Below are 218730 nucleotides of genomic sequence, written 5' to 3'. Positions count from 1 at the left end.
CCGGATTCTCGTCAGTAGAATCGTCTCCGGGTGGAGCCTCGGGGGCCCGTTCGTCGTCGCCGGTCAGGAAGACGACGAACAGGCCGCTGGCGAACAGCGACCCGACGACGGCGGGGACGAACAGCGGTGAGACGCCGCCACCGCTACCGCTCGCCGCTGCTCGGGTCTCGGTGGGGGCGCGCTGGACGCTGGATTCGTCGCTTCCGGCGGGTGCACCGGTCGGCGGCGGCACTTCAGTCAGCGTCGGCTGTCCCGCCGGCGTCTCGTCGCCGGTGATCGACGGCCCCTCGACGGCGTCGAACGTGCCCGCGGCTCCGGCGAGCGCGACCAGCGCGAGGAACGCGACCAGCGCGGTCCCGAGACGCTGCACGTCGAGGACTGAGGGCGGGGTCCGTCAAGTGATTTCCGGCTGAAAAGACGTGGGCGAGGACGGTCGCGGTGAGGGTGTAGGGTAGGCCAGCATCCGGCGCCGCAGGCGCCGGTTCTTCCGAGCGCGACCGCAGGGAGCGACCGGCCTTTTTCACCCATGTTTTTGGCTCGGGCGGGGGTCGCCGCAGGCGACCCCCGAGCGAAAAAAAAGATGGTCTCTAGTAGAACTCTCGGACGAGGTCCATCGCGTCTTCGGGGGCGCCGTCGGGGATGTCGGCCATGTTCTGGTCGATGCCCTCGCGCTCTTCCCACGGGACGGAGTTCTCGTCCTGGTAGATGACGCCCATGTACTCCTTGTCGCCTTCGAGGATCTTCTCCTTGGCGTCCTGGCGGTCGGTCGGGTCGTGGTCGGTCTCTTCGAGGTCGACGAGGGAGTCGCGGAAGTAGTCGTAGGTGTCGACGTCGTTGAACGTGACACAGGGCGAGTAGGTGTTGACGAAGCCGAAGCCGTCGTGTTCGACCGCTTCCTGGATGATCTGGGCGTGGCGCTGGGCGTCCGAGGAGAACGACTGGGCGATGAACGTCGCCCCGGAGGCCAGCGCGAGCGCGAGCGGGTTGACCGGGGGCATCTGCGGGCCCTCGGGCGTGGTGCTCGTCTCGAAGTCCTGGCGCGAAGTCGGCGAGGCCTGGCCCTTTGTGAGGCCGTAGATGCGGTTGTCCATGACGACGTAGGACATGTCGACGTTCCGCCGGACGGCATGGACGAAGTGGCCGGCGCCGATGGAGTAGCCGTCGCCGTCGCCGCCCGCGACCATCACTTCGAGGTCGGGGTTGGCGAGTTTGACGCCGATGCCGACGGGCAGGGCGCGGCCGTGGACGCCGTGGAGGGCGTAGCTGTGCATGTAGGTGCCGATCTTGCCGGAACACCCGATGCCGGCGACCACGAACGTGTTGTCGGGGTCGTTGCCCGTCTCGGCGAGCGCTTTCATCATGCCGTTCATCGTCCCGAAGTCGCCGCAGCCGGGACACCAGGTCGGTTGCTTGTCGGATTTGAAGTCTGTGAATCGAACGTCGGAGCTCATTCTGCCTCCACCTCCTGGGAGCCGGCGCCGGCTCCAGTGAGCGTGTTCTCGATCTCGGTCGCGAGTTCGTCCGCCTTGAAGCGGACGCCGTTGTACTTGTTGACGCGCTGGACGCGCTCGAGGACGTCGTGCTCGATGACGTCCGCGAACTGCCCGGTCGCGTTACACTCGACGACGATGACGTCGTCGGCCGCCTCGATCTCCTCGGAGAGGTCCGGCCGCGGGAAGATGTAGGGCACCGAGATGAACCGCACGTCGTGGCCGCGCTCGTCGAGGAACCCGAGGGCCTCGCGCATGGCGCCCTCGTTCGAACCCCACGAGATGACGAGCGTGTCCGCCTCGGGGTCGCCGAACTCGCGATAGTCCCAGTCCTCCTCTTCCTTCGCGGTCTGGACCTTCTGGGTGCGCTTGTCGACCTGCTCGATGCGGACCTCCTCTTCCTCGGTCCGGCGACCGAGCTCGTCGTGTTCGAGGCCGGTGGTCATGTGCGCGCCCTCGGTCGTGCCCGGGAACGTGCGGGGGCTGATACCGTCGGCCGTGGGGAAGTGCGGCTGGAACTGCCCCTTCTCGTTCTGCCAGGAGTCGATCTCGCCCTCGTCGACGACCTTCCCGCGCTCGATCTCGACCTCGTCCATGTCGAACGCCTCGGGCGGGAACGTCTGCTCGGTGACCGCGAGCGCGAGGTCGGAGACCAGGAAGACCGGCGTCTGGTACTTCTCGGCGTAGTTGAACGCCTCGACGGTCTTCCAGAAGCACTCCGAGACCGACGTGGGCGCGAGGACGAACCGGGGGATCTCGCCGTGACCGCCGTACAGCGTCATGTTGAGGTCGCCCTGTTCCTGCTTGGTCGGCATCCCCGTCGAGGGACCCGAACGCATCACGTCGCAGATGACCAGCGGCGTCTCGGTGGTGGCGACCAGACCGAACGTCTCGGTCATGAGGTCGATACCGGGCCCCGAGGTGGCCGTCATCGCGCGTGCGCCGGCGCGGGCGGCGCCCAGCGCCATGTTGATCGCGGAGAGCTCGTCCTCGGCCTGGACGACCTTGCCGCCGTACCGTTCGACGCGACCGGTCATGTACTCCATCACGTCCGTCGCGGGCGTGATGGGGTAGCCCGAGTAGAACCGACAGCCCGCGGCGATGGCGCCCATGCCGATGGCCTCGTCGCCGTTGAGCAGGACGTAGTCCTCGTCGGTGGTCTCGAGGTTGTAGTCGAATTCGTGGTCGTACTCATCCTGGACGTGCTGCTGGCCCAGGCGGGCGGCCTCCTTGTTGTTCTCGACGATGGCCTCGCCCTTGTCGCCGAAGCGCTTCTCCAGCGACTCGTCGAGGTTCTCGATGGGGAAGTTCGCCACTTCGCAGGCCGCGCCGAGCGCGACGACGTTCGCCATGATGGCGCCGCCGGCGTCCTCGGCGAGGCTCTGGAGCGGGACGGACAGGCCGATCATCTCGTCGGGAACCTCGACGTCCTGCATCGTCGAGCGTTCGCCGTCGTAGATGATGACGCTACCCTCGTGCAGTTCGTCCATGTTCTCGTCGATAGTGCGCTCGGTGAGCGCGATGAGGATGTCGAGCCTGTCGACGACGCTCTCGACGCGGTCGACCGACGTGCGGACCTTGTAGGCGGTGTACCCGCCCCGGATCCGCGACGCGAAGTCCTTCGAGGTGAAGACGTGACGGCCGGCACGCGAGAGTGCCTGAGCGAATATCTTCCCGGTAGAGTCGATCCCGTCACCGGCTTCACCGCCGATGGCCCAGTTCAGGTCCTCGGGCATATTGCATTTGAGTATCTTCCGCCCGGCAAAAAGACTTCTGTAATGGGGCCGTACTCCGCCCCCCGCTTTCGTCGCAAAACTGGACACACGGGCGAAAACAGGCCGTTTCGAACAACCGGTAACACTGTCCCCTATTGTTGAACGCCGTTTCGGTCGACGAATGTCCAACGGGTCGGACCGAAGCCGACGACCGGGAGCGAAAGTACCTTGCGCCGGCGCGTGCGAACGGAGAGCATGGAAGACACCGAGGTCACCGTCGTCGCCGTCGAGTCCGTCGGTGAGGACGCAATCGCCATCGACTTCGAGACGCCCGACGGGTTCGACGCCCGCCCGGGACAGTTCGTGAAAGTCGCGCTCGCGGGCGTCGAGGAGTCGCGCTTCTACACCATATCGTCACCAGACGTGCGCGAGACGTTCGAGATCACCGTTGGTATCGACCCCGAGGGCGAGGTCGGGCCGCGGCTGGAGGATCTCGAGGCCGGCGACACGGTCGAGGTGTCGGGGCCGTTCGGGAACGCCTACTACGAGGGCGAACAGCGCGTGCTGGTCCTCGCGGGGGGTCCCGGCGTCGGCCCGGCGATCGGGATCGCCGAACGGGCGCTGGACGACGGCGGCGACGCGGCCATCGTCTACCAGGACGCCGCGCCGATCCACGACGAGCGGCTGACCGCCCTCAACGAGCGCGGGGCGTCGATCGCCGTCCTCGCGCCCGAGTCGCCGCTCGAATCGTCCGTCGCCGACGTGCTGACCGACGACACCCAGGTGTTCGTCTACGGCTTCGCCGAGTTCCTCGACGACGCCACTGCCGCCATCGCCGCCGCCGGAGGCGAACCGGACGACGCGAAGGTAGAGAACTTCGGGTGAGCGCCCCTGAGGGCGCTGCCTCGACGCCGGAGCGGCGCCGCAACCGCAGTTGGCAACGGTTAAAAACCGTGAGAGGATACGCAGTGGTATGAGCGAGAGCCAACAGAAACGCCAGCAAAAGTGCGTCTCGTGCGGCATCAACATCGCCGGCACGAACGCCGCCGCGTTCAAGTGTCCCGACTGCGGCCAGCAGATCTACCGCTGCGCGAAGTGCCGGAAACAGAGCAACCTCTACGAGTGCCCGGACTGCGGGTTCATGGGGCCGTAACGATGGGGAAAGTCGCCGCGCAGATCAAGGTCATGCCGCAGAGCCCGGAAGTCGACCTGGACGCGCTCCAGGAGCGCCTCGAGCAGTCCCTCCCCGAGGGCGCGAAGATCAACGGGTTCGAGCGCGACGACGTGGCCTTCGGCCTCGTCGCCCTGCTCCCGACGGTCGTCGTCCCCGACGAGGCCGGCGGCACCGAAGCGGTCGAAGAAGCGTTCACCGAGGTCGAGGGCGTCGAGTCCGTCGAAGTCGGCGACGTCGGTCGCCTGTAAGCCGCTCCGACCTCGCTTCTCTCCGATATCGCTCCGTCGCTACCGACTGGTACGGCGCCGTCGAGAGCGTCCCACGTCCGCCGGACTGCCGGACAGTTTACCCACTCGTCGGATCGTCGGTGGTCGATGCGACCTGGACGGAGAATTATCCGTGATAGCTGGCCGGATACCCGTGCATCGATCGCGGATCTCTTTCTTATCACATGTGATATCGCGCAGGAATACTTAACATATCCTGTACTGTCGAAAATTCTATGGACCGCCGGATATCGAGATTCCTGCCGGATAGTGTTCGTCGCAGTTACGTACGACAGTTTGCGACCGCAGTCGCGGTCATCCTGCTCGTCCTCGTGTTCGTCCTCGGGGGCGTCTACGCGGCCGAACTGAGTTCACAGCGCGCCTCGGCGCAGGACTCCCTCCAGTCCACGACGGAGCAGAACGCGGGGGAGGTCGGCAGCTGGTACAGTCAGTATCAATCGTCGACGCGACTCGTCTCGCAGTCGGGGAAACTCCGCCCGGACGCCAGCGGGTCGATCGACACGCACCTCCAGAGCCTCGCCCGGTCGATGCCCGGTGAGGTCGTGGGTGTCCACTACGTCAACTGGCAGAACGGGACCGTCGTCGGCAGTTCGGAGACGATGCCCGCCGACGCCGACGAGCAACTCCCCTGGCTCTCCGAGGTCAACCTCGACGGAGTCGGCGTGACCTCCGTCCAGATGACCCGAGGCTACCGGACGGACAACGACACCAGACTCACCTTCATCAGCCCGACCCAGTACGGGATCGGGTACGCCGCCGCCGTCGAGGTCTCCGTCTCGGAGTCGTTCGACTTCGACGAGCCCGTCTCGGGGAGTCAGACCCAGCTCCTCTACCGGAACGCGACGTACCTCCACGGCGAGACCCCCGAGCGACTCGGCAAAACCTACGAGGGCCCCGGGGCGCAGAACCTGCACAACCGGACCGAGTTCATCCCCGCACTGCGAAGCCTGAGCGCCAACAGCGGATACGAGAACGCGACGCTCGTGCAAGAGGACGGCCGGGTCGTCAGCTACGCCGGCGTTCCGAACGCGCGTCTCGCTGTCGTCACGACCGCGTCGACCGGCGTCTACGGCGTTCCCACCCAGACCAAGCTCTACCTCGGGCTGGTGTTCGTCTTCGTCGCGCTCAGCCTGGGCACGGTCGGCGTCCTCATCGAGCGGCCCGTCTCCCGCTCGATCAGCACGCTCGCAGACCGGACCGAGGCGATCGAGAACGGCGACCTCGACGTCGACCTCGAGACCCACCGGAAAGACGAGATCGGGACGCTCTACCGGCGGTTCGCCTCGATGCGGGACTCGCTCGCCGAGCGCATCGACCAGATAGAAACCGCCCGCGAGGACGCCAGGGCCGAGGCGGACGAGGCCAGGCGGGAGGCCGAGCGCGAGCGCGAGGCCGCCGAGCAGTTCACGGAGCATCTAGAGGAGACCGCAGACGAGTACGGGGAGACCATCCGGGCGTGCGCCGACGGCGACCTGACCCGGCGGCTCGAACCGGACGAGGAGAGCGACGCGATGGCCGAGATCGCGCGCTCGTTCAACGACATGATGAGCGACCTCCACGAGACGGTCGGCCGCGTGTTAGCGTTCACCGACGAGGTCGCCGAGTCGACGACGCGGGCGGCCGCGGCCACTCAAGAGGTCCGGACGACCAGCCGGGACGTGAGCGAGTCCGTCTCTGGCATCGCCGCCGACGCCACCGAGCAGGACGAGTACCTCGGCGAGGTGACCGAGGAGATGAACGATCTCTCGGCCACCGTCGAGGAGGTCGCCGCGACGACAGACACCGTCGCGGACCTGGCCGACGAGACGGAGTCGCTCGCGAGCGACGGGGCGACCGCGGCCACCGAGGCGATGGCCGAGATGGAGACTATCGAGTCGCGCACCGACGAGACGGCGGCGGAGATCCGCGCGCTCGACGAGGAGGTCGATCAGGTCGCCGAGATCGTCGACCTCATCGACGACATCGCGAGCCAGACGAACACGCTCGCGCTGAACGCCTCGATCGAGGCCGCCCGCGCCGGCGAGTCCGGCTCCGGGTTCGCCGTCGTCGCCGCGGAAGTCAAGGAGTTGGCCGAGGAGACCAGCGAGGCGACCCAGGAGATCGACGACCTGCTGACCCAGCTCACCGAGCGGACGGGCGAGGCCGTCTCCGACATCGAGTCGATGCAGTCTGACGTCGAGAGCGGCGTCGAGACGACCCAGCACGCCCTCGACGCCCTCGACGAGATCGCCGAACAGGTCCGCGAGACCAACGACGGCGTCCAGGAGATCAGCGACGCGACGGCCGACCAGGCCGACTCCGCCCAGGAAGTCGTCTCGCTGGCCGACCGCGTCTCCGATATCAGCGCCCGGACCGCGACCAGCGCCGAGACCGTCGCCGAGCGCACGGACGAGCAGGCCGCCAGCATCGACGAGGTGAGCGACACCGCCGAGGCCATCGAGTCCCAGGTCGAGGAGCTCCGAGACCTGCTGGCGAGCTTCACGGTCCAGGTCGACGACGCCGTGTCCGCGGAGGACTCGGAGACGCTGCCCGAACCGGTCGCGGACGGTGCCGGGTCGGACGGCGCCGTGGCAGTCGATGCGATCGAGGAAATCGGTGAAGCCGACGACGCGGGAGACATGATCGAGAGCGCCGGAGGCGACGGCGACGCAGACGCGGCAGAGGCCGACGGCGACGCAGACGCGGAAGCGGGCGACAGCGTGGACGACGCAGACGCGGAAGCGGGCGACGGCGACACCGACGCACCAGCGGGCGGCGACCGAGCCGAGTGACCGGGCCGACGACCGCGTAACGCACGTTTTATAAGCGTGTCCGGATAACGGAACCGCACGAATGCCTAACTCCAACGGACCCCAGAAGAAGACGCGCAAGAAGCTCCGAAACAAGCCCCGAGAGAGCGGGACCTCCCCGCCCCAGCGAGCGGTCGCGGAGTACGAGGTCGGCGAGAAAGTCCACCTGAAGATCGACCCGAGCGTCCCCGAGGGGCGCTACCACCCGCGCTTCGACGGCCGAACCGGTGAGGTCGTCGGCGAGCAGGGCGCGGCGTACAAGGTCGCTATCGTCGACGGCGGCACGGAGAAGACCCTGATCGTCAAGCCCGCTCACATCCGCAGCCAGGCATGACGATCTTCAAAGAGAAGGTCGACGAAGAGTTCCTCACGGTCGCCGAGACCAAGGAGATCCTCGCGGAACTCGAACGCGAGCGGGCGGCCGACGAGGACCGCGAGATGCGCTACGAGCTGGCGCGCGCCATCGAGCACGTCAACCGATTCGCCGTCCTCGACGCCGAGGAGAGCCGCGAGTTCGTCGACGAACTGCTCGAACTCGAGAAGGTCGACGAGCCGACGGCCTACAAGATCGCGAACCTGCGACCGCAGGACCGCGACGAGCTGCGCGCCATCTACGCCCAGGAGCGGTTCACCCTCTCCGGCGACGAACTCGACGCCATCCTCGAAGTCGTCGCCAAGTACGTCTGAACCCGCGTCTCGTCCCGCGACCACCCGACTGCGGGGGTTTAAGTTCCGTCTCGCCCTACTGAACTGTCATGAGCGACACCGAGCGCGGCGACGACGCGTCGGGGGGTCCTACGGCCGTCGTCCTCGACTTTCTCGCACACGGCCGCACCGAGGACGACCGCCCGCAGTACCAGAAACAGCCCCTGGCCTACGCGCTCGGGCGCGAGGACTTCCGCCTGTACGAGATGGTCCTCGCACCCGACGCAGGCGTGTCCATCGGCGACGACCTCGTCGTCGACCGGGCCGCCGACCACATCGAGCGCGCGGGCGAGGTCGAGTACGAGGACCTGCCCGGCGGCGCCCAGTCCGAACTCGACTACGCCGTCGAGGACCTGGTCACCGAGGAGGAGCGGCGGTTCGTCGACTTCTACAACGACGCCCAGCCCATCACGCTCCGGCTCCACCAGCTGAACCTCCTGCCGGGCATCGGGAAGAAGCTCCGCAACGCCATCCTCGACGAGCGAAAGCGCGGCCCCTTCGAGAGCTTCGAGGACCTCGAGGAGCGCGTCGACGGCCTCCACAACCCCCGCGAGGTCGTCGTCGAGCGCATCCTCGAGGAGATCCGCGAGGACGACCTGAAGTACCGGACCTTCGCCCGCCGGGACGACGAGGAATGAACGGCGAGAACGCGAGCGGTCACTCCGCTGGCCCGAACTCGGGACCGGAGACCGGAACCCGCGACCCCGACGCGCTCCTCCGGCGGGCCGGCGTCCGCGGCGACCCCGACCACGACCAGCACTTCCTGGTCGACGACCGCGTGCTCGACCGCCTGCCGGGCTACGCCGAGGAGGCCGACGTCGACCTCTCGCACGTCCTCGAGATCGGCGCCGGGACCGGCGCGCTGACCGACCGCCTGCTCGCGGTCGCCGACCGCGTGACCGCGATCGAACGGGATCCCGACCTGGCGGCGTTCCTCCGCGAGGAGTTCGCCGCGGAGATCGACGAGGGGCGACTCACCGTCGTCGAGGGCGACGCGCTGGAGGTCGACCTCCCCGACTTCACGGCGTCTATCTCGAACCTGCCCTACGGCCCCTCCAGCGAGTTGGCCTTCCGGCTGTTGCCCGAGGGCCGCCCCCTCGTCCTGATGTTCCAGCGGGAGTTCGCCGAGCGGATGGCCGCGGAGCCGGGAACCGACGACTACGGTCGCCTCTCGGTGACGGCCGGACACTACGCCGACGTGGAAGTCGTCGAGCCCGTCCCCAAAGAGGCGTTCTCGCCGCCGCCCGCGGTCCAGAGCGCCGTCGTGCGCACGACGCCCCGGGACCCGGATTACGAGGCGCCCGACGTCGACTTCTTCATGGACTTCCTGAAGGCCGTGTTCACCCAGCGCCGCAAGACGATGCGCAACGCCGTCCGGAACACGGCGCACATCTCGGGCCTCGGCGATCCGGACGCCGTCGTCGACGCGGCGGACGAGGACCTGATGGGTCGCCGCGCCGGGGACGTGACCCCCGCGGAGTTCGCCGACCTGGCGGCGCTCGCTCGCGAGGTGGGCGAACCGGGCGAGCACCCGTCGGCATGACCGACGGGAACGAAGCGGACGGGACCGACGACGACCGTCCAGGCGATTCCGACGACCGCAGAGCGGACGGATCCGACGGCAAGCCAGGCCTCGCCGATCGTCGCGGCGTCGAGCAGGTCTACCAGCCCGCCGAGGATTCGAAACTGCTCGCCGACGCCGTGGTCGAACGGGTCGAAGCGGGCGACCGAGCGCTGGACGTGGGTACCGGGTCGGGCTACGTCGCCGCACGGATGGAAGACGCGGGCGCCGACGCGGTGGGCGCGGACCTCAACCCGCACGCCTGCCGGCAGGCCGCGGAGAACGGCGTCCCGGCCGTGCGCGCGGACCTCACGGCGGCGTTCCGCGACGGCGCGTTCGACGTGGTGACGTTCAACCCGCCGTACCTCCCCACCGAACCCGAGCAGGAGTGGGACGACTGGATGGAACGGGCGCTGTCGGGCGGCGAGGACGGTCGCGCGGCCATCGACCCGTTCCTCGACGACGTGGCCCGCGTGCTGGCACCCGACGGCGCGGCGTACTTGCTCGTGAGTTCGCTCACCGACCCCGACGCCGTGCGCGACCTCGCGGCCGAGAACGGCCTCGAATCCGAGGAGATCGCGAGCGAGTCCCACCCGTTCGAGACGCTGCTGGTGATGCGGTTCGCACCGACCCCGTAGTCTCACGCCGCCCGATTACTACAGTGCATCACAGTAGATGAGAAATATTATAGGGCGTCATGTCGTAGCCCGGTTCAATGACGGACGTAGTTTCCACGACGCCCGGCCTGTTCCCGTTACCGGACTGGGCGAAAGACGAACTCGCGGATCTGAAGGGACGACAGAAGGGCGGTCTGGTCACCGGCGACGAGAGCCCGGAGATCACCGACGCCTACGAGCGAGCGCGCGAGGAGATCGTCGGCCTGCAGACCGACGCCGGTCTCGACCTGCCGGTCGAGGGCCAGCTCCGGTGGGACGACATGCTCACGCACCCGCTCTCGGTGGCCGACGCCGTCGAGACGCGCGGGATCGTCCGCTACTTCGACAACAACAACTTCTACCGGGAGCCGGTCGTCACGGACGACCTCGCGGCGACCGGTGACGTCGCCCGCGAACTCGAAGCCGCCGGCGGCCTCACCGACGACGGCCTGAACGCCGTCCTGCCCGGCCCGTACACGCTCAGCCAGCTCGCGACCGACGAGCACTACGGTGACGAGGCCGACTTCCTCTCGGCGCTCGCCGACTTCCTCGCCGCCGAGGCCGAGCAGTTCCCCGACGTCGAGACGCTGTTCCTGCTCGAACCCTCCCTCCTCGAATCGCCGCCCGGCGACGGCGCCGACGAGCGCGCCAGCGAGGCCATCGACGCGGTCGCGCAGGCTGCCGACGCCGACGTGGTCGCCCACACATACTGGGAGTCTCACGGCGGCGACGGCGGTATCGACGAGAAGGTGTACGCCCACCTGCTCGACGCCGACATCGACGCGGTCGGCTTCGACTTCGTCGCCAACCACGAGGACAACGCCTACGTCATCAGCGAGTACGGCTGCACCGACGACGTCGCGCTGGGCATCGTCGACGGGCAGAACACGCTCGTCGAGGACGCCGAGGAGATCAGAGAACGCGTCGAGTGGACGCTCGACAACACGCACGGCACCGACTTCGAGACGGCCTACGCGACGATCAACACCCCGACGTTCTACCTGCCGTCGGGCAAGTTCGAGGACAAGCTCGCGGCGCTGGGCGCCGTCGAGCGCACGGAGGTGAAAGCATGACTAACCGACCCGCAGACAACCGAGACCAGTTCCGCCCCGAGGGGCACGACAACGACAACTTCCTGCTGACGACCGTCGTCGGCAGCTACAAGAAGCCCAAGTGGCTCGACCGGGCCCGCGAACTCTTCGAGGACGAGGACACGAACTTCGGCACCGAGGAGTGGGAAGAGGCCAAGGACGACGCCGCCCGCCTCATCACCGAGGAGCACGAGCGCTCGGGCCTCGACGTCGTCGTCGACGGCGAGATGCGTCGGAAAGAGATGGTCGAGTACTTCGCTCACCGCATCGACGGCTACGAGTTCAACGGCCGCGTGAAGGTCTGGGGCCACAACTACTTCGACAAACCGTCGGTCGTCGACGAGGTCGAGTACGGCGAGCAGTGGCTCGTCGACGAGTTCGAGTTCACCGACGAGGTGGCCTCTCGCCCCGTCAAGGTGCCCATCACCGGTCCGTACACGCTCGCCAACTGGACGTTCAACGAGGCCTACGAGGACGACGAGGCGCTCGCCTACGACCTGGCCGAGCTGGTCAACGAGGAGATCGAGCAGCTCGTCGACGCCGGCGCCCGCTACATCCAGATCGACGAGCCCGCGCTCGCGACGACGCCGGACGACCACGCCATCGTCGGCGAGTGCCTCGAACGCATCGTCGCGGACATCCCCGAGGAGGTCCGCATCGGCGTCCACGTCTGTTACGGCGACTACTCCCGAATCTACCCGGAGATCCTCGACTACCCGGTCGACGAGATCGACCTCGAACTCACGAACGGCAACTACGAGCAGATCGACGTGTTCACCGACCCCGAGTTCACGCTCGATCTCGCCCTCGGCGTCGTCGACAACCACACCGCCGAGGTCGAGACCGTCAAGGAGATCAAGGAGAACATCAAACAGGGCTTCAAGGTCGTCCCGCCGGAGCAGCTCACCATCTCCCCGGACTGCGGCCTGAAGCTCCTGCCCCGCGAGATCGCCTACCAGAAGATGGAGAACATGGTGCAGGCCGCCCGCGAGGTCGAGGCCGAACTCGACGCCGGCGAGATCGACGTGCCCGTCGCCGGCGAGACCGCCAGCGCCGACGACTAGACAGCCCCTCGTTTTCCGCGCGGGACGGCGTAGGCTCGCGCTGAACGAGCGCATACCACAACGCTACGAGTGCCAGTAGTGTGCTATCCAGCGCCATTCTAGGAGCCTAAATCTCGCCAGGGTACCCCCCGGAAAGCGTTTTCAACTACCCGCCCGAGAACTCTATCAAGTGACACCCATCATGACAGATACGACAGACTATCGCGTCGAGCTATACCTCCGCGGGGACACGTACGGCAGCTACGACCGCCAGCAGCGCGTCCTCGAACGCGTCGAGGACCTCGAAGCCGAGGGCGTCGTCGCCGACACGGAAGTCGACGCGTCCTGGCAGCGCATCCGCACGCCGGAGCAGGACAGCCGCGACGAGGCCGTGCGGACCTACGAGGAACTGCGCGAGTGGGCGACCGAGAACGGCTACCGCCTGGAACCGGCCTTCCAGCGGCGCCAGCGCTCGTACATCGGGACGGACGTCGTCCACGACGTGGTCGTGTTCCCGATGGCGTCGCTGGCGGTCTACGCGGGCAGCGACCTCCAGGCGGTCTTCCCCTGCGCCGACGAGTCGGGGGAGATCCACTACTCGGTGCAGGACTGCCTCGACGCGTTCGAGAGCGGCGACGCGGGGTGGTTCGAGCAGTTCGCGCCGGTGACCGTCGACCGCGCGGCGCCCCGACTCACCGTCGACGCGGACTGATCGACGGTACAGGTCGCCCGTCGACGACATCAGTTTCGGCGGCCGGTCAACTTTCTTGGGGGATTCGGGCGACGTGCCGGTATGGGAAGCTGGAACGGGTATCACCTGACGCTGGGGGTCGAGCGGCGGGACCCGCACGCGGTCGCCGCGGAGTTGCGCCGAGAGATGGAACGGCTCGTCCCGGAGTTCACACACGAGCGCCGGGCGCGCGTGGAGGTCGACGACGACGCCGTCCACTGGACGACCGGCAGGGAACACCGCGGGGGCGTCCTCGACGCCCTGTGGTTCAGCGACTTCGTCACGGACCTCGACGTGCGGGCCGCGTGGGCGCTGGGGATCCGCGAGCAGGAGGTCGAGTACAACGGCGGCGGGACGCTGTACGCCTGGGTCGACGGCGGCTACGTCGAGATCGACGACTACTGCGGGGTCTTCGGCCGCGGTGCCGACGACGCGGTCGAACACTTCCGGCGCCAGTGGGGCGTCGAGGGAGAGACGGTCCACTCGTGGTGACCCCCGACTCGCTCGCGGGGTTCGCCTCCCGCGTGACCGACGCTGCCCCGGAGAGTCGCCGCGAGGCGCTGACCGCGCTCCGGGACGCCGACGAGGCGGCGGTCGGTGCCGAACTCCACGCGCTCTTCGCGGTCGCCACCGAGGCCGACGACCCGGACCACCGAAGGGAGGCGCTCGACGTCGCCTACGCCGTGATCGAGGACGCGCTCTCGTCCCTCGACGCGCTCCCGCCGTCGCTGTTCGCGGCGCTGTCGGCGGAGGAGACGCGCTTCCGCGCGGCCGCGGTCGCCCGGGCGCTAAACTGCTCGCGGTCGACGGTCGAGTCGGCGCTCGACGCCGAAGACCCCGCCCGCCGACGCGCCGCGGCGCAGTACCTCCGGACGGTCGAAGTCGAAGACCCGCCGGTCCGGCGGCTCGAATCGCTGCTCGCCGACCCGGAGGCCGACGTGCGGGCGGCTGCTGCGACCGCGCTGCTCCGGGCGATCGAGCGCGAGCAGTGCAACGACGACGCTGCGATCGCCCAGCGGTATCGCGATGCGCTGCCGCCGCTCGTCGAGGCGACCGAGGACGACGACTCCCGGGTGCGCGCAGCCGCGACCGTCGCCGCGGGGCACGTCGTCGTCCTCGACGACGAGATACCGGCGGACCGCGCCGTGACGGCCGCGCGGCGGCTCGGCCGCGCAGTCGTGGATGCGGACGAGCGGGTGCGCGAGGGCGCCCGGGAGTTCGTCGGCGTCCACGACCCGTTCGAGGAACGCGCGCCGGCCCTCGTTGTCCTGTGGTACGCCGTCGGGCTGGCCGAACGATCGGCGACCGATGTCGGAAACGAGATCGACGAGATCCCGGACTCCCTCCGGGTCGAAGGGCGCTATCTTCCCCTCTCCGGCGCTCCGCAGTCCGAAGCCGCGGTCGCGGAACTGATCCGGCTCGGCTGGGACCCGGAGACGGCCGCACCCACGGCGCAGCGTCTCGTCGCCCGGATCGCCGGCGAGTATCGCGAGTCGGTCGCGTCGGCGTTCGACCGGGTCAGCGATGGGATCACAGCGGGCATCGGAGTCGGGCACGGCGCGACCGTTCTAGAGGCGGTGGCGGCGCAGGACACGGAACTGGCGGACGCAGCGATCGAGACGCTCCGAGAGTGTCTTCCCGACGAGTCGGTGGCCGCACCGGCGCTGGCCGACCTGGCGACGGAGGCCGGGCGTATCGAGGAAGTGAGCGCGGACATCCGGGAGACCGTCGCGGTAAACCCGACACCGGCCGCGGTCGAGGCGCTCGTGACCGCTACCGGCGAGGACGGAACCCTCACCGACCGCGACGCGCTGTGGCGGTGCGCAGTCGACGAGTCGCGCGACCGCGAGACGCGCCTCGCCGCGGCGAACGGGGTGGCGACGCTCCTCCGGCGGGGTGGCGGCGCCGAGGCAGACGGGGCAGCCGGCGGCCGAGAGGCGGCCCTCGACGGGGTGGACGCACTGGTCGACCTCCTCGCGTCGTTCCTGGCGAGCCGTGAGGAGTCCCGGCGGACGACGGCCGCGACGGCGCTGGGAGCGATCGGCTCCGCCGAAACCCCGGCACTGACTCCCGAGCGATCCGATACGGCCGCGATACTCGACGCGTTCGCGGCGAGCGCGGCGGACGGTGACGCGGACGCGGCCGACGAAGAGCCGCTGGCGGTGCTCGCCGGGGCTGCGCCCGACCGCGCGCGAGCGGCGGTCGCGACGCTCGGTGCGGCCCTGTCGCCGGGCGACGACTGGCGGAACTTCGACCGCATCGACCCGGTCGAGGCGGCGATCGCAGTCGACCCGAGCGTCGGCACGGCGGCCGTCGCCGACCTCGCCGCGGCGGCTCAGCCGTGGGGGATCGAACGCGGCCGGGCGAAAGCGCTCGACGCCCTCGCGACCGTCGCGGAGAGCGAACCCGCGGCCGTCGCGGACGAGGCCGCCGCCGTCGCCGGGTTGTTGACCCACCGCAGTGAGCGGATCAGGGACGCCGCCGCGACCGTCGTCGCCGCGGTCGGCGCCGAGACGCCCGAGTCCGTCCCCGAGACGCTGCAGTCGCTCGCAGAGACCGACCGCGGGGAGGACCTGTGGCCGATGGGCGTCGTCGCCCGCGACGCGCCCGCCGTCGCCGAGGCCGCGGTCGACGCGTCGCTGTCGGCCAGCCACTGGGACGACGAAGCGATCGCCCGGTTGCTCGCGCAGGTCGGCCGGACGAACCGCGACCTCGCGACCGACGGGACCGACTGGATCGCCGACCTGCTCTGGGGAAGCGTCGAGGTCCAGCGGATCGCGCCGGTGGTCGAAGCGCTCGCGCCCCGCGATCCCTCGCTCGCCGTTCGCTGCGTCGAGCCGCTCGCAGAACACCTCACCGAGGGGACGCCCCGCTGGGAGCGAGGGGCGTCGATACGGGCGCTCGCGGCCGTCGCCGAGCACCGACCGGAACCGGTCCGCGTCGCCGCCCGCGGCGCGGTCGACCGGTCGCTCGTCGCCCTCCGCGAGGACGTCTACTGGCAGTTCGACGACGACGTCGACGAGTTGTTCGCCGCGGCCGGCATCGACGCCGGAGGCGAGACCGACGAGTCAGACGCCGAATCCGACCGCGGCGAGGGCGACGCCGAACCGGTGGACGACGTCGACCCGGCCGCGTTCTGGGCGACCGTCGACCGGTATCGCCGGTAACGGGGTGGAGCCGGCTTAGCTCCGAAGCGCCTCGACCGGTCGCTCGTTCGCCGCCTTCCACGCCGGATAGAGCCCGCTGAGCAGGCTCGTCCCGACGCCGAAGGCGAACGCGAGGCCGATGTAGACGAAGTTCCCCGGGCGGAACGCGAGCAGCGCGTCGCCGACGATGAAGTGGTTGATGGCCATCCCGGCGACGACGCTGAAGGCCACACCGACGAGACCGCCCATAATCCCGAGGAGGACCGCCTCCGAGAGCATGATCTTCAGCACGTCGCGCTTCTGGAAGCCGACGGCGCGCAGGACGCCGATCTCCTGGCGACGTTCGACGGTGCTCATGAGCATCACGTTGAGGATGCTCACGCCTGCGACCAGCAGCGAGATGGAGCCGATGCCGATCAGAAAGAGGTTCAGCGCCTGGAACGTCTGACCGATCTGGTCCGCGACGCTGGAGTAGTCCCGCACGGAGACGCGCTCGCGGCGATCGTTCAGTCGCGAGCGGACGGCCATCGCCGTGGCGTTCGCCTGCGTGCTGTCGCTCTCGGTGATCGTGATCGCGTTGTACCCCCGCTGGTCGAAGCTCCGCGTCGGGAGGACGATCTGGTCGCTCGGGTTCGTGTACCCGAAGCCCTGGCTCGGGGAGAGTACCGCGGAGATGCGCTTTGTCGAGCCGTTGATCGAGATCGTGTCGCCGGGCGAGAGGTCGTACTGATCGGCCAGGTCGGGCCCCACCAGCGCACCGCTGCGGTAGGGCTGGGGGATCGCCCCCTCACGGGCCTCGAATAGCTGCCCCGGTTTGTCCATCCCCATGACGAACCGGGTTTCAGATGACCCCCTGCCGTACGACACGCGGGTGAACCGCCGTTGGGCCGGCGCGACGGTCGCTTCGGCGCTTGCGAGCGACTCGATCTGGCGGAGATCGCGCTCGGTGAGCAGTTCCGGAGCCCCCTCGGAGTCCGCCGGCTGAACCATCACCTGATTCCCGATGCTCCCGAGGTTCTCCGTGAGCTGGTACCGCAGCGTCAGCCCGAACATGCCCAGCGACGCGATGGCGATGACGCCGATGACGATGCCGAGCGCCGCCAGCACCGAGCGCACCTTCGTCCGGCCGATGTTGCGCCGCGCCATCAGCAGGGCGGGGAGCCGCCGGCGCAACCAGCCCATCACGGTGGGTCACCTCCGGCGTCGCGCTCGTCGAACGACGCCACGCCGTCCGTGATCGGCGCCGAGTCGCCGCTCTCGTCGGGGCGGCGTCCGCCGTCCGCGGGCACCTCCTCGCCCATGTAGCCGTCGACGAGCTCGACGGTCCTGTCGACGTACTCGTTGACGAGTTCGTCGTGGGTGACGGCGATGACGGCCACGTCGCGCTCGGTGATCGCGACGAACTCGTCGAGGATCTGCCGGCCCGTCTCGCGGTCGAGGTTCCCCGTCGGCTCGTCGGCGAGCAGCACGCGCGGTTCGTTGATGAGCGACCGGGCGATGGCGACCCGCTGTTTCTGCCCGCCGGAGAGCTCGTCGGGCTTGTGGTCGAGGCGGTCGCCGAGACCCATCCGTTCGAGCAGGTCGACCGAGCGCTCCTCGACGGTCGGGTCGTGGTCGAACAGCGCCGGCACCTCGACGTTCTCCTTCGCCGTCAGCGTCGGGATGAGGTAGAAGTTCTGGAAGACGAAGCCGATGGTGCGCTTTCGCGCCCGGGTCTTCTCGCGGTCGGAGAGCCCCGTCACGTCCTCGTCGTCGAGGAGGACCTGCCCCTCGCTGGGGTCGTCGAGCAGCCCCAGCAGGTTCAGCAGGGTGGTCTTGCCGCTCCCGCTGGGACCCATGATGGAGACGAACTCGCCGGGTTCGACGGCGAAGTCGATCCCCTTCAGCGCGGTCAGCGTCTGCCCGCCGGTGCGGTAGCGCTTGACGACCTCCCGGGTCTCAATCACCGCCACGGCTGTTCCTCCACGCGCGAACGATCACGGCGACCACGCCCAGCACGACGAGGAGCGCGACGGCCCCCGGCAGGAGGAAGCCACCGCCGGAGTTGCCCGGGTCGGGCTGCGGCCCGGCGGCGAGCGCGCGGCTGGCGCCCGATGCGTCGGCTTCGACGGTGCGCGTGTGGCGCTCGCCGTCGACGAGGTACTCGACTTCGAGGGGGATCGTCGAGACGTTGCCCCGGACGGTCGCGTACACGTCGAACGAGACGAAGTCGCTCGCCGGGACGGTCCCGACGAAGAACTCGCGGTTGGGCGAGGTGGGCGTCACCCGTTCGGTGTCGACGACGCTGACGAGGACGCTCTCGGCGTCTGTCGTCCCCAGGTTGCTCGCGCTGCCGGAGATCCGGAGCCGCCCCGCCTCGGGAACGACTTCCAGCCCCGTCAGGCCGATGGTCCCCGGCGTCTGGGTGAGCGCCGTCGAGCCGCTCGTCCGTCCCCGCTGGTCGCCCACGTCGTAGGTCGTGTCGATGTCGACGGTCGCGCTGTCGCTCGAAAGCGACGCGTTCAGGCGGACCGTCCGGGACTCGCCGGGCGCCACGCGGTCGAGGAGGGCCTGCCCGACGGTCGCGTTGGCCGAGTTCCCCCGGACGCTGACGTTCGACAGCGGCGCGTTACCCTGGTTGAGGACCGTCACCTTCACCGCCTGGGCGTTGCCGCCCTCGACCGAACTCAAATCGAGCGCGACGCGGTCGCGGAGCGGCTCGGTCTCGACGGTGACCGTCTCGGTGACGGTGCGGGTCGCCCCGCCGCGGGTCGAGTATCGCAACGTCGCCGTCAGTTCCTGTTCGCCCGCCTCGGCGGGTTTGAAGTCGAAGTTCGCCGTCGCCGACTCGCCGTCCGCGACGCGCGTGAACACCGCCCGGTCGTCGCTGACGGTCACGCCGTCGCCGGACACCGTCACCTCGGCGTTGGTTACCGCCGCGCCGATCCCGTTGGCGACCGTGACCGTCCCGTCGGACTCGATCCCGGCCGTCGAGGCGTTCGTGTCGATGTCGAGCTGCGGGCGTTCCTCGGTCGTCCGCACGGTCACGGTGTCGGTCACGGTGTCGGTCACGCCGCCGGAAGTGGTGTAGGTGAGCGTCGCCGTCATCCGGTGGGTGCCCGGCTCGTCGGCGCGGTAGTCGAACTCGACGGTGCGCGAGGCGTTGCTCTCCAGCGTCGCGAGCACCGCTCGGCGATTGGTGACCGTCACGGTCTCGCCGCCGACCGTGAGTTCGACGTTCTCGATGGGACTCCCCAGGCTGTTCGCCACCGTCACCGACCCGTCGGCGCGCACGCCGGCCGCGGAGTCGTTCGCGTTCACGTCGAGCTGGGGCTGGCGCTCCGCGACGGTGATCGTGAGCGGGTAGCTCAGCTGCGTCCGCGTGTCGTTCGCGGTCTCACGGCCGGACACCCGGACCCGGAGGTCGTACGTGCCGGGCTCCTCGAAGGTAGTCGACAGCGGGACCGTCTTCGTCCTGCCGACGGGGATCGTTCCGAGGTCTTTCACGTCGGCGAACTCCTCGGGGTCGTCGCCGTCGTCGGCCTTCACGACGCGGACCCGGTCGACGAAGTAGCCGGCGGAGCTGCTGTCGAAGTTCTCGATCGTGGTTTCGATCGTGACCTCGTCGCCCGGGACGGGCTCGGAGGGGCTCACGTCGACGTTCGAGATGGTCACGTCGATGCTCGTCGCGGCCGAAACGGCCGGAATCGATGCGACTGCGAGCAGTACCAGAACGGCGACCGTCTTGTTTCGATTCATTGATTGGAGGGTGTCGCCCGCCGTGCGGGCGAGTCGGCTGTCGGGCGAGCTGTGCCGCGTCGCATCGTCAGAGGACCTCCAGCGCGACCAGGAGCGTCCGCAGCGTCGCGAGTAGCCCGATGGCGGTCGGGAACGCTATCGTCAGGGCGGCCCGGCGCAGGGTCAGGTCCCGCGCGTGCTTCAGCGCGAACGTCCAGAGGAAGCCGCTCCACAGCGTGAAGACGAGGGCCAGCGTCGCCGACAGCGCGACGAGCGGCCCGGTCTGGAGCGACTGACTGAACTGCCGGTACGCCTCCATCGACATCTCGTCGGGCACGTCGACTCCCCGGACGTTGAACCGGTAGTAGTTGATCGCGATGCTCGCGACCGACCCGAGGACGCTCGGGACGAACCCCCAACCGGTGAACGCCAGCGTCGTCGAGAACTCGCCGTCGCCGTCGAACAGCGCCGAGATCCCCTGAAAGACACCTGCGTACACCAGCCAGATCACGAACGGGCCGAATATCACGAACACGAAGATGATCCCCTGGAGCGCCGTCGCGAACCCACCTCCCATGCCGCCGCTTTCGAACACCTGCGACATGAACCGCGATTGGACGAGAGCGGCCGCCGCGTTCGCCGCGGCGATGAGGACGATGACCGCGAGCGGCCCCTTCAGCGACGGGTCGGGGACCCGCGTCCGAAAGAACGCGTCCGGGTCGGTCAGGAGGGCCAGTACGGAGGGCATGACGCCGGTCGATCCGTACAGTCAGAACTTAAGTACTTCGTTTCGGCAGACAGGTACGTAGACCAATAGGTCGATCGAGGCCGTTGCGATGCTGCCAGGAGTCCGAGCGGGCTATCGACGACGCGTCGCCCGGCCCCGGCTCACCGCGGGACGGCGTCGAGGAGTCGGTCGAACTGCTGGCGGTACTGGAACTCCGCGCGGGCGCGGCCGAGGTCGTCCTCGGCGAATGCGTCGTCGAACCCGGTCATCCGCCAGAGCAGCGTCGACAGCTGGTAGATCGGCTTGCACTGCTCGTAGCGCTCGTCGGCCTCGAACTCGTGGTGGGTGCGGTACCCCTCGTAGAGCTTCTGGCGGAGGCGCTCGCGGACCTGCGGGTCGTCGAACGTCGAGTCGATGTAGAGGAACTCCGACTGCGCGAGCTGGTAGTCGCGGTGGGCCGCGAGCGTGTCCTGCCAGTCCAGGACGGCCGTGATCGGGTCCGTCTGGTCGAGCATGCAGAGCAGGTTCGTCGGCTGCATGTCGTCGTGGACCAGCCGCGGCATACCGTCCTCGGGGATCAGCGGGAGGGTGTCCTCGATGGCATCGCGGGCGCGCGACTGGACGCCCTCGAAGGGCGTGTCGGCGAGGCGGTCGATGTGCGAACGCGTCAGGTCGGCGAAGTACTCCCGCCAGTTGCCCCGCCAGTTGCGGATCGTGATCCGCCCGTCGTAGAGCATCAGCCGACCGAACGCCTCGAAGGCGATCTCCGAGTGCAGGTCGCCCATGATCGACCCGACCTGTTCGATCACCCGCTCCCAGTCGTCGTCGGTCATCTCGCCGTACTTGTCGGCGAGGTTGTCGCCGCGGACCCGTTCGGTGACGAAGTACGGCGGGACCGACCGCTCGGGGTCCTCCTTGAACACCAGGATCCGGGGGATCGGGATCTCGGTCCGGTCGGCGACGTAGTCGTGGAGCGTCGGTTCGACCGCGAACCGCTCCTCGCCCGCCGGTTTGAATTTCACGTACACCTCGTACTCGGTCCCCCGGTAGACGAGCGTGACCATGTACACGTCAGCGCGCGTCCCACCCGTGGCCGGTTCGTAGCTGAAGTCCTCGTAGTCCGGCCCGGACTCGTCGAGGACGGCTTCGATGTCGGCGGCCGATGTCGTCTGCACGACCCCCTATTGGATAGGGGGTGCCAAAAATGTATCAGTCGCGGCGACGAGGACCCGGCGAGGGACCCGCGTAGCCGCGGGAGGGAGAAGCGATGGCAGTCGCTCGTCGCGGAGTCGAGTAGCGAAAATCGAGACCGCCGGTCGGCCTCAGTGAGACTCGTCTTCGTAGACCCAGGGCTCGTCCGCCCGGGCGTAGTCGACGAGTTCGTCCTCGTCGAAGAACAGCTCGATCTCGCGTTCGTTGGCGCCCTCGTCCTCGTGGTCCGAGCCGTGGATGACGTTCTGGCTCAGGTCGAGGCCGTAGTCGCCGCGGATGGTGCCCGGGGCGGCCTCGGCGGGGTCGGTCGCGCCCATCATGCGGCGGACCTGTCGGGTCGCGTCGGCGCCTTCCCAGACCATCGCCATGACCGGGCCCGAGGTGATGAACTCGACCAGGTCGTCGAAGAACGGCTTGTCCTCGTGCTCGCCGTAGTGCTGCTGTGCGAGGTCCTCGTCGATCTGCATGAACTTCGCGGCGACGAGCTTCAGACCGCGCTCTTCGAGGCGAGTGATGACCTCGCCGGTCAGGTTGCGCTGGACCCCGTCGGGCTTGACCATCACGAACGTGCGTTCGTCGTGGTGGCTCATGCCTCGGCCTCCTCTTCGTCTTCCTCGCCTTCGGCCTCGGTGTCGGTGTCGGCGCTCTCGGTGGCGTCGACGTCCGCGTCCTCCGCCTCGGGCTGCTCGTCCTCGTCGTCGACTTCGCTCGCGTCGGCGACTTCGGACTCCTCGACGTCCTCGGCGACGTCCTCGTCGGTCTCGGTCGTGACGTCCTCGCCCTCTGTGTCGACGGCTTCGCCGGACTCGGTCTCGGTCACGTCCTCGTCGGGCGCCGAGGTGTCGGCGCCTTCGGGCTCTTCGCCGGCCCACTCGAGGTCGCGGGACTCGCGGCCGAGGTTGGCGTTCTTCTCGCACTTCGAGGAGCAGTAGTGGATGGTCGAGCCGTTGACGCGGACGAACATGGTGCCCGTGCCGGGCTCGATGTCGGTGCCACAGTAGTCACATTCGCGCGTTCGTGGCATTATTGGCCTCCGATCTGGTCGGCCTCGCGGGCGGTCTCGCGGAGCTGGAGCACGTCACCCTCGCGGACCGGCCCGAGGACGTTTCGCGTGATGATGCGGCCCTGGTTCTCGCCGCCGCGGATCCGGCACTTGACCTGCATGGCCTCGCCGTGCATCCCCGTGCGGCCCACGACTTCGATGACTTCGGCGGCCGTGGAACCGCCGTCTCCGTCGTTTTCTTCAGCTGACATCGTCGGTCACCTACCGAAGTTCCTCGACCTTGGCGGCGATGTCGTCGACGTCGTCCTGGGCGTCGCCCGCGTCGACGATGGCGGCGGCCGCGCTGCCGACTTCGAGGCCGGCCGCGTGGCCAACGTCGTCCTGCGTCGCGATGAAGACGAACGGGATGTCCTTCTCGTCCGAGAGCTCGGGGAGGTGCATGACGATCTCCTCGGGCTGGACGTCCTCGGCGACGAAGACGAGCTCGGCGTTGCCGCGCTCGACGGCTTTGGTCGTCTCGTTGGTTCCTTTCTTCACTGTCCCTGTGTCTCGTGCGACCTCGAGGGCCTCGAGGGCGTCGTCCTCGAGGTCCGCGGGCACGTCGAAATCTACGTATACTGGCATTTGTGGATCACCTCCTGCGCGTGGGCTCGCGCTCCCCCGCCGGTCCGGGCAGACGCCCGGGCACCGCGAACGGATCGCGGCGAGATATCCTGAGAGGCTAGGAGCATCATCAACCCCGCACAGGCTGTACACCGTACTGGCAGAGGAGTACTAAAAGCCCTTTCGAAGACGAAATAGCGTGAGAGGCCTGCACACGCCTCGACCGGTCGCTTCAGACGTCGGGACCTCCGCTGGGACGCCGTCCGTCCGACGGACTGACGAACGGCTTCAGGCGTCGTCGTCGCGGAGTCGTTCGAGCGACTCGACGGTCGCCGTCGCGTCCTCGACCAACCGCTCTACGACGGCGGCCGCAGGCACGACCTCGTCCACGCCGCCGACGCTCTGTCCGGCGTAGTGTGGCAGTTCCTCGACACACCCGTCGACGCCCGACAGCGGCGGCAGGTCGACGTACCGTTCGAGCGGCTCGCCCGACGCCGTCTCGGCCACGACCCGGTCGGCGTCGTCTCGTTCGTCAAGCGGCGGTCGCCCCGCGGCGATCCACCGCTCGGTGGCACGTGATTCGAGCGTTCGATGGGGCTGGTCGGGCCACCCCTTCGGGAACGGCGTCCCGCGGACCGTCTCGTCGGCCGCGCCGTCGACCACGGCCGACCGGTAGCGCTCGTGCGCGTCGGCCTCCTCCGTCGCGACGAAGCGGGTCCCGACCCAGACACCGTCCGCCCCGAGCGCGAGCGCTGCGGCCAGACCGCGTCCGTCGGCGATACCTCCCGCTGCGACGACCGGCACGTGGTCCGGCGTTTCGTCCGCCACCCGCGGGACGAGCGCCATCGTGGCCACGTCGCTCTGGACGTGGCCGCCGGCCTCCCAGCCCTGTGCGACGACCGCGTCGACGCCCGCTTCGACCGCTGTGCGGGCGTCGTCGGCGCTCCCCACCGTCGCGAGCACGTCGGCGCCCGCGTCGTGGACTCGGCCGACGTACGGCGCGGGGTCGCCGAACGAGAACGAGACGAGCGGCACACCGGCGTCGAGGCACGCGTCGAGGTGGTCGTCGGTCGGGTGTTCCGTCGCCCCGTCGTCGAGGACGAGATTGACCGCGAACGGCGCGCCGGTGCGGTCGCGGACCGCCTCGATTGCCGCGCGGGTCTCCTCGAAGTCCCGCCAGGTCACGGCGAGCGTCCCGAGTCCGCCCGCGTTCGAGACGGTCGCGGCGAGTTCGGGCGTCGAGACGCTCCCGACGGGCGCCTGCACGACGGGGTGGTCGATGCCCAGACGGTCACAGAGCGGCGTGTGGAGGGACACGGGTGGTCGTGCGCGCCCGTGGGACTTGAATCCGATCGGCGGTTCTTTGCCGCTCGGCGGCGGACGGGGACCCATGACCCTCGGCCGCGTCGCCGCCGCGCTCCGCGAGGAAGCCCGCGCCACCGACGAGCGCCGGCTCCTCGTCCTCACCGGCGACGCGACCGCCACCCGCGAAGCCGCCGCCGACGCCCTCGACGCGGCCGACGTCGACGCCCCGGAGGTGACGTACGTCGGGGAGTCCGCGGACACGCCCTGGGAGCGCGTTCCACAGGCCCGCGCCGGCGACCTCCTCGGGACCACCCACGCCGCGCTCGTGCTGGACTGTCACGAGGAGTGTCGCCCCAACGCCATCGGTCGGGCGGTCGGCGCCGTCGACGGCGGCGGCCTGCTCGTCCTCTGCGTCCCGCCGCTCGGCTCCTGGCCCGAGCGTCGCGACGCCTTCGACGAGACTCTCGCGGTCCCCCCGTTCGACGTGGCCGACGTCGCCGGGAACTTCCGGACGCGACTCGTCGAGTTGCTCCGCGCCCATCCCGGGATCGCGATAGTCGACGTCGGTGACGGAACTGCCGACCCGTCCGTCGAACGCGACGGCCTCACCGACCCCGCGCCGCGCGTTCCGCCGGACCCGCCTACAGCGCCGGAGGACCCCGCGTTCCCCGTCGACGTGTACGACCGCTGTCTCACCGACGACCAGGTCGCGGCCGTCGAGGCGCTCGAAGCCCTCGACGAGCCGGGCAACGCCGTCGTCGTCGAGGCCGACCGCGGCCGCGGGAAGTCGAGCGCCGCCGGCCTCGCCGCGGGAGCGCTCGCTCTCGGCGGACGCGACGTGCTCGTCACCGCGCCGCAGTACCGGGGCGCCGCCGAGGTGTTCGCGCGAGCCCGGGAGGTGCTGGCGGACGCGGACGCGCTCGCCGGCGATCCGGACGAAGACGACCCCGAGCGGCTGGAGGCCACCGACGACGCGGGCGGCCGCGTCCGCTTCGAGCGGCCCGCGACCGCGGCCGAACTCCCCGACGGCCCGGACGCAGTCGTCGTCGACGAGGCGGCCGCGCTCCCCGTCCGACTGCTCGAACGGTTCCTCGACACGCCCGCGGCGGCGTTCACCACGACCGTCCACGGCTACGAGGGCGCGGGCCGCGGCTTCTCGGTCCGGTTCCGCGACCGCCTCTACGAGAGCGACCTCGCGGTCCGCGACGTGTCGATGACCGACCCGATCCGCTACGCCGCCGGGGACCCCGTCGAGGTGTGGGCCTTCCGCGCGCTCCTGCTCGACGCCGGACCCGCCGTCGACCCGCTCGTCGCGGACGCCGGCGCCGATACAGCCGCCGCCACCGGCACCGACGGGGATCCGGACTCGGTCGCCTACCGCGCGTTCGACGCTGCGGACCTGGTCGCCGACGAGCACCTGCTCCGCGAGGTGTTCGGCCTGCTGGTCGCCGCTCACTACCAGACGGAACCCGACGACCTCGCCCGCCTGCTCGACGCCCCGAACGTCGCCGTCCGGGCGCTCACCTACGAGGGTCACGTCGTCTCCGTGGCGTTGCTGGCCCGCGAGGGGGCCCTCCCCACGGACCTGCGGGCGCACATGTACGAGGGCGGCCGCGTCCGGGGGAACATGATCCCGGACGTGCTGACCAGCCAGTTGCGCGACGAACGAGCCGCCGTCCCCGAGGGACTGCGCGTCCTCCGCATCGCCACGCACCACGCCGTGCGCTCGCGCGGCCTCGGGTCGCGCCTGCTCTCGGAGGTCCGCGCGGAGTTCGCGGACGACGTGGACTGGCTCGGGACGGGGTACGGCGCGACGCCCGAACTCCTGCGGTTCTGGCAGGGGAACGGCTTTTCCACCGTGCACCTCTCGACGACGCGCAACGAGTCGAGCGGCGAGTACTCCGCGGTGATGCTCGCCCCGACGAGCGACGCCGGGCGGGACCTCGCCGAACGCCACGGTCGGTGGTTCGCCGACCGCGTCGGCGCGATGCTGTCGGACCCGCTGGCCGACATGGATCCGGACGTGGTGCGCGCCGCGCTGCGGAGCGCCGACGTGGCGCCCGCCCTGGACCTCTCGGAGTGGGAGTGGCGACTCCTCGTCGGCATGACCGGGGGTGCGGGCATCTTCGACACCTCGCCGCGGCCGCTCCGCCGGTTGACCGTCCGGTATCTCGTCGACGCCGGCGACGGGGGCGACGCAGAGGCGCTCCTGAACCCGCGACAGGAGCGCCTGCTCGTCCGGAAGGCGCTCCAGACCCACACCTGGGAGGCGGTGGCCGACGACCTGGGTTTTCACTCGCTGGGGCAGTGCATGCGGGCGCTGGGGGAGGCTGTGCGACCGCTGCTTTCACGGTTCGGGGACGCCAACGTGGAGGCAGAACTGGAGCGATTCGAGTGATGCAACTCCCCGCAGTCGGCGCCCTCCCCGTCGACCTGTTCGTGCTGGTCGCGTTCGTCCTGCTGATCGCCGGCGTCGTCGGCAGCGTCACGCCGCTGGTCCCCGGCGGCGTCCTCTCGCTCGCCGGCGTCCTCGTCTACTGGTGGGGGTCGGGCTTCTCCGATCCGAACGTGCTCGTCCTCTCGGGCGTGATCTTCGTCGCGCTCGTCGCCGTCCTGACGGACTGGCTGGCCGGTGCCGTCTCCGCGAAGGCCGGCGGCGCGTCGCTCCGGACGACGGTGATAGCCACGCTCGTCGGCCTCGTGGGGCTGACGTTCGGCCCGGTGGGCTTCCTGCTCGGGACCGCGGGGACGGTCTTCGTGCTCGAACTCGCCGAGGGGGGCGAACCCGAGGAGAGCGCGCGAGCGGCGGGCGTGACGCTGCTCGGCATGCTCACCTCCAGCGTCCTCCAGGTGTTGCTCACCGCCGGCGTCCTCGTCGCGATGGTCGGCGTCTACCTCCTGTGAGCGCCCCGCCGCTCCGCCGGCGGGAAAGACTCTCCTCGCGGCGCCCGTAGTGAGCGCATGGCCGAGTGCGCGGAGGACGGCTGCGACGCCGAGGCGGTCGTCGAGTTGCACGTCCCCTGGGCGGACAACCGGGTCGTCTGTGCGGGCCACGCGAGAGTGATCGCCAGACAGGACGGCGTCGTCGCGGACCCGCTCGACGGGCACGAGGACGCCTGGCCGTGAGAATCGCCGTTGCAGGGGCCAGCGGGACGGTGCGACGCTACTTGGAACACCGGCGAGTCCACTGCTCGGACCCGTGGGTGCCGGCGACGTCGAGACAGCGTTCGATGAACGGTTCGGAGTCGTAGTCGACGACGCCGGCCTCCGCGTCGAAGTCGACCACGTCGGCCGCGTCGAGTTTCGGGAGGTGGCTGTAGTAGAGCGCCGGCGCCAGGTCGGCGACGTCGTCGTCGGTCACCGCGGCGACCGCGTCGGCGAGCGCCGAGAACTCGAGCGACCCGCGGGGCGCCGTCCGGAGCACCTCGATCACCGCCCGGCGCCGTCGGTCGGAGAGCAACTCGAAGGCGGTGTCAAGATCGTCCTCGGCGTCGCCTCCTGCCATCACATCGGAGTTCGTGAGAACGGCTGAAAAAAGATCACGGTGGTGTGCCAGGGAGCCGATCGAAAATCCGGAGACGTGCGCGGCCCTCCCGAGGCCCGCGAGCGCGTCCTCACGGCATCGTCGCCAGCATGACCTCGTCGAGGTACTCGCCGTCGTACTTGTAGTGGTTCTCGCGGACCGCTTCGACCTCCCAGCCGTGGGCCTTCAGGAACTCGATGGCCGCCTCGTTCGAATCGGGGACGCTGTTGTAGATCTTCTCGTAGCCGTTGTCGGTGGCCCACTCGAGACCGCGCTCCAGAAGTTCGCTCCCGATGCCGAGGCCACGGTACTGTTCGAGGACGCCCACCGTGAGTTCGGCCGTGTGGTCCAGTTTCTCCGTCTCGTTGGTGTTGAGGTTCACCCAGCCGACGACGTCGTCCTCGACGGTGGCGACGAAGAAGACGCGCGACTGGAGTTCGTTGTGCCGCAGGAGCACCTCCTCGTGGTCGACGACGTCGGCGACCGTCTCCGCGTCGACGTACGTCCCGTCGCCGATAGCCTGCCGGATCACGCCCACCAGTCCGGTGAGGTCCTCCTCGCGAGCGCGCCGGATCGTCACCTCCACGCCGTCCGAGCGGAACTCCTCTTCGACCTCGTCCTCGTAGGCGATGCGCAGTCGCCCCTCTGACTCCAGGAGCACCCCGTCGCGCTTGAGGATGGCGACGTGGTGGCCGAACGCCCGGGGCTCCATCTCCAGCGCCCGCCGCGCTTTCCCCGGCTTTACCGACCCGTGGCGCTCGACGTAGTCGTAGATGTCTCGCCGGTCGTCGTGGTCGAAGGACAGCTCGGCTGTGATTTCCATGCGGATCGGTACCACGCCACGACACTTATCATTTGTCACGGTCGATCGAGAAGAACACGCCGCTACCGGACGGTCGGGCGGAGAACGGGAGACAGGGGCGGCCGTCGGATCAGTCGGTGGCTGTCCCCGCAGGAGAGCGCTCGGGGACGCTCGTCAGGATGCGCGCCACGTCGGCGACGTTGTGCGTGTCGACGAGCGCCTCTGCGGCCGTCCTGACGGAGTACTCGGCGTCCAGTTCCACGCCGTAGCAGCGCGCGTACAGTTCGAGGTACTCGTTCATCGCGCGCTCCAGTCGGTCGAACTCGGCGTCGCCGAAGCGGTCCCAGTCGCCGCTGCGGGCGTCGACGTAGACGGCGACCGCCTCGCCGACGCCGTCCCGACAGAACGCCATCGCGCGCTCCTCGTCGGGGGGATCGGTCGGCGGGTCGAAGGACTCGCGGGCGCGCCTCGCGTCGGCGGCGAGGTCGTCGATGCGGTCGCGGTACGGCGACGTCATGGGGAATCGAGCGCGGTCAGCCCTCCTTGTACTCGACGCCCTTGCCGCCGCGCGGGTGCGTCCAGTTCGTGTCGGCGACGACGGCGCAGGTGCCGCACTCGACGCAGGGCTGGGTGTCGAGGCTGACGACGTGCTCCTCGGAGCCGTTCGTCCCGACGTACTCGTCGCGGTAGCAGCCGCCGCCGAAGTCCTCCGCGCTGACCGGGCAGGCCGTCACGGCCGTCCCGCTGGCGGCGAAGGACTCGTCGCGCAGTTCGATGTGCGGGTTGCCCTGGTCGACGTCGTAGGTCAGGTCGCCGATGCGGTCGTCGAGTTCCGGCGGTTCGACCCGCGATTCGCCGGCGACGGGCGCGCCCAGTTCCTCGGCGATCACGGTGGGGACGGTGACGTACCCCATCCGCGTGTCGGGGAGCATCCCCATGAGGAACGGCGAGTTGAAGAGATTCTCCGCCCGATCGCCGAGCAGCGAGACCGCCGTTCGACCGACCACGGAGTCGGTCACCGCGTTCATCGCCGAGGCGACGGGGCCGACCTCGCCGAGGCGACCCAGCGTCTTGTACCGCGTCGGCCGGAGCTTGTCCATCACGCCCTCGTTTTCGAGCTTCGCCACGTAGCGCTCGCCGGCCGCGTCGGTGTCGCCGCGCGATCTGGCGTCGACGAACGCCTCCGCCGCCAGCGCGCCCGCCGTGACGGCGTGGTTCATCCCCTTGATGATAGGGCCCTGGGCCTGCATCTGCCCCGCGGCGTCCCCGACCAGGAGCAGGCGGTCGCGGTACGGCGAGGGGTGGGCCACCTTCTTCGAGTCGGGGACGAGCTTGGCCGAGTACTCCAGTTCGGTGTACTCGTCGCCGAGCCAGTCCGCGAGGAGCGGGTGGGTCAGCAGCGAGTCGAGCAGTTCCTGCGGTTCGGCGCGCTCGTCCGCGATCGAGTCGAGGTGGAACACCGTCCCGATCGACAGCGACTGGTCGTTCGTGTAGAGGAAGCCGCCGCCGCGGACGTCCTGGAAGAGGTCGCCCGAGAACAGGTGGGCGACGCCCTCGCCCTCGTCGACGTCGAAGCGGTCCTCGATGGCGCCCTCGGGCATATCCGCGACCGCCTTGACGCCCTGGAACCACTCCTCGGGCTCCTCCCAGTCCATCAGGCCGGCGTCGCGCGCCAGTTCGGAGTTGACGCCGTCTGCGGCGATGATCACGTCCGCTCTGATCGGGTCGATCTCGTCGCACGTGACGCCGACGATCTCGGCGCCCTCCCGGAGCAGGCCGTTGACGCGTACCTCCGTGAGGAGGCCGCCGCCGGTCTCGCGAGTCATCTCGTGGACCTCGCGGGCGAGCCACGAGTCCATCTTCCGCCGCAGGACCGAGTCCGCCCACTCCGTGTCGTGGTGGTGCAGGTCGTGCAGGTCGAACGTCTTCACGTTCCGCCCGGCGACGTTGTGGATGTAGTGGTCGGCGACCTCCCGGTCGGTGGCTTCCTCGCGGACCCCGGGGAACAGCTCGTCGATGGTGTAGGGCGAGGACTCCTCCGCGTAGAGGAGGCCGCCGGAGACGTTCTTCGCCCCCGCGTCGACGCCCCGTTCCAGGACCAGCGTCTCGATACCGTTGCGCGCCAGCGTGGCGGCCGCCGCGGCGCCGCCCGGTCCGGCGCCGACGACGACCGCCTCGTAGTGTTCGTAGTCGTCTGTCATGGTCAGTCGTCGCTCGCCTCCGCGAGTGCCGCCGCCAGTTCGCCCGACTCGACCGCCTCGGTCAATCGGGGGAGCACCTCGAAGAGGTCGCCCTCGACGAAGTAGTCGGAGAAGCCGCGGATGTCCGCGTCGGGGTCGGTGTTGATCGCGACGATCGTGTCCGACTCGTCCATCCCGACCTTGTGCTGGATCGCCCCGGAGATGCCCGCGGCGACGTACACGTCGGGCTCGACCACCTGACCGGACTCACCGATCTGGCGGTCCTCGCCGACGTACTGCTCGACGTGGCCCTCGAAGTTGTACGAGGAGGTGATCACCCCGCGCGAGAGGCCGAACGCGGCGTCGTCGAACGCCTCGACGAGGTCGAGGCCGAGTTCGATCCCCTCGGTGGGCGAATCGCCGATGCCCCGACCCATGGCGACGATCACGTCGTGGCCGGTCAGGTCGACGCCGCTGTCGAGCGTGTCGAAGTCGGTCACCTCGACCTGGAACCACTCGTCGGCCGGATCCGCGTCGAACTCGACAACTTCGCCCTCGCGCTCCGGGTCGGCCTCCGGGATCTCGAAACTGCCCGGGATCACGGACGCGCCCTGCGGGTGGAAGTCGCGGAACGGCTTGTCGATACAGAGGATCGTCGAGTACTCGAACCCGGAGAAGTCCGGCCGCTTCATGTGCAGGATGCGGTCGAACTCCTTGCTGTCGCCGGGTTTCCCCGTCTTCGCGGGGTTGGAGATCATCGCGTCCTCGATGTACAGCCCCGAGCAGTCCGAAGCCAGCCCGGAGTCGAGTTCGCCCTGCACCAGCGCGGAGAGGTCCCGCCCGTTGTTCGTCGCCGGAAAGACCGTGTACCTGGGTTCGTCGTAGTCCTTCCAGTCGACCTCGGCGTGGTCGTCGTCGGCCACCTGCCCGCCGGCGCGGGCCATCGAGCAGAATATCTCCGTGTAGGGTTTGTGCCTGAACCGGGCCAGCCGGTCGTCCTCGTGATACACCACGCGGTCGGCGCCGTACTCGATCACCTGGTCGGTGAGGTCACTCACCCCGTCGCCGATGAGGACGGCGACGACCTCCTCGGGATTCCCGTCTTCGTCGCCGCCGTAGTGGTCGTTGTACTCGTCCATCAGCCGTCGGGCCTTCCCGAGCATCTCCTTCGAGACGTCGATGAGTTCGCCGTGCTGGGTCTCGCAGTAGACCCACATGTCCCGGTAGGTGCCGTCGTCGATGCTCTCCACCCACTGCTTTTCGTTCGTGGGGTGGTCGAGGTCGGGGTGTTTCTCCTCGGGCGGGACGTACTCCAGTTCCTCGCCCTCCTCGTCGTCGCTTCCCTCGATGGACTCGATGCGGTCCTCGATCTGCCCCTTCGCGGTCTTGCGGTCCTGGCCCGCCTCCTCGCGTTCGAGCATGTCTTCGAGGACGGCCACGTCGTCGATGTCGCGGACGAGGTTGGCGATGTCCGCGACGGTCAACTCGTCCAGATCGATCGACTCGGGGTCGACCTCCCCCTCGTCGCCCTCGACCTTCTCGATGCGGTCCTCGATGAGGGTCTTGACGGGGACACGGTCCTCGCCTCCCTCCTCCAGTTCCAGCATCTCCCGCAACTCGTCGGCGTCGTCGACGTCTTTGATCTTCGGACCGAGTTCGGCGATCTCGTGTTCGGTGGGATCGATCTCCGGCATCGTCAGTCACCCTCCGCGTACGGCGCGAGTTCCTCGACGACCTGCTCCATGCCCGCGTCGTCGCTCGGGTCGACCACCGTGGCCTCCCGCTCGGACGGGGCCTTGGGGATGGGGTCGACGCCGGCGACGATGGTCGGCGAGCCGTCGAGGCCGATGTAGTCGGGGTCGAGGTTGAGCGCCGCGTGGTCCCACATCGTGAAGCGGTCGTAGTCGGCGACGTCGAGGTCGGTGTCGTCGTCGATGTACTCGCCGAACTCCTCGGCCCGCTCCCGGGTCTGCTCGCGCAGGTCCTTGTGTCTCAGCCGGTGCTCGGCCTTCCGGTAGGTCGGCTCGAACTCCGGGTCGGCGACGACGAACGCCGGCAGCGACGCCTCGACCGTCTCGATCTCCTCGACGTCGCCCTCGACGAGGCGTTTCGCCCGCAAGGTCCCCTCGTCCTCGTCGATGTCGAGGGAGATGACGTGGGTGACCAGCGGCATGTCGAGACACCAGTCGGTCTGGGGGCCGGTGTGGCCGGTCTCCCCGTCGGCGGTCTTGAAGCCCGCGAACACCAGGTCCGGCGGCTCGTCGAGCTTCTGGATGCCGGTCGCGGCGGTCATCGCGGTCGCCCACGTGTCCGCCGCGCCCATCTCGCGGTCCGAGAGGAGATACAGATCGTCGGCGTAGACGTCCCGCATTCCCTCCTGGAGCACTTCCATGTAGCCCGGTGGGCCCATGCTCATCAGCGATACCGTCCCCCCGTTGCGGACCTTCGTCTGCAGCGCCGCCCTGAGCGCGTGTTTGTCGTTGGGGTTCATCACCGTCGGCGTCTTCCCGCGCTCCAGGTGGCCGTCTTCGTCGAATGAGACCTGACCCTCCCTGAAGTCGGGGACGCCTTTCGTCAGTACGACACTGTGCATAGTGTTATCACACACATTGGTAACCGAACGGACAATGGGTAAGTTTTTCGTCCATCGAAAGCTCGGGCCGGGACGAATCTCGCCTTCGTGACGGGCGATCGAGGCGAAGCTGGCGCTCGACGGGGAGAGTGTTCAGAAACCTACAGGACGGCCACCGACGGGTCCGACGGGGTCAGATGCGGCCGGCGCGACCGGGGTCGACGTCGATCGCGTCGACGGGACAGACGTCGACGCAGAGCATGCAGTCGATGCACTGGTCCTCGTGGGCCGGGTCGGCCTTGATCTCGCTCTCGGGGTGGTCCGGCGTGTCTACCCACTCGAAGACGTCGACCGGGCAGTCCTCCAGGCAGGCGCCGTCTGCGATGCAGATGTCGAAGTCGACGGCGACGTGGGTCCCGTGGATGCCCAGCGTCTCGGGTTCCTCGACCGGCCCCCAGACGTCGTGTCCCTCGTGTTCCTCGACGACCTCGCGGTTGGTCTCGAACTCCGGATCGATGGCCATGGTACCTAGTCAGACCGGTGCGCTACACGTAAAGGTTACCCCACCCGAACCGCCGTATCGCAGCGGATCGCCGCCGCGAACGGCCGAATCAGCCGAAAGGCCGCCGGAGCGGTCGGCGGACGTTCCCTGGCCGGGGTCGTGGGCGGCCGCCGATCGGCAGGCGGCGATCACGGCGACGAGCAGCCGCCGAGGACAGGCGGCGAGCGACCCCTGGCAGCGGCCAGCTTCCGCTCGTCGGGTCTCAGTCGCCCGCCGACGTGAGGATAGTGTTGGTGGTGAGGCGGACGATCGCCCGGCGGAGCCGCTCGGTGACCGCCTGGTCGGAGATGCCCAGGCAATCCGCCAGTTCGACGGTCGTGCAGTTCCGCGGGATGTCGTAGTAGCCCTTCTCGACGGCGAGGACGATGGCCTCGCGCTGTCGCTCCGTCAGCCCGAACCACGGCCCGACGTCCGGGTCGTTCGGGTTGTAGACGCGGATGACCTCGAACCCGACCCCGTCGGCGCGACAGCGCTCGCGGAACGTCGACATGGCCTCGTGCGAGGGGAAGCGCAGCTCGAAGCGCCAGGAGTCGCCGGTGCCGGTCGCGTTCAGGATGTAGGCGTTGACCTCCCGGACGGAGCGGAAGACGGCGTCGTTCTCGACCGACCACTCGAACGTGTAGAGGACGCGGTCGTCGTAGGTGTCGATCTGGACGAGCTTGCTGACCGACGGGTCGCGGGCGACGGTCGCCTCGAAGGCCTCGAAGTCCGCCTCGTAGACCCAGAAGAACGGGACCGCTCGCTCCCCGGTCGGGACGAGCGACTCCAGTTCGACCGTCCCGGACCGGGAGACGTCCATGATACGCCCCAGCTCGAACTCCGTCGCGGGGATGCTTATCTCGGCGATGACGCTCATATAGACAACGTCCGTGAACTATATCGGCCGCTGGGAAAGCGAGTCAGCATGACACATCATGCAGGAACTGTTTCATATCGGTACGTTCCGCTACGGTGGGAGGACTGAAAAAGGATCTGTGAATCGACACCTCCTCGGCCGCCGACTGCTCGGTGTCCGTCCCTCCGGTTACGGGTGGGCGTAGTACGCGACCGCCGGGTCCGAACCCAGGTCGTCCAGGCGAGCGAAGCCGACGCGCTCGAACTGGACTAGCGTGTCCTCGTCGTAGTCGACGACGCCGGGTTCGGCGATCCCGGTCACGTCGCCGTCCATCGTCCGCAGACGCAGGCGCGGACCCTCGGCCGGCGCCCAGTGGACGACCGACACGTCGCCCTCGCGAACCACGTCGAGGTCGTCGCCGGTCGCGACGAGGCCGCCGTCCTCGGCCCGGACGCAGCCGTACCCCTTGAGCCAGACGCGCTCGCCTTCCTCGGGTACGTCGCCAGCTTCCAGCACCACCTCGTCGCCGACGGGCACGTGCCGTCGACCGCGGTCCTCGTGGTTGGGGTGAACGAGCGGTTCACCCGCGTCGGGACCGCCCGATATCGGCATCGCGACGGCGCCCTCCGTCCCGGGCCCCTCCTCGCGGACGAAGAAGGCGCGGTCGGTCTCCTCGTCGACGAGATCGCGGTTGTTAGAATAGATCGACGACATCGCGAGGTCGACGTTCGACGACGAGGTACCGAGTTCGGCCATCGCGTCGACGATGGCCTCGCCGCGGATGCCCCGCCGTCGCAGGCTCGCGATGGTAGGCGCACGGGGGTCGTCCCAGCCCGTCAGCTCGCCGGCCTCGATCTTCTCGATGATGGTCGACGTGCTCATCGGCACGTCGTAGGCGTCGATCTGGACGTGCCCCCAGTGGACGACCTCGGGGTACTCCCAGCCGAAGTAGTCGTAGACGAACGCCTGCCGTTTCGCCGAGTCCTGCAGGTCGATGCCGCGGATGATGTGCGTGATGCCCGTCAGATGGTCGTCGATCCCGCTCTGGAAGTCCAGCATCGGCCAGCAGCGGTACTCGGCGGCCTCCTCTCGGGGATGGGGCGTGTCGATCATCCGGAACGCCACGAAGTCCCGCAGCGCCGGGTTCTTGTGCTCGATGTCGGTCTTGACGCGCAGGACCATCTCGCCGCTGTCGTACTCGCCGTCGACCATCGCCTCGAACTCCTCGCGGACCGTCTCGACGTCCTTCTCGCGGTGCGGACACGGCTCGCCGGAGTTCTTCAGTTCGGAGAAGGATTCCCCAGTGCACGAGCAGGTGTAGGCCCCGCCGAGGTCGATCAGTTCGCGTGCGTGGTCGTAGTAGACGTCCAGTCGATCGCTCGCCTTGATGACCTCGTCGGGCTCGAACCCGAGGTAGTCGATGGCGTCGAGGATCTCGTCGTAGGCGTCGAGATCCGGTCGCTTGGTCTCGGGGTCGGTGTCGTCGAACCGGCAGAGCATCCACCCGTCGTACATCTCCTTGTAGGTCCCGATGACCGCCGGCATCCGCGCGCTCCCGAGGTGCCATGGCCCGTTCGGGTTGGGCGCCAGCCGCATCCGCACCTCGTCGTACTCCTCGGCGTTCGGCAGGTCCGACAGGATCTGGTCGTCTTCTTCGTCCTCGGCGTCGAGTTCCTCGACCCTCTCCGGGGCGAGTTCGGCCAGGCGCTCGCGCTTCTCGGCGGCGTCCATCCCGTTGACCCGCTCGACGACGGGCGCGATGACGCCCGCGATCTGGTCGCCGTACTCGCGGAACTCCGGGTTCTCGCCCATCAGCGGGCCCATGATGGCCCCGACCTGGGCGTCGCTGTCGTGTTTCAGCGCGTTGAACAGCGCGTTCACCTCGGCGGCCTCCTCGGCCTGCTCGCGTACGTCGTCGTCCATTACCGAGCCGTTCGATTCCGGGGGTGAAAATCCCGTTGGGTTGGCGCCGGCTACGGGGAGCCACGCCGGACGGTACAGTTTTCAGCCTCCCAGTCGGACTCCCGGGCATGGCACGGGAGGTCGTCGCCTTCCTCGCGGGCTCGCCCGACCGGCTCGCCCTCCTCGATTTCCTCGCCGAGGAGCCGGGGGCGCCCCGAGACGTGGCCGACGCGCTCGGCGTCTCCGGCAGGAGCGCCCAGCGCAACCTCGCGCAGTTCGCCGAGCGCGGGTGGGCCGAGAAGCGCGACGGCGCGTACCACCTGACGACGCGCGGCCGCCTCGTCCGCGAGACCTACGCCGACTGCCTCGACCGGATGGACCGGATCGACGAGCTCGCCGGGTTCTACGAACACCTCCCCGACGGCGACGGCGCGCCCGACCCCGCGTGGCTCGCCGACGCGACCGTCGTCACCGCAGACCCGGACCACCCGCAGGAACCGGTGACGCGATACGTCGACGCCGTCAGGTCGATCGAGACCGACCGCGTCAGGATGCTCTCGCCGGTGCTCTCGCGCATCTTCGAGCGCCCGCACGCCGAACTCGTCCGCAAGGGCGCGAGCACGGACCTGGTCCTCCCCGCCGACCGCGTCGCGGCCGCCCGCGAGAAGAACCCGGCGAAGTTCGAGACGGTCCTCGCCGTCCCCTCCTTTACCCTCTACGAGACCGACGACCCCGTCGAATTCGGGCTCACCGTCACCGACGACCGGACGTTCGTCCTCGCCTACGACGCGGACGGCCACCTCCGGGCCTGCGTCGACGGCACCGACCCCGACCTCCGGGCGTGGGCCGTCGACCGGTTCGAGGACTACCGCCGCGATGCGACCGAAGTCGAGGGATTCGGTCCGTTCTGAGCGGAGCGTGCCGCGCCTCGTCCCCTTTGACCCCTCCCCGTTCCTCTCGCACCGCTCGTCGTCCGCGACAGCCCCTGTCGCCGGCGCCAGCGGATGACGTGAAGGCCGTCGCCGCCCGATCGGATCGTATGAACGTGCTCGTCGCCGGCGGTACCGGCTTCGTCGGGACAGAACTCTGCCGCGCACTCGCCGACCGCGGCCACGACGTGACCGCGATGGCCCGACACCCGGACGAGGCGTCCCTCCCCGACGCGGTCGAAACGGTCGCGGGCGACGTGACTGACCGCGAGTCCGTCGCGGCGGCGGTCGCCGGCCGCGACGTGGTCGTCAACCTCGTCGCCCTCTCGCCGCTGTTCGAACCGGACAGTGGAAGCGGTGCCCACGATCGAATCCACCGCGGCGGCACCGCGAATCTCGTGGCCGCCGCCGAAGACCGCGGCGTCGACCGCTTCGTCCAGATGAGTGCACTCGGCGCCGACGCCGGGGGGTCGACCGCGTACCTCCGGGCGAAAGGAGCCGCCGAGGAGGTCGTCCGCGCCTCCGATCTGGACTGGACCATCGTCCGCCCGTCCGTGGTGTTCGGCGACGGCGGCGAGTTCGTCGGGTTCACGAAGCTCCTGACGACGCCGTACGTGACCGGCCTCCCCGGCGGTGGTTCGACCCGGTTCCAGCCCATCTGGGTCGGCGACCTCGCGCCGATGCTCGCCGACTGCGCGGCCGGCGACCGCCACGTCGGCCGGACCTACGAACTCGGCGGCCACGAGGTGTTGACGCTCGCCGACGTGACTCGCGCGGTCTACCGCGCCGAGGGGAAGTCGACGGTCGTCCTCCCCGTCCCGATGGTCCTCGCGCGGGTCGGCCTGACGCTCGCAGGCCTCGTCCCCGGCGTCCCCTTCGGCCCCGACCAGTACCGGTCGCTCCGTCTGGACAACACCGTCGACGACAACGACGTGACCGCCTTCGGTCGCGATCCCGCGTCGCTCCGCACGCTCGACGACTACCTCCGTTCCGGGACTAACGACGCCTCCGCGGCTCAGGACGGTCGCGGAGAGAGTGATCGAGAAGAGACCGAGCGGTCGGCCGCCTGAGACACCGCTCAAATCGCACGAAAACCGGGAAAATGGCCGGCTCGTCGGACTGCGGGCCGACTAGTACTCGCGTTCGATGAGGTAGTCCGCGATGTCTTCCAGGCGGTCCCGGGAGTCGTTGTCGGGGAGGACTTGCAGGTTGTCCTTCCCGCTGGCGATGAGGTCCCGGGCGGTCTCGCGGGCGTACTCGATACTGCCGACCTCGCGGAGGCGCTCGACGGCGGCCTCGATCTCGGCCTCGTCGACGGCCTCGACGGAGTCGGTCTCGACGAGGTCGTCGACGTCGACGCCCTGCTCGCGTGCGTGGAGCGTGATGAGCGTCTGCTTGCCCTCGACGAGGTCGCTCCCGCGCTGTTTGCCGAGCTTCTCGCTCGGGGTGGTCAGATCGAGGAGGTCGTCCTGGATCTGGAAGGCGCGGCCGACGTCGAGGCCGTAGCCGTACAGCGAGTCGACGGTCTCCTCGTCGGCGCCGAGCAGCATCGCGGCGATTGCGGCGCTGGCGGCGTACAGCACGGCGGTCTTCAGTTCGACCATCTCGAGGTACTCGTCGGTGGAAACGGCGCCGCGGGACTCGAAGTCGATGTCGAGCGACTGGCCCTCGCAGATCTTCGTGCAGGTGGTCGCGAGTTCGAGGGCCGCGGCGTTGGTGTGTTCGGGGTCGGCGCCCGTCTCGAGCAGTTGCTGGAAGGCTTCGGAGTAGAGCGTGTCCCCGGCGAGGATCGCCGTCGAGAGGTCGTACTCGCGGTGGACCGACGGGACGCCGCGACGGAGGTCGTCGTCGTCCATGATGTCGTCGTGGATGAGCGTGAACGTCTGGATGACCTCGACGCTGACCGCTGCCTTCATCACGTCGACCGCGTCGTCGCCGACCGGGAACGACCGGTAGTCGACCGCGTCGGGGTCGACGTCCGCCAGCGACTCCGCGACCAGCAGCAGGACGGTCGGCCGCAGTCGCTTACCGCCCGCGTCGAGCAGGTACCGCGTCGCCTCGTAGAGGCGTTCGGGGTGCTCGATCGGGAGTTCCTCCGCGATGGCCTCGTTGACGCGCTCTCTGCGCGCGACGATGGCCCGCTCGACGGCCGCCTGGGACTGCCCGCTCATGTTACTCGACCAGCTGGATCATGTTGCCGTTGCGCGTGACGTGCAGGTCGCGACCCATCTTGTACCCCTCGCTCTCGCAGAGGTTGACGTACTCGGAGAACCCGGACATGTCCTGGTGGGCCGGGATGACGTTCTGGGGCTGGAGCGCCTGCAGCATCTCGTAGTGACCCTCGCGGTTGAGGTGGCCCGAGACGTGGATGTCGTCGTAGATGCGCGCGCCCTGCATGCCGAGCAGCTTCTCGGACTGGTAGCGCTGGCCCTCGTTGGTCGGCTCCGGGATGACCCGCGCGGAGAAGATGACCTTGTCGCCGTCGTCGATCTCGTAGGGAGTCTCGCCGCGGCCCATGCGGGTGAGCATCGCGCGGGGTTCGCCCTGGTGGCCCGTCACGATGGGCAGGAAGTTCTCCTTGCCCTCGTTCATGATCCGCTTGAACGTGCGGTCGACGGACTTGCGGTGGCCGTACATCCCCAGGTCGTCCGGGAAGTCGACGAAGTCGAGGCGCTCGGCGGTGCCGGAGTACTTCTCCATCGAGCGGCCGAGAAGGACGGGCTGGCGGCCGATGTCGTCCGCGAACTCGACGAGCGAGGTGACCCGCGCGATGTGTGAACTGAACGTCGTCGCGACGATACCGCCGTCGTAGTCCTCCAGGGAGTACATTACGTCCTTGAGGTGGCGACGGGCGACGGACTCGGAGGGCGTGCGGCCCTTCTTGCCCGCGTTCGTACAGTCCTCGATGTAACAGAGGACGCCCTCGCCCTCGCGACCGATCTCGCGGAAGCGCTCCATGTCGATGGGGTCGCCGATGACCGGCGTGTGGTCCATGCGCTTGTCCAGCCCGTAGACGATGGCGCCCTCGGGCGTGTGCAGGACCGGGTTGATCGCGTCGATGATCGAGTGAGTGACGTTGACGAACTCCAGTTCGTTCTTGTCCCCGATCGACATCGTCTCGCCGGCTTCCATCTTCTGGAGGTCGTTCTGGACCCCGAACTTCTCCTCGCTCTTGATCTGCTGTTTGACAAGCTCGATGGTGAAGGGCGTCGCGACGATGGGCGCGTCGTAGCGGTGGGCCAGCTTCGAGATGGCGCCGATGTGGTCGAGGTGGCCGTGCGTCGGCACGATGGCCTTCACGTCACCTTCCAGATCGGACATGACGCGGTCGTCGGGGATCGCGCCCATGTCGATCAGGTCGAGGCTGTGCATGCGTTCGGTCTCGACGTTGTCGTGGATGAGGACCTTCGAGAGGTTGAGGCCCATGTCGAAGACCACGACGTCGTCGCCTGCGCGAACTGCCGTCATCTGGCGGCCGACTTCCTCGTAGCCGCCGATGGTTGCGATTTCGATTTCCATGGTTTGCACTCCGAGGAAGGCTCGCCCGCGGACGCGGTGGCGACCGGCGAACAGTGGACGCTTGCGTGACTGCCACGCTCCGGGCCGCGCCGGTCCCTCGACGCCCAGGCCGCGAGACGTTCCCGCGGCCCGCGCGTCACCGGCGCGGTCGGAGCCCAGTCCGCATCGGCGCCCGATGCGTCAGCCGGCCGCCCCAACTGCGACCCGGGCGGCCGTATACTCGGTTAGCTCTAGCTATACGGCGAGGTTTTAAAAAGCGTGCGGCTCGTCCCCGAAACCTGTCATTCCCCCTCGCCGACGTGGTTCGGCCCCGTCGTCCAGCCGCCGGCGTCGTCGTCCTCCCCGTCCCCACCGTCGTCGCCGGCGAATCCGGCCGCGGAACCGGTTCCAGCCCCGTCGACCTCCTCCGCGTTCCCGTCGATTTCGCCGTCGTCCTCGGCGGACGAGCCGTCTCCCGCTCCGTCGTCGCTCGCAGAGGGATCGTCCGTCGCCGGCGCCAGCGGGTCAGCCGCCTTCCCGGTATCGGGCGCGAGTGGGTCGTCGTCCCCACCGCTCGGCGCCAGTGGATCGGACGCCTCGTCGGCGTTCGGCGCCAACGGATCGGATTCCCCGCCGGTATCGGACGCCAGCGGATCCGACTCCCCGCTGTCGTCAGCGGGCAGCGGGTCGCCGCTGTCGTCGCCGCCCGACGCCAGCGGATCGCTGTCGTCGTCGACGTCCGCCGTCAACACGTCGTCGCCGTCGTCGCCGTCGTCCGCGCCCGACGCGAGCGTGTCGTCGTCGGGACCGGGATCCAGCGGGTCCGCGCCGACACCGGAGTCCGGCGACAGCGGGTCCGCTCCGCCGTCGTCACTCGCCTCCGAGCCACCCTCGGCGCCGACGCCGGACTGTCCCCGGGCGCCGGCATCCGACCGCTCGTCTGCGTCCGTGTCCGAGGGCGATTCGGCCGCGAACACCTCCGAATCCTCGGCGGACGGATCCGGGTCTGCCCGGGTAGCGTCATCGCTCGCCACCTCCTGTCCGAATTCATCGGAGCCGCCCCTGGGGTCGTCCGAGACGGCGTCGTCCGCCGCAGTTTGGTCCGTCCGTGGCGCTTCGGCGTCGGTCTCGTCGCGACGGGCCGGACCGCCGCCCTGCCCGAATCCCAGTTCCTCCGCGATGTCGCTGTCGCTCGCGACGTCCTCGGGTGATGCGACCGACTCCCCGTCCGCCGAACCGTCGTCCGCCGGGACGTCGGTCCCGGAATCGGCGTCCGTCGCGTCGACGGCCGTACCGTCGGCTCCCGCGTCACTGTCGACCAGACCGTCGTCTCCCGCCGCGTCGCCGGTCGAATCGCCGTCGGCCGAATCTCTCGTCGAACCGGCGCCCGCCGTCTGTTCGGTCGACGGTTCGGGTCCACCGGTCGACGGCTCGCTCGCTCCTGAAACGCCGTCCCGGGCCGGTTCGCTCCCCGGATCCAGCGGATCCCCGGGTTCGTCCGTCTCGCCCTCGCCCGCGGGGTCGGTCGGCCCGGTGGCGGCGCTCGCGGCCTGGCCGTCGGTCGTCTCGTCGGGTTCGATGCCCGGCGCGTCCCGGTGCTCCTCGTTCACCCCGGGAGCGGACGCATCGGCCGCCGCCTCGTCGTGACCCGACGATTCGTCCGTTGCTCCGCCGCGAACCACTGCGCCCGCTGTGGGGGCCGCATCGTCCGTCGCCGGTTCCGCCTCCGACGGCGCTTCGTCGGCGGACGGTCCCGCTGTCTCCGACGGGTCCTCGCCGGCCGACGGTCCCGCCGTCTCCGATCGTTCCGCGGGGGGCGGCCCGGTCCGCGCCGTGGATTCGCGCGGCGTCCGGGGTTCGGGATCCGGCCGCTCGGGCCGGGAGTCCTCCGCACCGCTCGGCTGGATCGGATCGCCGTCCGTGTCCGCGGCGCCGGCCGCGACGGTATCGCCGTCCGCGTCGTCCTGGGCGGCGTCTTCCGCCTCGCCGTCCGCCTCGGAGGCCGGACCCGTCGGCACGGCGCGCGTCACGCCGGCCATCGCCCCGTCGGCGACGAGCTTGTAGGCGATGCCGGTCTGTCCGGCGCCGAAGACGAGGACGCCCAGCACCGCGGCGAACCCGCCGGCGGCCGCGAGCGCTCCGTCCTCGTTCCCGCTGACGCTCCCGTTTTTGACCTGCTCCGAGAGCAACCAGCCGCCGCCGGCGACCAGCGCACCGCAGACGGCAACCAGTACGAGCCAGTACGAGAAGAGGTAGAACCCGTATCGAAACGCCTCTCGACGGGGGACCGATGTCATATCACTCTCATTGCATAGCCCGGCCTAATAGGTTACGACGGTTCGGTGTCAAAAGCGGCCGTCCTCGACCCGCACAGCGGCCGACGTGAGTGCGCGCCCCCGACCGGCGCCACGGCCGGTGGGTGTTCTCTCAACCGACGGACCGCTGCGTCGGCGTCACTCCCGGCCGGCCACGACCGTTCCGGGGGACTCCCCGGCGAGAAACGCCGACAGCCCGTCCGGGCCGAAGACGTGCGCCGGCGCCGACAGCGCCAGCAGTTTCTCTACCTTGGCGGCCATCCCGCCGGTCACGTCCGTCGCGTCGCTGTCTCCCACCGCGTCGGCCACGTCCGAGAACCGTTCGATCCGGTCGATCACCTCGCCCGACGAATCGAGGACGCCGGGGACCGTCGAACACAACCCCACGCGGTCGACCGCCAGCTCGCGGGCGAGCGCGACGACGAGGTCGTCGCCGCTCGTTATCGTCACGCCCGAGCCCGCCTGCGCGACGCCGTCGCCGTGGAGCACCGGCGTGAACCCTTCCTCCAGCATCGTCGCGACGCTGCCGGTCGGGAGCGAGAGCGCACCCGCGGCGTCGCGGCTGGCGACCGACAGCGGGCGGACCGGGAGCGCTTCGACTCCCTCGGCGTGCAGGGCGTCGAGGACCGCGCCGTTCAATCGGCCCATCGCGTCGTGGATCGCGACCGCGTCCGCGGCCGAACGCGTCCCCTCCGCCGTGCTGACGCCCCGCTCGGCGGCGGCGTGGTGACCGAAGCTCCCGCCGCCGTGGACGAGAACCAGGTCGCCCTCGTGGGCCGCGACGGCCGACGCGGCCCGCGCGAGCGCGTCGTCGTCGACGGTCTCCGGCGTGTCCTTCTCGGTGACGACGCTGCCGCCGAGCTTCAGGACGGTCGTCATTCGACGCGGACCCCTTCGGTGTCCAGCTCGGCGCGGAACGTCTCCTCGCAGCCGGGGAGGTACCGGAGCGCCGTCTCGGTCTCCTCGCTCTCGTCGAGCGCGACGACGCAGCCGCCGCCGCCGGCGCCCGTGAGCTTCGCGCCGAGCGCGCCGGCGTCCCTGGCCGCCCACACCATCGAGTCAAGCGACCGCGAGGAGACGCCCAGCGCCGACAGCAGTCCGTGGTTGAAGTCCATCAGCTCGCCGAGTTCGTCGAGGTCGCCGGCCGCGAGCGCGTCCTCGCCCACTCGCACGAGGTCGCCGATGGCCGCCACGGTGTCGGCGGCGAAGTCGTACTGGTCTTTGAGTTCCCGGACGCCGCCGACGAGCGCGCCCGTGTCGCCGGCGCCGCCGTCGAAGCCGACCACGAGCGAGAGCTCCGGCGCGTCGAGCGACCGGCAGTCGTCGCCCTCGACGCGGACCGCGCCCCCGGTCGCCGAGCAGAAGGTGTCCGCCCGGGAGGCGTTGCCCTCCTGGACGGCCAGTTCCGCCTTGTACGCCCGCTCGGCCACGTCCGCCGCGGAGAGGTCGGCACCGAGTTCGCGCGTCGCCGCGAGGATGCCGGCGGCCGTGACGGCCGCGGACGAGCCCAGCCCCGCGCCGAGCGGGATGTCGCTCTCGATGGTGATGTCGAACCCGGCCCGCGGCGCGCCGGCGGCCTCGCGAGCCTGTTCGACCGCGGCGTCGACGTACCCCGTCGCGGCCTCCACGAGCGACTGCGAGACGTCCACGTCGGGGTCAGTGTCGGTCGATCCCCCGTACTCGACAGTGAAGCCGTCGAGGCTGAGGTCCTCGGCGTGGACTCGCAGGTGGTCGTCGTCGCGTTCGTCCACCGTCACCCGCGCCCGGCGGTCGATGGCGCAGGGCACCGCCGGCTCGCCGTACACCACTGCGTGCTCCCCGAAGAGGTAGACCTTCCCGGGAGCGCTCGCGGTAATCATGCCCGCCTCTCGCACCCGCGGGGAGTTAGGGGTTTCCGAACGCCGACGCTACAGCCAGCGACCCGGATCGAGGTTCCAGTCGGTGTGTCGGCGGGCCCAGACGCCCACAGCTCCACCGACTGCGGACAGCCCGACCGTGTACGCCAGGAACAGCGCCGCGACGAGACCGAGGAAGAGACCGTACGCGGGGGAGGACGGCGAGATGCCCACCCCGAGCCACGCGACCACCCGGAGCGCGGGCACCAGCACGAGCGCGAGCGGGAGGGACGCGAAGACGCCGGCGAGCAGCCCCAGACCGATCCCGCCGGGATACCCGGTCTCTCCGCGGAACGCGGCCGCGGCGCCCCCGGCGACCGGCGAGAACGGTATCACCGAGAGAGCGAGTGCGAGGAGTGCACCGTGGCCGGCGTCCCACAGCGGGCCGCTGCGAGCGTGGTCGGCAGTCGGTTCGAGCGTCTCCGGGCCGGAGCGGTCACCGTCGTCGCCCCGACCGGTCGCCATGGGTCAGAGGTCGACGTCGGTGTCGTACTTGACGTAGTTGCCGATCCAGCCGCCGAGCGCGCTCAGTCCGACGGTGTAGACGGCCAGCGCCACGAAGACGAACACCACGATCACCCCGCCGATAGCGAAGGGGAACACGCCCTCACCGCTCCCGACGGAGACGAATCCGAGGAAGCTGAGGACTAGGAATAGGACGGCGACCACCGGGACGAGCGCGATGGCGCCCGAGATGGCACCGACTTTCAGCCCGTCCGAACGAGTGCCGCCCTGGAAGTAGCCCGCCAGCGCCCCGCCTAACACCGGGGAGAAGGGGATGAAGCTCGCGGAAACTGCTGTCACGACCGCGCCCACGAGTGCGTTGAGGAAGGTGTTTCCTTCGTCCATGTCCACTCGTTGACCCACTGGGGGCTTAAAACTGCTACTCTGTTCGACAGGTAGTGCGCCCGCGGCGGCGTGACCCTCACAGCGAGACGGTCACGCCGTGCCACCCCGTCGATCCCCCGGGATGAGGACCGGTCTCCTCGCGGGTCTGGCGGTTCCCCTCGCCGTCGGTCGCGCGGACCACGACGTCTTTCGGCCCGGAGTCGGGCGACTCGGCGACCAGCCGGAAGCGCCGCCACGCGTGGGTGGAGGGCGGATCTTCGAGGGCCGCGTCCGCCCACGAGTCGCCCCCGTCGAGGCTCACCTCGACGCGGTCGATCCCGCGGCGGCCGGCGTAAGCCACCCCGCCGACGGCCACCCGGTCGCCGCGGCGCTGGACCGCGCGGACGGACGAGAGGGTGTTGACGACCGCTTCCTCGACCCAGCCGCGGGCCTCCCAGTACCCCTCGTGGTCGCCGGTGCTGACCTCGATCGCCTCGACCCACTTGGTCGACTTCATGCCGTACCGGCCGGGGATCAACAGGCGCGCCGGGAAGCCGTGTGCTTTCGGGAGGGTCCGCCCGTCCATCCCGACGGCGAGGACCACGTCCTCGCGGTCGCGGACGACCTCCCACGGGATCGCCTCGGTGTAGCCGTCGGCCGCCCGCGTCACGACGTCGACGGCCCCGTCGGCGACGCCCGCTTCCGCCAGCAACGCGCGGACCGGCACCGCTCGCCACTCGGCTGTGCTGATGAGGTCGCCGCCGACGACGTTGGAGATACAGGCCGTCGTGACGGTCATGTCGCGAGCCGCGGCGTGGGTGAGGAGCGCCGAGAGATCGAGTTCGAACGGCTCCGCGACGGCGCCGCGGACCGACAGCGACCACCGCCCCGCATCGACGTTCGGGTTCGAGACGGCCTTGTCGACGACGTAGTGATCGTCGGCGCTCCCGACCGCCGCGGGCATCCCCGTGAACTCGTAGCCGAAGTCGGCGTTGGTGTCGGCGACCGAGACCACCACGTTCTCTACCTCTCGACGGTTCTCGACGGCGCCCCGGTCGGCGACTGGCGTCGCCGCCGAACCCGAGTCAGGGGTGGTCGTCCCCGCGCGCTTCTCGGCGACCGCGTCGAGCGACTCGCCGGGGTCGGGACCCTCGCCTGTCCGCGTGCCGCCGATAGAGCGCGCCGCGAGTCCGCCGCCGACCGCGACGCCCGCGGCGCCGCCGAGGTTCCGGAGCGTGCGTCGTCGGCCGACGGTCGGCCGTCCTCCCTCGCGGAAGACGCGGAGGAGCGCCGGCCCCGCGAGCGCGATCGCCGTCGCGAGCGTCCACCGCCAGACGATCCCGTCGCCCGCCGCGCGAAAGCCCGCCGCGGTGAGTACCACGACGACCACAGTCACCGCACGGACGAGCAGCCGCTGCTGGCGGCGGTTCGTCCCGTAGCCCTCGGCGAAGGCGGCGATCCCGGCCGCGGTAGCGACCGCGAGGATCCCGATCCCGGCCATCAGCGCCGGCTGCGCCAGCCCGCCGAGCGTCTCGATGGCCACCGTCGCGACCGGGCCCGGTGCGACCTCGATCACGACCTGCGCGGCGACCGCGATCGGGTGCCCGCCCACGAGCGGCGCGACCGCGAAGATTCCGAGCAGCCACACCACCGCCGTCGCGCCCCACCGGAACGCCGCGCTGTCACGGCTGTCCATGCCACGCTCTCGGGACTGCGCGCGGTAATAGCTTGCGCGGCCGTCGGCGGTCGACTGGTTCAGACCAGACGTGACCGTCGACAGTTCGCGGCCGCGAACGATCGGCGAGTCGCGTCGCTGTTCGATGGGTAGTCTGCGAGACCGGAAATTCGGAAAAGCGGCCGTTAAATCTCGGTCTCGAAGTCGTCGAGCGAGTAGCTGGGCTCGGCGCCGCGCCGGTCCAGCGTCTCGTTGGCCAGCAGCCAGTAGACGACCGACAGGGCCTTGCGACCCTTGTTGTTGGTCGGGACGACCAGGTCCACGTTGGACGTCTGGTTGTTGGAGTCGCACATCGCGATGACCGGGATGCCGACGGTGATGGCCTCCTTGACGGCCTGGGCGTCGCCGATGGGGTCGGTGACGACCACGACGTCCGGCTCGATGTACCCCTCGTAGTCGGGGTTGGTCAGCGTGCCCGGGATGAAGCGGCCGGTGCGGGCGCGGGCGCCCACGGCGTCGGCGAACTTCTCGGCCGGGAAGCGACCGTACTGGCGCGACGACGCCACGAGGATCTGCTCGGGGTCGTAGTTCGCCAGGAAGTCCGCGGCCGTCCGGATGCGCTTGTCCGTCATGCTCACGTCGAGCACGTACAGCCCGTCCGTCCGGACGCGGTGGATGAACCGCTCCATGTCCTTGGTTTTCTGCTGGGTACCGATGTGGGCGCCTGCCGCGAGGTAGTCCTCGACGGGGATGAGGAGGTCTGCCTCGTCGTCGGGCATGACGTCCTCGTCGAGGGCCGGCCCCTCGTCGGCCTCGTCGGCCGCCTCGTCTTCGACTTCCTCGGCCACGTCGTCGGCCCCAGCGGCCGATTCCTCAGTCTCTGCCTCGGTGGCCGCTTCTTCCTCGTCGACCTCGGGGTCGACGTCGGATTCCGCGGCGTCGAGGCCTTCGTTTTCGTTTCCGCTCATACTGCGTTGTCCTCGATTCGGATGAGTTCGTTCAGCTTTGCGGTGCGCTCGCCGCCGACCGCGCCCGTCTTGATGAACGGGGCGTCGGTCGCGACGGCGAGGTGTGCGATCGTGGTGTCCTCCGTCTCGCCGCTCCGGTGGGAGACCACGTGGCCGTAGGCGTTCTCGACCGCCAGTTCGATGGCGTCGAACGCGTCCGACAGCGTCCCGATCTGGTTCGGCTTGATCAGGATGCTGTTGGCCGCGCCCTGCTGGATGCCGTCACCCAGCCGGCCGGTGTTGGTCACGAACAGGTCGTCGCCACAGACCAGGGTCCGGTCGCCGACCTGCTCGGTGAGGTCGGCGAAGCCCTCGTAGTCGTCCTCGTCGAGCGGGTCCTCGACGTACTTGAGGTCGTACTCGCGCACGAGGTCGGCGATGTACTCGACCTGCTCCTCGGTGGAGCGCACGCGGTCGGAGTAGACGTAGCCGCCCTCGTCCTCGTCGTACATCTCCGCCGCGGCCACGTCCAGCCCGAAGCGGATCTCGAAGCCGACCTCGTCGGCGACCGCTTTGGTCGCCTCGTCCATGATCTCGAACGCTTCCGCGTCGTCGATGGAGGGCGCCCACGCGCCCTCGTCCCCCTTGCCGCTGGGGACGTCCCGGTCGATCAGGATGTCGTGGACCTTCTGGTGGACCGCCGCGTTGGCGAAGATGGCCTCCGAGACCGACGGCGCGCCGACCGGCACCGAGAGGAACTCCTGGATGTCCGTCGCGTCCGCGGCGTGTTCGCCGCCGCCGACGACGTTCCCGAGCGGGATCGGGAAGGAGTTGCCCCGGAAGGTACCTCCGAGGTGCTGGTACAGCGGCATCCCGGCCACGCTCGCGCCGGCCTTCGCGGCCGCCATCGAGATGGCGACCGCGCTGTTGGCGCCGATCGACGAGAAGTCGTCGGTGCCGTCGGCCGCGTGCAGCGCCGCGTCGACCTCGCGCTGGTTGCCCGCGTGGACCTCCCCGACGAGTCGGGGCACCGCGTCCTCGCGGGCCTTCGCGATGGCCTCGCTGGCCGGCAGTTCGATGGCCTCGTACTCGCCCGTGGAAGCACCGCTCGGTGCGGCCGCGCGGCCGAAGCCGCCCTCCTCGGTCAGCACGTCGGCCTCGACCGTCGGGTTGCCCCGCGAGTCGAGCACCCGGCGCAGACGGACGTCGGTGACGAGCGTCACGCGTCCTCACCCCGCCGGACGGTGAATGGCAGCACGCCGGAGTCGTACTCCTCGGCGGCGATCAGGATGGGCTGGGTCTGCTCGCTGTCGACGAGGACCGGCGCCCCGTAGGCCACCTGCAGCGCTCGCGCGCCGATGATGCGTGCTTTCTCGTAGCGGTTGTACGACTGACTCATTGATAGGGTGCGACGATGTCGACCAGGTCCTTGTGCGAGACGAGCATCCGCCGGCAGCAGTGCCGTTCGACGCCGAGCTCGTCGAGGACCTTCTCCGGATCCTCTGGCTCGTCGGCTTCGCGGGTGCGAGCCTTGAACTCCTCCCAGTGCTCGCCGACGACGTTACCACACGTGAAACACCGGACCGGGACCATCATGGCGAGATCACCTGTAGGACTTCTGGTAACGGGCCCGTGCGCCGGGGCCGCCCCACTTCTTGGACTCGCTCTGACGGACGTCGTTGACCAGCAGCGACCGGTCGAACTCCATGAACGCGTCGCGGAGCTCGGCGTCGTTGGTGTGCTGGACGAGGCCGCGGGCGATCGCGGTGCGGGCCGCGTCGGCCTGCCCCATGACGCCGCCGCCCTGGACGTCCACGTCGATGTCGACGCCGTCGCGGAGCTCGTCGTCGGCCAGGCGGAACGGTTCGAGCATCTTCAGCTGTGCCAGCTCCGGCTCGGTCAACTCGACTGGCTGTGCGTTGATACGCACGCGGCCCTCGCCCTCGCGAACCGTCGCGCGGGCCACGGCCGTCTTCTTCTTTCCTGAGGTGTTCGTTACCATGTTTTGTTCGCTCCGATCGCCTCGCTCACCTCGCCGAGCGAGACGAACTTGATGTTCGATAGCCGGTCCAGCGACGTGCCCTCGAGCACCTCCCCGTCCTCGTCGTAGGGGTTACCCATGTAGACGCGGACGTTCTCGAAGGCCTCGCGACCGCGCGTGGTCTTGTAGGGCACCATGCCGCGGATGGACCGCTTCATGATGCCGTCGGGGCGCTTCGGGTAGGCCGGACCGCGGTCCGAACCGAGCTGTCGGCGCGTCTCGAACGTCCCGATGACGTCGTCTTCGCTACCGGTGATGACCGCGCGCTCGGCGTTGACGACCGCCACGCGCTCGCCGTCGAGCGCGCGCTCGGCGACCTGCGAGGCCACGCGACCGAGGATGCAGTCTCGCGCGTCGACGACCACGTCGGCGTCGAATTCGGCGAGGCTCATCGGATCACCCGTACGTCGGAACCGTCGGGGTTGTCTTCGAGTGCCTGTTCTAGCGTTGCTGCCTCGCCGACCTGGTCGATCTTCGTCCGGGCGGTCCCGGAGAAGTCGACTGCGGCGACGGTGACGTCCTTCTGCAGGACGCCACTGCCGAGCACCTTGCCGGGCACGACCACGGTCTCGTCCTCCTGGGCGTATCGCTCGATGCGGCCCAGGTTGACTTCGGCGTGGGTGCGCCGCGGACTCTCTAAGCGCTCGGCCACGTCGCCCCAGACGTCGCCGCCCGAGTTGCGGGCGGTCGCCTTGAGGTCAGCGATGAGGCTACTGAGTCTCGGATTGCTCTTGCTCATACGTTTCTCCTAGAAAAGTGCAGGGAGCAGGATTTGAACCTGCGGACCCCTACGGGACAGCGCCCTGAACGCTGCGCCGTTGGCCTGACTTGGCTATCCCTGCTCGCGATTCGTTGTTTCGTCGGCCCCCTCAAACCGCTTTCGATCCGGGCCCCGGATCGACCCTCCGTCCGCGCGTTTGCAGCCGGACGAGCGGGACGCTCGCGGCCGCCGGAGCACTCCGGCGACGGTATGCGAACGTCGTGGGTCTGAGGGGTGTCGTTCATCGTTACAGTTGAACCGATTCGCGCAGTTCGTCCGCGCGGTCCCGCAGCGAGTCGATCGCGCGGGTGACGAGTTCCTCGACCGTCAGCGACCCGTCGGTCTCCACGCTGAAGACGAAGGCGTTCGGAACGTCCTCGACCTCGACCTCTTTGCCGGGGTAGCGGTTCGTGAGGTCGTTGTCGAACTCGTCGGTCGGGATCAGCTCGCCGTCTTCCTCGATGACCCCGCGCAGGATGTGGGGGTCGTCGTCGGCGAACTCGCCTTTCTCACCGACCACGTTGACCCGCTGCAGGTGCCGGTAGCCGACGGCCACGCCGCCCTGATGTTTGGCGTGTTCGCGGCCGCGGTCGAGCACCGCGTCGGCCTCGACTTCGAGCCGCTGACCGTCCTTGAGGTCGATGATCGGAATGTTGTCGTCGGCGGGCTGGACCATCTCGTCGCTGCTGACGATGTCGCCCGAGTAGGCGGTCACCGTCTCGGTGGTCTCCTCACGACTCGGTCCCTCGACGTCGAGCGCCAGCGTCACTTCGTCGCCGACCTCGAACTCGCCTGCGGGCGTGGTCAGCGGCACCAGCCCGAGTCGGAGTCCGATCTGCTCGTCGAACATGACGCTCGAGTTCTCCACGACGCGCAGCTGGTCGATGGAGAACGTCGGGACGTCCGCGATCATCGCGCGGCGGATGCCGTTGGCGAACGCGGGGGTGATCCCCCGCACCAGGAACCGCGCGTCCCGGTCGCCGCGTTCGACGAACTCGACCTCGTAGTCCTGCATCGTTAGAATCCTGCGTTCTTGGGACCGCGAGTGCCGTCGTGGGGGATCGGGGTGACGTCCTCGATGCGACCGATCTCGAGGCCGGCTCGCGCCAGCGCTCGGATGGTCGCCTGCGCGCCCGGTCCGGGGTTGGTCTGCTGGTTGCCACCGGGACCGCGCACGCGGACGTGAACGCCCTCGACGCCCTGGGCCTGGACTTCCTCGGCGACGACCTCCGCCATCTGCATCGCGGCGTAGGGCGACGCCTCGTCGCGGTTCTGCTTGACGACGGTCCCGCCCGAGGACTTCGCGAGCGTCTCGGCGCCCGTCTCGTCGGTGATCGTGATGATCGTGTTGTTGAACGATGCGTGCACGTGGGCGACGCCCCACTTGTCGTCCTGTGTCTCGCTCATGTTATTGCTCCTCCGCGCGTTCCGGGTGCAGTTCGTCCGTCAGCGGGCTGTTCTCGTCGAACTCGACGGCGCCCTGCTCGTCGACGGTGATCTTCTTGGACGGGCGGGTGACGCGCTGCCCCTCGACCGTCACGTGCCCGTGACTGACGAACTGCCGGGCCTGGCGCGTCGTGTTGGCCAGCCCCTTCCGGTAGACGACCGTCTGGAGTCGCCGTTCGAGGATGTCCGTCACGTCGAGCGACAGGATGTCGTCCAGCGAGTCGGTCTCGTCGAGGACGCCGATGCGCTTGAGGCGACCGAGGAACTCCTCGGTCTCCTTGGCCGCGCCTTCGGAGTCGGTCTGGCCGAGGAGCTTCCGCGCCTCGCGGCGGTACGCGCGCAGTTCGGACTGAGCGCGCCAGAGCTCCTCTTTGTTCTTGAGGCCGTACTGGCCGATGAGGCCGGACTCCTCGCTGATCCGTTCGCCCTGGTAGGGGTGGTTGGGCGTCTCGTAGAACTTGGTGTTGCTACCGAGCGCCATTACTCCTCATCCCCCTCTGCTTCGGCGGCTTCAGCCTGCTCTTCCTTGATCGCCTCGACGTTGACGCCGATGGTCCCCTCCGAGCGGCCGGTGGACTTCGTGCGCTGACCGCGGACCTTCTGTCCGCGCTTGTGTCGGGCTCCCTTGTAGGAGTCGATCATCTTCATGCGGTTGATGTCCTGCCGGCGAGTGAGGTCGAGGTCGTTGCCGGTCTCGTGGGTGGTCTCGCCCGCGAAGAAGTCGTTCCGGTGGTTCGTGAGCCACTCGGGCGCCTCCTCGGCGAAGCCCTCCACGAGGTCGACGATCTCGTCGATGTCCTCCTCGTCGAGTTTCCCGAAGACGGCGCGGCGGTCGATGCCGGCCTCCTCGGCGATGATGCGGGCCGCGCGATGGCCGATGCCGTTCATGTCGGTGAGCGACCGCTCGACGGACTTCGTGCCGTCGAGGTCGGTCTGGCCGATTCGGACGAAATAGCGGATATCCTCCTCGTCATCCGCTCCGTCCGGGTCTTGGTCTTCTGCACTCATGTGTCTGTGATTCGAGTGTGAGCGTCGTGGCGGGGATTCGAACCCCGGAGGCTGTACGCCACAGAGTTAGCAACCCTGCGCCTTGGGCCAGGCTTGGCTACCACGACACGCACTTGCCGCGTGCGGTTGTATACTACCGCCCTCACGCATTCGGTCGCGTGGGACTCGGGACCCGGCGCCCCTGCACGAGCGTATCTGAATTACCTACTGGGCCCTATTTAAACGTCACGAAGTGCTCCCCCCGCGTGAACTCCTTGCACGGACCCGCCCCGTATCGGCGCCACTGCTTAGTCCGTTCGCGACGGAGTTCCGGTGTGACCGACAGCGACCGAGAGACGGTCGACCCGGCTGACCGCGAGACCCTCCGGCGACACCTCGAACGGTTCGCGGGCGCCGGATCCGTGGCCGAACGCGACGACGGCGCGTTAGTCGCCCAGTTCCGCGGCGTCACGCACGTCACCGTCCTGCCGGACGGTCGAGTCGAGACCGGTATGCCCCTCCACGAGTTCGCCGGCCGCCCCGACCGGCTCGTCTTCGACCACGAGGCCGGCGAACTCCGCGCGGAGCGCGGCGACGAGGTGTCCTACACGTTCCGCCGACCCTGATCCGGCCGAGAGACCACTCCGCCGGTCGGCCGGCCGCCGATGACGGGCTTCCGTCACGGCTACTGCGTCGACGCGTTCGCGGACGCAGCGGGAGAGGATGGCGTCGGGACGGGAGAGACGGCAGTCAGACCGCGACCCACGCGAGCGCGGTGGTCACGCCCGCGAGGACGGCGCCCGCGATCGTGAGCTTGGCGGCGTACTCCCGGTCCGCTCTGCGGTGGGCGGGGTCGCTCACCGCCCCGCTCGCCTCGCCGTCGCCGCTCGTCCGGAAGTCGTAGCGACTGAGCAGGGCGAGCCGGACGCAAAACCCGGTGGACGCCTGGATGGCCCACTCGAAACCGACGGCGAGCGGCGCGAAGACGCCGACGAGCAACGGTCGCGGGAGGAAGCCGCCAGCGACGGCCCCCACGTAGACGGCCGCCGCGGCGAAGGCCGCAACCGCGACGGCGAGACGCCGCTTGCGCTGTCGCCGACCGATGTTACACGACGCCGGCTGGTACGTGCTCACAGCGGATCGACGGTACTGAAGTCATTGAGGGTTTTGCACGCGGCAAGTCCGCAAGCGCGAAAATCGGGCGCCGCGCCGTCGGCGCGGTTCCGTCAGTCGTCGCTTCGAGCGGCGGTCTCGTCCGACGGCGGGTTGGTGTCGCCGTCGTCCGCCGGTGCGCCTTCGACGGGGTCTCCGCTCACCGATGCGTCCACGTAGTCGTCGTTGACGACCCACTCGCCGTCCACTTCGACCACGTACTCGCCGTAGAAGGGGACGCGGTTCGCGACCGTCTCGCGGAACGCCTCGCGGATCTCCGGCCGGGTCATCTCGCCCATCGGCCGGAGGTCGTCGTTGCGATTGAGACAGCCCTTCAGGTACCCTTCGTGCGTGACGCGCACGCGATGGCAGTTCGCACAGAACGTCGGGTTCTCGACGGGGTCGACGATCTCGACCATGCCCGCCCGGGACTCGTCGACCGCGCCGTCGTCACCCCGGAGGTCGTCGCCGTCGGCGTCGCTCCCCTCGGGAGTGACCCAGTAGCGCCTGCGGTCGTGCATCTCGCGGCGCTCGACGTGGGCTGCCTGCTCCGCTAGCCAGTCGTGCACGCGCTGGATGTCGATGGCCCACTCGGGGTGGCCGGCGATCTCCGGCATGTACTCGATGAGCTGGAGGCGCAGCCCCTCGTTCGCCGCGACGTGTTCGACCATCTCGGGGACGTAGCCGGCCGTCTGCTCGAAGACGACCATGTTGAGCTTGACCGGCGCCAGCCCCGCCTCCAGCGCGGCGTCGACCCCGTCCATCACGGCGTCGTAGGCGCCGGCCTGGGTGACCTGTTTGAACGTCTCCCGGTCGAGCGCGTCCTGTGAGATGTTCACGCGTTCGAGCCCGGCGTCCACCAGACTCTCGGCGCGGCCGGGGAGCATCGTTCCGTTGGTCGTCAGGGAGACCTCCATCTCGTCGGGCGTGCGGCGGACGATCTCCTCGACGTCCTCCCGCAGGAGCGGTTCGCCGCCGGTGAACTTCACCGAGTCGACGCCGAACTCCGCGACGACCTCCAGGAAGCGGACCACGTCGTCGGTCCCCATCTCGTGCTCGCGGGGCGCCATGGGGCCGCGGGTGTCGCCCAGGCCCTCGTTGTGGCAGTAGACGCAGTCGAAGTTGCACCGATCGGTCAGCGAGACCCGCACGCCACTCACCTCCCGACCGAACTCGTCCGCGAGCATACCGGCTCTTTCGGCCCGCCGGTAATAAGGCCGGTGCCCGTTCCAAGATTTCTGCACACCCGGTCACCCGCCGTCGCAGCGATCGCCACGGACGACAGGTTCAAACGGCCGTGGCACGCAGTACCGTGACATGACCGCCGAGCGACGCGACGCCACCCGGACCACCGGCGGGTCCGCGGACGAGCCGGCGACGGCAGTCGAGACGGACGCGACGGCCCCGAGCGACGTGTTCAGCGCCCTCGGTGGCGAGACGCGTCTCGACGTCGTTCGCGCGCTCGACGACGATTCGCCGCGCTCGTTCTCGGAGCTGTTCGACGCGACGGACGAGGACACCTCCGCCGGGTTCGCCTACCACCTCCGCCAGCTCACCGGCAGGTTCGTCCGACAGCGCGGCGACGAGCGCTACGAGCTGACAGACGCCGGTCGCTCGGCAGCGCGCGCTCTCAACGCGGGGACCTACACCAGCAGCGTCGACCGCGACCCCATCGAACTGGACGACGACTGCCCGTTCTGCGGCGAGACGGGACTGCGCGCCGACGCCGTCGACAACGTCACCGAGATCCGCTGTGCGCGCTGCGAGTCGCCGCTCTTGCGGCTGTCGTTCCCGCCGAGCGGGTACGCGAGCCACGACGCCGACGACCTCCCGGCCGCCCTCGACGCCCACCACCGCAGACGCATCGAGTCGTTCGGCGACGGCGTCTGCCCGGACTGCGCCGGGTCGGTCTCGGTGGGGGTCGAACCGGCGTCGATCGACGACCTACCGTCGCGCGACGAAGCGGGGCACGTCCCTGTGCAGACCGCCTTCGAGTGCGAGGCCTGCGGCGCGGCGCTGCGCTGTCCCGTCGCGCTCACGCTGCTGGACCACCCGGCGGTCGTCTCGTTCTACCACGACCACGCACGCGACGTGCGCGACCGGCCCATCTGGAACGTCGGCAGCGAGTGGCGCGAACGTGTGGTGTCTCGCGACCCGTGGTGCGTGGTCGTCAGCGTCAGACTCGACGGCGACGACCTGGTCTGCTACGTCGCCGGCGACGGCAGCGTCGTGGATCACCGGCGGACGGGTCACGACGACTCCAACGGAACTGGGAGCGCTTCGGATCCCGAATCTATCGGTGAGGGGGACGCCGAATCCGGCTCCGAGCGGTCGCCCGGTGGCGATCACACGCGGGGCGAGGAGAGCGGCACCGGAGGGGCCTCCGCCTGAGTGGGGCCGGAGAAGTTACTGCCTGAACCGGTCGGGCTGGTCTCAGGACGCCGACGAGAGGTCCGCGTCCTCAAGCGCGGTCGCGCGCCGATCGCGACTGAGCGCCTCGTATCCGCCCTCGTCGAGCACGGCGACGTCTATTTCCCGAGCACGTAGCCCGTCGTCAGTCCCCTCGTCGAGCGCCGACAGGGCGAGCGAGACGCCGGCGCCGCCGTCCGACTCGGCCGCGTATTCGGCTTCGAGGTGACTACGGATGGCCTCGCTTCCCTCACCGACCGCCGTCGCGCGCCACTCGGTCGGCGTCCCCGAGGGGTCGATCTCGTAGAGCCGCGGTTCAGATTCCACCACGCCGCCGACCAGCAGCGCCGCACCGAACGGCCGCGTCCCGCCGGTCTGGGTCGACTCCTGGATCCGGTCGGCGACGGCCTTCGCGACCGGTTCGACCGCCGGCGGCTCGCCGTAGCGCAACCGCTCGCGCTGGGCGAACTGCCGGCCGTAGTCGACCAGGCGGCGCGCGTCGGCGACGTGACCCGCCGACGCCATCCCCAGGCGGCCGTCTACGTCGTGGACCTTCTCGATGCTGGCCGGTTCCATCAGCGGCGACCGGGGCCGACCGTGGGCGGCGAAGACGACCGCGTCGTCGGCCGTCACGCCGACCACTGGGCTCCCGCGCTTGACCGCCTCGCGCGCGTATTCGACCTGATAGAGGCGGCCGTCCGGAGAGAAGACCGTCACTCCCCGGTCGTACGCCCGCTGGTCGTTCGACTGCATCAGGCCACCTCCCCGGTTCCGCCCGTCTCGCCGTGTTCGTCACCAGTGTGGGCGGTTTCGTCGAGGGCTTGGATCTCGACGCCGCCGCTCGTTATCGTCGCGACGGTCACGCCGTTCCCGCTGGCCGTGTCGCGCTCGCTCGCGGCTTCGACCGCCGCGACCGCCGCTTCGGTGGCTTCCGAGCGGCTCGCGTCGGGTTCGAACCGTCCTTCGAGGACGCCGTAGGCGACCTGCATCCCGCTCCCGCCGGCCGCGTAGGCGTCTTCCATGACGCTCCCGCCGCCGTCGAGTTCGTAGACGTGTCCGCCGGTGTCGTCGACGCCTCCGAGGATCGGTGCGACCGGGAGCCCGCGGAGGATGTGTCCCGCGGTCTGCGAGAGCGCCTGCATGGTCATCGGTTCCCCGCGTCGAGACTCGTAGAGGCCCGCCTCCGCGCGGATCGACCGGATCGCGTCCTGCGCGGGGCCGACCGAACCCGATATCGCCAGCGCCGCGCTCGGGTGGACCCGCGAAATCTTTCGGACGTTCTTGTTGGCGGTGAAGCGCCCGCCGAGGCTCATCCGCTGGTCGGCGGCCATCACCACCGCGTCGCTGGCGGTGACTGCCACGATGGTCGTTCCGGTGTCGAACGTCGGCGCGTTGGCATCTGCCGTCGTGCCGGTTACTCCGCAGTCGTCGGTCAGTTCGTGCAACGCCCCGCTTCCGGAGCCGAAGTCTGGCGGCGTCATCGACAGGGAGTCAGGGCGGTGTGTAGAAATATGTTAGCTAAAGAATATTTTAGCCAGGAGGTCGGACCCAGGGTCGTTCCGTCATCGACAGCAGAGACGAACGATGTGGACTTCGCTTTGCATTTCGCGTTCGGTTCGACCTGCGAACTGAGCGTCCGGGTAACGCGTTCGCTCGGCGCGCGGAGCGTGCCGGTCCATCGGACGTACGCTCACTTCGTTCGCTCACGTCCGGCCTTTTTCACCCGTGTTTTCGACGGGGTGAGACGCGAGCCGGCAGACTCGCGCCGATGCTCCGTTAAAAAGATGGCTGATTGAAGCATACGCCGAGCGGAGCGAGGCGTTTCACCGGTCGCGACCGAAGGGAGCGTCCGGCGGCCTTTTTCACCCATGTTTTTGGCTCGGGGGGTCGCCGCAGGCGACCCCCCGAGCGAAAAAAAAGATGGGGTCACAAACCTTTTCGCTCGGAGCGACGGAGACGGGGGTATGGACGAAGACGACGTGCTCGACCTGCTCGGGACGGTCGAGGACCCGGATCTGGGCGACGACATCGTCTCGCTGGGGCTGGTCAATTCGGTCGAGGTCACGGACGACGAGGTTCGCGTCTCGCTGGCGCTCGGGGCGCCGTACTCGCCGACGGAGACCGACATGGCGGGCGCGGTCCGCGAGGCGCTGTCGGGCCTCGACCGGTCGATCGAACTCGACGCGGACGTGGACAGCGGACTCATCGCCGAGGGATCGGTGCTCCCCGGCGTCGAGAACGTCATCGCGGTGGCCTCGGGGAAGGGCGGCGTCGGCAAGAGCACCGTCGCGGTCAACCTCGCGGCCGGGCTGGCCCAGCTGGGCGCCCGCGTCGGACTGTTCGACGCCGACGTGTACGGCCCGAACGTGCCGCGGATGCTCGACGCCGACCAGCAGCCCCAGGCGACACCGGAGGAGACGCTCGTCCCGCCGGAGAAGTACGGGATGAAACTCATGAGCATGGACTTCCTGCTCGGCGAGGACGACCCCGTGATCTGGCGCGGGCCGATGGTCCACAAGGTGCTCACCCAGCTCTGGGAGGACGTCGAGTGGGGGAGCCTCGACTACATGGTCGTCGACCTGCCGCCGGGGACCGGCGACACGCAACTGACGCTGCTCCAGAGCGTCCCCGTCACCGGCGCGGTCATCGTGACGACGCCCCAGGAGGTCGCCATCGACGACGCGCGGAAAGGCCTGGAGATGTTCGGCGAGCACGAGACGCCCGTGCTGGGCATCGTCGAGAACATGAGTTCGTTCCGCTGTCCGGACTGCGGGAGCGACCACGCCATCTTCGGCGAGGGCGGCGGCGAGGCGTTCGCCGCGGACGCGCAGATGCCGTTCCTCGGCGAGATCCCACTGGACCCGGCGATCCGCGAGGGCGGCGACGCCGGTGAACCGATGGTGCTCGACGAGGACAGCGAGACGGGCGAGGCGTTCCGCTCGTTCGTCAGGAACGCCGCGAACAACCAGGGGATCGTCCACCGGCGTCGCCACGCGGACCGGCGTTGACTGCGGCCAGGCGTTGAAGGCGGACGCTATCCGTTCTTCCCGGGATACTCCAGGGCGCTCTGGTCGACGCGGTAGACGACCACGTCGCCCCACTGCTTCTCGACGCTGACGCCGGCCATCGACTCGAAGGCGGCGAGGTCCTCCGCGGAGTACTCCCCGCGCTCGTTCGTCCCGACGTAGACGTACTCCACGTCGTAGCTATCGAGGTAGTACGCACGCTGTTCCGGCGTCCCGGTGTAGATGGTGTCCGCGTGGTCGGCGCGCGTGCGGTACACCTCGGCCCCGCGGTAGCCGATCTCGTGGGCCCACCCGGCCAGCGTGGGGACGCCCGTCAGACTCGACACGGGGTTCGTCCACCGGTACATCTTCGCCCCCCTGCCGGGTGCGGAGACGATGTTCGGCTGGCCCTCCAACTGGTCGAACCACTGGATGGCCGCGTACTCGTCGGGGTGGCTGTCGGTGACGAAGTCCAGTGCGTCCAGGGTCGGGTCCTCGGGGTGGTTGGGGTACGTGTCTGCGTCGAAGTGCGCCGAGAGCGCGAACGCCCCGTACAGCGCGGTCGAGACGACGAGCAGGACCGCCAGGGCACGGAACGCCGACTGCCAGCGGTCCCCGGAGAGCGCGAGCGCGGGCGAGTGGTTCTCGACGAGGTGGGCGAGGACGGCGCCGGCGGCGACTGCCCAGAGGATCCACACGTCGGCGTACGTCTTGAACACGGTGTTCATCCGCCCGGGACCGGCCTGCTCTTTGACGTAGACGAACTCGACGATGACGACGATCCCGGCACCGGCGACGATCAGCAGCGTCTCGAACCCGACCACGTCCCGAAGGCGCTCCACGGTTCCGGCGTCTCCGGAGGCCGCCGACGCGTCAGTCGCCGTCCCGCCGTCAGTCGTCGCTCGCTGTCCGGCCCCGGTTGCTCGGGAGGCGACGCGGTGCAGGGCGTCGGCCTGCGTCCGGAGGAGGACCCACCCGATGGCGATCACCGGGCCGAGGAGCGCGAGTGCCGCCGACGACCCGACGATCCAGGCGATCACGATACCGACACCCAGGAACACGAGGACCTCGCCTGCCTCGTCCGACTCGACCTGCGGGACGGCGTGACGGGCGAGGTAGAGGGCGAAGGGGACCACGAACGCGCCGTGGACGAGCAGCAGTTCGCCGAGCGAACTCCTGTCCGTCCAGATGGCAATCGACCTGCCGCCGCCGCTGGCGGTCCCGAGCCAGAAGGGGAGCGACCAGAGGGCGCCGAGTACGACGACGGAGACGGCACCTGCGAGCGCCACCCCGTGGCGGGCCAGTTCGCGGTGCCAGTCTTCCCGTCGTGGGATACGGTCACCGAGCGCGGCCGGCAGCAGCGAGACGGGGTCGGCGGGCGCCAGCGCGAGCGTCAGGAACGTCAATCCGCCGACTGTCGGGAACGACCAGGTGTTGACGACCGCGAGCAGGCCCGCCAGCGGCGGCACGAGTGCGAACACGAGCAGGCGCCGGCGCGTCCGCTCCCCCTCCGGCGTGCGGTAGTAGCTGAACAGCAGCGCCGCGGTCAGCAGGACGAACGGCGTGCTCATCATGTGGGCGTGCATGTCGCCGTTGAGCCAGGCGAACAGCGGGAACTCGTTGATCGTGCTGTATCCCTCGTCCCCGATCACACGACTCGCGTCCCAGTAACTGAACCCCGCGGGACCGTCCGCAGCGAGGTTGGTGATCTCGAAGCCGAACGTCGACGCCAGGAACGATCCGATCCCGTCCGGCAGGAGCCAGACGAGGAAGCGACCCGCGGTCGAGAGGTTGCTGGCGAAGCCGACGAAGAACGCGCCGAACGCGCCCGCGCGGACGCGCGAGATATCGCGACTCGCCGCGATAGACCCGGCCAGCCCGTAGGCAGCGGTGACGAGCATCCCGAAGAAGCCCGCGAGCGCCAGGTTGTAGGCGAACCGGGCCTCGGTCCCCGTGATCTTCGTGAGCAGCGCCGCGATCAGGTGGCCGCCGTAGTAGTACTTCACCGGGCGACCGGCGAACCACATGTCTTCCGGGGGGAGCGCGTCGGCGCGGAGGAGCGACTGCAGGAGGCCGAAGTCGAGGAACTTCTCGCCGCCGCCGGGGTGGACCCCCGCGTCGACGGCGCGGATAGCGATCAGAAACAGGAACGCGAGGGTGAAGACCGCGGCCGCTTCGCCGTAGCGCCGCCGATCGAACTCAGCGCCGCGGTAGACGGCCACAGCGGCGGCTGCCGCCAGCACGGCGAGGCCGACGAGCAGCCCGGCCGTCAACGAGACGTGTCCGACGAGGTAGGCGACGATCCAGGGGACGGCGAGCGCCGTCGGGAGTGCCACGCCGGCCCCGCGGTCGGCGAGGCGCGGGAACAGTACCGCCGCCAACGGCATCCCCACCGCCATGAAGGCGAGGTAGGCCACGAGCCACCAGAGGACGAGACCGTACTCCATTACCAGAGTGGCCGTCTCCGTGGCCTATACCTCTTGTGGACCGGTTGACCCCTCACCGACGAGGGCGCCCACGGACGCGCCACGATAGCGTCGTATCACGGCGGCCCCGTGGAGCGGGGCGCCGTCGATTCCGAAGTTCCGAACAGTTTTTACTCGCTCCGGTGGTCACAACAGGCAATGAGTGCGACCGTCGGTATCGTGGTCCCCGCCTTTCGACCCGACGTCGATCGCCTCGCCTCCTACGTCCGATCGCTCGACGCCGAACTCGACCCCGAGACCATCCGCATCGAGCTGGACGACGCCGAGGAGCGGGTAGCAACTGCCCTCGCGGACCTACCCGCGACGGTCAGCGTCTCCCCGTACCGCCGGGGGAAGGGGGCTGCGATCACCGCCGGGTTCGAGAGCCTGGAGACGGACGTCCTCGGATTCGTCGACGCCGACGGCAGCACCGCTCCCGAGGAGTTCGCGGACGTGCTCGCCGCCATCACCGACGGCGCCGCCGACGTGGCCGTCGGGTCGAGACGACACCCGGACTCGGAGATCACCAGCCACCAGACGTTCGCGCGCCGGTTCCTCGGCGACGGATTCGCCTGGCTCGCCCGTCGGATGCTCGACGCCGACCTCTACGACTACCAGTGCGGCGCGAAAGCGATCACCGCGGAATCGTGGGACGCCGTCCGCCAGCACCTCTACGAACCGGGCTTCGCCTGGGACGTGGAACTCGTCGCGATGGCGGGCGCGCTGGAACTCGACGTGGCCGAGGTACCCATCACCTGGGAGGACCAGCCCGGGTCGACCGTCTCCCCGGTCCGGACGTCGGTGCGGCTGGGTCGGGCGCTCGTCTCCTCGCGCCACCGGGCCAAGCAGATCCGCAACAGCCGCGTGCACAACGCCATCGCCGCGACCCGCGAGGACCCGACGGCACTGGTGGAGAGGAATGACTGACGGGAGCGGGACAGTCAGGTCTCGACTGGCGTCGCTAGTCTCGGGGATCCGGTTCGGCAAGTTCGTCTCGGTCGGCGTCGTCGGATCGGTCTGCGACACGGCCGTGCTGGTCTTCCTCTCGGATATCGTCGAGGCGCCGCCCGTGCTCGCCTGGGCCGCGGGCGTCGAGACGGCGATCCTGGTGATGTTCCTCATCAACGAGAACTGGACGTTCGCCGACCACAGCGAAGGCGGTCGCGAATCGTTCCTGTCCCGGCTGAAACGCTCGCACGCGGTCCGCGCCGCCGGGGTGACCACGCAGTTCGTCATCTGGTGGAGTATCTACAACCCGCTGTACGTCGATCTGAGCTTCGGCGACGTGGCGGTGCTGTCGAGCGCGGCCGGCGTCGTGGGGCTGGCGTCGGCGCTGTCCGGGCTCGACCTCTGGTTGCTGGTGGCCAAGGGGACCGGCGTCGCGGTCGGGATGGTCGTCAACTACGTCTTCGAGAGTCTGTTCACCTGGCAGGTCCACGAAGAGTGACCGCGCTACTAACTCACGGACGGCGAGCGAATCACAACCCTTAATGGATGGTCGCCGGTATGAATGGGTAGCGGGATGGGATAGCCAGGAGATTCCGGCGGGCTCATAACCCGCAGATCGGTAGTTCAAATCTACCTCCCGCTACTTCTTGCGACTTCACACCGTCAGCGAGGCGTTCCATCGCCGAGCGATTCGTGAAGTCGTAGAATAGCCAGTAGATTTGAACCCTGGCAGTCGCGCGCAGCGAGCGGAGTGAGCGAGCACGTCTGCCTCCGGTTCAAATCTACCTCCCGCTATCATTCTACGACGCGTTCCCGCGAGGCGTTTCATCGCTGAGCAATGCGAACGTGTCGTGGTTATCGTCCGGAGTAGATTTGAAGTAGACAACGAGGGAGCGAAGCGACCGAAGTGGGCGTAGTTCAAATCTACCTCCCGCTATGATTTTGCGGACGCAACGACGAGGAACGAAGTGACGAGTCCGGCGGACACGAGGGGGTACCGTCGCTCAAGAGTCGCGAGCGGCGACAGGGGGTACGTCGGAGACCGCCGAGCGGGTTCTCAGGCGAACGACCGCAACTGGATGAGGCCGTCGCTCGTCACGACTACTTCGTACCCGAGGTACTCGAAGGAGAGCGTCTTCACGGACGAGCCGCCGGCGTCGCGGAGTCCGTTGAGGATGTCGGGGTCGATGCTGTCACGGAGCGGCGGGAGCGACTCCGGATCGGTCCCTAACTCGTCGGCGATCGCCGTCAGGACTATCGTCCCGAACTCCTCGTCACGCGAGGGTCGGGCCTCGATGACCACGTCGGTTCCACGGTCGTCGTCGAACTGGTTCATGTGTGTGCCTGTCTCTGGGTTCGCGTTACGCCGGCACGCGAGGGCCACCCCGGGCAGCGTCGCCACTCTCGCTGGGAAACGCTTTTATCGGCGGGGGGAGAAGGTCGACATGTCCTACCAAGCGCCCTTCTCCGCGCGCTCGTGTCTCTAGCGACGGCCATACCACCGACTGGGTTATTAGCTTTATTCTGTAAACACGAGAGGTCTCGTGATAGTAAACGAATAGAAACCGCGCCGTCTCTCGATTCGCCGAAATCGTACAACGTTTCTCCGAACTGTAATACGGAGGGGTCCCCGGCGACCACGTCGAGCGCCGAGTAGCGAGGGATCCCCTTCGAAACGCCCTGGAGACCCGTCGGAGAGTCGATTTGCGTGGCGCGGTGATCGATCGGAACTGCCGTCGAAACTGCGGTGGAATCTGGCGCGCGCACCCTACCGAGCGACACCAGGTCGAGGAACCACCGTTCGAATGCGTCCGTATAGCGTCTCCGGAGCGACGGCCGAGTTCGAGTAGACTGCCGGGCTTGCCCGAACGAAAGCTCTGGGGCCGGTGCATCCGACAGAACGTACGGGGCGTTCGCCGGCGACGCTACCTTGCGGGACTGAAGTGGCAGGACGGACGAGACGGCCGGAGTCAGCCGTCGCCCTGTTCGTCGACGATGACGACCTCGCCGTCCTCGACGACGACGTTGATGAGCGTCTTGGCGTCGTAGCCGGCGTCGGCGAGCTTGTTCTGCCCGTCGTCTTTCTTGATGACGCAGACGATGTCGACGATGTCGGCGCCGATCTCCTCGAGCGCGCCGGTGATCCCCGAGAGCGTGCCGCCGGTCGAGAGCACGTCGTCGAGGACCAGCACGCGGTCGCCCTCGTAGACGTCGTTGACGTACATCTCCGACTCGGAGTAGCCGGTCACCTGCGAGAGCGCGACTTCCCCCTCCAGTCCGTACTGGCGCTTGCGGACGACGACGATGGGGATGTCGGTCATCAGCGAGACGGCGGTGGAGATGTGGATGCCCATCGCGGCCGGGGTGACGATCTTGTCGACGTTTTCGAGCTCGGCCTTCCGGATGATCTTGATGACGATCTCGCGGAGCAGTTCCGGCCGGAGCATCGGGACGCCGTCGCTGATCGGGTGGACGAAGTAGTGATACCCCTCTTTCTCGACGATCGGGGCGTCGAGTAGCGACTGCTTCAGACGATTCATGCCCGGTGAATGGAAACCCGGGGGGAAAAGCCTGACTAGCTCGGTCCGGTCAGGCCGTCGACAGCAGGTCGGCGAGCCAGTCCACCATCGGAAGCGCGTACGGGCCGTACTGGAAGTAGACCAGCGCCGAGAGGACGACGAGGTTCGTCCCCAGTGCGGCCGCGAGTGCGCCGATGACAGCCGTCACCCTGTCGAAGCGTTCGTCGAACGCGCTCGCCGTCGCCGCCAGCGCGAAGGCGGCTGCAACCGCGAGCCCGACGACCGCGTGCAACTGGAGCGCACCGCCGCGTCCGACTGCAGTCGCAGTCACGGCGACGAAAAGCAACTGCGCGCCCAGTAGGACGCCCCCGAGATACGTCCACGCGACCGTTCGGCCGTACTTAGCGATGCCGCGACGGACCGAACGCTGTCGAACGACGCCGTAGACGGCGAGGGGGTACAGCGGGAGGAGGTAGCGGACAGTGACCTGCGCGTAAAGCGGCAATCGGTGGATGTATACCAGATAAAAAAGCATGGCAGCGGCGACGACGAGCGCGTCAGTGGCCCGTTCGGGCGATCGGACGAGAGACCTCGCCGAGTCGAGTAGACGACCCGAGTAGGATTGCACTGACCTGCTAGAACGCCCCCTGGTGATCCGGTTCGCCGCGATTCCGACGGTCCCGACTACGCCGGCGACGATGGGAGCCGACTCGACGACCGTCAGGTTGATCGCTTGCAGATTGTCACGTGAACCCACGGACGGGATGTACCCTGCACGAATGAAGGTCTGAAATACGTCGTCTGGTCGGTTAACCGTAGCGTGGAGCCCCTGGACGAAGGGAACGAAAACCAGGCTCAGTCGCTGTGCCATCTCGCTGAGCGCCGAACCGAAAACGGGGGGTACTAGCCCTGATCCTCCCCCGGTGCTACCACCGCCCGAGCCAGAGCCGGCACCAGATCCGGATCCTGAGCTGAACGTCGAATCGCTGGAGAGCTCCCCGAACTGGTCGAGCATCCGCGGCGGTCGAACGGGGTCACCGGAGATGAGCGTGTTCGTCAGGAAGAACGGGAGCATCGAGACGAAAAACGTTGCGCCGATGATCACGAGGGCACGACTGTCGTTCGACGGGGCCGTCGGTACGTCGACGAGCACGAGCGCCAGGAAAACGACGAATCCCTCGCCGGCGTGGATCCAGGTCAATAGACCGACGAATGCGTACGCCAGCGCGCGAAATCCGGTCGGGGAAAGGAGCGCCTCGTCGATGACCTCTTCGCGACTCCGGTAAAACGCGTAGACGACGCCGAGCAGTAATGCGACGACGTACACGTGGCGCTTCGGGACGGAGGCCCAGAATCCGACCGGAGTTGCGAGGACGACGGCAACCCCTGTGACCGTACCGACGCGGCGGTCGTGCATCCGTGTGACCAGTCGATACCCAGCACTCGCCGCGAACGCAGTCGCCACGACGGCACTGAGCTGGAGCGCCGCGAGCGGTAGCAACTCCACCGAGAGCGGTTCGGCCAGGTACGCGTTGAGCGCGAACGTCGAAAGCCCCCCGGCCGCACCGAGGACGGACAGTGTCGACGGTCGGTCGACGAGTCGGCCAATCTGAACCGCGAGCGCGAGCACGAGCAACGACCAGAGCGTCGTGAAGACGAGGCCGGGATCGGCTACTGACGCCGTCGACCGAAGGGCCCAGAGGAACGGCACGGCGAAGGCGACCTGTCCGTAGTTGCGGCCGTAAAGCCGCCCCTCGTTGACCTGCATCCCCGGTGATTCGAGCGTCCCGTAGACGGCCTCGTCGACGACCAATCGACCGTCAGCGAGCGCGACCAGTGCGTTGGCGAGCGTGTAGTTGTCGGTGATGAAAAAGCCGATCCGCCAGGTAAGGCCGAATACAACGAGCGAGCCGAGGAAGATCACGAGGCCGAGGCGGTCACCGACGGCCACACGGAGAAGCAGTTGCGAGGCATCTCGAACCCGTTGGCGCGGGGATCCCAGATCGAGCGCCCGTCCGGCCCCAGTGCTCATTTCGCGACCTCCACGGCGATAGATTCGTTGTAGAGCATGAGCTTTCCGTCGCCGGTTCGCATCACGATAGAGAGTCTCGCTTCGTACTCCTCGGGCGGCGAAACGTCGCGGGATATCGCGTCGCTGAGCAACGAGAGTTCGACCCATCCCGTTTGGCCGTCGCTCAGGAAGTGCGTGGTCGACCGCGAGTAACCGAATTCGGGGATCTCGATACCGTACGCGACGGTCGGCTTCCCGGAGATCGACGTCACGTGGATCCGGGCGTCGGGGACGTTCAGGTAATACGTCTCCGACTGGTACTCGCGTTCGATCGTCGCGGACGCGGGCGCATCGATGCGGTCGACACTCGCGTTCCCTTCCCCCAGCCCCGACATGTCGTACCTCGGGGTCGTCAAGTCGATGACCCCGATAGCCGGCCCCGAGAAAAGTGTGACGCCGAGAATCACGGTCGCGGCGGCATACACGATCGCTCGCGGCCGATTCATTGGCGAATCACCGTTTCCGACCGATATAAAGCCGTTGGCCGCGGCTGTACAGCGGCCAGATATGGAACGGAGAAGACACCTGATACGAACACCGGATCGCTACCGGTCGATCTCATCGGGGGCGTATCCGTCGTCGCCGAGTTGCATGTCCGCTCCGCTGTAGGTGTGATACGCGGCGGCGACCGTGAACGTCACGGCGATGACAGTCGCCCACTCCAGAGGGGTGAGGAGGGTGAGCGGGAACAGGTCGGTCCAGAGTGCCGCGACGACGGCGCAGCTGATAGAGCCGAGCGAGAGGTAAAACTCCCGCCAGGGGAACTCCGACCCCGGGACGATCTCCAGATACACCGTCAGTTCTTCGGTGTAGGGGGTACGCGCCACGAGGTTCTCGTCGGCGTCGTACTCGACGATTCCCGCCTCTTCCATCTTGCAGAGGTGCGTCTGCTGGAGCGTCGTGTAGACGCGCTTTTTCTGGTCGTTGGTCACCTCTTCGACGGGCGTCTGGTACTCCCAGGCGGCGACCTGCGTCGCGAGGTCGCTCAGTTCGACCGGTTCCTCGAATCGTTTGAGGTACTCCAGGACGTACCGGCGTCGCTGGTTCTGCAGGACGTCGAATATCTCTCCCTTCGACAACTCTCCCTCCCCGCGCGTCGGAACTCGTCTCGTCTGGTTGCTCATAGTGTCGGACCCGTTGTCACGGACGCATCCCCGCCGCCCGTACCCGTGGATGATGTGAGTTAGATTGCTCATCCGCTAAGACTGTTTCGGAGTGACGGGACGGTTCGCCGGTAAATCGGTCCCTGAGCCGGTTCTGTTCCCCCAGGGAAAGGAACCGCTCCGAACAGACCGAATATCAGTTTCGAGGCTACCGACTAGACGACGTTGTATCAAAGATAGAAAGCTGAGAACCGCAGGGCGACAGACCGCGCGTCACCCGTCCGAGCGGCGTGAGATATGCCGAGTCGTCAGGCCGTCGGACCGGTCCACTCCTTCAGCGTCGAGGAGCTGTCGCCGGCCGTGCTCTGCCAGACGAGGCGGGCTTCCGCGTCGGAGTCGACGTCGCTGATACTCGCAGTCATACCGGCTTGGACATCAGAAGTTGCTCCGACTCCTGTGGCGTAGGTATCCCAAGTATTACCGAAGTTGGCCGCGGGGCCACCTGCAGTCCCGTCAGAACCGCGGACGTAGAGGTTCTGGGCCTGGATCGTCTCACCGCCGTCGTGAGTGATCTTAAGCGGCGCTTGACCACCCGCTTCGCCGTTCCACTCGAAGCTGAACGATGCCTGCGGAGTTGTGCTACTGACCTGGTCGCCGAGTCCGAGGACGAACGTCGCGATGACCGCCGCCAGGATCACCGTGATCGCGACCATCAGGATGACGCCGATGACCGGCGACACCGCGTCGTCGTCCGCGAAGAGTTGATTGAGTTTCATTGTTGTGTCGTCACGCCCGATGCGCGGGGCCGAACCCCATACCTCGCCGCCGTCCGGACAGTGCGCCCGGACGGACGGCGATCGGTGCGTGTCATCTACGGGTCTCCCAGCGCCGCACATAAGCGTCACTACCGTATTATCAAAATCGGAAATTCAAGCACAGGCTGTAGAGTATCAGTACTGATACTCGCGAGGATCGCGCAGATTGAACCGGTAGGTCGGATCCTGAGACCGCCTTCAGAGCGGTAGGCGGTTGGGCTGATGACACTACTAACTTACGTTTCACCCTTCCAATACTATTCCCGGAGCCCGAAATTCCGACGGCCGTATCTGCTGTCTGTGTACCCGGCATTTATCTCGCGGCAGCGGATTCGTCAGTCGGTCGTCGGAATCTGAGGATGTTCGGGGGCCACGCTCGGAGAAGTTGAGAACCATTAAGTCGCGTCTCGGCAGAGAAACGCGTGTGCAACCGAGCCCGTCTGCGCTCTTGGCGCTGTTGGCACTGCCGTTTCTCGGTGCGGCGCTCGCCCCCCTGGTGTACCGGGTGCTCGGCGAGCGGACGGCCTACTTCGCCGCGGCCGTCGCCGCGGCCTCGCTCGCCCTCGTCGCCAGCCTGTACGGAACCCACGGGACGGTGGTCGTCCCCTGGATCCCGACCTACGGCGTTTCACTCGCCCTCTACGTCGACGGATTAGCCCTGCTCATCGCGACGCTGGCCACCGGGGTCGGCGTCCTCGTGTTCACCTACTCCGGCGGCTACATGCACGGGGAGCCCGGTCAGGCGAAGTACTACGCGACGCTGCTGGCGTTCATGGGGTCGATGCTGGGCGTCGCCTTCGCGTCCGACCTGATCGCGCTGTTCGTCTTCTGGGAGCTCACGAGCGTCTCGTCGTTCCTGCTCATCGGCCACTACCAGGACGCCGACGCCTCCCAGTACGCCGCGCGCAAATCCATGCTCATCACCGTCGCCGGCGGCCTGTTCATGCTCGTCGGCTTCCTCCTGCTCCACGTCGTCGCGACAGGCGTCCCCGGCGTCGACTCGGCGTTCCGACTCGCCGGCCCCGGGTCGATCCTCGACAACGCCGACACGGTGGTCGCTGCACTGCGGGCACAGGGACTGTTCGTACCGGTGCTCCTGCTCGTCGGCGTCGGGGCCGCGACCAAGTCCGCGCAGGTCCCCTTCCACATCTGGCTGCCCAACGCGATGGAGGCGCCCACGCCGGTCTCCGCGTTCCTCCACTCCGCGACGATGGTCAAGGCCGGCGTCTACCTCGTCGGTCGCTTCCGCCCGCTGCTCGTGACCGACGAGTGGACGCTCGTCTTCGGCGTCCTCGGCCTCGCGACGATGACGATCACCGCCATCCTCGCCGTCGCCGCCAGCGACATCAAGGAACTGCTGGCGTACTCGACGGCCTCCCACTTGGGCCTCATCGTCGCCGGCTACGGCATGTCCGGCTACCTCGGCGCCGAGACCGGCGCCTTCCACATCCTCAACCACGCGCTGTTCAAGGCCGCCCTGTTCCTCGTGGCCGGCATCGTCGCCCACGAGGCCGGCACGCGCGCCATCGACGAACTCGGCGGCCTCGCCGAGGACCTCCCGATAACGGCGGGGATCACCGCTGTCGCCGCGCTCGGGATGGCGGGAGTCCCGCCGTTCAACGGGTTCTACTCCAAGGAGTTCCTCTTCCACGCCGTCTACTACACCGCCGAGCACGCCGTCGGCGACGGCGGCTCCGTACTCTGGTGGCTCCTCCCCGTCGTCGCCGTCTTCGGGAGCGTCTTCACGTTCCTCTACTCCATTCGCTTCCTGATGCTGTTCTTCGGCGACAAGCCCGACGCGCTCGGCGAGGTCCACGCGCCGCCGCTGGCGATGACGATACCTGCCTTCGTGCTCGGGACGCTCGCCCTGCTGGTCGGGCTCGGCGGGATCGCGGCCACGTTCGGCTACCACGGCTGGCCGGTCCACGGCCTCGAAGCGTTCGTGACCGGGGTCATGGAGAGCTCGCTCGCTCACGGGGGCGAAGGCGAGCACGCGTTCTCCTACTACCTGCCGACCGAAGTCTCCCCGTGGCTGATCATGAGCGCGGTCACGATCGCCGTCGGGGCAGTCCTCTACCCGTTCTATGATCGGATCCGCGACGGCGTCCGTGCAGTTCGGAGCGTCGACCCACTGCGGCCGAACTGGTACTACGACAACGTCACCGAAGGGCTCGACCGGTCGGCGGCCATCGACGTGATCCAGACGGGGGACCTCCGCACGTACGCGGCCGCGCTCTCGCTCGCGCTCGCGGCGCTGGCCCTCGGCGCGTACGCCGCCGCCAGCGTGGCGCTCCCGGAGGTCGCCTACACGGGCCTCGAACCCGCGCTCGTGGTCGTCCTCGGCGTCGCGGTGATCGGCGCCGGCGCGGTCGCCGCCGCCCCGTCGCACATCTCGGGCGTCCTCACCCTCTCTATCGTCGGGTTCATGGTGGCCATCTTCTACATCCTCGGGAGCGCGCCCGACCTTGCGCTCACGCAACTGGTCATCGAGACGCTCGTGCTCGTCATCTTCCTGCTCGTGCTCGACAAGCTCCCGGCGTTCTACGGGACGGTCGACAAATTCCGGGCGGCGCGCGACGCGGTCGTCGCGGGCGCAGTCGGGCTCACCGTCGCCGTGACGGTCCTGCTCTCGACGGCGGCCGGTCCGGACGACGTGATCGCCCAGTACTTCGTCCAGCACGGCGGCGTGCCGGAGGGACACGACCCGATATTCGTGAACGCCGGCGGAGGCGGCAACATCGTCAACGTCATCCTCGTGGACTTCCGCGCGTTCGACACCCTCGGGGAGATATCGGTGGTGGCGATGGCCGCGCTGTCGGTCATCACGCTCATCGCCATGCGGGAACGAGGTGAGATCCAGTGAGTCTCGACAGGCAACCGACCGTCATCGCACGCACCGTGACGCGACTGGTCGTCCCGCTCATCCTGGTGACGGCCTTTGCCCTGCTGTTCCAGGGGCACAACCTGCCGGGCGGCGGCTTCATCGCCGGCGTCCTGACGGTGACGGCGTTCGCCCTCGTGTACATCATCTTCGGCCTCGACTACCTGGAGGCCGAGCTGTTGGACCGCAACCCGTCGACCCGCTACGAGACCGAGTCCGGCATCGTCCGCGAGTACGGCGCCGTCTTCGCGCTCGGCCTCGCCGTCGCGGCCGGCAGCGGTATCGCCGCGATCGCGCTGGGGTACCCGTTCCTCACGCAGGCGGTCGCCTTCGTCGAACCCCTGCCGATCTACGGGTATCTGGAAGTCGCCTCGGCGCTGGTGTTCGACCTCGGGGTGTACGCCGTGGTCGTCGGGGCGCTCCTGACGATCCTCGCGGAGGTGGGCGCGGAATGACCCAAGTCATCCTCGCCGGGGTGCTCGGCGTGCTGTTCGCGCTCGGCACCTACCTGATCCTGCGCAGGGACGTCGTCAGAGTCGTCTGGGGCGTCTCGATCATCAGTCAGGCGGCGAACGTCTACCTCGTCACGATGGGCGGGCTGACCGGCCAGTCGCCGATCCTCGGCCACGGCGGCGAGCACCCCGTGGCCTGTTCCGTGCCCGACGCGGGCGCCAACTGCGTGACCGACCCGCTCGTGCAGGCGCTCGTCCTGACGGCCATCGTCATCGGCTTCGGGACGACCGCGTTCGCGCTCGTCCTGACCTACCGGCTCTACCAGGAGCACGGCACCCTCGACCTCGGGGAGGTGACCGTCGAATGAGCGCCGACCTCGCCGTCTCGACGACCCACGCCGTCATCGCGCCGATGCTCGTCGCGCTCGTCACGGCGATCGCGACCCTCGCGACCCGCCGCTACGACCGCCTCCAGCGAGGCCTCAGCCTGCTGGGTATCGGCGTCTACGCGGTCATGGTCGCGGTCCTCACCGATCGCGTCCTGACCGGCGGGACGCTGACCTACCAGCTGTCGGCCTGGCCGGCGCCGTTCGGCGTCACGCTCGTGGCCGACGCGCTGGCGGTGTTCATGCTCGCGCTCGCGGCGCTCGTGACGGTCGCGATCCTCGTGTTCTCCGTCGCGTACGTCGACGAGCAGGGCCAGCGCGTCTCCTACCATCCGCTCTTCCACTTCATGCTGCTCGGCGTCTCCGGGTCCTTCCTCACCGGCGACATCTTCAATCTCTTCGTCTGGTTCGAGGTGATGCTCATGCCGAGTTACGTGTTCGTCGCCTTCTACAGCGGCCCGCGCCAGACCGCCGCGGCGCTGCAGTACACCGTGCTGAACCTCGTCGGCAGCGCGCTCATGCTGGTCGCCATCGGCGGCCTCTACGCGACGACGGGGACGCTCAACATGGCCGACATCGCCCGCCGGCTCGCCGACCCCGCGGCGTTCGGGATCGACCCGGCGCCCGTCCTCGGGCTCTCCGCCATCCTGTTCATCGTCTTCGCGCTGAAGGCGGGGATCGTCCCCTTCCAGTTCTGGGTGCCGCCGGCCTACCGCGCGGCCCCCGCGCCCATCTCCGCGTTCCTCGCCGGCGTCACCAAGAAGGTGGGCGTCTACGCCATCGTCCGCCTGTACTTCACCGTGTTCGCCGCCGGGGCCATCGAGGGCGGACTGGGCCTGCCGGGCCTCGCCGGCGAGTCGTTCCTCGCCTTCTTCGGTCCGGTCCTGTTCCTGATGGCGCTGGCGAGCATGCTCGTCGGCGGCCTCGGCGCGGTGAGTCGCGGAACCCTCGACGACGTGTTCGCCTACTCCAGCATCGGACAGGTCGGCTTCATCGTCCTGCCGCTGGCGGTCGTGGCGACGGTCGGCGACCACTCGCTCGGCGCTGCGGCGACCGACCTGCAGGTGCTCGGTATCGTCGCCGCGCTCGTCTACGCGCTCAACCACGCCGTCGCGAAGTCGCTACTGTTCATGGTCAGCGGCGCCGTCTACGAGGCAACCGGGACGATCGAGCTCGACCGGATCGGCGGGCTGACGACGCGGTACCCCGTCCTCGCGGGCTCCTTTTTCGTCGGCTCGCTCGCGCTGGTCGGGATCCCGCCGCTGTCGGGCTTCTTCGGCAAGCTCCTGGTCTTCGACACCGGCGGCCAGGCGCTCGCGGCCGGCGCGCCCGGCGCCGGGCTGGCCCTCGCCGGGGCGCTCGTCGGCGCGATATTCACCATCGCCTACCTCTCGCGGACGTGGACGAAGGGCTTCTGGGGCGAGGTCACGCCCGCCGTCGAACACGGTAACCGGCCGATCGTCCTCGTCGGCGTCGTCGCGGCGCTGGCGCTGGTCGTCGTCGCCATCGGGATCGGGTTCGACCCGATCTACGGGTTCGCGGAGTCGGCCGCAGAGGCCGCGCTCGACACCGAGGGCTACGTCGACGCCGTCGACCCGGAGGTGGTCGCCCATGAGTGATCGAACGCAGGGCTCTTCGGTGCGGCCGCGGGAGGTGGAACCATGAGACGCTGGGTCGCCGTCGGCGCCGGCCTCGCCGTGGTCTGGCTGTTCGTCCGCGGCGTCACGCCGGACGCACTCGTCGGCGAGTTCATCATCGGCCTCGCGATCGGGATGCCGATCGCCTTCGCCTTCCGGCGCTTCTACCTGCCGGAACTGGCGCTCGGCGAGCGCCTGCGGGCGCTCCCGTACGTCGGCGTCTACCTCGGGCACTTCCTCTGGGAACTGCTGACCGCGAACGCCGACGTGGCCTACCGCGTCCTGGCGCCGTCGATGCCCATCGAACCGGACGTGATCGAGTTGCCGCTGCGCGTCGAGACCGACCTCGCGATCACGACCATCGCCAACAGCATCACGCTCACGCCGGGGACGCTGGCGATGGACTACGACGAGGAGCGAAACGCCCTGTACGTCCACGCCATCGACGGCCGCGACCGCGAGGCGGTGGTCGCGCCCATCCGCACCTGGGAGGACTACGCGCTCCACATCTTCGACGAGGAGCGCGGTCCCGACGACCCCGTCCCCGACCCCGGCGCGGTGGCCGCCGATGCAGACGGTTCAGCCGACGACGGCGTCCACGAGACGGAGGCCGCAGCGGGCCCGGCCGCCGGCGAGCGGGCGGCCGACGCGGGAGGTGAGACCGATGGCGAGTGAGCTCCCGGCGTTCCTGGAGACCGCCGTCTTCGCCGGCCTCCTCCTCGCCTCCGCCGTCACGCTCCTCGCCGGCTACCGGGTCATCTGGGGACCGACCGTCCCCGACCGGGTGGTGGGGCTGGACACCATCGGGACGAACGTCGTCGCCATCGCCGCGCTGTTCGCGATCCAGACCGGCGAGGGCCTGTTCGTCACGGTGAGCCTCGTCCTCGCCATCATCGGCTTCATCAGCACCATCGCAGTCGCGCGCTTCGTCACGGAGGGTGACATCATCGAATGATATCGACTGTCCAGGCCGTCGTCGTGACCGCGCTCGTCGCCGTCGGGAGCTTCTTCCTCCTCGTGGGGACCGTCGGGCTCCTGCGGCTCCCGAACGTCTACAACCGGATGCACGCCACGAGCAAGGCCGCCACGCTCGGCACCTCGTCCATCCTGCTCGCCACCGCCGTCTATTACGGCCCCGCGGGGGACGCGCTGACCTCGCTGGTCGGCATCGTCTTCCTCTTCTTCACGGCGCCGACCGGCGCGCACGTCATCTCCCGGGCCGCCCAGAAGATGGGCGTCCCGTTCCTCGACAGCGCAGACTGGCCCGCGACCGTTCCGATGCACGACGAGGACGCGGCCGACGACGACTGATCGGCTCACGCCCGGCGACCCGCGCCCCGCCCGCGACACGCCTTCGCAAACCGCCGCTCGGCTTTTCACGACGGCCTCCGATCGGCCGATATGACTCACTGGACCGAGTCGGTCTACCGCGAGAATCCGGGCGTCTTTCGCCGCCACCTCGAAGACAGACTGGCCGACGCGACCGAGGAGAGCGAGGACCTACTCGCGCTGCTGGCCGACCACGGGGTCGAACCGACGACGGGGCTCGACGTGGCCTGTGGCATCGGCCGCCACGCCGTCGAACTCGCCGACCGCGGCGTCTCGGTCCGTGGGCTCGACATCTCGGAGGCGTACCTCGACCGCGCGCGAGAGCGGGCCGCCGACCGCGGGGTCGCGGAAGCCGCGACGTTCGAGCGCGGCGACATGCGCGACTTGCGAGACCGCGACGGAACGTACGACGTCGTGTACAACCTCTGGACCTCGTTCGGCTACTACGACGACGAGACGAACCGCGCGGTCCTGCGCGGGATGTACGAGCGGACCGCTGACGGCGGCGCCCTCGTCGTCGAACTCGTCAATCGCGAGGGAGTGTTGGCCGACTTCCGGCCCGCCGGGATCCCCGAAGACGACGACGCGCTCGTCGTCGAGTCCTCCGAGTACGACCCCGAGACCGCACGGATGGAGACGACCCGGCGCGTGTTCGCCGAGGCGGGGGGCGGTTACGACTACGAGGGCGAGATGGTCTACGACGTGCGGCTGTACGCGCCGGCTGAGCTGGCCGCGTACTGCCGCGAGGCCGGCTTCGCCGACGTGTCGCTGTACGCCGGCCTCGACGGGTCGACCCTCGAACGCGAGTCGACGCGGCTGGCCGTCGTCGCCGAACCCTGACGGCCGGACGACACACTGACCGGCTCTCGGTCCCGCCTGACGGGTCGGGATCCCGCTGCCCTCCCCGAGTCCGATAGCTCAAAGAGCTCTTTGAGCGGACGGAAGACACTCATATCAAACGACAGTATCGGCGGACATGTCACTGCTGGGGCGACTGTGGGCACGCCGGCGCGAGCGGCCAGTGCTCGTCCTCCTCGCCGCAGTCGTCCTCGTCTCCCTGCTGTCGTACCCGTTCGTCGACTGGTGGCTGCGCGCGAACTTCGAGTTCGCCTCGGACTTCCGATTCGGCGACTTCGGCGCGTACAACGCCGCGATCGAGCGCTGGCACGAGGGCGAATCGCTCTACCGCCGGACCGAGGAGGGCGGGTTCTGGGGCACCTACCTCTACCCGCCGGTGGTCCTCCTGCTCTTCTGGCCGTTCACCGCGCTGCTGGAGTTCCGCCCCGCCGCGATGGCCTGGGTCCTCACGACCGCCCTGTTCCTGTGGGTCGGCCTGCAGGCGCTGGTCGCCGCGCAGGGTTACGATCTCCGCTGGTTCGAGCGCCTCGGTCTCGCCTGGCTCGTCGCCGGCTTCCAGCCGGTGATCCTCACCGCGAAACTGGGCCAGACAGCGCTGTTCATGGGCGGGCTCCTGTCGTTCGCCGGTGCCGCGCTGATCCGGGACGGGCGCCGCTCGGCGGACCGGACCGACGACTCCCTCCCTCCTCTCGTCGCCGTGGGCGCTCGCCAGCGGCGCCGCGACGGGGATCGTCGGCGTGGTCAAGTTCGCGTACGCGCCGGTCGGCGCACATCTGCTGCACGACCGGCGGCGGCTGGCCGGGGCGCTCCTCGCGCTGGTACCCGTCGCGTGGCTGTCGATCCGGTTCTTCGACGTCGCCTCCCACCGGACGTACCTCGAAGTGCTCCGCTGGGGGGGTCGAACAGGGGAGCGACGACGCGCGGTCGCCGACGCTCTGGCTCCCGCCGTACTTCAAACCGCTCGCGTGGCTGCCCGGCGCGCAAGCGGTCCGCGCGCTCGTCTGCCTGGGCGTCGCCGGTCTCTCCGTGCTCGCGCCGCCGCGCGCCCGCCGGAGCGTCTTCGCGATGGGTGTCGCGGCCGTCCCGCTTTTCACCCCCCAGACGTACGCCTACTACTTCGTCGCGCTCCTGCCCGTCGCGGTCGTCCTGCTCGCGGTCGAACTCGAACGCGACGGCTCCCCGGAACTCGTGCTGGTCGGCCTCCTGCTCGTCCACCTGCACTCTTACGGCCTGAAGTTCGTGGTCCACAACCTCCCCGCGGCGGTCCCCGCCTTCGAGGCGCTCCGTCCCGTCTACCTCCTGCTCCAGCCCGGTCTCTGGGGGAACGCCGTGCTGTTCGGACTCGCGGCGCATCAGGTCGTCTACTCGACGGATCTCTCGATGGACCTGCTGGCGGAGTTCGACGGGTCGAGAAGCCAGGCGAGCGAGAGCGACGGGTGATACCGGCGAGCGACGCTCAGAGTTCGGCGGCCAGTTCGTCGGCGATGCGCGCGCCCAGGTCCGACTTCTCCCCCTCGAACTCGCTCACCGCGTCGGCGCGAACGAGCAGCGCGCGCGTCCGGTCGGCGGCCATCACGCTCGCGTCGTTGCCGACGACGAAGGCCATCCCGGCCCGTTCCAGCAGGTCCCGGGCGGCCGCGACGACGTCCTCGTCCTCGCCGTCTGTCTCGGCCTTGAACCCGACGATGGGGAGGTCGGGACGGGCCTCGCGGACGGCGTCGACGAGTTTCGGCGTCGGTTCGAGTTCGAGCGTCAGCGACTCCTGCCCGGAGCGGATCTTCGACGGCCGGCGTTCGACGGTGTAGTCGGAGATGGCCGCCGCCGAGACGAGCGCGTCGGCCCCCTCGGCGGCGTCGAGCGTCGCCTCGCGCATCTCCGCCGCCGACTCGACGGACTCGACGGTCGCGTAGGGGACGTCCTCGCCGTCGTGGACGAGCGTCACGTCGGCGCCGCGGACGTAGCAGGCTCGGGCGACGGCGCGGCCGGTCTTGCCCGAGGCGCGGTTCGAGAGCGTCCGGATCGGGTCGATCGACTCGGTCGTCGCGCCGCTGGTGACGACGACGTGCCGGTCGGCGAGGGTGTCCGGCGTCGCCTCGCGCGCGGTGGCCAGCGCGATGGCGTCCTCGGTCGCGATCTTCGCCTTCCCCTCCTCGACGCGCGGATCGACGAACGAGACGCCCCAGGACTCGACGCGCTCGATCGCGTCCAGCACGCCGGGGTGGTCGTACATCGGTTCGTGCATCGCCGGCGCGACGACGACGGGGACGCCCGCGCCGAGCGCCGTCGTCGCGCAGGTAGTGACCGGCGTGTCGTCCACGGCGGCGGCGATCTTCCCGACGGTGTTGGCCGTCGCGGGCGCGATCAGGAACACGTCGGCCCACCCCTCGCGCCCGCAGAGTTCGACGTGTTCGACGGCGCCGGTGATCTCGGTGACCACGGGTTCGTCAGTGGCGAACTCAAGCGCCCAGGGGTGGACGATCCCCTCCGCGGCGCTCGTCGTGACGGCCCTGACGCTAGCGCCCCGGCGGCGCAGTTCGTGGGCGAGTTCCACCGTCTTCACGGCCGCGATCGACCCGGTGACACCGAGCGCGACGTTGACGCCGTCCAGCATCGCCCGCACCTTGGCCCCGGGACGACTTATAAGAGGCGGCTCGCGCGCGGGCGTCGTCGTCCGACGCGACGCTCCGCGAGCGCCGTTCGCGAGAGAAACGGGGACCGAGAGGGGGGAGATGGGTGCCCGATTCGATAGGGGATGCCTCTGACACCCGTTCGATACTGGTCGGGACCGGACTAATGAGTGTTCCGTTCGTTCACGGGCGGCCTGGAGCCCCGCCGTCGGGCGATCGTCGGAGCCGTCGTGCGGTTTCACGGCCTCCGAGACCGCCTCTGGCCGCCCGACTCCGCGGGCCGTCAGCGACGCACCGCGAACGCGAGGGTCACGAACGAGCAGAGGACGAGCGCGAGGGCGACGATAGCGCGGTCGTCGGGGATCCGGAGCGGGACGGCCAGGTAGCCGACCGCCGTCGCGACGACGACGCCGCCGAGCAGCGCACCGGCCGCGGCCGTCGCGTGGACGACTTCGGTCCGCGTCGGCGGGCTGATCCCGCCCAGGTCGCGCCGGAGCCCGACCGCGTGGACGCCCAGGTCCCACACGAGCAGGGCGACCGCCGCGCCGCCGATCACGGCGACGGCCGGCAGCCCGTCCGCCAGCAGCACGGTGCCGGCGAACAGCGCGCTCGCGCCGACGGCGAACCCGCCTCCCGTCAGGTTCGCGGTGTCGACGAGGACGTTGACGCCGAGGATCAGCGCGGCCGTCGCGAGTAGCGAGACGAACACGCCGCCGGCCAGCGCCTGGAGGGCCGGCCCGAAGGCCGCGCCCGGTGACCCGGTAGACCCCCACACCGCGAGCCAGTCGAAGGCGACGCCGTACGCGGTGAGGAGACCGACGCCGAACGCGCCGGCGACCGCAACGAGTCCGCCGGCGGCGAACGAGAGCGTGTTCCCCGGCGAGGTCCCGGTCCAGAGGACGACCCCGCGCTGGAGCGGCGAGAGCAGCGCGACGGCCGCGAGTACGGCGGCGACACCTGCGAGGGCGACCTGCGTGACGCCCGAGAGCAGTACTGCGTCCGTCGCCCGGGCGACGGCCGGGCGCGCGGTCAGGAAAGGGTCGAGCGCGTTCGGCGCGACCGTCGCGAGGACGAACTGCCCGATCAGCGCCGCGACGTACCACAGCGGGACGTCGGTGAGTCGGAGCCTGAACTGGGCGGCGAGTCCGTCGCCCATCGCGGCCTCGCCGGGCGTCCAGCGGTCGACGACCCGCGCCGCTCGCTCGGCGAGCAGCCCCACGCAGACGACGCCTACCTGAAGCCACCACAGCGCGACCATCGGCGAGTGCGTCGACAGCGCGAACAGTTCGCGGAGGAGGATGGCGACGAGTCCTGTCCCGAACAGGAACGCCGCGAGCGCGAATGCGATACACCCGACCACGGCCACGAACCCCGACTCGGAGACCGTGCGGTACAGCTCTGAGACGACGTCGTTGGCGAAGCCGTCCTGGCTGGCGACCGCGACGACGGCCGCCCCGACGAGGACGACCGAGTACGCGGCCGCCTCCGCCCGGGCCGCCAGCGCGATGCCGGCGATCAGCACGACGCTCCCGAGCGTCAGCGCCACGCTACCCGCGGCCACCCGGCGCTTCCGCTCGCTGGCGACCGCGGCGCTACCCCAGCCCACTGCCGGGGCGCCCGCGACGCCGAGCGCGGCCGGCCACGCCCCGTCCAGCCCGACCGCGACCAGCGCGGCGAACCCGAGCGCGACGACGAGCGCCGTCCGCACGGAGACGACGCCGCTCCGGTCGCGATCGACGGGAGCGGTCACGCGTCCCACCTCGCACCGGCGCGGTCGACCGCCGCTTGCAGCGGCTCGTCCGGCGACCAGTCGACGACCCGGACCCGCTTCGTCCCGGCGACCGTCGCCAGCCGTCCGGACCGCGTGACCCGTTCGACCGTCCCGCCGCGAGTCGAGCCGTCGGTCACGTCCGGGCTGACGACCGTCGTCACGTGGCCGCGGGCGACCAGTTCGTCGATCGTCCGGACCGCGACGTCGTCCAGCAGCGGCGTGGCAAACACGACCTGGGCGCCGGCGGGGACGTCATCGAGCAACTCGTGGTTCCGTCTGACGATGTCGCCCGACCCGCCGGACCGGTCGCTCGCCGCGTCCCCGTCTCCGGACTCGGCTTCGCGGTCGGCCGAGACGTGCAGGTCGTCGACGTCGACGCCGAGTTTCTCCCGCAGGAGCGCGCGGATCCGAAGCGTCTGTTCCGGCCCGCGGCCCGGACCGACCGAGCCGAGCGACCCGATGGCGTTCGACGAGCGGTAGTAACACACCGACGCGCCGACGAGGTTCTGGTCGTCGAGAACGGCGTCGGCCATCCGGACCGTCGCGTAGCAACACAGCTCTCGGGCGGTCGGTTCGCCGACCGCGCGCCGGTGGTCGAAGCGCCCGTCGACGACGAAGACGACCGTCGCCGCGTTCGACTCGCGGTAGGTGACCGTCGTGAGTTCGCCGGTCGACGCGTAGCGGTTCCAGTCGACGCGGCTCGCCGGGTCGCCGGGCGCGTACTCCCGCGTCGCGTAGAACTCGACGCCCTCGCCGCCGCTGTCCGTCTGGACGCGACCCGACCCGATGCCCGTCTGCCCCGCCAGCGCCAGCGACTCGACCGGCGCGTGACAGACCAGGGTCGCCCCGGCGTCGTAGACCGTCCGCCGGACGCCGACGCCGCTCGCACCGCGCGCGACCGCAACCACGTCGCCGAAGGCGTGTTTCCCCCGGGGGATCCGCAGGTCGTAGCTGAACTCCAGGGCCGCACCCGGTTCGACCGTGCCCGCGGCCCGCGTCTCTCCGTCGACCACTTCCAGGTCCGCGGGCGGGTCGTCGGCGACGCGGAGGTCCGCGAGCGGCGCCGAGCCGACGTTCTCCGCTCGCACCGTCACCGTCGCTCGGTCGCCGGGCTTCGGCGCCGCCGGCGCGACGGTCCGCTCGACCACCAGCGGAGCCGTCGGCGGCCCCGCGAGCGAGACGTACCCGGCGTAGACCAGGCCGACGATCCCCGCGAGGAACGCGCCGGTGTTCGAGAGCACGACGCCGGCGCTCCCCGCGGCCAGCGCGAGCACGATCCCGACGACCCACCGGCCCTCGCTGTCGACGCTCGTCGACTCCGACGCGGTCGTCGTCTGGGTCACCATCGGTTCGTCCACGTATCCGCCCGTCGTCGCCGCTCGACTCCCCGCGCTCGTCCCGCTCGGTCCGCGTTCCGTCGCCGGTCGCGTCCCGTCTACCTCTGCCGTCCGGTCCGCGTTCACGGCGACTTCACCTCCGTTTCGACGTCGGCGATAGCGGCCAGTTCGGTCACCGTCGCGTCGACCTGACGCCGGTACGGGTCGCCGCTGGCCCAGTCGATCACGCGGAGTCGCACCGGAAGGTCCGCGTCTCCCAGGAACGCGGCCGCCCGCGGGTCGTCGGTCCAGGTCCCCTCGTCGAGCGCGGCCGACAGATCGTCGAACTCGCGGTCCGTCTCCTCCCGGAGCACGTGGATCGCCACCCGTCGGATCGTCCGCTCGACGTCGAGGCGTCCCCGTAGCCCGACCGAATCCGTCGGGTCGGTGAGCTTGCGCAGCGTCTCGTCGACGCCCCCACCGGTGATCCGACCGGCTGCTTCGTCCGTCGGCGTCGGTTCCGGGAGCGCCGTCGGCGTCTCCTCGTCTCGCTCTCCCCTGGACGCCCACAGCGACCAGAGGCCGAGCGCGACCGCGAAGTGCGCGGAGAGGTAGACGAACAGCCGCGCCGGTCCGGCGAGCGAGCCCACGGCGTCGTCGACGCGCTGACCGCCGACACCGGCGGCGACCGCCACCGCCGCCACTAGCGAGAGGACACCGATCGCTCCCGCGACGATCCGAGCGGTCCGCTGGTTCCGGCCGTACGCGCTCAATAGCCGCCAGAGAACGCCGCCCGTCCGTTTCGCGGCCGATCGGTCGCTCATCGGTCGCCCTCCCGGTCCCGGTCGGCGAGGATGTCGCTCACGGCCTCGACCGCCGAGCGCGTCCGGTCGTCCGACGGCGGTCGGCCTCCGTAGCGCACGTCGCGGAACACGCGCGTCAGCCGACGGACCGCCTCGGTCGGGTCCCCGCGTTCGACCGCCAGTCGCGCGAACTCGCCCGGCGTCCGCGCCTCGGGGTCCTCGACCGGCAGCGGATCGGCGAACGCCTCCCAGGCGTCCTCGACCGTCCGGATCGGCACCTCGTCGTCGGACTCGGGTTCGATCGCCGTCGCGCTGCGGGCGTCGGCGGTCGGCGAATCGCCCGTCGCGACGTTCGACCCGCCGCTCCTCACCCCGGAAAACAAGCCAGAGAGGGAGAACGTCGGCGCGCTCGGGAGCGAGAACAGCCCGCCGATCCCGCTCCCCAGGCCCGAAGTCACCGAGCGCGACCCCGCGCCGATGACGAACGCGAGCCCGCCGGCGGCCTCGCTCACGAGCGTCCCGGCGCCGCCGAGGACACGCGCCGTCCCGGTCGAGACGCCCACGAGCGCGACCATCGTCACCTGCGGGATCCGCGCCGCGATACCGACCGGCGACCCCCCGAACACCCCCCCGATCTTGCCGAGGAGACCGAGCGACAGCGCCGACCCGCCACCGGAGCCCCCGCTCCCCAGGAGCGCCTTGACCACCTGCCCGACCGCCGCGAGCGCGAGCGTCAGCACGAAAAAGAGGGTGAGCCCGCCCACGATGGCGACGAAGTCGAGGCCGCCCTCGTCGTCGGACTCGGGTATCGTCCCCGAGGCCGTCGCTGTGGCTGTCGACGTGGGCGTCTGCGTCGGCGTCGCCGGCGCCGTCGTCACCGTCCCGGGCTCACCGGATGCGGGCGTGGCTGTCGCGCCCGCCGGTCCGGGAGCCGACTTCGAATCCCCCGGACCGGCCGTCGCTCCGCTCCCCGCGGCGACCGCCTCTCCGTCGCCCGAAACGGTCGATTCGCCGGGTCCGGGCTCCGGGCCGTCTCCACTCCCCGGCGCGGAGGCGTCGGGACCGACGAGGTCGGTCTCCGACGCCGGTGCGGACCCCAGGCCGGTCGGCGGAAAGAGCGCGCTCCCCAGCGCGACCGCCACGATCCCCAGCGCCACCAGCACCGTGCGATGCCCTGATCGCGTCACACCTGACACTGGTCGCTGTGCGACAAAACTGTTGCCTTCGAAGACTGTTCCGACGATCGGACAGTTTTTGGCCTACCCCCGAGAACGCAACGGACGTGCCACTCAGCAGCGACCGCGGGCTGGCGGTCAGGATGGCGGCGACGCTCGCCGCCGTCGTCACCGCAAACGCCCTGTTCGTCGGCGTGCTCGTCTACCTGACGGCGCCCCGGCTGGGCGCGCTCGTCCGCCAGGCGGGCGACGGGGTCGGGCTCCCCCCGGCGATCACGGCGCTGTGGTGGCTCCCGCTGGCGGGCGTCCTCGTCGCCGCCTGCGTCTGGGCGCAGCTTCGATACGTCCGCAGCGAGACCCTCGGCGCCGTCGACGCCGAGCCCGTGACCGCGGACTCGCACCCGGACCTGGACCGCCGCGTGACCCGCCTGGCAGCCCAGGCGAGCGTCCCCACCCCGGATTGCTACGTCGTCGACAGCGAGACGCCGAACAGCTTCGCGCTCGACGGCGTCGGCCGACCGACGCTCGTGGTCAGCAGCGGCCTGCTCGCGACGCTCGACGGCGACCGCCTCGACGGCGTCCTCGCGCACGAACTCGCGCACCTCCAGCACCGCGACGCGACCGTGATGACCCTCGCCTCGTTCCTCCCGGCGCTGACCAGCGACCGCTACTCCCTGCTCGACTCGCTGGGGCCGTGGGCTCGCAGTCGCTTCGTCTGGGCGTTCGCGCTCTGCGCGGTCTACCTCGTCGGCGCCGTCGCGACGCGATCGAACCCCTTCAGACCGGGGTACGCCGTCGGGTTCGCCGTCGGCCTCGCGGCGGTCGTCGTCGGCGGCGGCGTCGTCCTCGGCATCCTGGCCACCGCGGCCGTCGCCGCCGCCCGCAGACTCTCACACTACCGGGAGTTCGCCGCTGACGACGCCGGCGCCGCGCTCACCGGTGACCCAGCCGCCCTCGCCGACGCGCTCGCGAAGCTCGACGAGGAGACCGCGAGCGCGCCGACCGTGGACAAGCGTCTCGCGTACGACGAAGTCCGCGGCCTCTGTCTCCTCCCGCATGGCTTCGAGACGGACAGCGGTGGCGACGGAGGGGACGAATTCCACGTCGAGACGCGCTCGCACCCGCCGACCGACGAGCGCATCGCTCGCCTCCGCGAGTTGGTCGAGAAGCAGTGAGTCGTCCGGTCACTGGCCGCAGACCGGGGCCGGCGCTCGCGATCAGGACAGGTCGAACCGCTCGGCGGCCGTCTCCATGTCCTTGTCGCCGCGACCGCTGAGGTTGACGAGGATCGTCTCGTGGTCGGTCTCCTCGGCGACGCGTTTGGCCATCGCGAGCCCGTGGGCCGTCTCCAGCGCCGGGATGATCCCTTCTTCCTCGCTCAGCGCGCGGAACGCCTCCAGCGCCTCGTCGTCGGTGATCGCGCGGTACTCCGCCCGGCCGACCTCCCGGAACATCGCGTGCTCGGGGCCGACGCCGGGGTAGTCCAGCCCGGCCGACACCGAGTGGACCTCGGTGTCGTCGTCGATGACGCGCGTCTTCATGCCGTGGATCACGCCCTCGCGACCGTCGTCCAGCGGCGCGGCGTGGCGCGTCGAGTCGCTCCCCTCGCCGCCGCCCTCGCCGCCGTAGAACGCCACGTCGTCGTCGCGGAAGGCGTGGAACAGCCCGATGGCGTTCGACCCGCCGCCCACGCAGGCGACGGCGGCGTCGGGCAACTCGCCCGTCCGCTCGCGGAACTGCTCGCGCGCCTCGCGGCCGATGACCGACTGGAACTCCCGGACCATCCGCGGGAACGGGTCGGGCCCGACGACCGACCCGACGAGGTAGTGCGTGTCGTCGACGTTCTCGACGAAGTCCTCCAGCGCCGCGTCGACGGCGTCGGCGAGCCCCTCGTCGCCGCGGGTCACCTCGTTGACCTCCGCACCCATCAGGCGCATCCGGAAGACGTTCATCCGCTGGCGCTCGACGTCTTTCTTCCCCATGTAGATCTCCGTATCGAGGTCGAACAGGGCGCCCACCATCGCCGTCGCGGTGCCGTGCTGGCCGGCGCCGGTCTCGGCGATCAGTCGCGACTTGCCCGCCTTCTCCGCGAGCAGCGCCTGCCCGACGGCGTTGTTGATCTTGTGGGCGCCGCCGTGGAGGAGGTCCTCCCGTTTGAGGTAGATCTCCGCGCCGTAGCGCTCGGAGAGGTTCTCGGCGTGGTAGATTGGCGTCGGTCGGCCCGCGTACGATTCCAGGATCGCACGGAACTCCTCGCGGAACTCGTCGGTCCGGGCGACCGTCTCGAAGGCGTCGGCCAGCTGGGCCAGCGGTTCCTGCATCGGTTCCGGCACGTGGCGGCCGCCGAACGACCCGAACTCGTGGTCTCCGTCCTCACTCATGGAGTATCCTGTCCACTGTCGGAACCATAGGTCTGTCGGGACCCCTCGTCCGAACTAGCGTAAATACCGACATTAAGGGCCAAAAACGCCGTATTTGGCACATACGCTTATCGTGTGAGAGAACCTATACGATATCATGGACACGAAATCCGCGGATTCGTTCGTCGCACGGCGCGACGGTGACTTCTGGGTGAACGCGCTCGTCGGCGCCGTCGTGATGGTGGTACTGTCGTGGATCCCGTTCGCGACGGTCCTCGGAGGGGCCGTCTCCGGATACCTGCAGCGGGGGACCCGAACACAGGGAGCGAAGGTCGGCGCCGTCTCCGGGCTCATCGCCGCGGTCCCGATCTTCGGCGTGCTCGTGCTCGTCTTCAGCATCTTCAGTTTCGGCGCCGTCGCCGGCGGCGAGGCGCTCGGCGTGGTGATCTTCATGGGGATCACGGTGTTCGCGCTCGCCGTCGTCGCCGCGTTCGTCGCGGGGACCGGCGCGGTCGGCGGCTACCTCGGCATCGCCCTCCGCGAGCGCTCGAACGACGATGACGACTTCGGCGACCACGGCCCGCGCACCGTCGACTCGGCCGGAGAGGCCGACGTCGAGGTCGACGCGGCGCACTGAGCGGCGGCTTCCTCTCGGCCCGATTCTTCGTTCGGTTCGCTCACGAGAGGGGACCGAACCGCCGACGGATACGTGTGTCTCCCGCCGAGACTATTTGTACGAGCGGCCCGCAGGAAGCGTGTGGACGAAGTCGAGGTCAGTACGGTAGTGTACGTCCCGCCCGACGAGATGTACGACTTCATCGTCGACTTCCCGCGGTACGCCAATTACTCCGAGTACCTTGAGGAAGTGCGACGCGACGGCGACGGCTCGCCCGGGACGCGCTACTCCCTGCACTTCAGCTGGTGGAAACTCGACTACACCGCCGAGACGGAGGTCGTCTCGACCGAGCGGCCGAGCAGGCTCGACTGGCGCGTCGTCAAGAACGTCGCCGCCGACGGTCACTGGCGCGTCGAAGCGGTCCCCGAGGAGGCGCCACCGGACGCCGAGACCGCTTCGCGCGTGACCCTGCGTATCGAGTACGACCCCGGGTCGGTCAACGACGGCAGCATCGATCTGCCGCGGTTCATCTCGCTGTCCCGCGTCGTCGAGAAAGTGAAGCCGCTCATCCGGAAGGAAGCGACGCGCGTGGTCGAGCGGATCGTCGCCGACATCGAAGGGGAGCCTCGCGAGGTCGAGTTGACGGTCCACACCGGACCGGACGCGATCTGACCGCGCCGGACGCCACGCGGCGACGCCGTGTGGAAGAAAGCTATGCCCGCGACGGCGCGCGACGCCTCAAGCGCCGTCGAACTCGCCGTAGTCGCCGCCGTACTTGATGAAGAAGTACGCCAGCCCGAGCGTCGCCGCCATCCCGAACCCGGTGGCGATGCCGAGCGACTTCGCCGCGTCGGGCACCTCCGGTCGGCTGCTTCCGCCGCCGCCCGTTTCGACTTCGACGGTCGAGACGTCCCCGCCGACGGCGATGGCGCCTTTCATGCCCTGGCCCTCGTGGGGTGCGCAGTTATAGGTGTACATCCCGCCGGTCTCGAGGGTCACCGAGTAGGTCTGCCCCTTGGAGATAGTCGCGAACTGCCCGCCCTCGGTGCCGCTCAGGCCGCCGCCCTCGGGCTGTTCGTTCGGCTTCACGTTGTGGCCCGCCTCGATGAACTCGAATTTCACCGTGGTGCCCGGGTCGATCCAGATCTTGGTCGGCGCGAACGCGAAGCCGCTCGATCCGGCGCCGACCTCGACGGTCGCCTCGGACTGTCCGCGGAGGTCCTCGTACGCGCCGCCGTTCGCGTCGCTGACGTACGAAGGCCACTCGGGACGGACGTTGCCGCCGCCTCCGCCCCCGCTGTCGGTCCCTTCCTTGGCGGCGGCAGCGGTGCCCGCGCCCGCCGCGACTGCTGTGGCGCCTGCACCGGCGCGCAGGAACGCCCGACGTGACACGTCCGCACTCTGCTCGCTCATACCCCACGGTTCGGACCCGCCCGTAGTGAATCCACCGGAACGAGCCCGACCTGACGGCGGAATCGACCGGTCGCCGGTATCGCCCGCGAACGACCGTCCAGCGGCGGTTTACTCCTCGTCGAATTCGCCGTAGTCGCCGCCGAACTTGATGAAGAAGTACGCCAGCCCGAGCGTCGCCGCCATGGCGACGGACGTCGCGACGCCCAGCGTGCGCGCCGCGTCCGGGACTGTCGGACGCGAAGGGCCGCCACCGCCGCCGGTGTCGACTGTCGGGTAGTCGGTCCCGACGACGACCGCCCCCTTCATCCCCAGCTGGAGGTGCGGTTCGCAGACGTACCGGTAGATCCCGTCCTCTTCGAACGTGTACTCGAACGGACCCACGCCCTCGCAGCCCGGCTCCCCGGAGTCGAACACCTCCTCCTGTTCGACGACGTTGTGCGGGCAGCCGCGCCCGGTCCAGGTCCAGGTGAGCGTCGCCCCGTTCTCGATGTGGACCGCCGGCGGCCCGAACCCGAAGTAGCCGTCGTTGGCCTCGACGCCGACCGATACCTGCGGGGACTCCTCGCCGCGCAGGTCGACCACGTTGCCGTCGAAGTTGCTCACGTCGTCAAACCAGCCGCTGAAGTCCGGTTCGCCGCCACCGCCACCGGCTGTTCCGCCTCCGCCAGCCGTTCCTCCCCCACCAGCCGTTCCCTCTCCGCCCGCCGCTGTGCCTCCGCCACCGGCGGCCGTTCCGGTACCGCCACCTGCCGCTCCCCCGCCCCCGTCGGTCGCAGTCCCGCCACCGCCGCCGGTCGCCGTCTCTTGCTGCGCCGTCGCGGTGCCCGCGGCCGCTCCGGCGGTCCCGGCGCCCGCGAGTCCGCGGACGAAACCTCGCCGTGTGGTCTCTCGGGTCACACGAACGGTTGGCCGCCTATCCGCCTGAGTCCGCGGCTTGCAACAACAACCGCTGCACGGCGTCCTCGGCGTCCGGGTCGAACCGACACCGGAAGGACGCCAGGCGGTCTCGCCCAGATCGCCGCCATACCAGGGGAGGAACTCGGGTGACGCGGACGCGGTGCGGTGCCTTTTTGCCGAGTCATCGCCACACTCCGGTGATGACGAATGGACCGGTCGTCGGCGTCGTCGGCACCGATACCGACGGGGTCGTCGCCGCCGTCGAGGCGGCCGGCGGCACGCCGGTCGTCGGCGCTGCCCGGAGCGTCGTCGACGACAGCGAGGCGCTGATCGCCGTCGGCGAGCCCGCGTTGCTCGCGGTCGCGCGCGCGGCGCCGTCGGTCTCCGTGTTGCCCGTTGCGGCCGGTCGCGGCGTCAGGTCCGTTCCGCTCGACGCCGTCGGCGAAGCCGTCGACGCGTACCTCTCGGACGACTTCGAACGCAGTTCCCACCCCATCGTCGACGTCCGCGTCGGCGACGGGACGCGTGCACGAGCGCTGCTCGACGTGATGCTCGTCAGCGCCGAGCCCGCACAGATCTCGGAGTACGCGGTCGACAGCGGCGACCTCCGGGTCGCGCGGTTCCGGGCCGACGGCGTCGTCCTCGCGACGCCGGCGGGGTCGAGCGGCTACGCCAGCGCGGCCGGGGGGCCGGTCCTCTCCCCGGACGCCGACGCCGCCGCGGTCGTCCCCGTCGCGCCCTTCGAGACGGACACCGACCACTGGGTCGTCCCGACGGACGACCTGTCCGTCTCGGTCGAGCGCGACGAGACCGCCGTCCACCTCCTCGCCGACGACCGCGTCGTCGGGACCGTCGACCCGGACGAGTCCGTCAGCGCGACGCCGGGAGCGTCGCTGTCCGTCGCTGTCGTCGACGAGAGCCGGTCGCCGTATGCCTCCGCGTAGTCCGCCTCGACCCCGCCGAGCGCCGCGCTGGATTGGAAAAACTCTAATGGGACACGGACTGATCTCCCGCTATGGTTGCATACGAGCTGTTCGGGCCGATCGACGCCGCCCTCGGGGGCCACATCACCGAGGAGATCCTCGTCATCGAGGCGGTGCTACTCGGCCTCGTGGTGTTGAACATCGTAGCGCGAGCGCTCGCGCACAGACGCCACCTCTCGCAGGCCGAGGACGGTGACGCCGACGACCTCTCGCGCCACCCCTTCCACGTTCTCACCAACGTCGCGCTCGTCCTCGGGTCGTTCTACTACCTGACCGTCCACCACCACGCCGGGATGGTCACCGCCACCATCGCTATCTTCATCCTGCTGACCGACCTCTTCGAGTTCGAGTCCCGCAAGGTCGAAGTCCGCCGGGAGATCGACGTCGAGCGACCCAAAGCCGCGATCGGCGCGTCGCTCGTCGCACTGCTGTACGTTGGCTACGTCACGTTCTTCTACGGCCCGCTCGGCCAGTTCCTGTAAGACCATCTTTTTCGCCGGGGGGTTTCCTCGGTCGCTTCGCTCCCTGCGGGCACCCCCGGGCCAAAAACATGGGTGAAAAAGGCCGGAACCTCGCTTCGCTCGGTTCCGGTGAATCGCGCTCGCTACGCTCGCGCGAATGCTCAGTACAGCCCGTACAGTGACCAATCGCGGTGGCGCGCGCTGTCGCGGGGTTCATCCCGCGACAGTAGCCGTGCGAGGGACGAGCATCGCAGCGAAGCGAGAAGCACAGTCGGTTGGGGAGGCGTGAGGTGCGGTGCTGTGCGGGTGCCGTCCTGCTGTCCTGGCGGACTGAAAGGGCGAGGCGTGCTCGCGTTCATATAGTCGCCTGCGTGGGCACTATCCGAGCGCAGCGAGGATATCCCACGCAGCGACCGCAAGCGCGCCGAGGGCTTTCATCACTTGCTGTCCCCTGCGGTCACTGTCGATCTACTTCTATTCACCACTCATTCGCCAGAAACAACCACTCAACAAGCACTCCGCACCGAACACACAGTCAACGATCCAACCGCTCACGAACTTCGAGCCGCCGGAAGAAGTCCGTCCGCCGTCAGTCCGCGCGTTCAGCGTACGCTTCGCGAGCCTGTTCGACGGCGGGGATGACGACCCAGAACGTCAGCGCGCCCATGACGGCGAACCACGCCATCACGTCCATCAGTGCGATGCCGATCTGGTCGTAGACCGTCGGACTGGAGAGCTCGACCGGCGCGATGAGCTGGACGCCGTCACCCTCGAAGCTCGGGGTGCGATACCAGCCGGCCAGGGTCAGCCACGCCATCCCAGCGCCGGACAGTATCGCCAGCCCTTTCGCGAATTCGTCAGCCATTGTTTTACGGTTCGTCGGTGTCGTCTTTAGCGTTTCCCATTCCTTCGGCCCGGAAACGCGTCGAGAAGGCGTAGGTGACCGCCCCGAAGGCGATCAGCGCAACGCCGATCAGCGCCACGATCGGGTCGATCTCGGATAGCTCCGCGGTCGCCCTGTCTGTCGCCACGTCGAGCACGAGAAAGCCGCCGACCACGGCCACGACGGCGATCAGCGTCGAGAAGACCGTCACTCGCTTGTAGACCGCCGTCGGCACGACGACGTCACGCTCGTCGCCCTCGGCGCCGTCCTCGCCGGCGTCGGTACTCTCGGGTCGGGTTGCAGGAGTCGGTGAACCTGAATCGACCGCGGAATCGGAGTCCGCCCCGCGGGCGTCGACGGCCTCGTCGGCCGAGTCGCCGGCCCGGGACGGATCGCCCGCCATCTATTTCGGCGGGCGGAGTCGGTAGTACCGCCGGTTGAGGTTGAACATGTACCCTTCGCGCATCGTCCGCAGCAGCGCGTAACTCATGAACGCGGCCAGCACCGGGAGGATGAACGTCAGGTCGAAGAGGAGGTGCGAGTCCATCGAGATGAGGTTCTTGACCGACAGCGCGGCGATGGTGAACGCGAAGACGACGCCGCTCACGCCGACCGCGCCCCAGAAGGGCTGTTCGACCGGACGGCGCGCGCTCCCCTTGTTGAGGAAGGGGACGATCGCGACGAATCCGACGACGACCAGGTTCGCGAGGACGCCGTACGTTCGGTCGGCCATCAGCTTCTGGCCGCCCAGCAGGCTGATCTCGGGGTTGAGCGGACCGAGTTTCAGCAGGCCGAACGACCAGTAGAGGTACCAGTCGGGCAGGATGACCGCCGGCGTCGACGACGAGTCTGCCGGCGGGCCGATGTGCGGCGGGAGCGCCGCCGCGAGGAAGATGATCATGCCGACGAAGAAACTCGTCAACGCGAGGTTTCGGATCATCTCGTGGGGCCAGGTCGGGAACGCCAGCACGTCGCGCTCGACGTAACTGGACTGCTGGCGCAGGTCCTGGTCCTCGCGGCGCGAGCGCTCGAAGTACTCGTAAGTCAGCCGGGCGAGCCCCTGCTTGCGCGCCTTGCGCTCGCTCCAGGTCGGGGTCTCGTCGTCCGGCGGGACGATTCCCGTGCCGTCGGTGCGAACTTCCTCGCTGTTGTCGTTGTCGCTCATTGTATCAGTGTGGTTCCGCGATGCCCTGCATCCAGACGATACCGATGTGGACGGCGATGAGCCCCGTCGTGACGAACGGGAGCACGAAGACGTGCAGGATGTACATCCGCTGGACCGTCGACTGCGAGAGGGTGAACCCGCCGAACAGCAACTGGGCCACCCACTCGCCTATCAGCGGGATGGAGAGGCTCATCTCGACGCCGATCTGGCCGGCCCAGAAGGCCAGCTGGTCCCACGGGAGCAGGTAGCCCGTGTACCCGAAGACCATCGTCAGCGAGATGAGCACGATGCCGATGATCCAGTTGAGTTCCCGGGGCTCCTTGTACGCGCCCGTGAAGTACACGCGCAGCATGTGCAGGAACACGGCCGCGACCATCACCTGGGCCGACCAGCGGTGGAGACTCCGGAGGAAGAACCCGAAGTTCAGGTCGGTCATGATGAAGGTGATGGAGTTGTACGCGAGGTCCGGCGTCCCGTTCGAGGCGCCGGCGCCCGGCGCGTAGTAAAAGCCCAGCAGGGCGCCCGAGATGGCTGCCACGACGTACGCGATGGTCGAGAACGACCCGAGCGCGTACAGCGGATACCAGTACCAGAACTTGTTGTCCAGGTTGTACTGCTCCGTGTGGCTCTTGGGCATCTGGAAGTTGACCTTGTAGTACATGTTCTCCAAGATCTCCAGATAGTCGACGATGCGCAGGCGCCTGTCGAGCCACAGCAACACGGTGAGGTAGATCTCCTCGATGGCCGTCAGGTCGCGGCTCTCCATCCAGGTCTCGTGATCGTGTTCCTCCTTGCGTTCTAAACTCATCTGTTATTCCTCCGGGCGCGGGCGCGCGACGAACTGTTTCTGGACCGGACTGAACGGGTCGTACACCGACTGGTGGCACTGACAGTACACGTCGTTCGCGGCCCCGAAGTTCGCGCTCCCCGCGAGCTGCTTGTACCCCGGCACGCAGCAGAAGTGGGTACACTTGTTGATCCAGGCCATGAAGTCCTGGTCGGTCGCCGCGTCGATGAAGCTCTGGACGTTGCCCGGCAGGTCGCTGAACTCGCCCTCGCCGTTGGCCATCTGCGAGACCTTCGGCGAACGGAGCACCTGCACGGGGAGGGTCTTCGATCCCTCGGCTTGCGACCGCCAGGTCGCGCTCGCGGGCTTGCCGAGGCCGTCCTGCCCGATGCCGTTGCCCCACTCCTTGTAGTCGTCGAACATGTCGACGGTGAGGATGGTGTCGCCCTCGACGTCCTGCTGCCACTCGTAGGCGGGCGGCGGACTCGCCGCCGCGCGGATGAAGTTGTCCGCGTCGGCGCCGGGCTGGATGCCGTGGTAGCCCTCGAGCCCGCAGTACTGGAACCACTGCGAGGAGTAGGTCACTCCGCCCAGGTCCATCTCCGCGACCGTCCGTTCGATACCTTGAACGGTCTCGGTGCTCGCTTCCGGGAAGATCCCCCGGAGTTCGCCCGAGTCGTTCACTTCGACCGGAACGATCGGCATCCCGCGCGGCGCCGGACCGTCCGTGTTCTCGATGGCCATGTACTGGGTCGGACCGCCACCGCCGCCCGACGCCGATGTCACCGTGTTCATCGCGGCCGCGCCGCCCGTGCCGACGCTCGCCAGCGCCGCGCTACCGACGACACCCTTGACGAACCGGCGGCGACCGGTTTCTCCGGGGTACTTGTCTTCGTCCAGTGGCATTGTTATCGTTTGTAGTACGGATAGACAGCTCGTTTCACGCTCTCGATGGGGTCCCCCTCGGCGAAGGACGTCCCCTCGACGTCCTCTTCGCGGACGTAGAGGTCTTCCCACTTGCGGCGACGCTTCTTGACGATCATCACGTCCGGCAGGAACTCCTTGCGGTACAGCATGAGGATGAACGCCAGGTCGACGAAGATGATCGCGAGGATACCGCCCAGATACATGTTCCCGAGCGGGCTGTACCCCCAACCGTTGACCAGGCCGAACGTGAACAGGCCGACGAAGACGACCTCGACGATCGTCAGCAGGACGATCCCGACGGCCGCGGCCGTGCTCTCGCGGGCCGGCTCGTAGCGGTGGATGTCACCGTAGGTGCTTCCCGACGAGGACATCAGTTGTTCCTTCCCTTCGCGTTGGGCGATTCACCGTACTTCAGCAGGAAGAACGTGAACAGCAGCGAGACGACCATCATCACGATGGTCGACACCCCGACGTAGTGCGGGTGGAAGGGCACGCCCATGTGTTCGGGGTTCAGCGGCGTCTGTCCGCCGCCGCCGACCTGCTCGGTCTCCACCTCGTCACCGACGGCGATGGCGCCCTTCATCCCCTGGCCCTCGTGCGGGCCGCAGAAGTAGGTGTACATCCCCGCGGTGTCCAGCGTCGCCGAGTACGTCTCTCCCTCCGGGACCGTCGCGAACGTGCCGCCTTCGGTCCCTTCGAGGCTACCGCCCTCGGGTTGGCTGTTCGGTTTGACGTTGTGGCTCGGCGTGACGAACTCCCACTGTATCGTCGTTCCGGGGTCGACCCAGATCTTCGTCGGCAGGAACGCGAAGCCGGACGATCCCACGCCGACCTCGATCGACACCTCCGACTGGCCGCGAAGGTCTTTGTACTCACCGCCCTTCGCGTCGCTGACGTAGGACGGCCACTTGGGCCGCACGTTGCCGCCTCCGCCTCCGCCGCCGCCCCCGCCGTGTTCCTGGGCGGCGGCCGTGCCGGCCCCGACGGCCGCGGCGGACGCGCCACCTGCCGCACCGCCGGCGGTCCGCAGAAAGTCCCGTCTATTCATACACGTCGATGCTCGGTACCGAATTTGTATAAACCCACCGAATACGCGCGCAGGCGCACGATTAGCCGCTCGTTTCGACGCTGAGCCCCGCAGATATTCGGGTCGCGTTCGCTCCGACGGGACCCCGGTCCGAGACGGGTGCTGTCGCCGGACGGCGGAGAGGGGTCACTGTCTCCGTCACGACGCGTCGCTCTCGCCGTCCGACTCGCTCCCCGGCAGCCCCTCCGAGCGCTCCCCGGGGATCCCCTCCGCCCGCTCGGTCGCCTCCCCCTCGTCCGGCAGGAAGTCCGGTCGCTCGCCCGGTTCCAGTTCGACGGCGCGCAGCCGGTTCCGGTACTCCTCGGCCCGGAACTTGTCCGAGAGGCGGGCGTTCGCGACGACCCCGAACAGCAGCAGGCCGATCGCGAGGAAGACGACGCCCGCCAGGAGCATCCCGACGACGTTCAGCGACCGCACGCTCCCGCCACCCGGTGGCTGGATGACCCCGATACTGATCACCAGCCAGCCGCCGATCAGCAGGATTCCGGCCAGCACCTGGAAGCCCGCGACGACCTGCAACATCGTGTTACCGAGTTCGCCGCTCCCTTCGGGCACCTCCTGGGGCTCGGGGAGCAGGTCCTCCGGCGGGGCCTCGGGCACGTCGTAGGACTCCATCGACGCCAGAGCGACCGTCGGTTTCACGTCCCGCAGGACCGTGCCGTGGCCTTCCACGGAGCCGTCGCCGTAGACGGTGGCGTACCCCTCGTCGGAGTACGCCAGCACGCGGTCGTCCTGTCGCTCGACGCGGGCGAACACCTCGCGGTCGGCCACCCGACGCTTGAGGTCGGCCTCGACGCGGTCGAGCAGCTCCTGGCCCGTGATCCACGTCTCCGGGTCGAAGACGGCCTCCCACTCGTCGGCGGACATCGACTCCATGTCGGCCGGGCCGAAGTTCTGGAAGTCGTACTCGGCCTCTACCTGCTCGCGGAGCGCCTCGATGGACTCGGAGTCGCCGTCGGCCGCAGCCGACGCGTCGACCTCGCGGCTCGCGACATCGCCGCTCGCTCCGTTCGAGGTCTCCTCACCGTCGACCTCGCGGTCGTCGGCCGCGTCGCTCATTGTCGGAACTCGGTCCCCGAGGGGTAAAAGCGCCCCGACCCGCCGACGGACGCCCGACGGACAGATCCGCTGGATACCGCGGCGGCCGCCGTAGAGACTCCGACGGTCCAGCGGATCTCGACCGTCGGTACAACACCGGACCGCGCTACGCAGCGACAGTCGGTCTACGCAGCGACAGCCGCTCACTTCTCCCGCGTGCGCGTACAGATGAACCGATCCGGGACCGCTGGGTCCGATTCGGGTTGACAGACTTCGAACGCAGGTCGGAACTAGGTCGCGAGCTGCTGAGGTATCGGCCCGATCCAGTTCAAATCTCACTCAACTGTTCTAAGAACGGGACCAGCATTCAAAGATCAAGAGTGGAGATATATGCCACAAAATCGACTCACCTGCATATCGACCGGAACAGTTAATTTAGGACTCGTTCAACCGACGGTCGATGGCCACGGGAACGGAGCGGCTTCGACGGTATCTCGACGACGAACTCGGAGAGTGTCGCAGCGAGGACGTAGAGCGTCGGCTCGACGAACTCGGGGCGCTCGAAGCGGCGCTCGGGTCGGCACAGGTCGACGCGGAACTCGATGTCCTCTCGGCCCTCTCGAACGAGACGCGGTACACGCTCGTTCGCGTGCTCGTCGCCGCGGGCGAGGAGTTGTGCGTCTGCGAACTGAACGCCGTCGTCGACGTCTCCGAGAGCGGGCTCAGTCACGCGCTCTCCGCGCTCGTCGACGCGGGACTGGTCGACGGTCGGAAAGACGGCCGCTGGAAGAAGTACCGCGCGACCAACCGCGCCGTGGCCCTCGTCACGGTCCTCGACGGGAGCGTGAACGATGAGTAACGCCCACGACCACGGGCCTGACTGCGACTGCGAGTCCTGTGGGGACCCACGCTCGATAGATTTCCTCGACAAGTACCTCACCGTCTGGATCTTCGGCGCGATGGCCGTCGGCGTCGGCCTGGGCTACGTCGCACCGTCCGTGACACAGCCGATTCAGGATCTGCACCTGGTCGAGATCGGCCTCGTGGCGATGATGTACCCGCCGCTGGCGAAGGCGGACTACTCGCGGCTCCCGACCGTGTTCCGCAACTGGCGCGTGCTGGGCCTGAGCCTCGTCCAGAACTGGCTCATCGGCCCGACGCTGATGTTCGGGCTCGCCGTCTTCTTCTTCAGCGGGCTCGTCCCCGGCCTTCCGGCCCGTCCGGAGTTCTTCCTCGGCCTCGTCTTCATCGGGATGGCCCGCTGCATCGCGATGGTCCTCGTCTGGAACGAACTCGCGGAGGGCTCGACCGAGTACGTCACCGGCCTCGTCGCGTTCAACAGCCTCTTCCAGATCCTCACCTACGGGGTGTACGTCTGGTTTTTCGCCCTGTTCTTGCCCCCGCTTCTGGGCATGGAGACGCTCGTCGACGGTATCACGGCGTTCGACATCACACCGATGCAAGTGTTCGAGGCGATCGTCGTCTTCCTCGGCATCCCGTTCGCCGCCGGGTTCCTCTCGCGGTACGTCGGGACCCGAGCGAAGAGCGAGGAGTGGTACGACGAGCAGTTCGTCCCGGCGATCGACCCGCTGACGCTGGTCGCCCTGCTCTTCACGGTGATCGTGATGTTCGCCACGCAGGGCGAGACCATCGTCGCCGCGCCCGCCGACGTGTTACTCATCGCGGTGCCGCTGACGATCTACTTCGTCGTGATGTTCCTGGTGAGCTTCGGGATGGGGCGGGGCATCGGTGCGGACTACTCGACGACGACGGCGATCGGCTTCACCGCGGCGAGCAACAACTTCGAACTCGCCATCGCCGTCGCCGTCGCCGTGTTCGGCGTCGGCTCCGGCGTGGCCTTCACCACCGTCGTCGGCCCGCTCATCGAAGTCCCGGTCCTGCTCGCGCTGGTCAACGTCGCGCTGTACTTCCAGCGGAGATTCGACTGGGGAGAGCCCGCGGCGGGACCGCCCGGACCGGCCGCCGGCGAACCGACGACCGACGACTAACCGACACCCGAACACCCACCGATACCCAACCGACACGACACACGATGTCCACCGAGACCGACACCACCGACACTACCGAACCGACTCGCATCGCCTTCATGTGCGTCCAGAACGCCGGCCGCTCCCAGATGTCCACCGCGTTCGCCGAGCGAGAGCGCGAGCGGCGGGGACTCGAAAACGAGATCGAGATCCTGACCGGCGGAACCCACCCCGCCGACCGCGTCCACGAGGAAGTGGTCGAGGTGATGGGCGAAGCCGGATTCGACCTCTCCGACCGGACGCCCCGCGAGATCGACCTCGAAGAACTCCGCTCGTGCGACTACGTCGCGACGATGGGCTGTTCGACGCTCGACGTCGGCCAGGTCGGCGACGACGTGACCGTGGCCGACTGGGCGCTCGACGACCCGGACGGCGAGGACCCCGAGCGGGTCCGCGAGATCCGCGACGAGATCGAAGCCCGAGTCGCGGCGCTGTTCGACGAGATCGAGTCCGCGGAGTGAGCGGACTTTCGGCACGGTTTAGGAGGTATGGCCGATAGAGTCGGCCATGGTCACGGACAGGGTGATCGCGACGGTCGTGCTGCTGGCCGTGACGGCGAGTTTCCCCTGTTTCTTCTACGGCGCCTGGTACATCATCGAGACCGAACCGGTCACCTGGAACGTCCTGACGCACCACCTGAAGTTCGTCGTGACGGGGCTCGTCCTGACGACCGTGCCGCTGGTGACGTGGATGGCGCCCCGGCTGCTCGACCAGTTCGGGAGCTTCGCGATGGTCCACGCCTTCCTGGGACTGCAGGCCTACGCGATGCTCGCGTTCGGCCTCACCGGCATCCTCCGCATCTTCTCCGCCAAGCGCCGCCACGACCTCTACAACGACTACGACGAGGACGTCCTCCTCGACGAGATCGGCTCCGACCGGATGAGTCACTGGCGCAGTCGCGTGCGGATCGGCGTCTTCGGCTACGTCATCTTCTGGGTCCTCGCCTACGGCGCCGGCGTCGCCCGGTACGTCCTGCGCTACGACATCCTCGAACTCGTCCCCGGGCTCTAAATGGGGACGGTTCCCCCCCGACGCGGTCGTGAGATGCGGGGCCGACGACGGGCTTTTTGAGGGACCACACCGAACTGACGGCCCATGACCGCCGATTCGACGGGCGAGCACCCCGAAGTACTCGTGTTACGACAGAACATCCACGGCATCTCCCCGACGGAGTACGTCGCCGCGCTGCGCGAACGGCTCCCGGATCGGGAGGTCGGCTTCGCCGCGACGCCCGACCAGGAGCGAGAGATGCTCCCGGAGGCCCGCGTGGTCGCCGGGTTCTCCCTCGACGAGGACGACATCGAGCACGCCGAGAACCTCGAACTGTTCGCGTGTTCGTTCGCCGGCGTCGACCACCTGCCGCTCGACGCGTTCCGCGAGCACGACGTCGCCGTCACCAACGCCTCGGGCGTCCACGGGCCGAACATCGGCGAGTACGCCGTCGGCGCGATCCTTACCTTCACCCGGGACTTCCTCGAGTCCCGACGCCGCCAGCGCCGCCGCGAGTGGCGCTCACACAAGACCGGCGAACTCGCCGGGAGCACCGTCGCCGTCGTCGGCATGGGCCCCATCGGCGAGTCCATCGTCCAGCGACTCCAGGGATTCGACGTCGACACAGTCGGTGTCCGCTACACGCCGGAGAAGGGCGGGCCGACCGACGAAGTCTACGGTTACGAGGACATCGGCGAGGCCGTCGCCGACGCCGCCTACGTCGTCCTCGCCTGTCCGCTCACCGACGCGACCGAGCACCTGATCGACGCCGAGGTGTTCCAGACGATGCCCACCGACTCCGTGCTGATCAACGCCGCCCGCGGCGGCGTCGTCCACACCGGTGACCTCGTCGACGCGCTCCGCTCGAACAACATCCGCGGCGCCGCCCTGGACGTGACCGACCCCGAACCGCTCCCCGAGGACCACGAGCTGTGGACGTTCGAGAACGTCCTCGTCACGCCGCACAACGCGGGCCACACGCCCGAGTACTTCGAGCGCCTCGCGGACATCGTCGCCGAAGCCGTCGCCACCGCCGAGGAGTCCGGCGAGTGGGCGGACCTGCCCAACCAGGTCGTCTGACCGGAACCCAGTTCTCGCCGGTCAGGCGCCGGTCTCGTCCGCCGACTCGCGGTAGCCCGATCGGGCTTCGAGGAACAGGTATCCGATCGCGACGACGCCGCCGATGGCGGCCAGCAGTCCGTCGGTGGTGACCGGACCGACGGCGACCGGGTCTGTCACGGCCGAGGCCGCGCCCAGAGCGACGATGACGCCGACAGCACCGACGAACCGCCACCGCGAGGAGACCGGGACGAGTCCGTCCTCGCCGCGCCACGCGAGATAGAGGTGCGCACCGGCGAGGACGACGCCGTTGAACGCGGCGAGTGCCGCGAACGCGACGGGGCTCTCGGCGTCGAAGACGAACGGGGACAGGACAGCCATGCCGGCGAACGCGAGGGCGACGACCGTCACGTGGACGGCGGTATCGCGGGAGACCATACTCGACTGTCATCTCGGCACCTGAAAAGCCTTGAGTCCGCCGGCTCCGACGGACGGGACGGGCGGCTACTCCCGCTCGTCGATCACGTCGTCGGCGTCGAGGTCCTCGCCTTCCTGGATGGCCTGGGCCTGCTCTTCCATCTCCTCGACGTCGACCTCCGTCTGTTCGATCTCCCCCGCCATCTCCGCGATGTTGTCGAGGCCGATTAGTTCGCGCGTCTCGGCGTCGAAGTTCAGGCTGTCGAGTTCGCCCTGGCCGTTGGCCTTCGCCATGTCGCTCACGTCGCTGCCGGTGAGGTGCTTGCCGTAGCGGCCCAGCAGCGAGGACATCTCCTGGGGAAGGATGAACGTGGAGGACTCGCCCTGACCGATATTTTCGAGGGTCTCCATCCCCTTGTCGATGATGGCGCGCTCGCCCATCGACTCGGCGGACTTCGCCCGCAGCACCGTCGAGATGGCGTCGCCCTGTGCTTCGAGGATCTGGCTCTGTTTCGACCCCTGGGCGCGGACGATGTCGGACTGTTTCGCCCCCTGCGCCTGCTCGATAGCGGAGCGCCGTTCACCCTGCGCTTCGAGGATCATCGCGCGGCGCCGACGCTCGGCGGAAGTCTGCTGTTCCATGGCCTGTTTGACGCCCGCCGCGGGGTTGACCTCGCGGACCTCGACGCTCTCGACGCGGATGCCCCACTCGTCGGTGGGCTCGTCTAACTCCTCGCGGATGCGCGCGTTGATCATCTCTCGCCGCGAGAGGGTGTCGTCGAGTTCCATGTCGCCCAGCACCGCGCGCAGCGTCGTCTGGGCGAGGTTCGAGACGGCGCGCTTGTACTCCTCGACCTGCAGGAACGCCTTCTTGGCGTCCATCACCTTGATGTAGACCACGGCGTCGGCGGTCACCGGCGAGTTGTCGCGGGTGATCGCTTCCTGCTGGGGGACGTCGATCGTCTGGGTACGCATGTCGAACGGGTAGGTCCGGCTCACGAACGGCGGAATGACGTGGATCCCGGGTTCGAGCAGTTCGCGGTACTCGCCGAAGACCGTCAGCGCCTCCTTCTCGTAGGCCTCGACGATCTCGATCGCCGAGTACACCGCCGCGATGGCGATCAGCAGGAGCAGTCCGCCGACTACGACCAGCGGAGAGACGCCGAACGCTTGGAGGGGGACGGTAGCCGAGAGGCTCATACGTATGCTAGCGTGGTACAGACAGATAAGCGGTCGCACGGACGAGCGCACCGCGGGAGCGGCTCAGACCAGCGGTTCGTCGGGAGCGTCGCGCTCGTAGGTCTCGCGGAGCGTCTCCGCGAAGCGGCCCTCTTTGTCCAGTGCGATAGTGACGACGGTGTAGGCGCCGTCCGCGGGTCGCAGGACGAACAGTTCTCGGGGCGCCGGCTCGGTGTCGGCCTCGTCGTTGATCCGGTCGACGAGCGGTTCGAGCGGGCGGGCGCCCCCGCGGAAGTCGTCGAAGACGCTCGGCTGGCCGGCGTCGGCGAAGACGTAACAGACGCCGTTGACCTGGTTGTCGGTGTTGTACGTCTGCGTGGCGTTCATGCCCTCGCCGGCCGCTCGCGTCTCTTCCCAGAGGTTCTGTGCGACTTCGAATATCGGGTCCGCGTCCTCGACGAAGGTGTACAGCGTCGGGCGCACCACCGAGAGCGACCGCACCGTCGGCTCCTCCGATCCCCAGTCGAGCGCGGCGTCCACGAGGTAGCCCGGGCGCAGGTCCCCGACGGGGGCGTCGTGCCCCTCGACGGGAACCGCGACAGTCTCGAAGGTGTCGCGGTCGAGAAAGCGCCACGTCTCGTCGTCGCGGCCGGGCAACACGCGGTAGGTCCCCTCGTCCATAGTCAAGGTACGGAGTCAGGTGTGAAAACGTCGTCCGTTCGGGCGTGGGGGCGACTGCAGAACGGTCCGACGGATCGCGGACCAGCAGGTCCCGCTCCCCGGCGGACCTCGACGGAGTGTTCGGCGGCGACGGTCAGCCGTCTTCGCGCGGTTTTCTCGCCAGATAGACGAACTGCGTGCCGCAGGAGAGGAACTCCCCCGCGTCGTCGAGCGCCCGGAGGTCCGATTCCCAGGCGTCGATCGTCGACTGGTCCACGGGCGACTGCTCCGAGAGGATCTCGCGGCGAACTTCGATACCCCGCTCGACCTGTTCGTTGATCGCCGTGTGAAGCACCGAGACTGCGTGGACGTCCGAGACGTGGAATCCCGCGGCGGGGAGGAGGCTCCGCAATCGAGTACCGAGATGTCGGTCCGGTCGGACGTCTCGATAGGCCGCTTCGATACGTCTCGCTCGGTCACGGTCGGTTGAGTGTAGCACGTGGGCGTCCGAGTCCCCCGCGACGACCGCGATCCGTCCGCCGGGTTCGAGCACCCGGTGTATTTCGGCCAGCGCAGCGTCGACGTCGCCGACGAACTGCAGAACTTGCTTGGCGAGGGCGACGTCGAAACTTCCGTCCCGTATCGGCAGGTCGGTGACATCGCCTCGTTCGAACGAAACCTGCGGACGGCCCGCACAGCGCTCTCTCGCCCTCGTCAAGATCGCTCCGTTCACGTCGACCCCGAGAACGCGGCCGCCTTCGCCGACGGCTCCGGCGATCTCCGCCGGCTCGTATCCCGGTCCGCATCCGACCGAGAGCACGGACTCCCCGGAGGACAGGCCGAGGGCGTTTCTGACGAATTCGCGGAGTGCTTCTGCGCTCGACACCGCGGAGATCCGCTCTAGCATCTCCGTCTCCTCGCTGCCGGACATTTCCGGGGCTTCGCAGGGGCAACTAACGAACGTTCGTTTCGGTGCAGTATCTGCGAGAATCAGGTGGGAAGCGCTGCGGAGAGACCGGTCGCGGAGCGATTACAGGTAGCCGGTATCGAGCAGGAGTTCGCCGTTCAGCACGGACGCGCCGGCCGCGCCGCGGAGCGTGTTGTGGGCGAGGCAGTTGAACTGCAGGCCGTGGGTGGTCTCCTGGACGCCGCCCACGGAGACGGTCATCCCGTTGCCGAGGTTGCGGTCCATGCGGGGCTGGGGGCGGTCGGGCTCGTCGAAGACCTTGATGAGCTGATCCGGGGAGCTCGGGAGGTCGAGCGACGGGTACGCTTCCAGCGCCTCCTCGGCCTCGGAGGGAGTGAGGTCCTCCGCGGTGTCGGCCCAGACGTTTTCGAGGTGGCCGTCGATGGTCGGGATCCGGTTACACGAGGCCGAGACGTCGGCGTCGTGCCACTCGACCTCGGCGCCGTCGAAGGTGCCCAGCAGTTTGCGGGACTCGGTCTCCATCTTCCCCTCTTCCTTGCCGATGTGGGGGATGGCGTTGTCGATGATCTCCATCGAGGAGACGCCGGAGTAGCCGGCGCCGGAGACCGCCTGCAGGGTGGCGACCTCGATCCGTTCGAGGCCGGCGGCGTCGTCGATGGCCGCCAGCGGCGGGACCATCGTGATCGTCGAGCAGTTGGGGTTCTTGACGAGGGCGCCGTCCCAGCCGCGCTCGTCGCGCTGGACTTCGATGAGGTCGAGGTGGTCGGCGTTGACCTCGGGGATGACGAGCGGGACGTCGTCGTCCGAGCGGGCGTTCGAGGAGTTCGAGGAGACGACGTAGCCGGCCTCGCAGAAGTCCGATTCGACGCGCTCGCCGACGCTAGAGGGGAGCGACGAGAAGATGAGTTCCACGTCGTCGGGGACGGCGCCGGGCTCGGTCGCCACGACTTCGGTTTCGGCCACGTCCTCCGGGATGGGCATGTCGATGCGCCACTTGCTCGCCTCGCGGTAGCTCTTGCCCACGCTGGACTCGCTCGCGGTGAGCGCTTCGATCTCGAAGTCGGGGTTCGGGTCGAGTAGCTGGATGAGTCGCTGTCCGACGGCGCCCGTCGCACCGAGGATGCCTACGCTGACAGTCATTGATCCGGGATAGAGAGACGCCTCCTCAAAACAGTTTGGATACGTCTACCACGGTCAGGAACTATCATGGGCGATTTCGCGGGACCGCGCGGCCGCTCCGGGCGAACTGAAAGAGAGAGGAGAGAACCGCGCCTACGCTTCGGCGGGCTGGGCGTTCTTGCTGGTGACGTAGCCGGCGATGCGATTCCGGACGCCCTTCGATTCGACGTTCGTGAGCTCTGTGACGACGTCCTTGTTGTGCTCGAAGTCGTCGCCGAAGGCGTTCGGATACCGCTCCATCAGCAGCGTCGCCGTCTTCTTGACGTAGGCGGGTTTGATAGCCATACCCGCCTGTTCAGCCCTCGCGCCCTAAAAGGATTCGAATCGGCGCCACCGGGAGCCCGCTGACCGTGACCGAGACCCGCGCGTCAGGTCCCCGCCTCGACCGGTTCCAGGACGGCCGGCGAGTCGTTGGACGGATCGTTTACCGCCGTCGAGACCGGATAGGTGCGCATCTCGTCGCCGGGATACGGGTCAAGCAGCGCCTCGGCCTCGTCAGGGTCGTCCGAGAGCCACCCGTCCTCCTCGTCGGGTGCGAGGACGACGGCCATCCGGTGGTGGAGCTCCGCGACGGCGTCGTTGGGCTCGGTCGTCACGACGGTGAACGTCTCGACGGGTTCGGGCTCGGCGTCCGGGTCGGACCCCCCGCCGAAGTCGCCGAGGCCTGTCTGGGTCTGCGGGGGCGTCCACCGCTCCCAGAGCCCCGCCATCGCGAACAGGCCGTCGTCGCCGAGAGCGACGCGGTAGGGCTGTTTCCCCCCGCTGTCCGTCTCGGCCCACTCGTAGAACCCGTCGGCGGGAACGAGACACCGGCGCCGCTCGTACGCCTCGCTGAAGCTCGACTTCCGTCGGATCGTTTCCGCGCGTGCGTTGATGAACTCGAACTCGGAGCGGTCGTCGGCCCAGGAAGGGACGAGCCCCCACTCCATGCGCTGGATGGTCTCGGGTTCGTCGCCGGTGATAACGGGGAGGGGCTGGCTCGGCGCGGCGTTGTACCGCGGTTCGAACTCGAAGTCGAAGGTCGCGCCGAACCGCTCCTCGATGTCGTCGGGCGGCGCGAAGAGACTGTATCGGCCACACATACCGCCCCATTCGGGCGCCAGCGGCATAACGGCATCTGCTTCGGAGTCCTGCGACGAGGACACGAGTGCACGAGGACGGGGGCGCAAGCGGGGCGACGACCCGTCAGTCGTCGACGTCCAGCGCGGCGGCGAGGATGTTGGCGTCGGCGACGACTTTGAACGCGGCGCCGACGACGCCGCCGAAGAAGAACGTGGCGCCGACGAGGACGATACCCAACCCGACGATCTGCCGGACGATCTGCGCGACCCCGCCGACGAACGGCGGGTTGACGAACAGCGAGAGGCCGATCGGGAGCAGGAGCGTCCCGACGAGGTAGAGGATGATGAGGCGCCGCATCTCCGGGTGGAGCGCGTACGCGACGGCCGAGTCGAAGTCGACGGGCGAACGACTGAGCGTGTCTTCCGGTTCCGGCATGGTCACTACTGTTAGCCCGCAGCCATAGTAATTGGTATCTATCGCCTGTCACGCAGACTGATCGCACGTCAGGCACCGGATTAGGCCGCTTTAGCCGGCCTGTACCCGGTAGTAGCCGTCCGATAGCAATGGTGGGTGCCGACCCATCTGCGATCGATGGCAACTCACGAGGGGGCGAGGACGGATCTCACGTCCGGCATCTGGGCGATCGCATTGGTCGCGTTCGGCGCGTTCGACGTGGCGCTGACCGCGGCCGCCGTCGGGACCGGCGTGGCGGCAGAAGCCCACCCGGTCGTGCGCGCGGCGATCCAGCAGTTCGGTCTGGTCGTCCTCCCGGTCTGGAAGGCGGTCCTCCTCGCCGGGTTCTACGCGCTGTACCGGGCGACGCCGCGACCCTACGACGTCGGCGTCCCGCTCGGCCTCGCGATCGCCGGCGTCGGCGTCGGCATCTGGAACGTCGCCGTGGTCGTCTTCGCGATCGCATAGGCCGCGATAGACGAGGCCCTGCGGAGAGAACTAGCATCCGCGCCGACGGGACGTGAGGCGCGGTTCACCGTCAGAGCTTCGCTCTGACGAGCCCGCAGTCGTTCGCGGTGCTCACTCCTGCGGACACCGAACTCGCGCGGAGCGCGAGTTCGGCTTTTTCACCCATGTTTTTGGTCCGGGGGGTCCCCGCAGGGCCGAAGGCCCGAGGAGACCCCCGGACGAAAAAAAAGATGGTCTTCAGATGGCGAGGAACTGCGTGACCAGCCACTTGGTGATGGCGGCGGTGATCGAGCCGACCCACGTGAGCGCGACGAAGTGGACGTAGGTGTTGATCTTGTGGCCGCCGTCGACGGTGCGGACCATCAGCGCCGAGAGCATGGCGCCGAACATGATGATGATAACCAGGAGGAACTCGATGAGGGGGATGTTGTACACCTCGGTGTTGATGAGGCTGCCGACGTCGAAGTTGCTGGTGTTGCTCTGGAGGTCGAGGCTCATCGAGGCGAGGATGTTGACGACCTGGAGACCGATGAAGAAGGCGAACGTCGAGGCGGCGGTGATACCGTAGAGGAGGCCGATGAGGGTGGTCGTCGCCTGGGTGCGGCGCTGGCGGAGCTGCTGGACCTCCATCATGTTCTCGGAGATGAGCTCGCCGAGGAGCTTGGGGTCGCCCCCCATCTCCCGGCCGATGAGGTACATCTCGGAGAACTTCTGGATGAGCGAGGAGCGACACTCGGCGGTGAAGTGACGCCACGCCTCGGTCGTCTCGATGCGCATGTTCAGCCGCTTGTAGAGGTTGTCGACGTTGTCCGTGAGGGGGCCGAAGTCCTTCTTGCGGAGGCTCTCCAGCACGGTCGAGGTCGTGGACTGCTTGGCGCCCTCGGTGGCGCCGAGCGCGCGGATGAAACTCGGGAACTCCTCGTCGCGGGCCTTGATCTTCTTCTCCTCGGCGTTGACCACGATCCCCGGGATCAACAGGGGGAGCGTGGGGATGGCCGCGTAGAACGGCAGCGGGAGGGGATCGACGAAGAAGACCACGTCGTCGAGGGTGACGGGACTGACGCCGAGCATGCCGGCGAGCGAGAAGACCAACAGGAGCGTCGAGAGGACGGTCCCGGCGATCGTCGCGTTGCGGATCTTGTCCTCGATGGGGGAGTGTTTGTCCTCGGGGTGGTACCAGAGCGGGTCGTGCGGGGCCATCGAGCGGATGGCGAGGTAGAACCCCGACTGGACGAACACGTAGAGGACGATCACGGCGCTGACGGTCATCGTCGGGTTCGTTCCGGTGAGAACGGGGAGGACGACGGCGAACACGAGCGCGAACGTCATCGAGAGGATCATCGACAGGTAGAGGTCCTTCATGACCTCCAGGTTGTCCAGGGTCCCCCCGTAGACGGTCTTGTAGTTCTGGATGATCTGGCTCTGCTCGGAGATGAGGTAGTCGTCGAGCGCCTGGCCGGCCCCGAGAGTGTAGCCGAGGCGGTCGAAGAAGTCGGAGACGGCGTCGCTGGGGACCTGTTTGGCCCGGCGGCGACAGGCGTCGTCGAGGCTCTGGTTCCAGGTGTCGACGAGTTCGACGACGCGGCCGATCTCGGCGGCCATCTCGCCGTACTGGTCCTGCTGTGAGAGCTGGCGGAACACCTCCATGCGGTCGATGTTGGTCGTCGCGAGGACCGTCATGTGGGTGACGACGAGGTGGAACTGGTTGTTGAGCTCGCTCTTGCGCTGGGAGAGGAGGATCTTCGGGTAGAACACGGCGGAGACGAACATCAGGAAGCCCAGAAGCGGGATCGGCCCGCGGATCATCAGGGGCAGGTCGAGGAGGAGTCCGATCCCGAGCGTGGCGACGAAAAACACCGCCGACGGGACGAGGATGACGCCGAGGTACCGGTTCAGCGGCATCGGCATCTGCTGGTAGGCGTCTATCAGGCCCGAGAGGGCGCTGGTGACCGTGAGTTCCAGGTCGCTCGCGGACTCGTCAGCGGACGCCATCAGTTCTCCCGGTGGATGTCGAAGGGGAGTCCCTCGACGCCGTCGCGCTGGAAGTCCTCGATCAGTTCGTTGACCTCGTGATAGCCGAGGATGCCCTCCTGGATCGCCCGCTCGATGACGCTCGCGCGGAAGTTCAGGTCGTCGTAGATGTCGCGGGTGTCCTCGTAGCCCAGCAGGGTCGCGATCTGCTCTTCGAGGACGAACGAGTTGTTCATCCCCTGGAAGATGATCTCGTCCTCGACGGGGTCCCAGTAGAACGACTGGCGGGTGACGACCCCGTCCATCTCCTTGGAGTACCCCTCGATCTCCTGGACCGAGGTGACTCGGCGCAGGACCTGGTCGCCCTGCTTGACGCGGTTCTGGAACAGCGCCACGTCGGCCACGTCCATGAACGTCTCGGGGACGTTGATCGGCTCGCCGGTGAAGCGCTGGATCATCGAGACGATGTCGCTCGCGTGGAAGGTCAGCATGACCGGGTGGCCCGTCTGGGCGGCCTGGAACGCCATGCGACCCTCTTCGCCACGGACCTCACCGACGATGATGTAGTCGGGGCGCGAACGCAGCGCGGCCGCGACGAGGTCGAACATGTCGACGCTGGAGCCCTCGTCCTCGCCCTCGCGAGTCAGGAGCTTCTGCCACGTGTCGTGGGGCGGCAGGACCTCTGCGGTGTCCTCCGCGGTGTAGATCTTCGCGTCTCGGGGGATGAACGCCATGATGGAGTTCAGCGTCGTCGTCTTCCCTGACGCCGTCTCCCCGACGACGAAGACCGTCTGCTCGTTCTCCAGGCAGAGCCAGAGGTACGCCGCCAGTTGCGGGGAGAGCGTCCCCCACTTCGTAATCTGGAAGATCGAGAGCGGCACGTCGTCGCCCTGACGGATGGTGAGCGAGGGGCCCTTGACGGACACGTCGTCGGAGTAGATGAGGTTGAGACGCGACCCGTCGGGGAGGGTGGAGTCGACGATGGGGTCGGAGTCGGAGACGGGGTCGCCGATGCGCTCGCCCATGTTCTTGAGCCACTGGTCGTACTCCTCGGGGGTGCCGAAGTCGACCGTCGTCGAGAGCATGCCGTAGACGGCGTGGTCGACGTGGCACTCGTGGGGGCCGATGACGTGGATGTCCTCGTTCGCCGGGTCGCGCATGACCGGTTCGAGCGGGCCGAGCCCGACGATGTCGCGGTTGAGCCGGTAGAGGATGTTCTCGTAGGTGTGCTCGGTCACCTCGACCTTGCCGATGTTCGCGAACCTGTTGAACCGGGAGAGGACGCCGTTCTCGTCGCTCGCGCCGGTTTTGATGGTGGTGGACTCCTGGAGGAGCTCCTCGATGCGGTCGTCGTACTCGTTGTCGCTGGTCGGCGCGGGCTTGGAGACGCTCTTCTGGAGGAGCTTGTTGCGGACCTTCTCGAAGACGACCTTCTCCTCGTCGTCGAGTTCCGGCTCGATGGCGTAGTACTTCATGTCCTGGCCGATGTCCCCGTAGATGTGACAGAAGATGGGGCCACCGACGGGGTAGAGGACGTTCGGCCGGTGGGACTCGTAGTCGTCGTCGGCCTCCTCGATGAACGTGGGGAACTCCCCGGTGATCTGCTTGAACTTCTTCAGGTGGTCCATCAGGTGTGGCCGGCGCGATGCGACCTGTCTGAGCTCGTCCGAGGGTTTGGGTCGTCCGTGGTCAGTCATGTGTGTGCTGTGCTCCTTGAGTCGGTTACGCGACGCTGCGCGATTCGATCACGATGCCGGTACCCGAGCGGACCGAGTACCCGATGGAGTCGCCGACCTGTTCGCCCATGCCCGCGAAGCGGAGGACGCTGATCTGTCGGCGGACGTCGTTGCCGACCTCGACCATCTCCAGTTCGAGGAAGACGTCGGCGATGGCCCGGAACGGGCCGATGGCCTCCTCGTCCAGCGTCGAGGGGTCGACGGTGAGCATGATGACCTTCCCCTGGGAGATGATGTCCCGGAAGAAGGAGATGATCTCCAGGGCGGCCTGGCGCTCGTCGTTCTGGCGGACCAGCGCCTCGAACTTGGGGTCATTGCGGAGGATGGCGTCGAAGGTGTCGATGATGACGACCTCCGACTCCCACATGACCTCCGCCTCCATCAGGCGCTTGAGCAGTTCCTTCCGGTCGCCCTCCTCCTCCTGGCCCGAGAAGGTGTTCCCGTCGCCGATGTCGGCGTGCAGGAACAGCATGTTCTCGTCGAGCAGGTGCTCGACCATGCCGTAGTCCAGCGAGTGCATCTGGTCGAGGAAGCTGCCGACCGTCAGCTCCGTCGAGAGCATCGTGACCGTGTGGCCCTCCTCGCAGAACCCGTAGGAGAACCGCTGGCTGATGGCCGACTTGCCGGCGCCGTAGTCGCCCTCGACGAGGACGATGCTGCCCGGCGGGATGCCCCCGCCGAGTTCCTTGTTCAGTCGGTCGCGCTCCTTCAGTCCCAGTGAGAGTAGGTCGGTGGTTGCGATGCTCATGTTCGGAACTCGAATACCTCCTCGTCGCCGTTGACGATCACCTTGACGCGGTGGTCGCTGTTGGTCGCCAGCGGGCTGTCCGACCGGTCGATCTCGACTTCCAAGACGGTCCCCGGTCGCCAGGTCACGCCGTCGGCTCGCAGGGTCACGTCGACGTCCGTCTCGAACTGCCCGTTGACGAAGACGTTGATCGCGCTCTTGTCGGCCGCGAGCGTCTCCGAGCCCGTGTTCTTGACGTGGAGCGTGATGTTGTTGTTACCGGCGCTGTTGTACACCGACTGCGAGCCGCTGTCGCTGATGATCTCGACGTCCGTGCGGACGTCCTGGCTGACCTGCAGTCCCTGGTCGTCGATCGCGTTGCTCAGCTGTCCGACGGTGTCCGTGAACACGCCCGCGACGCTGGCGGCCACCAGCATCGAGGCGATGAACAGGATCATGTGCGAGACGGAGACGCTAGCCACGGTGGATCACCTCCGTTGCCGACCCCCAGCGGGGAGTGACGCTCACGAACATGAGAGCGTCGACACCTCCTGTGAGTCGGCCACGCCGGGGCCGGAGACGACCTTGACGGACCGGGGCGCGGTGTCGAGGCCGCTCTCCTCGATAGTGAGCCGTTCCCCCGGGAACCACAGCTTCGTGTTCGGTTCGGTCCCGTTGACGGTCCCGTCGACGACGGTGTCGTCCCACTGCGCCCGGTAGTCGTTGTCGAGCAACAGGTCGGTGTCGGGCACCAGGAGCTTCGTGTCCCCGGTGTTGTTGATCCGGACCTGAACGCCACAGGTCGCGTCCGTGAGCAGACTGATCGACGTGATCTCGATCGCCGTGCCGTGGACGCGGTCGACGCGGTCGGTCCGGTCCTCGCGGGCCTCGGTCACGCGCTCCATCGCGTTGGAGACGCTCCCGTAGTAGGCCCCCAGCGCGATGAACAGGCCGAGCAGGACGACCACGAGCGACCCGCTGACGCTGAACCCCATCAGCTCACCACCTCCGAGTCGGAGACGCCGGATTCGGTGACGAGCTTGACGTGGCTGCCGGTCGACGAGACGGTGATCGTGATCTGTTCGCCCGGGACCCACAGGTCGACCGGCTTCTGGCTGCCCTCGAAGAGGACGTCGCCCTGCCAGCCGGTCTGGTACTCGTTGTCCACGAGGACGTCGGTCCGGTTGAGCGACAGTGCGACCGACCCGGTGTTGGTCGCCGTTATCTCCAGGTCGCCGTTCGAGGTGGTCGCCGAGTCGATGACGACGTCGGTGTTCTTCTCGGCGAGCGCGGCGTCCGAGCGGTCGCTCTGGGCCTCGCTGACGCGTTCGAAGCTGTTCGAGGCGGCCGTCTGCCACATCCCGAATGCGATGAACAGACCGATGAAGATGAGCGCCGCCGAGCCGCTAACGCTGAAGCCCATCGGCACCACCTCCGCGGCGCCCCGAAAGCTTCGAGAGGGCGACTGCCTCGGCGGCGTCACCGTCGAGCTGACTGATGTAGCGCAGGCTCTCGGTGTGGTGGTCGATCGTGAGTCCGCCCTCGCCGCCCGACCCGTCGAACCCGCGCAGGTATGCCTGCAGGTCGTCGGCGACCGGCTCGGACACCCAGTCGATCGTCTCGTAGTAGTCGATGGCCCGCGCCGTCTCGCGGACGCCGACCTGGTCGACGAGGTACTCCAGCCACTCGACGACGACGAGTTCGCTCGCGAGCCCCTCCGGCATCGTCGCCAGGTACGGCTTCCCGTCCGAGCCGGTGTCGCTCGTCGAGCCGGCATCGGCCGACGCAGTCGCCGTCTCTGCCGGTTCCGGCTCGGGGTCCGGCTCCGCGACCGGTTCGGGGTCGGGCTCCGGTTCAGTCGCGGGCTCCGGTTCCGGTTCAGTCGCCGGTTCCGGCTCCGGTTCGGGTTCGGGCTCAGGTTCGGGATCGGTCGTCTCGGCCTCGTCTCCCAGCCCGTCGTCTTCGACCACCTCGTCGAAGAGGTCGTCGTCGGCGAGGTCGCCGCCGGTCTCCTCCTCGGAGTCGTCGGCGTCCAGTAGCTCGTCGGCGTCGCCGAGGTCGTCTTCGAGGGAGTCGTCGCCCTCGTCGTCGTCGAGTTCGTCCGCCCATTCGGCGTCGCCGGACTCGTACTCGTCTTTCAGTTCCGCGAAGGACTTGCCGCCTTCGCCGTCGCCTGTGGATTCACTCATGTCCTCACTCTCTCCATCGAGGTCGTCGGCCTCGTCGAAGCCGCCGTCGTCGAAGTCGTCCATGCCGCCGAAGTCGTCGCCCTCGTCGAGCGACCCGTCGTCGAACGTCCCGCCGTCGTCCTCGAAAGCGTCGCCACCGCCGTCCATGCCGCCGCCCATGACGTCGTCGACGCTGCCCTCGGGCGCGGCGTCGTCCTCGACGAGGTCCTCGTCGAAGAAGCCCTCCGCGTCCGCGTTGGCGATCTCGTCGTCGAGGTCGTCGTCGGATTCGTCGCCGCCGTCGTCGTCGTCGAACAGACCGAAGTTCCCGCCGCCGCCGCCGGCGCCCATCCCGCCGGGTTCCATGTCGTCGGCGAACGGGTTGACGCCCCGGGTGACCATCTCGTAGATGTCGAGGAGTTTCCGGACGTTCTCCTCGACGTCTTCGACGGTTTCGGAGATCTGCTCGTTCTCGTTGCGGACGGTGTTGACGGTCGAGGAGAGGCTGCCGACCTCGGTCTCCAGCTCGTCGAGCCGGTGTTCGAGTTCGTCGGTGTCCGAGCCGCCCTCGTCCATGTCACCGAAGTCGTCGTCGCCGAACTCGCCGAACTCGTCGCCCCCGCCGTCGTCGTCCAGCCCGCCGAAGCCGCCGAGGTCGTCGTCTTCGTCGCCCTCTTCGGCCATCAGTCCGCCGTCGGCCATGCTCTCGTCCCCGTCGTCGCCGTCGTCACCGCCGTCGCCGAAGATGTCGATCATCTGCCGGATGCTCATCCCGACGGCGCCGCTGGTCAGCATCACCAGCAGCGCGGGAAGCGCCTCCGACGCGCCCGGCGCGATGGGGCCGAACGACTGTGCGACGAGGCTCATTACGTCCAGAGGTTCACTCAGATACCCTTCAATGTACCGTTTTTAGTATCATTACTGATAACAAACTCGTTAATACGATCCTACCGACGTTGAAATTACGCCGGGGGCCGCGAAAGAAACGTCAGACGTAAATTTCGGTAGATTCGGCGCGAAAGTAGCGTGTTCCCTGAAGAGTGAAGTGCGTCCCCGTCGGACGCTCGTCAGACCTACGTTCCCTATCTCTGATATTACAGCGTGATCGCGTCGCGGTTCGCACTTTTGACGATGAGATCGCCGGTCCGGGCGTCCAGTCGGAGCGACCGACCGTGGTCGCCGCCGACGTCCTCGCCGACGACGGGGATGTCGAACTCCTCGAGCGTCCGCCGGCCCTGTTCGACGTTCCGGACGCCGATGCCCGACCCGTTCTCCGAGAAGTCGAGCATGTCGCTCCCGCCGGCGATCTTCGCTTCCATCCGCTCGCGGTCGGCGCCGAGCCCTTCCATCTCGGTGACGAGTTCGCGTATCCCCGAATCCGCGAACTTCGCCCCGTTCTTCCCCTCCATCTCGTCGATCGAGGGGAGCATGACGTGGAGCAGGCCCGCGACGTCGGCCCGTTCGTCGTACACGGCCACGCCGAGACAGGAGCCGAGGCCGCTCGTCGTCAACACGGCGTCACCGGTCGTGACCTTCGACTCGGCGATCCCGACCTTGATGCGCTCGGGCTCGGCCACCGGTTCGCTCTCGGCCGTGGTCCCGTCGTACACCTTCATGTGTCAGAATATCTTTTCCACGTCGGCCTCGGTCTCGTCGGCGCGTTCGACGAGTAGTTCGTCAAGCGCCTGACGTAATTCTTTTTCGTTCGGGAGCGCGTGGATCTCGGCCCCGAACTCGATGTCGTCGGTCCGCATCTCCGAGTCGATGATGAAGGCGTGCTCCTGGTGTTGACCGACCTGCGCTGCCAGCGGATCGACGATGGCGCTGCCCATGTCGTGGACTAGCCGCGGGGGCGTGTGCTCGACGGACGTCTGGAGCACGTTCGCCCAGCCGTCGACGAACCCGGAGGTCATGATGTTGCCGAGCTCTTCGATCGCCATCTCGTGCTGGTCGGTCAGCTCGTCGGCGTCCATCTCGACGGGCATCATCGCCTCGGCGATGTGGACGGCCGACGCCTCGTCGAAGAGGACGAGCAGGAAGCCGCTGGGCACGCCCGTGAACTCGACGACCGTCCCGACGTACGTGTCGGTGCCGACCTGCTTCGGGACATCCTCGATGGGCGCGAAGCTCAGCTGGGTAACCTCCGCCTCCGTCTCGATCCCCGTCATCATCTCGACGTTCGCGGCAGCCTGCGCGGTGCCGTCCTTGGTCATCTCGTTGAAGACCTCGAGCTTGTCGACCGGGATGGCGTCGTCCTCGGTGTCGGTCGTCCGCGACATCACGTCCGCGAGCGGGCCGTACTCGGGGAACATGTAGATGTAGAAGCTCACGGACTCCCCGACCCACTCGATCTCGCTCTTGAAGACGAACACGTGGTCGCGCTCCTCGTCGCTCGGCGGGTCCGGGAGCATCGCCGTCCCGTCGCCCTCGACGTAGTTCGGGGTCGAGTGCTCGATGGTCGTCTCGAGGAAGTCCGCCCAGCCGTCGATGAACCCGCTCATCATGATGTTGCCGATCTCCTCGACGCTCGATCGGGCCATCGCGTCGTCCCCGGAGCCCCCGGGGACGAGCGACTCGACTATCGTCTCGCTGCCCGCGCGGTCGAACACCAGGACCGTGTCGCCTGCAAGCTCCCCGTCGAACGCGAACTGAACGCCGACGTAGTCGCCGTCGGCCAGCTGCTCGCCCACGTCCGCGCGGTTGACCAGCGTGATCTTCGTCACGTCGACGACGGCGTCGAGGCCGGTCATCTGGCACAGCGACTGGGTAGCCTGCTCGGCGCCCTCGTGGGCCAGGCGGTTGAACGTCCCCAGCGACTGGACGTCGATCTTCATGAGGGGACGACGTCTTCGATCGCTTCCATCACGCTGGGCTTCTGGAACGGTTTCGTGATGTAGCCGTCGGCGCCCGCTCTGACCGCCTCTTTCATCTTCTCCTCCTGGCCGACGCTCGTACACATGATGACGTTGGCGTCGGGGTTCGATGTCTTGATCTCGTCGGTCGCCTCGATCCCGTCGCGGATGGGCATCACGATGTCCATCATCACGAGGTCCGGATCGTGTTCCTTGTACGTCTCGACCGCTTCGACTCCGTTCTCCACCTCCCCGACGATGTTGTGGTCTTCTTCCAGTATCTCCCGCAGGAGGTTTCGCATGAACTCCGAGTCGTCGGCTATCAATACGTCTGACATGGGCCTATCACCTCTGTGGTACTGTGAAAACCAAGATAAAGCCTTCCCGTAAATTATCGTGATTGATAGCAACGTGCGGCCGCGTCTCGGCCGAAAATCGACCGACGGTTCGTCGAACGGCGACCGGTCCGGACCCAGAACGCGGTCCGGCGGCTCGAACCAACCGGCTCGTTCACGAATTAGATCCGGAAGCCGTCCTCGTCGCCGACGGCCGCGATGAGGTCGGCGATCGAGTCGTCGGGAGACAGCTCCGTCGATTCGAGGAGCCGGCGGAGGCTCGCGGGCGGGTAGCGGACCGGGACGTTCGCCTCCATCAGGAGGATGCCCAGCACCTCTTCGACGGGCGTCTTCCCGTCGATCTGCTGGGCGTACCAGAGCACGAGGCTCTCGAAGATCGTCACCACGTCGTTCGAGACCATCTGTCGCTGCTGTATCGACCCGTCGAACGTCGCCGTGATGTCGAACCCGTACCGGGACCCCGTGTCCTCGAACTGCGTCTCGAGGAACGCGTGGACGTCGGACTCGGTGAGTTCGGGCGGGTCGGCGGCGCCGTCGGTCGCCTGTTCGACCGGCGGCCCCGACGGTTCGTCGGTCCCGTCGTCGACCGTCGGAACGTCGTCGATCGGGCCCCCCGGCGAGACGACGTACCGGCCGTCGTCTATCTCCGCGACGTGCTCGTCCTGCGTGATGTCGAGCTCGTCGGGCGAGAGAATGGGGCCGTCTTCGGCGTCCGACGGGTCGTTGTCGCCCTTGGCCATACGCTGTTATCTGCGATAAAAGGGTTTAGTTCCGTCGAATGAAAGGACTTCGACAGGTTTAGAGCTGAACCGCTTCGGCGCCCGAGAGCGTCTCGGGGACGGTCAGCTGTTCCGTCGTCGTCGCACCGGACTTCGTCGTGATCTTGACGTTGACGGACGCGCCTTCGGGGACCGGTTCGCCGAAGAACGTGTATCCGTCACCGGTCAGAGTGGTGCTGTACGTCGGGTCGTCGCTGTTGACGGAGTCCGTACCGAGGTCGAAGACCATCACCATGCGGTCGTCCGGGTCGTTGAGGACGGGGTGAGATTCGTCAGCGTCCTTGAACGGGACGATACCGAAGTGACCGTCCGCGCCGGAGGCGTCCACGCTGGCGTTGACCAGGTTGTACGTCCCGGACGGACCGACCCACTGTACGGTCGCGTTCTCGAGGTCGATGTTACTCGCCCCCGGCGACTTCTTGAGCGTCATGTTCACGACGCCGACCTTGGAGTCAGCCAGGTGGGTCCCCGTCGACGCGGCGACCTGCAGCCGGTTGGTGACCTGCTGTCCCGACTGCTGCCCTGTCTCCTCTGACTTCGTCTGCAGGAAGCCAGCCGTGTTGATCAGTACGCCCGCTGCGATCGCCGCCACCAGGACCATCGCGATGAACACGATGAGCGTCCCGATACCGACCTGCCCGCGTTTTCGTTCGTTACGTTCGTTTTGTAGCATGGATTCTCCGCCCGGGGCGTTGCGGTGCGCCCGGACTCTACTCCGAGAATCCTACTCTCCCGTATTAAGGGTATCTCCCCAATTATCGAGAATAAAATCAGAGAATGCCAGATCGGGGAGCGTTCTCAATCGTTAAAACCACCGCGTAGATAGTTTAATACTCGCGATATGGGAAAATTGGCCGAATGGCATGGGCCGTCGAATTACCCGAGAATTAATCTAGAATATGATAATGCTACCCGGGCCGAGTTCAGTCGTACGTGACGAGACTGTACATCACGAAGAGGTAGCCGAAGGTCGTCAGTCCGCTGTTGACCAGCAGGAGCGACCGCGGCCCCGCGAAGCCGGTGACGAACGCGCTGATCATCGTCGCCGCGGCACCGGCCACCGCCAGCGAGAACCCGAGCGAGAGGTGGAGCATCGACCGTCGAGACGTCTGTACGTACGCGCGCATAGCCATGCCGACCATCGTCAGTCCGGCGACGACGAAGACGATCGTCGAGACGGCGTAGAGAAGTTCGATCACTGTAACCACGATATTTCGAGGGTTCTCGACACCCTGTATTAAATCCACCCTCGAAAATATCTTTCCTGATAATCGACAGCGGTCCGAAATGAACGGGTCCGACGAGCGGATTATCGCAAGAGGGCTGTCGGCCGAGCGGCGACGGGCGGTGTCGCCGCGCTGGGGACTGAAATCGATACTGCCGCGTGCGCGTCTAACTCTCGGAGAGGGTCCGCCAGGCTTCGTCGAGCTTGTTCGTGACCTCCGAACGCTCCTCGATGTCGACGGTCAGCGACTCCTCGAAGTCGATGTGTACCGTATCGACGTTCCGACGGTAGACCTTGATCCGGCGCCTGTCGTCCGAGAGGATGTTGTCGTGGAGTTCGAGCAGGTTGTGTTCGGTCAGCTCGTCGATCCGTCGATAACAGGTGGCGATCGGGATCCCGAGTTCGTCGCTCAGCTCCTGGGCGGATTGGGGCTCGTCCGTCGCGTCCAGGATCTCTGCACTGTATTTGTTCCCCAGTGTTTGAAGGATCTCGGCTGAAGCCATCCGTTATCAAAACGTATATTCACCACAGTATAAATCTATCGCTGCCGGTACGCCTACATTACGGGACTGGCGCGACCCCTTCACGAGACCCGAGAAGCGCCTCGAAGAAGGGCTCTCTGGGCCATTTCACCGAGTAATAACCGATTACAAACGTGAAAATCGGGGGTTTCGCTTCCGTTACAGCGGGGTGTCGTCTTCACTCATCATCGAGAACGCGCTGGCGTTCTGGTGGACCCGGATTCCGCCCTGGGAGATCTCCATCGGGAAGATGTCAGTTTCGATGTCCTGCTTGCGCATCTTCGCCACCCAGACGTAGCGGTTGACGCCGGACTCGGTCGGCGTCTGGATCAGGTAGATGTTCCCGTCGGTCAGGTAGTTCTCCAGGCCGATCTCCGTCTCCGGGAACACCGCCCCCTGTTCGTTGGTCATCAGCGTCGTCAGGTCGTTCTGGCTCAGGATGTCGGTGAACTTGAGGAGGTAGGTCCGCTTTTCCTTCTCGTTCTCGAAGAACAGCTCGAACATCGCCAGCGAGTCGAGGACGACCCGGTCGTAGTCGTTGTCCTCGAAGTCGTCGAGCAGCAGTTCCAGCGACGACGAGAAGTCGTTCTCCCGGAGGAGCACCTTCTTGTCGTACACCTTGATGTCGCCGTTCTCGACGTGTTCCGCCCAGTTGTCGAACCCGAGCGACTCCGCGGCCTCCCGGAGGTCCTCCGCGTCTTCCTCGAACGTGAGGTAGATCCCCTTCTCGTCGAACTGCTCGACGCCGTTGTAGATGAACTGCAGACAGAGGATGCTCTTGCCCGCACCCGGATTCCCGCTCACCAGTGTGGTCGAGTTCTTGACAATACCACCGTTCAGGATTTCGTCCAACCCGTCGATGCCAGTTTTCGTTAGTTCGATCATGTCTTCCGTGGATCCCCGCGGCGTTCGGCTTGTGAAGCATCGGTCGTCTTCGGTAAAAAGTCTTGTTCATGCGAGTAGTTGCGGCCCTGACTCCGTCAGGCGAGGCCTACTCCCGGACTCGAGGCGGACGCGACAGGCCCTGGAGCAGTGTCCGATCGACCGGGTCGAACGAGCGGCGCGGCGTCCGCTGATCGGTGAGTTGCGTCGCAGCGAAGGCGTTCGGCGGATTTTCGTCGAGGAGACGTCAGGCGGAGTGGACGGCTTTCGGGTCGACCCAGATGACGAAGTCGTCGTCGCGTTTGACGACGCCGCGAACGGCGACCTTGTCCTGTGACGGCGAGTCGTCGACATCTTCGCGGTCGACCTGAACCACCTGGAACACCTCGTCGACGATCCAGCCCGCGGCTCCCTGGTCGTCGACGATGGCCGGGTCGAAGACGATGATGCGACGCTCGTCGCCGTCGCCGTCGATGCCGAAGACGACCTTCGGGTCCACGATAGACGTCGTGCGCCCGCGGAGGTCCATCACGCCGCGGATGTGCGGCGGGGAGTTCGGCACCGTCGTCACCTCGCCGACGTCGACGATCTCTGTGACGTAGTCGATGCTGACGCAGTAAGTCTCCTCGCCGAGGGCGAACTCGAGGACCTGCCCGTCCGTCGCGCTCGTCGACGAGTGCTGGGTGTTGGATGCCATAGCTGGCCGTTGGAAAATGTGCCCGGGACGGCGACTTAAGCGTGTCTGCCGGGTTATCAGCATTGATTTCGCGGGCGGAGTCTTTATGCCCGACCTACCGCAGTGTCCTAACACGTATGGTGCCGGCTCCGGCGGGGTTCCGGGGACGGGTTTCGGGCCTCGCCCGAGCCGTCACCGGGGGCTTCACATGGCAGTAGGATCGTCGCCACGAGCGGTCGTCGCCGACGACTCGCATTTCATGCGGAGCGTCATCTCCGACATCCTCGAACAGGGCGGGATCGACGTCGTCAGCATGGCGAGAAACGGCCGCGAGGCGGTCGAGGCCGTCGAGGCGACCGACCCCGACGTGGTGACGATGGACGTCGAGATGCCCGAGATGAACGGCATCGAGGCGACCGACCGGATCATGTCGACGCGACCGACCCCCATTCTGATGCTGAGCGCGCACACCGACGAGAACGCCGACGTGACGTTCCAGGCCCTGGAGAAAGGGGCCGTCGACTTCTTCCGCAAACCCGGCGGAGAGGTGTCGATGGAGATGTCCCGTCTCCAGGACCAGCTCGTCGATATCGTGACCTCCGTGGCCGCGGTCGACCCGACCGACTCCTCGGACGTCGCGTCGGCCCGGACGGCCGGATCTGACGTCGCGACCGACGTCGACGCCGGGGCCGGCCCGGACAGGGACGAGCCCAGCGACGCGGAACCGGCGGCCGCGGGCGCCTACGTGGACAACCCGACGGTCGTCGTCGGCTCGTCCACCGGGGGGCCGACGGTCGTCGAGCAGGTCCTCTCGGATCTGCCGCTAGACGCGGACCTGCGCGTGCTCGTGGTCCAGCACATGCCGAGCGGCTTCACCGGACGGTTCGCCGAGCGCCTCGACGCGCGGAGCGAGTACGACGTCCGCGAGGCGTCGGACGGCGCGAAGATCGGCGGCGGCGAGGCGCTCATCGCCGCCGGCGACTACCACATGGAGGTGACGAGCTACCGACGCGGCCGACTCCGCGTCGGGCTCACGCAGGACCCGCCTGTCAACAACGTTCGACCGGCCGTCGACGTGACGATGGAGACGGCGGCCGAGACGATCACGGACCCGCTCGCGGGCGTCATCCTGACCGGGATGGGCGAGGACGGCGCGGCCGGCGTCCGCGCCATCCACGCCGCCGGCGGGTACACGGTCGCGCAAGACGAGGCCACGTCGGCGGTCTTCGGGATGCCCAAGCGGGCGATCGAGACCGGCTGCGTGGACGGCGTGGCGCCGATCAACGACGTGGCGGCCGCGATACTCGATGCATTCGAGGTGACATAAATGGACGACCAGTATCTCGACGCGTTTATACGCGAAAGTGAGGAGGCGATAACGAACCTGAACAACTCGCTGCTCGACCTGGAGAGCGATCCGGACGACCAGGAGGCGATGGACTCGATCTTCCGGACGGCCCACACGCTGAAGGGCAACTTCGGCGCGATGGGCTTCGAAGACGCGAGCAACCTGGCACACGCCGTCGAGGACCTCCTCGACGCGATGCGCCAGGACCAGATGGAGGTCACCGCCGAGCGGATGGACCTCATCTTCGCGGGCGTGGACATGATCGAAGTGATCGTCCGCGAGATCGAATCCGAGGGCGAGTCCACGACCGACACCGAGGAGATGGTCGCGCAGCTGCGCGCCGTCCTCGAAGAGAGCGACTTCAACGCCGAGACCGGTGCCGTCGAGCCCTCGACCGCCCCGGCAGGCGGACCCGCGGGAGACGCGGAGAGCGCCGGTGCCCCCGTCGACGACGACGGCGGGTCCGACGACGGGCTGGACCTCGACGCGCTGGGCGTCTCGCCCGGTGACGCGGACGAGCAGATCGTCCGCGCGCGGGTCTCGGTCGGCGAGGGCGACATGCTCGGCGTCGACGCCATGCTCGCGCTCGACCGGATCACCGACGCCTTCGACCTGCTCGGCGCCGCGCCCGACCGCGACGCGATCGAGAGCGGCGACTTCGAGGAGGACTTCGTCCTCGCGCTCGACGCGCCCGACGCCGACGCGGTCGCCGCCGAACTGGACGCTATCAGCGCCGTTGAGTCCGCCGACGCCACGGAGCTGAGCTCCCCTGATCCGACCGGGGCCGACCCGGCCCCTACCCCGAACGACGGGGCGGCCGACGCGGACGGCAAAGAGGGCGCCTCGGTCGACGAGATCAAGTCGGTCCGCGTCGACGTCGACCAGCTGGACGACCTCCACGGCCTGGTCGAACAGCTCGTCACCAGCCGGATCAAGCTCCGCCGGGCCGTCGAGACGGAGAACCTCTCCAGCGCCTCGGAGAACCTGAACGAGCTGGACAAGATCACGGCCAACCTCCAGAACACCGTGATGGACATGCGGCTCATCCCGCTGAAGAAGGTCGTCGGCAAGTTCCCGCGGATGGTCCGGGACCTCTCGCGTGAACTCGACAAGGACGTGGAGTTCACCATCGAGGGCGAGGACATCGAGCTCGACCGCACCATCCTGACGGAGATCTCCGACCCCCTGATGCATATCATCCGCAACTCCCTCGACCACGGGATCGAGGCGCCCGACGAGCGGGAGGCGGCAGGCAAACCCCGGACGGGACAGGTCGAACTGCGCGCCTCCCGGGAGCGCGACCACGTGATCATCGAGGTCGAGGACGACGGCGCCGGCCTCGACGTCGAGGGTATCAAACGCAAGGCCGTCGAGAAGGGCGTCCGCTCCTCGGACGAGATCGAGGCGATGGACGACTCGGCCATCTACGACCTCGTCTTCCACCCCGGCTTCTCGACCGCCGACGAGGTGACCGACACGAGCGGCCGCGGCGTCGGGATGGACGTCGTCCACGACACCGTCACCCAGCTCGACGGCTCCGTGAGCGTCGACTCCACGGAGGGTGAGGGCACGACCGTCTCCCTGCGCCTGCCGGTCACGATGGCCATCGTCAAGGTCCTCTTCGTCGAGGTCGGCGACGAGGAGTACGGCGTCCCGCTCAAGAACGTCGACGAGATCACCCGCACGAGCGAGGTCAAACAGATCAACGGCAGCGACGTCATCAAGCACAACGAGGACATCTACCCGGTGATCGACCTCGCCGAGCGCTTCGACGTGCCGGGCGCGGGCGGGAGCGCGCCCGCCGAGGCAGGTGCCGCCGAGACCGGCACTGCCGCCGACGCCGCCGGCGGACCGACCGAGTCCGGCGACGGCGGTGCAGCGGCCGTCTCTGCGGGTGGTGCCGGTGTAGACGCCGCGGCGGCGAACGCCGCGTCGAGCACCGCGGGACGGGACGAGGGAATGCTCGTCCGCATCCGCGAGTCCGAGCGTCAGGTCGCTCTGCGGTGTGACGCCGTCAACAGCCAGGAGGAGGTCGTCGTCAAGCCGCTGGAGGGGATCCTCAGCGGCACGCCCGGCCTCAGCGGCACGGCCGTGCTCGGCGACGGGAACATCGTCCACATCCTCGACGTGGTGACGCTTTAATGTCCGCGGCCACGGAGCGATCGACGTGATCGACCGACGCGACACCGCGGGGGGCAGACGGGAATGAGCCAGGACACCGACCGCGCCTTCGACGACCTGCTCGGGTACATCGAGCGCGAGCTGGACTTCGAGTCCGGCTTCTACAACGAGGCGTACCTCGACCGGCGGATCACCGCCCGGATGCGCCGCACCGACACCGACGACTACCGGACCTACAAGGGGCTGCTCGAAGACGACGACGGCGAGCGCGAGGAACTGCTCGACTCGCTGTCGATCAACGTCACCGGGTTCTTCCGCAACCCCGACGCCTGGGAGTCGCTACGCGGGGTCCTGCGGGACCTGACCGCCGAGCAGCGGTCGGTCTCGATCTGGAGCGCGCCCTGCGCCGACGGGCGCGAGCCGTACTCGATCGCGATGCTCGCGCTCGACGACGACGAGGTCGACGCCCGCCGCGTCGAGGTCCTCGGCACCGACATCAACCGCGACATCCTCCGCACCGCCCGCGAGGGGCGCTACGAGACCTCCCAGACGACCGACATCGAGTCCGAGCTCGAACCCCTGTCGACCCCCGAACGGTGGGTCGACCGCGACGGCGACGTGTTCACCGTCAGCGACCGGGTCAAGGACCTGGTGACCTTCGAGCGCCACGACCTCATCCGCGGCCGCGAGAAGCGCGGGTTCGACCTCGTCCTCTGCCGGAACCTCCTCATCTACATCGACGCCGACTACAAGGTGCCGATCTTCGACACCATCACCGGGTCGCTGACCGAGGAGGGGTACCTGATGATCGGGATGACGGAGACGCTCCCCTCGGAGTTCCGCGACCGGTACGAGGCGGTCGAGAAGCAACACCGCATCTACAGACGCGCCTGATGTCACTCTACCAGCTCGAACGCGACAGCGACGTGCAGGAACTCATCGGCGTCCTCCGGCGCAGCGACAACCCGGAGCTGCGCGCTCGCGCCGCCGAACTGCTCGGTAACTTCCCGGATCACGACGACCGCGACGACGTCGTCAACGCCCTCAGCGGCGCGGCCGCCGAGGACGACAGCTCGGAGGTGACCGCCGCGGCGGTCGACTCCCTGGACGAGATGGGCGGCGACGCCATCGAGCGGCTCATCGCCGACGTCGCGGGCGTCGACTTCGGCGAGGGCGCCGACTGGATGAAGGCGAAGGCGTTCGTCCGCGCCCTGAACGCCGACGTCCCCGAGCTACGGATGGCCGCCGCGAACGGCCTCGGCAACCTCGAACAGAGCGACGCCGTCCCGAAGCTCGTCGAGTGCTTCGACGACCCTGACCCCCGCGTCCGCGCTCGCGCGGCCCGGGCGTGCGGACAGATCGCCGACTCGCGGGCGACCGGCGCGCTCGAAGACCTCCTCCGCGACGACAGCGCCACCGTCCGCCGGGAGGCCGCCGACGCCCTCGGGAGCATCGGCAACCGGCAGGCGCTCTCCGCGCTCCTGCCGCTCTACCAGGACGACAACGAGCGCGTCAGACGGATCGCCGTCGGCGCGTTCGGGAACTTCGGGAACGCCCAGCCCGTCGAGTACCTCGTCGCGTCGCTGACCGACGACTCGGCGGCCGTCCGCCGGACCGCGGTCTACTCGCTCGTCCAGTTGCTCTCGAACGTGCCCACCCAGCAGAGCCACGAGATCCGCGAGACGATCGTCGAGCAACTCAGCGAGACCGACGACCGCAACGTCGTCGTCCCGCTCGTCGAGATCCTCGAAGAGAGCACCCAGGCCGCCCAGCAGCGCAACACCGCCTGGTTGCTGGGCCGCGTCACCGAGGCCGAGGAGCGCGAGCGCGTGGTCGGCGCCCTCGTGGGCGCGCTCCGGGCCGACGACCAGATGACGACCCAGTTCGCCGCGACGAGCCTCGCCGAACTCGGGGGCGAGGCGGTCGAGGACCGACTGCTCGCGCTCGTCGACGACGACGGCGCGCCCGCCGAGGCCCGCGCGCAGGCCGTGTTCACCCTCGGCAAGGTCGGCGGCGAGCGCTCGCGCCAGCGCATCGACAAGCTGCTCGACGAGACCGAGAACGAACAGATCCGCAAGCGCGCCTTCTCGGCGATTTCGAAGCTGGGTGGTCGTGCGTGACCGCCCGAGCCCGGTCGGCGAGCCGGAGCGGACTGAGGGGTGACCACCCGTGAGCGGCGGCGAGCGCCCCCTGGCAGACACCCAGGGCCGGTTCGTTCAGGTCGTCACGAACGGCCGGAAGGTCAACGACCTCGACTGGCTGAGCGGGCGGATCCTCCTCTCGAACAAGCGACTCGTCCTCGCGAGCAACGAGGGCAAGCGGCAGTTCCCCCTCTCGAAGATAACCACCGTCAAGAACCGCAAGAACGCGAACCAGGCGATGGCCGCCGTGTCGGGCTACTTCTCCGTCCAGCTCGGCTCGGACGTGTTCCTCGTCGCCCCGGCGGACGTCGACGAGTTCGAAGAGCAGTTCTACACCGCCCTGCTCGACGGGGAAGCCGTGCTCGTGAAACACCCCGCCGTCGAGGGCGGCGTCGTGCAGGACACCCAGTGGACGAAGGGGCGAGTGAACATCGACGGCGACGTCGTCGGGCTCGCGGTCTCCAGCGGACAGTTCGTCGAGGTCGAACTCGAAGACGTCGGCGCGGTCGAGACCAGAGAGACGACCGTCCGCGGCAGCGAGCGCCGCGTCATCGAGATCGAACACACCGACGGCGACGGGACGAGCGTGCAGACCTACGTCTCCGGCACCGACCGCCACGTCTCCATCCTCGAATCGCTCGTCCGACAGGGCGAACTCCAGAACGCCACCGACGCCGACCTCGACCAGACGGACATGGAGGTGCTGATGGCCCTCTACTCCGGCGTCTCGCCGTTCGAGATCCCCGACTTCGTCGGCATGGACGTCGAGGACGTCGAAGCGGTGTTCGACCGCCTCGTCGAGGAAGGCATCCTCCGTGAGAAACGCGTCCGCCGCGACGTCCGCCTCAAGGCCCGCGGCCGGAACATCGCCAGCGACGTCATCAGCGACCAGTAGCCACTCCTGCGGCAGGTTAGCAGCCGGCAGCTACAGCGGCGTCCCGCCGCGCTCGCCGTCGCTCCCGGTCGCCGCCGCGCCGAGCAGGTCCGACACCGGCTCGCCGTACTCGTACCCCGGCACGACGCTCTCGACGTAGGTCCCCTCCACGTACTCGATGAACGTCTTTCCGATACCCGCAGCCCGGTCGGCGTCGCCGAACGAGAACTCGTAGGTCACGACGACGGCCCCGCCCTCCTCGGTCACGTCGAACTCGTCGAGGTCGACCGAGGCGCGCGTGGCCATCGGCGCGTCCTCCAGCCGGCGTTCCATCGTGTCGAGCCAGCCGCGCTGGACGGCGTCGCCGACCTCCCCGTCCGTGACGGCGCTGTCGAGCGTCGGCACTTCGACGGTCACGCGGAAGTCGGTCGCGTAGTCATCGCGCTCGCTCGCCGTCACCGTCGCGTCGAAGTCCGTCGTCGTCAGCCGGTAGTCCTCCTCGTCCGCCGCGAACGCATCGTGGCCCTCGAAGGCCTCGCGCGCGTCTGCCGGTAGCTCGTCGGTCATTACCCCGCGATACGGCACAGACCGGCAAAAGGGCGTTGTGTCGCGACTGAGCGTCAGTCTGACGGAGAGTGCGAGGGAGGGGATTCGAACCCCTGGACCCCTTCGGGAGCGGGTCTTAAGCCCGCCGCCTTTGGCCTAGCTCAGCCACCCTCGCGCGTTCACCAGTCCATCCTCCGCGGGAAAAGCGGTTACGGTCCGGTCGTGGATCTACCGGTGGAGCCAACGACCGAGAGAGGGGGGAGTTCGACGGCGCGTGGCCGGCGGGTTCAGACCTCGACGTGGAGGTCCGTGAAGGGGATCCGGATCAGGAGGATCCGGCGCACCGGACGGCGCTGCAGGCGAACGCGCAGAACGAGGGCGGTGAGCGCCCACGAGATCGCGCTGAGAGCGACCAGTGAAGCCGAGAGCGCGGGGTACATGACCGCCAGCGCACCGACGACGACCGCCAGGGAGACCGCGAGCGACGCGAGCAGCGTCCGCGCCAGACTGTACTCGGTGGGGAGCTCGGCACGTGCGGCCGAGGAGTGGTTCCGTCGCATTACATCTATCACTACGACCCCGTTCCCCTTAGTTATAATCTGAAATACATTTCTGTAGGCGCGTTTACTGAACTCTGTTTCAGGAGATTCGTTCACAAACGAGCGGGACTCGACCGGTCGCGGTTCGTCCGCCGCGGCCGGCGGGTCGGAAGCCCGGCTCAGCTCGTCACGTCGTAGGCGTAGAAGACCTCGGGGTCGGGGAAGAAGTCCGACGGGTCGTCGTGGTGGAACGTGCCGAGATGGGTGTGATCGAGCGTCTTGACGTGCGTGTACATCTCCTCGCGGTCCATCGCGGTGCGGACCAGCCCGCCGGCGAAGCGCATGTCGTACGACCCCGCGACGAAGATGACGACCTCGTCGGTCGGGTTGATCAGTTCCGTCACGACGAAGACGAATCCGCCGCTCTCCAGCTGGTAGACGGCCGACTCCTCGAAGGCCGACTCCTCGTAGAGCGCCTCGAAGTCGTCGGCGTAGTTGTCGGGGACGACGTGCGAGAGGCCCCAGGAGTCGTCTTCGCCCATGTCCGGCGTGAGCGTCGTCGTGTCGCCGGCCGGGACGGTCAGCGTCGCGTAGCCCTTCGACTCCCGGTCGTCCGCCATCGCCTGCATGTCGTGGAGCGTCCGCTCCCAGTTGCTCTTTATCTCCTCGCTGTGCTGGGCGACGACCTCTCGCTCGTCGGGCCCGCCGGGTCCGTCACTCTGGTGGGGCATGTCTGGGGTAACGCGGTTCGGACAGTAAAGGGTGGTGGCGTGGGGACATCGGCCGGAACGCGCGTGAGGCCTGCCGCCGGCTCACACCCGGATCCCCAGCCAGAACTCCATGACCAGCGAGACGCCGAGGACGAGCAGGCTCGCGGCGAACACCTTCTTGTTCCGACCCACCCGCTGGTCGAAGGGGACGTGCTCGCCGCGCAACGGTGGGATCTCCTGGATGCGCGCCTCGAAGCCGTGCTCGTGGGTCGACTCCAGCGAGACCCGCTTCTCGTCCTTGTACGAGGGCGTCGGCTGGATGCCCAGGCTCCCGATGCCGAACAGGAGGATGCCGACGAGGAAGACGGCGTACTTCGAGGTGACGAGCGTCCCGCCGACGAGGTACCCGACGGCGATGGCGGCCGCCGAGACGGCCGCGCTCACGGCGAGGACCCAGAGGGCGAACTCGGCGAATCGGAGCCGGTTACTCGCCATGCGACCGGCGGCTGATGGTCGCGTCGACGCCGTCGTACTCCTCGGCGTGGCGGTGACAGTAGCTCAGCCGGTTCGTGTCGCTGACGGGGTACAGCTCCGGCCTGGTCGTGTCGCACACGCTGTCGAACTGCTCGCCCATGTACTCGCGGGCCCGGGTCGGATAGCCCGCTTTGACGTGCTCCGCGGCCTGCTCGATGTGGTCCATCACCTCGTCGGAGACGTCGTCGTCGAACAGGTCCCGGACCGCCTCGTCGATGTCGTCGAACCGGGAGAACCGCCCCATCTGACGGCGGATCCGGTTGCGGACGCTGAGGTCGATCCGGCTTCGCTCGCGGATCACCTCGCGGAACTGCTCGATCGCGATCCAGGTGTCCGGATCCAGATCCTGATAGTCGTCGGGACGGATCTTGGCCGGGCACCGCGTCGTGAACTGACACCCTGTCGGGGGGTCCCGCGGGCTGGGCGGCGTCCCCGGGAGCGTGATCCGTTCCCTGTCGACCGTCGGGTCGGGCACCGGGATCGCCGACAGCAGCGAGTGAGTGTAGGGGTTCGCCGGGTCCGTGTACAGCTCCTCGGTCAGCCCCAGTTCCATGATCTTCCCGAGGTACATCACCGCGACCCGGTCGCAGATGTGCCGGACCGCCGAGAGGTCGTGCGCGATGAAGAGGTACGTCAGGTCGTACTCGTCCTGCAGGTCCTCCAGCAGGTTGAGGATCTTCGCCTGCACCGAGGTGTCAAGCGCGGAGACGGGCTCGTCGAGGACGACGAACTCCGGTTCGAGCGCGAGCGCGCGAGCGATGCCGATGCGCTGGCGCTGGCCGCCGGAGAACTGGTGAGGGTAGCGGTAGTAGTGCTCCGGCTGGAGTCCGACCTGCGCCAGCAGATCTTTGACCTTCTCTCGACGCTCGCGCGGACTGCCCACCTCGTGGACGTCCAGCGGCTCGCGGACGATCTCGCCGATGGTCATCCGGTCGTTGAGGCTGGACTCGGGGTCCTGGAAGACGATCTGTGCGTTGCGCCGCCACTCTTTGAGCCGTTTGCCCGACAGCTCGGTGATGTCCGTGCCGTCGAACTCGACGCTCCCTTCGGTGGCGTTCTCGAGCTGGACCAGCGTCCGGCCGAGCGTCGTCTTGCCGCAGCCCGACTCGCCGACCAGCCCCAGCGTCTCGCCGCGCTGGATGGTGAAGCTCACGCCGTCGACTGCCTTGACCGGCGGATCCGCGAGCAGGCCCTGGCCGCCGTAGTACTTCTTCAGCTCTTTCACCTCGACGAGCGTCTCGCCCGTCACCGCGGGGTCCGAACGCCCTCGTTGCTGAGTCATCTCGCTCATTGTCGGTCACCTCCGTCGGTCGCGACGTCGCCCGTGTCCTCCCCGCTCTCCGAACTCAGCGGGCGATCGGACCGATCGGCCACCCGCTCGTGGTGGGCGACCGCCTCGCCCGTCGACCGGTCCTCGGGGTAGAGGAGACAGGCGGCGATGTGGTCGGTCTCGTCGTCGTTGACCTCGACCAACTGCGGGTGGACCGCGGTGCAGTCCTCGAACTCCTTGGGGCAGCGAGGGGCGAACCGGCAGTACGTCGCCGCTTCGTTCGGCGTGGGCACGTCGCCCTCGATGGTCCGCAGGCGCTCCTCGTCGGCGTGCTGACCGGGGATCGCGTCGAGGAGCCCGTTCGTGTAGGGGTGTCGCGGGTTGGCGAACAGCTCCTCCGTCGGCGCCTTCTCGACGATCTCACCGGCGTACATCACGTTCACGCGGTCGGTGATGTCCGCGATGACGCCCATGTCGTGGGTGATGAAGAGGATCGACAGGCCGCGCTCGGCCTGCAGATCTTCGAGCAGGTCCAGGATCTGCGCCTGGATGGTCACGTCGAGCGCGGTCGTCGGCTCGTCGCAGATCAGGACCTCGGGGTCGCACGCGAGCATCATCGCGATGACCGCGCGCTGGCGCATCCCGCCGGAGAACTCGTGGGGGTACTCCTTCAGGCGGCGCGAGGCGTCCGGGATCTGGACCGCTTCCAGCAGTTCGATCGCCTCTTCGCGGGCCGCTTCGCCGGTGATACCGCGGTTGACCTTCAGGGCCTCCTTGATCTGGTTGCCGACGGTGAACACCGGGTTGAGCGACGACAGCGGGTCCTGGAAGACCATCCCGATGCCGCTCCCGCGGAGGTCCTGGTACTCTTTCACCGAGTAGCCGGTGATCTCCTCGCCCTTGAACTTGATCGACGAGCCGGGGAGGATCTCGCCCGGCTCCTCGACGAGGCCCATGATCGAGCGGGCGGTGACGGACTTGCCCGACCCGGACTCGCCGACGAGGCCGACTGTCTCGCCCTCGTAGAGGTCGAGGTCGATGCCGTCGACCGCGCGGATCGTCTCGCGGTCGGTCCGGAAGACGGTCCGGAGGTTCCGCACCGAGAGGACGGGTTCCTCGCCCTCGCGGCGGTCTGGCGTGCGGCGCCGGTCGGCGCCGGACGACGGGTCGCTCATCCCGCCGTCCCCCCTGCGGCCGCTTCCTCTTCAGCGCCGCCCTCGCTCTCGGGGTCGATCGCGTCCCGGATGCCGTCACCGAACGCGTTGAGCCCGGTGACGAGGATCACGATGAGCATCCCGGGGATGAGCGCGATGTGCCACGACTGCGTGGACACGTAGTTGCGCCCCATCTCGATCGCGCGGCCCCAGGCGGGGGTCGGGGGATTGATGCCGAGGCCGCCCCCGATGAACGAGAGCGCCGAGAGCGCGATGACGATACCGCCGACGGCCATCGACCCGTAGATGAGCAGGTACGGGAGTACGTAGGGTAACATGTGTTTTCGCATGGTCACGCTCGGTCGCTGGCCGAAGCTCTCGGCCGCGTCGATCCACTCCTCCTCGGAGACCTGCAGCGCCGGGCCGCGGACGGCCCGCCACAGGCCGGGCCAGCCCGTGAGGCCGAACACCAGCGCGAGCAGGAACCCCCCGTTGAACACGTCGGCGAGCCAGTGCCCCCGGAACGCCATGGCGACCATCAACAGCAGGAGCAACTGCGGGATCGACGTGATGCCGTCCGCCGCGAGGATGGTGGCGAGATCCACGATCCCCTTGTAGTACGCGGAGGCGAGCGACATGATTATCGCGATGATCCCGGCCAGACCCATCGCGAGCGCCGACACCGTCAGGGAGACCCGTGCGCCCATGACGGCGAAGGTGAACAGGTCTCGCCCGTTGGTCAGCGTGCCGAACGGGTGGAACCTGCCGAAGTCGTCGTAGGTCATCGGTCCGACGTTCTGGTCGCCGTTGCCCTTCGACTTCGAGTTGAAGTTCGCGTCGCCGGCGAGGGCCGTCTGGACCTCGCCGCTCTCGGCGTCGAAGTACTGTATCTCGTGGCTGTACGGCGACTCGATGTTCTGCTCGACGGTCGTCGGCCCCAGCGAGGGGGCGAAAAGCGCCATCGTCGCGAACACCAGGACGACCACGATGCCGAACTGCGCCCAGCGGTGGCCCCGGAGTCGGTCGACGACGTCGTCGCGGGGCGTCCAGTCGGCGTTGCGGTAGTGGTCGCGGTAGACGCGCCAGCCGCGGAACGCCCAGTAGGCGAGCACGAACGCGTAGACGTAGACCAGCGTCGCGCGGATCGCCCACGCGACCGCGGGTTCGAGCCCGAGGAAGGTGTTCTCCCAGGGACCGTTCGGGCCGGTCTTGTACCCCTGGTTGGGGATCGTCTCCCGCGAGAGCAGCGTCGGGATACTGTTGGCGGCGCTCCGCAGGCCGTCGAGGAACGCTGTGGCCGACTGCTGGAACCCGAGGACGGTCTCCGAGGCGGCCGGCGAGAAGACGCCGACGAACACCTCGACGAGCGCCGTCGTCCCGATGAGCGCCGAGTCGAGCACGAGGATGATGCCCGCGAGCAGCGCGCCGAACTCCACGGCTATCAGGCCGAGCGCGACCGCGGCCCACGTCGCCGCGGGCTTCGGGTTCGCGGCGATCCGCTCGCGCAGCGTCGAGTCGTCGCGCACGTCGCGTTGGCGTGCCGTGTCGGTGACGGTCGCACACATGGTCACTCACCCGCCCCGTCGAGAGTGATCCGCGGGTCGATGTACGTGTACGCGATGTCCTGTGCGATGTTGAAGAAGACGAGTATCAGGATGAACACGTAGGTCAACGCGCCGATGATGGGGATGTCCGAGGCGAAGATCGCCGAGAGGAAGAGGTTGCCCATCCCCCGGATACCGAAGACGAGCTCGACGAGTAGCGACCCACCGATGAGCAGATAGAACTCGCCCATGATGACCGGCAGCAGCGGGATGAGGGCGTTCCGGGCGACGTGTTTCCCGATGATCGACCGCGTCGAGAGCCCCTTGGCCTTCGCGGTGTCGATGTACGGCGCGTTGATGCTCTCCAGGACCGCCGTCCGCCCGATGCGGACCTCGTTACCCATCGAGGACGAACCGAGGACGAGGGCGGCGGGGAGGATCCACTTGAACGCGACGGCCCAGTTGTAGAGGTTCGGGACCGGTATCGATATCCCCTCGACGAGCTGGTAGCTGCCGAGCATGTTGCCCAGCGCGTTCGGCGTCCCGATCACGTCGGTCGGTATCAGAAAGCCCCGGTAGAACGACAGCAGACCGCCGGCCGAGAGCAGGCCGGTCAGCATGACGGCGAGCCAGAAGTTCGGCATCGCCCGCCAGACGATCCCACCGAACGAAGCCGTGTAGTCACCCCACGTGTTCGAGCGGAGGCCGGCGTACAGTCCGATCGGGATCCCCAGCACGAGTGCGATAACCACCGACCAGAAGCCGAGCCACACCGTCGCGGGCATCCGTTCCCACACCAACTGAGTCACCGATTGGCCGCGCGTGACGACCCACGATTCGCCGAAGTTGAACGTGATCGTTTCGACGAGGAAGTTCTTGTACTGGATCCACAGCGGTACGGGCGTGCCGTCCGGATACCTGAGCCCCAATGCGACGGCGAGCTGGCGCGCCGTCTGCGGGTCGGAGTCGCGACCCAGGATGGCCGTCATCGGGTCGAACGGGGACAGGTAGAGGATGATGAACGTCATCGAAAGGCCGAACAGCACCACCGGCACCCCGAGGACGAGTCGTTTCGCGAGATACAGGAGTTTGTTCATGGCGTAGTCTCCGTTATTCGGGTAATTGTCGTACTATGCGTCCCGGCGAGTAATACGTCCGTCGACTTCGTGAATCGGTCATCAGAGTACGCCGCGTGCTACGAGAGCGGCGTTACTCTGGCTTGTAGTGCTGGTCGTACGCCTCGATGCCGCCGGGGAAGATCTGGGGCGGCGTGAGGTGGTAGGCCGGCTCGAAGCGGTCTTTGAACACCTGCTTCATGAACTCGGGCTGGTTGATGACGTACGCCATCGCCTGCCGGACCGGCTTCGGGACCGCTTGCATGTTGAACCCGATGTAGTAGGTACCGATCTCGGGGACCTTCGCGAGGTTGACGGTCTCCCCGTTTTCGAGGTCGTAGGTGCCGAGTTCGCGGCCGAGGTCGTCGGTCTTGTCGATCGTCACGGCGTCGGCCTGGTACTGCGAGGTCGGGACGCCGCCGATGTCGGCGTTCTTGTTGAGGAAGCGGTTGTACCGCGCCTGGGGGTCCTTGAGGATCGACGCGTCGATGCCGTCGAAGTTGGCCACCTCGCCGTGGTAGTCCTGGTAGGTGTCCATGACGATCTCGCCGCCGTTGCCGGACTCCCACTTGACGAACTGGAAGGGGCCGGCGCCGACCGGGTTCGAGGAGAACTCCTCGAACGTCATCTCGCCCTCGTAGCCCTCGATGTCGCCGACGATGCCCTCCGGCACCGCGGAGAAGGCGGAGTACGCGAGCACCGACAGCGAGAAGGCGAACGGCTTCTCGAGGGAGATCTTCAGCTCGTAGTCGCCGGTCGCCTCGACGCCGATGGAGTCGGGGACGACCCGCTCGGTCGTCTTCGGTTCGCCGGTGTCGGTCGCGGTCACCGTGTTCCCCTCGTCGTCGGTCACCTCGACGGTCTCCGTCTCGTGCTCGATGCCCAGGACGCTGAGCGGGAACTTGGAGTTCGTCGAGTTCGGGGACGCCATCAGGCGCTTGATGGAGTAGACGAAGTCCTGCGCGGTCACTTCCGAGCCGTCGTGGAAGGTCGCGCCCTCTTTCAGGGTGAACGTGTAGGTCGTGAAGTCGTCGCTGACCTCGTACTCCTTCGCCAGCAGGTTCTCGATCTCGGTCGTCCCGTTCCGGTAGTTGGTCAGGGCGTCGAACATGTCCATGATCTTCCCGCCGCTCTCCGTGTTCCCGGAGGCGATCGGGTCGAGGCTGCTGAACGTGCCCGACAGCGTCGAGAGGCGGCTCTTGCCCTCGATCCCGGCGACCGAGTTGTTCGCCTTCGCCCGCGAGGGCTCCATCGATCCCGGCGGGTTGTAGTCGACGTAGTCGTACCACATGCCCTCGGTGACCGACTGGAAGATCGGGATCAGCGCCGCCTCCTGCCACATCCCCTCTTCCATGTTCACCGCCGCTTCGCCGCGGATCTTGGCGGCCTCCTCGGTGTCGGCCGGGTTGTTCTCGATCCGCTTGTACTGGTCCACCATGAACTGGCGGACCTCGGGGTCCGCGTTGGCGTCCTCGGTCCAGAACAGACGCGCGCCGTTCGCCGACGGGTTGTCGGTGTACACCGTGTTCGGCGGGTCGAGCAGCTGGACGAAGTTCTGCGGGCCGGGGTAGTCGGCGACCCACCCGAGCGTGTACGCTTCGTGGTTGCCGTTCCGGGTGGTCTCCAGCAGCGGCGAGAACGCCGCTTCGCTCTGGTTCATGTCGATGTAGGCCGCCTCCAGTCGGGACGCGATCGTGCTCGCCATCTCCGACCACGTCGGGCTGGTGTACTGCAGCCAGTCCAGCGTATAGCGGTTGTCCGGTCCGTAGCCGGCCTCCTCCATCACCCGCTTCGCTTCCCCGACCTTCGCTTCGCCGATCCCGTACGGATAGCCGTTTACGGTGATCGGGCTGCCGTCCGTGCCCGTGTCCGTGCCGCCCCCACCTCCGTCGCCGTCCGGCGTGTCGCCCCCGTCCCCGCCGGGCGTGTCCGTTCCTCCCCCGTTGGATCCACACCCAGCGATGGCGGACGTCAGGGTTGCGGTGCCGGTCGCTTTTAGGAATCGTCGTCGGCTGGTGTCCGAATCGTCGGTATCGCGAGGCATACTGTGCCATAGCCGATCATACTACTTAAATTGCGGTGGAACTTGCCGCAGGTTTCTTCGCAAATCGCATGACCACGCCGATCGAAAATTATCTTAAATTATATTCCTACCCGTAGTATTATAACAGGGAATGAGAGGGCTGGAAGGGATCAGTCCACACCTTCTATCGGCTCAAGAAAGTAAAAGCGTATCGGGAGCCCTCGGAAGAACAGCGGGTATTACCGGTGGATATCGACTGATTCTAACACGATAGTGTCGATCGGTCGATCGCTCGGGTCGGTCTCGACCGAACCGATCTCCTCGACCACGTCCATGCCGTCGACGACCTCGCCGAAGACGGCGTGTTTGTCGTCGAGGTGGGGCTGTGCGTCGAGGGTGATGAAGAACTGCGAGCCGTTCGTGTCGGGGCCGCGGTTTGCCATCGAGAGCTTGCCCGGCTCGTCGTGGCGCAGATCATCGTGGAACTCGTCGTCGAAGGTGTAGCCCGGACCGCCGCGGCCCGTCCCCGTCGGGTCGCCGACCTGGAGCATGAAGTCCTCGATGACGCGGTGGAACTCGACGTCCTCGTACAGCGGATCGACGCGCTTCTCGCCGCTCTCGGGGTCCTCCCAGGCGCCCTCGCCGGGGCCGATCTCAGCCTCCTCGTAGTCGGACTCGGTCGCGTGGTCGACGAACGCTTCGACGGTGTTCGGTACCTTGTCCTCGAACAGTCGGACCTCGATGTCGCCCTTCGACGTGTGCAGCGTCGCTGTCAGATCGTCACTCATGATTCGACAGAGCGCCGGAGCGAAGAAAACCCTGATGGTACCGCCGTCGCAGACGGCCCCGGCGTCACGACGCGGCCACGACCGCCGTCGCGGACGACTCGGTGGGGGCTCGCGACCCGCCGCTCACATCGACGGGCCGATCCGCGTGATCGCCGACGATTCGAGCCCGTGTTCCTCCGCGCGGACGCGCTCGCCGCCCGCGACCGCCCGCAGGCGGTCGACCAGGTCACCGGCCGCGGCGGCCCTCGCGTCCACGTCGATGTCGCCGCCGACGGCCGAGAGCGTCGCCTCGTCGCCGGAGACCTTGAGTACCGGCGCGACTGGGTGGCCCGTCGGCACGCCCTCGCCGGTGACGTGGATCACGACCTGCGCGCCCGCGGCGACCAGCCCCGTCGCCGCCTCCGTGAACCGCGAGGGCGCGTCGACCACGGCCAGTCCCTCCTCGTGGACGGCCCGCTCGCCGTAGTCGAGCACGTCCCGGACCGGCTGGTCGCCCCAGGCCCTCATCACGACGTCGAACTCGTGGTCGGCGGCCTCTCGGCCCACTCGCGACGCGCGCGCAGGCTGACCGCCGTGGCGTTCAGCGACGTCCTGGACGGCCGTCGCGGTCTCGTCGCTCGCGGCGCGCGCCGCGGCGGCGTCAGGGTGGGCGACCACGCGCTCGCTCCCGGCAGCGACGACGCTTGCGCCCGCCTCGACCAGTTCGTCCACTGCCCGGCCCACCAGCGGGTCCGCCGTCTCGCGGGTCGACGCCGAGAGATCGCCCGAGACGACGCCGACCGTCAGATCCGAGAGATCGGCGGTCCGCCCGACGCCCGACTCCGCTGCGTCCCGGAGCTGTCGGGCCGCGTCGACGCCCGCCTCGACCGTCGCCTCGGTCCCCCCGGCGTCCTGGATCGCCGTCTCCCGGACGGGAACTCCAAGGTCCGCCAGGTCCGCGGCCACGTCGTCGCTCTGGATCGACTCACAGCCCAGACCGACGACGACCGTCCCCGCGACGTTGGGGTTCGACCCCACGCCGAGAAACGCCCGGAGGGTTTGCGATTTGTCGTCGCCGATCTGGGCGCAGCCGTGGTCGTGCGGCGCGCTCACCGCGCCCGGCACCGCCTCGGCGATCCGGTCGGCGACGATCCGCGAGCAGATGACCGACGGCAGGACGAGCACTCGGTCGCGCACGCCCACGCCGCGGTCGCCGCGGTCGACGGCCTCGAATCCCTGTTTCAGGCTCACGCCGACTCACTCCCGTCGGTCTCCGCGGGCTCCGCCCCGGCGTCCGCCACTGCGCGGTCGCCACGTCCCCGCGTGCTCTCGCAGTTGTGGGTGTGGACCCACTCGCCGCGAGCGACATCCTCCGACGCTTCGCCGATGACCTCGCCGTACTTGTGCACTGTCTCCCCGGCGTCGAGGTCGGCGAGCGCGACCTTGTGGCCGAACGGGACCTCGTCGGCGACTGTCAGCGGCGGATCGGCATCGTCGAGGGTGTCACCGGGTTCGAGGTCTTCGAGCGCCGTCGCGACGTTGTCCTCGGTTGCCATCAACAGCGCCCGTCCGTCGAGCACTTCGCCCTTCATCGGTCACCCTCCCGAACCGCGCTCATCGGCCGCCCTCCGCAGCGAGTTCCCGCGGCTGGCGCTCGTTGATCGCGAACTCCTCCAGTCGGCGGGTCTCCGCGGCGGTCTCGGCGCCGTCGGCGACGGACAGTAGGGTTCGATACACGCGCTCGCCCGCCTCGGCGAGCGGTTCGCCGTCGATGACCGTGCTCGCGTCGACGTCCATGTTCGACGCGAGGCGCTCTGCGGTCCGCGGGTTGCCGGTCACCTTGATCACCGGCGCGATGGGGTTCCCGGTTGTCGATCCCCGACCCGTCGTGAAGGCGATCACCTGCGCGCCGCCGGCGACCTTGCCGACGACGCTCTCGACGTCGTACCCCGGCGTGTCCATCACCGCGACGCCGCCCCCGACGGGCAGTTCCTCCCCGTAGTCGACGACGTGCCGGATGGGCCGCGTGCCGCACTTGGCGATGGCGCCGAGGCTCTTCTCCTCGATGGTGGTCAGCCCGCCCTCCTGGTTGCCCGGCGTGGGCTGGGCGCCGCGCATGTCGACGCCCATCAGGTCGGCCAGTTCCTCGCGCCGGCCCACCCGATCGAAAAGTCTCTCGCGCGTCTGCTCGTCGACGCACCGGTCTGCGACGACGTGCTCGGCGCCGATGAACTCCGGCGTCTCCGAGATACAGGCCGTTCCGCCCGCGTCGACGAGGCGGTCGGACGCGTCGCCGACGGCGGGGTTGGCCGCGATGCCGCTCGTCGCGTCGCTGCCGCCGCACTCGACGCCGAAGACGAGTTCGCTCGCGTCGGCTTCCTCGCGGGACTGATCGCCGACCTCCTCCCAGAGGTCCGCGACGATTTCGGCCCCCGCGTCGAGCGCGCCCTCCGTCCCGCCGGCCTCGCGGACCGCCAGCGTCTCGACGGGTTTGCCCGACTTCGCGACGTCGTCGGCGACGTCCTCGGCGTCTAGATCCTCGGTCCCGAGTTCGACGACGAGCGCCGCGCCGACGTTCGGGTTGCGGCCGATGCCCGAGAGGACCGTCCGCGTGCGCTCGCGCCCGGCGTCGGGTTGACTGGTTCCCATCTGGTGGGGCGTTGCGCGTGCCCATCGGCCGGCGTCGCCGGCGATGCGGTCGGCGACCGGGCTCGCCGCGACCGACGTGGGCAGGACCGCGACGTGGTTGCGCACGCCGATCCGGCCGTCCGGTCGGCGGTATCCCTCGAAAGTGTCCATCGGCACAATAGTCTCTCTCGTGCCGCAAGAATCTGTCGCGCTCTCGCGGAATCTGTCGGACGAAACCGGGTCGGTCGACCGACGGTTCCCGATGTCGCCGTCAGAACTCCCGCAGGTCGTCGAGCACGTCCGCGGCGTCGCCGCTGTCGAGCGCGTCGCGTGCCATCTCCAGCCCCTCGTCCAGCGAGTCGGCGTCCTCGCGGGCGTAGATCCGCAGGGCGGCGTTGAGCGCGACGGCGTCGGCGAACTGGTCGTCGCGCTCGCCGGCGAGGACGTCCTCGGTGATCGCGGCCGATTCGGCGGCCACGTCGTCAACCTGGAGGTCCTCGCTCTCGAAGTCCATGCCGTAGTTCGCGGTCTGGATCTCGAAGTCGTCGAGTTCCTCGTCGCCCGCGTTCCACTCGGCGACGACCGTGGTCCCGGGACGCACGTCGTCGTAGCCTTCCATGCCCTGGAAGAACAGCGTCCGCGAGACGTCCTGGCTCTCGGTGGCCTGGAGCGTGTCGGTCATCTTCGTCGCGAAGGCGAGGTGGTAGAACGAGCCGAGGTGCACGTCGGCGTTCGCGGGGTTAGCGAGCGTCTCGACGGTGTTGACGAACGTCCGAACGCCCATCTGGTCGCGGCGGTCGAACAGCGCGTCGACCCCGGGATTGAAGGCCGGCTGGTAGTAGAAACCGAAGCCGACCTCGTCCACCATGTCCGCGCTCTCGCCGGGTTCGATCTCTGTCCGCACGCCGAGTTCGTCGAGGACGTGCTTGTAGGCGTCCTGTTTCTGCGTGGGGACGCGGTCGCCGCTGTGGACGACGACGGGGGTGCCCGTGGCGGCGGCGACGACGCCCGCGGCGACGCCCAGAATCGCCGAGCGACCCTTGCCGTCGTAGTTGGCGCCGCAGTCGACGGGGTCGGCGTCGGGCTCGGCCGTCTCGACGCTCTCCTCGCGCATCACGTCGAGGTACGCCGCCAGTTCCTCGGCGTTGTTGCGCTTCCAGCGGTTGGCGAGCCAGAACGCGCCGAGCGTCGTCGGGTCGGGTTCGCCGGCGAGGATGCGCTGGAAGGCCTCGCGGGCCTGGTCGCGCGTCATGTCCTCCGCGGACTTCTGTCCGGATCCGACGACCTCCGTCATCAGCCGCTTCAGCGGCCAGTCGCCGAACTCCTGGGTCGTTTGAGCCATGGGAAACTGTTCGGACCGGCGACTCTAAAGCGGCCCGCTTCGGGCAACGCGCTGGGTGTTTCTGCCGTGGCTGCTACCGACCGGTCTACGTCCGCCGTTCGAGCGTGATCGCTCTGGTCCCCAGTCCCCAATCGAGTTCGAACGTCGCCGACTGCACGTCGTCGTCACAGCCGTCCGGGTGCAGGTGCGGCGGGAACTCCAGCGACCCGGTCCACGTTTTCGATTCCCCGGACGGGATCCGCTCTGCGAACGAGTCCGGGTGGCCCTCGTCGATCGGTTCCACCGCGGGGAAGACGGCCTGAAAGACGCCGGCGCGGCCGCCGTCGTTCGCGACCGTCACGGAGACGTCGAACCTCTCGTCGCAGGCGAACGCATCGGGGTGATCGATGGCCTCGACGCGAAAGTCCGGCGGCGAACCGAGCGCGTCCGCCAGGCCGTCGTCTCCTATCCACCGCGCCGTCTGCCCGTCGCGCTCCCACGCGACGGACACCTGATCGGGTTCGACGTCTACCGGTACGGTGAATCCGACGGTCGCGAGGTCGTCCCCGCGTTCGTCCGCCCCGCTCGGCGTTCGGTGGACGGCGTCGTTCGGAGTCGAGAGTCGGTGGTCGATGTTCGTTCCCCCCAGTCTCGTGCTCCCGGTCCAGCCCGCGCCGTCGATGCTGAGTCCAAACGAACTCGGATCGGGAACCAGCGCGTTCCGTCCGTCGAGCGAAACAGTGACCAGGACGAACTGAGACTCCGGCGGAGCGAGCAGGACGACCGCGTCGGGAAAGGCCATATCGAACAGCGTCCGTCGGAGGCGGATATCGGCCACCGTGACCGTCGCTCCCGCTGCCGTCCGAAACGAGTCGCCGACGGCGAGCGAGCCACCGCTCCCCCGGGAGAGGCACCCGGTCAACGGGGCTGTCGCCCCCAGAACAGACAGAAAGTGTCGCCGATTCACAACCTAGCCGGCGCTCCTTTCGAATAAATGCTTTGTCCTCACTGAGCACCTGCGTAGAGCGCAACGTGACTAGATTCCGGCGAGCGAGTACGAGCGTGGTCGGTTTCCCGACCCCGTTTCGACCGTTCGTCGCGGTCCGTCTCCCCGCGGTTCGTTCGCCGGCCTCGGTTACGAGGACAGACGGGTCGTGACTTCGCCGATGAAGCGTTCTTCGGTGGAGACTACAGTTTCACGGGCGCAGGGGCCTCGGTACCGTCCCCGAGGACCGAGCCGAGATGCGGTTCGATCTGCTCGAATCCGTCTTCCGGCTCCACCAGCTTCCGGTCGGTATCGAAAGTGACGAGCCCGGCGTCCGCTAATTTCGGGACGTGGCAGTGATACAGGGACGTTTTCATCCTAGCGACCGTCTCGGCGGAGGCGTCCGACGAGATGTCGTCGCTGTGCTCGACGATCGCTCTCGCGAGACCGTCGAGCGTCACTGCACGCTGTCGTTCTACCAGTACTGCAAGCACGATGCGGCGGTCTTCGTCTCTACAGAGGTCGACGATCGTATCCAGGTCGAGTTGGGTCCCAGCCATACTCTCTCGTAGCTGTTCCGCACGGATCCCACCTGCTTTTTAGTATACAAACCATTTATATGCCCGTCGTCAGGGGGGCCGCGTTTCGGGGAGCGTCGTGCCGAGTATCTTTTCGATCCCGCGTCGGAGCCGGGACGCGACTGCTTGCTGGGTGATCCCCAGTTCGTCGCCGAGGTCTGCCATCGTCACGTCCCGCGGCGAGTTGAAGTAGCCGCGACGGTACGCGAGCACCAACGCCTCTTGCTGGGCGTCGGTGAGTGCGGACTCGGTCTCCGATTCGAGGGGCGTGAGCGCGTGCAGCTTTGAGAGCGTGATCGGGATCGAAAGCTCCTTGCACCGCTGTTGGAACGACGCGATGTCCTGCTGGTCGTCGCCCCGGACGTCGAAGGTCCACTGCGTGTTCGTGCCGACGGCTTCGATGAGCGGGACGCCGGTCTCCGTCAGCGCCCGCAGGATGCCATCGTACGCCAGCGACCACTCGACGCGCAACAGGTACTGGTCTTCGATGGAATCGACGAGCGCGATGTTCTCCACGCCCGGATGGTCCTGAAACGCGTTCTCGATATCCTCGATACGAGTTCCTCGGACCCAGAAATAGGGGATCACGACGTCCTGTGCCGGGATGATCCGGTCCAGTTCGACCGTCACCCCGGGCAGCTGTTCGAAGATAGTTCCCAGCGGAAACTGGTCGGACGGCACCGTGAACGTGGCCTCAGTAGCCATCGTCTGGCCCCTCGGACCCTGGCACCAAAGGAGTGGTGTCAGCGGCACCGAAAGCGGGCAGTATCCTGTGAGGACCGCCCGGCGAGAGAGACGGTCCGAAAGAGTCACACCGGACTACTCCTAACTCCCGTCGAATGAGTCAGGGGACGGCCGACTGGCGGTCGCAGGTGGACCCGGTCGACGCGGCTATCGTCGACGGCTGGCAGAGCGGGTTCCCGGTGGCGGAGCGGCCCTTCGAGGCCGTCGCCGCCGACGTGGGCGTGGACGAGACCGAGGCGCTGGAGCGGGTCCAGCGGCTCTACGACGAGGGGGTCTTCCGGCGGTTCGGCCCCGTGCTCAACCCCCCGGTCATCGGCAGTTCGACCCTGGCGGCAGTCAAAGCGCCCGTCGACCGGTTCGACGAGGTCGCGGCGGTGATCAACGAGTACGACCAGGTCAATCACAACTACGCCCGCGACCACGAGTGGAACATGTGGTTCGTGGTGACCGCCGCGTCGAAGGAGCGGCGCGACGCCATCCTCGCCGAGATCGAGGAGCGGACCGGCTGCGCCGTGCTCGTCCTCCCGATGCTGACGGACTTCTACATCGACCTGGAGTTCCCCGTCGTCAACACCGACCGGTTCGCCCGCGAGAGCCTCGCCGAGACCGACGTGGCGGCGACGACGATCAGCGAGCGGGCCGCCGCGGACCTGACGGACCTCGACCGCCGGATCCTGCTGGAGGTCCAGGAGGGGTTCCCGCTCACCGCGACGCCGTACGGGGACGTGGCCGAGGCGGTCGACGCGCCGGTGGCGGACGTGCTCGACAGCGTCGACCGACTGCTCGCAGACGGCTGCATCAAGCGGATCGGCTGCGTCGTCAACCACCTCGCGACGGGCTTCGACGCCAACTGCATGGTCGTCTGGGACCTGCCGGACGACGAACTGGACGAGCGGGGCGTCGAAGTGGGCCGGCTCCCGTACGTCACGCTCTGCTATCACCGGCCGCGGCGTCCGGACCAGGAGTGGCCGTACAACCTCTTCACGATGATCCACGGGCGCGAGCAGGAGGCCGTCGACGAGAAGGTCGACGAGCTGGCCGGCGAGTACCTGCCCTACGACCACGAGCGGCTCTACTCGACGGAGACGCTGAAACAGACCGGCGCGCGGTACGAGGACCTCGTCGACGACCGCGACGAGGGGTGATCCCGGCCGGTTTCCCGCGGTCTCGACGGCAGCGAAATCGACGGAAGCTTTTTGCACACCGTTGTTCCATATGTCCACGTTCGAATGACAAGTCAGGAGCGGGCGGTCGTGCTCATCGTCGACGACGAGCCCGCAGTCGCCGATTCGTACGCCGCACACGTCAGGGAGGAGTACGCGGTCCGAACTGCCTACAGCGGGGAAGAAGCGCTCGCGGAACTGGACGAGGCGGTCGATGTCGTGCTGCTTGACCGGCGGATGCCCGACATCGTCGGCGACGACGTCCTCGAGACGGTCCGCGAGCGGGGACTCGACGCACGGGTGGCGATGGTGACCGCCGTCGACGCGGACTTCGACATCGTCGACATGGAGTTCGACGACTACGTGGTCAAGCCGATCAGCAGCGAGGAGCTCCTGGAGACGATCGGCCGACTGTTGCGCTGTGCGGAGTACGAGCGGACGCTCCGGGACTACTACCGCGTGACGCGGACGGCCGTCGCCCTCCAGTCCGCGAAAGAGACGTCGGAACTCGACGGCAGCGAGGAGTTCCGGCGGCTCGAATCCCGGCGCGAGGAACTGCGGGACTCGCTGACCGCGGCCGCCGACCGTCTCGCCGACGACGACTTCGAGGCGCTGTTCCGCGACCTCGAAGACTGACGGCGCCCTCGCCGGTCGGCCGTCGAGCGAGTGCCGCGTCACCGAGCGTGGCGAATACTCGGCTTTTCGAAAGCACTATTCGGGGAAGGTCCTAAGCGGGGCGCAATGACTCCGCAACTGCCGGACGTCCAGGCGTCGAGCCCGGACGTGACCGTCGGCCTCAACCGCGTCGGCGTCACCGGCGTCGAGAAGCTCGTCGAGATCGCACGGGAGGACAAACGCCCGTACGTCCTGATGGCCGAGTTCGAAGTGTTCGTCGACCTGCCCAGCTGGCGCAAGGGCGCAGACATGAGCCGGAACATGGAGGTCATCGACGAGACGCTCGAAGCGGCCGTCAGCCGCACCGACTACCGCCTCGAAGACATCTGCGGCAACGCCGCCGAGCGCCTCCTCGAGAAACACGACTACACCGAGCAGGCGGAGGTCCGCATGGAAGCCGAGTTCGTCACCCGCGAGCAGACCCCGGCGAGCGACCTCCCCACGCAGTCGACCGCCGACGTCATCGCCTCGGCGACCGCCACCGAGGACGGCACCGACGAGGAGATCGGCGCCTGCGTCACCGGCATGACGGTCTGTCCCTGCTCGCAGGGCATGTCCGCCGCCCGCGCCCGCGAGACGCTCCGCGAACAGGGCGTCGACGACGAGACGATCGAGGAGTTCCTCCGCGAGGTGCCCCAGCCCGGCCACTCCCAGCGCGGCCACGCGACGATCACCATCGAGAGCGAGGGCGGCCCGGACGTCGACCTCGTGGAACTCATCGAGGTCGCGCGCGACTCGATGAGCGCCCGCATCTACAACCTCGCCAAGCGGCCGGACGAGGACCACATGACCTACCAGGCCCACCTCGACGCCAAGTTCGTCGAGGACTGCGTGCGCGCCATGGCCGAGGGCGTCGTCGAGGAGTTCCCCGAACTGGACGACGACGCTGTCGTCTACATGGAGCAGTCAAACGACGAGTCCATCCACCAGCACAACGCTCACGCCGAGCGGCTGGCCGACGTGGCGACGCTCCGCTCGGAAGTCAACGGCGACGACTGAGCCCGCGACCGGGACGACGACTGACCGCGCCCGTCAGGACGCCGATTCTCCGCCGTCGTTCGACTCCCCCTCGCGATAGACGAGCAGGTAGAACAGCGGCAGCGTGACCAGCAACGCGCCGAAGGTGTTCCGCGGCTGTGCGAACACGTCCGGCGGCGCGAAGACCGTCCCGACCATCATGGCGCTTAGGAGCGCGAGCAGCACGGTCAGCGTGAGCCGCTCCCGGTCCGACTGGGGCCGAGTTCGGTCGCCGCGATAGTAGATGTAGCCGACAAGCAGCGGCGGGACGACGGCGACAGCTATCGCCCACCCCGCGGGCCGCTCGGTCGCCCGTGCTCTCGCGTCCTGGTACACCCAGACGACCAGCGTCGCCCACGTGAGGGCCGGGATCGCCAGCGCAGCGACGAGCGACCCGACCGGTTGCAGGGGCGGCGTGGCCGTCGCGGTGACCCGCGCGACCGCGGCGAGGGACGGCGCCGCCATGGCGGACGTCATGGAACTGCGTTGTCGGGGCGTCCTCGAAAGCCTTCGGTTGCAGGCGTCCGGCCGATCCCGACGGAGTCGCACCCGCGAGCGCGCCGAAGATTGAAGCACCGAGCGGAACGTATGTTACCTATGGGCAAACGAGTTCTCGTCCCGGTCGACGGGTCGGAACAGGCACACAGGGCGTTCGAGTTCGTCGCCGAGGAGTTCGGCGACGCCGAGGTGGTGCTCCTGCACGTCATCAACCCCGCCGAGGCGGGCTACAGCGCGCAGGCCTCGATCCCGAGCTTCTCCGAGGAGTGGTACGAGGGGGAGAAGGCCGCCGCCGAGGAGCTGTTCGACGACATCGCCGACCTCGCGGCCGACACCGAACTCACCGTCGATCGCGCCATCGAGGTCGGCAAGCCGATCCGCGTCATCGTCGAGTACGCCGAGGACAACGCCGTCGACCAGATCGTCATGGGCAGCCACGGCCGCTCGGGCGTCACGCGCATCCTGCTGGGGAGCGTCGCCGAGGCCGTGGTCCGGCGATCGCCGGTCCCCGTCACCGTCGTCCGCTGAGCGGACGCCCCGTCCCTGTCAGTCCTCGCCGGCGTGCCTGACGATGTGGACGTCGTAGCGGGGGTCTTCCGAGACCGGTGCCCCGACGCTCGTGACCGGCGTCGAGACGCGGCCGGCGTTCTCGCTCCCGATGAAGACGATCTCCGCGTTCACGTCCTGGGCCACGGTTCGAATGGTCCGGACCACGTCGGTCGTGATCGACGCGACCGAACTCACGTCCTCCGGCCGCTCGCAGCGGAACGTCGCGTTAGGCGCGATCGCCGTCACCTGTGCCTCCAGCGCCGATTCTATCTCGTCGGGGTCGTAGCGCTCGTCTTCGTCGATCCAGCCGCGCTCGACGGCGAAATCGCGCTCGTCGAGCGGGATGACGACTAGGGCGACGACCTCCTCGTCGGTCAGCGCCGCGAACTCGGTCGCCCGCTCCAGCGCTGCCTCCGCGAGGGCGGATCCGTCGAAGGGCACCAGATAGGTCATGCGTCGAGGTGGGGCCGCCCGAGTCTTATAAGCGGCGGGCGGGCCGTCGGCGCGATCCGCGGGGTCACGGAATTTCGCGCGAAGCGACAGACGAAAGGTCCGCGACTGCTCATCTTTGAGCATGGCCGAGGACGGACCCGTCGATCCGAGCACGATCGGCGAGAGCGACGCGCCCCCCGTAGCGGACAAGCCCTACAAGATCATCTTCGAGGCGAACAAGTGCTTCGGCGCCGGGAAGTGCGCCGAGGTCTCGGACAACTGGAAGCTCGACATCTCGACCGGTATCGCCCAGCCACAGGCGTACTTCATCGACGAGGACGACCTGGACGAGAACGTCCGCGCGGCGGAGGTCTGCCCCGCGAAGAAAGACCGCGGCGTCATCCATGTCGTCGACCGCCGCACCGACGAGGAGATCGCCCCGGACCCGAACGGCGACGGCACCCTCTCCGTCGACTGGTAGGGTCGGCCTTCCCCGCGTTCGCCGACCCGATTTCGATGCCACTACGCGAGAGCGGCGCGTGCGCCCGGCCGGTGTTCGCGGCGCCCGTCCGCCGTCGCTTCGCCGCCCGGAGACGCCGGTCGAGAAGCCTCGGAACAGGCGAGACCGCGATACCGCGGAGCCGCGAACGGAAGCCGCATGCGAGCGAAACGTTCATCATAGATACCGGGTAACTGCTCAGTACTCGTGGCCGCATATCCAGGCGGGGAGGTCGGATTCGGCGTCGCGGCGGTCCTGACACACGCGGCGATCGGGTTCACACTCGGGTCGGTCCTGTTCGACAGGCCCCTGGCGGGCACGCTCGGCGGCGTGGTCGCCGACGTCGACCAGCTGTTCCCCGCGTTTTTCGGCCCGCCGTTCGTCCATCGCGGTATCACACACTCGGCGCTCGCGGCTGGAATCGCGGTCGCAGTCGTCGCTCGGCGCGACCGCCGAGCGGCCGGCGCGGTCGGCGTCGGGTACCTCTCGCACCTGCTCGTCGACGCGACGACGCCGAAAGGTATCGCGCTCGCCTATCCGATATCGACGGAGAACGTCGGCGTGCTCCTCCGCGCCCACTCGCCGACGGCGTCGGTGGCACTCTGGCTCGGCTGCGGGCTCGTGATGCTCCTCCACCGCTACGATGTCGGGCGCGAAATCCGGTCGCGGATCCGAATCGTCGGCGACTGGGTCAGACGCGGCGCCCGGCCACCGGGTTGAACGGTCCAGTTTCCCCTCCGGTCGACGCCCCCGTGCCCGCGAGCGGGCTCGTCGAGGACACCACGCGCCACACATCTTTGTCGTCAGCGAGTGACTGTCGCCCGCCTCCGATCCCTATCTGACACCGTCTGAGCGCGACAGCCGCACCCCGTAGGGGGACCAGTAGAGCTCCGCAAGCCCCCACGCGAGCGCCACCGGCGGGAGCGACAGCAGTCCGCCGAGTTCGACGATGCCGATCCACGGCGGCAACACGTAGAGCAGCGGGTTGACCACGATGCTCGGGAGGACGCTCGACCACGCCGCGACCGCCTCGTCGGCGGCCGCTTCCCAGACCGGCCGGTCGCTCTCCGCGACGGGTTCCGCGACCGATCTGCTCTCGATCCCGGCGCGAACCGCCGACGGACCGCCGGCGCTCTCGTCGCCCGTGCCGAGCCGTTCGGCCTCGTAGGGTCCCTCGATATCGACTCGCCAGACGACCCGTCCGGCCTCGTCGACCTCGATCACCCGGCCTCCGTTCGTGTCGGTGATCAGGGTGTGACCGTTGGGGAGTCGGTCGGCGTCACGCGGCCACCGCAGTTCGGTGTCCCGCCACTGCCAGGTCCGCGTCCACGTCCCGGCAGAGGCGTTGGTTGGACCGCCCGGACCGCCCGTATCGGTCCGGTTTACCCGCTGGTACTCGACGATCCGGTTGTTCTCCGAGTCGGCGACCACCACCGACGGACCGCCCCGCTCGGGCGGGATGTAGTCGGGGTTGTGCTGCTCGTAGAGGCGGGAGTGGTTCCCGTCGCTGCCGAGCGACCAGCCGCGCCGGACGCCCGTCTCGGGGTCGACGAACGCGACGGTGTCCTGATTGCGCAGGCTCACCATGACCCGGCCGTCGGGCAGTCGCTCCACGTCGTTCAGGTGCGTCCAGTCGTTCGGGAATATCCCGCCGGAGCGCACGTCGTACCCGTTCTGAGCGTGCCAGGACCAGGTCTCGATACCCGTCGAGGTATTGACGACGAACACCCGGTCGTGGGCGATGTCCGCGACGAGCCAGCGGTGGGGACCGATCCGGTCCGCGTCGTGCCAGTGGTTCTGCGCCTTCGCGACAACGCGCGAGTAGAGTCGCTCGGCCTCGCCCGTCGTGAGGTTCACGCGCTCGATGAACTGCCGCGTGCAGGGCTCGCTGGAGTGACACTCCGCCCGGTTCAGCTTCTCTGTCCCGATGTACGTGACCGTGTACGCCCCCCGCGGGCTCGGGTCGACGTCGTCGTACACCCCGTGGGAGTCGTTGAAGTACAGCACGGACCCGTCGGGCGCGTACGCGACGATCCGGTTGTTCCCTTGCATGCTCGTCGTGATGACCGTCGTCCCGTTCGCGGGCGCGACGGTCTCCGCGCCCGCGGCCGTCACGTCGGCGCCGTCCCCGACGACCCACGACAGGAGGCCGGATCCGACGAGCGCGACGGCGAACAGAACCAGTCCAGCGAACACGGTGCGAGCGAGCGTCCGTCGCCGACTCACGATACGGGAGGTTCGGCGGCGACGGAGATAACCGACCGCCCTTTGGTCGCAAGCGCGACGGCGGACCCGAGCGGATCCGGGAGAGCGATCGCCCGACGACGTGACGCCGAGCGAGCGTGCCTCCGCGGATTCCGCGTCGGTCGCCAGAAAGCGGCGACGCGGGCCGGCGTACGGCCGTCACGAGACGGCTGGCAGTTCAGGCAGAAGGACTTTCCGGCTCGATTCGGAGTCGGTATCCGTGGCGACCTACCCCGGGGGACACGCGGTGTTCCTGCTCGCGGCGCTCGCGACGCACACGTTTCTCGGCTACGCGCTCGGGTCGGTCCTGTTCCGGCGGCCGGTCGCGGGCGCGCTCGGCGGCGTCCTCCCGGACGTCGACTTCCTCTTCCCCGCGTTCCTCGGGCCGCCGTTCGGTCACCGCGGCCTCACGCACACGCTCCTCGCCGCGGGGGTCGCGGCCGCCCTCGCGGCGCGTCTCGACGGGCGGACTGCCGCTGCCGTCGGTACCGCCTACCTCTCGCACTTGCTCGTCGACGCGACCACGCCGATGGGCGTCGCACTCTGGTATCCCGTCGCGGACGAGCGCGTTCGGTTTCTCCTCCACGGGCACTCCCCGGTCGGGACAGTCGCCATCTGGACGGGGTGCCTGCTCCTCCTCCTGGGCCGTCGCTTCGCGCGAAGCGGTTCGAACGGCCGAGGCGACGGGGGATGACCGGCGCGGCGGCGTCAGAAGATGTTGGCCTGCTCGTAGACGGAGATGCCGTCGAGGGTGATCTCGTAGGGCTTGGTCTCGCGGGAGTGGTTGGCGTTGCGGATTTTCTGTATCTCGACGGCGAGACGGGTCTCCTGGGTCTCCGAGCGGACGTAGCGGAGGAGGAAGACGGCGTCGGTGAGGTACTCGATGATGCCGTGGCGGGAGGCGTAGGGGTTGTCCTCGTTGGCCTCGCTGGTGAGGACGGTGGTGACGCCGGCCTGCTTCAGGCTCTGGGTGAAGTCGAAGACCTCGGTGCGGCGGCGGGAGACGTCGTCGTACATCATCTCCAGCAGGGAGACCGAATCGAGGACGAACCGGTCGGCGCCGAAGTCCTCGATGAGGGCGGGGAGTTCGCCGCGGATGTTGTCGAGGCTGTTGGCCATCTCGACGGGGTCCAGGTCGACGACCGCGAGGTTGCCCTCCTCCTCGTGGCGCTCGAACTCCCAGCCGCGCTCGGCGGCGGTCGAGATGATGTCGTCGTGGGTCTGTTCGAGGGTGATGAAGACGCCGCGGTCGGTGTCTTCCTTCTCCAGACCGTGCTGGAGGAACTGGAGGCCGAAGGTCGTCTTCCCGGTGCCGGCGCCGCCGACGATGACGATGAGGTGGCGCAGCGGGAGGCCGCCCTGGATCATGTTGTCCAGGCCCTCGATGCCGAGGTCGAGCCGCGGGATGTCCGACTCGAAGTCGTCGTCATCGAACTCGGCGTCGCCGCCTCCCGCTCCGCCCATCGCCTGCGCGAAGTCCTCGTCGAACAGCCCGCCGTCGCCGCCACCGCCGCCGAAGTCGGCGCCGTCACCGTCGAACTGGCCGCCGCTTCCCGTGTCGCCGAACGCACTCTCGGTGCCGGTTCCGACGTCGCCGAAGGCGCTCGCGCCGCGGTCCTCGTCCCGGCCGTCGAATTCACCGTCGCCACCGGCGTCGAAGGCGCCGCCGTTCCCGGTCGCGGGGGCGTCTTCGTCCGGCTCGTCGCGCCGCTCGTCCGCAGCGGTCGCTTCGGAGTCGTCGGACTCCTCGTCGCCGAACGCGCTCTCGAACCAGTCGTCGTCTCCGTCGTCGCTCATCGTCTCACGGCCCCGATGTCCGGGGTAGCCATGGCCGAAGGTGAGTCTCCCCACGCATTAATGTTACCCGCCAGCTATCGCGCCTGATTCGGACCGGCGGGACGCGGACGCCGGCCGCGCGTCGGCCGGCGAAGGGGTCGTTTATTGCGGTGGAGGGCCAAGTCCGGGCAGATGCGAGTCGGAATCGTCGGACAGCGGGGCAACCGCCGCGCCGCGGCCATCGTCGCTGACCTCTACGAGCGCCTCGACGGCATGGGCGTCGACGTCGACGTCGACGAGGAATCGGCGGCCGACGCCGCGGCCTGGCCGAACGACCACCCCGATCCGGCCGACCTGGGCGTGCCCGCCGACCGGATGGCCGACTGCGACCTCGTCGTGAGCATCGGCGGCGACGGCACCTTCCTCTTCGCCGCCCGCGCGGCGGGGTCGACCCCGATCATGGGCGTCAACCTCGGCGAAGTCGGCTTTCTCAACGCCGTCTCCCCCGAGAACGCCGTCGGCGCCGTCGCCGCGGAGGTCGAGGAGTACCAGGAGCGCGGCGCCGTCGAGACGCGAGACATGCCGCGCGTCGAGGCCAGCGGCGACGGCTGGTCGCTCCCGCCCGCGCTGAACGAGGTGGTCGTGCAGGGGCCGCGGCGAGGCCACGGCGGCGGCGCGGCGCTGGAAGTCCGCGTCGACGGGTCGCTGTACACCAGCGGGCGGGCCGACGGCGTCCTCGTCGCGACGCCGACCGGGAGTACGGCGTACAACCTGAGCGAGGGCGGCCCCCTCGTGCACCCGAGCGTGTCCAGCCTCGTCCTCACGGAGATGTGCGGCGAGGAGTCGATGCCGCCGCTGACCGTCGACGTCGACAGCACCGTGACCGTCCGGCTCACGGACGCCGACGGCGGGTTCGTCGTCAGCGACGGGCGGGCGAGACAGGAGCTGTCCGTCCCCGCGCAGGTGACGCTCGAACGCGCCGACCGGCCGGTCCGGATCGCCGGGCCGCCGCTGGACTTCTTCGCGGCGCTCGGCAAGATCGAGTGACTCCGGTCGAGGCGACGCGCTGAGAGAAACAGAGAGCGGGAGACGCGACGGGAAAACGGGCGGCGGATTACTCCTGGGCAGTCGCGTACAGCACGGGCGAGATGACCAGCAGGACGAGGCCGATCATCTTGTACTGGAGGATGCTGGTCAGGAGGCTCAGTTCCTTGGGCTCGTAGAGGCTGCTGGGAGCGAGGAGGAAGATCGCGCCGAACGTGATGAGGTGCAGCGTCAGCAGTTTCCGGGACCGCTGGGTGGCGACCGCGAACAGTCCCAGGACGAGCCCGACGATGAGCGCGTCGCCCAGATTCACCTTGAGCAGGAACCCGTCGATCACCTGCAGTGGGATCGGGAGCATTCTTGTCTCGAAACTGGCCGTGAGACAATCATTAAACTTCCGTTCCCGCCCCGTTCGCGGCCCGTGAAACGAACCCGCCGTCCCGAACGTGTGCGCGGCGGGCGACCGTGCGGCTATCGACCCGTGTCGTACTTGTAGGTCGCCTCGTCGGGGTCGATCCCGAAGTCCTCCGGCCCTTCCTCGGGCTCGGTGTCCCCTTCGGCGGCGGCCGCGCCCTTGAACGCCTCGCGCAGCCGCGACGGCATCTGGAACCGCTCGGGGTCGATCCGCATCGGCACCGCCTCGGGCGCGACGCCCTCGCGCTTCTGCTCGAGGCGCTCGCGCAGGCGCTCGGGGAGCTTCGCCTCCCCGACGCGTTCGAAGCCGAACTGCGCGAGGTAGTCGGGCTGGTCGGTCAGCGAGTAGACGGTGTCGAAGCCCTCGTCGCCGGCGGTCCTGACGAGTCGCTCGACGACGTGCGCGCCGACGCCCTGGTCGCGCCAGCCGTCGAGGACGCCGATGCTCGTCAGTTCGCAGAACTCCCCGTCGTCGGTCTTGTGGACCCGGTATCGCCCGAACCCGGCTTTCACGTTGTCTCGCTCGTCCATCGCGATGACGTAGTCGCGCGAACGGAACGCTGTCTCGTCGAGTCCCATCGCCTCGATGTGGTCGAGCAGCCAGGCCTCGTCGCGGTTTTTCGCGTCCCGAACGTACATGTGCTACCCTCAGACGGCCACGCGAAAAGTACTTGCGGGCGTTCGAGCACGCGTGACGGGGCCGCGTATCGGCCACAGCAGAGATTAGCGGCCGCGAATCGCCGTCCAGCGGCGATCCGACACGATCGTCCGGGCAAGTAATTTGTGATAGCTGAGCGAACTTCGAGTATGGCGTCCGACTCACTGGCAGACACCGACGAGGTGGTCCACCGGCCGGACCGTGAGTTCGTCGAGTCGACGAACGTCTGGGAGTTCATGCAGGCGTACGACATCGACGACTACGACGAACTGATCGACCGGACGACGCGGGCCGACCCCGGCGAGCCCGCCTCGGGGGTCGACTGGTTCTGGGACGCGGTGACGGACTACCTCGACGTGGAGTTCTTCGAGCCGTACGACCGGGTCAGAGACGACAGCAGGGGACCCCAGTTCTCGGAGTGGTACCCCGGGGGCACGACGAACGTCGCGCACAACGTCCTCGACCGCCACGCCGCGACCGGCGTCGAGCGGCGGAACAAGGTTGCCTGCATCTGGGAGGGCGAACCCGTGGGCCCGGACGGGGAGGCGACCGAGATCCGGGAGGTCACCTTCCACGAACTCCACCGCCAGTCGAACATGGTGGCGAACTACCTCGACTCGCGGGGCGTCGGCGTCGGCGACACCGTCGGGCTGTACATGCCGATGGTCCCCGAGGTCGTCTCGATCCTCTACGGCTGTTTCAAGGTCGGGGCCGTCGCCGTCCCCATCTTCTCGGGGTTCGGCGTCGACGCGACCGCCACGCGCATCGACGACGCCGAGTGCTCGGTGCTGTTCACCGGCGACGGCTTCTACCGCCGCGGGAGCGAGGTCCGCCTGAAGGGCACCGCCGACGACGCCATCGACGAGGCCGGCCACGTCGAGGAGGTCGTCGTCTACGACCGACTGGGAACGCGAGGCGGCGACGCGGGCGGTTCAGAGGGGGCAGGCGCCGACGATCACGACATCCCGTGGACCGAGGGCCGCGACCGCTGGTGGGAGGAGGCCGTGACGCCCCACGACGACGCGTTCGAGACGCGCGAACTCGACGCGAACCGGGAGTCGATGCTCCTCTACTCGTCGGGCACCACCGGGGAGCCGAAGGGCATCGTCCACACCCACGCCGGCGTGAACGTCCAGTGTGCCAAGGAGCTGTACTTCGGCTTCGACCTGCAGCCCGCCGACCGGTTCTTCTGGGTGTCGGACATCGGCTGGATGATGGGCCCGTGGACGCTCATCGGGAACCACCACTTCGGCAACACCGTGTTCATGTACGAGGGCGCGCCGGACTACCCCGAGCCCGACCGCTACTGGGAGATGATCGACCGCCACGGCATCACCCAGTTCGGCATCTCCCCGACCGCGATCCGGGCGCTGCGCAAACACGGTGACGAGTGGCTGGAAGGCCACGACCTCTCCAGCCTCCGCCTGCTCGGCTCCACGGGCGAGCCCTGGGACCCCGAGTCGTGGCTGTGGTTCTACGAGGAAGTGGGCGGCGGCGACACCCCCATCATCAACATCTCCGGTGGCACCGAGATCTGCGGCTGTTTCCTCATGCCGATGCCCATCCAGGACCTCAAGCCGTGCACGCTCGGCGGGCCCGGGCTGGGGATGGACATCGACATCGTGAACGGCGAGGGCGAGAGCGTCGCCGACACGCACGAGCGGGGGTATCTCGTCGCCCGCGACTCCTGTCCGTCGATGACGAAGTCCCTCTGGCAGGGCGACGAGCGCTACCTCCGCGAGTACTGGTCGACGTGGGACGACCGCTGGGACCACGGCGACTGGGCGCAGAAGGACGAGGACGGGTTCTGGTTCCTCCACGGCCGGGCCGACGACGCGCTGAACGTCGCCGGGCGGAAGGTCGGCCCCGCCGAGGTCGAGGGCGCCGCCATCGAACACGACGGCGTCAACCAGGCCGCCGCCGTGGGCGTCCCCGACGACACGACCGGGACCGCCGTCGTCCTCTACGTCGTCACCGAAGACGGGTTCGCGGAAGGCGACGAACTGCGGGAGGAGATCAGGGAGCTGGTCGGCGAGGAACTCGGCAAGCCGTTCCGCCCCCGCGAGGTGCTGTTCGTCGACGAGTTCCCCAAGACCCAGAGCGGGAAGATCATCCGCCGCGCCATCCGCGGGACTTACACCGGCGAGGACCTGGGCGACATGTCCAGCATCGAGAACCCCGACGCCCTCGAAGACGTCGAAGCCGCGCGGTAGCGGGCCGACCGCCCAGCGCGCTCAGTTCTCGTCCAGCACTGCGTTGCAGTTCGGACAGTTGGTGTGGCCGGCGTCGGCCTCGTACGTCTCCCCGCAGATGGGACAGAACTCGTTTTTCGTCGCGTCCTCGGCCACGGCTCGCGTCGCGTCCCCGTCCGCAGTCAGATCGGCGTCGTCCGGCGGTGTGAACACCCGCGTCTGGCCAACGTTCTGGGCCTGCTCGTCGCCAGTGGTGCCGGCACCGTCACCGCTCGCCGTCGCGGCCGTTGCGGTCGAACTGCCGCTGGCGGGTGAGGAGTCTGCGGCGTCGTCCGTCGCGGACGAACCCTGTTCGCTCGGTTCGACCTCGGTCTCACCGCCGCCGCCGTCCGAGGCGGTGCCCATCGCGAGGCGGTCGGAGGTGCCCGGCTGGACCACCTGCGGATAGCGCTGGCCCGCCCGGATCGCCGACCGCGGCACGTCGGGGCGGCGGATGCGGACGATCAGGCTCGCGAACAGCTGGACCCAGACGTACGCGACGGCGAGGACGCCGGGAATCGCGACCGCCGCCAGGGGGAGCGCCGGCGCGGAGACGCCGGCCCGGCTCACCGTCCCGAAGGCGATATCGGCGACGCCGTACCGGGCCGCGACGGCCTCGACGAGGGCCGTCTGGCCGGCGAGCGACGACGCGAGCGTCACCGTCGCGGTCGCCGCGACGGCCGCGGAGACGAACAGCAATCCCTGGAGCACCCGCGGGACGGAAAACGAGTAGACGCGGTAGCCGTAGGCGACGGTCCGCACGAGCAGGAGGGTGTTCGCGACGGCGAGCGAGGCGAGGACGTACCACGTCGCGACGCCGCGGACCGCGCCGACGGCGACTGCGGCGATCAGTAGCAACAGCGGCGGGACGAGCGCGACCAGCGGCCGGTCGAACCGGTAGCACTGCTCTACGTTCCCGCGCAGGTTCGTGATGTTCCCGACGACGTACCGGACGGCCGCCGCCGACGGGACGAGGACCCAGAGCACCGCGAAGGTCGCCGCGAGGGCAGCCGCCTCCGTCGACCAAGGGTCGACCGAGTACGACCCGACGGCGAGGTCGGCGACCTGGTCGACGGCGGCGCCGGTGCCGGCCAGCCAGATGAGGTAGCCGGCGCCGCCGAGGAAGAGGCCGGCGAAGAGCCACCGCTCCTCGTCTCCGAGGAGGCGGAACGACCGGCCGAGTTCTCGTCTTGTGTCTCTGGTGTCCATGCTGGTTCGTTCGACCGCGGTCGGCGACTCAGGGCGTCCGGACGCGCATCGTCGCGACGCCGGAGAGCTCGATCCGGTCGCCGGGCGAGACGGGGACGCGGTCGCCCTCGTCCAGCGACCGGCCGTTCACCACGGTCGGGTTCTTGCCCAGCGCGACCAGGTGGAACTGCCCGTCCTCGCGGACGAACTGGACGTGCTCGCGGTGGATGCTGAGCGCGTCGTCTTCGTCGCCACCGGTGTTCATCACGATGCTGCGGATCGTTCGACCCACCGTATCCCCGTCCCACACTTGAACCTCGCGGTTACGCACGACGAGGACCAGCGATTCCGGCCCTTCGCCCGCGCCGCCGGAATCGGTCCCGGCGTCGGCTCCCGCGTCCGCGTCGCCGGACGCCGCAGATCCGGAAGCGTCCGCACCGGCTTCGGAAGCGTCGGCGCCCTGTCCGTCCGAAGGCGCCGCTGCCGAGCCGCCCGGTTCGTTCGCCGCCGTGTCGTCGGCGGACGCGTCCGTCTCGGCGCCGCCCGAGCGATGCGCGTCGAGGTCCTCGCCGCAGGTCGCACAGAAGTTGTCGTCGGGGTCCACGTCCGAATCGCAGGCGGGACACGCCGTCAGCGGCCCCGGTTCGAGCGCGGAGACGTCTTCCCCGCAGGTCGCACAGAAGTTGTCGTCGGGGGCGACGGACTCACCACAGCCCGGACACGACAGGTCGGCGTCGTCGGTGTCGTCGGCGTCGCCGGCCGCTTCCGCCGACTCCGTCGCCTCGTCGGCGTCTGGCGCGCAGTCCGCCGGTGACGCGTCGACGGACGGAACGGCCTTGCCGTCGTCGGACGCCGACTCGCCGTCGGCGCTCTCGGCGGCGTCCGGGGTTTCGCCGGTGTCCGCGGTGTCCGGGGTGTCGGACTCCGCCGAGTCCGCCTCGGCCTCGGTCGACTCCTCCGAGGCGTCGGACTCCGCGTCCGGGATCTCCCCGTCGAGGTCCGATGGGCCGTCGTCGCGCTCCGCGGCGCCGTCGGACCCGTCCGCGGTGGCCGAATCGTCGGCGGTCGTCTCCGCGGCGTCGTCGTCCGGCGCGGTCTCCCGGCGCGCGCCGTGGTCGGTCGCCGACTCGCTGTCCCCGTCGTCCGTCTCTGACCCACCGGGAGCGGCGGCTTCGTACTGCCACTCGCCGCAGTCCGAGTTCGTACACCAACCCCCCGCGGCGGTCGGATCGAACGCCTCCCCGCAGAGGGGGCACTCGACCGACTCGCTCGTGCTGTGCGACATAGCTGTCGGCATATGCAGGCCGGTCATGAAAACAGTTGCCCTCACTCGCCCACCGTCGCCGAATTCCTGACAGCGATCGGACCGACAGCGCGGGGCCGCTCGCCGGTCAGCCGCTCTCGCCGAGGACCGTCTCGCGGTCTTCGAGCGCCGGTTCGGCCCCCGCGGCGCGCGGCGGCGGGTCATCCGGGGTCGCCGGGAGCGTCCCGTCGCGGAGCAGGACGGTCGAGAGGTTGTCCTTGCCCCCGCGCTCGTTTGCAAGGTCGACCAGGCCCTCGGCGGCGGCGTCGAGCGACCGCGCCGAGAGGACGGCGTCCCGGATCTCCTCGTCGGTCACGGCGCGGTCGCGGATCACCGCGGCCATCTCGTCGTCGCGGCCGGCCTCGACGTACCACTCGTAGAGCTTCGCGGCCTCGGTCTGGGCGTCGACGAGGCCGTCGCTCGTGACGAGCACCACGTCCTCCCGGTACAGCGGCACCGTCGCAGTCTCGACGTCCACCGTCGCCGTCTCGGGGTCCTCGCGGCCGCTCCCGCCGACCGCGCGCGTGATCTCGTTGCTGCGCGGGTGGACGAGCGCTTCCACGTCGTCGATCTGGTCGGCCTCGCGCAGGCGCTGGACGACCGCGTGGTCGGTCGTGAGCGGGAGGATCTCGTCGCGCGCGGCGTTGACGAGATACGCTCGACTGTCGCCGACCCATCCGTAGTGGAGCCGCCCGCCGACGACGACGCCGGCAACCACCGTCGCGTGCGCCTGCTGGCCGCTCTCGGCGGCGTATTCCAGCACCTCCCGGTGGGCGGCCACGATCGCCTCGGCGACCGCGGATTCGATGTCGCCGGCCCGCGGCGTCGGCGGTAACGAGTCCTCGACCGCCACACCGAACCCGGCCGGATCGCTCCGGGCGGCGCTGACGGCGGTGCCAGCGAGGCGCTCGCAGACGGCCGTCGTCGCGATGTACGACGCCGCGTCGCCGGCGTCGTGGCCGCCCGCGCCGTCCGCGAGCGTGACCACCGCCGCGCTCCGGTTCCCGGCGCCGTCGCCAGTCGCCGTCCGGTCGGTCGCGTCCCCCGATTCGTCCCCCTCGTCTCCGTCGTCTCCGTCGTCGGCGCTCGCGCTGTCGCGTTCGTACCCCAGGAACCCCTCGCGGTGGCCCTGCTCGAACACGGAGACGGCGACGCTGTCCTCGTTGATGCCGTCGTCGCGCTTGCGGTCGCCGACGTCGTAGTGTGTCGCGTAGTTCATGCCTGATCACTCTCGAATTCGAACGTGACGCCGTAGCTCGGGTGGACGAGCGCGATCAGGTCCCCGTCGCGAAGTCCGTAGAGCTCCGGCGGTACCTTCCCCTCCCGGTCGGTCGCGTCCTCGCCGCACGCTTCGAGGCGCTCGCGGCCCTCCTCGCTGAGGACGCGCTGCCAGCCGCTGCCGGTCTGGACGTAGGTCCCGTTGAGGCTCCGGTCGCGGATGAACCACTCGCCGTCCGCGTCCGTGTCGAACTGGACCTGCACCGTCGAGATGTACTCGCCGTCGTCCTCGACGACGATGGACGACCGCGGCCCCTCGGCGTAGCGCCGACCGATCGTGTCCCCCGGATAGACGGTGTAGGACTCGTCTTCCTGGGTGTAGCGCACCGTGGCGGCCGGCGGCGGCGTCGGGTCCCTGGCTTCGAGCACCCGCTTCATCGCCGTCGCGTTGCGGTAGCGGTCCTCGTAGTCGGTCTGGGTCGCCATCTCGACGATCTCCGCGAGATAGGGCTCGCAGTCGGCGCCGAAATCGCGCGGGTCGACGCCGTCCTTGCGCGGGACCGTCCCCTTGAGCAAGTAGAGGAGGATCTTCCCGACGGAGTAGACGTCCGACCACGGCCCCTGTCGCATCTCGGTCTGGTCGGCCTCGGCGACCTCCCTGGGCTTGTACGGACCGACGATGGTCGTCTGGTCGGCGGCGTCGTCGCCGGCCTCCGCTCCCGCGGTGAAGCCCGTCGCCGTGTTGAAGTCGATGAGCACCGGCGTCACCGTCCCCCCGCGGTGGGTGATCATCACGTTGTCGGGCTTCAGGTCGCGGTAGACGATCTCGTTCTCGTGGAGGAAGCTCATCGCGTCGCAGAGGTCGATGCCGATCTGGCGGACCTCGTCGACGTCGTCGAGCGGGCCGGTCCGCCGGATCGCGTCGTCGAGTTCGTACCCGTCGACGAGTTCGACGACGAGGACCGACGTGCCGTCGTCGTCGGCCACGTCGAGCAACGACATGACGTTCGGGTGGCCGCCGACCGCCCGGATCGCTTCGAGCGTCTCGGCCTCCTTCTCGAAGTAGGCCGTGACGATGTCGCGGTCGTTCTGGCTGCCCTCGTAGTTGGGGTACTTGACCGCCACGGACTCGCCGGTCCGGGTGTCGGTCGCGCTGAAGACCTTCGCGAACCCGCCCTCGCCGATCACCTCGCCGAGTTCGTACCGGCCGACGACCAGATCCCCTTGCGACGGCGCGGCCGTCATTCTATGCGGGAGTCGTCGACGATCCGCGTCGCGTCGTTGCGCTCCTCGCGGCCGCCCTCGCTGACGAGACGGGTCTGGCGCTTGGCCTCCTCGACGACGGCGGTGTCCGCGCCGTGGATCCGGGTCATCTTCTCGACCTGCGTCTCGGCCTCCGCGACGTTGCCCTTCCCGAGTTCCGTCCGGACGACCGTCTGGCGGTGGTCGAGCGACACCGACTCGTTGTGCTCGGCGAGTTTCGCGTTGTCGTCGGTGTACTCGGCGGCGATGCGGTCGGTCGCTTCGCGGCCCGACGCCGTGAGCGTCACGTCGACGAGCGTCTCCTCGCCGAGTTCCTCGCGGGCGGGCGCGTGGACCTTGAGGACGACCCGCTGGGACTCGCGCTCGGCGAGGTCGGGGAGCGGGACGCGGGCGGCGTTGCCCCGCCAGTTCACGTCGACCTCCTGAGCCTGCGGGAGCGCGCGGTACACCTCGCTCACCTCGACGCCGGGCGCCGCGTCGAGTCCGAGGCTGGCGTCGGTCGCGACGACCGACTGGGCCTGCTCGACCGCAGCGCCGAAGAACGACTCGATGTCGCCGGGCGATTCGAGGTGCGTCCACTCGCCGCGGGCCGTCGTTCCGAGCGTCCGGATCGTCTCCTCGTCGTAGTCGGAGCCGATGCCCGCCGAGAGGATGCGGATCCCCGAGTCGTCGATGTCCTTCGCCAGCTCGCGGAAGTCCCCGGGTTCGTGGGAGTTGTCCTTGCCGTCGGAGAGCAGGAGTATTCGGCGGACGGCGTCGTCGGTCTCGGGACGGTATCCCAGCGAGTCGAGCGCGGTCCTGGCACTGTCCAGGCCGTCGTACATGTCGGTGCCGCCGCCTGCGCCCAGGTCGTCGACGCGGCTCATCGCGGCCTCGCGGGATGTCTCGCGCCACTGGGTCGGTCGCATGACGACGGACGCCTCCGAGTCGAAGGCGACGATGCCCACGTAGTCGTCGGGTTCGAGCAGTCCGAACACCCACGAGGCGCCCTCGCGGGCCTGGTCGATCTTCGCGCCGTCCATCGACCCGCTGGTGTCCAGACAGAGGACGATGTGGCGCTCGCTCACCCCCGATCCCGCCTGTGCACCCGGTTCGACGTCGACCGTCGCCGTCAGCGTCGTCCCGTCGGCGGGCACGTACGGCCGGTTGACGTCGGTCTCGATTGCTACCATCGTTCCCCACGTTGCTCCGGTCCCGTATGTACTTTTATCCGACCCGCCGGGCCGTCCCGCTCGCGCGGACGACCCGCGTGCCCGTCCTCCAGGAACAGATCTTACGCGAACAAGCTCTGGATCACGTCGCCGAAGCGCAGCAGCACCATACCGCCCACGAGCATCGCGAGTAGCCACAGGAACGTGATGATCACGCTCCTCCGGACGAACGGATCCTCGGTCCAGGTTGCCATACCCCACACTACGGGCACCGGGACCCAAAAAGACTCGCGTCGGTCGGGCCGTCCAGAGCCGACTCGACAGACGGCGGCGGTCAGTCGGGCCACGTCGCGCCAGAATCCGGCCGCTCGTGGACGAGTCCGCGTCGCCACCGTGCGATCCCCGATCGCGAACGTCGCGTTCCACACCGGAGTTTGCGGTTCACACCGGAGTTTGCGTCGCAGACTGAACTTTGCGTCGCAAATAAAGCTTTGTATTACAAAGTTACTCTGTGACGCAAACTTTATTGGGACAGAAACAAGTTTTCGACCTGTGGCGATGTCCCGTCCCGTCTCCCCCGCGCCCTCGCTGCACAGGCGATCGAACGCCCGAACCGGCTCAGGTCGGCGAATCAGACGACGGCTCCGTCGCCGGGAGGTGTCCGCCCCGTGAGCGCCGTCGAACTCGATGGAGTGACGAAGCGGTTCGGGAACGTGACCGCGATCGAGGACCTCACGCTGACGGTCGATCGGGGCGAGGTGTTCGGCTTCCTCGGTCCGAACGGCGCGGGCAAGTCGACGACGATCAACGTCTTGCTGGGCTTCCTGGAGCCGACCGCGGGGACCGCTCGCGTGCTGGGGACGGACGTGACCGAAGCGTCCCGCGCGGTCCGCGAGCGCGTCGGCCTCCTGCCGGAGGCGTTCGACGGCGTCCCGAACCTCAGCGCGAGCGAACACGTCGAGATCGCGATCCGGACCAAAGGCGCAGACGACGACCCCGACGCCCTCCTCGAACGCGTCGGCCTGGACCCGGACGACGCCCGCCGGCCGGCCGACGACTACTCGACGGGGATGCACCGGCGGATGGCGCTGGCGATCGCCCTCGTCGGCGACCCTGACCTGATCGTCCTCGACGAGCCGTCCGCGGGGCTCGACCCCAACGGCGTCCAGCTCGTCCGCGAGATCGTCCGCGAGGAAGCCGAGCGCGGCGCGACCGTCTTCTTCTCCTCGCACATCCTCGACGAGGTCGAACGTGTCTCCGACAGGGTCGGCATCCTGCAGGACGGGCGACTCACGGCCGTCAACTCCGTCGAGAACCTCCGCGCCGAACTCGGGATGGGCGCCGTCGTCGAGGCGACCGTCGACGACCCCGTGGCTCCCGACGCCGTCGCCGCGGTCGACGGCGTGACGGACGTGACGGTCGCCGACTCGACCGTCCGCGTCGCCTGCGCCACGCCGCGGGCGAAGATGCCCGCGCTCCGGCAGATCGACCGGGCGACGACCGTCGCGGACGTGACCATCGAGGAGGCCTCGCTGGAGGACCTGTTCGAAGCGTACACCGCGGGCGACGCGGATAGACCGGACTCCGGCGCCGACGGGCGCGCGGGCGGCGGGGCAGACGAGGGCGCCGCGGCCAGCGGGGGTGAGCCGGCGTGAGCGCGGTGACCGTCGCGCGATCGGACTTCCTGAGCATCCGACGGTCGTCCGTCGTCGGCGGCGTGGTCGCGACGTTCGCGCTGGTCGTCGGCCTGGCCTTCCTCGGGTCGAGCGAGGTGCACCCGCACCCGGTCAGGACGACCTGGGGCTTCGCCGCGCTGGTGGCGTGGGCGTTCCCGCTCCTGCTCGCGCCGCTGACGTACCTCGCAGTCGCCGGCGACCGGACCCGGGGGACGATCACCTACCACCTCGGGCTCCCGAACTCGCGCGCCGAGTACTTCGCCGGCAAGTACGCCACCCGCGCGGGCGTCGCCGTCGCGACGATGGTGATCGGCGTGGCGGCCGCGTTCGCCGTCGCGGTCGCGACCTACGAGCACGCGCCCGATCCCGCCCGATTCCTGGCGCTCGGCGCGCTCTCGACGCTGTTCGCCCTCTCGATGGCCGGGACCTTCGTCGCGGTGTCGGCCGCGGTCGCCTCGCGGTCCCGCGCCATGATCGGGGTCCTCGGCGCGTACTTCGTCCTCTCGGCGTTCTGGGTCGGCCCGCTGCCCGCCCTGAATCTCGGGACGGCGCTCGACGCCGTCGCGTCGCTCCCCGGCGTGACGATCGCCGACTCGACGCGGGCGCTGGTCGGGTCGCTCTCCCCCGCCGGCGCGTACTTCAACACGCTGCCGGAGTTGGTGTGGGCCGACGCGCCCGGTCGGTACGAGGTGTTCGCGCAGTTCGAGGCGACGCCCGACTTCCTGGCTTACGAGCCCTGGTTCAACGTCGCGGTGCTCGTAGCCTGGACCGTCGGCGCCCCGCTCGCCGGCTATCTGCGGTTCCGCGGGGCCGAACTCGGGTGACCCGACGGCCCCGCTCCAGCGGTGGTCCCCGCTGGCGCTTCCGGAATCGACTTACCGGCCCTCCGACAACGACGGGGCAACGACCGCCGAACGCAGCCATGACAGACCAGCGAGCACCCCGCCCGTCAGCGCCGTTCGTCGCACAGCCGCAGCCTCCCGCTCCCGCGGGCGACCCGGTCTGCGGCGGCGCCGCAGACGCCGTCGGTCCGCGAGGTGGTCGCGGTGACTGACGCGACCGAGGACGTCGACCCAGAGGACCTCAAGCGGCAGCTCTCCGACATCAAGGGGGCGATGGGGCTGGCCGAGCAGTACCCCGGGCGAGCGCGGCTCTGGCTGCTGGTCGGGCTCGTCATCGGCGTCGCGGCGGTGCTCACGCAGGCGACGTTCTTCTACTACCGGTCGCTCGGTGCCACCGCGTACACCGCGATCTGGGTCGGTTTCGTCGCCGTGGCCGTCGCCGCTTCCTGGTGGATGGCGTCGCGGCTCCCGAGCGCGCCCGCGCCGGACACCGCGCCGAGCTGGCGCGCGGTCTTCGGGTCGCTCGCGCTGTTCCTCGCCGCCGGCGCCGGCGTCGCGGGCGACGTCGCGCGGCAAGTCCCCGGGCTGGACCGGGCGCTCCTGTACTTCGGGCTCGTCATCGCGACGATCGGACTGGGACTGCTGGTGACCGGCGCCGTGCTCACGAGCTATCGGGTCCGCCGTCGGGACAGGCTGGTCTTCTACGTCGGGGGCGCGTGGGTCCTCGTCTACGCCTCGTGGCTCCCCTACGTCCAGATCCTCCGCTGGGTCGGCGTCGGTCTCTTCGGCGTCCTCTTCGGCCTGTACGCGATAGCCGCCTACGTGTATCTGACGCGGGACTGACTCATGGACTTCGACAAACTCGTCCACCAGCCGACCCGGTTGCAGATCTTCGCCCACCTCTACCAGCACGGCGAGACGAGCTTCCCCGACCTCCAGAAGGCGCTGGACGTGACCGAGGGGAACCTCGCCAGCCACATCCAGCGGATGGAGGACGCCGACTGCGTCGCCGTCGAGAAGCAGTTCGTCGACCGCAAGCCCCAGACCACCTACGAGCTCACCGACCGCGGCCGCGAGAAGTTCGAGGAGCACATCGGTACCCTGGAGTCCCTGATCGACGACCTCGACGGGTGAAACACGCGAGCGACGCGAGCGCTTTTTGGCCCATGTTTTTGGCCGAGCGGGGCGCGAACTGCCAGGCGCGACCGAATTGGAGCACCTGGGTGGCGAGCGGCGAAGCCGCGAGCCACGAGCGCTCCCGAGGCGAAAAACATGGTCGCCAGGAGCACATCGGCACGCTGGAGTCCCTGATCGACGACCTCGACGGGTGAACGCGGACGAGCGGTCGGGCGAGATGGTCGGCGTTCGAACTGACCGAAACCGCTTGCAGTGACGGCGTCGTCGGTTAAGTGGCTCACGGCCCTAGCGGTCGTATGTCGCGCTCGGTACTCCGGTCGCGGACGCGACTGGGCGTCCTGCGTCGGATCGCCGCCGTCGCGGTGGTCGTCACGGTCGCCCTCCTCGCGTACTCGTTCGTCGGCACGGCGATCGGCGACGACGGGAGACAGGCGACCGGCGAACGCGATCGGCCGCTCGTCGCCGCGATAGACGGCACTGGCCCGGGACAGATCGTCGCCTTCGGCGCGTCGGGCGAGGTGGTCCACCGGAACCGCTCGCTGTGGCTGTATCACGACGTGGACCCGAGTCCGCGAGGGTCGCAGACGGTGACCTACGTCGCGAGCGGACCGGCCGCCAGCCGTCACTGCGCCCGCGACACCTGCATCGAGAACGTCGTCAGGCGAGTGAACCTGACGACGGGCGAGGGGACCGTCCTCCACACGTGGAAAGGCTCGCTCAACGGCTCGGCCCAGTTCCACGACGTCGACCGGATCGACGAGTCTACCCTCCTGGTCGCCGACATCAGCTTCCCCGACCGGGTGTTCGCCGTGAACACGACGACCGACGAGGTGGTCTGGGAGTGGCGCGTCTCCGAGGCCTACGAGCCGTCGAGCGGCGGGAACTACCCCGGCGACTGGACCCACGTCAACGACGTGGAGTATCTGCCGGACGGTCGCGTGATGGTCAGCCTCCGGAACCAGGACCAGGTCGTCTTCATCGAACCCGGGGAGGGGCTGCAGGAGGACTGGACGCTCGGTGCTGACGGCGACCACGGCGTCCTCTACGAGGCGCACAACCCCGACTACATCCCCGCCGAGCGCGGCGGGCCGGCCGTCCTGGTCGCCGACAGCGAGAACAACCGGATCGTCGAGTACGCCCGCCGAAACGGGTCGTGGGTGCGCACGTGGACCTGGTCCGACGGCCGCCTCCAGTGGCCCCGCGACGCCGACCGCCTGCCGAACGGCAACACCCTCGTCGTCGACTCCCACGGCGAGCGAATCGTGAGCGTGGCGCCGTCGGGCGAGGTCGCCTGGTCGAAGCCGTTCCCCGACGGCGGCTACGACGCCGAGTTGCTGGGCACCGGCGACGAGAGCGCCGGCGGGCCGAGCGCGACCCGCGCCGGCCTGGAGTCGCGAAGCCGACAGATAACGAATCCGCGAGTGCTGGCCGTGTCGCTCGTCCCCCCGCTGGTCCTGCACGGCGCCCTGTTCGCCCTGCCCGCCTGGACGTCCGCGTTCGACGCGACGGTCCTCCTGGCCGCGGGCGCCCTCGTGACGGTGTGGCTGGTCGTCGAAGTCGCGGTCCGGACTCGGCGGCGGTATCGAAAGCGGTGACGACCTGTGCGAGGCCAGCCGCCGGGCCGGAGCCGAGCGGTACCGATCGCTACCGCGAAGTGGCGGAAGAAGAGCGCCCCGCCCGTCTTCGGGCGAGCGAAGCGGCCTGTGAGCGATTCGAGCGAGGAGAGCCTCTGTGAAACAGACGGCGGCCGTTACATGTAGCCGAGGTCGCGCAGGCGCTCCATCAGGTCCTCTTTGTCCTGGGCGCGGCCCGCGCGCTCGGTCGTGGATTCGAGATCCTGCTGCCAGGCCGGTTCCTCGGCGGCCTTGTCGGTCGAGACCTCAGAGCCGAGCGAGCGGAACCCGGCGAAGTACTTCGGCGAGACGGGGATGTCCTCCTGGGAGACGCCCTCGGGGAGGTCGTCGTCGGTCTCGGGGACGTAGCCCTCCTCGGGGAACTCCTCGACGGTGTCCGGGACGACGAAGTTCCAGAAGGCGTCCCAGACGGCGGCCTCGTCGAACTGGAGGATGGTCTGGACGCGGTCGTGGGGCGGGTAGATGTCCGGGTCGTGGCGCGGCGAGAAGAACGTCTCGTCGGCGCGGGACTCCTGCTCGTCCCAGCGGATGCCCGAGATGATGCCGTCGACCTCGTGCTCCTCGATGGCGTCGTTGAGCGCGACGGTCTTGAGCAGGTGGTTGCCCACGTAGGTGTCCAGCAGGAACGGGAAGGTGTCCTCCTCGTACTCGAGGATCTCGCGGACGTGGTGCTGGTTGTGCTCGGAGAGTTCGTCGATCGGGATGTCGTCGCCCGGTTCGAGACCGTGTTCGTCGACGTACTCGCCGACGTCCTCGTTGCGAGCCCAGATGACTTCCAAGTCCCACTCGTCGGCCCAGTGCTCGACGAAGTCGATCAGCTCGTCGAAGTGCTGGTAGTGGTCGATGAAGACGACCGGCGGGACTTCCAGATCGAACTTCTCGGCGACCTCCTTGACGAAGTAGAGCGTGAGCGTCGAGTCCTTGCCGCCCGTCCACATGACGACCGGGTTCTCGTACTCTTCGAGGCCCTGTCGAGTGACCTCGATGGCCTTCTCGATCTTGTCGTTGATGTGCGGGTAGTCGGCAGGGTCCTCGCCTTCGCCGGCGCTGTAGTCGACGTCCAGGTAGTCGGGGAAGTCTGCTGACATCGGTAATTACATCTCATTACCCGGCGGGATAAGTTCTTTTTGGAGAACCGGTGTGGTGGTATGTGAGAACGTCCTCCACGGTTGCGCGGAACCCCCGCGCGGTACCGCCGGCAGCGACGAGGCGTCGTGTCAGCCGATGCAACGATATGGGTCGGCATCGAACGGCCTGTATGAGCCCTCCCACGGAAGCGGCGGGGACGGACCCGGCGCGAACCGAGTCGACGTCGTCGCGCGAGGAGTTCCGCCCGACCCGCTGGTTCCGGTGGCACCTGGTGGCGTCGCTCGCCCTGTTCTTCGCGAGCGCGTTCGCGGCATACGCGCTGGTCGGAACGATCCCCGTCGAGCAACTGGTCGCCCTGCTGGAGGACGCCCAGGGCGGTATCCCCGGCGATTCCCCGCTGCCGGAGTTGTCGTTCGTGCCGCTGCTGGTGAACAACCTCCGCGCCATGCTGTTCATCGGGCTGGGAGCGATCACGGGCGGGCTGCTCTCGGTGTTCGGCCTGGTCGTCAACGGCGCGGTCGTGGGCGCCGTGGTCTCGTTCGCGGTCCGGCAGACCTCGTGGGCGGTCGTCCTCGCGGCGCTGCTCCCGCACGGGATCCTCGAACTGTCGGCGTTTTTCATGGCCGCGTCGATCGGGCTGCGCGTGCCCCACCGGGTCCTCCGGTGGCTCCTCGGGTGGGACGAGACGCCGCTGAGCCGCGTCGAACTCGTCGAACTGGCGGCCATCTCGCTCCTGCTCGTGGCGATGATCGCCGTCGCGGCCTGGATCGAGGTCAACGTCACGCTCGACGTGGTCGAGTGGGTCGCCGGAGAGGGCGCGCTCGACCCAGTAAACGCCTGAAAACCCGGAATTCCCTTCGGAGGAGTTTTACGCGTGAACGGTGAATCGGCGACTGATGACTACGGCAGGTTCCGGTCAGAACGGGGACGCCGCGTCGCTCAGCGAGACCGTGGTGTCGTCGGTCGCGGCACACAAAGGCGTCGAGGAGATGGCGCTCCCGTCGCTGTACGACGTCCTCGATCCGGACGCGCTCGACAGCCTCTTCGATACCCCCGGGCCGACCCAGGGCGGGCGCGTGCGGTTCCACTACGCCGGGTGTATAGTCGTCTGCGAGAGCGACGGGACCGTCGACGTCCGCGACGACGGGGAGTAGGCGACGTCCTCCACGAGGTCGAACGCACGGACAGCGGCGTCGCTGTCGAGATCCACGCGAAAACAGCGGGAGAACGGAACAGGACGGGAGCGGCCTCGAGTGAGAACGGCGACTTAGCCCGAGATGAACTCGTTGTCGCGCCAGTTGACGCCCTCGGAGTCCTCGTCTTCGCGGGGGTCCTCGACGACGTTGATGGAGGCGGGCACGTCCTCGCCGTCGACGATGCGGATCGCTTCGAGGTCGTCGTCCGGCGAGATGATGGCGGTGAGGGTCCCCTTCTCGGCGATCCGGGCGATGTCACAGAGGACCTGGAACATCTCGTACTGCAGGGTGCTGTTCTGGAGGACCGTCTCGCGGTCGCCCTTGAAACAGGCGTACTCGACGAGTTCCGAGGGTGGTTCCTCTTCTTCTTCCTCCAGGGCGCCCCACTGCGGGCCGCCGGCGGTGTCCGTGGTGTGGACCGGGGTGCTGTCCTCGTCTTCGTCTTCTTCGATCTCTTCGTAGACCCGATTCTCCGTGACGCTGGCCTTCAACTGGGCCGTCGGCGTGTACTTGCTGATGCTCTCGTCGACGGAGACCGCGCTGATGATGAGCGTGTTGTTCCGGCGCGTGATGTCGACGTCTTCGACGTCCTCGGGGAGATCCGGGTCGTCGAAGAAGTCGTACACGTCCTCCAGGGGCAGTTCCAGTGTCGAGTGGAGTCTGTATACGCGGCTCATGTTTATGGGATCGCCGGCCGTCCGCTGACGACGGTGCTACACACCTGTAGAACGCCCACCCATATAGGGCCTACCCTTCCGACCCGGACCGCTTCGCCCGCGTTCCGTCCGTCGAGAAGCGCTCCGCCGCCGGGGTATCGCGTGGGTTTTTGACCGTAGAGGCCGGAGGCGAACGCGTGAAAGAGTACGAGCGCAAACAACTCCTGGAACGCATCGGCCGGGAGGGGGCGACCGTGGGCGCGGAGATCCCCGACCGGATCGAGGTCCAGGGGGAGCCGGTCGACCTGCGCGAGTTCGTCTTCGAGATCAAGCGCCGGGACACGGTCCCGGCGGGCGAGCGCGAGCGCGTCGACCAGGCGAAGACGAACCTCCGGCGCGAGCGGATCCGGCGCAAGGACCTGATCGAGGACGGCGATATCTCCCGCGAGGAAGGCGAGCGGCAGGCACAGGCCATCATCGGGATCGACCGCGCGCTCAACGCCCTTGAGAACCTCGGGCCGACGAACCTCGAAGCGGAGATCGAGGCCCAGGAGACCGCCGACAAGAAGCGCTGGATGAGCTTCCTGAAGCAGGCGCTGGGCCACGACCAGGACAGCCAGGGGTCGCACCGATCGTCGAGGTCACCATGAGCGCCAACGACGACATCGCCGCCCGTCTGGAGGAGTTCGCCGACCTGCTGGAGGCCCAGGACGTCGACTACAAACCCCGCGCCTATCGGCGGGCGGCCGAGAACGTCCGGGCCCACCCCGGTGACGTCGCCCGCCTCGCCCACGGCGGCGAGGACGCGCTCGACGAGATCGAGGGCGTCGGCGACGCCATCGCCTCGAAGATCGTCGAGTACGTCGAGACCGGCGAGATCGCGGAACTCGAAGACCTGCGGGAGGAGCTACCGGTCGAGATGGGGGAACTGACCCGGGTGGAGGGCGTCGGCCCGAAGACCGTCGGGACGCTCTACGAGGCGCTGGGGATCACGACGCTCGAAGAACTCGAAGCCGCGGCGGCGGCCGGCGAGATCCAGGAGGTCAGCGGGTTCGGCGCCAAGACCGAGCAGAACATCCTGGAAAACGTCGAGTTCGCCCGCGAGGCGACCGAGCGGGAACTGCTGGGCGAGGCCCGCCCGCGCGGCGAGGGCGTCGTCGACTACCTGGCGGGTCGCCCGGAAGTCGAGCGTATCGACCTGGCGGGGTCGCTGCGACGCTGGAAGGAGACCATCGGCGACGTGGACGTGCTCGTGGCCACCGAGGAGGGCGAGGCGGTCGTCGACGCCTTCACCGACTGGCCGGGGGCCGACGCGGTCATCGAGGCGGGCGACCAGAAGGCGAGCGTCCGCTCGGGCGAGGTGCGCGTCGACCTCCGGGTCGTCGACCCGTCGGAGTTCGGGAGCGCGCTCCAGTACTTCACCGGGAGCAAGGACCACAACGTCAAGATCCGGAACGTCGCCATCGACCGCGACCTGAAGATGAACGAGTACGGCGTCTTCGACGTGTCGGACGTCGAGGACCCCGACGCCGACCAGCGGGCGGGCGAGCGCATCGCCGGCGAGACCGAGGAGGGCATGTACGAGGCGCTGGACATGCCGTGGATGCCTCCGGAACTCCGGGAGAACTGGGGGGAGATCGAGGCCGCGCGTGACGGCGACCTCCCGGACCTGATCGACGAGGGGGACGTGCGCGGCGACCTGCACGTCCACACGAACTGGTCGGACGGCGACTACACCGTCGCCGAGATGGTCGAGGGCGCCGCGTCGTTCGGCCACGACTACCTCGCGATCACCGACCACGCGACCGGACCAGGGATGGTCGGCGGCGTCGGCGTCCCGGACGACGAACTCCGCGAACAGATCGAGGAGGTCCGCGCCGTCGCCGAGGAGGCGGACATCCCGGTGTTCACCGGCGTCGAGGCGAACATCTCGACCGACGGCGAGATCTCGGTCGACGACGACGTGCTGACCGAACTCGACGTGGTCGTCGCCTCGCCCCACGCCGGCCTCGACGGCGACGGGACCGACCGATTAGTCGCCGCGGTCGAGCACCCGGAAGTCGATATCATCGGCCACCCGACGGGCCGGTACATCAACCAGCGGTCCGGGCTGGACGTCGACGTCGAACGCCTCGCCGAGGCCGCGGCCGACAACGACACCGCGCTGGAGATCAACGCCAACCCGGCCCGGCTGGATCTGGGCGGCGGCGCGGTCAAGACGGCGGTCGAAGCGGGCGCGACGATCGCGATCAACACCGACGCCCACCAGCCGGCGAGCTACGACCTCGTCCGCTACGGGGTCCACACGGCCCGCCGCGGCTGGGCCGAGGAGACCGACGTACTCAATACGCGAGACGTCGAAGGCCTGCGCGAGTTCCTCGAATGACCGGCGACGAGCCAGACATCGACGAGCGCGCGCAACCGGCGAGAACGAGCACCGTGGCCACCGACGAGGAGATCCCCCAGCGGCCGTCTGCGGAGACAGCGCTGTTGCTCGACACGATGCTCGGGAAGCTCGCCACGTACCTCCGGATGTGCGGCTACGACGCCGCCTACGCGGCCGAGCGCGGGGTCGAGGCCGACGACGACGTGCTCGCGCTGGCCCACACCGAGGGCCGCGTGCTCGTCACGCGCGACCGCGACCTCGCCGAGCGCGGCGAACGGACGCAGTTGCTCTCGACCCGCGAGGTGACCGAGCAACTGCGCGAACTCCGGCGGTCGGGCTTCGACGTCGACCTCGCCGCGGAGCCGACGCGCTGCAGCGCGTGTAACGGCCCGCTCGAACGGGTCGACCGGACGGAGCCGACGCCGGAGTACGCGCCGGAGACCCACGAGGAGACCGTCTGGCGCTGTCGCAACTGCGGACAGCACTTCTGGAAGGGCAGCCACTGGGACGACGTCGCCACCACCCTCGACGACCTCTGACCGCGGCCGAGGCGTCGGGTCCGGCCGCGAGAACCGGCCGTCGAACGGCAAGCAACACGGCTTAATAGCACTTGTCCCTACCGGCGGACGAATGACGTTATCGGACGAGGCCCGCGAGCGACTCGCGGACGTGGTGGCGCTCCAGCCGACGAAAAACGCCGAGCTCCAGGCCCAGTGGGAGATGGACAGCGGGAGCGACGTCCACCAGTACCTCGAATCCGAGCTGAAAGACTACTACTACCGCAACGAGGACAGCCTCATCTGCGCCACGCCCGAGGCCAACGAACTCGTCGGCGACGAGGTCGAGGGGGAGGTCAACGAACAGGTCGTCAAAGCCCCGCCGCTGCAGGCGGCCGTCATCGACGTCGTCCCCGACCACGACGCCGAGCCACAGAGCGTCGTCGCGACGCTCCACGCCCTCCGCGAGGCGGGATTCGAGCCCGAACCCGACGTCGACGATGTGCGGTCGGCGCTGCGCTCGCTCACCGAGAAGGGCGTCGTCGAACGGGTCCAGAAGACGGTCCCGACCTACCGCCTCGCCGTCGAACGCGACGCGCTGGACGTCGAGCGGATCGACGGCGACGAGTAACGCGCCTGCACCTTCTTCGCGGCGGGGGTTCCCCGGTCGCTCCACTTGCGGCCACGGCGTTCCTCGCTCGCCACCGGGGTCGCGGTTCGTTCGCGACTGTTCGGGACGAGAGACGGGTGAGCGCTTCGAGCCGCTCCGCGGTCTCGGACAGGGAAGCAGGACGACCGGTACTACCGCGGGCTCGTCCGCGTTTCGCAGGCGTCGCGAGACTACGCGGGAACCGGGGGGAGCACCGCCGCGTCCAGCCAGAACCGTTCGACGTCCGAGATCAGGGACTCCAGCTCGGCCGGGTCCGTCGGCTTGGTGACGTAGGCGTTCGCTCTGGCCGCGTAGCAGCGTTCGACGTCCTCGTGGGCCGACGAACTCGTCAGGATGACGATCGGCAGCAACTCGGTCCGGGAGTCGTCGCGGACCGCGTCGAGGACTTCGCAGCCGTCCCGCCCGGGTAAGTTCAGATCGACGAGCGCGAGGTCGGGGACCGACCGCGACTCGTCGGTCGCTTGCTCCATGAGCCGGTCGACGGCCTCGTCGCCGTTCGTCACTGACTCGACTCTCGTCTCGCGGCCCGTCGCTTCGAACGCCTCCTCGAGAAGCCGAACGTCGCCGGGGTTGTCTTCGACGAGAAGGATCTCGAAGGCGCCATCAGCGCGAGCGGCGTTGTGGTTGGTCATAGTAGATCAGAACGAGGGGTTCCATGATGCGCTCGTGACCCTTTCACGACTGTTCTACTCCGACAGTCCCCTCTTCCAGGGAGACGCACAGTGCAGATCTCTCGTTACAGACAACTGCGGACGGACAGGTATGAACCCTCCTGTTCACCAAGATCATTAACGGTTCCGTCCTTCCGCGGACCGTCGAACGCCGGCCCCACAGCGACGCCGAGCCGACCCGGATCAGACTGAATGAAGAAAGTTAACCCGCCCTCTAAGATACACGATTGCGCCTCCGAATGTCTCCGGGACGGCCGAGACGAGCGGACCGAAACACCAGCGACAGAGTGCCCCGTCTCTTTCGGCGGCAACCGCTACGGCCCCTCGTCCAGGCCGGGTCGCTCGCGCCGCCGCTGGCTGTCGAGCAGTCGTTTGATACCCTTCCCCGGTCCGCCGGAGATCGGCCAGTCGCCCGCGCGCCAGACGGGCGGTTCCGGTTCGAAGTCCGGACACGAACCCGAGCACTGCCCGGCGGTCTGGTGGCACTCCTTGGCGGCGCAGTACGGCAGGAATCCGGGCCGCTCGTCGGTGAGTCGGAAGTGCCGGCAGTCGGGGCGCATGGTGTCGGCGTAGGCGCGCCAGCCGCGGCCGTAGGCTCGCTCGGCCAGTTCGAGGCGCTTGTCGCGTTTCCACTCGGGGTCGGCGTACTCGAAGCGGGCGGCCGAGGCGTCGTGGGCGCCCCCCGACGGACGTTCGAGGATGCGGGTCCCCGGGTCGTCGACGGACAGCGTCCGCGGGTGCCAGGAGACGCTGGCGTCGCCTTCGGCGTCGACGGTGAGGATGCCTGCCTCGACCGGCACGTCCTCGATCAGCGCCGGCTCGACCGTCTCGCCGGTCTCGGAGGTCGCGACCCACACCTCGTCGGCCAGCGCGAGCGCGACGTCCCGTTCGAGCTGCGGCGCGAGCGCGCGGGCGGCGCTGGCGTCGAGGTCGGGCTTGTTCTCGATGGCGACGATCCGCCGGACCCAGTCCGGGTACGGCGCGACCTGGCGGATCTGGATGCGGTTGTTCCGTTTGCGGGATTCGACGACCTCGCGGTCGGCGGCGCGGTGGATCGCCTCGCGGACGTACCGCCACGGATAGCCCGGATCCGGCAGCGCGTCGCGGTAGTATGTCCACTCGGTCGGCGCGTTGCGGACGACGTGCAGGAGGTCCGAGTCGAGTTCGTCCAGGCCGAAGCGCGCCCGCTGGCGCAGGCCGTCGGGGTCGCACTCGACGGCGACGGTGTCCCAGCGGCGGTCCCTCGTTCCGATCTGGCGCGCGACGACGACCGCGGCGTCGTCGGTCGAGACGCCCTCGGGCGGCCACTCGCGCTCGGCCCACTGGCAGACGCACAGCTCGAAGACGAACTCCGACCCGCCGAGGGCGGCGCCGTCGCCGGGTGACACGACCCGAGATAGGCGGTGGCGACCGCTTATAGGTTTCGCGAACGCGAACGGGACCGGACCCACGCGAGAGCGGGCTCCGCGGCGACCGTTCGCAGTCACGCGGTGTGTCCGAATGCTGACGTTCGATCCCGATCGGGCCGGCCGAGGTGCAGCGGCGCTGCCGGCCGTTTCCGGGCGTCCACTGGTCGCGACCGGCCCTCGCGATCGAACGCCGCTGGATACTGACCTGTTTCCATGAGGATAGGATTTATATACTATGCTGAGAGAGATGCGCACATGGCTGGGAACCTGTTCGGAAGCGGGTTAGTGGCGACAGCACTGCAAACGAGCACCGGCGCGGGCGACGCGCTGGCGGGGGTATTACTCCTCTTCATGGGCATCTCGCTGGTGCTCTCGATCATTAGCATCGCCGGGATGTGGAAGACGTTCACGAAGGCGGGCCAGCCCGGTTGGGCGGCTATCATCCCGATCTACAACTACTACGTCCTGGTCTGTGAGATCGCCGACCGGGACATGGTCTGGTTCCTGTTGAGCATCTTCATCCCGTTCGCGGTCATCATCCCGATGATCGACGTGGCGAAGGCGTTCGGGAAGGGAGCCGGGTACGGCCTCGGGCTGTTCTTCCTCGGGTTCATCTTCTTCCCGCTGCTGGGCTTCGGCGACGCCCGCTACCGCGGCGCGTCCGGCATCTGAACGGCGATCGCGGACGGAATCGCAGTTTTTACTCGGCGTTGAGGACGCTCCCCAGCGCCCCGCCCAGGATGTAGCCGATCGGCGACATGAAGAGGAGACCGAAGACGTTCATCAGCGCGCCGAGACCGTTGATCGCCATCAGCGCGCCTGCCGCCCCCTCGCCGGTCGCCGCGCCGAGGAGGCCGCCGAGTACTATCGACCCGGGGATGTAGACGACGTTGAACGCCACGGCGGCCAGCATCCCGGTGACGAGACTGAACTTGATCCCCTCCTCCGCGTCCGAGATCGACGTGAACGCGACCACGACGAAGGCGCCGAGGAAGACCTCTTTGACCAGCGGGACGTACCTGATCAGGTTGAGTATCGGGACGAACCCGGTGATCAGCAGCGCGACGAAGATCGCCGCCGTCGACTGCTTGAACGCCTCGTCGTCGAGTCCGAGTATCATAGTGGATTCCCGGTTACCCATCGACTGTCATTAACCTACTGGAACCGGACATGTGCTGTCGAGAGACGGATCCGATATCCGACCAGGGAGAAGCGCCAGATCTCGGCTTCGCGGATCGTCCGTGGTGAACCTGACACCCAACCGACCCATGAAGCGATAGCCAAGCGACCCGCTGGGCGCGCGTCCGGCGGTCGGGGAGTGCCGTCCAGCCCGGCCTACTCCTCGTCGGCTTCGTCCGCTTCCTCCGCGAGCTTCTCGTCGAGGAACTCGTGGGCCTCTTCGAGGATCTCGCGGGGGCCGTCCTGCGTGACGGTGTTGATGGCCTGTTCGTAGTCGCGCCACTGGAGGTCGCGGTGCTCGTGGGAGAGCTCGGCCGACGCCTCGAACGAGCGGGCGATGAACAGGTGTACGGTCTTGTGGATCGTGTTGCCGTTGGCTTCGAACACGTAGTCGTAGTCTTCTCGGAAGCCGTCCAAGAGCCGGAAATCACCGATTCCGGCCTCCTCTTTCACTTCGCGGATGGCGGTCTGCTGGAGCTCCTCGTCGCCCTCGACGCCCCCTTTGGGGAACTCCCAGTCGCCGGGGCGACTCTTCAGGAGCAGGTACTCCCGCCGGCCACGCGTGTCGCGAAAGAGGATGGCTCCCGCGCTCGTGGCCTCTATCATTGCCTGTACGTACTCTATCACTACTTAAGTTAATATCGGAGCGTCCGTCCCTGGAGACGACGCCGGGCTGACACCACGGTGGGCGGCAAACGCATCGCTTATCCGCGCGCCCGGTCACCGGACGCATATGCCGTTCGTCACGAAGCTCACGTTCACGAGCGGGGATCGACGCCTCCTCGACGACGTCGTCGACGGCGTCAAGTCCGCGGCCGAGCGCAAGGGCGTGGAGCTGAAGGGCCCGCATCCCCGGCCCCCGACCGACTACCGAGTGCCCCAGACCAAGCGGCTCTCGGCCGACGGCGGCCGGTTCGAGTCCTGGCAGTACACCGCGTACACCCGGACTATCGAGATCCACGGCCACGACGAGTTCGCCCGCGACGCGGCCGGCGACGACTACCCCGACCGCATCCACGTCGAAGCCGAGATCGAACAGGTCTGAGAGCGGAATCCGCCCGCTCCAGCCGCCCCCGGTGCGCCCGCTCGGGAACTCCGTCGAACCTTCCCCCGCGTCACGGTCGATTTCCACCCGAAACGTCTACATCCTCGCCGTCGTCTCCCCGGCCATGAGCCAGCCGAGTCGCGACCGCCTGGTCGAGTTGCGCCGCGCCTTCCACCGACGCCCCGAGCCCGCCTGGCGGGAGTTCTGGACGACCGCCCGCATCGTCGAGGAACTCCGGTCGCTCGACGTCGACGAGATACGCGTCGGTCCGGAAGTCCTCGACGCCGACGAGCGCATCGCCGTCCCCGACGACGCCGAACGTGACCGGTGGTTCCAGCGCGCGCTCGACGCCGGCGCCGACCCCGAAATTCTGGACCGGCTCCGGGGCGGGTTCACCGGCGCGATGGCGACTGTCGAAGGGGGCGACGGCCCGACGATCGGACTCCGCGTCGACATCGACGGCCTCCCCCGGGAGGAGTCGACCGACGACGAGCACGCTCCCGCCCGCGAGGGCTTTCGCTCCGAACACGAGGGAGCGATGCACGCCTGCGGTCACGACGCCCACGCGACGATCGGCCTCGGCGTCCTCGAAGCCGTCGCGGACAGTGACTTCGAGGGGACGCTGAAAGTGTTCTTCCAGCCGGCCGAAGAGGCCATCGGCGGCGGCAAACCGATGGCCGAGAGCGGCCTGCTCGACGACGTCGACTACCTGCTCGCCGTCCACGTCGGCCTCGACCACCCGACCGGCGAGGTCGTCGCGGGCATCGAGGGGTTCCTCGCGGTCCACCAGTTCCGCGCCGACTTCTCGGGCGAACCCGCCCACGCCGGCGCGCGGCCGTCGGAGGGGCGCAACGCCGTCCAGGCGATGGCCGCGGCCGTGCAGAACCTCTACGCCATCCCCCGACACGAGGACGGCAAGACGCGGATCAACGCCGGCAAGGTCGGCGGCGGCAGCGCGACGAACGTCGTCCCCGAGGAGGCCCACATCGAGGGGGAAGTCCGCGGCGAGACGACGGCGCTCATGGAGTACATGCGCGACCGCGCCCGGTCGGTCCTCGACGGCGCGGCGGCCATGCACGAGTGCGACGTCGAGGTCACGCCACAGGGCGAAGCGCCGGGGGCCGAGAGCGACGACGCCGTGGTCGACGTGGTCGAGGCGGTCGCCGGGCTGACCGACGGCGTCGACTCGGTGGTCCGCACCGACGACCTGGGCGGGAGCGAGGACGCCACCTATCTCATGCGCCGCGTCCAGGAGAACGGCGGGAAGGCCGCCTACGTCGGAATCGGGACGGACCACCCCGGCGGTCACCACACGGCCACGTTCGACGTCGACGAGGAGTCGCTCGTCGTCGGCGTCGAAACGCTCACCGAGACCGTCCGTGCGCTCGCGAGAGAGCGGCCGTGACCGGGAGTCGTCACGCGCCCGGTCCACGCCACCGGTAGAGGACGTTCCCGTCCGCCCCGTCGGAACTGATCCACGTGACCGTCACCTCCGTGCCCGAGAGCTTCAGGCGACCGGCCGCCGACGGGCAGACGGTGTCGACCGATACCTCCGCCTCCGTCCCCGCCATCACCTCCGAGGCCGAGACGCCCAGTTGCCGCAGATCGAAGCGGTCGGTGACCGTCCCGTGACCGAGGCAGTTCGCGTTCGATACCTGTACCTTCACGTTCTCCCGGGGGACGACCTCGCCGCCGGTGAACTCCAGCGCCAGTTCGTGGCCGCCGCTACCGACGCCGAACTCGCCCGATATCGCCACCGTCGGCGCCCCCATCCCCGTCAACGAGTCCTCGTACCCCATGAAGAACGTCGCCACCGTCGCCGCCAGGAGGACTGTGATCGCGACCATCAGGATGACCCCGATGACCGGTGATACCGCTCTCTGTGTGTCTCGTGCGTACATGGTCTTCCCCACGCGCCCCGTACGACCGCGGGACCCCCGACCTCGATACCGCCCGATCACCCCGACGGGCTGTTCCCAGGGCCGCTCCCACACGGCGCGTCGTACGTTCGATTAGTTGATCTTTGCATATAAATGTTTGTCAGGCTCGAACGAATTCACGCCAGCGTACAGGTTGCAGTCGACCGGATCGACATCGTCGCGCCCTCGTAGCCGGATCGTCCGCGGCCACGCAGGGCTATCGAGCGGAGAACGGTTTGTCGAGACGGAGACAGGTGGGCGGCTTCGGGGAGAACCAGCGGGACGGCGGGTCAGTACTTGGGGTCGGCGCCGGTCGTCGCGTAGACGTCGTCCATGATATCGTCGCGTCGGGCCTGCCAGTCGGCGAACCCGGCGCGAGCGTCGGGGTAGTCCTCGTAGTGGTCGAGCACGCGCTCGGCGAGCTGTTTCGTCTCGTAGAGGTCGTAGATGGTCCCCCAGTGGCCGAACGACTTGAGGGCGGTCTTGAGTTTCAGCCAGAGCCCGATCTCGGTCTCGCCCTCGTAGAGCCCTTCGGCGATGTTCTGGGCGGGGAGAGCGGCCAGCATCCCCATCAGGTCGTCGATGTCGTAGGCAGTCACGAAGATGTTGTAGACGTCGAGCGTGGCGAAGCGCGCCCCGAAGTGGTCCATGACGTTCTTGTTGTACTCCCAGAGGCGGTCCTCGCTCACGTCGCCGGCCTCGATGGCCTCGATGGCCTGCTCGCCCGCGTACTGGCCCGAGTGGGCGGCGCCGCCGATGCCGCCGCCGGTCGTCGGGTTGACCAGCCCGGCGGCGTCGCCCGCGGCGATGAATCCCGGCGCGACCGCCGAGTCGTAGGGCCGGCGCGTCGGCAGCGCCGCGCCGAGTTTGTCCTCGACGGTGGCGCCCTCGAACTCCTCGCGGTCCCGCAGGTCGCGCTTGAGGTCGTCGACGAGTTTCATCGGCTCCTCGGTCATCTGGAAGCCGAGGCCGGCGTTGATCTCGGTGTCGGTCCGCGGGAAGTACCACAGGTAGCCCGCGGCGCGCTCGGTCGGCTTGAACACGAGCGCGTCCGACCACTCGACGGGCTCGTCGACGGTGACGACCTCGCGGTAGGCCGAACAGAACTGCTGGTAGCTGACGTTCGTGTCGAAGGTGCTCCCGTCGAAGTCGACCTTGTCCTGCAGGATCGACAGCGCGCCGGCGCCGTCGATGACGATCTCCGCGTCGTAGTCGATCTGCTCGCCCTTCCGCATCGCGCGGACGCCGGTGACGGTCCCGTCGTCGGCCTGCGTGACGTCCTGGACCAGCGTGTCGTAGTGGAGGTCGGCGCCGGCCTCCTCGGCGCCCTCGATGATCCGGCGGCCGTACTCCCAGCGGTCGATGACCGCCAGTTCGCCGGGGACGGGGATCTCCAGGACGGTGTCCTCCTGGGGGATCTCGAAGCGCCCGTGGTCGACGTCGGTGTTGGTCATCGCGGGATCGATCTTGGACTGGGGGATCGCGTCCGGGAACGAGCCCGCACCCTTGAGGGCGTCGCCGCAGGCGATGTGGCCCCCTTCCTCCTCGGGCTTGCGCTCGAGGAGCGCGACGTCGTAGCCCTCGCGGGCGACGGTCGCCGCGGCGTAACACCCGGCGGTCCCCGCCCCGACGACGACGACGTCGTACTCGCGCGTAGTCATGGTCCAAGGTTCACGCGGGAGGGGGCAAAACTCTTTACCAACGTCGCGGCCCCCTGTGGCGAGTTTCCGCCCGTTCGACAGTCTCGACGGCCGACCACCGCTAGCGGGCATAAAGAGTTTAGGCGGAGACCACCGAACCGGTGGCCATGACCGACTACACCGTCGAGTTCACGGGGACCGGTGAGACGATCACGGTCTCCGACAAAGAGACCATCCTCAGCCGGTGTATCGAGGAGGGGATCGCCCAGGAGTACTCCTGCCGCGTGGGGATGTGTCTCGCCTGCTCGGCGAAGATCGAGGAGGGCGAGGTGACCCAGCCCGCCGCCCGCGGCCTCACCGACGAGGAAGCCGAGAACTACGCGCTGACCTGCATGGCCCGCCCGCAGTCGGACCTGAAACTCGACCGCGGCAAGTACCCGCCCAGCATCGAGGACGACGCCGCCGCGGCCGCCGGCGCCGACCCCGACGCCGCCTCCGCCGACGACTGACCGTCGAACATGAGTATCGCCCGCGCAGTCGGCGTCGCGCTCCTGAGCCTCGTCGACGCGCTGGTCCCGTCCGTCGTCGCGGCGCTGACCGTCCTCTTTCTCGCCGTGGATCCGACGGTCGACGCCGCGCGACCCTACCTGCTGGCGGCCGGCGCCGGCGCCGCCGTCTTCGTCGGCACGCTGGCGGTCGGATTCGCGCTCACGATGCTCGGTCACGGCCCGTTCCCCGTCACTCGCGCGACCAAGCGGATCTGGCAGTGGTGGCACCGACCCTGGTTCGCCGGGCGCCGCGGCCGGCGCGGCCGGTAGTGTGTCACTGACACCCACACTGGGGCAAACGCTATTCGATCCGCGGTTGACCGACCGGACATGAGCGACGCCGGCGGGGAGTTCACCACCCCACCAGCGGCCGAACCGGGCGACCAGGTAGCGGTGATCGCACCCTCCAGCGGTGCGGCGACGGTGTTCCCGGACGTCCTCGACCTCGCGCTGGAACGGCTCCGCGACCGGTTCGACCTCGAACCCGTCGTCTACGAGACCGCCGAGGCCGATCCCGACGAACTCCGCGAGAACCCGGCGATGCGAGCCGAGGACGTCCACGAGGCGTTCCGCGACCCCGAGATCAGCGCGGTCTTCGCGACGATCGGCGGCGACGACCAGATCCGGGTGCTGAAACACCTCGACGGCGACGTCCTGCGACGGAATCCGACCCGGTTCTTCGGGATGAGCGACAACTCCTGCCTCGCCAGTTACCTCTGGACGCACGGGATCGTCTCGTACTACGGCGGGCAGTTGCTCAACAACGTCGCTACGGCCGGCGACTTCCCCGAGTACTCCGAGCGGTACCTCCGGCGGGCGCTCTTCGAGGAGTCGCTCGGCGAACTGGAACCGGCCGAGGCGTGGACCGACGACGTCGTGGAATGGGGTAGCGACGCCTTCCCCGACACGACGCCCGAATACGAGGACAACGACGGCTGGCAGTGGGACGTGCCCGACGAGCACGCCGGCGAGACGATTTCGGGCCGGCTGTGGGGCGGCTGTCTCACCGTGCTCCAGTGGTTGCTCGCCGCCGACCGGGCGGTTCCCGATCTGGAGGCGCTCGACGGGGCCGTCCTCGCGCTCGAAACGTCCGAGGAGTTGCCGAGCGCCGAGGAGGTGCGGCGGATACTGACCTGTTTCGGCGAGCGCGGCCTGCTGGAGCGGTTCGACGCGGTGGTCGTCGGTCGGCCCCAGACGCGCAGCCGCGAAGATCAGCGCAGCGGCGAGGAGCGAGAAGCGTACCGGACCGACCAGCGGGAGGCGATCCGGCAGTGGGTCCGGGAGTACGACTCCGACGTACCGATCGTCTTCGACCTCGATTTCGGCCACACGAACCCGAACGCTCCCGTCCCGATGGGAGGTCGGATAGAAATTGATACCGACGAACGGCGGATTCGATTCCCCTGAGCGACGGAAGAAACCGTCGGATGAGTCGCGGTGCCGGCGGTCGCGTCAGTTACCGGTGACGATGGAGGCGACGCGTTCGCGGTCGAACAGCTGTTCCTCGGCGGGGATCTCGGGGTAGTGCTCGCCGTTCTCGTACCCGGGCCACTCGCCGAAGACGTCGGGGTAGAGCTGTTTCGCGGTCATCTCGATCTGGAAGAGGTTCATGAGCGGGCCCTGATACCGCATGCCCTGCGCGTAGACGCGGTCGTTCTCGACCGCGGAGAGGGTCTGGCCGACGGAGTGCGACTGGAGCTGCTCCCGGACCGACGCCATGTCGTAGCGCGGCGTCATGCCCCAGAGGTGGAGGATCACGTCCGGGTCGGCTTCGGCCATCGTCTCGTAGCCGACCGAGCCCCAGAGGCCGTCCCACTGTTCGCTCCCGAAGGCGTCGACGGCGCCGAGCGGCCGGGTGTCGGCGAGCCAGAAGCCCGGGCGGTTCAGGTGGTACGTCCAGAACTGGCCGTCGCCGAGCGTGACGCGCACGGCGGTCGGCCGTTCGTCCTCCGGCGGGAGGTCGGCCCGGATGGTGCTGAGGAGGTCGCTGTGGACGGCGTTGAGTCGCTCGTACCGCTCTCGCTCGCGGAAGACGTCGGCGACGTGGCCGAACAGCTCCCAGAGCGTGTAGTACTGGTAGCTGTCGGCGTAGGCCTCCGGTGGGTCGGCGTGCGTCCCGCTGTAGAAGTTCCCGAAGAACGGCCCGAGGTTCTCGGTTATCTCCTCGACGTCGCTCCGACTCCAGTTCTGCTGGGTGGTCGCCCAGGCGGGATCGAGGAGGTGGACGTCGCTGTCGAGCCCGTAGAAGAACTCCTTGGAGAAGTCGTCGTACGGGTTCACCAGCCCTTCCCACTCGAAGGAGACGCCCTCCAGTCGCTCGTAGTAGTGGTTCATCGTCGGACCGGCCATGTCCGGTACGAACATCGAGTTGACGGCGTCCCCGTGGCCCAGCGCGACCAGCATGTCAGCGTACTGGTTGTACATCGTGAAGACGTTCTCCGGGACCGAGTCGAACGCCACCTCGCCCACCGGGGAGAGCGTCGCCGTGTACGGACCGCTGTCCGTCGCGGTCGCCGTCGACTGGTCGGTCGGCGACGGCGTGTCCGTGTCCCCGTCGGTTGCCGTCAGCGTCGGCGTCTGGTCGGCCCCGGTCCGCTCGGTCGCAGTCGGTTCGCCGTCGGCCGCCCCGGCGTCCGGCGTTTCCCCGCCGTTGTTGGCGCACCCGGCGAGCAGTACGCCCCCGAGGAGCGCACCCCCGCCCGCGATGTACTGTCGACGCGTCGGCCGTCGGCTGTCGTCGCTGTCGCCCATGGATTAGGCAAGCCTAAACCAACAGATAGTAGTTTCGGATCGCGGCCGAGAACGGGACTCACGCGGGCCGAACCCGTTCGTCAGTCCTCGTCGACCGGGTCGAAAGCGTTATCTCGCGTCGGGAAATCGCCGGACTCGACCTCGCCGACGTACCGCTCGACGGCCCGGCGGATCTCCGCGTCGAGGTCGGCGTACTGCTTCGAGAGGCTGTACGGTTCGGCGCCGAGGCCGAGCACGTCGGAGACGACCAGGACCTGCCCGTCGACGTACCGGCCGGAGCCGATGCCGATCGTGGGCACGTCGACGGCCTCGGTCACCTCGCGAGCGACGCCCTCGCTGACCGTCTCCAGCACGATAGAGAACGCGCCAGCCTCTTCCAGGCGCTGGGCGGTCTCGACGAGCGCCTCGCCCGGCGACGACGTGCCGGTGTCGCGGCCCTGCACGTACGCGCCGCCTATCTCGTTTTTCCGCTGGGGCGTCAGGCCCACGTGGCCCTGGACCGGGATGCCGAGTTCGGTGAGGCGGTCGACGATCTCGATGGTCGTCTCGCCGTAGGGCGCGGTCTCCAGTTTCACCGCGTCGGCGTTCGCCTCCTTCAGGAACCGGCCCGCGTTCCGCACCGACTCCTCCATCGACGTGCCGTAGGTGAGGAAGGGCAGGTCGGCGACGACGAACGACTCTTCGGTCCCGCGGACGACAGCGGCGGTGTTCGAGAGCGCTTCCTCCAGCGTGACGGGCAGCGTGTCGTCGTACCCGAGGTGGTTGTCGCCGGCGCTGTCGCCGACGAGGATCATGTCGACGCCGCCGCGGTCGACCTGCCGAGCGATCGGCGCGTCGTATGCCGTCAGCATCGTCAGCGGCTCGCCCGCGTCGTACTTCTCGTAGAGGTCCGGAATGGTGTTGCGAGACATCGCGATTGGTCTCACTTCGACTCCCCTCCCGTTTATCAGTTGCCGGAGCGTGACAGGACCTCCGAGTACCGAGACGTCCCATCAAGCCGACCGGCGCGCGCTGTCGCGGCCTCCGTGCCGCGACGTAGCCGTGCGAGGGATGAGTAGCGCAGGGCGAGCGCGAGCGAGTCCCGAGCAACGCAATCGGCTGGGGAGGCGTGTGGCTGTCTGCGGTGCTGTGCGGTGCGATTCCTGGCGTCCTGGCGAGCGGAGCGAGCCAGGGCTCAGGCGACGACAAAGCGAGTCTCCTGGCGGACTGAAAGGGCGAGGCACGCTCGCGGGTGGTGCGCGGGCCCTATCCGAGGGAGCGCCAGCGACCGAGGATATCCCGCACAGCGCCCGCGAGCGGGCCGAGGGCTTTCGACACCCGCTGTCTCCTGTCCCGAGATCAACTTCTAGCGATCGAGGCGAAACAACGGACCGTACAACAGCGGCAACTCGAACACTCACGCGACGACAGACGACTCCGGACCGTTTAGCTCGGCGAACACGTCCCGGATCAGGTCGGCGTCGGTCCGGTGAATCCCGAACACCACGCCATCCCCGAACTCACGAATCTGCCGCGCCAGCCCGGCCAGTCGCTCCGCCTCGGTCCCGGAGGTCGAGAGCTGGAACGACAGCGAAGCGTCCAGGTCACCGACTGCCGACGCGAACCCGCGGGCCAGCGACTCGACCCAGTAGGTCGTCTCGTAGCCGGTGCCACAGAGCGGGACGAGGAAGCCGTCGACGTGCTCGGCGAGCGCCGCGGGATCTAACCCGGCCCGCTCCTGCAAGTGGCCCGGGTAGGGGTCGGGATACAGCGTCGCGATCACGTCGCCGTCCGCGCGGTCGGCCGCGTCTGCGACGAACTCGGTGATCACGGTCGAGCGCCACTCGACCCGCTCATCGAAGTCGCTCTCGCCGAACAGCCGCTCACACCGGTCACAGCGGCAGAAGTCCTCGCCGGGAAACCCCGGTGTCGTGAGGCGCACGTCCCCGACCGCGCCCACGTCGGCGATCCGGTCGAGCAGCGCGGCGCGGTAGTCGGGATCGGTCGGACAGACGGTCCCCCAGTGGTGACCCTCCACGTCGGGCGCGGCGGGCGTCCCGTCGCCGGCCACCGCGGCCCGGTCGGGCGACTCCCGGACCGCCTCCGTGTCGCCCCAGCAGGCGACGGAGTTGACGACGCCGGGGACGGGGTCGCGGCGCGTGCCCGACACCCGCTCGGCGAAGTAGTACGTGCGGTCGCCGAGGCCCTCGCGGGCCAGATCGGCGTCGGCGGTGAGGATGCCGTACATGACCGACTGTCCGCCGCGGACGGGCTTAAAACCGAACTACTGACCGTCAGTCGAGCCGCGACCAGTACAGCGCCAGGTCGAGGGTCACGCCCTCGAACTCGACGGTTGTCTCCCGGACGCAGGCGTAGCCGAGCGACTCGTAGAACCCGCGGGCCTGCTCGTTGTCGACGCCGGTGTTGAGGACGAACGCCCGGTAGCCCGCGCGGCGGGCGCGCCGTTCGAGTTCCTCGACGATCTGGGTGGCGAACCCCTGCCCCTGCAGGTCCGGTTCGACGCGGATGCGCGAGAGCTCGGCGGTCCCCGCCGTCGCGTCGAACTGCTCGGCCATCCAGCCGTCGAGCGTCTCGTAGGCGCCGGTGGCGACGAGCCGGGTGTCGGACTCCGGGTGCGTGGTCTCACCGACCAAGAACTCCCCGCCGCCGTTGAGGTAGTGGCCGCGCACGTCCAGCAGGTCCTCGTCGGGCGCGTCGGGCACCCACTCGGGCGTCTCGGCCATCGCGACGCGATTCAGTTCGCGGACCCGTTCGCCGTCGCTCGGTCGGTAGCGCCGGATCCGCAGCGTCGACATGTTCATGCCGATGCCACCGCCCCGCCGTCGTAGACCGGGAACTGCCGGCACAGTTCGGCGACGGTCTCGCGGGCGTCGTCCCGGACGGCCTCGTCGTCCGGTGCGTCCAGCACGTCAACCAGCGCGTCCGCGAGTCGCTCGGTCGCCGCCGCGTCGAACCCGCGGGTCGTGATCGCGGGCGTGCCGATCCGCAGGCCGCTCGCGACGGTCGCCGAGCGGTGGTCGCCCGGCACCGTCTGCTTGTTCGCGACGAGACCGACCGATTCGAGGGCGGCCTCGGCCGCTGCGCCGGTGAGTTCGGGGTGCGTCTCGCGGAGGTCCACGAGCGCGAAGTGGACGTCCGTCCCGCCCGAGACGAGGTCGAATCCCCGGGTCTGCAACCGATCCGCGAGAGCAGCGGCGTTCTCGACGGTCTGGCGAGCGTATACATCGAACGCAGGCGTCAACGCCTCGGCGAACCCCGCGGCCTTCCCGGCGACGTTGTGCATCAGCGGACCGCCCTGACAGCCCGGCATGACGGCGGTGTCGACGGCGTCGGCTCGCTCCTCGCCGCAGAGGATCATCCCGCCGCGGCCCGCGCGGATCGTCTTGTGCGTCGACCCCGTCACGAGGTCCGCGACGCCGACGGGCGAGGGATGGACGCCGGCCGCGACCAGCCCCGTCAGGTGCGCGATGTCCGCGACGTGGTAGGCGCCTACGTCCTCCGCGATGGTCTGCATCCGCTCCCAGTCGACCGCTCGGGGGTACGCCGAGTAGCCCGAGACGATCAGGTCGGGCTCGGTCTCCGTGGCGCGTGCGGCGACGGCGTCGTAGTCGAGCCGGCCGGTCTCGGGATCGACGCCGTAGTGAACCACGTCGAAGTGCTCGTCGACCATCGTGTAGGGCTGCCCGTGGCTGAGGTGGCCGCCGTGGCGCAGCTCCAGCGAGAGGACCGTGTCGCCGGAGTCGAGCAGCGCCTGGTATGCGGCGAGGTTGGCCTGCGTGCCGGAGTGGGGCTGGACGTTGGCGTGGTCGGCACCGAACAGTTCGCGGGCCCGCTCCTGGGCGAGCCGCTCGACTGCGTCCGCGTGTTCACAGCCGCCGTAGTAGCGCTCCCCCGGCGACCCCTCGGCGTACTTGTTCGTCAACACTGACCCCTGGGCCGCGAGGACGGCCTCGCTCGCGTAGTTCTCGCTGGCGACGAGCGAGAGGGTCTCCCGCTGGCGCGTCCGCTCGTCGTCGAGCGCGTCCGCCAGCGCGTCGTCGACGGGCGAGAGATCGGTCGGCATACCCGGACGGTCGCAGGAGACCGGTAAAGCTACTGTGCAGACATAATCTTGAATGACGCGACAGTCGACACAGTCGTCATCGTTCCCGGATCGCCGAGCGGCGGCGCCGCGGCCGCGACCCGGCCACGCCAGCGCTCACTCCAGGAAGTACTCGATGTCGTCGACGGCGTCGGCGTGAGTGTGGTAGGCGTCCTCGGGCACCTCGTCGAACCAGTCCAGTTCCAGGGTCTCCCACTCGCCGAAGGTCGGATCGTGGGCGAGGGGTTCGCCGTCGACCGGGTCCGTGCCGACGACCGCGTCGAAACTCGTGGCCGTCTGGTCCGCGTCGGTTCGCAACTCGTGCGTGATCTCGCTGACCCGGAGGACTTCGGCGGCTCGAACCGGGACGCCGGTCAGCATCTCGCCGATCTCCTCGGTCCGCGCCAGCCAGTCCGAACCGGCGTCGACGTGCCCGTAGGGCAGCCGCCAGCCGTGCGGGCTGTCCATCAGCAGCACCGCGCCCTCGTCGTTCGTGATCCCGATCGCGACGAGTCCCGCGATGCCGTCGAAGTAGTCGAAGGCGTCCTGTCCGTCGGTCGTCCGCGTCTCGCTGTACTCGACGTCCGGCTCCTCCCGGAGCGTCGCCGGATCGCGTATCGCGTCCATCTCCTGGGCGTTGTCGACCGCGGTATTTGGTCGTTGGTGGCTCGGCCCCGCTGTGCTGGGACCACACGGCACTATTTGGTAACAAGTGGCATATACCGTGCGGCCCTATGTCACGGGACAGTGGAAGCCGTGACCGACGACACGAGCGCAGCGAACCGGTCCCGACGGGCGGTATCGAGGTCGAACCGATGGCGGAGATAACCGAGGTCACGCAGGACCGCGGGAAGACGTACGTCTGCAAGACCTGCGAGGTGCAGTTCGTCGTCCCGCGGTCCGAGACGGCCGTCTGTTGTCCCATCTGCCGAATGAACCGCATCCAGGTGGTGGACTGAGCCGGTTCGAACGCCCCGGCCTGTCCGCGAGCAGGCAGCGTCCGTCCGGTCCCCGTCTCACCACTCGAAGTCACCGAGCGGGTCGTCGGCCGCGTAGTCCTCCCAGAAGTCGTCGGCGCGGAACTCGTTGGCCGGGTGCATCCGACCGGGGGGTTCGGCGAACCACGCGGCGCCGTTGAGTTCGCCCGGCTGGACGGCGATGTGCCCGCCGGCGTACGCGGCGTCGAAGAAGACGTAGAGGGCGTGTAACCGCTCGTCGTGGTCGCCCGCCGAGTCGGTCCTGAAGCGGCGAAACAGGAAGCAGTCGGTGATCTCGCACTCGACACTCGTCTCCTCGCGGACCTCTCGGACGGCGGTCTCCTCGAAGGTTTCGTCGCCCTCCTGGCCGCCGCCGGCCAGCCCCCAGCGGGTGGCGCCGCGGCCGAGGATCATCAGGACGCGTCGGCCGTCGTCGACGCTGTCGGGCATCGACTCGGTGAGGTCGGCCGCCTGGTCCGGCTCGCGAACGACCCAGGCGTACGCGCCGCCGATGTACCCGCTCCTGGATCCCTCCCGGAGCGTCTCGAACCGCTCCGGGGGCACCTCCTCGTCGACTTCCTCGACGGCCACCTCGCCGTACTCGTCCCGCAATCGCTCCATCCGCCGCTCGACCGCCTCCCGATTGACGTGAACAGAGGGCACGAGTAACGATGGTCGCGGGGGGACGTGAAAAGCGTAGCCCCGCGGCGGGCACCGGTACCACGCCACGCGGTGAGGCGGTAACGGAGCGGACGGGCCCGCGACCGGTCACCCGATCTCGTCGAGCGAGTCGAAACCGCTCCAGCACTCGCAGTCGAGGTCGTCGATCGACGTCACCTCGTCGGGGAGGTTCGATATCGGCATTCCGTCGTCGAAACGGTCACAGTCGTCGGTGTGGACCGAGAAGTCGTCGCTCGCCATGACCGGCATGTCCCCCACTGACGACGCATCCCACCAAAAATCCCCCGTCGCGTTTTTCACCGCGTATAATCGGCGGACGGGTCGCGGTCTCGGCGAGGCGACTCCGCGACCGCCCGCCCGTCGGTCGCTGTGTCGGCTGTGTCAGGACAATCGTTTTCCCGGCGGGCCGAGAGGCGTCGAGCATGGAAGTCCCGGAGCGGGTCCACCTCATCCCGGTGGGCTACGAGAACGACCGGATCGTCCTGCCCGCGGTCCGACTGCGCGCCGACCGCGTCGTCCTCCTGCGGTACGAGGACGAGACCGACCACCCCTCCTACGCCGAGACGGTGCGCGAACGGTTCGACGCCGAGGGGATCGACCACGAGACGGTCCCGTGCAACATCTTCGACTTCTACGACTCCATCGGGACCGTGGCGGAGCTGGCGACTCGCTTCGCCGACCACGAGGTGTACGTCAACCTCGCTTCGGGGTCGAAAGTCACCGCGATCGGCGGCATGATCGCCTGCATGGCGACCGGCGCGACGCCGTACTACGTCCGCGCCAAGCGCTACGCAGCCGAGACCGACGGCGACGTCGCCGAGGGGATCCGCGAGATTACCGAACTCCCCACCTACCCGATGCAGAGCCCGGAACCCCAGCACGTCGCCGTGATGGACTACCTCGACCGCGAGGACGGCGCCCGCAAGCGCGACCTCATCGACTTCGGGAAGCAAGCGGACCTCCCGTTCATCGCCGAGCGCGACGCCGCCAACCGCAAGAGCGAGTACCGCCTGCTCGACAGCCACGTCCTCGGACCGCTCGCCGAGAACGGCTACGTCGACCTCGAAGAGGTGGGCCGCTCGACCCGCGTCTCGCTGACCGAGAGCGGCCGCAACACGCTCAGGGCCTTCCGCTATCTCATCGACGAGGACTGACAGCGGGCACCCCCGACTCCACGGACCCCCGCAGTGATCCGAAGTCGGAAACTAATTGGCGGACGTGGGTGAGTGTCACCGTATGACAGCGGGCTCGCGACCGAGCGAGGAGCACCGACGGACGCGCCGGCTAGAGCAGGGCTGGCGGTTCCACCGCGGCGACGTCGAGAACGGGGAGGACCCGTCGCTAGACGATTCCGAATGGGAGGCCGTCGAGGTGCCCCACGACTGGAGCATCGAGGGACCGTGGGACCCGGACAATCCCGGCGACCAGCAGCAGGGCTTCGCGCCCGGCGGGATCGGCTGGTACCGCCGCGAACTGCCCGACGACGTCGACGGCGAGCCGACGCTCCGCCTCGACGGCGTCTACCGCAACTTCGACGTGTACGTCGACGGCGAACACGTCGGCCACCGACCGTACGGCTACTCGACGGTCACCTACGACCTCGACGAGTTCGGCGTCTCCGGCGGCGAGACGCTCGCCGTCCGCGTCGACAACGACGAGTACCCCCACAGTCGCTGGTACACCGGCTCGGGCATCTACCGCAACGCCTACCTGATCGAGACCGACTCGGTCGCTATCACGCCGTTCGGCACCGACGTGCGCACGACCGCCGCGAACGGCCACCGCGCGGAGGTCCAGGTGCTGACCGAGGTCGAGAACGCTGAGAGCGGCGCCGTCGACTGCGCGCTGGAGACCGACATCGTCGACGAAGACGGCGAGATCGTGGCGACCGCCGGGAGCGAGACGACGGTCGAGCCCGACGAGGCCCACGAGTTCGAACAGCGCCTCTCGGTCGCCGATCCGGACCGCTGGACGCTGAACGAGCCGACCCGCCACTTCGTCCGCAGCGTCGTCTACCGCGACGGTGAACCCGTCGACGACTACGTCACGCCGTTCGGCATCCGCACCTTCGAGTGGACGAGCGACCAGGGCTTCTACCTCAACGGCGATCCGGTGACGATGAAGGGCGTCAACCTCCACCACGACGCCGGCTGCCTCGGCGCCGCGGTGCCCGAGCGCGCCCTCGAACGCCGCCTGGAGACCCTCCAGGACATCGGCTGCAACGCCATCCGGATGAGCCACAACCCGCCCCAGCCCGAGCTGCTGGACCTCTGCGACCGGATGGGCTTCCTCGTCGTCGACGAGGCCTTCGACAAGTGGCGCCACGAGGGCGCCGACGAGTGGTTCGACGAGTGGTGGCGCCGCGACCTGGCGGCGATGATCGACCGCGACCGCAACCACCCGTCGATCGTCTGCTGGAGCGTCGGTAACGAGTCCTACGACCAGGGCGACGACTCGATGCTCGACGACCTCGCGATGCTCACCGAGGCCACCGCAGAGATGGACCCGACGCGGCCGGTTACCTACGGCGCGGCGCCGTGGGGCGGCGACACCGCCGGCATGATCGCCCAGCTGGAAGACATCGGCGAGCACGTCGACGTCCTCTCGTGTAACTACCAGGAGCAGTGGTTCGAGGCGTTCCGGGAGGCCGGCCTCGACAAACCGATCATCAGCTCGGAGGCCAAGCCCTTCTTCCTCGGCGGCGAGGACGAGGACATCGGCTTCATCGCCGAGAACCCCTGGTTCGGCGTCGCCGACAACGACTTCGTCGCGGGCCAGTTCATCTGGTCGGGGATCGACTACCTCGGCGAGTCCCGCGAGTGGCCCAACAAGGGCTGGGCCACCGGACTGATCGACACCACCGGCGCGCCCAAGCCCGAGACGGGCTTCCACGAGAGCGTCTGGTCCGAGGAACCGATGGTCCAGATCGCCGCGTTCGACCAGGACCGCGAGCGCCCGGCGGGCCGACCCAACTGGAGCTGGCCCGCCGTCTCCGAGCACTGGACGTTCCCCGACCGCGACGGCTCGCGCGACTTCGTCCACCTCGTCACGTTCACCAACTGCGAGACGGTCGAACTGTACCGGAACGGCGAGTGGATGGGCGAGCGCGAACTCGCCGACACCACTGACCGGATGATCGAGTGGTACATTCCCTACGAGGCCGGGTCGCTGCGAGCCGTGGGGAAAGAAGACGGCGAGGTCGTCGCCGAGCACGAACTGGAGACGGCCGGCGAACCCGACCGCGTCGAACTGGAGGCCGACCGCGAGACCATCGCCGCCGACGGCCGCGACCTCGTCTACGTCGAGGCGACCGTCACCGACGACGAGGGCGTCCGCGTCCCGCGCGCCGACGACGAGATCCGGTTCTCCGCCGCTGGCGCGGGCGAGATCGTCGGCGTCGACAACGGCGACCTCGACAGCAACGAACCGTACGTCGCCGAGTCGCGCTCGGCGTACCACGGCACCTGCATCGCCGTCGTCCAGGCCGACCGCGACGGCGGCCCCCTGGAGATTACGGCGGAGGCCGACGGCCTCGACGGCGACAGCGTGCGAGTCGCCGTCGGCGCTGACGACTGACTGCCGCCGCGGTCGCGATTACTCCTCGGCGGTCGCGATTACTCCTCGGCGGTCGCGGTTCGCTGGTCGGCCGCCGCGTATCGACGCCCGCGAACCGGCGGTCGAGCGGCGTTCTCGACGGCTATCTCTCGCGAACTGGCGCCGCGATATTGGGCGTATAGAGCGCCATAAGCGGTCTATTACAATGCGGGGCTGCGGCGTCGCTCCCGACAGCCACCCATGCACACGGGCAACTCCGCGTCCGACGGTCCGGACGACCGACAGTCGGCGACCGACGGCGACTACGTGGTCTCCAGACGCAGCGTCCTCAAGGGAGCGGCGGCGGCGGCGCTCGGGGCCACCGCGCTCCGGTCCGCGCCCAATGGCGTCCGCGCCGACCACGCCCCACCGGTCGACTGGACGGCGACGACCCTCGACGCCGACGGCGCCAGCGACGCGTTCGGCAGTTCGCTCACGCTCGACGCCGCCGGGGAGACGCTCGTCGTCGGCGACCCGACGCGTCGGGAGGGGGAAGTCAGAACCGGCGGCGTGTCCGTCTACGTCTCCGAAGACGGCGGCTGGACGCGCGAGACCGTACTCCCGCGGGAACCCCGGGCGCGCCTCGATTACGTCGGCGAGTCCGTCGACGTCGACGCCGCGGGCGAGACCGTCGTCGTCGGCATGCCCGGTGAGGACGCACTGGCCGGGCAGTGCGGCGGCGTCCTGGTCTTCGTCCGCGAGAGTGGCTCGTGGACGCAAGAGGCGCGGCTCATGGCCGGCGACGAAGCGGCCACCCGGGACCACCTCGGCACGGCGGTCGCCGTCGACGACGCGGGCGAGCGGGTCGTCGCCGGCGCGCCCGCCGCCGACGCCACCCCCGCCAGAACCGGCGCGGCCTACGTCTTCGACCGTACCGAGGACAGCGACGGCGGCGCCTCGTGGTCCCGGACGGCGAAGCTTCAGCTCCCGGACGGGTCGGCGGACGACCACGCCGGAGAGTCCGTCTCGCTGTCGGCGGACGGCGCGACGGCGCTGGTCGGCGCACCGGGGGCGGCCGACGGCGCCGGCGTCGTCGCCGCGTTCACCGAAGACCCGTGGGACCACGTCAGGTCGGCCGAGAACCCGACCGACGCCGCCGCGGCCTTCGGCAGTGCGACTGCGACCAACGGAACCGACAGCGTCCTCTGCGCGCCGGAGGCGCCCGCGTCGGACTCCGGCGAGTCGGAGACCGATAGCTCGGACCGCGCGAGCGGTCCCACGGGGTACGCCGGCGTGTTCGGCGGCATCTCGCTGGCGCCGGTCCAGCGGCTCTCCGCCGAAGGGGGATCGAGCGGCGAGCGCGTCGGGACGGACGCGGCGCTCGCAACCGACGGCGACTGCGCCGTCGTCGGCGCCGTGTTCGACGGCGACTCCGCGTCCGGAGAAGGCGGCGGAGACAGCGGCGTCGGCGGAGAGACCGGGAACGGCGAATCGCCGTCGACAGGCGGTGCCTACGTCTTCGACAGCCGCGACGGCGGCTGGAGTCAGTCGAGCCGGCTCGCGCCGCCCGAGTCGGCCGACGGTTCGCAGTTCGGCCGGGCGGTGGCGACGGGCGGCGGCGGACACGTCGTCGCCGTCGGCGGACGGCGGCAGGCGACCGGCGGCCAGACGGCGACCGCGGGGACCGACACCGGCACCGGGACCCCATCGTCGGCCGCGACCGGAACCCCATCGTCGTCGGCCGCGACCGGGACCGTCACCGTGTTCACCCGCGAGTCGCCGGGGGTCTCGATCGACATCGAACCGGACGAGGAGTGGCCCGCGTCGGTGCCGTACGAAGGGAGCGGCGAAATCGAAGTCTGCATCGAGCACACCGACGAGTTCGACCCCACCACGGTCGACGTCGGGACGCTGCGATTCGGACCGCCGCGGGTCGTGGACGAGGGCGACGGCGCCCGGGCGGTCGGCGGGGGGAGCGAAGAGGACGCCGACTCCGACGGCGACAGGGACCTCGTCGTCCGCTTCCCGGTTGGCGACGCCGGCTTCGACCCCGACGACTTCGCGGCCCGGCTCGTCGGCGAGACGATCTACGGGACGCCGATCTCCGACCACGACTTCGTGGTGACCACCGACGACGACTCGGACGGCGGGAGCGGTTCCACCGGCAACGAAACCGGCGGAGGCACCGGTGGGAACGCCACCGGGAACGGAACCAGCGGCGACGGCGGGAGTGGAACCACTCCCGTCGGCAACGAAACTAGTGGCGACCAGACCAGCGGCAACGGCACCGACGGCGGCGCGTTGTAGCGCGGTCGCCGGGCGACGGCAACACCGTGTGGCGCTGCCGCCGGGCGAGCCGGTCGAACGGTTCAGGTGAGTCGTCGGAGTCGCTTCCGGATCGGTGACTCGCCGTTTTCGATGCGGCCCATGACCTCGATGGCGACCGCCGCCGTGGCGAGCCAGACCGCCCAGATGGCTGGTTCGCGGAACGGTATCGACTCCGGGAGCGCGAACAGGACGCCGATTCCGAGGAGGACGATAGCGAGGACGGCGGCCAGACTCGCGGCGTAGCGGAGGGCGGTGTGTTCGATGGCTGGATCGGCCATGTCGAACGGTGCTTGAAGCCCGGACGTGATATCAGATCCGCCGGATCGCCGCCAACGGCTAAGGGGCCGCCGCGCGAACCGTGTGGTATGTTCGATCCCGACGACCTCGCGACCATCCGGGAGGGCCGCGAGGAGTGGGAGTCCGAGACGTACGGGCCGACCGTCGACCGCTTCGGGGAGTGCGAGGAGACCTTCGAGACGGACACCGGCGGCCAGGAGGTCGCGCCGCTCTACACGCCGGAGGACGTTGCCGACCTCGACTACGCCGAGGACCTGGGCTTCCCCGGCGAGGAGCCGTACACCCGCGGCGTCTACTCCACGATGTACCGCGGGCGCCTGTGGACGATGCGCCAGTACGCCGGCATGGGCACCGCGACGGAGACCAACGAGCGCTTCCACTACCTCATGGACGAGGGCCAGACCGGCCTCTCGATGGCGTTCGACCTCCCCACGCAGATGGGATACGACTCCGACGCCGGGATGGCCGCCGGCGAGGTGGGGAAAGCGGGCGTCGCCATCGACTCGCTGCGGGACATGGAGACCGTCTTCGACGGCATCCCGCTGGACGAGGTGAGCACGTCGATGACGATCAACGCGCCCGCCGCGGTCCTGCTCGCCATGTACATCGCCATCGGCGACCAGCAGGGCGTCCCCCGCGAGGAACTCCGCGGGACCATCCAGAACGACGTTCTCAAGGAGTACATCGCCCGCAACACGTACATCTACCCGCCGGAACCGTCGATGCGGATCATCACCGACATCTTCGAGTACTGCGCCGCGGAGGTGCCCAACTTCAACACCATCTCTATCTCGGGCTATCACATCCGCGAGGCCGGCTCGACCGCCGCCCAGGAGATCGCCTTCACCCTCGCCGACGGCATCGAGTACGTCGAGGCCGCCCGGGAAGCCGGGCTCGACGTCGACGAGTTCGCCCCGCAGCTCTCCTTTTTCTTCGCCTCGTACAACAACATCCTGGAGGAAGTGGCGAAGTTCAGGGCCGCACGCCGGATGTGGCAGTCGATCATGGAGGAGCGCTTCGGCGCCGAGAAGCCGGCCTCGAAGCAGCTGAAGTTCCACACACAGACCGCGGGGTCGACGCTGACCGCCCAGCAGATCGAGAACAACGTCGTCCGGGTAGCTTACCAGGCGCTCGCGGCCGTGCTGGGCGGGACGCAGAGCCTCCACACCAACGGGAAAGACGAGGCGCTCTCCCTGCCGACCGAGAAGTCCGTCCGGACGGCGCTGCGGACCCAGCAGATCCTCGCCCACGAGTCGGGCGTCGCGGACACGATCGACCCCCTCGGCGGGAGCTACTACGTCGAGTCGCTCACCGACGAGGTCGAGGCCGAGGCCCGCGAGATACTGGACGAGGTCGACTCCCGCGGCGGGATGCGGAAGGCCATCGAGAGCGGCTGGGTCCAGCGGCAGATCCAGGACGTCGCCTACGAACGCCAGGAGGCGATCGAGTCCGGCGAACGGGTCATCGTCGGCGTCAACGAGTACACCGTCGAGGAGGACGCCCAGGACGCCGATATCGAGGACGTCTCCGAGGAGCAGGAGCGGAGCCAGATCGAGCGCCTGGAGTCGGTGCGCGAGGAGCGCGACGACGAGGCCGTCGCGGACGCGCTCGACGCGCTGGGCGAGGCCGCCCGCGGCGACGAGAACCTCCTCCCCTACATCGTCGACGCCGTGAAGGCCTACGCCACGACGGGCGAGATCTGCGACGAGTTGCGGGACGTCTTCGGCGAGTACCAGCCCGGCGCGGCGCTGTAGGACCGGTCGCGGCGCCGTCGAGGCCGAACACCAGGGCCGCGATTCCGCGGTCGCTCGCCGTCGATCCCCGTGATTTTTGCGGCGGGCGAGCGCAGGCCGCGGTATGGCTCAGTCCCAGTACGACCCCGCCCTCGCGCGGGTCCCGCCCTCCCTCGGACTCGCCGCCGTCGCCGTCTCGTTCGGCGGCGTCGTCTTCGCGATGTTCGCCGCCCCGTGGTTCTCGCCGTTCGTCCACGCCCTCTCGGATCTCGGCGCCCGCGGCGCGGCGACGGCGCCGATCTTCAACGGCGCCCTGCTCGTCGGCGGCGCGCTCGGCGTCGGCTTCGTCGTCTCGGTCCTCGCCGACGTTGACCACCCTATCCACGCGGCCGGCGCCATGTTCGGCCTGCTCGCGATGGCGTTCATGGCCCTGGTCGGCGTGTTCCCGCTCCCCCATCCCATGCACGGCGTCGTCGCGATCCCCTTCTTCGTCTGTCTCACGCTCGCCGTCCTCCTCTGGGGCGCCGGCGACTACGCCGCCGGCCGGACGGTCCGCGGCCTCGTCCTCGTCCTCGCCGGCGTCCTGCACGTCGTCTCGTGGGCCTGGTGGATCCTCTACCCCTGGTTCCCGCCCGGTATCGCCATCCCGGAACTGGTCGGGTCGGTCGCGTTCGCACTCTGGGGCGGCTGGATCGCGGTCGACGAACTCCGTCGGCTGCGAGTGGATCGCGACCGGCTGTGAGTCCGGTTCGGGACGGACCGTTCAGTCGCCGTCCCGGACGGCTTCGGCCCGGTCGACGTACGATTCGGTGAACGCCGGGACGTCGGCGTGCTCCCGGAGTTCCTCCCGGGTGAGCCAGTGGACCGCCGCGACCTCGGCGAGGTCTTGCGGCGCCGGCTCGCCGCCGACGTACTCGCACAGCGTGACGACGTTGAGGCACTGTTCGCCGGTGTCGGCCTCGAACGTCCCGCTGCAGACGTACTCGACCGCGCCGACCTCGATCCCGACTTCCTCGGCAATCTCCCGGCGCACCGTGGCCTCGATCGCGTCGTCGCCGTCCGGTGGATCTTCGAGTTTGCCGCCCGGGAGCCCGAGGATTCCCGGGGCGTGTTCCTCTTCGGCGCCGCGCTCGATGAGCAGGTACTCGCCGTCCCGCGTGACGACCCCGTCCACGTTGACGACGTAGGCGTGTTCTTCCATAGGTTGTTGACGCCGGTATTCCGCAATTAATCTCTCTGTTTCCATAGTCGGCAGTTGGTTCGCAGGGGGCTTCGTACTCGCCGTCGACGGCAGGCGATGAACGCCCTCGACCCGCTCGCTAGCAGTTATCGTGACCGCGACTAACGACAAGCGATGAAAGCCCTCGGCCCGGTCGCGGTCGCTGGCCGGGATATCCTCGGTCGCTTCACTCCCTCGGATAGGGCCCGACCAGCGACTGCACTCCGTCGCGACCGCGCCTCGCCCTTTCAGTCCGCCAGGGCCACTCCGCACCGCACACAACCTCACACCTCCCCAGCCGATTCCCTCAGTCGCTTCGCTCCCTCGGTCATCCCTCGCACGATGCTGTCGCGGGATGAACCCCGCGACAGCGCGCGCCACCCTGAAAACTCAGAGCGCGTCGAGCAGGGCGTCGACGTCGTCGGCGGTGTTGAAGACGTGGACGGACGCGCGGACGGTCCCGGTCGGCGGGATGTCGCGGACGCGGATGCCCTCGTCGTCGAGTCGTTCGGCTGTCGCGATGGGGTCGTCGGCTTCGAAGGAGACCAGCCCGGACTCGTAGGACTCGGCGGAGACCAGTCGGTCGCCGAGACCGTCCTTCAGCCGGTCGGTCAGCCGCTCGATGCGGCCGGTGACGGCGTCGTACCCGACGTCTTCGATGGTCGCGATGCCCTCGCGGAGGCCCGCGTAGGGGACCGGCGAGACGCTCCCGGTCTCGAAGCGCCGGGCGTCGGGCTTGAGTTCGCTCGGGTAGTCGTCGGGGACCTCGACGCCCATGTAGCCGACCTGCGCGGGTTCGAGCGAGCGGGCGAACTCGTCGGCGACGTAGAGGAAGCCGGTGCCGGTCGGCGCGAGCAGCCACTTGTGCCCGGCCGCGGCGACCGCGTCGGCGCCCCAGGCCTCGAAGTCGACCGGGCCCTGCCCGACCGACTGGACGGCGTCGACGAGCACGCGAGCGCCCGCCTCCTGAGCGATGTCGGTCAGTTCGGTCACGGGGAGGCGACTGCCGTCGGTCCAGCACAGCGAGCTGAAGGCCGCGAGCCTCGCGCCGTCGACGGCCTCGCGCCACTCGTCGCGGTCGACCTCGCCGCCGGCCGCGTCGACGACGCGGACCTCGATACCGGCGGCGTCCCGCAGTCGCTCCCAGGGCAGGATCCCCGCGGAGTGCTCCTGGTCAGTGCGGACGACGACGTCGCCGGGCTGCCAGTCCATCGCCGCGGCGATGCGGCCGATGCCGTCGGTCGTGCTCTGTGTGAGCGCGATGGACTCGGGGGCCGCGCCGACGTGGTCCGCCACGACCTCGCGCGTCTCGTCGAGCGCCTCGAACAGCGCGCCGTAGGTGCCCGCACCGGTTGGCGCGTCGTACTCGTGATATTCCAGGGCGTCCCGCGTCGCTTCGACGACCCGGCGGGGGCTCGGCCCGCCGGCGCCGGTGTTGAGATAGATCCCCCCGTCGAGTGCGGGGATATCCGCGCGGAGTTCCTCGGGAGTCATGGCCGAGTCGAGGGCGTGCGGCCGATTAAGGCCGACGGTCCCGACGCCGGGATTAAGCCCTCGACGGGCCAACGGCCGCCATGGAGTTCGACCACGCCGGCGTCGCGACCGACGACCGCGACGCGCTCATCGACCTGTACGGGACGATCCTCGACGCCTCTGTCGCCCACGAGGAGACCTTCGGCGAGCTGCGGGTCGCCTTCCTCGATATGGGCAACGGGTTCATCGAACTGCTCGAACCGACGGCCGACGCGCAGGGGCCGATCCCGAACTACCTCGACCAGCGAGGTGCGGGCATCCACCACCTCGCGCTCCGGACCGACGACGTCGGGGACGCACTTGACGCGGCTCGGGCCGCCGGCGTCGAACTCATCGACGAGGAGCCGCGACCGGGCGCGTGGGGCCACGAGGTCGCGTTTCTCCACCCCGAATCGACCGGCGGGATCCTGATCGAGTTCGTCGAGCACTGAGCGAGCGGGGTGAACGGCGCGGCGCGGGCTCACCCCGGGAGCAGGTCTCCCAGCGCGGACCCGATCGCCATCGGGACGAGCGCGACGCTGATCTGACAGACCGCGAGCCACGGCTCCGCCCAGTCGACGCGTCCCCAGGCGGTCATCACGACGACGGCGGTGACCAGCGGGATAGTGAGCACGCCGGTGAACTTCCGCGGGAGGACGCCCAGGATCGGATTGTGAACCCGCACGTCCTGGAAGTCCGCGACGTAGAGGATGCCGATCACGAGCGCGATCGTCAGCGCGTTCGTCAGCACGAAGTAGAGCGGCCGGTCGGCGATGAACAGCCCGACCTCCTCGGTGCCGCCCTCGACGAACATCGGGATGCCGAACAGGAGCGACCCCAGCAGCGCCTCGGCCGCGTCGCTGCGGTCGAACCCGAAGACCAGCCGACCGAACACCGCGGGCTCCTGGACGTCCATCATCATCCGCATGGTCTCGCGGACCTGCTCGCGCTCCTCGTGGTCGTCGACCGTCTCCTCCAGCTCGGCGAGTTCGTCGAACAGGTCGCCCATGTCCGGGCTCTCCGCGTCGGCGCCCCCCTCCCAGTCTACGTCGTCCGGGTACTCGCCCTCCCCGTACCACTCGTCGTCCGCGGGGTCGGCGGGCCGCTCCCGTCCGCGCTCGTCTCGGCCGCTCATCCGCCGTCGACACCGTCCTCCGGGTCGACCGGACTCTCCGCCCGCAGATCGGGCCGGGGGTCGGGGTCGGCGGGTTCGACCGGCTCGCCGCCTTCCCAGACGTAGAATCCCTCGCCGGTCTTGCGGCCCAGGTCCCCGGCCGCCACCTTCTCCCGCAGCACCGGCGGTGGCGTGAACCGCTCGCCCAGCGTCCCCGCGAGGTGTTCGAGCGCGTCGAGCGTCGCGTCCAGCCCGCGCTCGTCCGCCGCCGCGAGCGGCCCGACTGGGTGGTCGTGACCCACCGTCATCGCGCGGTCGACCGCCTCGACGCCGGCGGCCCGCTCGTCGATCATCTGCATCGCCTCGACCGAGAGCGCGAGGCCGAGCCGCGTCGCCGCGAAGCCCGGCGTGTCCCGGACGACGATCGCCTCGCGGCCGAGGCCCTCGACGAAGGAGACGGCCGCTTCGCGCGTGGGCTCTGCGGTCTGTTCGGCGACGACGACCTCGACGAGGGGGGCCTCGGGCGGGTCGACGAAGTGCAGGCCGACCGCGCGGCCGGGGTTCCTGAGCCCGGCGGCGACGGCCGTGACCGACACCGCGGCGCCGCTGGTCGCGATGAACGTCTCGTCGCCGACGCGCTCCTCGACGTCCGCGAAGAGATCCCGGCGGGCCGCGCGGTCGGCGTCGGTCGCCTCGACCACGAGGTCAGCGTCGGCGACCGCGCCGTCCAGCCCCGTCGTGGCTTCGATGCGCCCGACCGCGTCGTCGCGAGCGGCGGCGTCGAGGGTGCCCGCGGTCACGGCGTCGTCCAGTCCGGCCTCGACCGCGTCGATCCCGTCCATGACGACGTTCGCGTCGTCGTCGTGGAGGGTCACCCCGTGCCCGGCGGCGGCACAGCACTGCGCGATACCCCGACCCGTCGCGCCCGCGCCCAGTACGGCAACGTCCATACACCCCATGCGAGCGCCGACCCGATTAAGCGTTGTTGCCCGGATCGGCCACGCACCGTTATGCTATTGGCGTGCTAACAGGTACCATATGCCATACAGCTACGAGCCCCAGTACTTCGAGGCGTTCGAGGAGGGCCAGACGTTCGAGAGCGTCGGCCGCACGGTCACCGAGGCGGACTTCGTCCTCCACTCCGCCTTCACGGGGGACTGGACGGAACTGCACACGAACGCCGAGTACGCCGCGGACGGGCCGTTCGGCGAGCGCATCGCGCAGGGGCCGATGACGTTCGTCCTCGCGACCGGTTTCGTCTACCGCTGCGGGTTCCTCGAACGCCGCGTCGTCGCTTTCCTCGGGATGAACTACATGGACATCCCGGCGCCGGTGTACGCCGGCGACACCGTCGCCGCCAAGTTCGAGGTGACCGAGACGCGCGAACTCTCCAGCCGCGACGACGCCGGCCTCGTCGTCATCGACAGTTCGATGACGAACCAGGACGGCGAGGAAGTGTTCGCCGGTGACATGAAGTTCCTCGTCCGACGCGGCGAGTGAGACGGGCGCGCACACCGTCGGTGGGGCCGCCCTCGCGCCCCGCCGTCCTATCGAGCGACCAATACGAACCGACTGTTCGCCCGGGGGGAACGTCGTCGTCATCCGCATGTCAGACGCGTGTCCCCTGCCGAGCCGTACCCGGGAATCCGCCGCATTCGACGGCCGATGACCCGAATATGTGCGCTTGAGGTCGTTGTGTTGCTTGACATGCGACGGAAGTCGGGCGAAGGGTTTATATGTCCCCAAAATTTGTCTATATAAGAACAATGGAACGGCCGAGCCGCCAGCGCGAGCGCGTGGAGTCCCAGGAGAAAGAGGAGGAAACAGCGGACGAACAGGCCGAAAATCAGCAGTGCCCCGAGTGCGAGTCGTCCGCGCTCGTGACGAGCGCCGACGGGGGCGAGGTCGTCTGCGAAGACTGCGGCCTCATCATCGACGAGGGGAACATCGACCGCGGTCCGGAGTGGCGAGCGTTCAACCACAGCGAGCGACAGGAGAAGTCCCGGGTGGGCGCGCCGACCACCCAGACGATGCACGACAAGGGGCTGACGACCCAGATCGACTGGAAGGACAAGGACGCCTACGGGCGCTCACTGTCCTCGGAGAAGCGCAGTCAGATGCACCGCCTGCGGAAGTGGCAGGAGCGGATCCGGACGAAAGACGCCGGCGAGCGCAACCTCCAGTTCGCGCTCTCAGAGATCGACCGCATGGCCTCCGCGCTGGGCGTCCCGCGCTCGGTCCGCGAAGTCGCCTCGGTCATCTACCGCCGCGCGCTCGACGAGGACCTCATCCGCGGCCGCTCCATCGAGGGCGTCGCCACCGCCTGCCTCTACGCCGCGTGTCGACAGGAGGACATCCCGCGCAGCCTCGAAGAGGTCTCGGAGGTCTCCCGGGTCGAGCAGAAGGAGATCGGCCGCACCTATCGCTACGTCGCCCAGGAGCTCAGCCTCAAGATGGAGCCGGTCGACCCCAAGCAGTACGTCCCCCGGTTCGTCTCCGAGCTCGAACTCAGCGAGGAGGTCCAGGCGAAGGCCAACGAGATCATCGACGTCACCGCCGAGAAGGGCCTGCTCTCGGGCAAGTCCCCCACCGGATACGCCGCCGCGGCCATCTACGCCGCCTCCCTGCTCTGTAACGAGAAGAAGACCCAGCGCGAGGTCGCCGACGTGGCCCAGGTGACGGAAGTCACCATCCGCAACCGGTATCAGGAGCAGATCGAAGCGATGGGCATCCACTGACCGGCGCCCGCCGTCGCCGGCGACCGGCATCGTTCGTCCGACACTGACGGCGTCTGGCCGTCGACTCCATTTTTCGCGCGTCGACCGGAGAGCAGCGGGTATCCGCCGCCGGTCGACGCCAGGTGGGTCCACTAACGGACACTCTCAGGTTCGCGCGCCGGGAGAGACGGACCCGCCGGCAGCGACTGCCGTGCCGACAGTGGCCCGAGAGCGGCCGCTGAGAGCGGTTGAACGTCACCGCCGCGTTGTTCGTCCAGTGACCGATGGCTCCGGCTGGCAGCGGCCAGAGAACGCGAAAACCGATCGCCCGAATCAGTCCGCGGCGTCCGGGCCGTCGCCGATCGACGCGTCCACGTCGGCGACCTCGTCGTTCGCGGCCGCCATGCTCGCGAAGTCGTTGATGACGATGAGGCCGAACCCGACCTTCGCCACCACGTCGATGTAGGTGACGACGAGCGCGGTCGTCTCGGTGTCCATGGCCCCGACGCCCGGCGGCGCGAGCAGCCAGATGACGGGGTAGATCAGCCACAGGACGACGACGAACGAGCGCAGCTTCCGGAAGAGCGCGGCCACGTCGTCGGCGCTCTCGTCGGCGAGCGCCTCGCAGTCGGTGAACAGCAGGTACACGACGCCCGCGAAGCAGGCGCTCCCGACCAGATACAGCGCCCAGTTCAGCGGCGACGCGAGCGTCGCACCGACGAAGCCGAAGACGATCGTCAGCGCCTGCAGCGTCGCCAGGCGGGCGATCAGCCGCGTCGACGCGCCCACGACAAGGGCGATGACCGCCACGTGGATCGGCGTGGTCAGCAGCCAGTCGACGTACCGCGGGACGAAGACGGTCGCGCCGTCCGCCGTGGTGAGGCCGCCGAATCCGAGGGCCATGAGGCCGTACGCGACCGCGGCGATAGCGGGCACGACGGCCGCGAGGGCCAACTGTCGTCGTCGTTCCGTCGGGACGAGGGTCAGTCCGTAGGCCAGCAGGACCGTCCCGACGACCATTCCGAGCGCGCCGATGGTGAACCAGGTTGTGAGTCCGAGCATTGTCAGTCGTCCGTGGCCGCGGTCGCCTCCGATCCCGCGCTCTCGACGCCCGTTCGCGTCTCGAAGCGCGACAGTTCCGTCTCCAGTTCCTCCGCCCGCTCGCGCAGGTCCCGCGCGGAGGTGGACACCTCGTCGATGGACCGGGACTGGTCCTCGGCCGCCCCGGCCACCGTGTCGGCCTCCGTGGCGGTCTGCTGGCTGATAGCCGTCAGGTCGTCGATGGTCCCCATCACCTCCTGGGCGGTACGGGCCTGCTCCTCGGTCGCGTCGTCGATCTCCTGGATACCGGTGTCGACCTCCTCGGTGTACTCGACGATGGTCTCCAGGGCGTCGACGGCCTCCTCGACCGTCGCGACGCCGTCGGTGACCCGCTCGCTGGTCGACTCCATCGTCTCGACCGTCTCGCTCGCCTGCGACTGGATCCCGTCGATGCGGTCCTCGATGTCGCCGGCGGCCTCCTTGGTCTCCTCGGCGAGCCCCTTGATCTCGTCGGCGACGACCGCGAAGCCGGCGCCGTCGCCGTCGGCGTGGGCCGCCTCGATCGACGCGTTGAGCGCCAGCATGTTCGTCTGCTCGACGATCTCGGTGATGACGCTCACGATCTGACCGATCTCGTCGAGCTCGTCGTCCAGGTCGTTGATCGCCCTGACGGTCTCCTCGGTCTCGTCCTCGATGGCGCCCATCTCGCTGATGGCGCGCTGTGCGGCCTCGCGGCCGCCCTCGCCGACCTCGGCGGCCTGCTGGGAGGTCGTCGCGACCTGCTGGGCCGAGGAGGCGACCTGCTGGGCCGTCGCGGAGAGGTTCTCCATCTCACCGGCCGCGCTCTCCAGCCGGTCGGACTGCTCGGTCGTCCCGTCGAAGATCTCGGAGATGGAGTTGGTCACCTGCTCGCTCGCCCGGTCGACCCGCTCGGCGTTGTCGCCGACCTGCTCGCTCGCCGCGGAGACGTCGCCGGCGAAGGACTTCATCCGCGCGATGGTCTCCTCCAGCGCGTCGAGGGCCTCGTTGATGCTCTCGCCGACCGACTGCATCGACCCGTTGTCGCTCTCGGGGTCGGCCCGCCGGGTGAGGTCGCCGTCGGCAGCGGCCGAGAGCACGTCGCCGTACTCGGCGGCCTTGGCTTCCAGGTGGGTCGTCATCGACTCCATCTCGGCGGCCTCCCGCTCGGCGCGCTGGCGGGCGTCTTCGGCCTCGGAGCGGGCCGTCTCGGCCTCGGCCACCTTCTCGCGGATCGAGTCGCGCATGTCCTGGAACGACCGGTAGAGCGTCCCGATCTCGTCCTCGCGGGTCGTCGCGAGGTCGACTTCGAGGTCGCCGTCGGCCATCGCCTGCGCCCGCTGTGAGACGCGGCGCAGCGAGATGACCGTGTTGCTCCCGATGGTCACGCCGACGAGGCCGAGGTTGATGATCGCGAGCAGGACGAGTCCGACGAGGTCGGAGTTGATCTGCGCCCCGAGCGCGTAGGCCGTCGACTTCGCCGAGTGGATCATCACGACCCAGTCTTTGGTCTCCATGAGCGTGCTCGCCATGAGCATGTCCCCGTGGTCCATGAACGTCGTCTCGCCGGGCTCCATCATCGAGGGGTCCATCCCGGCCCCGTCGTGGGAGGTGAGGATCTTACTCGCGTTCGGGTGGGCGACGTACTTGCCGGCCGCGTTGACCACGACGGTCGACGTGTCGGCGTTCGCGTCGGCGAGCGCCTCGGACCGCGCCGCGATGTCGGTCATGAAGACGAGCGCGCGGTTCTCGACGCCGGGCACCGGCGTCACGACGGCGACGACGGGGTGGTCGACCGCCGAGACCGTGAACGGCTCGGAGACGTACGCGTCGTTCGGGCCGTCGAACGTCGGCGGGTCCGTCGCGAACGGCGCGCCCTGTTCGGCCGGGCTCACCCCTTCGAGGTCGTCGTCGGTGCTCTGGGTGAAGGTCATCGACTCCGTGTTCAGGTAGTGGATCGCCACCACGTCCGGCGGGACCGTCCCGGAGTCGACGACCTCGGTCAGTTCGCGGTCGATGGCGTCGCCGTCGCCCGACCGCATCGCCTCCAGACGAGCGGTGAGGACGGCCTCGCGCTGGACGCTCCCGAGCCACGAGTCGAGCTCGTGGGTCCGGGTCTCCGAGAGCGTCTGCAGGTCGGTTTCGACTTCGTCCTGCAGCGTCGCGGAGGCCTGGGTGCTGATGACGGCCCCGAAGCCGACCATCACCACCACCGCGACCGCGAGCGCCAGCCCGAGGCGAGCGGCGTACGACCGCCTGACCGCCGCGGGCAGCAGAGAAGGTGCATCCGATGTCATCGTCCGGTACAGAGGAATACTCCCTGTAAAGCGTTCGTGCGCGATTCTCAGGGCTGATAGCCGCGACACCGGCCGCGCGTTCCGTTAGCCTCGGCGCGGAGAAGTACCATCCCGTCGCGGAGAAGTCTCACCCCGTCGTGGAGAAGTCCCACCCCCCGCGGAGAGACTCAGTCCCCGCCTCAGGCCTCGGGTTCGGCCCAGACCGGGCCCGCCCAGGCCATCCCGCCGTCGGCCTGCTCGACCCGCAGGTAGTAGACGTCCGCGTCGCTGCCGCGCTGATCGTCCCACGCCATCCCGGCGACCGGTTCGTCATCGACGACCTCGCCCGTCTGCGTGAAGGCGTCTAGACCCGCAGACTCGTCGGCGGTGCCCTCGACGACGTGCCAGTCCTCGTTGTTCTTGACGACGGTGACGCGCTCGACCGGCGCCGTGCCGGCGACCAGCCACTCGACGGTGCGGTCGCCGTCGGCCGTGACGGTGCTGTCGTTCTCGCCGACGGCGACCCCGTCGACCGAGAACTCGACGACGGTCCGGTTGGGCTGGCTGGTCGCGTAGACCCGCCGCGAGCGCAGGCTCTCGAAGACGCTCTCGCGGGAGAGGTCCGACGCGTAGAAGCCCGTCAGCCCGCCGGGGTAGCTCCCCTCCTCCCAGATGCGCCAGATGTGGCCCCAGCCGACGCCGTCCTCCCAGACGTCCGCGAGTGAGGGGAGATGGGGCGGCAGGTGGATGTGCGACCGGCCGGGACGAGGCGCGTGGAAGTCAGACGAGCCCATCATGCCGACGCGGTAGCCGAGTTCGTGGGCGTCCTGCACGTAGTGGCCGGGGTCGCCCATCTCGCCCTGGCCCATCTGGACGGGCTTCGGGTTGCCCTCGTCGCGCGGCATCTCGCTGGACCCCCACTGGGAGTACACCTCCACGAGCGGCGCGATGTCGTCGTCGTAGTCCACGTTCGAGAAGTCGAATGGGTACATCGCCTCGGCGGGGTGGTGCGGGATGGCGAGGACGTCGCCGTCGCCCTCCTCGCGCCACGCCTGCAACCGGCGGAAGAGCTTCTCGTAGCGGTTCGTGTCGGTGTCGAGCGAGTCGAACAGCTCGGCGTCGTCGACCCCGTCGAAGTAGACGTTGATGTGGCCGCCCATGTTCGGCTGTTTCGTCCACTCGTAGCCGAACAGCGTCACGAACTCGCCGGGGTCGTGGAAGTGGTTCGTGACGGTCTTCATGTCCTCGAAGTACCGGTTGTGCATCCGGCGGCGCTGGAGCTTCGGCGGGATGAAAAACCCCATCGTGTCGTGGTCGGTGTAGGCGACGACGTCGAGGTCCATCACGTCGCGGCCGAACTCGAAGCCCTTGCTCATCGACCCCGCGCCGTCGGAGAACTGCGAGTGCATGTGGATGTCGCCCCAGTACAGGCGGTACTCGGGCTCGGACTCGAACACCTGCACGGGATTGCTGACGAAGCGGCGCCCCTCCTCGTCGGTGAGGACGAGGTACTGCACGCCAGGCGTCTCGAAGGCTATCCCCTCCTGTTCGGCGACGGCCTCGTCGGTGAGGTCGAAGTCGAGCCGGTCGGGGTGGATCGCGTCGGGGTCGGTGCTCTCGATCGTGAACGCGCCGTCGTACTCCGGGAGCAAGCGGAGGTACTCGTCCCAGACCGACACCGTCGCCGACAGCGGTTCGTCGGCGACGACGCGGGAGGGCAGGACGCACTCGACGTCGTCGAACCGGCGGCGACGGCCGCGCGCGAGGTCCGCGAGCGAGGGTTTGTTGTCTGCGAAGACCTTTACGGACTCGATGGCCTTCGTCAGCATCGGCACCACCGTCGGAGACCTGCGCGCGCGACCCGCCGGACCGACCGACGCCGCCGAGCGCGTATCTGACCGGACATATCACGGACGTACGGCGGCGACGGGATAAGCGTCCCGGCGGCCGCGCGGAGACCCGACCACCCCGTCGCGGGCGCAACCCCGTGCGCGCCGTCGTCGCCGACCCTGAGCACGGGTCGGACTGACTCCCGCACCTGCTGAGCCCGCTCGGCGGCGACGACCGCCGCCCGGAGAACGACCGAAACTCCAGAGGCAGATCAATCCCCGGACGGGCAGTACTCCGGAAAGTCCGTCATCACGCCGTCGACGCCGGCATCGCGAAGCGCCTCGGTCTCGCCGGATCCCCTGACCGTCCAGCCATTTACGTCGAGGCCTGCGTCGTGCGCTCGCTCGACCAGATCGGACGTACACGCGTCGAGGTTCACGTGCAGGAACGAACAGCCCAGTTCCGCCGCCCGCTCGACGGCGCCGTCGCCCTCCCAGACGGCCAGCGCTGTGGGGAGTTCCTCGACCTCGGAGACCGCCTCGGGATCGAACGACGAGACGACGGTCTCGCAGGCCGCGTCGTCGACGATCCGCTCGACGCCCTCGCCGGTCCCGCGCTCTTTCAGTTCGGCGTGGAGGGTCACGCCGTCGGGAATCGCCGCGACGACTTCCTCGACGGTCGGCACCCCGGCGTCGGATCCCTGAACCGACAGGTCCGCGAGTTCCTCGGCAGTGTGGGCGGACACGGGGCCGCTCCCGTCGGTCGTCCGGTCGACGGTCTCGTCGTGGCAGACGACGAGGTCGCCGGAGCCACAGATGCGCACGTCCACCTCGACGGCGTCCGCGCGCGCCGCCGCGTCCTCGACCGCGGGGACGGTGTTCTCGGGATTGACGCCGCAGAAGCCGCGATGGGCGATGCAGTTCACGGATACTCGTTCGGGCGCAGGACCGATAGTGGTTGGCACGACGAGAACGGTGTGGCTGGACTCTACAGCGTTATCCCGAGGAAACTCAGTACAAACGATAGAAGATAGTACCCGGTAGCACCGACGATGATTGCTGTCAGTGTGAGGATGAGGGCTGTTTGAAGGATATGTTTCCAAGGGCGCGTGGAGTCCCCAGAGGACTGTTCGACACTGGTTCCGCTATCTACGTATCCCATTGACTCCAGGGTAGAAGCCGACGACTCGTCGTTCGCGTTCTGCATGGCCTCGACGTTCGCATTTCCCATGTTAGTACCGTTCATACTGTCCATTCCGCCACCGTCGCCGTCGCCGTCCATATTCGTTCGTATATACTAACAGTAATAAGCCTTCTCCGGTGGGAGAGTGAGGGACTGAAAGCCGACAGCGGCGCCACTGCGCTCGAATCGCGACTCACTCGTATCGAACACGCACCTCGGCCGCGACCACCTTTAACCGCCGCCGACCCGAATCCACAACCATGTCAGCCGACTTCGACTTCGGAGACAGCGTGGTGCTCGTGACCGGCGCCGGGGGGACGCTCGGCAGCTCGGTCTGCGAGGTGTTCGCCGACGCGGGGGCGACCGTCTGCGGCGCCGACGTGGTCGACCCCGACAGCGAGAACTTCGAACTCGACACCGACCGCGCCGACTTCTACCGGGGCGACTTCACCGACGAAGACGACGTGGCCGAGACAGTCGAGGCGGTCGTCGACGACCACGGCGGGCTGGACGCACTGGTCAACGTCGCAGGCACGTGGCGCGGCGGGACGCCGATCGACGAGACCGAGGCCGACACGTTCGACTTCCTGATGAACGTGAACCTGAAGACGATGTTCCTCGCCTCGAAGCACGCCATCCCGCACCTCCGCGAGTCCGAGGCCACCGGGCAGGGCGCCATCGTCAGCGTCTCAGCGCGCGCCAGCCTCGAAGGCGGCGAGGGCGACGGGATCTACCGCGCGTCGAAAGCCGGCGTGCGCATCCTCACCGAGACCATCGCCGAGGAGAACCTCGGCGAGGTACGCGCCAACGCGGTCATGCCGAGCGTCATCGACACGCCGGCGAACCGCGAGATGATGCCGGATTCCGACCACGACAAGTGGGTCGATCCGTCGGAGATCGCCGAGACCATTATGTACCTCTGCTCGGACGCCGCGAGCGTCACGAGCGGCGCTGCCGTCCCCGTCTACGGCGAAGCGTAGCGCTACCGCGAAGCGTAGCGCTCCGATGGACACGCAGGAAACTGCCGCTCAACAGCCGCCCGCACCGCCGGCGGCACCGGCGCCCGCGCAACTCGCACCGGCGGCGCTCGCGCCGGCGGCGGCCGCCGCCGCGCCGGTCACCACCGCCGCGTCGTTGTTCCGGCTGTAATCGACGCACTCGCCCCAGGCCACGGGTGCGATGTGGTCGTCGATGTCGTCGGCCTCCAGCATCGCCGACTTGAACGCCGCGGCGTCGAACCCCGTCTCGGTGACGAGTCGGTCTGCCAGCGCCGGCGTGACCGCGATGCGCCGGCACTCCTCGGCTTCGAACAGTTCGTCCCCGTCGAACGTGAACTGCACGTCGTAGTGACGGACGAACACGTCGTCGAAGGCCGGGACCATCGCCCGGATCGCTTCGGTCGCCAGTTCCCAGACGAGATCGTAGTCGGGCGACTCCACGTCCTCGCCCAGCGAGAAGCGGGCGATCGGGACCGTGATCGGCTCCTCGTCGGGCCCCTCGTTGACGACGGCGACGCCGGTCACCGCGCAGTCGTCGATGCCGTACGTCTCGGGCGTGATACGGTTGCGCAGCGCCTCGTGCGCGTCGTCTTCGCGCCGTTGCAGGTCGACGCCTTCCTCGGTGTCGCCGTCGCCGAGCAGTCGTTCCAGCAGGGAGGGCATAGCGTTTCACCTGTCGCCGTGGAACGACATAGCGTCTGGGGTCGTAGCTATTTTGAACGACAGCCGCGGAGCATCGATAGAGATGGTCGAACGAGAGACGTGGGCGACGAGAGTCGGATTCCTCGTCGCCGCGATCGGAAGCGCAGTCGGCCTGGGGAACCTCTGGCAGTTCCCCTTCAAAACGGCCGCGAACGGCGGCGCCGCGTTCGTCGTCTTCTACCTGATAGCCGTCACGCTCATCGGCTTCCCGGCGCTGCTCGCGGAGTTCGTCGTCGGGCGGCGGACCCACCGCAACGTCGTCGGTGCCTTCGAAAACCTGGGCGGGCGGGGCTGGCGAGTCATCGGCGCGGTCGCCCTGTTTACCGGGTTCTGGATCCTCTCGTACTACAACGTCGTCGGCGGATGGGTCCTCCGATACCTCCTCGGGAGCGCGACGGGCGCGTACTTCGGCGACCCCGGCGGATACTTCAACGCGGTCGCCTCAGGCCCAGAAGCCATCGCCGCGCAGGCGGTCTTCCTCGCCATCTCGGTCGGCATCGTTGCGCTCGGCATCGAGAACGGCATCGAGAAGGCGACGAAGGTCATGGTTCCCTCTATCGTCATCCTCATGGTCGCGCTGGCGGCGTGGGCGTTCACGCTCGGCGGCGCTGCCGAAGGGATCCGCTATTTCCTCTCTCCTGACGTCGACTCGCTTCTGTCCAACGCCGGATCGGTCGTCCCCGAAGCCGTCGGCCAGGCGTTCTTCACGCTCTCGCTGGGGATGGGGATCATGATCACCTACGCCTCCTACGTCGGCGAGGACGACAGCCTCCCCGTCGACGGGGGCGTCATCGTCGTCTCGAACACGCTCATCGGCGTGCTCGCCGGGCTGGTCGTGTTCCCCATCCTCTTCGCGGAGGGGATCGACCCCGCCACCGGCGGACCGGCGGCGCTGTTCGACGCGGTCGCCTCGGCGTTCGCGAACCTCCCGGCCGGCCGGATCCTCGGCGTCGTCTTCTTCGGCGTCGTGGCGCTGGCGGCGCTGTCGTCCGCGATCAGCCTCCTCGAAGTCGCCGTCTCCTACGCGACCGACAACTTCAACGTCTCCCGACCGACGCTCTCCGCCGTCTCGGGCGTCGTCCTGTTCCTGCTCGGCCTCCCGTCGACGCTGGACACGGGCGATCCCGGCGGGCCGTCCGCCTGGTTCGTCTGGTTCGACGCGCTGGCGTACAACCTCCTGCTGCCGCTGTCCGTGCTGCTTGTCGTCGTGTTCGTCGGCTGGGTCCTCGGGTGGAACGCGGTCGCGGAACTGCGCGAGGGGACCTCGGACTCGGGGACGCTCGCGACGGTCTGGCTCTGGACGCTCCGGACAGTCGTCTTCTTCGGGATCATCGTGACGCTCTATCTCGGGTTCCAGACGCTCTTCTTCGCCGAGGACGCCGCCTTCTTCGCGCCGTTCTGACCGAGCGGGTCCGCTGGCGGCGTCGTCGGACGCCCCGCTATCGCACCATGTACGGGTCGTCGTCCGGCAGAAATCGACCCAGGTCCGCCCGGCGGACGTAGTCGCGCTGGCGCAGTTCGACGAGCGACTCGACCAGCGCCTCCTCGTCGGCGTCGGACCACTCGGCGGGGTCCTTGACGGGGACGATGAGCCAGCCGCTGCCGGGGATCTCGGTGGCGTGCTGGGACTCCAGGTCCACTTCGTCGGGGGGACGGGCGCTCATGTTCGCGAAGACGTGGCGGGTCGCTCGCTCGCCGACCGGCAGGAGGACGTGGGCCGTGATCGCGCGGATCTCCGAGTCGAAGATGTTCTCCAGGTCGGCGTAGTCCCGTTCGCTCGGGACGCCCTCCGGCACGCAGGGGTAGAGGTACGAGAAGAAGGTCTTCTCGACGACGGGCGGTTCGCCCGTCTCGGCGAGCAGGCCGCCCTCGGCGAGGGCGCGCTGCAGTCGCTCGCTCGCGTCGAACTCCGTGAACGGGTAGCCCGATTCGGCCCCGCCGTGGACGCCGGGGT

235 protein-coding genes, 4 tRNA genes and 1 pseudogene (2 of these 240 running past the window's edge) are annotated in these 218730 nt (G+C 68.6%); 88 read left to right on the top strand and 152 right to left on the bottom strand.

Annotation, left to right across the window (positions count from 1 at the left end; translation table 11 throughout):
• The 3 genes from PSC72_RS21540 to PSC72_RS21530 form a co-directional block, all read right to left on the bottom strand.
• Positions 1-370, bottom strand: partial view of a DUF4129 domain-containing protein gene (locus tag PSC72_RS21540; protein WP_274323482.1) — the 5' portion only. 314 nt of this gene lie to the left of the window's left edge; the window shows 370 of its 684 coding nt (coding positions 1-370); the start codon lies at positions 368-370; its stop codon lies beyond the left edge, outside the window.
• A 217-nt stretch (positions 371-587) separates the two neighbouring features.
• A complete protein-coding gene (locus tag PSC72_RS21535) occupies positions 588-1451 on the bottom strand; it encodes a 2-oxoacid:ferredoxin oxidoreductase subunit beta (RefSeq protein ID WP_274323481.1) in 864 nt (287 codons plus the stop codon).
• Positions 1448-3226 (bottom strand): 2-oxoacid:acceptor oxidoreductase subunit alpha, encoded by a 1779-nt coding sequence (locus tag PSC72_RS21530; RefSeq protein WP_274323480.1) that lies wholly within the window; start codon positions 3224-3226, stop codon positions 1448-1450. The genes PSC72_RS21535 and PSC72_RS21530 overlap by 4 nt, the downstream gene beginning before the upstream one ends.
• Positions 3227-3460: 234 nt before the next feature.
• Between PSC72_RS21530 and PSC72_RS21525 the strand changes: the two genes are divergently transcribed.
• The 14 genes from PSC72_RS21525 (at position 3461) to PSC72_RS21460 (ending at position 16408) form a co-directional block, all read left to right on the top strand.
• On the top strand, positions 3461-4090 hold the full coding sequence (locus PSC72_RS21525) for an FAD-dependent oxidoreductase (RefSeq protein WP_274323479.1): 630 nt from the start codon (positions 3461-3463) through the stop codon (positions 4088-4090).
• 88 nt (positions 4091-4178) lie between these two features.
• On the top strand, positions 4179-4358 hold the full coding sequence (locus tag PSC72_RS21520; RefSeq protein ID WP_006883773.1) for an HVO_2753 family zinc finger protein: 180 nt from the start codon (positions 4179-4181) through the stop codon (positions 4356-4358).
• Positions 4359-4360: 2 nt separating this feature from the next.
• On the top strand, positions 4361-4627 hold the full coding sequence (locus tag PSC72_RS21515; RefSeq protein ID WP_274323478.1) for an elongation factor 1-beta: 267 nt from the start codon (positions 4361-4363) through the stop codon (positions 4625-4627).
• Positions 4628-4881: 254 nt separating this feature from the next.
• Positions 4882-7437, top strand: a complete 2556-nt coding sequence (locus tag PSC72_RS21510; RefSeq protein ID WP_274323477.1) for a methyl-accepting chemotaxis protein — start codon at positions 4882-4884, stop codon at positions 7435-7437.
• Positions 7438-7498: 61 nt separating this feature from the next.
• Complete coding sequence (locus tag PSC72_RS21505) at positions 7499-7789, top strand: 50S ribosomal protein L21e (protein ID WP_274323476.1); 291 nt, start codon at positions 7499-7501, stop codon at positions 7787-7789.
• Entirely contained in the window at positions 7786-8142 is a 357-nt protein-coding gene (locus PSC72_RS21500; protein WP_274323475.1) for an RNA polymerase Rpb4 family protein, read from the top strand. The genes PSC72_RS21505 and PSC72_RS21500 overlap by 4 nt, the downstream gene beginning before the upstream one ends.
• Before the next feature lie 68 nt (positions 8143-8210).
• Complete coding sequence (locus PSC72_RS21495; protein ID WP_274323474.1) at positions 8211-8798, top strand: DUF655 domain-containing protein; 588 nt, start codon at positions 8211-8213, stop codon at positions 8796-8798.
• Entirely contained in the window at positions 8795-9703 is a 909-nt protein-coding gene (locus tag PSC72_RS21490; RefSeq protein WP_274323473.1) for a 16S ribosomal RNA methyltransferase A, read from the top strand. Before PSC72_RS21495 ends, PSC72_RS21490 begins: the two co-directional genes overlap by 4 nt.
• Entirely contained in the window at positions 9700-10359 is a 660-nt protein-coding gene (locus tag PSC72_RS21485; RefSeq protein ID WP_274323472.1) for a HemK2/MTQ2 family protein methyltransferase, read from the top strand. Before PSC72_RS21490 ends, PSC72_RS21485 begins: the two co-directional genes overlap by 4 nt.
• Before the next feature lie 77 nt (positions 10360-10436).
• The gene (locus PSC72_RS21480; protein WP_274323471.1) at positions 10437-11450 is read left to right on the top strand and encodes a 5-methyltetrahydropteroyltriglutamate--homocysteine methyltransferase; all 1014 of its coding nucleotides are present in this window, start codon (positions 10437-10439) and stop codon (positions 11448-11450) included.
• Positions 11447-12532, top strand: a complete 1086-nt coding sequence (locus PSC72_RS21475; RefSeq protein ID WP_274323470.1) for a methionine synthase — start codon at positions 11447-11449, stop codon at positions 12530-12532. Before PSC72_RS21480 ends, PSC72_RS21475 begins: the two co-directional genes overlap by 4 nt.
• A gap of 181 nt (positions 12533-12713) precedes the next feature.
• Positions 12714-13223, top strand: coding sequence for an HTH domain-containing protein (locus PSC72_RS21470; RefSeq protein WP_274323469.1), 510 nt, complete (start codon positions 12714-12716; stop codon positions 13221-13223).
• Between the two features lie 81 nt (positions 13224-13304).
• Entirely contained in the window at positions 13305-13733 is a 429-nt protein-coding gene (locus PSC72_RS21465; RefSeq protein ID WP_274323468.1) for a hypothetical protein, read from the top strand.
• The gene (locus PSC72_RS21460; protein WP_274323467.1) at positions 13727-16408 is read left to right on the top strand and encodes a HEAT repeat domain-containing protein; all 2682 of its coding nucleotides are present in this window, start codon (positions 13727-13729) and stop codon (positions 16406-16408) included. Before PSC72_RS21465 ends, PSC72_RS21460 begins: the two co-directional genes overlap by 7 nt.
• Before the next feature lie 15 nt (positions 16409-16423).
• Here the strand turns inward: PSC72_RS21460 and PSC72_RS21455 are convergent, their stop codons facing one another.
• The 10 genes from PSC72_RS21455 to PSC72_RS21410 all read right to left on the bottom strand — a co-directional run bounded on the left by PSC72_RS21455 (position 16424) and on the right by PSC72_RS21410 (position 24966).
• On the bottom strand, positions 16424-17569 hold the full coding sequence (locus PSC72_RS21455; protein ID WP_274323466.1) for an ABC transporter permease: 1146 nt from the start codon (positions 17567-17569) through the stop codon (positions 16424-16426).
• Entirely contained in the window at positions 17569-18339 is a 771-nt protein-coding gene (locus PSC72_RS21450; RefSeq protein WP_274323465.1) for an ABC transporter ATP-binding protein, read from the bottom strand. The genes PSC72_RS21455 and PSC72_RS21450 overlap by 1 nt, the downstream gene beginning before the upstream one ends.
• Complete coding sequence (locus PSC72_RS21445) at positions 18326-20125, bottom strand: COG1361 S-layer family protein (RefSeq protein ID WP_274323464.1); 1800 nt, start codon at positions 20123-20125, stop codon at positions 18326-18328. Before PSC72_RS21445 ends, PSC72_RS21450 begins: the two co-directional genes overlap by 14 nt.
• A 67-nt stretch (positions 20126-20192) precedes the next feature.
• Positions 20193-20852, bottom strand: a complete 660-nt coding sequence (locus PSC72_RS21440; protein WP_274323463.1) for a Yip1 family protein — start codon at positions 20850-20852, stop codon at positions 20193-20195.
• A gap of 140 nt (positions 20853-20992) precedes the next feature.
• Positions 20993-22006 carry a phosphotransferase family protein gene (locus PSC72_RS21435; RefSeq protein WP_274323462.1) on the bottom strand — a complete coding sequence of 338 codons (1014 nt, stop codon included), beginning with the start codon at positions 22004-22006 and terminating at the stop codon, positions 20993-20995.
• 147 nt (positions 22007-22153) lie between these two features.
• On the bottom strand, positions 22154-22633 hold the full coding sequence (gene ndk, locus PSC72_RS21430) for a nucleoside-diphosphate kinase (RefSeq protein ID WP_274323461.1): 480 nt from the start codon (positions 22631-22633) through the stop codon (positions 22154-22156).
• Positions 22630-23067, bottom strand: coding sequence for a 50S ribosomal protein L24e (locus PSC72_RS21425; RefSeq protein ID WP_274323460.1), 438 nt, complete (start codon positions 23065-23067; stop codon positions 22630-22632). The genes ndk and PSC72_RS21425 overlap by 4 nt, the downstream gene beginning before the upstream one ends.
• Positions 23067-23297, bottom strand: a complete 231-nt coding sequence (locus PSC72_RS21420; protein WP_274323459.1) for a 30S ribosomal protein S28e — start codon at positions 23295-23297, stop codon at positions 23067-23069. The genes PSC72_RS21425 and PSC72_RS21420 overlap by 1 nt, the downstream gene beginning before the upstream one ends.
• 10 nt (positions 23298-23307) lie before the next feature.
• The gene (gene rpl7ae, locus PSC72_RS21415) at positions 23308-23670 is read right to left on the bottom strand and encodes a 50S ribosomal protein L7Ae (RefSeq protein WP_274323458.1); all 363 of its coding nucleotides are present in this window, start codon (positions 23668-23670) and stop codon (positions 23308-23310) included.
• A 267-nt stretch (positions 23671-23937) separates the two neighbouring features.
• Positions 23938-24966, bottom strand: a complete 1029-nt coding sequence (locus tag PSC72_RS21410) for an NAD(P)H-dependent flavin oxidoreductase (RefSeq protein ID WP_274323457.1) — start codon at positions 24964-24966, stop codon at positions 23938-23940.
• A 73-nt stretch (positions 24967-25039) separates the two neighbouring features.
• Between PSC72_RS21410 and tmcA the strand changes: the two genes are divergently transcribed.
• Genes tmcA through PSC72_RS21395 form a run of 3 tightly spaced genes read left to right on the top strand, consistent with a single transcriptional unit; the run spans position 25040 to position 28080 of the window.
• A complete protein-coding gene (gene tmcA, locus PSC72_RS21405) occupies positions 25040-27352 on the top strand; it encodes a tRNA(Met) cytidine acetyltransferase TmcA (RefSeq protein WP_274323456.1) in 2313 nt (770 codons plus the stop codon).
• Entirely contained in the window at positions 27352-27858 is a 507-nt protein-coding gene (locus PSC72_RS21400) for a DUF456 domain-containing protein (RefSeq protein ID WP_274323455.1), read from the top strand. The genes tmcA and PSC72_RS21400 overlap by 1 nt, the downstream gene beginning before the upstream one ends.
• Before the next feature lie 57 nt (positions 27859-27915).
• Entirely contained in the window at positions 27916-28080 is a 165-nt protein-coding gene (locus PSC72_RS21395; protein WP_274323454.1) for a hypothetical protein, read from the top strand.
• A 37-nt stretch (positions 28081-28117) separates the two neighbouring features.
• Here the strand turns inward: PSC72_RS21395 and PSC72_RS21390 are convergent, their stop codons facing one another.
• The 9 genes from PSC72_RS21390 to PSC72_RS21350 all read right to left on the bottom strand — a co-directional run bounded on the left by PSC72_RS21390 (position 28118) and on the right by PSC72_RS21350 (position 37351).
• Complete coding sequence (locus PSC72_RS21390) at positions 28118-28459, bottom strand: DUF7344 domain-containing protein (RefSeq protein ID WP_274323453.1); 342 nt, start codon at positions 28457-28459, stop codon at positions 28118-28120.
• A 109-nt stretch (positions 28460-28568) separates the two neighbouring features.
• Complete coding sequence (locus PSC72_RS21385) at positions 28569-29300, bottom strand: GNAT family N-acetyltransferase (protein WP_274323452.1); 732 nt, start codon at positions 29298-29300, stop codon at positions 28569-28571.
• 109 nt (positions 29301-29409) lie between these two features.
• Complete coding sequence (locus PSC72_RS21380) at positions 29410-29796, bottom strand: hypothetical protein (RefSeq protein ID WP_274323451.1); 387 nt, start codon at positions 29794-29796, stop codon at positions 29410-29412.
• A 16-nt stretch (positions 29797-29812) separates the two neighbouring features.
• Positions 29813-31480: an FAD-dependent monooxygenase gene (locus PSC72_RS21375; protein ID WP_274323450.1), complete on the bottom strand. Its 1668-nt coding sequence runs from the start codon at positions 31478-31480 to the stop codon at positions 29813-29815.
• 2 nt (positions 31481-31482) lie between these two features.
• Positions 31483-33153, bottom strand: coding sequence for an electron transfer flavoprotein subunit alpha/FixB family protein (locus PSC72_RS21370; RefSeq protein ID WP_274323449.1), 1671 nt, complete (start codon positions 33151-33153; stop codon positions 31483-31485).
• Between the two features lie 2 nt (positions 33154-33155).
• Positions 33156-34052: an electron transfer flavoprotein subunit beta/FixA family protein gene (locus tag PSC72_RS21365; RefSeq protein ID WP_274323448.1), complete on the bottom strand. Its 897-nt coding sequence runs from the start codon at positions 34050-34052 to the stop codon at positions 33156-33158.
• Positions 34053-34224: 172 nt separating this feature from the next.
• The gene (locus PSC72_RS21360; protein WP_274323447.1) at positions 34225-34554 is read right to left on the bottom strand and encodes a 4Fe-4S dicluster domain-containing protein; all 330 of its coding nucleotides are present in this window, start codon (positions 34552-34554) and stop codon (positions 34225-34227) included.
• Between the two features lie 241 nt (positions 34555-34795).
• A complete protein-coding gene (locus PSC72_RS21355; protein ID WP_274323446.1) occupies positions 34796-35449 on the bottom strand; it encodes a helix-turn-helix domain-containing protein in 654 nt (217 codons plus the stop codon).
• A gap of 168 nt (positions 35450-35617) precedes the next feature.
• Positions 35618-37351 (bottom strand): glutamate--tRNA ligase, encoded by a 1734-nt coding sequence (locus tag PSC72_RS21350; RefSeq protein ID WP_274323445.1) that lies wholly within the window; start codon positions 37349-37351, stop codon positions 35618-35620.
• A gap of 107 nt (positions 37352-37458) precedes the next feature.
• On the opposite strand from PSC72_RS21350, the gene PSC72_RS21345 reads away from it, so the two are divergent.
• Both PSC72_RS21345 and PSC72_RS21340 read left to right on the top strand, forming a co-directional pair.
• Positions 37459-38241 (top strand): helix-turn-helix transcriptional regulator, encoded by a 783-nt coding sequence (locus PSC72_RS21345; protein ID WP_274323444.1) that lies wholly within the window; start codon positions 37459-37461, stop codon positions 38239-38241.
• A gap of 128 nt (positions 38242-38369) precedes the next feature.
• A complete protein-coding gene (locus PSC72_RS21340; RefSeq protein ID WP_274323443.1) occupies positions 38370-39329 on the top strand; it encodes a complex I NDUFA9 subunit family protein in 960 nt (319 codons plus the stop codon).
• Positions 39330-39389: 60 nt separating this feature from the next.
• Here PSC72_RS21340 and idsA3 read toward each other — a convergent pair whose 3' ends face one another.
• The 21 genes from idsA3 to PSC72_RS21235 all read right to left on the bottom strand — a co-directional run bounded on the left by idsA3 (position 39390) and on the right by PSC72_RS21235 (position 54779).
• Positions 39390-40430, bottom strand: a complete 1041-nt coding sequence (idsA3, locus tag PSC72_RS21335; protein ID WP_274323442.1) for a geranylfarnesyl diphosphate synthase — start codon at positions 40428-40430, stop codon at positions 39390-39392.
• 1 nt (position 40431) lies between these two features.
• A complete protein-coding gene (locus PSC72_RS21330) occupies positions 40432-41778 on the bottom strand; it encodes an RNase J family beta-CASP ribonuclease (RefSeq protein ID WP_274323441.1) in 1347 nt (448 codons plus the stop codon).
• A 281-nt stretch (positions 41779-42059) separates the two neighbouring features.
• Positions 42060-44054, bottom strand: a complete 1995-nt coding sequence (locus PSC72_RS21325) for a hypothetical protein (RefSeq protein ID WP_274323440.1) — start codon at positions 44052-44054, stop codon at positions 42060-42062.
• 156 nt (positions 44055-44210) lie between these two features.
• Positions 44211-44951 (bottom strand): isopentenyl phosphate kinase, encoded by a 741-nt coding sequence (locus PSC72_RS21320; protein WP_274323439.1) that lies wholly within the window; start codon positions 44949-44951, stop codon positions 44211-44213.
• Positions 44948-45931 carry a mevalonate kinase gene (gene mvk / locus PSC72_RS21315; RefSeq protein ID WP_274323438.1) on the bottom strand — a complete coding sequence of 328 codons (984 nt, stop codon included), beginning with the start codon at positions 45929-45931 and terminating at the stop codon, positions 44948-44950. The genes PSC72_RS21320 and mvk overlap by 4 nt, the downstream gene beginning before the upstream one ends.
• Positions 45932-45979: 48 nt before the next feature.
• On the bottom strand, positions 45980-46432 hold the full coding sequence (locus PSC72_RS21310; protein ID WP_274323437.1) for a DUF5518 domain-containing protein: 453 nt from the start codon (positions 46430-46432) through the stop codon (positions 45980-45982).
• A gap of 3 nt (positions 46433-46435) precedes the next feature.
• Positions 46436-46816, bottom strand: a complete 381-nt coding sequence (locus PSC72_RS21305) for a DUF5518 domain-containing protein (RefSeq protein ID WP_274323436.1) — start codon at positions 46814-46816, stop codon at positions 46436-46438.
• Between the two features lie 76 nt (positions 46817-46892).
• Positions 46893-48491 (bottom strand): molybdopterin-dependent oxidoreductase, encoded by a 1599-nt coding sequence (locus PSC72_RS21300; RefSeq protein ID WP_274323435.1) that lies wholly within the window; start codon positions 48489-48491, stop codon positions 46893-46895.
• 164 nt (positions 48492-48655) lie between these two features.
• A complete protein-coding gene (gene rpsB, locus PSC72_RS21295; protein ID WP_274323434.1) occupies positions 48656-49438 on the bottom strand; it encodes a 30S ribosomal protein S2 in 783 nt (260 codons plus the stop codon).
• Entirely contained in the window at positions 49435-50640 is a 1206-nt protein-coding gene (gene eno / locus PSC72_RS21290; RefSeq protein WP_274323433.1) for a phosphopyruvate hydratase, read from the bottom strand. Before eno ends, rpsB begins: the two co-directional genes overlap by 4 nt.
• Positions 50637-50816 carry a DNA-directed RNA polymerase subunit K gene (locus tag PSC72_RS21285; protein ID WP_274323432.1) on the bottom strand — a complete coding sequence of 60 codons (180 nt, stop codon included), beginning with the start codon at positions 50814-50816 and terminating at the stop codon, positions 50637-50639. The genes eno and PSC72_RS21285 overlap by 4 nt, the downstream gene beginning before the upstream one ends.
• Positions 50813-51013: a DNA-directed RNA polymerase subunit N gene (locus PSC72_RS21280; RefSeq protein ID WP_274323431.1), complete on the bottom strand. Its 201-nt coding sequence runs from the start codon at positions 51011-51013 to the stop codon at positions 50813-50815. Before PSC72_RS21280 ends, PSC72_RS21285 begins: the two co-directional genes overlap by 4 nt.
• Positions 51014-51020: 7 nt before the next feature.
• Positions 51021-51419, bottom strand: a complete 399-nt coding sequence (locus PSC72_RS21275) for a 30S ribosomal protein S9 (RefSeq protein WP_274323430.1) — start codon at positions 51417-51419, stop codon at positions 51021-51023.
• Positions 51413-51850 carry a 50S ribosomal protein L13 gene (locus PSC72_RS21270; RefSeq protein ID WP_274323429.1) on the bottom strand — a complete coding sequence of 146 codons (438 nt, stop codon included), beginning with the start codon at positions 51848-51850 and terminating at the stop codon, positions 51413-51415. Before PSC72_RS21270 ends, PSC72_RS21275 begins: the two co-directional genes overlap by 7 nt.
• A complete protein-coding gene (locus PSC72_RS21265) occupies positions 51847-52197 on the bottom strand; it encodes a 50S ribosomal protein L18e (protein WP_274323428.1) in 351 nt (116 codons plus the stop codon). The genes PSC72_RS21270 and PSC72_RS21265 overlap by 4 nt, the downstream gene beginning before the upstream one ends.
• Positions 52198-52215: 18 nt before the next feature.
• Positions 52216-52300 (bottom strand) — tRNA-Leu (locus PSC72_RS21260).
• Between the two features lie 165 nt (positions 52301-52465).
• Positions 52466-53233: a DNA-directed RNA polymerase subunit D gene (locus PSC72_RS21255; protein WP_274323427.1), complete on the bottom strand. Its 768-nt coding sequence runs from the start codon at positions 53231-53233 to the stop codon at positions 52466-52468.
• Positions 53234-53235: 2 nt separating this feature from the next.
• Entirely contained in the window at positions 53236-53625 is a 390-nt protein-coding gene (locus tag PSC72_RS21250) for a 30S ribosomal protein S11 (RefSeq protein WP_274323426.1), read from the bottom strand.
• Position 53626: 1 nt separating this feature from the next.
• Complete coding sequence (locus PSC72_RS21245) at positions 53627-54145, bottom strand: 30S ribosomal protein S4 (protein WP_274323425.1); 519 nt, start codon at positions 54143-54145, stop codon at positions 53627-53629.
• Entirely contained in the window at positions 54145-54672 is a 528-nt protein-coding gene (locus PSC72_RS21240; protein ID WP_274323424.1) for a 30S ribosomal protein S13, read from the bottom strand. Before PSC72_RS21240 ends, PSC72_RS21245 begins: the two co-directional genes overlap by 1 nt.
• Positions 54673-54694: 22 nt before the next feature.
• Positions 54695-54779 (bottom strand) — tRNA-Ser (locus tag PSC72_RS21235).
• Positions 54780-54986: 207 nt separating this feature from the next.
• On the opposite strand from PSC72_RS21235, the gene PSC72_RS21230 reads away from it, so the two are divergent.
• A complete protein-coding gene (locus tag PSC72_RS21230) occupies positions 54987-55277 on the top strand; it encodes a hypothetical protein (RefSeq protein WP_274323423.1) in 291 nt (96 codons plus the stop codon).
• Between the two features lie 124 nt (positions 55278-55401).
• On the opposite strand, the gene PSC72_RS21225 is transcribed toward PSC72_RS21230, so the two are convergent.
• Positions 55402-55785 (bottom strand): hypothetical protein, encoded by a 384-nt coding sequence (locus PSC72_RS21225; RefSeq protein WP_274323422.1) that lies wholly within the window; start codon positions 55783-55785, stop codon positions 55402-55404.
• Positions 55786-55877: 92 nt separating this feature from the next.
• On the bottom strand, positions 55878-56990 hold the full coding sequence (gene moaA, locus PSC72_RS21220; RefSeq protein ID WP_274323421.1) for a GTP 3',8-cyclase MoaA: 1113 nt from the start codon (positions 56988-56990) through the stop codon (positions 55878-55880).
• Between the two features lie 130 nt (positions 56991-57120).
• Between moaA and PSC72_RS21215 the strand changes: the two genes are divergently transcribed.
• Positions 57121-58194 (top strand): ArsR/SmtB family transcription factor, encoded by a 1074-nt coding sequence (locus tag PSC72_RS21215; RefSeq protein ID WP_274323420.1) that lies wholly within the window; start codon positions 57121-57123, stop codon positions 58192-58194.
• 42 nt (positions 58195-58236) lie between these two features.
• Here the strand turns inward: PSC72_RS21215 and PSC72_RS21210 are convergent, their stop codons facing one another.
• On the bottom strand, positions 58237-58965 hold the full coding sequence (locus PSC72_RS21210; RefSeq protein WP_274323419.1) for an archaeal proteasome endopeptidase complex subunit alpha: 729 nt from the start codon (positions 58963-58965) through the stop codon (positions 58237-58239).
• On the bottom strand, positions 58965-59693 hold the full coding sequence (locus PSC72_RS21205; RefSeq protein ID WP_274323418.1) for an Ntn hydrolase family protein: 729 nt from the start codon (positions 59691-59693) through the stop codon (positions 58965-58967). Before PSC72_RS21205 ends, PSC72_RS21210 begins: the two co-directional genes overlap by 1 nt.
• A gap of 483 nt (positions 59694-60176) precedes the next feature.
• Here PSC72_RS21205 and PSC72_RS21200 point away from each other — a divergent pair, with 483 nt between their 5' ends.
• Positions 60177-61220, top strand: a complete 1044-nt coding sequence (locus PSC72_RS21200) for an Mrp/NBP35 family ATP-binding protein (RefSeq protein WP_274323417.1) — start codon at positions 60177-60179, stop codon at positions 61218-61220.
• A gap of 26 nt (positions 61221-61246) precedes the next feature.
• Here PSC72_RS21200 and PSC72_RS21195 read toward each other — a convergent pair whose 3' ends face one another.
• The gene (locus PSC72_RS21195; protein ID WP_274323416.1) at positions 61247-63664 is read right to left on the bottom strand and encodes a DUF2298 domain-containing protein; all 2418 of its coding nucleotides are present in this window, start codon (positions 63662-63664) and stop codon (positions 61247-61249) included.
• A gap of 177 nt (positions 63665-63841) precedes the next feature.
• Here PSC72_RS21195 and PSC72_RS21190 point away from each other — a divergent pair, with 177 nt between their 5' ends.
• From PSC72_RS21190 to PSC72_RS21180, 3 genes are all read left to right on the top strand, one after another.
• Positions 63842-64609 (top strand): glycosyltransferase, encoded by a 768-nt coding sequence (locus tag PSC72_RS21190; RefSeq protein ID WP_274323415.1) that lies wholly within the window; start codon positions 63842-63844, stop codon positions 64607-64609.
• Positions 64602-65129, top strand: a complete 528-nt coding sequence (locus PSC72_RS21185) for a GtrA family protein (RefSeq protein WP_274323414.1) — start codon at positions 64602-64604, stop codon at positions 65127-65129. Before PSC72_RS21190 ends, PSC72_RS21185 begins: the two co-directional genes overlap by 8 nt.
• A 69-nt stretch (positions 65130-65198) precedes the next feature.
• A tRNA-Met gene (locus PSC72_RS21180) sits at positions 65199-65273 on the top strand.
• Between the two features lie 414 nt (positions 65274-65687).
• On the opposite strand, the gene PSC72_RS21175 is transcribed toward PSC72_RS21180, so the two are convergent.
• The 6 genes from PSC72_RS21175 to PSC72_RS21150 form a co-directional block, all read right to left on the bottom strand.
• On the bottom strand, positions 65688-65966 hold the full coding sequence (locus tag PSC72_RS21175; protein WP_274323413.1) for a HalOD1 output domain-containing protein: 279 nt from the start codon (positions 65964-65966) through the stop codon (positions 65688-65690).
• A gap of 634 nt (positions 65967-66600) precedes the next feature.
• The gene (gene hpt / locus PSC72_RS21170) at positions 66601-67170 is read right to left on the bottom strand and encodes a hypoxanthine/guanine phosphoribosyltransferase (protein WP_274323412.1); all 570 of its coding nucleotides are present in this window, start codon (positions 67168-67170) and stop codon (positions 66601-66603) included.
• A 49-nt stretch (positions 67171-67219) separates the two neighbouring features.
• On the bottom strand, positions 67220-69181 hold the full coding sequence (locus tag PSC72_RS21165; protein WP_274323411.1) for a hypothetical protein: 1962 nt from the start codon (positions 69179-69181) through the stop codon (positions 67220-67222).
• Complete coding sequence (locus PSC72_RS21160) at positions 69178-69555, bottom strand: hypothetical protein (RefSeq protein WP_274323410.1); 378 nt, start codon at positions 69553-69555, stop codon at positions 69178-69180. Before PSC72_RS21160 ends, PSC72_RS21165 begins: the two co-directional genes overlap by 4 nt.
• Positions 69556-69765: 210 nt before the next feature.
• A complete protein-coding gene (locus PSC72_RS21155) occupies positions 69766-70344 on the bottom strand; it encodes a DUF7344 domain-containing protein (RefSeq protein ID WP_274323409.1) in 579 nt (192 codons plus the stop codon).
• Between the two features lie 287 nt (positions 70345-70631).
• Positions 70632-71099, bottom strand: coding sequence for a type IV pilin N-terminal domain-containing protein (locus PSC72_RS21150; RefSeq protein WP_274323408.1), 468 nt, complete (start codon positions 71097-71099; stop codon positions 70632-70634).
• Between the two features lie 463 nt (positions 71100-71562).
• Here PSC72_RS21150 and mbhE point away from each other — a divergent pair, with 463 nt between their 5' ends.
• The 10 genes and pseudogenes from mbhE to PSC72_RS21100 all read left to right on the top strand — a co-directional run bounded on the left by mbhE (position 71563) and on the right by PSC72_RS21100 (position 80121).
• Positions 71563-74001, top strand: coding sequence for a hydrogen gas-evolving membrane-bound hydrogenase subunit E (gene mbhE / locus PSC72_RS21145; protein WP_274323407.1), 2439 nt, complete (start codon positions 71563-71565; stop codon positions 73999-74001).
• Positions 73998-74474, top strand: coding sequence for an MnhB domain-containing protein (locus PSC72_RS21140; protein WP_274323406.1), 477 nt, complete (start codon positions 73998-74000; stop codon positions 74472-74474). Before mbhE ends, PSC72_RS21140 begins: the two co-directional genes overlap by 4 nt.
• A complete protein-coding gene (locus PSC72_RS21135; protein ID WP_274323405.1) occupies positions 74471-74839 on the top strand; it encodes a sodium:proton antiporter in 369 nt (122 codons plus the stop codon). Before PSC72_RS21140 ends, PSC72_RS21135 begins: the two co-directional genes overlap by 4 nt.
• Positions 74836-76476, top strand: coding sequence for a complex I subunit 5 family protein (locus PSC72_RS21130; protein WP_274323404.1), 1641 nt, complete (start codon positions 74836-74838; stop codon positions 76474-76476). Before PSC72_RS21135 ends, PSC72_RS21130 begins: the two co-directional genes overlap by 4 nt.
• A gap of 42 nt (positions 76477-76518) precedes the next feature.
• On the top strand, positions 76519-77169 hold the full coding sequence (locus PSC72_RS21125) for a Na+/H+ antiporter subunit E (RefSeq protein ID WP_274323403.1): 651 nt from the start codon (positions 76519-76521) through the stop codon (positions 77167-77169).
• Positions 77159-77449 (top strand): monovalent cation/H+ antiporter complex subunit F, encoded by a 291-nt coding sequence (locus PSC72_RS21120; protein WP_274323402.1) that lies wholly within the window; start codon positions 77159-77161, stop codon positions 77447-77449. Before PSC72_RS21125 ends, PSC72_RS21120 begins: the two co-directional genes overlap by 11 nt.
• Positions 77446-77805 (top strand): monovalent cation/H(+) antiporter subunit G, encoded by a 360-nt coding sequence (mnhG, locus tag PSC72_RS21115; RefSeq protein WP_274323401.1) that lies wholly within the window; start codon positions 77446-77448, stop codon positions 77803-77805. The genes PSC72_RS21120 and mnhG overlap by 4 nt, the downstream gene beginning before the upstream one ends.
• Positions 77806-77895: 90 nt before the next feature.
• On the top strand, positions 77896-78663 hold the full coding sequence (locus tag PSC72_RS21110; protein WP_274323400.1) for a class I SAM-dependent methyltransferase: 768 nt from the start codon (positions 77896-77898) through the stop codon (positions 78661-78663).
• 136 nt (positions 78664-78799) lie between these two features.
• A pseudogene (locus PSC72_RS25645) lies at positions 78800-79264 on the top strand (glycosyltransferase 87 family protein); the annotation flags it as partial.
• A 482-nt stretch (positions 79265-79746) separates the two neighbouring features.
• A complete protein-coding gene (locus PSC72_RS21100; RefSeq protein WP_274323398.1) occupies positions 79747-80121 on the top strand; it encodes a hypothetical protein in 375 nt (124 codons plus the stop codon).
• 16 nt (positions 80122-80137) lie between these two features.
• Here PSC72_RS21100 and coaBC read toward each other — a convergent pair whose 3' ends face one another.
• The 5 genes from coaBC to PSC72_RS21075 all read right to left on the bottom strand — a co-directional run bounded on the left by coaBC (position 80138) and on the right by PSC72_RS21075 (position 86385).
• Positions 80138-81292, bottom strand: coding sequence for a bifunctional phosphopantothenoylcysteine decarboxylase/phosphopantothenate--cysteine ligase CoaBC (coaBC, locus tag PSC72_RS21095; protein ID WP_274323397.1), 1155 nt, complete (start codon positions 81290-81292; stop codon positions 80138-80140).
• Between the two features lie 299 nt (positions 81293-81591).
• Positions 81592-83058: a DUF7519 family protein gene (locus PSC72_RS21090; RefSeq protein ID WP_274323396.1), complete on the bottom strand. Its 1467-nt coding sequence runs from the start codon at positions 83056-83058 to the stop codon at positions 81592-81594.
• On the bottom strand, positions 83055-84542 hold the full coding sequence (locus tag PSC72_RS21085) for a DUF58 domain-containing protein (protein ID WP_274323395.1): 1488 nt from the start codon (positions 84540-84542) through the stop codon (positions 83055-83057). The genes PSC72_RS21090 and PSC72_RS21085 overlap by 4 nt, the downstream gene beginning before the upstream one ends.
• The gene (locus PSC72_RS21080) at positions 84539-85219 is read right to left on the bottom strand and encodes a DUF7269 family protein (RefSeq protein WP_274323394.1); all 681 of its coding nucleotides are present in this window, start codon (positions 85217-85219) and stop codon (positions 84539-84541) included. Before PSC72_RS21080 ends, PSC72_RS21085 begins: the two co-directional genes overlap by 4 nt.
• Positions 85216-86385, bottom strand: a complete 1170-nt coding sequence (locus tag PSC72_RS21075; RefSeq protein WP_274323393.1) for a DUF4129 domain-containing protein — start codon at positions 86383-86385, stop codon at positions 85216-85218. Before PSC72_RS21075 ends, PSC72_RS21080 begins: the two co-directional genes overlap by 4 nt.
• A gap of 95 nt (positions 86386-86480) precedes the next feature.
• Here PSC72_RS21075 and PSC72_RS21070 point away from each other — a divergent pair, with 95 nt between their 5' ends.
• Positions 86481-87548: a M48 family metalloprotease gene (locus PSC72_RS21070; RefSeq protein ID WP_274323392.1), complete on the top strand. Its 1068-nt coding sequence runs from the start codon at positions 86481-86483 to the stop codon at positions 87546-87548.
• A gap of 42 nt (positions 87549-87590) precedes the next feature.
• Here the strand turns inward: PSC72_RS21070 and trpB are convergent, their stop codons facing one another.
• On the bottom strand, positions 87591-88754 hold the full coding sequence (gene trpB, locus PSC72_RS21065; protein WP_274323391.1) for a tryptophan synthase subunit beta: 1164 nt from the start codon (positions 88752-88754) through the stop codon (positions 87591-87593).
• Positions 88755-88890: 136 nt separating this feature from the next.
• On the opposite strand from trpB, the gene PSC72_RS21060 reads away from it, so the two are divergent.
• Positions 88891-89370 carry a DUF5518 domain-containing protein gene (locus tag PSC72_RS21060; protein WP_274323390.1) on the top strand — a complete coding sequence of 160 codons (480 nt, stop codon included), beginning with the start codon at positions 88891-88893 and terminating at the stop codon, positions 89368-89370.
• Positions 89371-89490: 120 nt separating this feature from the next.
• Positions 89491-90021 carry a type II toxin-antitoxin system RatA family toxin gene (locus PSC72_RS21055; RefSeq protein WP_274323389.1) on the top strand — a complete coding sequence of 177 codons (531 nt, stop codon included), beginning with the start codon at positions 89491-89493 and terminating at the stop codon, positions 90019-90021.
• Between the two features lie 66 nt (positions 90022-90087).
• Here the strand turns inward: PSC72_RS21055 and PSC72_RS21050 are convergent, their stop codons facing one another.
• Both PSC72_RS21050 and PSC72_RS21045 read right to left on the bottom strand, forming a co-directional pair.
• Positions 90088-90762: a plastocyanin/azurin family copper-binding protein gene (locus PSC72_RS21050; protein ID WP_274323388.1), complete on the bottom strand. Its 675-nt coding sequence runs from the start codon at positions 90760-90762 to the stop codon at positions 90088-90090.
• Between the two features lie 108 nt (positions 90763-90870).
• The gene (locus PSC72_RS21045) at positions 90871-91659 is read right to left on the bottom strand and encodes a halocyanin domain-containing protein (protein WP_274323387.1); all 789 of its coding nucleotides are present in this window, start codon (positions 91657-91659) and stop codon (positions 90871-90873) included.
• A gap of 200 nt (positions 91660-91859) precedes the next feature.
• Between PSC72_RS21045 and PSC72_RS21040 the strand changes: the two genes are divergently transcribed.
• Positions 91860-92603 carry an NAD(+)/NADH kinase gene (locus PSC72_RS21040; RefSeq protein ID WP_274323386.1) on the top strand — a complete coding sequence of 248 codons (744 nt, stop codon included), beginning with the start codon at positions 91860-91862 and terminating at the stop codon, positions 92601-92603.
• A 71-nt stretch (positions 92604-92674) separates the two neighbouring features.
• The gene (locus PSC72_RS21035; protein WP_274323385.1) at positions 92675-93124 is read left to right on the top strand and encodes a DUF7313 family protein; all 450 of its coding nucleotides are present in this window, start codon (positions 92675-92677) and stop codon (positions 93122-93124) included.
• A 568-nt stretch (positions 93125-93692) separates the two neighbouring features.
• Here PSC72_RS21035 and PSC72_RS21030 read toward each other — a convergent pair.
• From PSC72_RS21030 to PSC72_RS20995, 8 genes are all read right to left on the bottom strand, one after another.
• Positions 93693-93968 carry a DUF7314 family protein gene (locus tag PSC72_RS21030; protein ID WP_274323384.1) on the bottom strand — a complete coding sequence of 92 codons (276 nt, stop codon included), beginning with the start codon at positions 93966-93968 and terminating at the stop codon, positions 93693-93695.
• A gap of 4 nt (positions 93969-93972) precedes the next feature.
• The gene (locus tag PSC72_RS21025; RefSeq protein WP_274326206.1) at positions 93973-94221 is read right to left on the bottom strand and encodes a DUF7315 family membrane protein; all 249 of its coding nucleotides are present in this window, start codon (positions 94219-94221) and stop codon (positions 93973-93975) included.
• Positions 94222-94389: 168 nt separating this feature from the next.
• Positions 94390-95151 carry a cytochrome b family protein gene (locus PSC72_RS21020; protein WP_274323383.1) on the bottom strand — a complete coding sequence of 254 codons (762 nt, stop codon included), beginning with the start codon at positions 95149-95151 and terminating at the stop codon, positions 94390-94392.
• A gap of 4 nt (positions 95152-95155) precedes the next feature.
• Complete coding sequence (locus PSC72_RS21015; RefSeq protein ID WP_274323382.1) at positions 95156-95959, bottom strand: cytochrome b; 804 nt, start codon at positions 95957-95959, stop codon at positions 95156-95158.
• A gap of 3 nt (positions 95960-95962) precedes the next feature.
• A complete protein-coding gene (locus tag PSC72_RS21010) occupies positions 95963-96844 on the bottom strand; it encodes a ubiquinol-cytochrome c reductase iron-sulfur subunit (protein ID WP_274323381.1) in 882 nt (293 codons plus the stop codon).
• 2 nt (positions 96845-96846) lie between these two features.
• Positions 96847-97236 carry a DUF7318 family protein gene (locus tag PSC72_RS21005; RefSeq protein ID WP_274323380.1) on the bottom strand — a complete coding sequence of 130 codons (390 nt, stop codon included), beginning with the start codon at positions 97234-97236 and terminating at the stop codon, positions 96847-96849.
• Positions 97236-97913, bottom strand: coding sequence for a plastocyanin/azurin family copper-binding protein (locus tag PSC72_RS21000; RefSeq protein ID WP_274323379.1), 678 nt, complete (start codon positions 97911-97913; stop codon positions 97236-97238). The genes PSC72_RS21005 and PSC72_RS21000 overlap by 1 nt, the downstream gene beginning before the upstream one ends.
• A gap of 177 nt (positions 97914-98090) precedes the next feature.
• Positions 98091-99011, bottom strand: a complete 921-nt coding sequence (locus tag PSC72_RS20995) for a DUF7319 domain-containing protein (RefSeq protein WP_274323378.1) — start codon at positions 99009-99011, stop codon at positions 98091-98093.
• A gap of 439 nt (positions 99012-99450) precedes the next feature.
• Between PSC72_RS20995 and PSC72_RS20990 the strand changes: the two genes are divergently transcribed.
• The 5 genes from PSC72_RS20990 to PSC72_RS20970 all read left to right on the top strand — a co-directional run bounded on the left by PSC72_RS20990 (position 99451) and on the right by PSC72_RS20970 (position 103108).
• Positions 99451-99849 carry an ArsR/SmtB family transcription factor gene (locus tag PSC72_RS20990; RefSeq protein ID WP_274323377.1) on the top strand — a complete coding sequence of 133 codons (399 nt, stop codon included), beginning with the start codon at positions 99451-99453 and terminating at the stop codon, positions 99847-99849.
• On the top strand, positions 99842-100999 hold the full coding sequence (arsB, locus tag PSC72_RS20985) for an ACR3 family arsenite efflux transporter (RefSeq protein ID WP_274323376.1): 1158 nt from the start codon (positions 99842-99844) through the stop codon (positions 100997-100999). The genes PSC72_RS20990 and arsB overlap by 8 nt, the downstream gene beginning before the upstream one ends.
• A 44-nt stretch (positions 101000-101043) precedes the next feature.
• Positions 101044-101499 carry an arsenate-mycothiol transferase ArsC gene (locus tag PSC72_RS20980; protein ID WP_274323375.1) on the top strand — a complete coding sequence of 152 codons (456 nt, stop codon included), beginning with the start codon at positions 101044-101046 and terminating at the stop codon, positions 101497-101499.
• Between the two features lie 46 nt (positions 101500-101545).
• Positions 101546-102049: a DUF7321 family protein gene (locus tag PSC72_RS20975; RefSeq protein WP_274323374.1), complete on the top strand. Its 504-nt coding sequence runs from the start codon at positions 101546-101548 to the stop codon at positions 102047-102049.
• A gap of 84 nt (positions 102050-102133) precedes the next feature.
• Positions 102134-103108, top strand: coding sequence for a D-2-hydroxyacid dehydrogenase (locus tag PSC72_RS20970; RefSeq protein WP_274323373.1), 975 nt, complete (start codon positions 102134-102136; stop codon positions 103106-103108).
• Positions 103109-103129: 21 nt separating this feature from the next.
• Here PSC72_RS20970 and PSC72_RS20965 read toward each other — a convergent pair whose 3' ends face one another.
• The 8 genes from PSC72_RS20965 to PSC72_RS20930 form a co-directional block, all read right to left on the bottom strand.
• Positions 103130-103525, bottom strand: a complete 396-nt coding sequence (locus PSC72_RS20965; protein WP_274323372.1) for a hypothetical protein — start codon at positions 103523-103525, stop codon at positions 103130-103132.
• A gap of 66 nt (positions 103526-103591) precedes the next feature.
• The gene (locus PSC72_RS20960; protein ID WP_274323371.1) at positions 103592-104704 is read right to left on the bottom strand and encodes an SPFH domain-containing protein; all 1113 of its coding nucleotides are present in this window, start codon (positions 104702-104704) and stop codon (positions 103592-103594) included.
• Between the two features lie 63 nt (positions 104705-104767).
• Complete coding sequence (locus tag PSC72_RS20955) at positions 104768-105364, bottom strand: DUF6663 family protein (RefSeq protein ID WP_274323370.1); 597 nt, start codon at positions 105362-105364, stop codon at positions 104768-104770.
• A gap of 133 nt (positions 105365-105497) precedes the next feature.
• Positions 105498-106274, bottom strand: a complete 777-nt coding sequence (locus tag PSC72_RS20950) for a methyltransferase domain-containing protein (protein WP_274323369.1) — start codon at positions 106272-106274, stop codon at positions 105498-105500.
• 99 nt (positions 106275-106373) lie between these two features.
• Positions 106374-107411 (bottom strand): aspartate-semialdehyde dehydrogenase, encoded by a 1038-nt coding sequence (gene asd, locus PSC72_RS20945; RefSeq protein WP_274323368.1) that lies wholly within the window; start codon positions 107409-107411, stop codon positions 106374-106376.
• A gap of 132 nt (positions 107412-107543) precedes the next feature.
• The gene (locus tag PSC72_RS20940; protein WP_123537175.1) at positions 107544-107735 is read right to left on the bottom strand and encodes a 30S ribosomal protein S17e; all 192 of its coding nucleotides are present in this window, start codon (positions 107733-107735) and stop codon (positions 107544-107546) included.
• Positions 107736-107818: 83 nt separating this feature from the next.
• Entirely contained in the window at positions 107819-108532 is a 714-nt protein-coding gene (locus PSC72_RS20935) for an SOS response-associated peptidase (RefSeq protein ID WP_274323367.1), read from the bottom strand.
• A 103-nt stretch (positions 108533-108635) separates the two neighbouring features.
• Positions 108636-108947, bottom strand: a complete 312-nt coding sequence (locus PSC72_RS20930; protein WP_274323366.1) for a hypothetical protein — start codon at positions 108945-108947, stop codon at positions 108636-108638.
• Positions 108948-109103: 156 nt separating this feature from the next.
• Between PSC72_RS20930 and PSC72_RS20925 the strand changes: the two genes are divergently transcribed.
• Positions 109104-109433: a hypothetical protein gene (locus PSC72_RS20925; protein ID WP_274323365.1), complete on the top strand. Its 330-nt coding sequence runs from the start codon at positions 109104-109106 to the stop codon at positions 109431-109433.
• 237 nt (positions 109434-109670) lie between these two features.
• Here PSC72_RS20925 and flaJ read toward each other — a convergent pair whose 3' ends face one another.
• The 16 genes from flaJ to PSC72_RS20845 all read right to left on the bottom strand — a co-directional run bounded on the left by flaJ (position 109671) and on the right by PSC72_RS20845 (position 123347).
• Positions 109671-111425: an archaellar assembly protein FlaJ gene (gene flaJ / locus PSC72_RS20920; protein WP_274323364.1), complete on the bottom strand. Its 1755-nt coding sequence runs from the start codon at positions 111423-111425 to the stop codon at positions 109671-109673.
• The gene (locus PSC72_RS20915) at positions 111425-113101 is read right to left on the bottom strand and encodes a type II/IV secretion system ATPase subunit (RefSeq protein ID WP_274323363.1); all 1677 of its coding nucleotides are present in this window, start codon (positions 113099-113101) and stop codon (positions 111425-111427) included. Before PSC72_RS20915 ends, flaJ begins: the two co-directional genes overlap by 1 nt.
• Positions 113102-113126: 25 nt before the next feature.
• Positions 113127-113888 carry an ATPase domain-containing protein gene (locus PSC72_RS20910; protein ID WP_274323362.1) on the bottom strand — a complete coding sequence of 254 codons (762 nt, stop codon included), beginning with the start codon at positions 113886-113888 and terminating at the stop codon, positions 113127-113129.
• The gene (locus PSC72_RS20905) at positions 113885-114349 is read right to left on the bottom strand and encodes a flagellar protein G (RefSeq protein ID WP_274323361.1); all 465 of its coding nucleotides are present in this window, start codon (positions 114347-114349) and stop codon (positions 113885-113887) included. The genes PSC72_RS20910 and PSC72_RS20905 overlap by 4 nt, the downstream gene beginning before the upstream one ends.
• 42 nt (positions 114350-114391) lie before the next feature.
• The gene (locus tag PSC72_RS20900) at positions 114392-114862 is read right to left on the bottom strand and encodes a flagellin (RefSeq protein WP_274323360.1); all 471 of its coding nucleotides are present in this window, start codon (positions 114860-114862) and stop codon (positions 114392-114394) included.
• Complete coding sequence (locus PSC72_RS20895) at positions 114862-115290, bottom strand: flagellin (protein ID WP_274323359.1); 429 nt, start codon at positions 115288-115290, stop codon at positions 114862-114864. The genes PSC72_RS20900 and PSC72_RS20895 overlap by 1 nt, the downstream gene beginning before the upstream one ends.
• Positions 115274-116902, bottom strand: a complete 1629-nt coding sequence (locus PSC72_RS20890) for a FlaD/FlaE family flagellar protein (protein ID WP_274323358.1) — start codon at positions 116900-116902, stop codon at positions 115274-115276. The genes PSC72_RS20895 and PSC72_RS20890 overlap by 17 nt, the downstream gene beginning before the upstream one ends.
• Positions 116903-117129: 227 nt before the next feature.
• Positions 117130-117651, bottom strand: a complete 522-nt coding sequence (locus tag PSC72_RS20885; RefSeq protein ID WP_274323357.1) for a chemotaxis protein CheD — start codon at positions 117649-117651, stop codon at positions 117130-117132.
• A 3-nt stretch (positions 117652-117654) separates the two neighbouring features.
• The gene (locus PSC72_RS20880; protein WP_274323356.1) at positions 117655-118869 is read right to left on the bottom strand and encodes a chemotaxis protein CheC; all 1215 of its coding nucleotides are present in this window, start codon (positions 118867-118869) and stop codon (positions 117655-117657) included.
• Complete coding sequence (gene cheY, locus PSC72_RS20875; RefSeq protein ID WP_274323355.1) at positions 118866-119225, bottom strand: chemotaxis protein CheY; 360 nt, start codon at positions 119223-119225, stop codon at positions 118866-118868. Before cheY ends, PSC72_RS20880 begins: the two co-directional genes overlap by 4 nt.
• 179 nt (positions 119226-119404) lie before the next feature.
• A complete protein-coding gene (locus PSC72_RS20870; protein ID WP_274323354.1) occupies positions 119405-119983 on the bottom strand; it encodes a DUF7500 family protein in 579 nt (192 codons plus the stop codon).
• Between the two features lie 58 nt (positions 119984-120041).
• Positions 120042-120695: an archaellin/type IV pilin N-terminal domain-containing protein gene (locus PSC72_RS20865; RefSeq protein WP_274323353.1), complete on the bottom strand. Its 654-nt coding sequence runs from the start codon at positions 120693-120695 to the stop codon at positions 120042-120044.
• A gap of 250 nt (positions 120696-120945) precedes the next feature.
• Positions 120946-121221, bottom strand: a complete 276-nt coding sequence (locus PSC72_RS20860; protein ID WP_274326205.1) for a DUF7521 family protein — start codon at positions 121219-121221, stop codon at positions 120946-120948.
• A 193-nt stretch (positions 121222-121414) separates the two neighbouring features.
• A complete protein-coding gene (locus PSC72_RS20855) occupies positions 121415-121750 on the bottom strand; it encodes an ArsR/SmtB family transcription factor (protein ID WP_274323352.1) in 336 nt (111 codons plus the stop codon).
• Positions 121751-121927: 177 nt separating this feature from the next.
• Positions 121928-122653 carry an RAD55 family ATPase gene (locus PSC72_RS20850; protein WP_274323351.1) on the bottom strand — a complete coding sequence of 242 codons (726 nt, stop codon included), beginning with the start codon at positions 122651-122653 and terminating at the stop codon, positions 121928-121930.
• A 244-nt stretch (positions 122654-122897) separates the two neighbouring features.
• Positions 122898-123347, bottom strand: coding sequence for a chemotaxis protein CheW (locus tag PSC72_RS20845; protein ID WP_274323350.1), 450 nt, complete (start codon positions 123345-123347; stop codon positions 122898-122900).
• Positions 123348-123534: 187 nt separating this feature from the next.
• On the opposite strand from PSC72_RS20845, the gene cheB reads away from it, so the two are divergent.
• From cheB to PSC72_RS20820, 5 genes are all read left to right on the top strand, one after another.
• Positions 123535-124653: a chemotaxis-specific protein-glutamate methyltransferase CheB gene (gene cheB / locus PSC72_RS20840; RefSeq protein ID WP_274323349.1), complete on the top strand. Its 1119-nt coding sequence runs from the start codon at positions 123535-123537 to the stop codon at positions 124651-124653.
• Entirely contained in the window at positions 124654-126816 is a 2163-nt protein-coding gene (locus PSC72_RS20835; RefSeq protein ID WP_274323348.1) for a chemotaxis protein CheA, read from the top strand.
• A gap of 63 nt (positions 126817-126879) precedes the next feature.
• On the top strand, positions 126880-127689 hold the full coding sequence (locus tag PSC72_RS20830) for a CheR family methyltransferase (protein WP_274323347.1): 810 nt from the start codon (positions 126880-126882) through the stop codon (positions 127687-127689).
• Positions 127689-128915: a HEAT repeat domain-containing protein gene (locus PSC72_RS20825; protein ID WP_274323346.1), complete on the top strand. Its 1227-nt coding sequence runs from the start codon at positions 127689-127691 to the stop codon at positions 128913-128915. The genes PSC72_RS20830 and PSC72_RS20825 overlap by 1 nt, the downstream gene beginning before the upstream one ends.
• Before the next feature lie 49 nt (positions 128916-128964).
• Positions 128965-129831, top strand: a complete 867-nt coding sequence (locus PSC72_RS20820) for a CheF family chemotaxis protein (protein WP_274323345.1) — start codon at positions 128965-128967, stop codon at positions 129829-129831.
• A gap of 30 nt (positions 129832-129861) precedes the next feature.
• Here PSC72_RS20820 and PSC72_RS20815 read toward each other — a convergent pair whose 3' ends face one another.
• From PSC72_RS20815 to PSC72_RS20730, 18 genes are all read right to left on the bottom strand, one after another.
• Positions 129862-130377 carry a DUF5813 family protein gene (locus tag PSC72_RS20815; protein WP_274323344.1) on the bottom strand — a complete coding sequence of 172 codons (516 nt, stop codon included), beginning with the start codon at positions 130375-130377 and terminating at the stop codon, positions 129862-129864.
• 69 nt (positions 130378-130446) lie between these two features.
• Positions 130447-130531, bottom strand: a tRNA-Leu gene (locus PSC72_RS20810).
• 112 nt (positions 130532-130643) lie between these two features.
• Positions 130644-130916, bottom strand: a complete 273-nt coding sequence (locus PSC72_RS20805) for a hypothetical protein (protein WP_274323343.1) — start codon at positions 130914-130916, stop codon at positions 130644-130646.
• A gap of 158 nt (positions 130917-131074) precedes the next feature.
• The gene (locus PSC72_RS20800) at positions 131075-131626 is read right to left on the bottom strand and encodes a DUF7529 family protein (protein ID WP_274323342.1); all 552 of its coding nucleotides are present in this window, start codon (positions 131624-131626) and stop codon (positions 131075-131077) included.
• An 81-nt stretch (positions 131627-131707) separates the two neighbouring features.
• Positions 131708-132100, bottom strand: a complete 393-nt coding sequence (locus tag PSC72_RS20795) for a DUF7555 family protein (protein ID WP_274323341.1) — start codon at positions 132098-132100, stop codon at positions 131708-131710.
• The gene (locus PSC72_RS20790; RefSeq protein WP_274323340.1) at positions 132090-133430 is read right to left on the bottom strand and encodes an ABC transporter ATP-binding protein; all 1341 of its coding nucleotides are present in this window, start codon (positions 133428-133430) and stop codon (positions 132090-132092) included. Before PSC72_RS20790 ends, PSC72_RS20795 begins: the two co-directional genes overlap by 11 nt.
• Entirely contained in the window at positions 133427-134584 is a 1158-nt protein-coding gene (locus PSC72_RS20785) for an ABC transporter ATP-binding protein (RefSeq protein WP_274323339.1), read from the bottom strand. The genes PSC72_RS20790 and PSC72_RS20785 overlap by 4 nt, the downstream gene beginning before the upstream one ends.
• Positions 134581-136128, bottom strand: coding sequence for an ABC transporter permease (locus PSC72_RS20780; RefSeq protein ID WP_274323338.1), 1548 nt, complete (start codon positions 136126-136128; stop codon positions 134581-134583). Before PSC72_RS20780 ends, PSC72_RS20785 begins: the two co-directional genes overlap by 4 nt.
• Before the next feature lie 2 nt (positions 136129-136130).
• Complete coding sequence (locus PSC72_RS20775; RefSeq protein WP_274323337.1) at positions 136131-137204, bottom strand: ABC transporter permease; 1074 nt, start codon at positions 137202-137204, stop codon at positions 136131-136133.
• Between the two features lie 112 nt (positions 137205-137316).
• Positions 137317-139266: an ABC transporter substrate-binding protein gene (locus PSC72_RS20770; protein ID WP_274323336.1), complete on the bottom strand. Its 1950-nt coding sequence runs from the start codon at positions 139264-139266 to the stop codon at positions 137317-137319.
• A gap of 218 nt (positions 139267-139484) precedes the next feature.
• A complete protein-coding gene (locus tag PSC72_RS20765) occupies positions 139485-140033 on the bottom strand; it encodes a peptidylprolyl isomerase (protein WP_274323335.1) in 549 nt (182 codons plus the stop codon).
• Between the two features lie 123 nt (positions 140034-140156).
• Complete coding sequence (locus PSC72_RS20760) at positions 140157-141263, bottom strand: UxaA family hydrolase (protein ID WP_274323334.1); 1107 nt, start codon at positions 141261-141263, stop codon at positions 140157-140159.
• Positions 141260-141604, bottom strand: a complete 345-nt coding sequence (locus tag PSC72_RS20755; RefSeq protein ID WP_274323333.1) for a UxaA family hydrolase — start codon at positions 141602-141604, stop codon at positions 141260-141262. Before PSC72_RS20755 ends, PSC72_RS20760 begins: the two co-directional genes overlap by 4 nt.
• A 22-nt stretch (positions 141605-141626) precedes the next feature.
• On the bottom strand, positions 141627-142811 hold the full coding sequence (locus PSC72_RS20750) for a UxaA family hydrolase (RefSeq protein WP_274323332.1): 1185 nt from the start codon (positions 142809-142811) through the stop codon (positions 141627-141629).
• Between the two features lie 100 nt (positions 142812-142911).
• Positions 142912-143982: an anthranilate phosphoribosyltransferase gene (locus PSC72_RS20745; RefSeq protein WP_274323331.1), complete on the bottom strand. Its 1071-nt coding sequence runs from the start codon at positions 143980-143982 to the stop codon at positions 142912-142914.
• 85 nt (positions 143983-144067) lie between these two features.
• Complete coding sequence (locus PSC72_RS20740) at positions 144068-144883, bottom strand: hypothetical protein (RefSeq protein ID WP_274323330.1); 816 nt, start codon at positions 144881-144883, stop codon at positions 144068-144070.
• 266 nt (positions 144884-145149) lie between these two features.
• A complete protein-coding gene (locus tag PSC72_RS20735) occupies positions 145150-145506 on the bottom strand; it encodes a DUF7344 domain-containing protein (protein ID WP_274323329.1) in 357 nt (118 codons plus the stop codon).
• 69 nt (positions 145507-145575) lie between these two features.
• Entirely contained in the window at positions 145576-146229 is a 654-nt protein-coding gene (locus tag PSC72_RS20730) for a helix-turn-helix domain-containing protein (RefSeq protein WP_274323328.1), read from the bottom strand.
• Positions 146230-146363: 134 nt separating this feature from the next.
• Here PSC72_RS20730 and ahbB point away from each other — a divergent pair, with 134 nt between their 5' ends.
• The 3 genes from ahbB to mptA all read left to right on the top strand — a co-directional run bounded on the left by ahbB (position 146364) and on the right by mptA (position 149105).
• Positions 146364-147413, top strand: coding sequence for a siroheme decarboxylase subunit beta (gene ahbB / locus PSC72_RS20725; RefSeq protein WP_274323327.1), 1050 nt, complete (start codon positions 146364-146366; stop codon positions 147411-147413).
• An 84-nt stretch (positions 147414-147497) separates the two neighbouring features.
• Positions 147498-148067, top strand: a complete 570-nt coding sequence (locus PSC72_RS20720) for a response regulator (RefSeq protein WP_274323326.1) — start codon at positions 147498-147500, stop codon at positions 148065-148067.
• Between the two features lie 105 nt (positions 148068-148172).
• The gene (mptA, locus tag PSC72_RS20715) at positions 148173-149105 is read left to right on the top strand and encodes a GTP cyclohydrolase MptA (protein ID WP_274323325.1); all 933 of its coding nucleotides are present in this window, start codon (positions 148173-148175) and stop codon (positions 149103-149105) included.
• 33 nt (positions 149106-149138) lie between these two features.
• Here the strand turns inward: mptA and PSC72_RS20710 are convergent, their stop codons facing one another.
• On the bottom strand, positions 149139-149600 hold the full coding sequence (locus tag PSC72_RS20710) for a hypothetical protein (protein WP_274323324.1): 462 nt from the start codon (positions 149598-149600) through the stop codon (positions 149139-149141).
• A gap of 120 nt (positions 149601-149720) precedes the next feature.
• Here PSC72_RS20710 and PSC72_RS20705 point away from each other — a divergent pair, with 120 nt between their 5' ends.
• A complete protein-coding gene (locus tag PSC72_RS20705; protein ID WP_274323323.1) occupies positions 149721-150149 on the top strand; it encodes a universal stress protein in 429 nt (142 codons plus the stop codon).
• 18 nt (positions 150150-150167) lie between these two features.
• Here the strand turns inward: PSC72_RS20705 and PSC72_RS20700 are convergent, their stop codons facing one another.
• Complete coding sequence (locus PSC72_RS20700) at positions 150168-150623, bottom strand: universal stress protein (protein WP_274323322.1); 456 nt, start codon at positions 150621-150623, stop codon at positions 150168-150170.
• A gap of 121 nt (positions 150624-150744) precedes the next feature.
• Here PSC72_RS20700 and PSC72_RS20695 point away from each other — a divergent pair, with 121 nt between their 5' ends.
• Together PSC72_RS20695 and PSC72_RS20690 are read left to right on the top strand one after the other, a co-directional pair.
• Positions 150745-151083: a ferredoxin gene (locus tag PSC72_RS20695; protein ID WP_274323321.1), complete on the top strand. Its 339-nt coding sequence runs from the start codon at positions 150745-150747 to the stop codon at positions 151081-151083.
• 225 nt (positions 151084-151308) lie between these two features.
• A complete protein-coding gene (locus PSC72_RS20690; RefSeq protein WP_274323320.1) occupies positions 151309-151821 on the top strand; it encodes a metal-dependent hydrolase in 513 nt (170 codons plus the stop codon).
• A 114-nt stretch (positions 151822-151935) separates the two neighbouring features.
• Here PSC72_RS20690 and PSC72_RS20685 read toward each other — a convergent pair whose 3' ends face one another.
• Entirely contained in the window at positions 151936-153327 is a 1392-nt protein-coding gene (locus tag PSC72_RS20685; protein WP_274323319.1) for an arylsulfotransferase family protein, read from the bottom strand.
• Positions 153328-153565: 238 nt separating this feature from the next.
• Between PSC72_RS20685 and PSC72_RS20680 the strand changes: the two genes are divergently transcribed.
• Positions 153566-154039 (top strand): metal-dependent hydrolase, encoded by a 474-nt coding sequence (locus tag PSC72_RS20680; protein WP_274323318.1) that lies wholly within the window; start codon positions 153566-153568, stop codon positions 154037-154039.
• Positions 154040-154053: 14 nt separating this feature from the next.
• Here the strand turns inward: PSC72_RS20680 and PSC72_RS20675 are convergent, their stop codons facing one another.
• Positions 154054-155142, bottom strand: a complete 1089-nt coding sequence (locus PSC72_RS20675; RefSeq protein ID WP_274323317.1) for a KaiC domain-containing protein — start codon at positions 155140-155142, stop codon at positions 154054-154056.
• Between the two features lie 171 nt (positions 155143-155313).
• On the opposite strand from PSC72_RS20675, the gene PSC72_RS20670 reads away from it, so the two are divergent.
• Entirely contained in the window at positions 155314-156168 is an 855-nt protein-coding gene (locus PSC72_RS20670; protein ID WP_274323316.1) for an NAD(+)/NADH kinase, read from the top strand.
• 67 nt (positions 156169-156235) lie between these two features.
• Here the strand turns inward: PSC72_RS20670 and PSC72_RS20665 are convergent, their stop codons facing one another.
• Together PSC72_RS20665 and PSC72_RS20660 are read right to left on the bottom strand one after the other, a co-directional pair.
• Positions 156236-156523 (bottom strand): hypothetical protein, encoded by a 288-nt coding sequence (locus tag PSC72_RS20665; RefSeq protein WP_274323315.1) that lies wholly within the window; start codon positions 156521-156523, stop codon positions 156236-156238.
• Between the two features lie 113 nt (positions 156524-156636).
• A complete protein-coding gene (locus PSC72_RS20660; protein WP_274323314.1) occupies positions 156637-157218 on the bottom strand; it encodes a GNAT family N-acetyltransferase in 582 nt (193 codons plus the stop codon).
• Positions 157219-157386: 168 nt separating this feature from the next.
• Between PSC72_RS20660 and PSC72_RS20655 the strand changes: the two genes are divergently transcribed.
• Positions 157387-159450 carry an AMP-binding protein gene (locus PSC72_RS20655; RefSeq protein WP_274323313.1) on the top strand — a complete coding sequence of 688 codons (2064 nt, stop codon included), beginning with the start codon at positions 157387-157389 and terminating at the stop codon, positions 159448-159450.
• Between the two features lie 21 nt (positions 159451-159471).
• On the opposite strand, the gene PSC72_RS20650 is transcribed toward PSC72_RS20655, so the two are convergent.
• The 6 genes from PSC72_RS20650 to PSC72_RS20625 form a co-directional block, all read right to left on the bottom strand.
• Complete coding sequence (locus tag PSC72_RS20650) at positions 159472-160677, bottom strand: hypothetical protein (RefSeq protein ID WP_274323312.1); 1206 nt, start codon at positions 160675-160677, stop codon at positions 159472-159474.
• Between the two features lie 28 nt (positions 160678-160705).
• Positions 160706-161941: a zinc ribbon domain-containing protein gene (locus PSC72_RS20645; protein WP_274323311.1), complete on the bottom strand. Its 1236-nt coding sequence runs from the start codon at positions 161939-161941 to the stop codon at positions 160706-160708.
• A gap of 106 nt (positions 161942-162047) precedes the next feature.
• Positions 162048-163178, bottom strand: coding sequence for a PP2C family protein-serine/threonine phosphatase (locus tag PSC72_RS20640; RefSeq protein WP_274323310.1), 1131 nt, complete (start codon positions 163176-163178; stop codon positions 162048-162050).
• Positions 163175-164422 carry a protein kinase domain-containing protein gene (locus PSC72_RS20635; protein ID WP_274323309.1) on the bottom strand — a complete coding sequence of 416 codons (1248 nt, stop codon included), beginning with the start codon at positions 164420-164422 and terminating at the stop codon, positions 163175-163177. The genes PSC72_RS20640 and PSC72_RS20635 overlap by 4 nt, the downstream gene beginning before the upstream one ends.
• Positions 164419-165612, bottom strand: coding sequence for a vWA domain-containing protein (locus PSC72_RS20630; protein WP_274323308.1), 1194 nt, complete (start codon positions 165610-165612; stop codon positions 164419-164421). The genes PSC72_RS20635 and PSC72_RS20630 overlap by 4 nt, the downstream gene beginning before the upstream one ends.
• Positions 165613-165713: 101 nt before the next feature.
• Complete coding sequence (locus tag PSC72_RS20625; protein ID WP_274323307.1) at positions 165714-165845, bottom strand: hypothetical protein; 132 nt, start codon at positions 165843-165845, stop codon at positions 165714-165716.
• Between the two features lie 414 nt (positions 165846-166259).
• Here PSC72_RS20625 and PSC72_RS20620 point away from each other — a divergent pair, with 414 nt between their 5' ends.
• The 5 genes from PSC72_RS20620 to PSC72_RS20600 all read left to right on the top strand — a co-directional run bounded on the left by PSC72_RS20620 (position 166260) and on the right by PSC72_RS20600 (position 170841).
• On the top strand, positions 166260-167246 hold the full coding sequence (locus PSC72_RS20620; RefSeq protein ID WP_274323306.1) for an ABC transporter ATP-binding protein: 987 nt from the start codon (positions 166260-166262) through the stop codon (positions 167244-167246).
• Positions 167243-168091, top strand: a complete 849-nt coding sequence (locus PSC72_RS20615) for an ABC transporter permease (protein ID WP_274323305.1) — start codon at positions 167243-167245, stop codon at positions 168089-168091. The genes PSC72_RS20620 and PSC72_RS20615 overlap by 4 nt, the downstream gene beginning before the upstream one ends.
• 222 nt (positions 168092-168313) lie before the next feature.
• The gene (locus PSC72_RS20610) at positions 168314-168952 is read left to right on the top strand and encodes a hypothetical protein (protein ID WP_274323304.1); all 639 of its coding nucleotides are present in this window, start codon (positions 168314-168316) and stop codon (positions 168950-168952) included.
• Between the two features lie 3 nt (positions 168953-168955).
• A complete protein-coding gene (locus PSC72_RS20605; RefSeq protein WP_274323303.1) occupies positions 168956-169243 on the top strand; it encodes a transcriptional regulator in 288 nt (95 codons plus the stop codon).
• Positions 169244-169542: 299 nt separating this feature from the next.
• Positions 169543-170841 carry an aryl-sulfate sulfotransferase gene (locus PSC72_RS20600; protein WP_274323302.1) on the top strand — a complete coding sequence of 433 codons (1299 nt, stop codon included), beginning with the start codon at positions 169543-169545 and terminating at the stop codon, positions 170839-170841.
• 155 nt (positions 170842-170996) lie between these two features.
• Here PSC72_RS20600 and PSC72_RS20595 read toward each other — a convergent pair whose 3' ends face one another.
• A complete protein-coding gene (locus PSC72_RS20595; protein ID WP_274323301.1) occupies positions 170997-171968 on the bottom strand; it encodes a phosphoadenosine phosphosulfate reductase family protein in 972 nt (323 codons plus the stop codon).
• Between the two features lie 170 nt (positions 171969-172138).
• Here PSC72_RS20595 and PSC72_RS20590 point away from each other — a divergent pair, with 170 nt between their 5' ends.
• Together PSC72_RS20590 and PSC72_RS20585 are read left to right on the top strand one after the other, a co-directional pair.
• Positions 172139-172810 (top strand): stage II sporulation protein M, encoded by a 672-nt coding sequence (locus PSC72_RS20590; RefSeq protein ID WP_274323300.1) that lies wholly within the window; start codon positions 172139-172141, stop codon positions 172808-172810.
• 55 nt (positions 172811-172865) lie between these two features.
• Entirely contained in the window at positions 172866-173123 is a 258-nt protein-coding gene (locus PSC72_RS20585; protein ID WP_274323299.1) for a HalOD1 output domain-containing protein, read from the top strand.
• 113 nt (positions 173124-173236) lie between these two features.
• Here PSC72_RS20585 and PSC72_RS20580 read toward each other — a convergent pair whose 3' ends face one another.
• Positions 173237-173842, bottom strand: coding sequence for a DUF7110 family protein (locus PSC72_RS20580; protein WP_274323298.1), 606 nt, complete (start codon positions 173840-173842; stop codon positions 173237-173239).
• A gap of 176 nt (positions 173843-174018) precedes the next feature.
• On the opposite strand from PSC72_RS20580, the gene PSC72_RS20575 reads away from it, so the two are divergent.
• The 4 genes from PSC72_RS20575 to PSC72_RS20560 all read left to right on the top strand — a co-directional run bounded on the left by PSC72_RS20575 (position 174019) and on the right by PSC72_RS20560 (position 177335).
• Positions 174019-174471: a DUF5788 family protein gene (locus PSC72_RS20575; protein ID WP_274323297.1), complete on the top strand. Its 453-nt coding sequence runs from the start codon at positions 174019-174021 to the stop codon at positions 174469-174471.
• Positions 174468-176207, top strand: a complete 1740-nt coding sequence (gene polX / locus PSC72_RS20570; protein ID WP_274323296.1) for a DNA polymerase/3'-5' exonuclease PolX — start codon at positions 174468-174470, stop codon at positions 176205-176207. Before PSC72_RS20575 ends, polX begins: the two co-directional genes overlap by 4 nt.
• Positions 176204-176746 (top strand): Mut7-C RNAse domain-containing protein, encoded by a 543-nt coding sequence (locus PSC72_RS20565; RefSeq protein ID WP_274323295.1) that lies wholly within the window; start codon positions 176204-176206, stop codon positions 176744-176746. Before polX ends, PSC72_RS20565 begins: the two co-directional genes overlap by 4 nt.
• Positions 176747-176837: 91 nt before the next feature.
• Positions 176838-177335, top strand: a complete 498-nt coding sequence (locus PSC72_RS20560) for a DUF5797 family protein (protein ID WP_274323294.1) — start codon at positions 176838-176840, stop codon at positions 177333-177335.
• 209 nt (positions 177336-177544) lie between these two features.
• On the opposite strand, the gene PSC72_RS20555 is transcribed toward PSC72_RS20560, so the two are convergent.
• Positions 177545-178006 (bottom strand): response regulator, encoded by a 462-nt coding sequence (locus PSC72_RS20555; RefSeq protein ID WP_274323293.1) that lies wholly within the window; start codon positions 178004-178006, stop codon positions 177545-177547.
• Between the two features lie 353 nt (positions 178007-178359).
• The gene (locus PSC72_RS20550; protein WP_274323292.1) at positions 178360-179433 is read right to left on the bottom strand and encodes a DUF5787 family protein; all 1074 of its coding nucleotides are present in this window, start codon (positions 179431-179433) and stop codon (positions 178360-178362) included.
• A gap of 276 nt (positions 179434-179709) precedes the next feature.
• On the opposite strand from PSC72_RS20550, the gene PSC72_RS20545 reads away from it, so the two are divergent.
• Positions 179710-180126: a DUF5684 domain-containing protein gene (locus PSC72_RS20545; protein WP_274323291.1), complete on the top strand. Its 417-nt coding sequence runs from the start codon at positions 179710-179712 to the stop codon at positions 180124-180126.
• Positions 180127-180154: 28 nt separating this feature from the next.
• Here PSC72_RS20545 and PSC72_RS20540 read toward each other — a convergent pair whose 3' ends face one another.
• Together PSC72_RS20540 and PSC72_RS20535 are read right to left on the bottom strand one after the other, a co-directional pair.
• Complete coding sequence (locus tag PSC72_RS20540) at positions 180155-180574, bottom strand: hypothetical protein (RefSeq protein WP_274323290.1); 420 nt, start codon at positions 180572-180574, stop codon at positions 180155-180157.
• Positions 180575-180789: 215 nt separating this feature from the next.
• Complete coding sequence (locus PSC72_RS20535; protein WP_274323289.1) at positions 180790-181239, bottom strand: bis(5'-nucleosyl)-tetraphosphatase; 450 nt, start codon at positions 181237-181239, stop codon at positions 180790-180792.
• A 127-nt stretch (positions 181240-181366) separates the two neighbouring features.
• Between PSC72_RS20535 and PSC72_RS20530 the strand changes: the two genes are divergently transcribed.
• Positions 181367-181678, top strand: a complete 312-nt coding sequence (locus PSC72_RS20530; protein WP_274323288.1) for an uS10/mL48 family ribosomal protein — start codon at positions 181367-181369, stop codon at positions 181676-181678.
• 124 nt (positions 181679-181802) lie between these two features.
• Positions 181803-183083 carry an amidohydrolase gene (locus PSC72_RS20525; protein ID WP_274323287.1) on the top strand — a complete coding sequence of 427 codons (1281 nt, stop codon included), beginning with the start codon at positions 181803-181805 and terminating at the stop codon, positions 183081-183083.
• A 10-nt stretch (positions 183084-183093) separates the two neighbouring features.
• On the opposite strand, the gene PSC72_RS20520 is transcribed toward PSC72_RS20525, so the two are convergent.
• On the bottom strand, positions 183094-183525 hold the full coding sequence (locus tag PSC72_RS20520; RefSeq protein WP_328518167.1) for a type IV pilin N-terminal domain-containing protein: 432 nt from the start codon (positions 183523-183525) through the stop codon (positions 183094-183096).
• A gap of 362 nt (positions 183526-183887) precedes the next feature.
• Positions 183888-185258 carry a geranylgeranyl reductase family protein gene (locus PSC72_RS20515; protein ID WP_274323285.1) on the bottom strand — a complete coding sequence of 457 codons (1371 nt, stop codon included), beginning with the start codon at positions 185256-185258 and terminating at the stop codon, positions 183888-183890.
• A 146-nt stretch (positions 185259-185404) separates the two neighbouring features.
• On the opposite strand from PSC72_RS20515, the gene PSC72_RS20510 reads away from it, so the two are divergent.
• Genes PSC72_RS20510 through PSC72_RS20500 form a run of 3 tightly spaced genes read left to right on the top strand, consistent with a single transcriptional unit; the run spans position 185405 to position 187192 of the window.
• Positions 185405-185746, top strand: coding sequence for a 2Fe-2S iron-sulfur cluster-binding protein (locus PSC72_RS20510; protein WP_274323284.1), 342 nt, complete (start codon positions 185405-185407; stop codon positions 185744-185746).
• 9 nt (positions 185747-185755) lie between these two features.
• Positions 185756-186055 carry a hypothetical protein gene (locus tag PSC72_RS20505; RefSeq protein ID WP_274323283.1) on the top strand — a complete coding sequence of 100 codons (300 nt, stop codon included), beginning with the start codon at positions 185756-185758 and terminating at the stop codon, positions 186053-186055.
• A 60-nt stretch (positions 186056-186115) separates the two neighbouring features.
• Positions 186116-187192 (top strand): S66 peptidase family protein, encoded by a 1077-nt coding sequence (locus PSC72_RS20500; RefSeq protein ID WP_274323282.1) that lies wholly within the window; start codon positions 186116-186118, stop codon positions 187190-187192.
• 45 nt (positions 187193-187237) lie between these two features.
• Here the strand turns inward: PSC72_RS20500 and PSC72_RS20495 are convergent, their stop codons facing one another.
• The 6 genes from PSC72_RS20495 to PSC72_RS20470 form a co-directional block, all read right to left on the bottom strand.
• The gene (locus PSC72_RS20495) at positions 187238-188536 is read right to left on the bottom strand and encodes an ABC transporter substrate-binding protein (RefSeq protein WP_274323281.1); all 1299 of its coding nucleotides are present in this window, start codon (positions 188534-188536) and stop codon (positions 187238-187240) included.
• 80 nt (positions 188537-188616) lie between these two features.
• A complete protein-coding gene (gene panB / locus PSC72_RS20490; protein ID WP_274323280.1) occupies positions 188617-189447 on the bottom strand; it encodes a 3-methyl-2-oxobutanoate hydroxymethyltransferase in 831 nt (276 codons plus the stop codon).
• 485 nt (positions 189448-189932) lie between these two features.
• Positions 189933-190763, bottom strand: coding sequence for a hypothetical protein (locus PSC72_RS20485; RefSeq protein ID WP_274323279.1), 831 nt, complete (start codon positions 190761-190763; stop codon positions 189933-189935).
• Between the two features lie 46 nt (positions 190764-190809).
• A complete protein-coding gene (locus PSC72_RS20480; protein WP_274323278.1) occupies positions 190810-191337 on the bottom strand; it encodes a GNAT family N-acetyltransferase in 528 nt (175 codons plus the stop codon).
• On the bottom strand, positions 191334-192599 hold the full coding sequence (glyA, locus tag PSC72_RS20475; RefSeq protein WP_274323277.1) for a serine hydroxymethyltransferase: 1266 nt from the start codon (positions 192597-192599) through the stop codon (positions 191334-191336). The genes PSC72_RS20480 and glyA overlap by 4 nt, the downstream gene beginning before the upstream one ends.
• 135 nt (positions 192600-192734) lie before the next feature.
• Positions 192735-193244 (bottom strand): NUDIX hydrolase, encoded by a 510-nt coding sequence (locus PSC72_RS20470; protein WP_274323276.1) that lies wholly within the window; start codon positions 193242-193244, stop codon positions 192735-192737.
• A 107-nt stretch (positions 193245-193351) separates the two neighbouring features.
• On the opposite strand from PSC72_RS20470, the gene PSC72_RS20465 reads away from it, so the two are divergent.
• Positions 193352-193576: a hypothetical protein gene (locus PSC72_RS20465; RefSeq protein ID WP_274323275.1), complete on the top strand. Its 225-nt coding sequence runs from the start codon at positions 193352-193354 to the stop codon at positions 193574-193576.
• Between the two features lie 57 nt (positions 193577-193633).
• Here PSC72_RS20465 and PSC72_RS20460 read toward each other — a convergent pair whose 3' ends face one another.
• Positions 193634-194257, bottom strand: a complete 624-nt coding sequence (locus tag PSC72_RS20460; RefSeq protein WP_274323274.1) for an NUDIX hydrolase — start codon at positions 194255-194257, stop codon at positions 193634-193636.
• Between the two features lie 105 nt (positions 194258-194362).
• On the bottom strand, positions 194363-194524 hold the full coding sequence (locus PSC72_RS20455) for a hypothetical protein (RefSeq protein WP_274323273.1): 162 nt from the start codon (positions 194522-194524) through the stop codon (positions 194363-194365).
• Positions 194525-194697: 173 nt separating this feature from the next.
• On the opposite strand from PSC72_RS20455, the gene PSC72_RS20450 reads away from it, so the two are divergent.
• From PSC72_RS20450 to PSC72_RS20440, 3 genes are all read left to right on the top strand, one after another.
• A complete protein-coding gene (locus PSC72_RS20450; RefSeq protein WP_274323272.1) occupies positions 194698-195429 on the top strand; it encodes an HFX_2341 family transcriptional regulator domain-containing protein in 732 nt (243 codons plus the stop codon).
• 82 nt (positions 195430-195511) lie between these two features.
• Positions 195512-197851 (top strand): glycoside hydrolase family 2 TIM barrel-domain containing protein, encoded by a 2340-nt coding sequence (locus PSC72_RS20445; protein ID WP_274323271.1) that lies wholly within the window; start codon positions 195512-195514, stop codon positions 197849-197851.
• A 219-nt stretch (positions 197852-198070) separates the two neighbouring features.
• Positions 198071-200116, top strand: a complete 2046-nt coding sequence (locus tag PSC72_RS20440) for an FG-GAP repeat protein (RefSeq protein WP_274323270.1) — start codon at positions 198071-198073, stop codon at positions 200114-200116.
• A gap of 62 nt (positions 200117-200178) precedes the next feature.
• Here the strand turns inward: PSC72_RS20440 and PSC72_RS20435 are convergent, their stop codons facing one another.
• On the bottom strand, positions 200179-200415 hold the full coding sequence (locus PSC72_RS20435) for a hypothetical protein (protein WP_274323269.1): 237 nt from the start codon (positions 200413-200415) through the stop codon (positions 200179-200181).
• Between the two features lie 87 nt (positions 200416-200502).
• Here PSC72_RS20435 and PSC72_RS20430 point away from each other — a divergent pair, with 87 nt between their 5' ends.
• Both PSC72_RS20430 and PSC72_RS20425 read left to right on the top strand, forming a co-directional pair.
• Positions 200503-202188, top strand: a complete 1686-nt coding sequence (locus PSC72_RS20430) for an acyl-CoA mutase large subunit family protein (RefSeq protein WP_274323268.1) — start codon at positions 200503-200505, stop codon at positions 202186-202188.
• A gap of 103 nt (positions 202189-202291) precedes the next feature.
• Entirely contained in the window at positions 202292-202909 is a 618-nt protein-coding gene (locus tag PSC72_RS20425; protein ID WP_274323267.1) for a DUF998 domain-containing protein, read from the top strand.
• Positions 202910-202930: 21 nt separating this feature from the next.
• Here PSC72_RS20425 and PSC72_RS20420 read toward each other — a convergent pair whose 3' ends face one another.
• Positions 202931-203368 carry an NUDIX hydrolase gene (locus PSC72_RS20420; RefSeq protein WP_274323266.1) on the bottom strand — a complete coding sequence of 146 codons (438 nt, stop codon included), beginning with the start codon at positions 203366-203368 and terminating at the stop codon, positions 202931-202933.
• Between the two features lie 408 nt (positions 203369-203776).
• Positions 203777-204880 (bottom strand): aminotransferase class V-fold PLP-dependent enzyme, encoded by a 1104-nt coding sequence (locus PSC72_RS20415; protein ID WP_274323265.1) that lies wholly within the window; start codon positions 204878-204880, stop codon positions 203777-203779.
• 80 nt (positions 204881-204960) lie between these two features.
• On the opposite strand from PSC72_RS20415, the gene mce reads away from it, so the two are divergent.
• Positions 204961-205350: a methylmalonyl-CoA epimerase gene (gene mce / locus PSC72_RS20410; protein WP_274323264.1), complete on the top strand. Its 390-nt coding sequence runs from the start codon at positions 204961-204963 to the stop codon at positions 205348-205350.
• Between the two features lie 29 nt (positions 205351-205379).
• On the opposite strand, the gene PSC72_RS20405 is transcribed toward mce, so the two are convergent.
• The gene (locus PSC72_RS20405) at positions 205380-205907 is read right to left on the bottom strand and encodes a DUF2391 family protein (protein WP_274326204.1); all 528 of its coding nucleotides are present in this window, start codon (positions 205905-205907) and stop codon (positions 205380-205382) included.
• Positions 205908-206029: 122 nt separating this feature from the next.
• Positions 206030-206962 (bottom strand): 3-hydroxyacyl-CoA dehydrogenase family protein, encoded by a 933-nt coding sequence (locus PSC72_RS20400; protein WP_274323263.1) that lies wholly within the window; start codon positions 206960-206962, stop codon positions 206030-206032.
• An 88-nt stretch (positions 206963-207050) separates the two neighbouring features.
• Between PSC72_RS20400 and PSC72_RS20395 the strand changes: the two genes are divergently transcribed.
• Positions 207051-207512 (top strand): MaoC/PaaZ C-terminal domain-containing protein, encoded by a 462-nt coding sequence (locus PSC72_RS20395; RefSeq protein ID WP_274323262.1) that lies wholly within the window; start codon positions 207051-207053, stop codon positions 207510-207512.
• A 266-nt stretch (positions 207513-207778) separates the two neighbouring features.
• On the top strand, positions 207779-208750 hold the full coding sequence (locus PSC72_RS20390) for a transcription initiation factor IIB (protein ID WP_274323261.1): 972 nt from the start codon (positions 207779-207781) through the stop codon (positions 208748-208750).
• A gap of 312 nt (positions 208751-209062) precedes the next feature.
• On the opposite strand, the gene PSC72_RS20385 is transcribed toward PSC72_RS20390, so the two are convergent.
• From PSC72_RS20385 to PSC72_RS20365, 5 genes are all read right to left on the bottom strand, one after another.
• Positions 209063-209791, bottom strand: a complete 729-nt coding sequence (locus PSC72_RS20385) for a bacteriorhodopsin (RefSeq protein WP_274323260.1) — start codon at positions 209789-209791, stop codon at positions 209063-209065.
• Between the two features lie 2 nt (positions 209792-209793).
• Positions 209794-212085 carry a methyl-accepting chemotaxis protein gene (locus tag PSC72_RS20380; protein ID WP_274323259.1) on the bottom strand — a complete coding sequence of 764 codons (2292 nt, stop codon included), beginning with the start codon at positions 212083-212085 and terminating at the stop codon, positions 209794-209796.
• 179 nt (positions 212086-212264) lie between these two features.
• Positions 212265-213893: a DUF3604 domain-containing protein gene (locus PSC72_RS20375; RefSeq protein WP_274323258.1), complete on the bottom strand. Its 1629-nt coding sequence runs from the start codon at positions 213891-213893 to the stop codon at positions 212265-212267.
• 272 nt (positions 213894-214165) lie between these two features.
• A complete protein-coding gene (locus PSC72_RS20370; protein WP_274323257.1) occupies positions 214166-214819 on the bottom strand; it encodes a glycerophosphodiester phosphodiesterase in 654 nt (217 codons plus the stop codon).
• A gap of 62 nt (positions 214820-214881) precedes the next feature.
• Positions 214882-215175: a hypothetical protein gene (locus tag PSC72_RS20365; protein WP_274323256.1), complete on the bottom strand. Its 294-nt coding sequence runs from the start codon at positions 215173-215175 to the stop codon at positions 214882-214884.
• A gap of 161 nt (positions 215176-215336) precedes the next feature.
• Here PSC72_RS20365 and PSC72_RS20360 point away from each other — a divergent pair, with 161 nt between their 5' ends.
• Positions 215337-216056 (top strand): SDR family oxidoreductase, encoded by a 720-nt coding sequence (locus PSC72_RS20360; RefSeq protein ID WP_274323255.1) that lies wholly within the window; start codon positions 215337-215339, stop codon positions 216054-216056.
• 48 nt (positions 216057-216104) lie between these two features.
• Here the strand turns inward: PSC72_RS20360 and PSC72_RS20355 are convergent, their stop codons facing one another.
• Positions 216105-216737 (bottom strand): hypothetical protein, encoded by a 633-nt coding sequence (locus tag PSC72_RS20355; RefSeq protein ID WP_274323254.1) that lies wholly within the window; start codon positions 216735-216737, stop codon positions 216105-216107.
• An 82-nt stretch (positions 216738-216819) separates the two neighbouring features.
• Here PSC72_RS20355 and PSC72_RS20350 point away from each other — a divergent pair, with 82 nt between their 5' ends.
• Positions 216820-218178 carry a sodium-dependent transporter gene (locus tag PSC72_RS20350; RefSeq protein WP_274323253.1) on the top strand — a complete coding sequence of 453 codons (1359 nt, stop codon included), beginning with the start codon at positions 216820-216822 and terminating at the stop codon, positions 218176-218178.
• Between the two features lie 37 nt (positions 218179-218215).
• Here the strand turns inward: PSC72_RS20350 and PSC72_RS20345 are convergent, their stop codons facing one another.
• Positions 218216-218730: the 3' portion of a uracil-DNA glycosylase family protein gene (locus PSC72_RS20345; protein WP_274323252.1), read on the bottom strand. Its footprint extends 112 nt past the window's final position; only the last 515 of its 627 coding nucleotides appear in the window; the start codon falls outside the window, past its right edge; its stop codon occupies positions 218216-218218.

The organism is Halosimplex aquaticum (assembly GCF_028747785.1).
In the GTDB taxonomy this organism is placed as follows: Archaea; Halobacteriota; Halobacteria; order Halobacteriales; family Haloarculaceae; genus Halosimplex; species Halosimplex aquaticum.
The sequence above is the reverse complement of the archived record's forward strand: the minus strand, read 5'-3'. Positions and strand labels throughout refer to the sequence as shown.

Bases quoted from the DNA above. Each gene is read 5' to 3' on its own strand.
- PSC72_RS21535 (WP_274323481.1), bottom strand. From the start codon at position 1,451: ATGAGCTCCGACGTTCGATTCACAGACTTCAAATCCGACAAGCAACCG.
- PSC72_RS21530 (WP_274323480.1), bottom strand. From the start codon at position 3,226: ATGCCCGAGGACCTGAACTGGGCCATCGGCGGTGAAGCCGGTGACGGG.
- PSC72_RS21525 (WP_274323479.1), top strand. From the start codon at position 3,461: ATGGAAGACACCGAGGTCACCGTCGTCGCCGTCGAGTCCGTCGGTGAG.
- PSC72_RS21520 (WP_006883773.1), top strand. From the start codon at position 4,179: ATGAGCGAGAGCCAACAGAAACGCCAGCAAAAGTGCGTCTCGTGCGGC.
- PSC72_RS21515 (WP_274323478.1), top strand. From the start codon at position 4,361: ATGGGGAAAGTCGCCGCGCAGATCAAGGTCATGCCGCAGAGCCCGGAA.
- PSC72_RS21510 (WP_274323477.1), top strand. From the start codon at position 4,882: ATGGACCGCCGGATATCGAGATTCCTGCCGGATAGTGTTCGTCGCAGT.
- PSC72_RS21505 (WP_274323476.1), top strand. From the start codon at position 7,499: ATGCCTAACTCCAACGGACCCCAGAAGAAGACGCGCAAGAAGCTCCGA.
- PSC72_RS21500 (WP_274323475.1), top strand. From the start codon at position 7,786: ATGACGATCTTCAAAGAGAAGGTCGACGAAGAGTTCCTCACGGTCGCC.
- PSC72_RS21495 (WP_274323474.1), top strand. From the start codon at position 8,211: ATGAGCGACACCGAGCGCGGCGACGACGCGTCGGGGGGTCCTACGGCC.
- PSC72_RS21490 (WP_274323473.1), top strand. From the start codon at position 8,795: ATGAACGGCGAGAACGCGAGCGGTCACTCCGCTGGCCCGAACTCGGGA.
- PSC72_RS21485 (WP_274323472.1), top strand. From the start codon at position 9,700: ATGACCGACGGGAACGAAGCGGACGGGACCGACGACGACCGTCCAGGC.
- PSC72_RS21480 (WP_274323471.1), top strand. From the start codon at position 10,437: ATGACGGACGTAGTTTCCACGACGCCCGGCCTGTTCCCGTTACCGGAC.
- PSC72_RS21475 (WP_274323470.1), top strand. From the start codon at position 11,447: ATGACTAACCGACCCGCAGACAACCGAGACCAGTTCCGCCCCGAGGGG.
- PSC72_RS21470 (WP_274323469.1), top strand. From the start codon at position 12,714: ATGACAGATACGACAGACTATCGCGTCGAGCTATACCTCCGCGGGGAC.
- PSC72_RS21465 (WP_274323468.1), top strand. From the start codon at position 13,305: ATGGGAAGCTGGAACGGGTATCACCTGACGCTGGGGGTCGAGCGGCGG.
- PSC72_RS21455 (WP_274323466.1), bottom strand. From the start codon at position 17,569: ATGGGCTGGTTGCGCCGGCGGCTCCCCGCCCTGCTGATGGCGCGGCGC.
- PSC72_RS21445 (WP_274323464.1), bottom strand. From the start codon at position 20,125: ATGAATCGAAACAAGACGGTCGCCGTTCTGGTACTGCTCGCAGTCGCA.
- PSC72_RS21440 (WP_274323463.1), bottom strand. From the start codon at position 20,852: ATGCCCTCCGTACTGGCCCTCCTGACCGACCCGGACGCGTTCTTTCGG.
- ndk (WP_274323461.1), bottom strand. From the start codon at position 22,633: ATGAGCCACCACGACGAACGCACGTTCGTGATGGTCAAGCCCGACGGG.
- PSC72_RS21425 (WP_274323460.1), bottom strand. From the start codon at position 23,067: ATGCCACGAACGCGCGAATGTGACTACTGTGGCACCGACATCGAGCCC.
- PSC72_RS21420 (WP_274323459.1), bottom strand. From the start codon at position 23,297: ATGTCAGCTGAAGAAAACGACGGAGACGGCGGTTCCACGGCCGCCGAA.
- rpl7ae (WP_274323458.1), bottom strand. From the start codon at position 23,670: ATGCCAGTATACGTAGATTTCGACGTGCCCGCGGACCTCGAGGACGAC.
- tmcA (WP_274323456.1), top strand. From the start codon at position 25,040: ATGACCCTCGGCCGCGTCGCCGCCGCGCTCCGCGAGGAAGCCCGCGCC.
- PSC72_RS21400 (WP_274323455.1), top strand. From the start codon at position 27,352: ATGCAACTCCCCGCAGTCGGCGCCCTCCCCGTCGACCTGTTCGTGCTG.
- PSC72_RS21395 (WP_274323454.1), top strand. From the start codon at position 27,916: ATGGCCGAGTGCGCGGAGGACGGCTGCGACGCCGAGGCGGTCGTCGAG.
- PSC72_RS21390 (WP_274323453.1), bottom strand. From the start codon at position 28,459: ATGGCAGGAGGCGACGCCGAGGACGATCTTGACACCGCCTTCGAGTTG.
- PSC72_RS21385 (WP_274323452.1), bottom strand. From the start codon at position 29,300: ATGGAAATCACAGCCGAGCTGTCCTTCGACCACGACGACCGGCGAGAC.
- PSC72_RS21380 (WP_274323451.1), bottom strand. From the start codon at position 29,796: ATGACGTCGCCGTACCGCGACCGCATCGACGACCTCGCCGCCGACGCG.
- PSC72_RS21375 (WP_274323450.1), bottom strand. From the start codon at position 31,480: ATGACAGACGACTACGAACACTACGAGGCGGTCGTCGTCGGCGCCGGA.
- PSC72_RS21370 (WP_274323449.1), bottom strand. From the start codon at position 33,153: ATGCCGGAGATCGATCCCACCGAACACGAGATCGCCGAACTCGGTCCG.
- PSC72_RS21365 (WP_274323448.1), bottom strand. From the start codon at position 34,052: ATGCACAGTGTCGTACTGACGAAAGGCGTCCCCGACTTCAGGGAGGGT.
- PSC72_RS21360 (WP_274323447.1), bottom strand. From the start codon at position 34,554: ATGGCCATCGATCCGGAGTTCGAGACCAACCGCGAGGTCGTCGAGGAA.
- PSC72_RS21355 (WP_274323446.1), bottom strand. From the start codon at position 35,449: ATGAGCGTCATCGCCGAGATAAGCATCCCCGCGACGGAGTTCGAGCTG.
- PSC72_RS21350 (WP_274323445.1), bottom strand. From the start codon at position 37,351: ATGGACGACGACGTACGCGAGCAGGCCGAGGAGGCCGCCGAGGTGAAC.
- PSC72_RS21345 (WP_274323444.1), top strand. From the start codon at position 37,459: ATGGCACGGGAGGTCGTCGCCTTCCTCGCGGGCTCGCCCGACCGGCTC.
- PSC72_RS21340 (WP_274323443.1), top strand. From the start codon at position 38,370: ATGAACGTGCTCGTCGCCGGCGGTACCGGCTTCGTCGGGACAGAACTC.
- idsA3 (WP_274323442.1), bottom strand. From the start codon at position 40,430: ATGAGCGGGCAGTCCCAGGCGGCCGTCGAGCGGGCCATCGTCGCGCGC.
- PSC72_RS21330 (WP_274323441.1), bottom strand. From the start codon at position 41,778: ATGGAAATCGAAATCGCAACCATCGGCGGCTACGAGGAAGTCGGCCGC.
- PSC72_RS21325 (WP_274323440.1), bottom strand. From the start codon at position 44,054: ATGACATCGGTCCCCCGTCGAGAGGCGTTTCGATACGGGTTCTACCTC.
- PSC72_RS21320 (WP_274323439.1), bottom strand. From the start codon at position 44,951: ATGACGACCGTCCTGAAGCTCGGCGGCAGCGTCGTCACCGAGAAGGAC.
- mvk (WP_274323438.1), bottom strand. From the start codon at position 45,931: ATGATTACCGCGAGCGCTCCCGGGAAGGTCTACCTCTTCGGGGAGCAC.
- PSC72_RS21310 (WP_274323437.1), bottom strand. From the start codon at position 46,432: ATGGCGACCGGTCGGGGCGACGACGGTGACCGCTCCGGCCCGGAGACG.
- PSC72_RS21305 (WP_274323436.1), bottom strand. From the start codon at position 46,816: ATGGACGAAGGAAACACCTTCCTCAACGCACTCGTGGGCGCGGTCGTG.
- PSC72_RS21300 (WP_274323435.1), bottom strand. From the start codon at position 48,491: ATGGACAGCCGTGACAGCGCGGCGTTCCGGTGGGGCGCGACGGCGGTG.
- rpsB (WP_274323434.1), bottom strand. From the start codon at position 49,438: ATGAGCGGAAACGAAAACGAAGGCCTCGACGCCGCGGAATCCGACGTC.
- PSC72_RS21285 (WP_274323432.1), bottom strand. From the start codon at position 50,816: ATGAGTCAGTCGTACAACCGCTACGAGAAAGCACGCATCATCGGCGCG.
- PSC72_RS21280 (WP_274323431.1), bottom strand. From the start codon at position 51,013: ATGATGGTCCCGGTCCGGTGTTTCACGTGTGGTAACGTCGTCGGCGAG.
- PSC72_RS21275 (WP_274323430.1), bottom strand. From the start codon at position 51,419: ATGGTAACGAACACCTCAGGAAAGAAGAAGACGGCCGTGGCCCGCGCG.
- PSC72_RS21270 (WP_274323429.1), bottom strand. From the start codon at position 51,850: ATGAGCCTCGCCGAATTCGACGCCGACGTGGTCGTCGACGCGCGAGAC.
- PSC72_RS21265 (WP_274323428.1), bottom strand. From the start codon at position 52,197: ATGAGCAAGAGCAATCCGAGACTCAGTAGCCTCATCGCTGACCTCAAG.
- PSC72_RS21255 (WP_274323427.1), bottom strand. From the start codon at position 53,233: ATGCAGGACTACGAGGTCGAGTTCGTCGAACGCGGCGACCGGGACGCG.
- PSC72_RS21250 (WP_274323426.1), bottom strand. From the start codon at position 53,625: ATGAGCGAGACACAGGACGACAAGTGGGGCGTCGCCCACGTGCACGCA.
- PSC72_RS21245 (WP_274323425.1), bottom strand. From the start codon at position 54,145: ATGGCGCTCGGTAGCAACACCAAGTTCTACGAGACGCCCAACCACCCC.
- PSC72_RS21240 (WP_274323424.1), bottom strand. From the start codon at position 54,672: ATGAGTGCAGAAGACCAAGACCCGGACGGAGCGGATGACGAGGAGGAT.
- moaA (WP_274323421.1), bottom strand. From the start codon at position 56,990: ATGCTCGCGGACGAGTTCGGTCGGGAGGTGAGTGGCGTGCGGGTCTCG.
- PSC72_RS21215 (WP_274323420.1), top strand. From the start codon at position 57,121: ATGACCGCCGAGCGACGCGACGCCACCCGGACCACCGGCGGGTCCGCG.
- PSC72_RS21210 (WP_274323419.1), bottom strand. From the start codon at position 58,965: ATGCAGTCGAACGACCAGCGGGCGTACGACCGGGGAGTGACGGTCTTC.
- PSC72_RS21205 (WP_274323418.1), bottom strand. From the start codon at position 59,693: ATGACGCCGCCAGACTTCGGCTCCGGAAGCGGGGCGTTGCACGAACTG.
- PSC72_RS21200 (WP_274323417.1), top strand. From the start codon at position 60,177: ATGGACGAAGACGACGTGCTCGACCTGCTCGGGACGGTCGAGGACCCG.
- PSC72_RS21195 (WP_274323416.1), bottom strand. From the start codon at position 63,664: ATGGAGTACGGTCTCGTCCTCTGGTGGCTCGTGGCCTACCTCGCCTTC.
- PSC72_RS21190 (WP_274323415.1), top strand. From the start codon at position 63,842: ATGAGTGCGACCGTCGGTATCGTGGTCCCCGCCTTTCGACCCGACGTC.
- PSC72_RS21185 (WP_274323414.1), top strand. From the start codon at position 64,602: ATGACTGACGGGAGCGGGACAGTCAGGTCTCGACTGGCGTCGCTAGTC.
- PSC72_RS21175 (WP_274323413.1), bottom strand. From the start codon at position 65,966: ATGAACCAGTTCGACGACGACCGTGGAACCGACGTGGTCATCGAGGCC.
- hpt (WP_274323412.1), bottom strand. From the start codon at position 67,170: ATGAATCGTCTGAAGCAGTCGCTACTCGACGCCCCGATCGTCGAGAAA.
- PSC72_RS21165 (WP_274323411.1), bottom strand. From the start codon at position 69,181: ATGAGCACTGGGGCCGGACGGGCGCTCGATCTGGGATCCCCGCGCCAA.
- PSC72_RS21160 (WP_274323410.1), bottom strand. From the start codon at position 69,555: ATGTCGGGGCTGGGGGAAGGGAACGCGAGTGTCGACCGCATCGATGCG.
- PSC72_RS21155 (WP_274323409.1), bottom strand. From the start codon at position 70,344: ATGAGCAACCAGACGAGACGAGTTCCGACGCGCGGGGAGGGAGAGTTG.
- PSC72_RS21150 (WP_274323408.1), bottom strand. From the start codon at position 71,099: ATGAAACTCAATCAACTCTTCGCGGACGACGACGCGGTGTCGCCGGTC.
- PSC72_RS21135 (WP_274323405.1), top strand. From the start codon at position 74,471: ATGACCCAAGTCATCCTCGCCGGGGTGCTCGGCGTGCTGTTCGCGCTC.
- PSC72_RS21130 (WP_274323404.1), top strand. From the start codon at position 74,836: ATGAGCGCCGACCTCGCCGTCTCGACGACCCACGCCGTCATCGCGCCG.
- PSC72_RS21125 (WP_274323403.1), top strand. From the start codon at position 76,519: ATGAGACGCTGGGTCGCCGTCGGCGCCGGCCTCGCCGTGGTCTGGCTG.
- PSC72_RS21120 (WP_274323402.1), top strand. From the start codon at position 77,159: ATGGCGAGTGAGCTCCCGGCGTTCCTGGAGACCGCCGTCTTCGCCGGC.
- mnhG (WP_274323401.1), top strand. From the start codon at position 77,446: ATGATATCGACTGTCCAGGCCGTCGTCGTGACCGCGCTCGTCGCCGTC.
- PSC72_RS21110 (WP_274323400.1), top strand. From the start codon at position 77,896: ATGACTCACTGGACCGAGTCGGTCTACCGCGAGAATCCGGGCGTCTTT.
- PSC72_RS21100 (WP_274323398.1), top strand. From the start codon at position 79,747: ATGGGTGTCGCGGCCGTCCCGCTTTTCACCCCCCAGACGTACGCCTAC.
- coaBC (WP_274323397.1), bottom strand. From the start codon at position 81,292: ATGCTGGACGGCGTCAACGTCGCGCTCGGTGTCACCGGGTCGATCGCG.
- PSC72_RS21080 (WP_274323394.1), bottom strand. From the start codon at position 85,219: ATGAGCGACCGATCGGCCGCGAAACGGACGGGCGGCGTTCTCTGGCGG.
- trpB (WP_274323391.1), bottom strand. From the start codon at position 88,754: ATGAGTGAGGACGGAGACCACGAGTTCGGGTCGTTCGGCGGCCGCCAC.
- PSC72_RS21060 (WP_274323390.1), top strand. From the start codon at position 88,891: ATGGACACGAAATCCGCGGATTCGTTCGTCGCACGGCGCGACGGTGAC.
- PSC72_RS21050 (WP_274323388.1), bottom strand. From the start codon at position 90,762: ATGAGCGAGCAGAGTGCGGACGTGTCACGTCGGGCGTTCCTGCGCGCC.
- PSC72_RS21040 (WP_274323386.1), top strand. From the start codon at position 91,860: ATGACGAATGGACCGGTCGTCGGCGTCGTCGGCACCGATACCGACGGG.
- PSC72_RS21035 (WP_274323385.1), top strand. From the start codon at position 92,675: ATGGTTGCATACGAGCTGTTCGGGCCGATCGACGCCGCCCTCGGGGGC.
- PSC72_RS21030 (WP_274323384.1), bottom strand. From the start codon at position 93,968: ATGGCTGACGAATTCGCGAAAGGGCTGGCGATACTGTCCGGCGCTGGG.
- PSC72_RS21020 (WP_274323383.1), bottom strand. From the start codon at position 95,151: ATGAGCGACAACGACAACAGCGAGGAAGTTCGCACCGACGGCACGGGA.
- PSC72_RS21015 (WP_274323382.1), bottom strand. From the start codon at position 95,959: ATGAGTTTAGAACGCAAGGAGGAACACGATCACGAGACCTGGATGGAG.
- PSC72_RS21010 (WP_274323381.1), bottom strand. From the start codon at position 96,844: ATGCCACTGGACGAAGACAAGTACCCCGGAGAAACCGGTCGCCGCCGG.
- PSC72_RS21005 (WP_274323380.1), bottom strand. From the start codon at position 97,236: ATGTCCTCGTCGGGAAGCACCTACGGTGACATCCACCGCTACGAGCCG.
- PSC72_RS21000 (WP_274323379.1), bottom strand. From the start codon at position 97,913: ATGAATAGACGGGACTTTCTGCGGACCGCCGGCGGTGCGGCAGGTGGC.
- PSC72_RS20995 (WP_274323378.1), bottom strand. From the start codon at position 99,011: ATGAGCGACGCGGCCGACGACCGCGAGGTCGACGGTGAGGAGACCTCG.
- PSC72_RS20990 (WP_274323377.1), top strand. From the start codon at position 99,451: ATGGCCACGGGAACGGAGCGGCTTCGACGGTATCTCGACGACGAACTC.
- arsB (WP_274323376.1), top strand. From the start codon at position 99,842: ATGAGTAACGCCCACGACCACGGGCCTGACTGCGACTGCGAGTCCTGT.
- PSC72_RS20980 (WP_274323375.1), top strand. From the start codon at position 101,044: ATGTCCACCGAGACCGACACCACCGACACTACCGAACCGACTCGCATC.
- PSC72_RS20975 (WP_274323374.1), top strand. From the start codon at position 101,546: ATGGTCACGGACAGGGTGATCGCGACGGTCGTGCTGCTGGCCGTGACG.
- PSC72_RS20970 (WP_274323373.1), top strand. From the start codon at position 102,134: ATGACCGCCGATTCGACGGGCGAGCACCCCGAAGTACTCGTGTTACGA.
- PSC72_RS20965 (WP_274323372.1), bottom strand. From the start codon at position 103,525: ATGGTCTCCCGCGATACCGCCGTCCACGTGACGGTCGTCGCCCTCGCG.
- PSC72_RS20960 (WP_274323371.1), bottom strand. From the start codon at position 104,704: ATGAGCCTCTCGGCTACCGTCCCCCTCCAAGCGTTCGGCGTCTCTCCG.
- PSC72_RS20955 (WP_274323370.1), bottom strand. From the start codon at position 105,364: ATGGACGAGGGGACCTACCGCGTGTTGCCCGGCCGCGACGACGAGACG.
- PSC72_RS20950 (WP_274323369.1), bottom strand. From the start codon at position 106,274: ATGTCCGGCAGCGAGGAGACGGAGATGCTAGAGCGGATCTCCGCGGTG.
- asd (WP_274323368.1), bottom strand. From the start codon at position 107,411: ATGACTGTCAGCGTAGGCATCCTCGGTGCGACGGGCGCCGTCGGACAG.
- PSC72_RS20940 (WP_123537175.1), bottom strand. From the start codon at position 107,735: ATGGCTATCAAACCCGCCTACGTCAAGAAGACGGCGACGCTGCTGATG.
- PSC72_RS20935 (WP_274323367.1), bottom strand. From the start codon at position 108,532: ATGTGTGGCCGATACAGTCTCTTCGCGCCGCCCGACGACATCGAGGAG.
- PSC72_RS20930 (WP_274323366.1), bottom strand. From the start codon at position 108,947: ATGCCGGAACCGGAAGACACGCTCAGTCGTTCGCCCGTCGACTTCGAC.
- PSC72_RS20925 (WP_274323365.1), top strand. From the start codon at position 109,104: ATGGCAACTCACGAGGGGGCGAGGACGGATCTCACGTCCGGCATCTGG.
- flaJ (WP_274323364.1), bottom strand. From the start codon at position 111,425: ATGGCGTCCGCTGACGAGTCCGCGAGCGACCTGGAACTCACGGTCACC.
- PSC72_RS20915 (WP_274323363.1), bottom strand. From the start codon at position 113,101: ATGACTGACCACGGACGACCCAAACCCTCGGACGAGCTCAGACAGGTC.
- PSC72_RS20910 (WP_274323362.1), bottom strand. From the start codon at position 113,888: ATGAGCATCGCAACCACCGACCTACTCTCACTGGGACTGAAGGAGCGC.
- PSC72_RS20900 (WP_274323360.1), bottom strand. From the start codon at position 114,862: ATGGGGTTCAGCGTCAGCGGGTCGCTCGTGGTCGTCCTGCTCGGCCTG.
- PSC72_RS20895 (WP_274323359.1), bottom strand. From the start codon at position 115,290: ATGGGCTTCAGCGTTAGCGGCTCGGCGGCGCTCATCTTCATCGGTCTG.
- PSC72_RS20890 (WP_274323358.1), bottom strand. From the start codon at position 116,902: ATGAGCCTCGTCGCACAGTCGTTCGGCCCCATCGCGCCGGGCGCGTCG.
- PSC72_RS20885 (WP_274323357.1), bottom strand. From the start codon at position 117,651: ATGAAGGTGTACGACGGGACCACGGCCGAGAGCGAACCGGTGGCCGAG.
- PSC72_RS20880 (WP_274323356.1), bottom strand. From the start codon at position 118,869: ATGAAGATCGACGTCCAGTCGCTGGGGACGTTCAACCGCCTGGCCCAC.
- cheY (WP_274323355.1), bottom strand. From the start codon at position 119,225: ATGTCAGACGTATTGATAGCCGACGACTCGGAGTTCATGCGAAACCTC.
- PSC72_RS20870 (WP_274323354.1), bottom strand. From the start codon at position 119,983: ATGGCCAAGGGCGACAACGACCCGTCGGACGCCGAAGACGGCCCCATT.
- PSC72_RS20865 (WP_274323353.1), bottom strand. From the start codon at position 120,695: ATGCTACAAAACGAACGTAACGAACGAAAACGCGGGCAGGTCGGTATC.
- PSC72_RS20855 (WP_274323352.1), bottom strand. From the start codon at position 121,750: ATGGCTTCAGCCGAGATCCTTCAAACACTGGGGAACAAATACAGTGCA.
- PSC72_RS20850 (WP_274323351.1), bottom strand. From the start codon at position 122,653: ATGATCGAACTAACGAAAACTGGCATCGACGGGTTGGACGAAATCCTG.
- PSC72_RS20845 (WP_274323350.1), bottom strand. From the start codon at position 123,347: ATGGCATCCAACACCCAGCACTCGTCGACGAGCGCGACGGACGGGCAG.
- cheB (WP_274323349.1), top strand. From the start codon at position 123,535: ATGGCAGTAGGATCGTCGCCACGAGCGGTCGTCGCCGACGACTCGCAT.
- PSC72_RS20835 (WP_274323348.1), top strand. From the start codon at position 124,654: ATGGACGACCAGTATCTCGACGCGTTTATACGCGAAAGTGAGGAGGCG.
- PSC72_RS20830 (WP_274323347.1), top strand. From the start codon at position 126,880: ATGAGCCAGGACACCGACCGCGCCTTCGACGACCTGCTCGGGTACATC.
- PSC72_RS20825 (WP_274323346.1), top strand. From the start codon at position 127,689: ATGTCACTCTACCAGCTCGAACGCGACAGCGACGTGCAGGAACTCATC.
- PSC72_RS20815 (WP_274323344.1), bottom strand. From the start codon at position 130,377: ATGACCGACGAGCTACCGGCAGACGCGCGCGAGGCCTTCGAGGGCCAC.
- PSC72_RS20805 (WP_274323343.1), bottom strand. From the start codon at position 130,916: ATGCGACGGAACCACTCCTCGGCCGCACGTGCCGAGCTCCCCACCGAG.
- PSC72_RS20800 (WP_274323342.1), bottom strand. From the start codon at position 131,626: ATGCCCCACCAGAGTGACGGACCCGGCGGGCCCGACGAGCGAGAGGTC.
- PSC72_RS20795 (WP_274323341.1), bottom strand. From the start codon at position 132,100: ATGGCGAGTAACCGGCTCCGATTCGCCGAGTTCGCCCTCTGGGTCCTC.
- PSC72_RS20790 (WP_274323340.1), bottom strand. From the start codon at position 133,430: ATGAGCGAGATGACTCAGCAACGAGGGCGTTCGGACCCCGCGGTGACG.
- PSC72_RS20785 (WP_274323339.1), bottom strand. From the start codon at position 134,584: ATGAGCGACCCGTCGTCCGGCGCCGACCGGCGCCGCACGCCAGACCGC.
- PSC72_RS20780 (WP_274323338.1), bottom strand. From the start codon at position 136,128: ATGTGTGCGACCGTCACCGACACGGCACGCCAACGCGACGTGCGCGAC.
- PSC72_RS20775 (WP_274323337.1), bottom strand. From the start codon at position 137,204: ATGAACAAACTCCTGTATCTCGCGAAACGACTCGTCCTCGGGGTGCCG.
- PSC72_RS20770 (WP_274323336.1), bottom strand. From the start codon at position 139,266: ATGCCTCGCGATACCGACGATTCGGACACCAGCCGACGACGATTCCTA.
- PSC72_RS20765 (WP_274323335.1), bottom strand. From the start codon at position 140,033: ATGAGTGACGATCTGACAGCGACGCTGCACACGTCGAAGGGCGACATC.
- PSC72_RS20755 (WP_274323333.1), bottom strand. From the start codon at position 141,604: ATGAAGGGCGAAGTGCTCGACGGACGGGCGCTGTTGATGGCAACCGAG.
- PSC72_RS20750 (WP_274323332.1), bottom strand. From the start codon at position 142,811: ATGGACACTTTCGAGGGATACCGCCGACCGGACGGCCGGATCGGCGTG.
- PSC72_RS20745 (WP_274323331.1), bottom strand. From the start codon at position 143,982: ATGGCTCAAACGACCCAGGAGTTCGGCGACTGGCCGCTGAAGCGGCTG.
- PSC72_RS20735 (WP_274323329.1), bottom strand. From the start codon at position 145,506: ATGGCTGGGACCCAACTCGACCTGGATACGATCGTCGACCTCTGTAGA.
- PSC72_RS20730 (WP_274323328.1), bottom strand. From the start codon at position 146,229: ATGGCTACTGAGGCCACGTTCACGGTGCCGTCCGACCAGTTTCCGCTG.
- ahbB (WP_274323327.1), top strand. From the start codon at position 146,364: ATGAGTCAGGGGACGGCCGACTGGCGGTCGCAGGTGGACCCGGTCGAC.
- PSC72_RS20720 (WP_274323326.1), top strand. From the start codon at position 147,498: ATGACAAGTCAGGAGCGGGCGGTCGTGCTCATCGTCGACGACGAGCCC.
- mptA (WP_274323325.1), top strand. From the start codon at position 148,173: ATGACTCCGCAACTGCCGGACGTCCAGGCGTCGAGCCCGGACGTGACC.
- PSC72_RS20710 (WP_274323324.1), bottom strand. From the start codon at position 149,600: ATGACGTCCGCCATGGCGGCGCCGTCCCTCGCCGCGGTCGCGCGGGTC.
- PSC72_RS20705 (WP_274323323.1), top strand. From the start codon at position 149,721: ATGGGCAAACGAGTTCTCGTCCCGGTCGACGGGTCGGAACAGGCACAC.
- PSC72_RS20700 (WP_274323322.1), bottom strand. From the start codon at position 150,623: ATGACCTATCTGGTGCCCTTCGACGGATCCGCCCTCGCGGAGGCAGCG.
- PSC72_RS20695 (WP_274323321.1), top strand. From the start codon at position 150,745: ATGGCCGAGGACGGACCCGTCGATCCGAGCACGATCGGCGAGAGCGAC.
- PSC72_RS20675 (WP_274323317.1), bottom strand. From the start codon at position 155,142: ATGAGCGACGACGGAGACGACGACTGGTTCGAGAGCGCGTTCGGCGAC.
- PSC72_RS20670 (WP_274323316.1), top strand. From the start codon at position 155,314: ATGCGAGTCGGAATCGTCGGACAGCGGGGCAACCGCCGCGCCGCGGCC.
- PSC72_RS20665 (WP_274323315.1), bottom strand. From the start codon at position 156,523: ATGCTCCCGATCCCACTGCAGGTGATCGACGGGTTCCTGCTCAAGGTG.
- PSC72_RS20660 (WP_274323314.1), bottom strand. From the start codon at position 157,218: ATGTACGTTCGGGACGCGAAAAACCGCGACGAGGCCTGGCTGCTCGAC.
- PSC72_RS20655 (WP_274323313.1), top strand. From the start codon at position 157,387: ATGGCGTCCGACTCACTGGCAGACACCGACGAGGTGGTCCACCGGCCG.
- PSC72_RS20650 (WP_274323312.1), bottom strand. From the start codon at position 160,677: ATGGACACCAGAGACACAAGACGAGAACTCGGCCGGTCGTTCCGCCTC.
- PSC72_RS20645 (WP_274323311.1), bottom strand. From the start codon at position 161,941: ATGTCGCACAGCACGAGCGAGTCGGTCGAGTGCCCCCTCTGCGGGGAG.
- PSC72_RS20640 (WP_274323310.1), bottom strand. From the start codon at position 163,178: ATGAACTACGCGACACACTACGACGTCGGCGACCGCAAGCGCGACGAC.
- PSC72_RS20635 (WP_274323309.1), bottom strand. From the start codon at position 164,422: ATGACGGCCGCGCCGTCGCAAGGGGATCTGGTCGTCGGCCGGTACGAA.
- PSC72_RS20630 (WP_274323308.1), bottom strand. From the start codon at position 165,612: ATGGTAGCAATCGAGACCGACGTCAACCGGCCGTACGTGCCCGCCGAC.
- PSC72_RS20625 (WP_274323307.1), bottom strand. From the start codon at position 165,845: ATGGCAACCTGGACCGAGGATCCGTTCGTCCGGAGGAGCGTGATCATC.
- PSC72_RS20605 (WP_274323303.1), top strand. From the start codon at position 168,956: ATGGACTTCGACAAACTCGTCCACCAGCCGACCCGGTTGCAGATCTTC.
- PSC72_RS20600 (WP_274323302.1), top strand. From the start codon at position 169,543: ATGTCGCGCTCGGTACTCCGGTCGCGGACGCGACTGGGCGTCCTGCGT.
- PSC72_RS20595 (WP_274323301.1), bottom strand. From the start codon at position 171,968: ATGTCAGCAGACTTCCCCGACTACCTGGACGTCGACTACAGCGCCGGC.
- PSC72_RS20590 (WP_274323300.1), top strand. From the start codon at position 172,139: ATGAGCCCTCCCACGGAAGCGGCGGGGACGGACCCGGCGCGAACCGAG.
- PSC72_RS20585 (WP_274323299.1), top strand. From the start codon at position 172,866: ATGACTACGGCAGGTTCCGGTCAGAACGGGGACGCCGCGTCGCTCAGC.
- PSC72_RS20580 (WP_274323298.1), bottom strand. From the start codon at position 173,842: ATGAGCCGCGTATACAGACTCCACTCGACACTGGAACTGCCCCTGGAG.
- polX (WP_274323296.1), top strand. From the start codon at position 174,468: ATGAGCGCCAACGACGACATCGCCGCCCGTCTGGAGGAGTTCGCCGAC.
- PSC72_RS20565 (WP_274323295.1), top strand. From the start codon at position 176,204: ATGACCGGCGACGAGCCAGACATCGACGAGCGCGCGCAACCGGCGAGA.
- PSC72_RS20560 (WP_274323294.1), top strand. From the start codon at position 176,838: ATGACGTTATCGGACGAGGCCCGCGAGCGACTCGCGGACGTGGTGGCG.
- PSC72_RS20555 (WP_274323293.1), bottom strand. From the start codon at position 178,006: ATGACCAACCACAACGCCGCTCGCGCTGATGGCGCCTTCGAGATCCTT.
- PSC72_RS20545 (WP_274323291.1), top strand. From the start codon at position 179,710: ATGGCTGGGAACCTGTTCGGAAGCGGGTTAGTGGCGACAGCACTGCAA.
- PSC72_RS20540 (WP_274323290.1), bottom strand. From the start codon at position 180,574: ATGATACTCGGACTCGACGACGAGGCGTTCAAGCAGTCGACGGCGGCG.
- PSC72_RS20535 (WP_274323289.1), bottom strand. From the start codon at position 181,239: ATGATAGAGGCCACGAGCGCGGGAGCCATCCTCTTTCGCGACACGCGT.
- PSC72_RS20530 (WP_274323288.1), top strand. From the start codon at position 181,367: ATGCCGTTCGTCACGAAGCTCACGTTCACGAGCGGGGATCGACGCCTC.
- PSC72_RS20525 (WP_274323287.1), top strand. From the start codon at position 181,803: ATGAGCCAGCCGAGTCGCGACCGCCTGGTCGAGTTGCGCCGCGCCTTC.
- PSC72_RS20520 (WP_328518167.1), bottom strand. From the start codon at position 183,525: ATGGTCGCGATCACAGTCCTCCTGGCGGCGACGGTGGCGACGTTCTTC.
- PSC72_RS20515 (WP_274323285.1), bottom strand. From the start codon at position 185,258: ATGACTACGCGCGAGTACGACGTCGTCGTCGTCGGGGCGGGGACCGCC.
- PSC72_RS20510 (WP_274323284.1), top strand. From the start codon at position 185,405: ATGACCGACTACACCGTCGAGTTCACGGGGACCGGTGAGACGATCACG.
- PSC72_RS20505 (WP_274323283.1), top strand. From the start codon at position 185,756: ATGAGTATCGCCCGCGCAGTCGGCGTCGCGCTCCTGAGCCTCGTCGAC.
- PSC72_RS20500 (WP_274323282.1), top strand. From the start codon at position 186,116: ATGAGCGACGCCGGCGGGGAGTTCACCACCCCACCAGCGGCCGAACCG.
- PSC72_RS20495 (WP_274323281.1), bottom strand. From the start codon at position 188,536: ATGGGCGACAGCGACGACAGCCGACGGCCGACGCGTCGACAGTACATC.
- panB (WP_274323280.1), bottom strand. From the start codon at position 189,447: ATGTCTCGCAACACCATTCCGGACCTCTACGAGAAGTACGACGCGGGC.
- PSC72_RS20485 (WP_274323279.1), bottom strand. From the start codon at position 190,763: ATGTACGGCATCCTCACCGCCGACGCCGATCTGGCCCGCGAGGGCCTC.
- PSC72_RS20480 (WP_274323278.1), bottom strand. From the start codon at position 191,337: ATGAACATGTCGACGCTGCGGATCCGGCGCTACCGACCGAGCGACGGC.
- glyA (WP_274323277.1), bottom strand. From the start codon at position 192,599: ATGCCGACCGATCTCTCGCCCGTCGACGACGCGCTGGCGGACGCGCTC.
- PSC72_RS20470 (WP_274323276.1), bottom strand. From the start codon at position 193,244: ATGGACGCGATACGCGATCCGGCGACGCTCCGGGAGGAGCCGGACGTC.
- PSC72_RS20465 (WP_274323275.1), top strand. From the start codon at position 193,352: ATGTCACGGGACAGTGGAAGCCGTGACCGACGACACGAGCGCAGCGAA.
- PSC72_RS20455 (WP_274323273.1), bottom strand. From the start codon at position 194,524: ATGCCGGTCATGGCGAGCGACGACTTCTCGGTCCACACCGACGACTGT.
- PSC72_RS20450 (WP_274323272.1), top strand. From the start codon at position 194,698: ATGGAAGTCCCGGAGCGGGTCCACCTCATCCCGGTGGGCTACGAGAAC.
- PSC72_RS20445 (WP_274323271.1), top strand. From the start codon at position 195,512: ATGACAGCGGGCTCGCGACCGAGCGAGGAGCACCGACGGACGCGCCGG.
- PSC72_RS20440 (WP_274323270.1), top strand. From the start codon at position 198,071: ATGCACACGGGCAACTCCGCGTCCGACGGTCCGGACGACCGACAGTCG.
- PSC72_RS20435 (WP_274323269.1), bottom strand. From the start codon at position 200,415: ATGGCCGATCCAGCCATCGAACACACCGCCCTCCGCTACGCCGCGAGT.
- PSC72_RS20430 (WP_274323268.1), top strand. From the start codon at position 200,503: ATGTTCGATCCCGACGACCTCGCGACCATCCGGGAGGGCCGCGAGGAG.
- PSC72_RS20425 (WP_274323267.1), top strand. From the start codon at position 202,292: ATGGCTCAGTCCCAGTACGACCCCGCCCTCGCGCGGGTCCCGCCCTCC.
- PSC72_RS20420 (WP_274323266.1), bottom strand. From the start codon at position 203,368: ATGGAAGAACACGCCTACGTCGTCAACGTGGACGGGGTCGTCACGCGG.
- PSC72_RS20415 (WP_274323265.1), bottom strand. From the start codon at position 204,880: ATGACTCCCGAGGAACTCCGCGCGGATATCCCCGCACTCGACGGGGGG.
- mce (WP_274323264.1), top strand. From the start codon at position 204,961: ATGGAGTTCGACCACGCCGGCGTCGCGACCGACGACCGCGACGCGCTC.
- PSC72_RS20405 (WP_274326204.1), bottom strand. From the start codon at position 205,907: ATGGGCGACCTGTTCGACGAACTCGCCGAGCTGGAGGAGACGGTCGAC.
- PSC72_RS20400 (WP_274323263.1), bottom strand. From the start codon at position 206,962: ATGGACGTTGCCGTACTGGGCGCGGGCGCGACGGGTCGGGGTATCGCG.
- PSC72_RS20395 (WP_274323262.1), top strand. From the start codon at position 207,051: ATGCCATACAGCTACGAGCCCCAGTACTTCGAGGCGTTCGAGGAGGGC.
- PSC72_RS20390 (WP_274323261.1), top strand. From the start codon at position 207,779: ATGGAACGGCCGAGCCGCCAGCGCGAGCGCGTGGAGTCCCAGGAGAAA.
- PSC72_RS20385 (WP_274323260.1), bottom strand. From the start codon at position 209,791: ATGCTCGGACTCACAACCTGGTTCACCATCGGCGCGCTCGGAATGGTC.
- PSC72_RS20380 (WP_274323259.1), bottom strand. From the start codon at position 212,085: ATGACATCGGATGCACCTTCTCTGCTGCCCGCGGCGGTCAGGCGGTCG.
- PSC72_RS20375 (WP_274323258.1), bottom strand. From the start codon at position 213,893: ATGCTGACGAAGGCCATCGAGTCCGTAAAGGTCTTCGCAGACAACAAA.
- PSC72_RS20365 (WP_274323256.1), bottom strand. From the start codon at position 215,175: ATGGACGGCGACGGCGACGGTGGCGGAATGGACAGTATGAACGGTACT.
- PSC72_RS20360 (WP_274323255.1), top strand. From the start codon at position 215,337: ATGTCAGCCGACTTCGACTTCGGAGACAGCGTGGTGCTCGTGACCGGC.
- PSC72_RS20355 (WP_274323254.1), bottom strand. From the start codon at position 216,737: ATGCCCTCCCTGCTGGAACGACTGCTCGGCGACGGCGACACCGAGGAA.
- PSC72_RS20350 (WP_274323253.1), top strand. From the start codon at position 216,820: ATGGTCGAACGAGAGACGTGGGCGACGAGAGTCGGATTCCTCGTCGCC.